At 71.9% G+C, this 228802-nt stretch carries 211 protein-coding genes, 1 tRNA gene, 1 pseudogene and 1 riboswitch (2 of these 214 only partly in view); of the genes and pseudogenes, 90 read left to right on the top strand and 123 right to left on the bottom strand.

Annotated features, from left to right (window positions below; all coding sequences use genetic code 11):
• Positions 1–624, top strand: partial view of an SDR family NAD(P)-dependent oxidoreductase gene (locus O7616_RS08285; RefSeq protein WP_282307561.1) — the 3' portion only. The gene continues 201 nt to the left of window position 1, outside the view; 624 of the gene's 825 nt are visible here — the last part of the coding sequence; the start codon falls outside the window, past its left edge; its stop codon occupies positions 622–624.
• Positions 625–698: 74 nt separating this feature from the next.
• Here O7616_RS08285 and O7616_RS08280 read toward each other — a convergent pair whose 3' ends face one another.
• The 3 genes from O7616_RS08280 to O7616_RS08270 form a co-directional block, all read right to left on the bottom strand.
• Complete coding sequence (locus O7616_RS08280; protein WP_282306287.1) at positions 699–2081, bottom strand: hypothetical protein; 1383 nt, start codon at positions 2079–2081, stop codon at positions 699–701.
• Complete coding sequence (locus tag O7616_RS08275; protein ID WP_282306286.1) at positions 2078–2605, bottom strand: SigE family RNA polymerase sigma factor; 528 nt, start codon at positions 2603–2605, stop codon at positions 2078–2080. The genes O7616_RS08280 and O7616_RS08275 overlap by 4 nt, the downstream gene beginning before the upstream one ends.
• A gap of 64 nt (positions 2606–2669) precedes the next feature.
• A complete protein-coding gene (locus tag O7616_RS08270) occupies positions 2670–3614 on the bottom strand; it encodes a DMT family transporter (RefSeq protein ID WP_282306285.1) in 945 nt (314 codons plus the stop codon).
• A gap of 106 nt (positions 3615–3720) precedes the next feature.
• On the opposite strand from O7616_RS08270, the gene O7616_RS08265 reads away from it, so the two are divergent.
• The gene (locus O7616_RS08265) at positions 3721–4440 is read left to right on the top strand and encodes an HAD family hydrolase (protein WP_282306284.1); all 720 of its coding nucleotides are present in this window, start codon (positions 3721–3723) and stop codon (positions 4438–4440) included.
• A 7-nt stretch (positions 4441–4447) separates the two neighbouring features.
• Here O7616_RS08265 and O7616_RS08260 read toward each other — a convergent pair whose 3' ends face one another.
• Together O7616_RS08260 and O7616_RS08255 are read right to left on the bottom strand one after the other, a co-directional pair.
• Positions 4448–4975, bottom strand: coding sequence for a hypothetical protein (locus tag O7616_RS08260; RefSeq protein ID WP_282306282.1), 528 nt, complete (start codon positions 4973–4975; stop codon positions 4448–4450).
• Between the two features lie 12 nt (positions 4976–4987).
• Positions 4988–5857, bottom strand: a complete 870-nt coding sequence (locus tag O7616_RS08255) for a PhzF family phenazine biosynthesis protein (protein WP_282306281.1) — start codon at positions 5855–5857, stop codon at positions 4988–4990.
• A 33-nt stretch (positions 5858–5890) separates the two neighbouring features.
• On the opposite strand from O7616_RS08255, the gene O7616_RS08250 reads away from it, so the two are divergent.
• From O7616_RS08250 to O7616_RS08240, 3 genes are all read left to right on the top strand, one after another.
• Positions 5891–7177: a CBS domain-containing protein gene (locus tag O7616_RS08250; RefSeq protein ID WP_282262774.1), complete on the top strand. Its 1287-nt coding sequence runs from the start codon at positions 5891–5893 to the stop codon at positions 7175–7177.
• Positions 7170–7820 carry a DUF1003 domain-containing protein gene (locus O7616_RS08245; protein WP_282306280.1) on the top strand — a complete coding sequence of 217 codons (651 nt, stop codon included), beginning with the start codon at positions 7170–7172 and terminating at the stop codon, positions 7818–7820. Before O7616_RS08250 ends, O7616_RS08245 begins: the two co-directional genes overlap by 8 nt.
• Before the next feature lie 76 nt (positions 7821–7896).
• Positions 7897–9045 carry an Mrp/NBP35 family ATP-binding protein gene (locus O7616_RS08240; protein ID WP_282262778.1) on the top strand — a complete coding sequence of 383 codons (1149 nt, stop codon included), beginning with the start codon at positions 7897–7899 and terminating at the stop codon, positions 9043–9045.
• Between the two features lie 176 nt (positions 9046–9221).
• Here O7616_RS08240 and O7616_RS08235 read toward each other — a convergent pair whose 3' ends face one another.
• Positions 9222–9644 (bottom strand): preprotein translocase subunit TatB, encoded by a 423-nt coding sequence (locus O7616_RS08235; protein WP_282262780.1) that lies wholly within the window; start codon positions 9642–9644, stop codon positions 9222–9224.
• A 76-nt stretch (positions 9645–9720) separates the two neighbouring features.
• Complete coding sequence (locus O7616_RS08230; RefSeq protein WP_282306279.1) at positions 9721–11028, bottom strand: trypsin-like peptidase domain-containing protein; 1308 nt, start codon at positions 11026–11028, stop codon at positions 9721–9723.
• A 388-nt stretch (positions 11029–11416) separates the two neighbouring features.
• Between O7616_RS08230 and O7616_RS08225 the strand changes: the two genes are divergently transcribed.
• On the top strand, positions 11417–12067 hold the full coding sequence (locus O7616_RS08225; protein ID WP_282264684.1) for an O-methyltransferase: 651 nt from the start codon (positions 11417–11419) through the stop codon (positions 12065–12067).
• A 28-nt stretch (positions 12068–12095) separates the two neighbouring features.
• Here O7616_RS08225 and O7616_RS08220 read toward each other — a convergent pair whose 3' ends face one another.
• Together O7616_RS08220 and O7616_RS08215 are read right to left on the bottom strand one after the other, a co-directional pair.
• The gene (locus tag O7616_RS08220; RefSeq protein WP_282306278.1) at positions 12096–13550 is read right to left on the bottom strand and encodes a leucyl aminopeptidase family protein; all 1455 of its coding nucleotides are present in this window, start codon (positions 13548–13550) and stop codon (positions 12096–12098) included.
• Positions 13551–13698: 148 nt separating this feature from the next.
• Positions 13699–13866 (bottom strand): DUF3117 domain-containing protein, encoded by a 168-nt coding sequence (locus O7616_RS08215; protein WP_007455245.1) that lies wholly within the window; start codon positions 13864–13866, stop codon positions 13699–13701.
• A gap of 190 nt (positions 13867–14056) precedes the next feature.
• On the opposite strand from O7616_RS08215, the gene O7616_RS08210 reads away from it, so the two are divergent.
• The 4 genes from O7616_RS08210 to O7616_RS08195 are packed head-to-tail and all read left to right on the top strand — an operon-like array spanning position 14057 to position 18285.
• Positions 14057–14875, top strand: coding sequence for a PaaX family transcriptional regulator C-terminal domain-containing protein (locus O7616_RS08210; protein WP_282262785.1), 819 nt, complete (start codon positions 14057–14059; stop codon positions 14873–14875).
• Positions 14876–14879: 4 nt separating this feature from the next.
• Positions 14880–15671, top strand: a complete 792-nt coding sequence (locus O7616_RS08205) for an enoyl-CoA hydratase-related protein (RefSeq protein ID WP_282306277.1) — start codon at positions 14880–14882, stop codon at positions 15669–15671.
• Between the two features lie 59 nt (positions 15672–15730).
• Entirely contained in the window at positions 15731–17029 is a 1299-nt protein-coding gene (locus O7616_RS08200; protein ID WP_282306276.1) for a DUF1800 domain-containing protein, read from the top strand.
• A 14-nt stretch (positions 17030–17043) separates the two neighbouring features.
• Positions 17044–18285 (top strand): DUF1501 domain-containing protein, encoded by a 1242-nt coding sequence (locus tag O7616_RS08195; RefSeq protein ID WP_282306275.1) that lies wholly within the window; start codon positions 17044–17046, stop codon positions 18283–18285.
• Here the strand turns inward: O7616_RS08195 and O7616_RS08190 are convergent.
• Entirely contained in the window at positions 18282–18905 is a 624-nt protein-coding gene (locus O7616_RS08190) for a hypothetical protein (protein WP_282306274.1), read from the bottom strand. The genes O7616_RS08195 and O7616_RS08190 overlap by 4 nt on opposite strands.
• A gap of 13 nt (positions 18906–18918) precedes the next feature.
• A complete protein-coding gene (locus O7616_RS08185; protein ID WP_282262794.1) occupies positions 18919–19500 on the bottom strand; it encodes a DNA-3-methyladenine glycosylase I in 582 nt (193 codons plus the stop codon).
• Between the two features lie 137 nt (positions 19501–19637).
• Between O7616_RS08185 and O7616_RS08180 the strand changes: the two genes are divergently transcribed.
• Positions 19638–20531: a sterol desaturase family protein gene (locus O7616_RS08180; RefSeq protein ID WP_282306273.1), complete on the top strand. Its 894-nt coding sequence runs from the start codon at positions 19638–19640 to the stop codon at positions 20529–20531.
• Here O7616_RS08180 and O7616_RS08175 read toward each other — a convergent pair.
• Complete coding sequence (locus O7616_RS08175; protein ID WP_282262797.1) at positions 20476–20973, bottom strand: SRPBCC family protein; 498 nt, start codon at positions 20971–20973, stop codon at positions 20476–20478. The genes O7616_RS08180 and O7616_RS08175 overlap by 56 nt on opposite strands.
• A complete protein-coding gene (locus O7616_RS08170; RefSeq protein WP_282306272.1) occupies positions 20970–21587 on the bottom strand; it encodes a DivIVA domain-containing protein in 618 nt (205 codons plus the stop codon). Before O7616_RS08170 ends, O7616_RS08175 begins: the two co-directional genes overlap by 4 nt.
• A gap of 153 nt (positions 21588–21740) precedes the next feature.
• Here O7616_RS08170 and folP point away from each other — a divergent pair, with 153 nt between their 5' ends.
• Positions 21741–22610, top strand: a complete 870-nt coding sequence (gene folP, locus O7616_RS08165; RefSeq protein WP_282306271.1) for a dihydropteroate synthase — start codon at positions 21741–21743, stop codon at positions 22608–22610.
• A gap of 67 nt (positions 22611–22677) precedes the next feature.
• On the opposite strand, the gene ndhC is transcribed toward folP, so the two are convergent.
• Positions 22678–23055 carry an NADH-quinone oxidoreductase subunit A gene (gene ndhC / locus O7616_RS08160; protein ID WP_282262800.1) on the bottom strand — a complete coding sequence of 126 codons (378 nt, stop codon included), beginning with the start codon at positions 23053–23055 and terminating at the stop codon, positions 22678–22680.
• Positions 23056–23185: 130 nt separating this feature from the next.
• On the opposite strand from ndhC, the gene O7616_RS08155 reads away from it, so the two are divergent.
• From O7616_RS08155 to O7616_RS08145, 3 genes are all read left to right on the top strand, one after another.
• Positions 23186–24622 carry a hypothetical protein gene (locus tag O7616_RS08155; protein WP_282306270.1) on the top strand — a complete coding sequence of 479 codons (1437 nt, stop codon included), beginning with the start codon at positions 23186–23188 and terminating at the stop codon, positions 24620–24622.
• A 286-nt stretch (positions 24623–24908) separates the two neighbouring features.
• Entirely contained in the window at positions 24909–26756 is a 1848-nt protein-coding gene (locus tag O7616_RS08150; protein WP_282262802.1) for a 2-oxoacid:acceptor oxidoreductase subunit alpha, read from the top strand.
• Positions 26749–27783: a 2-oxoacid:ferredoxin oxidoreductase subunit beta gene (locus O7616_RS08145; RefSeq protein WP_282306269.1), complete on the top strand. Its 1035-nt coding sequence runs from the start codon at positions 26749–26751 to the stop codon at positions 27781–27783. The genes O7616_RS08150 and O7616_RS08145 overlap by 8 nt, the downstream gene beginning before the upstream one ends.
• 69 nt (positions 27784–27852) lie before the next feature.
• On the opposite strand, the gene O7616_RS08140 is transcribed toward O7616_RS08145, so the two are convergent.
• Positions 27853–28497, bottom strand: coding sequence for an NAD(P)H-dependent oxidoreductase (locus tag O7616_RS08140; RefSeq protein ID WP_282306268.1), 645 nt, complete (start codon positions 28495–28497; stop codon positions 27853–27855).
• Positions 28498–28579: 82 nt separating this feature from the next.
• Between O7616_RS08140 and O7616_RS08135 the strand changes: the two genes are divergently transcribed.
• Positions 28580–29059, top strand: a complete 480-nt coding sequence (locus O7616_RS08135) for a MarR family winged helix-turn-helix transcriptional regulator (protein WP_282262807.1) — start codon at positions 28580–28582, stop codon at positions 29057–29059.
• Between the two features lie 17 nt (positions 29060–29076).
• On the opposite strand, the gene O7616_RS08130 is transcribed toward O7616_RS08135, so the two are convergent.
• A complete protein-coding gene (locus O7616_RS08130) occupies positions 29077–30090 on the bottom strand; it encodes a potassium channel family protein (RefSeq protein ID WP_282262808.1) in 1014 nt (337 codons plus the stop codon).
• 174 nt (positions 30091–30264) lie between these two features.
• On the opposite strand from O7616_RS08130, the gene O7616_RS31135 reads away from it, so the two are divergent.
• From O7616_RS31135 to O7616_RS08110, 4 genes are all read left to right on the top strand, one after another.
• Positions 30265–30750, top strand: coding sequence for a helix-turn-helix transcriptional regulator (locus O7616_RS31135; protein ID WP_348773857.1), 486 nt, complete (start codon positions 30265–30267; stop codon positions 30748–30750).
• A 136-nt stretch (positions 30751–30886) separates the two neighbouring features.
• On the top strand, positions 30887–31486 hold the full coding sequence (locus O7616_RS08120; RefSeq protein ID WP_282262810.1) for an ATP-dependent Clp protease proteolytic subunit: 600 nt from the start codon (positions 30887–30889) through the stop codon (positions 31484–31486).
• Between the two features lie 29 nt (positions 31487–31515).
• A complete protein-coding gene (locus O7616_RS08115) occupies positions 31516–32337 on the top strand; it encodes a hypothetical protein (RefSeq protein ID WP_282306267.1) in 822 nt (273 codons plus the stop codon).
• A gap of 144 nt (positions 32338–32481) precedes the next feature.
• Positions 32482–32832, top strand: coding sequence for a DoxX family protein (locus O7616_RS08110; RefSeq protein ID WP_282306266.1), 351 nt, complete (start codon positions 32482–32484; stop codon positions 32830–32832).
• A 17-nt stretch (positions 32833–32849) separates the two neighbouring features.
• On the opposite strand, the gene O7616_RS08105 is transcribed toward O7616_RS08110, so the two are convergent.
• From O7616_RS08105 to O7616_RS08065, 9 genes are all read right to left on the bottom strand, one after another.
• The gene (locus O7616_RS08105) at positions 32850–33413 is read right to left on the bottom strand and encodes a dihydrofolate reductase family protein (protein ID WP_282306265.1); all 564 of its coding nucleotides are present in this window, start codon (positions 33411–33413) and stop codon (positions 32850–32852) included.
• 229 nt (positions 33414–33642) lie between these two features.
• Positions 33643–33715, bottom strand: a tRNA-Arg gene (locus O7616_RS08100).
• A 201-nt stretch (positions 33716–33916) separates the two neighbouring features.
• Entirely contained in the window at positions 33917–34486 is a 570-nt protein-coding gene (locus tag O7616_RS08095; RefSeq protein ID WP_282306264.1) for a DUF5666 domain-containing protein, read from the bottom strand.
• 3 nt (positions 34487–34489) lie between these two features.
• Positions 34490–35683 carry an ABC transporter permease gene (locus tag O7616_RS08090; protein WP_282306263.1) on the bottom strand — a complete coding sequence of 398 codons (1194 nt, stop codon included), beginning with the start codon at positions 35681–35683 and terminating at the stop codon, positions 34490–34492.
• Positions 35680–36420 carry an ABC transporter ATP-binding protein gene (locus tag O7616_RS08085; RefSeq protein WP_282306262.1) on the bottom strand — a complete coding sequence of 247 codons (741 nt, stop codon included), beginning with the start codon at positions 36418–36420 and terminating at the stop codon, positions 35680–35682. The genes O7616_RS08090 and O7616_RS08085 overlap by 4 nt, the downstream gene beginning before the upstream one ends.
• Positions 36420–37661, bottom strand: a complete 1242-nt coding sequence (locus O7616_RS08080; protein ID WP_282306261.1) for an efflux RND transporter periplasmic adaptor subunit — start codon at positions 37659–37661, stop codon at positions 36420–36422. Before O7616_RS08080 ends, O7616_RS08085 begins: the two co-directional genes overlap by 1 nt.
• Before the next feature lie 46 nt (positions 37662–37707).
• Positions 37708–39606, bottom strand: a complete 1899-nt coding sequence (locus O7616_RS08075; protein ID WP_282306260.1) for an ATP-binding protein — start codon at positions 39604–39606, stop codon at positions 37708–37710.
• On the bottom strand, positions 39603–40358 hold the full coding sequence (locus tag O7616_RS08070) for a response regulator transcription factor (protein ID WP_282307560.1): 756 nt from the start codon (positions 40356–40358) through the stop codon (positions 39603–39605). Before O7616_RS08070 ends, O7616_RS08075 begins: the two co-directional genes overlap by 4 nt.
• Before the next feature lie 70 nt (positions 40359–40428).
• Positions 40429–41058 carry an efflux RND transporter periplasmic adaptor subunit gene (locus O7616_RS08065; RefSeq protein ID WP_282306259.1) on the bottom strand — a complete coding sequence of 210 codons (630 nt, stop codon included), beginning with the start codon at positions 41056–41058 and terminating at the stop codon, positions 40429–40431.
• A gap of 969 nt (positions 41059–42027) precedes the next feature.
• Here O7616_RS08065 and O7616_RS08060 point away from each other — a divergent pair.
• Positions 42028–42600 (top strand): hypothetical protein, encoded by a 573-nt coding sequence (locus O7616_RS08060; protein WP_282306258.1) that lies wholly within the window; start codon positions 42028–42030, stop codon positions 42598–42600.
• 176 nt (positions 42601–42776) lie between these two features.
• Here O7616_RS08060 and O7616_RS08055 read toward each other — a convergent pair whose 3' ends face one another.
• The gene (locus O7616_RS08055) at positions 42777–43193 is read right to left on the bottom strand and encodes an LPXTG cell wall anchor domain-containing protein (protein WP_282306257.1); all 417 of its coding nucleotides are present in this window, start codon (positions 43191–43193) and stop codon (positions 42777–42779) included.
• Positions 43194–43319: 126 nt separating this feature from the next.
• Between O7616_RS08055 and O7616_RS08050 the strand changes: the two genes are divergently transcribed.
• On the top strand, positions 43320–44150 hold the full coding sequence (locus tag O7616_RS08050; RefSeq protein ID WP_282306256.1) for a M23 family metallopeptidase: 831 nt from the start codon (positions 43320–43322) through the stop codon (positions 44148–44150).
• A 54-nt stretch (positions 44151–44204) separates the two neighbouring features.
• On the opposite strand, the gene O7616_RS08045 is transcribed toward O7616_RS08050, so the two are convergent.
• The 12 genes from O7616_RS08045 to O7616_RS07990 form a co-directional block, all read right to left on the bottom strand.
• Positions 44205–45674 (bottom strand): arabinofuranosidase catalytic domain-containing protein, encoded by a 1470-nt coding sequence (locus tag O7616_RS08045; RefSeq protein ID WP_282306255.1) that lies wholly within the window; start codon positions 45672–45674, stop codon positions 44205–44207.
• A gap of 151 nt (positions 45675–45825) precedes the next feature.
• Complete coding sequence (locus O7616_RS08040; RefSeq protein ID WP_282306254.1) at positions 45826–47184, bottom strand: glycoside hydrolase family 6 protein; 1359 nt, start codon at positions 47182–47184, stop codon at positions 45826–45828.
• A 541-nt stretch (positions 47185–47725) separates the two neighbouring features.
• The gene (locus tag O7616_RS08035; RefSeq protein ID WP_282306253.1) at positions 47726–48166 is read right to left on the bottom strand and encodes a hypothetical protein; all 441 of its coding nucleotides are present in this window, start codon (positions 48164–48166) and stop codon (positions 47726–47728) included.
• Complete coding sequence (locus O7616_RS08030) at positions 48156–52034, bottom strand: ALF repeat-containing protein (protein WP_282306252.1); 3879 nt, start codon at positions 52032–52034, stop codon at positions 48156–48158. Before O7616_RS08030 ends, O7616_RS08035 begins: the two co-directional genes overlap by 11 nt.
• Positions 52035–52180: 146 nt before the next feature.
• Positions 52181–52696 (bottom strand): hypothetical protein, encoded by a 516-nt coding sequence (locus O7616_RS08025; protein WP_282262825.1) that lies wholly within the window; start codon positions 52694–52696, stop codon positions 52181–52183.
• Between the two features lie 234 nt (positions 52697–52930).
• Positions 52931–54205, bottom strand: coding sequence for a cellulose binding domain-containing protein (locus O7616_RS08020; protein WP_282306250.1), 1275 nt, complete (start codon positions 54203–54205; stop codon positions 52931–52933).
• Between the two features lie 356 nt (positions 54206–54561).
• The gene (locus O7616_RS08015; protein ID WP_282306248.1) at positions 54562–55707 is read right to left on the bottom strand and encodes an alanine racemase; all 1146 of its coding nucleotides are present in this window, start codon (positions 55705–55707) and stop codon (positions 54562–54564) included.
• On the bottom strand, positions 55704–57302 hold the full coding sequence (locus O7616_RS08010) for an IucA/IucC family protein (protein WP_282306247.1): 1599 nt from the start codon (positions 57300–57302) through the stop codon (positions 55704–55706). The genes O7616_RS08015 and O7616_RS08010 overlap by 4 nt, the downstream gene beginning before the upstream one ends.
• Positions 57299–58927: an IucA/IucC family siderophore biosynthesis protein gene (locus tag O7616_RS08005; RefSeq protein WP_282306246.1), complete on the bottom strand. Its 1629-nt coding sequence runs from the start codon at positions 58925–58927 to the stop codon at positions 57299–57301. Before O7616_RS08005 ends, O7616_RS08010 begins: the two co-directional genes overlap by 4 nt.
• Positions 58924–60093 (bottom strand): siderophore biosynthesis protein, encoded by a 1170-nt coding sequence (locus O7616_RS08000; protein WP_282306245.1) that lies wholly within the window; start codon positions 60091–60093, stop codon positions 58924–58926. The genes O7616_RS08005 and O7616_RS08000 overlap by 4 nt, the downstream gene beginning before the upstream one ends.
• A gap of 28 nt (positions 60094–60121) precedes the next feature.
• Positions 60122–61378: an MFS transporter gene (locus O7616_RS07995; RefSeq protein WP_282306243.1), complete on the bottom strand. Its 1257-nt coding sequence runs from the start codon at positions 61376–61378 to the stop codon at positions 60122–60124.
• The gene (locus tag O7616_RS07990; protein WP_282306242.1) at positions 61375–62085 is read right to left on the bottom strand and encodes a siderophore-interacting protein; all 711 of its coding nucleotides are present in this window, start codon (positions 62083–62085) and stop codon (positions 61375–61377) included. Before O7616_RS07990 ends, O7616_RS07995 begins: the two co-directional genes overlap by 4 nt.
• Positions 62086–62166: 81 nt before the next feature.
• Between O7616_RS07990 and O7616_RS07985 the strand changes: the two genes are divergently transcribed.
• Positions 62167–62727: a GNAT family N-acetyltransferase gene (locus O7616_RS07985; protein ID WP_282306241.1), complete on the top strand. Its 561-nt coding sequence runs from the start codon at positions 62167–62169 to the stop codon at positions 62725–62727.
• An 18-nt stretch (positions 62728–62745) separates the two neighbouring features.
• Here O7616_RS07985 and O7616_RS07980 read toward each other — a convergent pair whose 3' ends face one another.
• Genes O7616_RS07980 through O7616_RS07970 form a run of 3 tightly spaced genes read right to left on the bottom strand, consistent with a single transcriptional unit; the run spans position 62746 to position 65999 of the window.
• Positions 62746–63435 (bottom strand): hypothetical protein, encoded by a 690-nt coding sequence (locus tag O7616_RS07980; RefSeq protein ID WP_282306240.1) that lies wholly within the window; start codon positions 63433–63435, stop codon positions 62746–62748.
• On the bottom strand, positions 63436–64113 hold the full coding sequence (locus O7616_RS07975; protein ID WP_282306239.1) for a DUF305 domain-containing protein: 678 nt from the start codon (positions 64111–64113) through the stop codon (positions 63436–63438). It abuts the gene before it with no gap.
• A gap of 14 nt (positions 64114–64127) precedes the next feature.
• Positions 64128–65999, bottom strand: a complete 1872-nt coding sequence (locus O7616_RS07970) for a sigma-70 family RNA polymerase sigma factor (RefSeq protein WP_282306238.1) — start codon at positions 65997–65999, stop codon at positions 64128–64130.
• Positions 66000–66452: 453 nt separating this feature from the next.
• Between O7616_RS07970 and O7616_RS07965 the strand changes: the two genes are divergently transcribed.
• On the top strand, positions 66453–67175 hold the full coding sequence (locus O7616_RS07965; protein WP_282307559.1) for an RNA polymerase sigma factor SigF: 723 nt from the start codon (positions 66453–66455) through the stop codon (positions 67173–67175).
• 6 nt (positions 67176–67181) lie between these two features.
• On the opposite strand, the gene O7616_RS07960 is transcribed toward O7616_RS07965, so the two are convergent.
• Entirely contained in the window at positions 67182–68249 is a 1068-nt protein-coding gene (locus tag O7616_RS07960; protein ID WP_282306237.1) for a DUF2855 family protein, read from the bottom strand.
• Between the two features lie 143 nt (positions 68250–68392).
• The gene (locus O7616_RS07955) at positions 68393–69274 is read right to left on the bottom strand and encodes a helix-turn-helix transcriptional regulator (protein WP_282262844.1); all 882 of its coding nucleotides are present in this window, start codon (positions 69272–69274) and stop codon (positions 68393–68395) included.
• 131 nt (positions 69275–69405) lie between these two features.
• Here O7616_RS07955 and O7616_RS07950 point away from each other — a divergent pair, with 131 nt between their 5' ends.
• Entirely contained in the window at positions 69406–70272 is an 867-nt protein-coding gene (locus tag O7616_RS07950) for an oxidoreductase (RefSeq protein WP_282306236.1), read from the top strand.
• An 80-nt stretch (positions 70273–70352) separates the two neighbouring features.
• Here the strand turns inward: O7616_RS07950 and O7616_RS07945 are convergent, their stop codons facing one another.
• Entirely contained in the window at positions 70353–71903 is a 1551-nt protein-coding gene (locus O7616_RS07945; protein ID WP_282306235.1) for an MFS transporter, read from the bottom strand.
• Between the two features lie 104 nt (positions 71904–72007).
• Here O7616_RS07945 and O7616_RS07940 point away from each other — a divergent pair, with 104 nt between their 5' ends.
• The 4 genes from O7616_RS07940 to O7616_RS07925 all read left to right on the top strand — a co-directional run bounded on the left by O7616_RS07940 (position 72008) and on the right by O7616_RS07925 (position 80360).
• On the top strand, positions 72008–72487 hold the full coding sequence (locus tag O7616_RS07940) for a helix-turn-helix domain-containing protein (protein ID WP_282306234.1): 480 nt from the start codon (positions 72008–72010) through the stop codon (positions 72485–72487).
• Between the two features lie 379 nt (positions 72488–72866).
• Positions 72867–74117 (top strand): HNH endonuclease signature motif containing protein, encoded by a 1251-nt coding sequence (locus tag O7616_RS07935; protein ID WP_282306233.1) that lies wholly within the window; start codon positions 72867–72869, stop codon positions 74115–74117.
• 620 nt (positions 74118–74737) lie between these two features.
• Complete coding sequence (locus tag O7616_RS07930; RefSeq protein ID WP_282306232.1) at positions 74738–77752, top strand: S8 family serine peptidase; 3015 nt, start codon at positions 74738–74740, stop codon at positions 77750–77752.
• Between the two features lie 97 nt (positions 77753–77849).
• Positions 77850–80360 carry an AAA family ATPase gene (locus O7616_RS07925; RefSeq protein ID WP_282306231.1) on the top strand — a complete coding sequence of 837 codons (2511 nt, stop codon included), beginning with the start codon at positions 77850–77852 and terminating at the stop codon, positions 80358–80360.
• 140 nt (positions 80361–80500) lie between these two features.
• On the opposite strand, the gene O7616_RS07920 is transcribed toward O7616_RS07925, so the two are convergent.
• From O7616_RS07920 to O7616_RS07900, 5 genes are read right to left on the bottom strand one after another with little or no spacing between them, the layout of a single operon-like run.
• Positions 80501–82774: a glycoside hydrolase family 27 protein gene (locus tag O7616_RS07920; protein ID WP_282306230.1), complete on the bottom strand. Its 2274-nt coding sequence runs from the start codon at positions 82772–82774 to the stop codon at positions 80501–80503.
• Between the two features lie 46 nt (positions 82775–82820).
• On the bottom strand, positions 82821–84908 hold the full coding sequence (locus O7616_RS07915) for an alpha-galactosidase (RefSeq protein ID WP_282306229.1): 2088 nt from the start codon (positions 84906–84908) through the stop codon (positions 82821–82823).
• Positions 84905–85726, bottom strand: coding sequence for a carbohydrate ABC transporter permease (locus tag O7616_RS07910; protein ID WP_282306228.1), 822 nt, complete (start codon positions 85724–85726; stop codon positions 84905–84907). Before O7616_RS07910 ends, O7616_RS07915 begins: the two co-directional genes overlap by 4 nt.
• On the bottom strand, positions 85726–86640 hold the full coding sequence (locus tag O7616_RS07905) for a sugar ABC transporter permease (RefSeq protein ID WP_282306227.1): 915 nt from the start codon (positions 86638–86640) through the stop codon (positions 85726–85728). Before O7616_RS07905 ends, O7616_RS07910 begins: the two co-directional genes overlap by 1 nt.
• Position 86641: 1 nt before the next feature.
• A complete protein-coding gene (locus O7616_RS07900) occupies positions 86642–87937 on the bottom strand; it encodes an extracellular solute-binding protein (RefSeq protein WP_282306226.1) in 1296 nt (431 codons plus the stop codon).
• A 159-nt stretch (positions 87938–88096) separates the two neighbouring features.
• On the opposite strand from O7616_RS07900, the gene O7616_RS07895 reads away from it, so the two are divergent.
• From O7616_RS07895 to O7616_RS07860, 8 genes are all read left to right on the top strand, one after another.
• The gene (locus tag O7616_RS07895; protein ID WP_282306225.1) at positions 88097–88843 is read left to right on the top strand and encodes an SDR family oxidoreductase; all 747 of its coding nucleotides are present in this window, start codon (positions 88097–88099) and stop codon (positions 88841–88843) included.
• Between the two features lie 35 nt (positions 88844–88878).
• A complete protein-coding gene (locus tag O7616_RS07890; RefSeq protein WP_282306224.1) occupies positions 88879–89589 on the top strand; it encodes a FadR/GntR family transcriptional regulator in 711 nt (236 codons plus the stop codon).
• A complete protein-coding gene (dgoD, locus tag O7616_RS07885; protein ID WP_282306223.1) occupies positions 89586–90731 on the top strand; it encodes a galactonate dehydratase in 1146 nt (381 codons plus the stop codon). The genes O7616_RS07890 and dgoD overlap by 4 nt, the downstream gene beginning before the upstream one ends.
• Entirely contained in the window at positions 90725–91564 is an 840-nt protein-coding gene (locus O7616_RS07880; protein WP_282306222.1) for a hypothetical protein, read from the top strand. Before dgoD ends, O7616_RS07880 begins: the two co-directional genes overlap by 7 nt.
• A gap of 11 nt (positions 91565–91575) precedes the next feature.
• A complete protein-coding gene (locus O7616_RS07875) occupies positions 91576–92193 on the top strand; it encodes a bifunctional 4-hydroxy-2-oxoglutarate aldolase/2-dehydro-3-deoxy-phosphogluconate aldolase (RefSeq protein ID WP_282306221.1) in 618 nt (205 codons plus the stop codon).
• Positions 92193–93134, top strand: a complete 942-nt coding sequence (locus tag O7616_RS07870) for a sugar kinase (protein WP_282306220.1) — start codon at positions 92193–92195, stop codon at positions 93132–93134. The genes O7616_RS07875 and O7616_RS07870 overlap by 1 nt, the downstream gene beginning before the upstream one ends.
• 61 nt (positions 93135–93195) lie before the next feature.
• The gene (locus O7616_RS07865) at positions 93196–94077 is read left to right on the top strand and encodes an SMP-30/gluconolactonase/LRE family protein (protein WP_282306219.1); all 882 of its coding nucleotides are present in this window, start codon (positions 93196–93198) and stop codon (positions 94075–94077) included.
• Positions 94078–94222: 145 nt separating this feature from the next.
• Positions 94223–95326: an L-dopachrome tautomerase-related protein gene (locus O7616_RS07860; RefSeq protein WP_282306218.1), complete on the top strand. Its 1104-nt coding sequence runs from the start codon at positions 94223–94225 to the stop codon at positions 95324–95326.
• A 159-nt stretch (positions 95327–95485) separates the two neighbouring features.
• On the opposite strand, the gene O7616_RS07855 is transcribed toward O7616_RS07860, so the two are convergent.
• Positions 95486–95848 carry a dienelactone hydrolase family protein gene (locus O7616_RS07855; protein ID WP_282306217.1) on the bottom strand — a complete coding sequence of 121 codons (363 nt, stop codon included), beginning with the start codon at positions 95846–95848 and terminating at the stop codon, positions 95486–95488.
• A gap of 92 nt (positions 95849–95940) precedes the next feature.
• A pseudogene (locus tag O7616_RS07850) lies at positions 95941–96138 on the bottom strand (dienelactone hydrolase family protein); the annotation flags it as partial.
• A 264-nt stretch (positions 96139–96402) separates the two neighbouring features.
• On the opposite strand from O7616_RS07850, the gene O7616_RS07845 reads away from it, so the two are divergent.
• Positions 96403–96816, top strand: a complete 414-nt coding sequence (locus tag O7616_RS07845) for a hypothetical protein (RefSeq protein ID WP_282306216.1) — start codon at positions 96403–96405, stop codon at positions 96814–96816.
• A gap of 101 nt (positions 96817–96917) precedes the next feature.
• Positions 96918–97304: an SAV_915 family protein gene (locus O7616_RS07840; RefSeq protein ID WP_282306215.1), complete on the top strand. Its 387-nt coding sequence runs from the start codon at positions 96918–96920 to the stop codon at positions 97302–97304.
• Here the strand turns inward: O7616_RS07840 and O7616_RS07835 are convergent.
• The 8 genes from O7616_RS07835 to O7616_RS07800 form a co-directional block, all read right to left on the bottom strand.
• Positions 97205–99214, bottom strand: coding sequence for an FAD-dependent oxidoreductase (locus O7616_RS07835; protein WP_282306214.1), 2010 nt, complete (start codon positions 99212–99214; stop codon positions 97205–97207). The two genes, O7616_RS07840 and O7616_RS07835, sit on opposite strands and share 100 nt — an antisense overlap.
• Positions 99215–99313: 99 nt before the next feature.
• Positions 99314–99994, bottom strand: coding sequence for a response regulator (locus O7616_RS07830; protein WP_282306213.1), 681 nt, complete (start codon positions 99992–99994; stop codon positions 99314–99316).
• Entirely contained in the window at positions 99991–102543 is a 2553-nt protein-coding gene (locus O7616_RS07825) for a DUF4118 domain-containing protein (protein WP_282306212.1), read from the bottom strand. The genes O7616_RS07830 and O7616_RS07825 overlap by 4 nt, the downstream gene beginning before the upstream one ends.
• 71 nt (positions 102544–102614) lie before the next feature.
• Positions 102615–103496 carry a potassium-transporting ATPase subunit C gene (locus O7616_RS07820; protein ID WP_282306211.1) on the bottom strand — a complete coding sequence of 294 codons (882 nt, stop codon included), beginning with the start codon at positions 103494–103496 and terminating at the stop codon, positions 102615–102617.
• Complete coding sequence (gene kdpB / locus O7616_RS07815) at positions 103496–105691, bottom strand: potassium-transporting ATPase subunit KdpB (protein WP_282306210.1); 2196 nt, start codon at positions 105689–105691, stop codon at positions 103496–103498. Before kdpB ends, O7616_RS07820 begins: the two co-directional genes overlap by 1 nt.
• A gap of 20 nt (positions 105692–105711) precedes the next feature.
• Positions 105712–107367, bottom strand: coding sequence for a potassium-transporting ATPase subunit KdpA (gene kdpA / locus O7616_RS07810; protein ID WP_282306209.1), 1656 nt, complete (start codon positions 107365–107367; stop codon positions 105712–105714).
• Positions 107367–107456, bottom strand: coding sequence for a K(+)-transporting ATPase subunit F (gene kdpF / locus O7616_RS07805; protein WP_036390805.1), 90 nt, complete (start codon positions 107454–107456; stop codon positions 107367–107369). Before kdpF ends, kdpA begins: the two co-directional genes overlap by 1 nt.
• 438 nt (positions 107457–107894) lie before the next feature.
• Complete coding sequence (locus O7616_RS07800) at positions 107895–108935, bottom strand: SAM-dependent methyltransferase (RefSeq protein WP_282306208.1); 1041 nt, start codon at positions 108933–108935, stop codon at positions 107895–107897.
• Positions 108936–109007: 72 nt separating this feature from the next.
• On the opposite strand from O7616_RS07800, the gene O7616_RS07795 reads away from it, so the two are divergent.
• On the top strand, positions 109008–109805 hold the full coding sequence (locus tag O7616_RS07795; RefSeq protein ID WP_282306207.1) for a zf-HC2 domain-containing protein: 798 nt from the start codon (positions 109008–109010) through the stop codon (positions 109803–109805).
• 22 nt (positions 109806–109827) lie between these two features.
• Here O7616_RS07795 and O7616_RS07790 read toward each other — a convergent pair whose 3' ends face one another.
• Both O7616_RS07790 and O7616_RS07785 read right to left on the bottom strand, forming a co-directional pair.
• On the bottom strand, positions 109828–110460 hold the full coding sequence (locus O7616_RS07790) for a TetR/AcrR family transcriptional regulator (RefSeq protein ID WP_282306206.1): 633 nt from the start codon (positions 110458–110460) through the stop codon (positions 109828–109830).
• A 118-nt stretch (positions 110461–110578) separates the two neighbouring features.
• Complete coding sequence (locus O7616_RS07785) at positions 110579–110836, bottom strand: hypothetical protein (RefSeq protein WP_282306205.1); 258 nt, start codon at positions 110834–110836, stop codon at positions 110579–110581.
• Positions 110837–110989: 153 nt separating this feature from the next.
• Here O7616_RS07785 and O7616_RS07780 point away from each other — a divergent pair, with 153 nt between their 5' ends.
• The 5 genes from O7616_RS07780 to O7616_RS07760 all read left to right on the top strand — a co-directional run bounded on the left by O7616_RS07780 (position 110990) and on the right by O7616_RS07760 (position 117154).
• Positions 110990–111205: a hypothetical protein gene (locus O7616_RS07780; protein ID WP_282306204.1), complete on the top strand. Its 216-nt coding sequence runs from the start codon at positions 110990–110992 to the stop codon at positions 111203–111205.
• Positions 111206–111437: 232 nt separating this feature from the next.
• Positions 111438–112604 (top strand): acyl-CoA dehydrogenase family protein, encoded by a 1167-nt coding sequence (locus tag O7616_RS07775; protein WP_282306203.1) that lies wholly within the window; start codon positions 111438–111440, stop codon positions 112602–112604.
• Positions 112594–113808: an acetyl-CoA C-acetyltransferase gene (locus O7616_RS07770; protein ID WP_282306202.1), complete on the top strand. Its 1215-nt coding sequence runs from the start codon at positions 112594–112596 to the stop codon at positions 113806–113808. Before O7616_RS07775 ends, O7616_RS07770 begins: the two co-directional genes overlap by 11 nt.
• A gap of 14 nt (positions 113809–113822) precedes the next feature.
• On the top strand, positions 113823–115976 hold the full coding sequence (locus O7616_RS07765) for a 3-hydroxyacyl-CoA dehydrogenase NAD-binding domain-containing protein (RefSeq protein WP_282306201.1): 2154 nt from the start codon (positions 113823–113825) through the stop codon (positions 115974–115976).
• A gap of 71 nt (positions 115977–116047) precedes the next feature.
• Positions 116048–117154, top strand: coding sequence for a CaiB/BaiF CoA-transferase family protein (locus tag O7616_RS07760; RefSeq protein ID WP_282307558.1), 1107 nt, complete (start codon positions 116048–116050; stop codon positions 117152–117154).
• A 171-nt stretch (positions 117155–117325) separates the two neighbouring features.
• On the opposite strand, the gene O7616_RS07755 is transcribed toward O7616_RS07760, so the two are convergent.
• A complete protein-coding gene (locus O7616_RS07755) occupies positions 117326–118216 on the bottom strand; it encodes a cytochrome c oxidase assembly protein (RefSeq protein WP_282306199.1) in 891 nt (296 codons plus the stop codon).
• Positions 118213–118695, bottom strand: a complete 483-nt coding sequence (locus O7616_RS07750) for a DUF2243 domain-containing protein (protein ID WP_282306198.1) — start codon at positions 118693–118695, stop codon at positions 118213–118215. The genes O7616_RS07755 and O7616_RS07750 overlap by 4 nt, the downstream gene beginning before the upstream one ends.
• 297 nt (positions 118696–118992) lie before the next feature.
• On the opposite strand from O7616_RS07750, the gene O7616_RS07745 reads away from it, so the two are divergent.
• The 4 genes from O7616_RS07745 to O7616_RS07730 all read left to right on the top strand — a co-directional run bounded on the left by O7616_RS07745 (position 118993) and on the right by O7616_RS07730 (position 122939).
• Positions 118993–120255: a DUF2786 domain-containing protein gene (locus O7616_RS07745; protein ID WP_282306197.1), complete on the top strand. Its 1263-nt coding sequence runs from the start codon at positions 118993–118995 to the stop codon at positions 120253–120255.
• A 312-nt stretch (positions 120256–120567) separates the two neighbouring features.
• Positions 120568–120924, top strand: a complete 357-nt coding sequence (locus tag O7616_RS07740; RefSeq protein WP_282307557.1) for a YciI family protein — start codon at positions 120568–120570, stop codon at positions 120922–120924.
• Positions 120921–122180: a DUF6596 domain-containing protein gene (locus tag O7616_RS07735; protein ID WP_282306196.1), complete on the top strand. Its 1260-nt coding sequence runs from the start codon at positions 120921–120923 to the stop codon at positions 122178–122180. The genes O7616_RS07740 and O7616_RS07735 overlap by 4 nt, the downstream gene beginning before the upstream one ends.
• A gap of 117 nt (positions 122181–122297) precedes the next feature.
• On the top strand, positions 122298–122939 hold the full coding sequence (locus O7616_RS07730) for a class I SAM-dependent methyltransferase (protein ID WP_282306195.1): 642 nt from the start codon (positions 122298–122300) through the stop codon (positions 122937–122939).
• 47 nt (positions 122940–122986) lie between these two features.
• Here O7616_RS07730 and O7616_RS07725 read toward each other — a convergent pair whose 3' ends face one another.
• From O7616_RS07725 to O7616_RS07695, 7 genes are all read right to left on the bottom strand, one after another.
• Entirely contained in the window at positions 122987–124444 is a 1458-nt protein-coding gene (locus O7616_RS07725) for an alpha/beta hydrolase (protein ID WP_282306194.1), read from the bottom strand.
• A 111-nt stretch (positions 124445–124555) separates the two neighbouring features.
• A complete protein-coding gene (locus tag O7616_RS07720) occupies positions 124556–124825 on the bottom strand; it encodes a hypothetical protein (RefSeq protein ID WP_282306193.1) in 270 nt (89 codons plus the stop codon).
• Positions 124826–124830: 5 nt separating this feature from the next.
• Positions 124831–125178, bottom strand: a complete 348-nt coding sequence (locus O7616_RS07715) for a helix-turn-helix domain-containing protein (RefSeq protein ID WP_282306192.1) — start codon at positions 125176–125178, stop codon at positions 124831–124833.
• A 162-nt stretch (positions 125179–125340) separates the two neighbouring features.
• Positions 125341–125514, bottom strand: a complete 174-nt coding sequence (locus O7616_RS07710; protein WP_282262888.1) for a CsbD family protein — start codon at positions 125512–125514, stop codon at positions 125341–125343.
• Positions 125515–125587: 73 nt separating this feature from the next.
• Positions 125588–127840: a heavy metal translocating P-type ATPase gene (locus O7616_RS07705; protein ID WP_282306191.1), complete on the bottom strand. Its 2253-nt coding sequence runs from the start codon at positions 127838–127840 to the stop codon at positions 125588–125590.
• Between the two features lie 12 nt (positions 127841–127852).
• The gene (locus O7616_RS07700; protein ID WP_282306190.1) at positions 127853–128800 is read right to left on the bottom strand and encodes a hypothetical protein; all 948 of its coding nucleotides are present in this window, start codon (positions 128798–128800) and stop codon (positions 127853–127855) included.
• Between the two features lie 13 nt (positions 128801–128813).
• Positions 128814–129023: a cation transporter gene (locus tag O7616_RS07695; RefSeq protein WP_282262891.1), complete on the bottom strand. Its 210-nt coding sequence runs from the start codon at positions 129021–129023 to the stop codon at positions 128814–128816.
• A gap of 89 nt (positions 129024–129112) precedes the next feature.
• Here O7616_RS07695 and O7616_RS07690 point away from each other — a divergent pair, with 89 nt between their 5' ends.
• The gene (locus O7616_RS07690; protein ID WP_088986622.1) at positions 129113–129409 is read left to right on the top strand and encodes a metal-sensitive transcriptional regulator; all 297 of its coding nucleotides are present in this window, start codon (positions 129113–129115) and stop codon (positions 129407–129409) included.
• A 6-nt stretch (positions 129410–129415) separates the two neighbouring features.
• Here O7616_RS07690 and O7616_RS07685 read toward each other — a convergent pair whose 3' ends face one another.
• On the bottom strand, positions 129416–131374 hold the full coding sequence (locus O7616_RS07685) for a heavy metal translocating P-type ATPase (RefSeq protein WP_348773875.1): 1959 nt from the start codon (positions 131372–131374) through the stop codon (positions 129416–129418).
• 455 nt (positions 131375–131829) lie between these two features.
• Between O7616_RS07685 and O7616_RS07680 the strand changes: the two genes are divergently transcribed.
• Together O7616_RS07680 and O7616_RS07675 are read left to right on the top strand one after the other, a co-directional pair.
• Positions 131830–133200 carry a YibE/F family protein gene (locus O7616_RS07680; protein WP_282306188.1) on the top strand — a complete coding sequence of 457 codons (1371 nt, stop codon included), beginning with the start codon at positions 131830–131832 and terminating at the stop codon, positions 133198–133200.
• Between the two features lie 166 nt (positions 133201–133366).
• A riboswitch (cyclic di-AMP (ydaO/yuaA leader) is annotated at positions 133367–133497 on the top strand.
• A 4-nt stretch (positions 133498–133501) separates the two neighbouring features.
• Positions 133502–134521, top strand: a complete 1020-nt coding sequence (locus O7616_RS07675; protein WP_282262897.1) for a hypothetical protein — start codon at positions 133502–133504, stop codon at positions 134519–134521.
• 214 nt (positions 134522–134735) lie between these two features.
• On the opposite strand, the gene O7616_RS07670 is transcribed toward O7616_RS07675, so the two are convergent.
• Positions 134736–135449 (bottom strand): carbonic anhydrase, encoded by a 714-nt coding sequence (locus O7616_RS07670; RefSeq protein WP_282306187.1) that lies wholly within the window; start codon positions 135447–135449, stop codon positions 134736–134738.
• 195 nt (positions 135450–135644) lie between these two features.
• On the opposite strand from O7616_RS07670, the gene O7616_RS07665 reads away from it, so the two are divergent.
• Positions 135645–135971 (top strand): helix-turn-helix domain-containing protein, encoded by a 327-nt coding sequence (locus O7616_RS07665; RefSeq protein ID WP_282306186.1) that lies wholly within the window; start codon positions 135645–135647, stop codon positions 135969–135971.
• 50 nt (positions 135972–136021) lie between these two features.
• A complete protein-coding gene (mycP, locus tag O7616_RS07660) occupies positions 136022–137254 on the top strand; it encodes a type VII secretion-associated serine protease mycosin (protein WP_282306185.1) in 1233 nt (410 codons plus the stop codon).
• A 74-nt stretch (positions 137255–137328) separates the two neighbouring features.
• On the opposite strand, the gene O7616_RS07655 is transcribed toward mycP, so the two are convergent.
• The 3 genes from O7616_RS07655 to eccCa all read right to left on the bottom strand — a co-directional run bounded on the left by O7616_RS07655 (position 137329) and on the right by eccCa (position 142108).
• Complete coding sequence (locus O7616_RS07655; protein ID WP_203174913.1) at positions 137329–137607, bottom strand: WXG100 family type VII secretion target; 279 nt, start codon at positions 137605–137607, stop codon at positions 137329–137331.
• Positions 137608–137632: 25 nt separating this feature from the next.
• A complete protein-coding gene (locus O7616_RS07650) occupies positions 137633–137941 on the bottom strand; it encodes a WXG100 family type VII secretion target (protein ID WP_282262907.1) in 309 nt (102 codons plus the stop codon).
• A 201-nt stretch (positions 137942–138142) separates the two neighbouring features.
• The gene (gene eccCa / locus O7616_RS07645) at positions 138143–142108 is read right to left on the bottom strand and encodes a type VII secretion protein EccCa (protein WP_282306184.1); all 3966 of its coding nucleotides are present in this window, start codon (positions 142106–142108) and stop codon (positions 138143–138145) included.
• Positions 142109–142274: 166 nt separating this feature from the next.
• Here eccCa and eccD point away from each other — a divergent pair, with 166 nt between their 5' ends.
• Complete coding sequence (gene eccD, locus O7616_RS07640) at positions 142275–143672, top strand: type VII secretion integral membrane protein EccD (RefSeq protein ID WP_282262910.1); 1398 nt, start codon at positions 142275–142277, stop codon at positions 143670–143672.
• Between the two features lie 15 nt (positions 143673–143687).
• Here the strand turns inward: eccD and O7616_RS07635 are convergent, their stop codons facing one another.
• Positions 143688–144866 carry a type VII secretion protein EccE gene (locus O7616_RS07635; RefSeq protein WP_282306183.1) on the bottom strand — a complete coding sequence of 393 codons (1179 nt, stop codon included), beginning with the start codon at positions 144864–144866 and terminating at the stop codon, positions 143688–143690.
• Positions 144867–145026: 160 nt separating this feature from the next.
• Here O7616_RS07635 and eccB point away from each other — a divergent pair, with 160 nt between their 5' ends.
• The 8 genes from eccB (at position 145027) to O7616_RS07595 (ending at position 151397) form a co-directional block, all read left to right on the top strand.
• A complete protein-coding gene (gene eccB, locus O7616_RS07630; protein WP_282262912.1) occupies positions 145027–146463 on the top strand; it encodes a type VII secretion protein EccB in 1437 nt (478 codons plus the stop codon).
• 46 nt (positions 146464–146509) lie between these two features.
• Positions 146510–146920: a hypothetical protein gene (locus O7616_RS07625; protein WP_282306182.1), complete on the top strand. Its 411-nt coding sequence runs from the start codon at positions 146510–146512 to the stop codon at positions 146918–146920.
• A complete protein-coding gene (locus O7616_RS07620) occupies positions 146913–148175 on the top strand; it encodes a WXG100 family type VII secretion target (protein ID WP_282306181.1) in 1263 nt (420 codons plus the stop codon). Before O7616_RS07625 ends, O7616_RS07620 begins: the two co-directional genes overlap by 8 nt.
• Positions 148176–148338: 163 nt before the next feature.
• Complete coding sequence (locus O7616_RS07615; protein ID WP_282306180.1) at positions 148339–148695, top strand: hypothetical protein; 357 nt, start codon at positions 148339–148341, stop codon at positions 148693–148695.
• 145 nt (positions 148696–148840) lie between these two features.
• Positions 148841–149653, top strand: a complete 813-nt coding sequence (locus tag O7616_RS07610; protein WP_282306179.1) for a hypothetical protein — start codon at positions 148841–148843, stop codon at positions 149651–149653.
• 33 nt (positions 149654–149686) lie between these two features.
• A complete protein-coding gene (locus tag O7616_RS07605; RefSeq protein ID WP_282262919.1) occupies positions 149687–150025 on the top strand; it encodes a YkvA family protein in 339 nt (112 codons plus the stop codon).
• A gap of 30 nt (positions 150026–150055) precedes the next feature.
• Complete coding sequence (locus tag O7616_RS07600) at positions 150056–150463, top strand: TIGR03618 family F420-dependent PPOX class oxidoreductase (RefSeq protein ID WP_282262920.1); 408 nt, start codon at positions 150056–150058, stop codon at positions 150461–150463.
• 289 nt (positions 150464–150752) lie between these two features.
• The gene (locus O7616_RS07595) at positions 150753–151397 is read left to right on the top strand and encodes a C39 family peptidase (RefSeq protein ID WP_282306178.1); all 645 of its coding nucleotides are present in this window, start codon (positions 150753–150755) and stop codon (positions 151395–151397) included.
• A 12-nt stretch (positions 151398–151409) separates the two neighbouring features.
• On the opposite strand, the gene O7616_RS07590 is transcribed toward O7616_RS07595, so the two are convergent.
• Positions 151410–152735: an FUSC family protein gene (locus tag O7616_RS07590; protein ID WP_282306177.1), complete on the bottom strand. Its 1326-nt coding sequence runs from the start codon at positions 152733–152735 to the stop codon at positions 151410–151412.
• A gap of 172 nt (positions 152736–152907) precedes the next feature.
• Here O7616_RS07590 and O7616_RS07585 point away from each other — a divergent pair, with 172 nt between their 5' ends.
• Positions 152908–153504, top strand: coding sequence for a hemerythrin domain-containing protein (locus O7616_RS07585; protein WP_282306176.1), 597 nt, complete (start codon positions 152908–152910; stop codon positions 153502–153504).
• A gap of 63 nt (positions 153505–153567) precedes the next feature.
• Here O7616_RS07585 and O7616_RS07580 read toward each other — a convergent pair whose 3' ends face one another.
• The gene (locus O7616_RS07580; RefSeq protein WP_282306175.1) at positions 153568–153750 is read right to left on the bottom strand and encodes an antitoxin; all 183 of its coding nucleotides are present in this window, start codon (positions 153748–153750) and stop codon (positions 153568–153570) included.
• A gap of 205 nt (positions 153751–153955) precedes the next feature.
• On the opposite strand from O7616_RS07580, the gene O7616_RS07575 reads away from it, so the two are divergent.
• Positions 153956–155059: an AI-2E family transporter gene (locus O7616_RS07575; RefSeq protein ID WP_282306174.1), complete on the top strand. Its 1104-nt coding sequence runs from the start codon at positions 153956–153958 to the stop codon at positions 155057–155059.
• On the opposite strand, the gene O7616_RS07570 is transcribed toward O7616_RS07575, so the two are convergent.
• Positions 155060–155710 carry a dienelactone hydrolase family protein gene (locus O7616_RS07570; RefSeq protein ID WP_282262930.1) on the bottom strand — a complete coding sequence of 217 codons (651 nt, stop codon included), beginning with the start codon at positions 155708–155710 and terminating at the stop codon, positions 155060–155062.
• A gap of 160 nt (positions 155711–155870) precedes the next feature.
• On the opposite strand from O7616_RS07570, the gene O7616_RS07565 reads away from it, so the two are divergent.
• On the top strand, positions 155871–156050 hold the full coding sequence (locus tag O7616_RS07565; protein WP_282262931.1) for a hypothetical protein: 180 nt from the start codon (positions 155871–155873) through the stop codon (positions 156048–156050).
• A gap of 73 nt (positions 156051–156123) precedes the next feature.
• Here O7616_RS07565 and O7616_RS07560 read toward each other — a convergent pair whose 3' ends face one another.
• From O7616_RS07560 to O7616_RS07515, 10 genes are all read right to left on the bottom strand, one after another.
• Positions 156124–158496, bottom strand: coding sequence for a glycoside hydrolase family 65 protein (locus O7616_RS07560; RefSeq protein WP_282306173.1), 2373 nt, complete (start codon positions 158494–158496; stop codon positions 156124–156126).
• Positions 158493–159284 (bottom strand): beta-phosphoglucomutase family hydrolase, encoded by a 792-nt coding sequence (locus tag O7616_RS07555; RefSeq protein WP_282306172.1) that lies wholly within the window; start codon positions 159282–159284, stop codon positions 158493–158495. Before O7616_RS07555 ends, O7616_RS07560 begins: the two co-directional genes overlap by 4 nt.
• Positions 159285–159343: 59 nt before the next feature.
• Entirely contained in the window at positions 159344–159808 is a 465-nt protein-coding gene (locus tag O7616_RS07550) for a DUF4442 domain-containing protein (RefSeq protein WP_282262934.1), read from the bottom strand.
• A 64-nt stretch (positions 159809–159872) separates the two neighbouring features.
• Complete coding sequence (locus tag O7616_RS07545) at positions 159873–160916, bottom strand: hypothetical protein (protein WP_282306171.1); 1044 nt, start codon at positions 160914–160916, stop codon at positions 159873–159875.
• A gap of 94 nt (positions 160917–161010) precedes the next feature.
• The gene (locus O7616_RS07540; RefSeq protein WP_282306170.1) at positions 161011–162309 is read right to left on the bottom strand and encodes an ABC transporter ATP-binding protein; all 1299 of its coding nucleotides are present in this window, start codon (positions 162307–162309) and stop codon (positions 161011–161013) included.
• A 121-nt stretch (positions 162310–162430) separates the two neighbouring features.
• Positions 162431–164641 carry a bifunctional glycosyltransferase family 2 protein/CDP-glycerol:glycerophosphate glycerophosphotransferase gene (locus tag O7616_RS07535; protein ID WP_282306169.1) on the bottom strand — a complete coding sequence of 737 codons (2211 nt, stop codon included), beginning with the start codon at positions 164639–164641 and terminating at the stop codon, positions 162431–162433.
• Between the two features lie 15 nt (positions 164642–164656).
• A complete protein-coding gene (locus O7616_RS07530) occupies positions 164657–166573 on the bottom strand; it encodes a DUF5941 domain-containing protein (protein ID WP_282307556.1) in 1917 nt (638 codons plus the stop codon).
• A 41-nt stretch (positions 166574–166614) separates the two neighbouring features.
• Positions 166615–167361 carry an ABC transporter ATP-binding protein gene (locus O7616_RS07525; protein ID WP_282306168.1) on the bottom strand — a complete coding sequence of 249 codons (747 nt, stop codon included), beginning with the start codon at positions 167359–167361 and terminating at the stop codon, positions 166615–166617.
• Position 167362: 1 nt separating this feature from the next.
• Positions 167363–168190 carry an ABC transporter permease gene (locus tag O7616_RS07520; RefSeq protein ID WP_282306167.1) on the bottom strand — a complete coding sequence of 276 codons (828 nt, stop codon included), beginning with the start codon at positions 168188–168190 and terminating at the stop codon, positions 167363–167365.
• A gap of 71 nt (positions 168191–168261) precedes the next feature.
• A complete protein-coding gene (locus tag O7616_RS07515; protein WP_282306166.1) occupies positions 168262–169632 on the bottom strand; it encodes an L-serine ammonia-lyase in 1371 nt (456 codons plus the stop codon).
• A 789-nt stretch (positions 169633–170421) separates the two neighbouring features.
• On the opposite strand from O7616_RS07515, the gene O7616_RS07510 reads away from it, so the two are divergent.
• Positions 170422–170631 carry a PspC domain-containing protein gene (locus O7616_RS07510; RefSeq protein WP_030329606.1) on the top strand — a complete coding sequence of 70 codons (210 nt, stop codon included), beginning with the start codon at positions 170422–170424 and terminating at the stop codon, positions 170629–170631.
• A 181-nt stretch (positions 170632–170812) separates the two neighbouring features.
• On the opposite strand, the gene O7616_RS07505 is transcribed toward O7616_RS07510, so the two are convergent.
• The 7 genes from O7616_RS07505 to pdxH all read right to left on the bottom strand — a co-directional run bounded on the left by O7616_RS07505 (position 170813) and on the right by pdxH (position 176894).
• Positions 170813–171619 carry a DUF4230 domain-containing protein gene (locus O7616_RS07505; RefSeq protein WP_282306165.1) on the bottom strand — a complete coding sequence of 269 codons (807 nt, stop codon included), beginning with the start codon at positions 171617–171619 and terminating at the stop codon, positions 170813–170815.
• Positions 171620–171718: 99 nt separating this feature from the next.
• Entirely contained in the window at positions 171719–172882 is a 1164-nt protein-coding gene (locus O7616_RS07500; RefSeq protein WP_282262945.1) for an acyl-CoA dehydrogenase family protein, read from the bottom strand.
• 44 nt (positions 172883–172926) lie between these two features.
• Positions 172927–173232, bottom strand: coding sequence for a type II toxin-antitoxin system VapB family antitoxin (locus O7616_RS07495; RefSeq protein WP_151487978.1), 306 nt, complete (start codon positions 173230–173232; stop codon positions 172927–172929).
• A 187-nt stretch (positions 173233–173419) separates the two neighbouring features.
• Positions 173420–174022 carry a nitroreductase family protein gene (locus tag O7616_RS07490; RefSeq protein WP_282262950.1) on the bottom strand — a complete coding sequence of 201 codons (603 nt, stop codon included), beginning with the start codon at positions 174020–174022 and terminating at the stop codon, positions 173420–173422.
• Entirely contained in the window at positions 174022–174951 is a 930-nt protein-coding gene (locus O7616_RS07485) for an aldose 1-epimerase family protein (protein WP_282306164.1), read from the bottom strand. Before O7616_RS07485 ends, O7616_RS07490 begins: the two co-directional genes overlap by 1 nt.
• Before the next feature lie 18 nt (positions 174952–174969).
• On the bottom strand, positions 174970–176268 hold the full coding sequence (locus O7616_RS07480; protein ID WP_282306163.1) for an MFS transporter: 1299 nt from the start codon (positions 176266–176268) through the stop codon (positions 174970–174972).
• A complete protein-coding gene (gene pdxH / locus O7616_RS07475) occupies positions 176265–176894 on the bottom strand; it encodes a pyridoxamine 5'-phosphate oxidase (RefSeq protein ID WP_282307555.1) in 630 nt (209 codons plus the stop codon). The genes O7616_RS07480 and pdxH overlap by 4 nt, the downstream gene beginning before the upstream one ends.
• 280 nt (positions 176895–177174) lie before the next feature.
• Here pdxH and O7616_RS07470 point away from each other — a divergent pair, with 280 nt between their 5' ends.
• The 3 genes from O7616_RS07470 to sepH all read left to right on the top strand — a co-directional run bounded on the left by O7616_RS07470 (position 177175) and on the right by sepH (position 180884).
• Positions 177175–178281, top strand: coding sequence for a citrate synthase 2 (locus O7616_RS07470; RefSeq protein ID WP_088986659.1), 1107 nt, complete (start codon positions 177175–177177; stop codon positions 178279–178281).
• 204 nt (positions 178282–178485) lie between these two features.
• On the top strand, positions 178486–179613 hold the full coding sequence (serC, locus tag O7616_RS07465) for a phosphoserine transaminase (protein ID WP_282306162.1): 1128 nt from the start codon (positions 178486–178488) through the stop codon (positions 179611–179613).
• Between the two features lie 185 nt (positions 179614–179798).
• Positions 179799–180884 carry a septation protein SepH gene (gene sepH, locus O7616_RS07460; RefSeq protein WP_282262956.1) on the top strand — a complete coding sequence of 362 codons (1086 nt, stop codon included), beginning with the start codon at positions 179799–179801 and terminating at the stop codon, positions 180882–180884.
• A gap of 54 nt (positions 180885–180938) precedes the next feature.
• Here sepH and O7616_RS07455 read toward each other — a convergent pair whose 3' ends face one another.
• Both O7616_RS07455 and O7616_RS07450 read right to left on the bottom strand, forming a co-directional pair.
• Positions 180939–181757 (bottom strand): alpha/beta fold hydrolase, encoded by an 819-nt coding sequence (locus O7616_RS07455; RefSeq protein ID WP_282306161.1) that lies wholly within the window; start codon positions 181755–181757, stop codon positions 180939–180941.
• A gap of 35 nt (positions 181758–181792) precedes the next feature.
• A complete protein-coding gene (locus O7616_RS07450) occupies positions 181793–182458 on the bottom strand; it encodes a DUF4097 family beta strand repeat-containing protein (protein WP_282306160.1) in 666 nt (221 codons plus the stop codon).
• 238 nt (positions 182459–182696) lie between these two features.
• On the opposite strand from O7616_RS07450, the gene O7616_RS07445 reads away from it, so the two are divergent.
• The gene (locus O7616_RS07445; RefSeq protein ID WP_282306159.1) at positions 182697–183449 is read left to right on the top strand and encodes a helix-turn-helix domain-containing protein; all 753 of its coding nucleotides are present in this window, start codon (positions 182697–182699) and stop codon (positions 183447–183449) included.
• A gap of 29 nt (positions 183450–183478) precedes the next feature.
• On the opposite strand, the gene thpR is transcribed toward O7616_RS07445, so the two are convergent.
• The 5 genes from thpR to O7616_RS07420 all read right to left on the bottom strand — a co-directional run bounded on the left by thpR (position 183479) and on the right by O7616_RS07420 (position 188073).
• The gene (gene thpR / locus O7616_RS07440; RefSeq protein WP_282306158.1) at positions 183479–184060 is read right to left on the bottom strand and encodes an RNA 2',3'-cyclic phosphodiesterase; all 582 of its coding nucleotides are present in this window, start codon (positions 184058–184060) and stop codon (positions 183479–183481) included.
• 2 nt (positions 184061–184062) lie between these two features.
• Positions 184063–184572: a hypothetical protein gene (locus O7616_RS07435; protein WP_282262963.1), complete on the bottom strand. Its 510-nt coding sequence runs from the start codon at positions 184570–184572 to the stop codon at positions 184063–184065.
• Positions 184573–184671: 99 nt separating this feature from the next.
• On the bottom strand, positions 184672–185955 hold the full coding sequence (locus O7616_RS07430) for an MFS transporter (protein WP_282306157.1): 1284 nt from the start codon (positions 185953–185955) through the stop codon (positions 184672–184674).
• 73 nt (positions 185956–186028) lie between these two features.
• On the bottom strand, positions 186029–186478 hold the full coding sequence (locus O7616_RS07425; RefSeq protein WP_282262967.1) for a MarR family transcriptional regulator: 450 nt from the start codon (positions 186476–186478) through the stop codon (positions 186029–186031).
• A 116-nt stretch (positions 186479–186594) separates the two neighbouring features.
• A complete protein-coding gene (locus O7616_RS07420) occupies positions 186595–188073 on the bottom strand; it encodes an NCS2 family permease (protein ID WP_282306156.1) in 1479 nt (492 codons plus the stop codon).
• A gap of 88 nt (positions 188074–188161) precedes the next feature.
• Between O7616_RS07420 and O7616_RS07415 the strand changes: the two genes are divergently transcribed.
• On the top strand, positions 188162–188407 hold the full coding sequence (locus tag O7616_RS07415) for a DUF2530 domain-containing protein (RefSeq protein WP_282262970.1): 246 nt from the start codon (positions 188162–188164) through the stop codon (positions 188405–188407).
• A 16-nt stretch (positions 188408–188423) separates the two neighbouring features.
• Here O7616_RS07415 and O7616_RS07410 read toward each other — a convergent pair whose 3' ends face one another.
• The gene (locus tag O7616_RS07410; RefSeq protein ID WP_282262972.1) at positions 188424–189263 is read right to left on the bottom strand and encodes a DUF3027 domain-containing protein; all 840 of its coding nucleotides are present in this window, start codon (positions 189261–189263) and stop codon (positions 188424–188426) included.
• A gap of 89 nt (positions 189264–189352) precedes the next feature.
• On the opposite strand from O7616_RS07410, the gene O7616_RS07405 reads away from it, so the two are divergent.
• Together O7616_RS07405 and O7616_RS07400 are read left to right on the top strand one after the other, a co-directional pair.
• A complete protein-coding gene (locus tag O7616_RS07405; RefSeq protein ID WP_282306155.1) occupies positions 189353–190948 on the top strand; it encodes an MFS transporter in 1596 nt (531 codons plus the stop codon).
• Positions 190945–191595: a futalosine hydrolase gene (locus O7616_RS07400; protein WP_282306154.1), complete on the top strand. Its 651-nt coding sequence runs from the start codon at positions 190945–190947 to the stop codon at positions 191593–191595. The genes O7616_RS07405 and O7616_RS07400 overlap by 4 nt, the downstream gene beginning before the upstream one ends.
• Positions 191596–191629: 34 nt before the next feature.
• Here the strand turns inward: O7616_RS07400 and O7616_RS07395 are convergent, their stop codons facing one another.
• Complete coding sequence (locus O7616_RS07395; RefSeq protein WP_282306153.1) at positions 191630–192490, bottom strand: GNAT family N-acetyltransferase; 861 nt, start codon at positions 192488–192490, stop codon at positions 191630–191632.
• Between the two features lie 586 nt (positions 192491–193076).
• Between O7616_RS07395 and O7616_RS07390 the strand changes: the two genes are divergently transcribed.
• Positions 193077–193907, top strand: a complete 831-nt coding sequence (locus tag O7616_RS07390) for a 1,4-dihydroxy-6-naphthoate synthase (RefSeq protein WP_282262976.1) — start codon at positions 193077–193079, stop codon at positions 193905–193907.
• Here the strand turns inward: O7616_RS07390 and O7616_RS07385 are convergent.
• Both O7616_RS07385 and O7616_RS07380 read right to left on the bottom strand, forming a co-directional pair.
• Positions 193868–194254, bottom strand: coding sequence for a cold shock domain-containing protein (locus O7616_RS07385; RefSeq protein WP_088986676.1), 387 nt, complete (start codon positions 194252–194254; stop codon positions 193868–193870). The genes O7616_RS07390 and O7616_RS07385 overlap by 40 nt on opposite strands.
• A 27-nt stretch (positions 194255–194281) precedes the next feature.
• On the bottom strand, positions 194282–194905 hold the full coding sequence (locus tag O7616_RS07380) for an HAD hydrolase-like protein (RefSeq protein WP_282306152.1): 624 nt from the start codon (positions 194903–194905) through the stop codon (positions 194282–194284).
• A gap of 83 nt (positions 194906–194988) precedes the next feature.
• Here O7616_RS07380 and O7616_RS07375 point away from each other — a divergent pair, with 83 nt between their 5' ends.
• Positions 194989–197475: a helicase-associated domain-containing protein gene (locus tag O7616_RS07375; protein WP_282306151.1), complete on the top strand. Its 2487-nt coding sequence runs from the start codon at positions 194989–194991 to the stop codon at positions 197473–197475.
• 47 nt (positions 197476–197522) lie between these two features.
• Here O7616_RS07375 and O7616_RS07370 read toward each other — a convergent pair whose 3' ends face one another.
• Complete coding sequence (locus O7616_RS07370) at positions 197523–197765, bottom strand: hypothetical protein (RefSeq protein ID WP_282306150.1); 243 nt, start codon at positions 197763–197765, stop codon at positions 197523–197525.
• Positions 197766–197861: 96 nt separating this feature from the next.
• On the bottom strand, positions 197862–198740 hold the full coding sequence (locus O7616_RS07365; protein WP_282306149.1) for a L,D-transpeptidase family protein: 879 nt from the start codon (positions 198738–198740) through the stop codon (positions 197862–197864).
• Between the two features lie 171 nt (positions 198741–198911).
• Here O7616_RS07365 and O7616_RS07360 point away from each other — a divergent pair, with 171 nt between their 5' ends.
• The gene (locus O7616_RS07360; RefSeq protein WP_282306148.1) at positions 198912–200591 is read left to right on the top strand and encodes a DNA repair helicase XPB; all 1680 of its coding nucleotides are present in this window, start codon (positions 198912–198914) and stop codon (positions 200589–200591) included.
• Between the two features lie 164 nt (positions 200592–200755).
• Here the strand turns inward: O7616_RS07360 and O7616_RS07355 are convergent, their stop codons facing one another.
• From O7616_RS07355 to O7616_RS07345, 3 genes are all read right to left on the bottom strand, one after another.
• Positions 200756–201451: a hypothetical protein gene (locus tag O7616_RS07355; RefSeq protein ID WP_282306147.1), complete on the bottom strand. Its 696-nt coding sequence runs from the start codon at positions 201449–201451 to the stop codon at positions 200756–200758.
• A 228-nt stretch (positions 201452–201679) separates the two neighbouring features.
• Positions 201680–202642: a zinc metalloprotease gene (locus tag O7616_RS07350; protein ID WP_282306146.1), complete on the bottom strand. Its 963-nt coding sequence runs from the start codon at positions 202640–202642 to the stop codon at positions 201680–201682.
• A 159-nt stretch (positions 202643–202801) separates the two neighbouring features.
• Complete coding sequence (locus tag O7616_RS07345; protein ID WP_282306145.1) at positions 202802–203554, bottom strand: TIGR03089 family protein; 753 nt, start codon at positions 203552–203554, stop codon at positions 202802–202804.
• A gap of 141 nt (positions 203555–203695) precedes the next feature.
• On the opposite strand from O7616_RS07345, the gene O7616_RS07340 reads away from it, so the two are divergent.
• Positions 203696–204802 carry a hypothetical protein gene (locus O7616_RS07340; protein ID WP_282306144.1) on the top strand — a complete coding sequence of 369 codons (1107 nt, stop codon included), beginning with the start codon at positions 203696–203698 and terminating at the stop codon, positions 204800–204802.
• The gene (locus O7616_RS07335; RefSeq protein WP_282306143.1) at positions 204795–205526 is read left to right on the top strand and encodes a hypothetical protein; all 732 of its coding nucleotides are present in this window, start codon (positions 204795–204797) and stop codon (positions 205524–205526) included. Before O7616_RS07340 ends, O7616_RS07335 begins: the two co-directional genes overlap by 8 nt.
• A 10-nt stretch (positions 205527–205536) precedes the next feature.
• On the opposite strand, the gene O7616_RS07330 is transcribed toward O7616_RS07335, so the two are convergent.
• On the bottom strand, positions 205537–206592 hold the full coding sequence (locus O7616_RS07330; protein ID WP_282306142.1) for a hypothetical protein: 1056 nt from the start codon (positions 206590–206592) through the stop codon (positions 205537–205539).
• Between the two features lie 123 nt (positions 206593–206715).
• Here O7616_RS07330 and O7616_RS07325 point away from each other — a divergent pair, with 123 nt between their 5' ends.
• Positions 206716–209022: an esterase-like activity of phytase family protein gene (locus O7616_RS07325; RefSeq protein WP_282306141.1), complete on the top strand. Its 2307-nt coding sequence runs from the start codon at positions 206716–206718 to the stop codon at positions 209020–209022.
• Positions 209023–209116: 94 nt separating this feature from the next.
• Here O7616_RS07325 and O7616_RS07320 read toward each other — a convergent pair whose 3' ends face one another.
• From O7616_RS07320 to ligD (O7616_RS07305), 4 genes are read right to left on the bottom strand one after another with little or no spacing between them, the layout of a single operon-like run.
• Entirely contained in the window at positions 209117–210001 is an 885-nt protein-coding gene (locus tag O7616_RS07320; protein ID WP_282306140.1) for a hypothetical protein, read from the bottom strand.
• A gap of 5 nt (positions 210002–210006) precedes the next feature.
• Entirely contained in the window at positions 210007–210525 is a 519-nt protein-coding gene (locus O7616_RS07315; RefSeq protein WP_282306139.1) for a SigE family RNA polymerase sigma factor, read from the bottom strand.
• Between the two features lie 33 nt (positions 210526–210558).
• Complete coding sequence (gene ligD / locus O7616_RS07310; RefSeq protein WP_282306138.1) at positions 210559–211473, bottom strand: non-homologous end-joining DNA ligase; 915 nt, start codon at positions 211471–211473, stop codon at positions 210559–210561.
• The gene (gene ligD, locus O7616_RS07305) at positions 211463–212404 is read right to left on the bottom strand and encodes a non-homologous end-joining DNA ligase (protein WP_282306137.1); all 942 of its coding nucleotides are present in this window, start codon (positions 212402–212404) and stop codon (positions 211463–211465) included. The genes ligD (O7616_RS07310) and ligD (O7616_RS07305) overlap by 11 nt, the downstream gene beginning before the upstream one ends.
• A gap of 85 nt (positions 212405–212489) precedes the next feature.
• Here ligD (O7616_RS07305) and O7616_RS07300 point away from each other — a divergent pair, with 85 nt between their 5' ends.
• The 6 genes from O7616_RS07300 (at position 212490) to O7616_RS07275 (ending at position 217782) form a co-directional block, all read left to right on the top strand.
• Positions 212490–213512 carry a Ku protein gene (locus O7616_RS07300; protein WP_282306136.1) on the top strand — a complete coding sequence of 341 codons (1023 nt, stop codon included), beginning with the start codon at positions 212490–212492 and terminating at the stop codon, positions 213510–213512.
• 73 nt (positions 213513–213585) lie between these two features.
• On the top strand, positions 213586–214224 hold the full coding sequence (locus O7616_RS07295) for a DUF4241 domain-containing protein (RefSeq protein ID WP_282306135.1): 639 nt from the start codon (positions 213586–213588) through the stop codon (positions 214222–214224).
• 144 nt (positions 214225–214368) lie between these two features.
• Positions 214369–215040: an FKBP-type peptidyl-prolyl cis-trans isomerase gene (locus O7616_RS07290; RefSeq protein WP_282306134.1), complete on the top strand. Its 672-nt coding sequence runs from the start codon at positions 214369–214371 to the stop codon at positions 215038–215040.
• Positions 215041–215229: 189 nt separating this feature from the next.
• Positions 215230–216057, top strand: coding sequence for a hypothetical protein (locus O7616_RS07285; protein ID WP_282264690.1), 828 nt, complete (start codon positions 215230–215232; stop codon positions 216055–216057).
• A 32-nt stretch (positions 216058–216089) separates the two neighbouring features.
• Positions 216090–216743: an HAD family phosphatase gene (locus tag O7616_RS07280; RefSeq protein WP_282306133.1), complete on the top strand. Its 654-nt coding sequence runs from the start codon at positions 216090–216092 to the stop codon at positions 216741–216743.
• 28 nt (positions 216744–216771) lie between these two features.
• Complete coding sequence (locus O7616_RS07275) at positions 216772–217782, top strand: NADPH:quinone reductase (protein ID WP_282306132.1); 1011 nt, start codon at positions 216772–216774, stop codon at positions 217780–217782.
• A 189-nt stretch (positions 217783–217971) separates the two neighbouring features.
• Here O7616_RS07275 and O7616_RS07270 read toward each other — a convergent pair whose 3' ends face one another.
• Positions 217972–219606, bottom strand: a complete 1635-nt coding sequence (locus tag O7616_RS07270; RefSeq protein ID WP_282307554.1) for a fatty acid--CoA ligase — start codon at positions 219604–219606, stop codon at positions 217972–217974.
• 71 nt (positions 219607–219677) lie between these two features.
• Between O7616_RS07270 and O7616_RS07265 the strand changes: the two genes are divergently transcribed.
• Entirely contained in the window at positions 219678–220169 is a 492-nt protein-coding gene (locus O7616_RS07265; protein ID WP_145785993.1) for an NUDIX domain-containing protein, read from the top strand.
• Between the two features lie 18 nt (positions 220170–220187).
• On the opposite strand, the gene O7616_RS07260 is transcribed toward O7616_RS07265, so the two are convergent.
• The gene (locus tag O7616_RS07260; RefSeq protein ID WP_282306131.1) at positions 220188–221222 is read right to left on the bottom strand and encodes an aldo/keto reductase; all 1035 of its coding nucleotides are present in this window, start codon (positions 221220–221222) and stop codon (positions 220188–220190) included.
• A gap of 125 nt (positions 221223–221347) precedes the next feature.
• On the opposite strand from O7616_RS07260, the gene O7616_RS07255 reads away from it, so the two are divergent.
• Positions 221348–221980 carry a TetR/AcrR family transcriptional regulator gene (locus O7616_RS07255; protein ID WP_282306130.1) on the top strand — a complete coding sequence of 211 codons (633 nt, stop codon included), beginning with the start codon at positions 221348–221350 and terminating at the stop codon, positions 221978–221980.
• A 3-nt stretch (positions 221981–221983) separates the two neighbouring features.
• Here the strand turns inward: O7616_RS07255 and O7616_RS07250 are convergent, their stop codons facing one another.
• Together O7616_RS07250 and O7616_RS07245 are read right to left on the bottom strand one after the other, a co-directional pair.
• Positions 221984–223660 carry an MDR family MFS transporter gene (locus O7616_RS07250; RefSeq protein WP_282263015.1) on the bottom strand — a complete coding sequence of 559 codons (1677 nt, stop codon included), beginning with the start codon at positions 223658–223660 and terminating at the stop codon, positions 221984–221986.
• 160 nt (positions 223661–223820) lie between these two features.
• Positions 223821–224360 (bottom strand): type 1 glutamine amidotransferase domain-containing protein, encoded by a 540-nt coding sequence (locus O7616_RS07245; RefSeq protein ID WP_282306129.1) that lies wholly within the window; start codon positions 224358–224360, stop codon positions 223821–223823.
• 160 nt (positions 224361–224520) lie between these two features.
• Between O7616_RS07245 and rfaE2 the strand changes: the two genes are divergently transcribed.
• Positions 224521–226338, top strand: coding sequence for a D-glycero-beta-D-manno-heptose 1-phosphate adenylyltransferase (gene rfaE2, locus O7616_RS07240; RefSeq protein ID WP_282263018.1), 1818 nt, complete (start codon positions 224521–224523; stop codon positions 226336–226338).
• A complete protein-coding gene (locus O7616_RS07235; RefSeq protein WP_282306128.1) occupies positions 226335–227210 on the top strand; it encodes a glycosyltransferase in 876 nt (291 codons plus the stop codon). The genes rfaE2 and O7616_RS07235 overlap by 4 nt, the downstream gene beginning before the upstream one ends.
• On the opposite strand, the gene O7616_RS07230 is transcribed toward O7616_RS07235, so the two are convergent.
• Entirely contained in the window at positions 227200–228306 is a 1107-nt protein-coding gene (locus O7616_RS07230) for a glycosyltransferase family 9 protein (protein WP_282306127.1), read from the bottom strand. The two genes, O7616_RS07235 and O7616_RS07230, sit on opposite strands and share 11 nt — an antisense overlap.
• A gap of 8 nt (positions 228307–228314) precedes the next feature.
• Positions 228315–228802, bottom strand: the 3' portion of a protein-coding gene (locus O7616_RS07225) for an Hsp20/alpha crystallin family protein (protein WP_282306126.1). The gene runs 64 nt beyond the window's last position; the window shows 488 of its 552 coding nt (coding positions 65–552); its start codon lies off the right edge, out of view — the gene reads right to left on this strand; the stop codon is at positions 228315–228317.

Genomic DNA, 228802 nt, shown 5'->3' with positions numbered 1-228802 from the left:
GTCCTCGACGACGTGCGCCGGCTCGCCGAGCAGTTGCGGGCGACGTTCGACCGCATCGACGTGCTGGCCAACAACGCCGGGGCGATCGCGTTGCAGCCGCTCACCACCGTCGACGGCTTCGAGATGTCCATCCAGGCCAACCACCTGGCCCCGTTCCTGCTGACCAATCTGCTCGCCGACCGGGTGGACCGGGTCGTGGTGACCGCCTCCGGCGCACACCGCTTCGGCGCGGTGGACCCGGACGACCTGAACGCGCCACTGCGCGGCTACCGGCCGATGGGCGCGTACGGCACCAGCAAACAGGCGAACATCCTGTTCACCGTCGAGGCGGCCCGCCGCTGGCCGGGGATGTCCGTGTACACCTTCCACCCGGGGGTGGTGCGTACCCGCTTCGGCAACGACAGCAGGCTGGTGGCGATCGGTATGCGGTTCATGCCGTTCCGCAGCCCGGAGAAGGGCGCCGAGACCCTGGTGTGGTTGGCCAACCAGGACCGTTCCCGGCTGGTCGACGGGGGCTACTACGTCGACCGTCGGCTGCGTCGGCCGTACCGGAAGGCCACGAACCCGCACCTCGCGGCCCGGCTCTGGGAGGCCAGCGCCAAGGCGGTGGGCATCGACGACTAGCGCCACCGGGTTGACACTCGTCGCGATCGTCGAGTTCGCCGCCGCTGCCGAGTCAGCCGCCCCGACCACCCGGGTCATCGAGGTACACGAGCCCGTCGGCGGTCACGCCGGCGTCGCAGCCCCGACAGCACCGGCACAGCGACCAGGACCGCCAGGATGAGTCCCACAGCGAACGCCCAGAACGGCGGCGGCCCGTAGTGAGGGCGGCCGGACTCGCGTACCGCTCCGCTGATCGCGAGGTCGGCGGCGACCGACAGGTCGGTGATGCCCTCCGGCGTCCGGAAGAGCACGTCCGGCGCTGTCGCGCCCCGACGGAGCACGACGAGTTCCACCGCCTCGGTGCCGGGCTCGTGGTACGGCCCCCACGCGACGTCGTGCTCCTCCGGGAGGTCCTCCGCCTCCGGCCCCGGCACGCCGACCAACGCGACCGCCTCGTCCGCCGAGCGCCACCCGAGCAGTTGCACGAACGAGCGGGAGCGCAGCGGCGGGAACGCCGCACCGACCGACGGGGTGCCGTCGGCACTGGACCGCGTCGCCACCGTCCAGGTACGCGGGTAGGACGGCACCGGGCAGTCGGCGCAGGTGGACCGGCCGAGGACGGCCACCGAACGACCGTCCGGCAGCCAGGAGCCGGCCCCGGCGAGCCTCCCACCGGCCAGCGGCAGCTTCCGGTACGGCTCGGCGAGCCGATCCGCACCCGCGTCGTCCACCCGGACCAGCCAAACCTCGTCGCGGACCTGGAGGGCGAGTTCGCCGCCGTCCGGCGACAGCGCGGCCGTGCGCCCCGGCGGGATCCAGGCGCTGTCGACAGGCACCCGCAGCACGTCCGCCGCCCGATCCCGGTCGTAGACCCCGACGTACGGGGTGGAGTAGGTGTTCGGGGACGTGAACGTGGTGTCCGGGTCGGCGTAGACCAGGCGTTTCCCGTTCGGCCCGAAGGCGAGCGGGTATCCGTCCGGGCGGTCCGGGCTGGTCTTCCCGGTCTTCAGGTCGATGAGGGAGTCACCCACCCAGGCGTACCGACCGTCCGGGGAGAGCACTGCCTCGAAACCCGCCACGGCCGGATCGCCGTCCAGCACGCGGTAGCGGTCGTCGTCCGCGGCCACCACACCCATCCGCGTCTCGAACCAGTTGGTGCGCACCGCGGGACCACCGAAGAGCATCGCCGCCACGCCAGGTGCCGAGTAGCCCACGGAGGCGGTCCGCAGCGGTGGATCGACGAGCCTGGTCGGCAGGCCGGGGTTGTCGTGACGCGGGCCGGCGGGCAGCGGCAGGGCCACCGGGTGCAGCGCGTACCCGGTGCCGAGGAGCAGGACCAGGACGGCGAGCGCGCCGGCGACGGCGGCCCGGCGACGACGGTGCCGGGTCCGCGCCGTGTCGAAGAGCCCGTCCGGTACGCGTGCCGGTGGCACGTCGGCGGCGAGGCGGCGCAGCGCCTCGGAGAGTCGGGCGGTCATCGGGAGGTCACCTCCTGCGCGCTCCGGCCGACGAGTTCGGCCAACTCGGGGGCGAGTGTCCGCAGCCGGCCCAGGGCGTGCCGGGTCTGACTCTTCACGGTGCCCACCCGGCAGCCGAGCAGTGCGGCCGTCTCGGTCTCGGTGCGGTCCTCGTAGTAGCGCAACACGAGAACCGCACGCTGTCGTACGGTCAGCCGGGCCAGTGCCGTCCAGAGCACCAGGCGCACGTCGGTGTCGTCGCCCGGGTCGGGTCGTTCCGGCACCACCCCGTCCAGGCGCTCGGGTGGGCGGGCCCGCCGTCGGCGCCACCAACTGGCCGCCTGGGTGCAGAGCACCCGACGCAGGTAGGCGTGCGGGTCCGCGACCCGCTCCCACCGCACCGCGACCCGAGCCAGCGCCACCTGGACCAGGTCCTCGGCGTGGTGCCGGTCACCGGTCAACAGGTACGCGAGCCGAGTCAGCCCGGCGGTCTCGGCCCGGACGAAGTCGGCGAAGCCGTCCCGGGTGCGGTCCTCAGTCGTCAACGGATCGCCCTCCTCACCGGGATAGACGCACGGCGGGTCCGCCACGGAGGGAACCAACGGGCGATCAGTCGTGCAGCGGGGTCGGATCGGTCGGCAGCGCGGTGGGGGCGGTCCGCCGGCCACCGAGCACCACCACCGCCACACCGGCCAGCAGCAACGCCATCCCCAGCAGCGCGTACGGGCGGGGGACCTGACCCAACCAGGCCCACCCGAGCACTGCCGCGCCGGGTGCCTCCAGCAGGATCAGCACGCTCACCGTGGTCGCCGAGATCTTCTGCAGGGCGTAGTTGAACATCGAGTGCCCGAGCAGTTGGGCGCCGACCACCAGAGCGAGGATGGCCAGCCAGGTGCGCCCGTCGAACCCGGTCAGGCGTACGCCGCCGACCAGGCACATGGCCAGCAGGATCAGCGCGCAGATCCCGTAGCAGATGGTGGTGTAGGTGGCGGTGCTGATGCTGGTCCGGGCCCGTTCGCCGAAGGCGGTGTAGACGGCGGCGAACATGGCGCCGGTCAGTGCCAGCACGTCGCCGAGGACGGCCCGGCCGGAGACGCCCACGTCCACACCGGTGGCGATCGCCGCGCCGCCGACCGCCACCGCGATGCCGATCCACACGATCCGGGGCAGCGGTCGCCCCTGGGCGCGGGCGATCAGCCCCTGCCAGACCGGCTGGGTGGCGACCAGCGCGGTGGAGGTGGCGACCGTGGTGAGCTGGGCGCTCGGCACCCAGGTCGCGAAGTGCCCGGCCAGCGCGACCCCGGACAGGACGCAGAACAGGCCCTCCCGACGGCCCGCGCCGACGGTCAGCCGACGGAACTCGGCGCGACGCCGGGCCAGCGAGAACGGGCCCAGCACGGCGACCGCGAGCAGGTTGCGCCAGAACGCGATGGCCAGCGCGGGCGCGGCGGCGTACGCGATCAGCGGCGCGGACGACGACACCGCGACCACGGCCAGGCCGACGGCGCCGGTGGTCAGCGGGTCCAGGGAGGGCCGGTGCGAAGGTGGGGGCACGGGACGTAATCCTCACACGTATGACGGACAGCACGGAGGGTCATCACTCCGTTACGATCACGCGCGTCCGCGCCGGCGACCCTCGACCGCCCGGAGGCGCTCCCCCATGCCCACCTACCAGGCGGTGCTGTTCGACTTCTTCGGCACCCTGACCCGCTCGGTGCAGCGCGGAGTCGCGCACGCCGGCACTGCCGAGCTGCTCGGCTGTCACACCGACACGTTGACCGAGGTGTTGGACCGCACGTACTACGAACGGGCCACCGGCCTGCTCGGCAACGCGGAGGCGACCCTTCGCTGGGTGTGCGCCCAGGCCGGCGTACACCCCAGTGACCATGCGGTGCGGGCGGCCGTGGCGTCCCGACACCGGGCGGTCCGCGCGGACACCTGGTTACGGGCCGACGCCGTGCCGGTGCTCGCGGCCCTCCGTGGGCGCGGCCTGCGCACCGGCGTGATCAGCGACTGTACGCACGAACTTCCGGCCTTTCTGCCCCAGCTCGCCATCGCCCCCCTGCTCGACGTGCGGGTCTTCTCGGTGCAGGTCGGACGGTGCAAACCGGATCCGGCGCTCTACCTGACCGCCTGCCGGCGACTCGGGCTGACGCCCGGCGACTGCCTGTACGTCGGCGACGGCGGCAGCCAGGAGTTGACCGGCGCCGAACGGGCCGGGATGACCGCCGTTCGGCTCGCCGCGCCGGATCTGGCCACGCACATGGTGTTCAACGCCGACCTGGACTGGCAGGGGCCCACGCTCGGCACCCTGGGCGAGGTGCTCGACCTCGTCGACAGCGACGCCGAGATGATGGGGGTCGGCGGCCGGCCGGGGTGACGACCGATCAGCGACGACGGACCCGGTGCAGGCGGAACGGCTTGCGGGTGGCCCGGACCGCCGGCGTGGCCCGGGGTGGCTCGGTCTGCGCGTCGGCCGGCAGGTCCGCGCCGGCCAGCGGTGTTCCCGCCGGGACGAGCCGGTTCACCGCGCACCCGTCGGCGGCCCAGCGGGCCACCAGGTCGGCCGTCGGGCCGGGCGCGTTGAGGCGCTTCGCCGCGACCAGCGGCGCGACGGTGTCCCACGCCTCGGTGCCCGGCTGCACCCGGCTCACCGTCGCCGGCCAGGTGACGATCCGACCGCCGTGGTCGCCACGCAGCGACACCTGTGCCTCGGTCGCGTCGGCCAGACCCGGCGCCGCCTGCTCACCCGGCCCGCTGACCACCAGGAGCGCGCCTTCGAGTGGCGCGCACCAGAGCGCGAGCGCCGGGCCACCCGAGACGCTCACCCAGGCCACCGCGGCCTTCTTCATCGCCTCGTCGACAAGCGGCGTCGACCCGTGCCCGTCGTCAGTCACAGTGACATCCTCCCGCATCGGCGTCCGGGCTCAGCCCACGAACGGCGGGACGGCGATCTCACCCCGGGCCACCGGCATCACCTGCCCGGCGACCGTCGCGCCGACCGCCACGCCGTTCGCCGCGGTGACCGTGCAGGCCAGCGCCGACGGACGGTTCATCTCCACACCCTGACGGACCGCGAAGCGGGACAGCCCCTCGCCCGGCAGCAGACCGGTCGCCACCAGCCAGACGCCCAGGCCGAGCGCCGCCGAGCCGGTCGCCGGGTCCTCCGGAATGCCGATCCCCGGCACGAAGACCCGGGCGTGTGCGGTTTGGGCGGCCGCGTCCCAGGAGAAGACGCTGACGTGCGAAACCCCGTACCGCTGCGCCGCGGCCGCGTTCACCTGGGCGCGGGCCAGCGACTCCGGACGCACCGGCAGGTACGGAAACTCCAACCCGCAACCGGCGACGCGTGGTGCCGGGCCGACGTGGTCGTCCGCGACCAGCCCGGCGATCTCCAGCAGGGGCTCCGGATCCAACTCCGGCCCGAGGGTGGGTGTGCCACCGGTCAACGTCGCACCGGAGGAGGTCACCTCGATCGGCAGCACCCCGGCGTGGCACTCCTGGGTGACCGGCCCCACACCGAACAACCCCCGCCGGCTCGCGGTGACCGCCGCGCCGACGCTCGGATGCCCGGCGAACGGCAACTCCTCCACCGGCGTGAAGATCCGGGCCCGGTAGGTGACGCCGACCTGGGTGGGTGGCAGCACGAACACCGTCTCGGAGAGGTTGAACTCCAGCGCGAGTGCCTGCATCTGCTCCGTGGCCAGCCCTTCCGCGCCGAACACCACGGCCAGCGGGTTACCGGCGAAGGGGCGGTCGGTGAAGACGTCCACGATCTCGTAGGCCAAGGTCGACATGTTGATAAACACTAGGCGCTTAGGCTGGTGCCCGTGAGCACGCCGACCCGGGTCTACATCGCCCGTCTCGCCGGAGTCGCCGTCTTCGACCCGAACGGTGACCAGGTGGGGCGGGTTCGTGACGCCGTGGCACGGCTGCGGGCGACCACACGCCCGCCGGAGGTGGTCGGCCTCGTCGCCGAGATGCCGATGCGTCGCCGGATCTTCCTGTCCATCAACCGGATCACCTCCATCGACGCGGACGCCGTCGTGCTCGGCTCCGGCACCCTCAACCTGCGCCGGTTCGAGAAGCGCCCGAACGAGCTGCTGGTGCTGCAGGAACTGCTCGACCGACGGGTGCAACTCGACCCGGGCGGCCAGCCCGGCGCGGTCGTGGACGTCGCGATGGAGTGCTCCCGGGGCGGCGAGTGGTCACTGACCCGGGTCGCCGTACGGGAGCAGACCGGTCGACTCACCCGTCGTGGCCACCTGCACCAGGTCGAGTGGGACCGGGTGCGCGGGCTCAGCGGCATCGCCGACAACCGGGGTACGGCGAACCTGCTCGCCGTACTGGAGGACATGCGTCCCGCCGACCTCGCCAACGCGTTGCAGGACCTGCCCGACCTGCGACGCAACGAGGTCGCCGCCGCACTGGACGACGAGCGGTTGGCCGACGTGCTCAGCGAGCTGCCGGAGCACGACCAGGTGGAGATCCTCGCCGCCCTCGACCGGGAACGGGCCGCCGACGTCCTGGAGGAGATGGACCCCGACGACGCCGCGGACCTCCTCAACGAACTGCCCCCACCGGAGCAGGACGTCCTGCTGGACCTGATGGAGCCGGACGAGGCCGACCCGGTACGTCAGCTGCTGAAGTACACCCCCGGCACCGCGGGCAGCGTGATGACCTCGGAGCCGGTCATCCTGCCGCCGGACGCCACGGTCGCCGAGGCACTGGCCCGGATCCGGGAACCGCAACTCTCCCCCGCCGTCGCCGCCCAGGTCTTCGTGACCCGGGCGCCGCAGAACACGCCGACCGGGCGCTACCTGGGCATGGTGCACTTCCAGGCGCTGCTGCGCGAACCACCCGCCGACCTGCTCGGCAAGGTCGTGGTCAACGACATCGACCCGCTGCGCCCCACCACGCCGCTGCCGGAGATCACCCGCCGGATGGCCACCTACGACCTGGTCGCCATGCCGGTCATCGACCGGAACAACCGGCTCGTCGGCGCCGTGACGGTGGACGACGTGCTGGACCACTCGCTGCCCCGCGACTGGCGCGACCGCGACGCCCTGCCCGCCCCGGGCGCCACCGACGTCGTGCTGGACGGCGCGGATGGCTGAGCAGCGGCGGGCCGAACGGCTGGACCAGCCCCGCGAGCCCCGGGGCATCAAGCTGCCCCGCTTCGACGCGGAGGCGTTCGGCAGGTGGTCGGAGGGCATCGCGCGGGGCATGGGGACCGCGAACTTCATCGTCGTCATGACGGTGGTGATCACCATCTGGTTCGTCTGGAACACGTTGGCCCCGGCGGACCTGCGCTTCGACCCGTACACCTTCACGTTCCTGACCCTGGTGCTGTCGTTGCAGGCGAGCTACGCCGCGCCGCTGATCCTGCTGGCCCAGAACCGGCAGGCCGACCGGGACCGGTTGGCGTTGGAGGAGGACCGGCGGCGGGCCACCGCGCAGAAGGCGGACACGGAGTACCTGGCCCGGGAGATCGCGGCGCTACGGATCGCGCTGGGTGAGGTGGCGACCCGCGACTTCCTCCGTTCCGAGCTGGCCCGGCTGGCCGAGGAGCTGGACGAGGCGGGGCAGCGCCGGCAACGGCTGGAACGCCGGCAGCAGGAGAAGGAGAGCCGGCAGGAGCGGCGTGGGCAGCGGTCGACCGACGGTGTCGGCCTGGACGAACCCCGCGACGACCTGGACGGCGACGTCACCCGCGACGCCCGACCGGACGGCACCGGGCCGCGCCGGTCCGACGGCTGACCAACGGGCCATCGATTGGCTCACACCGCCCCGGGCAGCGGCGGCAGGGGATGCCCCGCGACGTAGCATTGCGGGCATGTCAGCACCCGTGAGCACCGTCGAGGACGCGATCCAGGCCGCCCTGGCCACCGTCAACGACCCGGAGATCCGCCGGCCCATCACCGAGCTGGGCATGGTCCGCTCCGCCACGATCGCTGCCAGCGGCGTCGTACGCGTCGAGCTGCTGCTCACCGTCGCCGGATGCCCGCTCAAGGACAAGCTGCGGGGCGACATCACCGCCGCCGTCGCCGCGGTGCCCGGCGTCACCGGAGTGGAGATCGACTTCGGGGTGATGACGCCCGAGCAGCGGCAGTCGTTGCAGTCGCAGCTACGCGGCGGCGGCGCCACCGAGGAGCCGGTCATCCCGTTCGCCCAGCCCGGCTCACGTACCCGGGTCTACGCGGTGGCCAGCGGCAAGGGTGGCGTCGGCAAATCCAGCGTGACCGTCAACCTGGCGGCGGCCCTCGCCGCCCGCGGGCTCTCCGTCGGCGTGGTCGACGCCGACATCTACGGCCACTCGGTGCCCCGGATGCTCGGCGCGGACGGCCGACCCACCCGGGTCGAAGACATGATCATGCCGCCGCAGTCGCACGGCGTGAAGGTCATCTCGATCGGCATGTTCACCGCCGGCAACGCCGCGGTGGTGTGGCGCGGCCCGATGCTGCATCGGGCGTTGCAGCAGTTCCTGGCCGACGTCTACTGGGGTGACCTGGACGTGCTCCTGCTGGACCTCCCCCCGGGCACCGGTGACGTGGCCATCTCGCTGGCCCAGTTGCTGCCCAACTCGGAGATCCTGGTGGTCACCACCCCGCAGGCCGCCGCCGCCGAGGTGGCGGAACGGGCCGGTGCGATCGCCCTGCAGACCCACCAGCGTGTGGTCGGCGTCATCGAGAACATGTCCTGGCTGGAGCTGCCGGACGGCTCCCGGATGGAGATCTTCGGGGCGGGCGGTGGCACGGCCGTCGCCGAGTCGCTGAGCCGGACCATCGGCGCCCAGGTGCCGCTGCTCGGGCAGATCCCGCTGGACACCCGGGTCCGTGAGGCCGGCGACGCGGGCAACCCGATCGTGCTGGCCGAGCCGGAGTCCCCGGCCGCGACGGCGCTCGGCACGATCGCCGACCGGCTCGCGGTACGCCGTGAGTCGCTGCTCGGCAAGCCGCTCGGCCTCAAGCCCGCCGGCCGCTGACCGGCGCGAACATCGTCAGCCCGTCGGCCGCCCACCGGTCGGCGGGCTGAGCCGTCTCGTGATCGACTCGACTTCCCCGATGTCGGGGCATCCGGCGCTGGTGGACAGGCCGACTTCCGGAAATCCGAGTCGATCACCGCCGGGCAGAGGCTCAAGCGGTGTGCGCGGCGGGTCGGTCAGGTGGCGTCGTCGTAGCTGACGCGGGGGGCCGGCGCCGAGGGGGTGCTGGTGGCCGTGCTGGGCCGGGCCCCGCCCGAGCGCACGTCGGCGGCGTTGGCCACGTCCTTCAGGTCGTCGTGCACGCTGCTGACGTCCGCGCGGAGGTTGTCGTAGACACCCTGCAACGGCTTGCGGATCGCCGCCTCGTCCTCCTCGCTGAGGAGGTGCTTACGGATGAACGCCTTCGGGTGCAGATCCTCGAGCTGGATGTCGGTGCCCAGCTCGCGACTCAGGTCGCCGGTGGCGTTGCGGGCCATGTTGCGCAGGTTGCGCACCAACCGCAGGCCGTCGGTGATGACCGCGGGCAACCGGTCCCCGAAGATCAGCAGCGCCAGGAGCAGCAGCGCTCCGATCTCCCACCAGTTCAGGTTGTCGAGCATCCCGTTGGCCTCCTCTCGGCGTCAGCAGCAAGACTACGCACGCCGGGCGGCGTTCGGGCAAGGGGTGAGCCGCTGTTCACTTCGCGTCCGCGGCAAGTCTCACCGAGGTGTTCTGCCGGGCGGAGCCTCGCCGAAACTCGACCGTCACCACCGAACCCGGCGCGTACTTGCGGACCAGCGCGGTCAGGTCCGTCGGCTCGGTCATCGGCCGCCCATTGATCTTGAGGATCACGTCGCCGACCTTCAAGCCGGCGCTGTCCGCCGGGCCGGACGGCTCCACCGCCGCCAACCGGAGGCCACCCCCGACGACTCCGGTCGGGCCCTCCACCCGGGCGCCGATCACCGTACGCCGGGCCTTGCCGGTGCCGATGATGTCCTGGGTCACCCGCTTGGCCTGGTTGATCGGGATCGCGAAGGCGAGGCCGATGTTGCCCGCCTCCTGCCCCTCGGCGACCAGGGACTTGATCGTGGAGTTCACGCCGACCACCCGCCCGGCGCCGTCGACCAACGGGCCACCCGAGTTGCCGTGGTTGACCGCGGCGTCGGTCTGGATGGCCGCGTAGTAGCGCACCGGCCCGCCCGGCTCGCCTGCCTGCATCGTCCGGTCCAGCGCACTGACGATGCCGGCGGTCACCGTGTTGGCGAGCGACAGCGGCGAACCCATGGCGAGCACCGGGTCGCCGACGGCGAGGGCGTCCGAGTCGCCGAACTCCACCGCCTGCAACCCGGGACGACTCACCTTGATCACGGCGATGTCCGATTCCGGGTCCTGACCGACGATGGTCGCCGGCGCGCTGCTGCCGTCGTTGAAGACCACCGAGGCCTTGCCGGTGCCACCGGCCACCACATGGTCGTTGGTGATCACGTGGCCGTCGGCGGTGGCGATGAAGCCGGAGCCTTCGCTGGTCCCGCCGAGGCTGCTCACCCGGACGGTGACGACGCTGGGCAGGACCCGTTCGGCGACACCGGCCAGTGACTCGGGTTTGCGCTGGGCCAGCGCCGGTGCCTCTGCCGGCGCCCCGCCGAGCACCGTCCCACCCGCGTTACCGCGAACCGCGAACGCGTAGCCCAGCGCGCCGCCGAGGGTGCCGGCCAGCAGCGCGGTGATCACGGGGATGAGCAGCAGGTGACGCAGTGTCGGTCGGCCCGGCGCGTCCGGGTCGGTGACCGATTCCGGCTCGGTGCCGGCCACCGCCACCCCCGGAACCACCACCGCGGTCGGGGCCGCCGGGTCCCGCCAGGGATCGGCGAGCGCGTCCGACCACCAGGGCGACGCCCCGGACGCGGACGCGGCCGGCCAGCTCGACGCCGGCCCGGCGTTCGGCCCACCCGCCGCCGGAGGGTGCCCGGGTGCCGGCCGACTCGGCGACGGCGCACCGGCCACCGGAGGATGCCCGGGTGTCGGCCCCGGCCCGCCTGACGGCACGCTTGACGCGTAGCCGGCCTCCGGCGTGGTCGGCGACCCGGCCGGAGGATTCCCCGCCCCGGGCGGTCGCGCCGGAGTCTCACCGCCCCGGCGCCAGTCCCAGCCGTCGGTCACGTCGGTGCCTCCCAGTCCGTCCCGGATCCCGCGCCCGCGTCGCCCGGCCACGGGCCGGTTCGGTCGCGCCTGACGGGATACCGCCTCCAGGATTGCACGGATGTACGCGGTGGAGTCACCGGTTGCCCCGCCGATCGCGACAGTCGGAGGCGCGGCTGCGCCCCACGGCGGTCGCCTCTACGCTCACAGTGCCAACCCGCCCCCGCACCACGCACCGCCCCGGAGGTGCCCCATCGCCACGGTCGCCGGTTCCGGCAGTTCGACGGCCCAGGCTCAGCAGTTCGCCGAGTCGTACGTCACCGAGGATCTCGTCCTGCGTACCGCCCGTAGCCTGGCCCGGGAGGTGGGCCTCGACGCGGTCACCCCCGGCGCGGGGGCCGCGCTGCGGCTGCTGGCCGCCGCCGGCAACGCGCGCGCCGTGGTGGAGATCGGCACCGGCACCGGAGTGAGCGGAGTCTGGTTGCTGCGTGGCATGCGCGCGGACGGGGTGCTCACCACGATCGACGTGGAGGTGGAGCACCAACGGATCGCCCGACGCATCTTCAGCGAGGCGGGCTTCCCCGCCGGCCGTACGCGGATCATCACCGGTCGTGCGCTGGACGTGCTACCCCGGCTCGCCGACGGCGCGTACGACCTGGTGTTCGTGGACGCGGAGGCGACCGGCTTCCACGCCTGCGTGGAGGCCGCGCTGCGGCTGTTGCGCCCGGGGGGTGTGCTCGCGCTCAACGGTGTGCTGGCCGGAGGCCGGATCGGCGACCCGGCGGCTCGGGACGCGGAGACGGTGACGGTCCGCGAAACGATCAAGGCGGTCCGGGAGTCGGAGCACTGGATTCCGGCGCTGCTCCCGGTCGGGCACGGGCTGCTCGCCGCGGTGAAGTGCTGACCCTGGTCAGGTGAAGTGCTGACCAGGGTCAGTCGATGCCGGCCAACCAGCGGAGCAACGACCTGACGCCCCAGCCGGTCGCGCCTCGGCTGACCTCGGCGTGGTCACCGTCGGCCCAGGACGGGGCCGACATGTCCAGGTGCAGCCAACGGTCTCGTAGGTCGCCGGTGAACTCGCGAAGGTACAGGGCGGCCAGCACCGAACCGGCACCCTGCGTGGGGGCGCTGTAGAGGTCGGCGATCTCGCTACCCAGGTATTCCACGTAGTCGGTGTGCAGGGGCATCCGCCACGCCGACTCGCCGGCCGCCTCGGCTGCGGCCAGCACGTCCGCGGCCAGTCGGTCGTTCTCGCTGTACAGCGCGGCGGTGCGCTTGCCCAGGGCCACGGCGTTGGCGCCGGTGAGGGTGGCGAGGTCGACCAGCAGGTCCGGCTTGAGCTGCCGCACCGCGTACGCCAGCGCGTCGGCGAGGACCAGGCGGCCCTCCGCGTCGGAGTTGGTCGTCTCGCTCGTCGTGCCGCCGTAGTGCGTGATGACGTCGCCGGGCCGGAACGCCGCGCCGCTGACCATGTTCTCGGCGAGCGGAGCCAACGTGGTGACCCGGACCGGCAGCCGCAGCTCGGCGGCTCCGAGGGTGGCGGCGACGACCGCCGCCGCGCCGGCCATGTCCTTGCGCATCAGCTTCATCGCCGGCACCGGCTTGATCGAGATGCCGCCGGTGTCGAAGGTGATGCCCTTGCCGACCAACACCACGTGGGTGCGTGCGTCGGCCGGGTGCCAGTCCAGTTCGAGGAGCCGTGGGGCGCTGGCCGAACCACCCCCCACGGCGAGGATTCCGCCGAAGCCCTCGGCGGCGAGTTCGGCCGGCCCACGGACCCGCAGTCGCAGGTCAGGAAGATCGGCGGCGGCGGAGGTCACCTGGTCGGCGAACCACTGCGGGGTCTTCACCGAGGAGGGGGTGTTGGTCAGGTCCCGGGCGAGGTGGGTCATCGTCGCGGTGGTCCGGGCGGCGGCCACGGTGGCCTCGAACGAGGTGGGATCGGGGAGGAGGAGGTCGACGCTGTCGAGCGCCGGCGCGGTGTCGGCCTCGGTCAGTCGGAACCGGTACGGCGCGAGCAGCAGCCCTTCGGTGAACCCACGGACCTCGGCCGGAGTCACCCCGATCGGCAGCGCGATGGTGATATGCGTCTCATCCGTGGCGGAGCGGGCCAGTGCGGCGCCGGCCGTCCGCCAGGCCGCCTCGCCACCGTCTCCGACGCCGAGCAGGAGCATCCGACCGGGGGTACGCCCGGGACGCAGCTGAGTGTGGATCTCGCCGGCCCGGCCGGTCAGTCGGGCGGCGGGCACCAGCGCGGCGGCCTCCTCGACAGTGCCGTCCGGGGGCGCGACGGCGGTCGGGACGAGCTCGGCCGGGTCGGCGGCACGGACAGGCAGAACCAGGACGTCGAGCCGGTCGGGCTCGGCGATCAGACGGATGGCGAGCACGCGGGACCGTACCTCCAGGAAAGTGTCGCGGAGCGGAACCCAACCCGCCTGCCCGCAGCGATGAAGACCCTGAGCCACCGGCGGTACCGGTGGCTCAGGGTCCGAAAGAACGCTCCGGGCGGCCTGCGCCGCCCGGACCACTCCTTACTCAGCCGGCCGCTGCCTTCAACGCGTCACCGAGCGCGTTGGCCTCGTCGGGAGTCATCTCGACGACGAGCCGGCCACCGCCCTCCAGCGGGACCCGCATGACGATGCCCCGACCCTCCTTGGTGACTTCCAGCGGACCGTCGCCCGTCCGCGGCTTCATCGCCGCCATGTTGTCTCCCCTCAGACCTACACCAGGGTCGGTGGGTTGCCCCACAGCCACTTCGTCACGACCACCCGCAACGGTCGCGGGGGTGTCGACAGACGATTTTCCCTGATGAACACCGCCGGACCCAAACCGGAGCAGCATTGATGTAACAGCATCTAGCTTATCTTGAGAAGGCCTGTCACAATGTGCGGTCATGCAGGCACGGTCGGCACTCTTCGACCTGTACGGCGACCACCTCCGTCCGAGGGGTGGCCGGGCACCGGTCGCTGCCCTGGTCAAGCTACTGGCGCCGCTGGGAATCGCGCCGCCCGCCGTTCGCACCGCCGTGTCCCGGATGGTGCGCCAGGGTTGGCTCGAGCCCCTCCGGCTGGTCTCCGGACCGGGATATTCGATCACACCGAAAGCAGCGCGCCGACTCGACGAGGCAGCGGCGCGGATCTACCGGACCGGCCGGGTCACCTGGGACGGCCGATTCGATCTGCTGGTGCTGGAGGCACCCGGCTCCCGACGGGACCGGCAGCGGCTCGCCGCCAATCTGAGCTTCCTCGGCTACGGCACGCTCGACGAGCAGACCTGGGTCGCCACCCGCCCGGCCGACGACGTGGACCTGCTCCTCGCCGAGGCCGGCATCCGCTTCGAGCGGTTCACCGCCGCGCACCACGCCGGCACCCCCGGCGCCATGGGTGTGGTCCGGCGCGCGTGGAACCTGACCGAGATCGGCCACGCCTACGAGCGGTTCGTCGCGGACCAGCGTCCGCTGCTCGCGGCGGTCACCGTACGCAGCAGCGACGAGGAGGCGTACGCGACGCGGTTCCGACTCGTGCACGCGTGGCGTACGTTCCTCTTCCGGGACCCGCAACTGCCCCCGGCGCTGCTGCCCGAGCGTTGGCCGGGCACCGCCGCGGCCAGCTTCTTCGACCGGCACGCGGCACGTCTGCGTCCGGCCGCCGACCGGTACGTCGAGCAGTGCCTCGACTCCGGCAACCGCCTCGTACGACAGAAGGGTCGTTAGACACGTGACCGAGCCGCTGCTGGTCGACCGGACCGACGCCGTCGTCACCCTCACGCTGAACCGGCCCACCGCGATGAACGCCCTCGACGTGGCGCTCAAGGAGGCGTTGCGCGACACCCTGGCGCAGTTGGAGACCGACCGGTCCTGCCGCGCGGTCGTGCTGGCCGGTGCGGGTGGGTCGTTCAGCGCCGGTCAGGACCTGCGCGAACACGTCGCCACCCTGGAAAGCTCCGCGAGCGACCCGCTGGGCACCGTGCGGGCGCACTACAACCCGATCGCCGCCCGGCTGGCCAACCTGCCCAAGCCGGTGATCGCCGCGGTCCGTGGAATGGCCGCCGGGGCCGGCGCGTCGCTGGCGTTCCTCGCCGACATCCGCATCGGTGGTCCGACCACGAGTTTCCTGATGGCCTTCGCCAAGGTCGGCCTCGCCGCCGACACCGGCGCCTCGTGGACACTGCCTCGACTGGTCGGCCACGCCAAGGCGGTGGAGTTGCTGATGCTGGCCGAGCCGGTCCGCGCCGAGGAGGCCTGCCGGCTCGGGCTGCTCAACCGGCTGACCGACGACGACGAGCAGGTGCTGCCCACCGCCCAGGAGTTGGCCGCCCGCCTCGCCGCCGGGCCCACCGTCGCGTACGGGGCGATCAAGCGGCAACTCTCCATCGCCGACGCCGGCACCCTCGCCGACGCCCTCGCGGCCGAGGCGCAGGCCCAGTCGATCTGCGGCGCCACCGCCGACCACCGGGCGTCCACGCTCGCCTTCGTCGCCAAGCAGAAACCGGTGTTCGAGGGACGCTGAACGCGATTCGGACACCGCCCTTACCGTCCTCGAACACGGGCCGCCTAACGTCGGCCGCTATGAGCGATCGTGAAGCGGTGGCACACCTGCTGCGCCGGGCCACCTTCGGTCCGACCGCCGACGAGGTGGACGCGGCCGAGCGGGCCGGGCCGGCAGCGACGTTGGATCGGCTGCTCGACCCGGGTCGGGCCGACCGGGGGGCTGCGGCCACCCCGCCGCCCACCCTGGCCCCGGACCCGTACGCCGCGCTGACCAAGGAATCCACCCGGGAGCAGCGGCAGAAGGCGAACGCGGAACGCCGCGAGCAACTCCAGCAGGTCACCGGGTGGTGGCTGGACCGGATGGTGGCCGCCGAGGACGGGCTGACCGAGAAGCTCCTCTTCTTCTGGCACGGGCACTGGGCCACCAGCGCCCAGAAGGTCAAGTCCGCCCGGACGATGCTGGGCCAGTTGGACACACTGCGCCGGCACGGGCGGGGGCCGCTGGGCCCACTGGTCGCCGCGATGGTGCGCGACCCTGCCCTGATCATCTGGTTGGACGGGCAGAAGAACACCCGCAAGGCACCGAACGAGAACCTGGCCCGCGAGCTGATGGAGTTGTTCACTCTCGGCATCGGCAACTACACCGAGGCGGACGTGAAGGCCGGGGCTCGCGCCCTCACCGGCTGGGTGGTCGACCGGCAGACCGGCGTGGCCCGCTTCGAGGCGAAGCGACACGACCCCTCCGAGAAGACCATCCTCGGGCAGACCGGGCGGTTCGACGCCCCGGCGTACGCCGGGCTGCTCGCCGCCCAACCCACGGCCGCGACGTTCGTGGCCGGTCGGCTCTGGTTCCGCTACGCCGGCACCGAGATCCCGGCACCGGGCGGCCTGGCCGGCGCGGACACCGTGGCGACACTGCGCGCGATCTTCTCGTCCCCGGCGTTCGCGCAGACCCGGGGCACGTTGGTCAAGCAGCCGGTGGAGTGGCTGGTGGGCGCGCTACGGCAGCTCGGCGTACGGCCCTCCGCGCTGCCCGAGCAGCAACGCAAACAACTGCTGGCCGGTCTGAACGCGCTGGACCAGGTGCCGCTGCGACCGCCGAGCGTGGGCGGCTGGCCCGCCGGGGCGGCCTGGTTGACCACCTCGTCGTTGCAGGCCCGGCTACGGACGGCCGGGATGCTCGCCGCCGCCACGGCGCCGACGGTGCTGGCCCGACTGACCGCCGCCCCCACCGCCGGCCGTCCGGACGCGTTGGCCCGGCTGCTGGTGGTCGACGGCTGGGGCCCACGCACCCGGGCCGCCCTGACGCCGCTGGCCGGTGAACCCCGCAAACTGCTGGCCGCCGGCCTGGTCAGCCCCGAGTACACAGTCAGCTGAGCGGAGGAGTCGACATGGACACGGTGACCCGACGCAGGTTCCTGGTGACCAGCGGGGTGGTCGGCGCGGGTGCGCTGGCCGCCGGGGCCGGCGCGTACACGATGCGGGACCTGCTGGAGACCAGCGGCGACCGCGATCCAGAGGCCCGCACGCTGGTGCTGGTGACCCTCTACGGCGGCAACGACGGCCTCAACACGGTCATCCCGTACGGCGACCCGGCCTACCGGGCGGCCCGCCCCGAGCTGGCGTACCCGGACTCGGAGGTGCGGCGACTGGACGACGACTTCGGCCTCAACCCGGCGCTGGAGGGTCTGCACCAGCGCTGGTCGAAGGGTGGGCTGGCGATCGTGCGCGGGGTCGGCTACCCGAAGCCGGACCGCAGCCACTTCCGGTCGATGGACATCTGGCACACCGCGCAGCCGGACCGGCCGGGCAACACCGGGTGGCTGGGGCGGTGGTTGGACCGGGCAGGTGGCGACCCCCGACTGGCGGTCTCCTTCGAGCCGGCGCTGCCACCGCTGCTGGCCGGGGCGCAGAGCGCCGGTGCCGCGGTGCCGGTCACCGACCGGAAGGCCGCCAAGGGGCTGCCGGCGCAGACACTCACCGCGTTCGAAGCCGCCGAGCCGGGTGAGTCCGCCGCGCGGGCCCGGGCCGCCGCCTGCTTCGCCGACCTGCGCTCGGTGGACGAGATGATCCGCGAGGTCCGCGACTCCGACGACCCGGACCTGGCGGACCCGGACGGCGAGCAGGCCCCGGCGACCGCCACCGGCGGGGCGAAGACCCCGCTGGACGCCCAACTGGATCTGGTCGCACAGTGCGTCGAGGCGGGAGTGTCCACGCGGGTCTTCTCGGTGTCGCTCGGCGGTTTCGACACGCACGCCGACGAGAAGCAGTTGCAGGCCGTCCTGCTGGGTCAGCTCGACCGTGCGTTGACCGGGTTCGCCGAGCGGATGAGTCGCACCGAGGCGGGGCGGAAGGTGGTGGTCGCGGTCTACTCCGAGTTCGGCCGTCGCGTCCGGGCCAACGCCTCCGACGGCACCGACCACGGCACCGCGTCGGACGTGCTGCTGCTCGGCGCGGGCGTCCGCGGCGGCTGGCACGGGGCAGCGCCGAGCCTCACCGACCTCGACGACGGGGACCTGAAGTTCACCACCGACTTCCGGGACGTCTACGCCACGCTGCTCGAACGCGTGCTGGACACCGACCCGGGCCCGGTCCTCGCCGACTGGAAGGGCCGACTGGACAAGCTTTTCTAGTCGTCCTCTTCCGGGTCCTGGTTGGCCTCGGCGCCCAGCACGAACGCCTGCATGGCCAGCTCGTCGCCGGCCGGTGACACGAAGGCGGGCAGCTCACGCGGGCCCAGCTCCTGCACGTAGGACCAGAACAGGCGGACCGCCTCGGCCGGTGTGCCGGCCTCGATCGGCAGGTCGAGGCTGACCAGCCAGGTGCGCCGGGCCGGTGGCGGGCCGAGCTGGTCGGCCAACGCCCGGAAGGCCGCCGGGTCCAGCGGGCTCACCGGCCCGTCGAGGGTCAGCAGGTCGGCCGGCACCGGCTCGTCGAAGGCCCGACGGGTGTACGCCACGACCAGCGCCCCCGGCTCGACAGCGGACTGCGGGTCGTCCGGGTCTTCCCGGTGGCGTCGACCCGTGGCGGCGACCCGGCCGAGGGCCACCAGCCGGGGCGGCGCGTCGACCAGCACCGCCACCTGGTCCCCCGGGCCCGGCCGGGCGACGTCGGCCAGCCCGGTCAGCTCCAACGTGTCGTGGTGCACGAGCCGCTCGGCTTCGTACCGCTCGGCGGGCAGCAGCACCGCCCAGGTGCCCACCCCGTCGGCGCGGCCGGATCCGTCGGCCCGGTACGCGGTCTCGGTCGTCATGCCTGCCATCCCATCATGCCGCCGGTGGGAGGGTGACGTGACAGCCGACGATGTGATCGTCGACCATGCCGGTCGCCTGCATCAGCGCGTACGCGGTGGTGGGCCCGACGAACCGGAAGCCGCGCTTCTTGAGAGCCTTGGCCATCGCCGTCGACTCGGCGGTGATCGGTGCGAGCTCGGCGAACGAGGCGGGGCGGGCCGGTCGGCGCTCCGGCGCGAAGGACCAGAGCAGCGCGGACAACCCTTCCGGCACCTCCAGGGCGGCACGGGCGTTGGCGATCGCCGCTTCGATCTTGGCCCGGTTGCGGACGATGCCCGCGTCGGCGAGCAGCCGGGCCACGTCGGCGTCGTCGTACCCGGCGACGGTCGGGAGGTGGAACTCGTCGAAGGCCAGCCGGAACGCCGGACGTTTGCGCAGGATGGTCAACCAGGACAACCCCGACTGGAACGCCTCCAGCGTCATCCGCTCGTAGAGCGCGTCGTCGCCGTGCAGGGGCCGCCCCCACTCGGTGTCGTGGTAGACGGCGTAGTCGGGGGTGCTCGACCCCCACGCGCAGCGAGCCAACCCGTCGGCACCGATCACCAGGTCCGTCACCTCGTACACGCTAGGGCATCGCACCGACACCCCATTGCCACCCGCCGTTCGGCTGCCTATGGTGCTTGTTACCGGCCGGTAAGTCGGGGTCACGCAGCGGTGCGTCCCGCCCGGCGACGGCGAGCGGAGGCCGCGCGATGAAGGAGTTCCCCGACGTCATCGCCTGGTCGATCCCGGCCTTCGTGCTGCTCATCGTGCTGGAACGGGTCTCCTACCTGCTGCACCGCGACGACGACGAGGTCGGCTACGGCGCCGCCGACACCGCGACCAGCCTGGCGATGGGTCTGGGCAGCATCTTCACCGACCTGCTCTGGAAGGTGCCGATCGCCGCCGCGTACGCGCTGCTCTACGCGCTCACCCCGCTGCGGGTGGCCGAGATCTGGTGGACCTGGCCGGTGATCCTGCTCGCCCAGGACTTCTTCTACTACTGGTCCCACCGCGGCCACCACGTGATCCGGATCCTCTGGGCCTCGCACGTGGTGCACCACTCGTCGGAGCGGTTCAACCTCTCCACCGCGCTGCGCCAGCCGTGGACCGGGCTGACCAGTTGGGTCTTCTACATCCCGTTGATCCTGGCCGGCGTACACCCGGCGGTGGTCGCGTTCTGCGGCTCGGTCAACCTGATCTACCAGTTCTGGATCCACACCGAGCGCATCGAGAAGCTGCCGCGCTGGTACGAGGCGGTCTTCAACACCCCGTCGCACCACCGGGTCCACCACGCCTCGCAGGGCGGCTACCTGGACCGCAACTTCGGCGGCATCCTGATCGTCTGGGACCGGCTCTTCGGCTCGTTCGCGCCGGAGCGGGAGCGCTGCGTGTACGGCCTCACCAAGAACGTGGGCAGTTACAACCCGCTCCGGGTGGCCTTCCACGAGTACGCCTCGATCGCCCGGGACCTCCGCGCCGCGGTGACCTGGCGGCATCGGGCGGCGTACCTCTTCCGGGCGCCGGGCTGGCAGCCCGCACCGGGTGTGGTCAGGGCAGCCGGCCCTGCTCGACCAGACGGGCGAACCTCTTCAGCGCCTGGGTGAGACCGATCTTGGAGCCGGGCCAGAGCAGCGGCCAGGCCACCCGACCGGCCCGACCACCCGGCAGGTGGAACCACTCGTGCCAGACCACCTGGGTGCGGGCCCGGCCGAGCTGGGTGCAGCGCAGCACGCCCGGGCCGCGCAGCAACTGGCCGTGGTGCACCACGCCGATCTCGTAGGGTTCGTCGACCCGGACCACCCGCATCTCGTCGCGCAGCGTGGCCCGGCCGAGCGCGGTCACCGCCTCGATCCGGCTGCCCTCGCGGCCGTCGCCCTCGACCACCCGCACGCGGGTGAAGGGGATCCAGTCGGACTGACGCTCCCAGGCGAGCAGCGCGGCGAAGACCCGCTCCGCCGGAGCGTCGACGATCACCGTGGCGGTCACCTCACCGGCACCGGGTTGGGCCGCCTCCCGAAGGTCGTCGACGCCTCCGGGGTCGGTCACGCCGTCTCCGACCGGACCACCGCGTCGCGCTGCCCGGCACCGTCGGTGGGCACGCCGTCGGTCTGCTCACGGTCGGCCGGGTCAGCGCCGGTCGGCGCCACGGCCGGTGCGACGCCGTCGGAATCCGCCGGGGACGAGGTGGCGGCGGGCGGCTCCGCCGCGCCGGCCGAGCCGACCGGCGACGAGCCGGACCCGGCGTCGCCGTCCAGCGGCGCGTCCTCGCCCGGCTGTGCCGCGTCGGCGTCCGTCACCTTGACGGCGGACTGCTCGCGGGCCTGACGCAGCGCGTCCGCGTCGTCGGTGCGCCCCTCACGCAACGCGATGACCTCCGACTCCAGTACGCCGATCAGCTCGGACTTGTAGCCGATGTCGTAGGCGGCACGGCGCATCGCCTGATCGACCTGGGCCATCCGGTACCCGCGCAGGGCGGTGTCGAAACGGACCGCCCCCACGTCGGATTCGCGCAGCGGGCGGGTGCTCGGCAACGCCACGGCCTGGGAATCCGGCTCGGCCGGCACCAGGCCGGGATCACGGCCGCTGACCAGCACCGTCACGCCGAAGACAACCGCCGCGACGGTCAATGCCACGACCAGGAGGAGCAGAAGCTGACCCATGTACTGATCGTGGCATGGCAGCCGTCCGGGAGCGACCCCGCCACCCGTCCCGATCATGATCGGTGTCGACGCCCGCCCACAGTTCGCCACCGACGACCGACTAGCGTCGGGTTCGGCCGCCGCGGCGACGGCGCGGACTGTCAGGAGGCGGGCATGGCGGGGGCGCTTCGGCTGGGTGGGCGCACGTTCGCCCCCGGCGAACTGGTGGTGATGGCGATCATCAACCGCACACCTGACTCGTTCTTCGACCGGGGGGCCACCTTCGCCGCCGACAACGCGCTGCGCGCGGTGGAGCGGGCGGTGGACGAGGGCGCGGCCATCATCGACATCGGCGGCGTCAAGGCCGGCCCCGGCGTGGAAGTGGACGTGGCCGAGGAGATCCGCCGCACGGTGGACACCATCGCCGCCGTCCGGACCGCGTTCCCCGAGGTGGTGATCTCCATCGACACCTGGCGCGCCGAGGTGGCGACGGAGGCCGTGGCCGCCGGCGCCGACCTGCTCAACGACACCTGGTCGGGCGCCGACCCGGCGCTGGCCCGGGTGGCCGCGCGGACCGGCGCGGGGCTGGTCTGCTCGCACGCCGGCGGCCTGGTCCCGCGGACCCGGCCGCACCGGGCCGCCTTCGACGACGTGGTCGCCGACGTGGTCGCGACGGTGACCGGGCTCGCCGAGCGCGCGGTCGCGGAGGGGGTACGCCCCGACGGGATCCTCATCGACCCGGCACACGACTTCGGCAAGAACACCAGGCACTCCCTGGAGATCACCCGACGACTGGACGAGCTGACCACGACCGGTTGGCCGGTGCTGGTGGCGCTCTCCAACAAGGACTTCGTCGGGGAGACGTTGGACCTGCCGGTGGCCGAACGCCTGGAGGGGACGCTCGCCGCGACGGCGGTGTCGGCCTGGCTGGGCGCCCGGGTCTTCCGGGCCCACCAGGTCGGCCCCACCCGTCGGGTGCTGGACATGGTGGCCTCGATCCGGGGCGACCGCCCCCCGGCGGCGACTCGCCGGGGCCTGGCCTGACCGGTCGTCGCCGTCACCGACCGCGAACGGTCGGGGCGACCGGCACGATCGCCGGAGGTCTCGACGCTCAGGTCCAGCGCAGGATGTTCCTACGCCAGGCGTACAGGATGCCGAGCGCGAGCACCGCCACGAACACCGCCATCTCCACCACCGTCACCAGACCGAAGCCCGGCCGGTCGAAGACCACCGCCCAGGGGAAGAGGAAGACCGCCTCGACCGCGAACAGCACGTACAGGTACGCGTAGACGTAGTAGCGGATCTGCATCTGCGCCCAGTCCGCGCCCACCGGGTCGAGCCCGCACTCGTAGCCGGCCCGCTTGCCGGGTGGGTCGGCCGGACGCGCCGGACGTAACACCCGGTTGGCCGAGAACGCCGTAACGAAGAACAGGACGCTGGCGAGCAGCAAGAGCCCGAGCGTCGCGTACGAGCCCAGGTATCCGGTCACAGTTCGGGAGCCTACCGCCCGCCTGGAAGCGCCGTCCCAAACACGTTACGGATTTGTTTCCAGACGGGACTAGTGCTCCCAGGCAACTGTTACCGAATACTGGACCCCCACCCATGGCACCGGAGGACAGATGGCCCGCCTGAAGGCATCGCCCGGTCTCCGGGCCGAGGGGCGGCGTACCGCGCCCCGGCTGGCGACCGCGCTCGCGCTCGGCCTTCTCGCGGCGCTCGCCGTGGGACCGGCCTGGGCAGGCGCGGCGACGCTGGAGCCGGACCCGGTGGTGGTGGCGACCGATCCGGTCAGCGAACCGGAGGCCACCACCTCGGAGGAGCCACCCCCGACCGAGGGGCCGGCCGAACCGACGCCGAGCGATCCGGCACCGGAGACCACCGCTCCCGCACCGGAGACGACACCGCCGCCACCGGTGACCACCGCTCCGGGCGTGCCGCCCGCGCCGACCACCACCGCACCCGCACCGGGTGGGCCGACCACGGCCGCGCCCCCCGTTCCGCCGACGCCGCCGGCGCCGCCGGTGCCGCCCGTCCGCCCGCCCGCCTCCGGTCCGGTGCCACCGCCGAGCCCACTGGGCGTCCAGGTCACCACCCAGGACGTCACCCTCGGCGAGGCGTACTGGAACGCGGCCAGCACGGCCGCCACGTTGCAGGTCACCGTCCACAACACCGGCACGACCGCGGAGCGGATCCGCCTGTCGTACACGCTGCCGACCGGGCTGTCCGACGCCGGGACGAAGGGCTGCGCCGCCGCCGGTGCCGGCACGTACCGCTGTGGGGCCTGGGCGACCGAGGCCGGCGCGCGCTTCAGCGCCCTGCTCCGCCTGCGGGTCGACGGCGAGGCGTGGAGGAGGATGCCGCTGGCCGGCTCGGTCCGGGTCGTCGCCGACTCGCCGGGGGCACCCGGGGAGGCGTCCGACGACCAGGGCTTCGCGGTGCTCTTCCCGCCCGGCCCGCCGGTGCCCGGGATCGCTCTCGCCGCCGACGAGGTGGCGTTCGACATCAGCGGCGCCGCCAGTGTCCTCGCGCTCCGGCTGGGCAACACCGGATCGGTGGACGCCGCCGGACGGGTGGAGGTCGTGCTGCCGGCCGGGGTGACAGTTCCGACTCCACCGGAAGGCTGCGCGGCGGTCGACCCGACCCGGACCCGCTGCGACGCCGGCGTGGTGGCGGCGGGCAGGACCGCCGAGCTGCGGTTGCCGGTGGAGGCGACGCCGGAGGCCCAGCGGGAGGCGCCGCTGTCCGGCGCGGTGATCGGTCGACTCGACCCGCGCAGCGGCGCGACCCGCCAGGTGCAGATGAGCTTCCGGATCACCGCGGCGGCCGCACTGGCCACGCCGGTGGTCTCGCCGCCCGCGCCGACCGGCTCCCAGGGCGTACTCCCCGGGGGTGCCGCCGGTGACGGTGGCGGGACGACCTCGGTGCGGCGCACCGCGATCGCCCTGATCGTGGTCTCCGCGCTGCTGGTGGTGCTCGCCCTCGCGCTGGCCACGACCTCGCTACGGCGCCGACTCAACGGCCCGGTGCCCGGGCCGGCACCGGAGCCGGTCGACTGAGCGGACGAGGTGACCCCGACCCGCGCGGCGGGGCCACCGGAGGTTCCGGTGGTGATCTGAATTACGGCGGCCGGGGCGTAAGCCCGTGAACCGGGGCAAACCTCCATCGAGTCTGGTCCCAGTCGGCGGACCTCCGGGGATTGTTAGGGCTCCCTTAGAAGTAGGCTCTGAGGTGAGGTACGACAACGGCCGGACCAGCCTGGGGCGGTGCGGTGACACGTTGCGTCGAGGAGGTTCCGTGGCCGGGCAAGGCGAGAGCCCCGCAGTCGCGAACGAAGGTGGCACAGTGACCAAGCAGATCCGTCAACTCGACCGGGTCGTCATCCGGTTCGCCGGTGACTCCGGCGACGGCATGCAGTTGACCGGCGACCGGTTCACCTCGGAGACGGCGCAGCTCGGCAACGACATCTCCACGCTGCCAAACTTCCCCGCCGAGATCCGAGCCCCCGCCGGCACCCTGCCCGGCGTGTCGAGCTTCCAGGTGCACTTCGCCGACTACGACATCCTCACCCCGGGCGACGCGCCCAACGTGCTGGTGGCGATGAACCCGGCGGCCCTCAAGGCCAACCTGGCCGATCTGCCGCGCGGCGCGGACATCATCGTCAACACCGACGAGTTCACCAAGCGCAACCTCGCCAAGGTCGGCTACCAGACCAGCCCGCTGGACGACGAGTCGCTGGCCGGTTACGTCGTGCACCCGGTGGCGTTGACCTCGATGACCGTCGGTGCGCTCGCCGCGTTCGAGGTGTCCAAGAAGGACGCTGAGCGGTCGAAGAACATGTTCGCCCTCGGATTGCTCTCCTGGATGTACTCCCGGCCCTACGAGTCGACGCTGCGCTTCCTGGAGCGCAAGTTCGCCTCCCGTCCGGAGCTGGTCGCGGCGAACGTCGCCGCCTTCAAGGCCGGTTGGAACTTCGGCGAGACCACCGAGGACTTCGCGGTCCGCTACGAGGTCAAGCCGGCGAAGATGAAGCCGGGCACCTACCGCAACATCACCGGCAACGCCGCGCTGTCGTTGGGGCTGGTCGCCGCCGGGGTGCGCTCCGGGCTGCCGGTCTTCCTCGGCGCGTACCCGATCACTCCCGCGTCGGACATCCTGCACGAGCTGAGCAAGCACAAGCGTTTCGGCGTGCTCACCATGCAGGCCGAGGACGAGATCGCCGCCGTCGGTGCCGCGCTGGGCGCGTCGTACGGCGGTTCGCTCGGCGTGACCACCACCAGCGGCCCCGGCGTGGCGCTCAAGAGCGAGACGATCTCGCTGGCGGTCGCGTTGGAGCTGCCGCTGGTCATCGTGGACGTGCAGCGGGCCGGCCCGTCGACCGGCATGCCGACCAAGACCGAGCAGGCCGACCTCAACATGGCGCTGTTCGGTCGGCACGGCGAGGCACCGGTCGCGGTCATCGCGCCCCGCTCGCCGTCGGACTGCTTCTTCGCGGCGCTCGAGGCGGCCCGGATCGCGCTGACCTACCGCACGCCGGTGATCCTGCTGTCCGACAACTACGTCGCCAACGGCTCGGAGCCGTGGTTGCTGCCCGACGTGGAGTCGCTGCCCGACCTGCGGGTCGAGTTCGCCACCAGGCCCAACGGCGAGGACGGCAGCACGTTCCTGCCCTACCTGCGCGATCCGGAGACGCTGGCCCGTCCGTGGGCCATCCCCGGCACCCCGGGGCTGGAGCACCGGATCGGCGGTCTGGAGAAGGCCGACAAGACCGGCGACATCTCCTACGACCCGGCCAACCACGACTTCATGGTGCGCACCCGGGCCGCCCGGATCGAGACGATCCCGGTGCCGGACATCGAGGTGGAGGACCCGGACGGCGACGCCCGGGTGCTGGTCCTCGGCTGGGGCTCGACGTACGGGCCGATCGGCGCCGCCTGCCGCGGAGTGCGCCAGCGCGGGCTGTCCGTCGCCCAAGCGCACCTGCGGCACCTGGCCCCGATGCCGGCCAACCTCGGTGAGGTGCTGCGCTCGTACGACAAGGTGGTCATCCCCGAGATGAACCTGGGCCAGCTCGCCCACGTCATCCGGGCCCGCTACCTGGTCGACGCGATCAGCTACAACCAGGTCCGCGGCCTTCCGTTCACGGCCGCCGAGCTGGAGACGACGCTGGAAGAGGTCCTGAAGAATGTCTGAGCCCGTCGCCCTCAAGCTCACCGCCAAGGACTTCAAGTCCGACCAGGAGGTGCGCTGGTGCCCCGGCTGCGGTGACTACGCGATCCTGGCGGCCATCCAGCAGTTCATGCCGGAGCTGAACATCCCCCGGGAGCGCACCGTCTTCGTCTCCGGGATCGGTTGTTCGTCCCGCTTCCCGTACTACATGAACACGTACGGCATGCACTCGATCCACGGTCGCGCCCCGGCGATCGCGACCGGCCTGTCGGTGTCCCGGCCGGACCTGTCGGTCTGGGTGGTCACCGGCGACGGTGACGCGCTCTCCATCGGCGGCAACCACCTGATCCACGCCCTGCGGCGCAACGTCAACCTCAAGATCCTGCTGTTCAACAACCGGATCTACGGTCTGACCAAGGGTCAGTATTCGCCCACCTCCGAGGTCGGCAAGATCACCAAGTCGACCCCGGCCGGCTCGGCGGACGCGCCGTTCAACCCGCTCTCGCTCGCGCTCGGCGCGGAGGCCAGCTTCGTCGGCCGGACCATCGACTCCGACCGCAAGCACCTGCAGTCGGTGCTGCGGGCCGCCGCCGAACACGAGGGTTCGGCCTTCGTGGAGATCTACCAGAACTGCAACATCTTCAACGACGGGGCGTTCGACCAGCTCAAGGACCCGTCCAGCCGGGACGACTACCTGATCCGCCTGGAGCACGGAAAGCCGATCACGTTCGGGGCCGACGGGCGGTTCTGCGTGGTTCACCCGCCGGGCGGCTTCGGCCTGGAGGTCCGCGAGACCAGCTCGGTCAGCCCCGAGGAGATCGTCGTGCACGACGCGACGGTCACCGACCCGGCGTACGCGTTCGCGCTGTCCCGGCTGCCCGGCCTGGACCTGCGCAACACGCCGATCGGGGTGTTCCGCTCGGTGGACCGACCGTCCTACGACAGCGTGGTGCAGGGTCAGCTCGCGGCGGCCAAGGCGACGGTCACCGAGACACCCGAGCAGCAGCTCGCGGGCCTGCTGGGCAGCGGCGACACCTGGACGATTCTCTGATCAACCGTTCGTGACGAGAGCGGCCGTCCCCGGTCCGGGGGCGGCCGCTCTCGTCGTACCGGAGCTGAGTCAGCGCTGGGCGGAGGCCGGCAGCCAGAGGTTGTCGATCTCCTTCTCGGCCGCCGCGAGGCTCGCCTCGTGCAGCGGGATCAACTCGGCCATCGCCGGCACCGACGGCGCCAGGGTCAGCTCGGCGCTGATGAAACGCGGCTGCAGGCCGGTCATCGACAGGCCGTGCGGAAGCCACGGCTCGGCGTGGTCCCAGCCGTTTCGTGGGGTGCCCTCGCCGTAGCCGCCACCCCGGGTGGCCAGCACCACGAACTCGCGGTCGCCGAGCAGTCCCTGCTGGGTCGTCGGGTCGTAGGCCAACCCGGGCACGATCAGGTGGTCGACCCAGGACTTGACGCTGCTGGGCGCGCCGAAGTTGTAGAGCGGCAGGCCGAGCAGCACCACGTCGGCCTGCTTGACCTCGTCGACCAGCTGGGCGCTGAGCTCCCAGGACTCGCGCTGCGCCGGGCTGTGCTGCTCCGGCGGCGTCATCCGAGCCAGACCGCCATCCGCGTCCAGGTGCGGCAGCGGGTCCTTGCCCAGATCTCGGTAGGCCACCGTGCCGTCTGGGTGAGCCGCGCGCCAGTTGGCGACAGCTCGTGCGGTGAGCTTCCGGCTGACCGACCAGTCACCCCGAATGCTTGAGTCGATATGCAGCAGATGCATTATTCCTCCTCCAAGGATCGTCTGTGCAGCACCAACTATTTATAGCAGGCCGATGTTCCTCCGAGTCGGTAGACTGGGTCACATGTCCGCGCAGCCGCTCGACACCTCGGAGCACCGCTCGGGCGCACTCCTGGACCACCTGGCCCGGCGCATGCGGCTGCGGTCGGAGTCGGTGCTGGCACCGCTGGGGCTCCGCCCCCGGCACCTGGTCGCGCTCACCGTGCTCCGCGACAGCGGCGGGAGCAGCCAGCAGGCGCTCGCCAGCACACTGGAGATGGACAGCACCAACATCGTCGGGCTGCTCAACGACCTCGAAGCCGACCAGCTGGTCGAGCGACGCCGTTCGCCCGAGGACCGTCGGCGACACGTCGTCGAACTCACCGAAGACGGTGCGAAACGCCTCAGCGAGGCGGAATGCGCCCTCGCGAGCGCTGAGGACGAGGTGCTGGGAGCGTTGGGGCCCGCGGACCGGGAAACGCTCTACGAACTGCTTCGACGTGCCGTCAACACGTCACCGGCCATCTGCACCGAGGCGCTCCGCGCCGACGTCGACTCCTGCTGACGGGGCGCGGGTAGCCGTCAGGCGGTCGTTGCCGACTGGGGGCGGTCGTCGCGTACGTGCACCAGCATGTCGCCGGTCTCGATCACCGCACCGGCCCGGTCGGCCAGGGTGACCACCTTGCCCCGCCGCACCAGGGCGATCACCAGCGAGTCCAGCTCACGCGGCGAGCGGCCCACCTCGTCCCGCTCCGCCGAACGCATCGCCAACGCCATGCCCTGCCCCGGAGTCAGCAGGTCCTCCACCACGTCGATCAGCGGCGGTGCCGAGGTGGAGAGACCGAGCAGCCGGCCCGCGGTCGCCGAGGAGACGATCACGTGGTGCGCGCCGCTCTGCTTGAGCAACGGGGCGTTCTCCGCCTCCCGTGCCGCCGCGATGATCCGCACCTGGCCGGCGGTGAGCTGCCGAACGGTCAGCGCGACCAGGACCGAGGCGTCGTCGCTGTCCGTCGCGATGATCACGGCCTTGGCGCTCTTGACGTGCGCCTCGTTCAGCACCGACGAGCGGGTCGCCGAACCCTCGATGGCCACCAGCCCGGCGGAGGTGGCCTGCCGCAGCGCGGTGGCGCTGCGCTCCACCACCACGATCCGGGAGCGGTCCAGACCGTTCTCCATCAGGGCGGAGACCGCGCTGCGCCCCTTGGTGCCGTAGCCGCAGATGATGACGTGGTCCTTCACGGCTCTCCTCCAGCGCGACAGGCGACGGCCGGTCCGGTACTGCTCGGTCAAGACTTCCAGGGTGGTGCCGACCAGGATGATCAGGAAGATCACTCGGGCCGGGGTGATGAAGAGGACGTTGACCAGCCGAGCCGACGGCGTCGCCGGGGTGATGTCCCCGTAACCGGTGGTCGAGAGCGACACGACCGCGTAGTAGAAGCAGTCGAGCAGGGTGAGGCCGTCCTCGTTGACGTCGCGGTAGCCGTCCCGGCCCAGGTAGACCGCGGCGACCACGGCGAAGACCAGGCCCAGGGCGGCGGCGAGCCGTAGGCTCAGCGCGCTCAGCGGGCCCCGACGCTGCGCGGGGAAATGGATCACCGTCGAACCTGCTCCCCCGCCGTCGCCTGCACGCCCACAACATAGCGGGTATCCCGCGGTTCGCACGTCCGGGTCGCGTCGGACGACGGTGCGGGCCCGCATGGGTCGGCCCGGACGGCCGGGGACAGGCATGATGAGGGTGTTCCCGACGACGACCGCGAAAGTGAGGCCGGCATGTCGTTGCTGCGACGAGTCATCGGCGGAGTGTTGCGCCGACTACGCCAGAGCCAGGGCCGCACGCTGCGCGAGGTCGCCGCCGCCGCCGGGGTCTCCGTGCCCTACCTGTCCGAGGTGGAACGGGGCCGCAAGGAAGCCTCCTCGGAGGTGCTCGCGGCGATCTGCCGGGCGCTCGGCATCCGCCTCTCCGACCTGTTGGAGGAGGCCCGCGACGACCTGCGGCGGGTCGAGCCGCGCATCCCGGCCACCCCACGGGCGACACTCGGCCGGTTCGAGCAGGCCGGGGTGGCCCGACGCGACGCGAGCCAACACGCCCTCCGGACGAGCCGGCCCGTCCTGCACCGGGCCCCCGGTGCGACCGGGCCGACCCTCCGCGTCGGGGCGACGGCCTCCGCTGGTGGCGCACGCCCCGGTCCGCGTACCGCCGCGTTGTCGGCCTGTGTGCGGGCCCGGACGGGTGCGCGGCGGGTGACAGTCGCGTAGGCCGCGCGGGTTCTGCCGTCGGCGGATCTGCCGGCGGCAGAATCACTGGGCCGGCCGCCACCGCCCGCCGCACGCTGGAGAGGCCGGTCCCCCGGGTGGCTCCACCGCCCGCCGGCACGGTGGAGGGTGGCGGCACATGATCTGGTACGACACGACCATGCGGGACGGCGGGCAGCCGTCCTTCGGCGATCAGGTGTTCGAGCGGCTGCTGCGGGAGCGGATCGTCTTCCTCGGCACCGAAGTGACCGAGGAGTCGGCCAACCAGATCTGCGCGCAGATCCTGCTGCTCGCCGCCGAGGACGCCGACTCGGACATCTACCTCTACATCAACTCGCCGGGCGGTTCGGTGAGCGCCGGGATGGCGGTCTACGACACGATGCGCTACGTCCGCAACGACGTGGCCACGCTGGCGCTCGGATTCGCCGGCTCGATGGGGCAGTTCCTGCTCTGCGCGGGCGCGGCCGGCAAGCGGTACGCGCTGCCGCACTCGCGGATCATGATGCACCAGCCCTCCGGAGGGATGGGCGGTACCGCCTCGGACATCACCATCCAGGCGGAGAACATGCTGCACGTGAAGCGGACGATGCAGGAGCTGATCGCCCAGCACAGTGGACGGACGCTCGAGGAGATCCAACGCGACTGGGACCGGGACCGGTGGTTCACCGCCGAGGAGGCGCGGGAATACGGCCTCGTCGACCATGTGCTCAGCCGAGCCGACCAGCTGGCGACCGTCTGATCCCCGCCCTGCCGCCCCGACCGACCCGCGTGGCGACTGCCGCTCGCGAAATCGGGTGGCGGTCGCCCGTTAGCGTCACGTCTATGCGTCGACTGATCCCCGCCCTCACGATTGCCCTCGCCGCGACCCTGGTGGCCGGTTGCGGCACCGACTCCGGCACACCTGCGGCGTCAGGTTCCTCCGCCGCGTCCGCGGCGCCCAAACTGGAGCCGGTGGCCGCCGTCCAGCAGGGCATGGAGCGCAGCCTCGCCGGCACGCTCACCATGGACGCCTCGGTGAAGGCCGGCAACCAGTCGATCACCATGAGCGGAAAGATCGACACGGTCGCCCGCACCCTCCACGTCACCGGCAAGGCCCCGGAACCGGTCGAGGCGCGCATCATCGGCGACGCCGCCTACATCAAGTCGGACTCCGCCGACGGCGAAAAGCCGTGGATGAAGATCGACCTCACCAAGCTCAGGCCGAACAGCTCGCTGCGCCAGTCCTTCGACCTGAAGGCGCAGACCGGCCTCATCGGCGGCGTCGTCTCCGCACAGGAGGTGGGCAACGGCCGTTACACCGGCGTCGCCGACCTGGAGAAGGCCGCTGCCGCCGCCAACACGGACGGCGGAATGCGCGCCGGCCTCGAATCGACCGCCAAGCTGGCGAAGGACCCCAAGGCCATCCCGTTCGAAGCGGCTGTCGACGCCGACGGGCGCCTCACCGCGCTCTCCTACACCATCGCCACGAAGTCCCTGGGTGACCTCGTCACCGACATGCGGATGAGCGACTTCGGCAAGCCCGTCACGGTGGAGGCACCGCCCGCCGCAGAGACCGAAGCGGCCTCCGCGGACATGTACAAGTTCCTCTGACCCGGCGGTACGACCTCGGCCGCACCGGCCCAGCGTGGGCTGCGGGCCTCCCGTAGCCCACGCTGTGCCACAGGTCACAGCCTCGCTCGTAACATCTCGCAGCCCCACCCCGTCCTTGAGGCAGACAGCCACAAGGGAGGGCACATGTTCGCCACGTACGTCACCGTCACCATCCTCGCCTCGGTCTTCACCGGCATCGCCGCCGTCACCTACCTGATGGGCCACGACTACCCGAAGGCCCAGGCGGACATGAAGCGGGTGCCGCACTCGTGGTTACCGCGGTTGGGTGCGACGCTCGCCGCCGGCTCCCTGGGACTGCTCGCCGGGTTCGCCGTGCCACTGCTCGGAACACTCGCCGCCGCCGGCCTCGTCCTGTACTTCGTCGGCGCGCTCATCGCACACCTGCGGGTCGGCTCGCGCAAACTCGTGGGATGGGCGGTCTTCTTCGTGACCTCGATCGCCGCGCTGGTGGTGAACCTCGCCCACCACTGGTGACCCGGTTCAGCGGGTGCTCAGCGCCGGGTCTCGTACCTGGTCAAGACCACACCGCCGGGGAACGTGCGGGTTTCCACCAGGGTCAGGTTCACCCACTTGTCCAGGGCCGTGAAGAACGGCTTGCCCCCACCGATCAGGACCGGGTGGGTGACGACCGCGTACTCGTCGATCAGCCCCTCCCGCATGGCCGCCGCGGCGAGCGTGGCGCCGGCGATGTCCAGGGGGCCGCCGTCCTCGGCCTTGAGCCGGGTGATCTCGCTGATCGCGTCGCCGCTGACCAGGCGGGCGTTCCAGTCGACCGAGCTGATCGTCGACGAGAACACCACCTTCGGCATGTCCCGCCAGCGGCCGGCGAACTCGATCTCCGCCGGTGTGGCGCCCGGCCGCTGGTCGGCGGTCGGCCAGTGGGAACTCATCGCCTCCCACAGTCTGCGCCCGTACAGCGCCGTGCCCGTCGCCGCCACCCGGTCGGACCACCACTGGAACAGCTCGTCGCTCGGCACACCCCAGCCGAGATCGTCGCCGGGGGCGGCGACGTAGCCGTCCAGGCTCACGCTCATACCGAAGGTCAGTTCCCGCATGGTGTCAGCCTCGCGTGACTCGGCACTCGCGTAAAGAGCAACACGGCGCGGCAGGATCATCGGTCCGGCCAGGGCCACCGCCGCTGACGGAGCGTGTGAGGTCCATACGCTGGGTCTGGTGAGACGCGGATATGCGGTGACCGACAGCGGCCGGGCGCCGGCCTGCGGTGTCGCACACCTGTTTCCGTGGAACGCGATGCGTATCGCCGGCTCAGATGGCCCTTCTGGGTGCCCCCGGCAGGATTCGAACCTGCGACACACGGTTTAGGAAACCGATGCTCTATCCCCTGAGCTACGGGGGCGCGAGGGCCCAGTCTAGCGACCTTGGGGTTCACCTGGGGTGGCAGGGAGTGGCCCACGTTCACCCGCGTTCCCCGGACCGCTGTTGTCCCAGGTCCCGCAACCTGGGCGGGTCTGCTGATCTTCACCAAGCGATCGCAGCAGGACCGGGCAGCGACCGACACACAAGGCCAATCGGCGAAAAGCCGTAGGTCATCGGCCCGTCAACCGGTGGCGGTGACGGCGGTGGCGGTGACCGTCCCGTCCGCCGTCCGGGCACCCTGCACGCTGACGGTCTGGCCAGCCTTGAGTTCAGCCAATTCGGTGGCCTGACTGGTACGCACAGCGGTGTTGCCGTTCGTCCGTACCGTGACCACGCCGCCGTCGGCCGTCTCCAGGTAGAGCACGCCGCCGTCGACGAGTTTCACCTTGCCGGTGGTCGCGGACCCGGCGGCGGCCGGGCTCGCTTCAGTGCCGGAACCGGACCGACCGGAACCACCGCCGGGGAACGCGCTGGGCAGACCGCCCGGGAGGCCGCCCGACCGGCTCGTCCGCGCGGCCGTGGGCGTCTCCCCCCACCGCTTCTGCGCCTGCGCGCCACCCACGAATCCGCCCAGTACCAGCAGCATCGCGGCCAGCACCACCGTGCCCCGGTTCCACCAGCGCCGTGGCGCGGCGGCCGCGAGCGCCGCGGTGAGGTCCCGGTCGGCCGGTCGGGTCGGCGCCGCCGGCGGCTCGTCCTCGACCCTGTCGAAGATGACGGTTTCGGGGTCCATGTCCTCGTCTCTCCGCATGGGCTACTCGTAGCGCAGGGCGTCGATGGGGCGCAGCCGGGCCGCGCGGGCCGCCGGCAGGCCGCCGAAGAAGAGCCCGATCGCGACCGAGACACCGAGGGCCAGCACGACCGAGCTGGGTACGATCACCGGCTGCACGCCGGCGATGGTGAACCGGGAACCGATCAACGCGGCGGCCACGCCCAGCGCCCCACCGATCAGACTCAGCAGGGTCGCCTCGGTCAGGAACTGGGTCAGCACGGTCCGCCGCCGGGCACCCAGCGCCTTGCGGATGCCGATCTCCCTGGTCCGCTCGGTGACCGTGACCAGCATGATGTTGGTGATGCCGATGCCGCCCACCAGCAGGCTGATCGCGGCGACCGCGCCGAGCAGCACGGTGAAGGTGGCGGCGGTCTCGGTCTGCGTCTGAAGCAGTTGGGCGGCGTTCTGGATCCGGTACGGGGTGCTGCCTGTGCCGGTGGCGGGCAGGCGCTGGGCGAGCACCGTGGTGATCTCCGCCTGGGCCGCGTCCACCTGCTGCGGGTTCGCCGCCTCGACCAGAATCGAGCTGAGCGGGCCGTAACCGGTCAGCACCTCGCGTACCGCCCGCAGCGGTGCGACCGCGACGTCGTCGGCGTCCTGGAACCCGGTGCCGGACCTGGGCGCCAACACGCCGACCACGGTGAACAGCGCGCCGCCGACGGTGACCCGCTGACCGATCGGATCGGCGTCGGGAAACAGCTCGTCGGCGACGGTACGCCCGATCACCACCACCCGCCGGCCCTGCGCCTCGTCGTCGGCGATGAACGCGGCACCGCTGGCGACCGGGGAGTTCGAGGCGTCGAACCAGCTCGGCCGGGTGCCGACGAACTGGCCGACCTCGTGCTCGACACCCTGATAGGTAACCACGGCCGAGGTGCTGACAAGCGGTGAGACCGACCGCACGGCGGGGGCCAGCACCGGGTCGAGTAGCGCGTCGGCCACCTGGAGGGTGAGGCCGCTCGCGCCCGCCTGCCGGTTGACGCCGGTGACCGTGAGCGTGTTGGTGCCCAGCGCCTCGATCCGGCTGGTGATCGCCTGCGCGGACCCGTTCCCCACCGCGACCAGCAGGATCACCGCGGCGACACCGATCAGGATGCCGAGCATCGTCAGCGCCGAGCGCAGCTTGTTCGCGCTCACCCCGCGCAGCGCGAAGCGGAGGGTCTCGGTCAGCGTCACCGCGGCACCCCCGCGGCGTGCCGGCCCACCGGGTCCTGCCGCTGGTCGGAGCGGACCTGGCCGTCGAGGAGCCGGATCAGCCGGCGGGCCCGTGCGGCGACCTCCGGTTCGTGGGTGATCAGCACGATCGTCCGACCGGCGGCGTTGAGCTGGTCGAACATGGCCAGGATGTCCTCCGTGGAGCGGCTGTCCAGGTTGCCGGTGGGCTCGTCGGCAAGCACCAGGGCCGGTTCGGTGACCAGCGCACGGGCCACCGCAACCCGTTGCTGCTGGCCACCGGAGAGCTGGTTGGGGTGGTGCTGGGCACGGTCGGCGAGGCCGACCGCGTCCAGCGCGTCCAGCGCCCGGCGGCGTCGCTGCGCCGCCGGAATCCCCGCGTAGGCCAGCGGTAGCTCCACGTTGGACACGGCACTGGTCCGGGCGATGAGATTGAATGCCTGGAACACGAACCCGATCAGCCGGTTGCGAACCAGCGCGAGCTGCCGGTCGGCGAGGCTGCCCACGTCGACGCCGTCGAGCAGATAGCGCCCGTTCGAGGGCGTGTCGAGGCAGCCGAGGATGTTCATCAGGGTCGACTTTCCGGAACCGGACGAACCCATGATCGCCACGTAGTCGCCGGCGTCCACCGACAGGTCGACGCCGCGCAAGGCGTGCACCGTCGCGTCGCCCTCGCCGTACACCTTCGTCAGCCGACGGACGTCAAGGACCGGACGGCCCGGGGTGCCCGGTGGGCGCATCAGTTGCCTCCGTTGCCGGCGCGACGACCGCCCTGACCGCCGCCGGCGGGGAAGCCGCCGCCGCCCGGGAAACCGCCCCCGCCGGGAAAGCCGCCCCCGCCGCGGATGCCGGTGCCGCCGGTGCCGGTACCCGTGCCGGCCGCGCGGAGCAGGACCCGGTCGCCCTCGGCCAGCCCGGAGGTGATCTCGTACGCCTGGTCCCCGGCGAGGCCGACCTCCACCCGCCGGTTCTCCTGGCCGGTCTCGGTGATCACGGTGACGGTGTGCCGCTCACCGGCACCGCTGACCGCAGCTGAGTTGACCATGACCACGTCCTGGGCAGTACCGGTTACCACGGCGACGGCGACCGTCTGCCCCGGCTTCGCGCCGGTGGGCACCTCGTCCAGGCCGACCGTCACGCCATAGGTGACCACGTTGTTGCTGCTGGTGGCCGTTGGGTCGAGCGACAGCACCTTGCCGGCGACCTGGGCGCCGGAGAGGGCGTTCCAGGTGACGGTGGCCGGTTGGCCGTTCTTGAGCCGGGTCGCGTCCGCCTCCGCGACCGCCGCGTTGACCTGCAGGTGGGTGAGGTCGGCGAGCTCCACGAAACCCGAGGAGCCGCTCGACGCGCCACCGCTCTGCCCGGTCCCGCCGCCCTGCTGGCCTCCCGAACCGCCGGAGCTGCCCGAGCTGCCGCCGGACGAACCGGAGCCGCCGGAGGAGCTGCCCGCCGTGCCGTTGACGGCGACGACCGTACCGGCCATCGGGGCGGTCAGTCTCGTCCCGGCCACCCCCGCCTCGGCCTCGTCGACCGCGAGCTTCGCCTGGGTGACCGCACTCTCGGCGGAGGACGTGTCGCCGTCGGCGGCCTCCGCCCGATCGAGCGCGCTCTCGGCCGCGTCCAGGTTCGCCTCGGCCACGTCGCGCGCCCGCTCGGCGGCGGCCGGGTCCACGGTCGCCAGCAGCTGCCCCTTCTTGACCTGTTGGCCGACCCGGACGCGGATGTCGGTGACGGTGCCCGCGGTGCCGAAGCTGGCGCTCGCCGTGGTGGCGCTCTCCACCGAACCGCTGGCGGTGACCGTGGCGGTCACCGTGCCCCGGGTCACCTGGACGGTCCGGGTGCCCTGGGCCGGTTCCGCCTGCGCGGAGCCGGCGGACACCGACGACCAGGCCCAGTAGCCGCCGGCGGCCAGAAACAGAGCCAGGGCGGCGTTCACCAACACAGGCGGTTGGTGCAGGACGGCCGGCAGGCGCACTCGCATGGCCGAAAGCCTCACCCGATCGGCTGGGAGGAGGGTCCGGGCAACCTCAGAGCTGGCTTGGAATCACGGTCCACGCCCTGACCCCCTCCTCCGGCTCGCCGCCCTCGGGGACCCGGGACGCGCCGGAGGGCAGCGGCGCGCCGGTGGCCGAGGGCACACCGGCGGGCAGCGGCGCGTGGCCGACCGGGAACGCCCCGGCAACCAGCGGTGCACCGGTGGCCGGGGGGCGCTCGGGGGCGAGGGGCAACAGCACCCGGAAGGTCGTGCCCATCCCCGGCACGCTGTGCAGGTCGATACAGCCCCCGTGGGCGTGCACGATCGAGGCCGCGATGGACAACCCCAGCCCGGAGCCAGCACCGTTGGCCCGCGCCCGGCTGGCGTCCACCCGGTAGAGCCGCTCGAACACCCGGCCCGCGTGCCCCGCCGGGATTCCCGACCCGTCGTCGTACACCTCCAGCACGGCGAGACCACCGGCACCGGGGGCGGGCGGCGGGCCAGAGCGGACGGCCGGGTCGGCTGGTAGCGCGGGCAGCCGACCGACCCGGACGGTGACCCGGTCGTCCGGGTCGGTGTGCTGCAGCGCGTTTCCGACCAGGTTCGCCGCGACCTGACGGAGCTGATGCTCGTCGCCGAGCACGCTCGGCGGCTCGAATGTGTCGTCGCGGTCCGCGAGCGTGGTCAGCCGCACCGGCCGGCCCGGTGTACGAGCGTGCGCGTCGCGGATCGTGTCGGCGGCGATCTCCAGTAGGTCGACCGGACGCAGGGTGGGAATCCGCTGCTGGTCCAGCCGGGCGAGCAGGAGCAGGTCCTCGACGAGCACGCCCATCCGGGCCGCCTCACCCTCGATCCGGCTCATCGTCTCGTCGAGCAGCGGACCGGTCGGTGCGCCACCCCGCCGGTACAGCTCGGCGAAGCCCCGGATCGAGGTGAGCGGTGTGCGCAGCTCGTGCGAGGCGTCCGCGACGAACTGGCGCAGCCGCCGCTCGGAGGCGGCCCGCGCGGCCATCTCCGCGGCGATCCGGTCCAACATGAGGTTGACCGCCGCGCCCAGCCGCCCCGGCTCGGTGTGCGGGTCGGCCCCGTCGACCCGGCGGCTGAGGTGACCTCCGGTGATGCCGGCGACGACGCCCTCCATCCGGGTCAACGGGCGCAGACCCAGCCGTACCACCGAGGCGGCGAGCAGGCCCAACCCGAGCAGCACGGCACCGGTGACCGCCGCGTCGATGAGGAGCAGCCGATCGGCCGTACGGTCCGCCTCCCCGAGCGACACGCCGAGGACCACGACCGCGCCGTCCCGCCCCACCGGCACGGCCAGCAGCCGCCACTGCGCCGTCCCGTCCCCGCCGGGCACCGTGTACGGCCGGCCCGTCGCGGCTCGGGCCGTGACCACGGCGAACGTGCCGGGGTCCGGGGTGGTCGTGGTGGGGGTGCTGCTGCGCTCGGCGTCCCGGGCGCCGTCGGGCCGGTAGAACACGACCAGCTGGTCCTGGCCCAGGCGGGCGAACCGCCCGGCCACCCCCCGACCGGCGCCGGAGGACGGTTCCCCGGCCGGGGCCGGACGCGCCGACTCGGCGGCCGACGGCCCGGACGGCTCGGCTGCGGGCGGCCGGGACGACTCGGCGGCGGGCGGCCCGGACGGCTCGGCGGCCGACGGCCCGGACGACTCGGCGGCGGGCGGCCGGGACGGCTCGGCGGCGGGCGGCCGGGACGGCTCGGATGGCGGCGCGCCTCCGGGGCCCGGCGCGCGGGGCCCAGCGTGCAGAGGACGGGCCTGGGTGGCCAACTGGTCGTCGATCCGCTCCAGCAGATAGCCGCGAAGCAGGATGAAACCGGCCGTGTTCGCGCCGAGCAACGCGACGGTGGTGAGCGCGCCGACAACGAGGACCAGCCGGGAGCGCAGGGTCCACCGTGGCCACCGACGCAGGCCCCGCAGCCGGCGGTTCACTCGTCCCCGTGCGGCAGCCGCAGGGTGTAACCCACCCCGCGGACGGTGTGGATGAGTGGCGGACCCAGAACGTCGATCTTGCGGCGCAGGTAGTAGACGTACGACTCGACGATCCGCCCGTCGCCGCCGAAGTCGTAGTGCCACACCCGGTCGAGGATCTGCGCCTTGCTCACCACCCGCCCCGCGTTGACCAGGAAATAACGCAGCAGGCGAAACTCGGTCGGCGACAGCTCCACCGGCTGACCGTCCCGGCGTACCTGGTGTGCGTTGTCGTCGAGCTCCAGGTCGGCGTAGCGCAGGGTGGGGTTCCGCTCCGGCTCGGCCGGCACCTCCGGCCGGCTGCGGCGCAGGATGGCCCGGATCCGCAGCACCACCTCCTCGAGACTGAACGGCTTGGCGACGTAGTCGTCGGCGCCGACGACGAGCCCGGTCACCCGGTCCTCCACGCTGTCCCGAGCGGTGAGGAAGAGCACCGGCACCGGACGGCCGGCGTCGCGCAACCGCCGGGCCACCTCGAACCCGTCCAGGTCCGGCAGCATCACATCGAGGACGACCAGGTGGGGGTCGAACTCCTCGACGCAGGCGAGCGCCGCCCGGCCGGTGCCGGCCACCCGGGTGTCGTAGGCGACCAGGCGCAGCGTGGCGGCCAGCAGCGCGGAGATGTTGGGCTCGTCGTCCACCACCAGCACCCGGGCGGCGCGGGTCGAGCCGTCGAGGGCCGGGGACGGGCCGTCGCCCGGTGGCCGGAGGATGTCGGTTCGCACCGGCAATGCCTACCGGATCCACCTCGGGGCGCCCTGTGTGGAACCTTTGCGTCAGCTGTCACCACGACCGCAGTACCAGGTCACCGTCGGCCAGCCCGCCGGTGACCTCGGTGTACTGGTCGCCACGCAGGCCGATGGTGACCGTACGCGACTCCCCGGCGCCGAGCCGCACGGTGCCTCGGCCACCGGCCACGTCATGCACGGCGGTGGACGGCACGCGCAGCGCGTCGTCGACGGCTCCGGTCCGGAGGGTCACCGCCGCCGTCTGCCCCAGCAGCAGGTGCTCCGGGGCTTCGACGAACGAGAGCAGTACGCCGTAGCGGACCATGGTGCCGTCCGAGGTGCCGACAGGGTCCACCTGTACGACGGTCGCCGGGAAGGTGTGGCCCACGTGGTCAGCGAGGCCGACAGTGGCGTGCTGCCCGATGGCGACGGCTGCGGCGTCCGCCTCCGGGAAATCCGCCTCGACCTGCATGGCGAACGTGTCGGCCAGGGTGATGAAGGTGGCGCCTCGGTCGACCTTGCTGCCCACCGTCCCGGCGACGGTCAGGACGGTGCCGCGGATCGGCGCGGTGATCTTCGTGCCCGACTGCGCGTCCTCCGCCGCGGCGAGGGCGTCGTCCGCCTGGTTGACCTTGCGCTGTGCGTCGAGGATCGGGTCGCCGCCGGCCCGAGCGCCCCGGCGCAAGTGGCTCCGCCGGAGGTCTGTCCCCCGTGCGGCTGCTGCGCGCCGCCGGTGGCGGACGGCGCGGAGCGGGAGTCGGAAGGCGTGGAGCGGGAGGTGGAGGGCGCGGGATCGGAGGTGGGGGACGGGGAACGGGAGGCGGAGGGCGATGCGTCGGCGGTCGGGCTCGGGGTCGGGGTCACGCTGGGCGACGGCGATTGCCAGACCACCGGCCGGACGGCGGCGGTGGCGCAGCTCGTCGTGGCACCGGTGGGATCCTGCGCCTCGGCGAAGGCGTCCTCGGCGTCGGTCAGCTCCTGCCGGGCCTGCTCCACCGCGTCCTCCGCCGCGGCTACGTCGGCGTCGGCGAGGGTGGCGAGTTGCTGCCCGGCCTGCACCACCGTGCCGGGCCGGACGGCGACCCGCCCCACCGTGCCCGCGGCGGCGAAGCTCAACACCCGGGTCGTCGCCGGCTGGACGGATCCGGTGGTGGCGACGTCGACCTCCACGGTCCCCCGGTCGACCGCGACGGTGACCGGCCGGGCCGGCGCCCCGCCCGCATCCGGGCGCAATGCCGCGACACCGGCGGCACCCAGCGCGAGTACGCCGGCGGCGGCAGCGACGCCCCAGCGGACCCGCCGGACGCGCCACAGTCGGGTCAGGCCGTTTCCCATGACGAATCAGTCTGCGGGTCACTCCTTCCCGCAGGCTCGGTCCCAGCTCGGAGTTGCCTCAAAGCGGCCACCCAGCGGCCCGGATCGCCTCGGATCGAGGGCCCCACCGGCCCGCGTCATCTCGAATCGGCAGCCCCACCAGCCCTGGTCGCCTAGAAACGACCGGGCCCACCGGTTCGGTCACCTGGAAACGGGCGCCTACCGGTCGGGCGGCGGGGACCGCCGGGAAAGCTCCGAGGCAACTCCCAGTCCGGTCCGAGGCGGCCCGGAGTTAGGACCGGTTACCTGGGCACGTCCCCGAACCGGACGAGGAGTCGCCGTGTCGAACGCTGGAATGAGTCGTCTGCTGGCGGTGGCGCTGACCGGCGTCGTCTCGGTGCTCCTGGCCGCCTGCGGCCCGGACGACACCCCCACCAACGCAGCGGCCGAGGGCGGGCAGGATGGCACCGCCTTCGCGGCGTACCAGGACTGCCTGCGGGAGAACGGCGTCACCCTGCCATCCGCCGACCCGTCGCGCTCCCGCGGTGCTCGGCCCTCGGGCTTCCCGACCGCTCGGCCCTCGGGCTTCCCGACCGCTCGGCCGTCCGCGTCCGGTGGCCCGGGCCGTGGCTTCCCAGGGGCGGGGCAACTTCCGGAGGGTGTAGACGAGGCCACCTGGCAGAAGGCGCAGGAGGCCTGCGGGTCGCTGCGGCCGACCGGCCGGCCCGGCGGGCGGGGCGGGCCCGACGGTTCCGCCGCGCCGGGCGGCGGGCGGGGCGACGGGCGCCAGACCGCCTACCGCACCTGTCTCAGCGGTCGTGGAGTCGACATGGACAAGATCGACGCATCCGACGTGAAGACGAAGGAGGCGCTGACGGCCTGCGCGGCGCTGAGCCCCGCACCGACCAACTGAGAGGGTGGTTCGGGAGGCTCTGTTCGACGTGGGCGGCCAACCGCCCCGGATCTCGTAGAGCTTTCAACGCGATCACCACGAGAACAGAATCGGCCAGGCGGCCGGCATCGGCGCTGGAGACCAGACGAACGCCGAAGGGACGAACAGCAGGCCCGGGTCGCGTCCCACACGTCTGGTTACGCCGGCCGGCGGGCCCGTCGACGGCGGGTGACGAGGATCAGAGCCACCCCGAGCAGCAGCACCGCGACGGCGGCACCGGCCAGCAGCGGTATGTCGAGCGATCCTCCGGTCACCGGCAGCCTGACCCGGGTCGGGATGGTCAGCCGGGACTCTGTGGCGATCGGCGCCGGACCTGCGGGCGGGGTACCCGTCGCGGTGGCGGTGTTGGTGACCGACCCGTTGCGTAGGTCCGCCTTCGTCGCGGTGTAGACCGTCGTACAGGTCACCGTCGCGGCGGCCGGCAAGGTCACCGCACCGTTCGGGGTCCGGTCCGGTCCGCAGGTGATCGGCTCGAGCCCGGCCGGATCGGCGGGGGCGACCAGGGCGTCGGTGACGGTGACACCGGTGAGTGTGACCGTGCCGGCGTTGGTCACCATTCCGTCCGAACAGGGCGGTTGCCTGGACGACCCAAGGCATCCCCTGGTCGGCGCAAGCGAGCCCGATCGCGTGGACCAAGAGGAACCCTTGCCCTGCGCCGCAGGCAGCATTAAGTTTCATCGATGATCCTCAACGAGGAGCCTCGCCCGGGCCATCCCCGGCTCGTCGGCCGCGGCGGCCCGCGGCCCGAGGATCTCGGCGGCGTCGCCTACCTGCGTGGACTTTCGAGGCGAGGCTTCCTCACCAGCGCCGCACTGGCGGCGTCCGGGGTGTCGGCCGCCTTCGGTCTGCTGCCTGATTCCGCTCAAGCTGCCGGCAGCTACCAGAGGCCGTGCGGAAATGTCCGGATCTCCAGCTCTTGGCATGATCACCGAAACCGGACGCCTCCCTCGGGCGAGCCGGGCACCGACTACGCGGTCGGGACCGGCACTCCCGTCATGGCCGCGGCGAACGGCACGATCCGGTACGTGAAGACCGACACCTCCACCGCGACCGGACGTGTCGTGGGGATGGCCCACGACGACGGCAACTACACCCGGCACCTGCACCTGTCGTCGATCACCGTCTCCACCGGACAACGTGTGTCGCGGGGCCAGACCATCGCGTACTCCGGCGCCTCGGCCAACGGCAGTGACTCCGGCGTCGGACCGCATGTGCACACGAGTCTGTGGTTGAACACCGGCAGTCCGACGAACTTCGGCGCGACGGTGGATTTCGAGAACCACGTCGGGGACGTCACCAACCCGAACCCGCCCGACCAGGAGGTAGATGAAGTGTTCATCGCGAATGTGAAGGGCAACTGGTACCTGGTGGTCCCCCAGGGCACCAGCAAGCCGCGGGCGGTGGTCCTCGGTGGCGACAGCAACGCCGCCGCCTCCGGCATCCCGGTCCTGAACTTCAGTTGGGACCCGTCGATCAACGCACTCAGGGCTGCGGTCGACGGCATCGGTTGATCCAGCCGGGTGTCGCCCTCGTGGCGTTCAGGAGGGCGACGCACCCGACCGGGATCAACTACGCGGGGTCCATCGCTGGTTGGCACCGCCGTTGCAGGACCAGAGGATGAGCTTGGTGCCGTTCGCGGTCCCGGCACCGTTCGCGTCCAGGCAGAGCCCGGACTGGGCGCCCGTGATGGTGCCGTTGGCGTTGACGTTCCATTGCTGGTTGGTGCCGCCGTGGCAGTCCCAGATGATCACTTGGGTGCCGTTGCTGGTACCGGCGCCGTTCGCGTCGAGGCACTTGCTGCCGTAGACCTGGAGCTGCCTCGCCGCGGTGTGGGTCCAGCGCTGGGCCGTGCTGTTGCTGATGCAGTCCCACAGTTGCACCTGGGTGCCGTTGGTGGAGACGCCGTTCGGCACGTCGACGCAGCGACCGGACTGCCCGCCCAGAAGTTGGACGTTCTGTTGCGGATTGCTGCCGGTCGCCGGGGCGTACGCGGCGGCGGTGATGTTGGCCTGCACGGCGTTCTCGGTGGCCGCCGACGGGTAGCCGGAGGTCAGTACGCCCTCGAAAAAGGTGCCACGCCCGGTGATGCTGTTGTCGCCGCCGATCCCGAGGAGGATGGCCCCCTCCTTCTTCATCGGGTGGTAGCCGGCGGGGCGCGGCCCGTCGAAGTAGGTCGTCAGGCTGCCCGACTGGGCGGAGCCACCTCGGATCGCCCAGTGGTTCGGCTCACCCTTGACCATGGCCGTGACGAAGCGGTGGTTGATGGAGGCGATGTTGTTGTAGCCCGCGTTCACCCCGGAGAACAGCCCCCACTCCAGGTCGGCCATGATCCAGGGGCCGCTCCCCGCCCCGTAGCCCCACTGCTTGTTGGCGCCGAAGTAGACGGTCTCCATGATCGCGCGTTCGTCCGCCAGGTTGTTCGTCTGCGCGTTGCCGTAGTCGAAGCAGCACCACTGGTTGTAATGGGTGCCGTCGACGACCGCGTAGATCCCCTCCGGTTGGTCGCCGGTTGCGACGCCGTTGGTGTTGTTGTTGCGGTAGCCGGTGCCGGGCGCGATGTAGACCCCGTATGCCTTCTGGCCACCGACGGTGACCGGCGCGGCCTTCGCGTCGGCGAGGTTGTCCCAACCGCCCGGGGCGGGGCCCACGAAGTGACCGGGTGGCGCCTGGGTGAGGCGGTTGTTTCGGCCGGACTGGTCGTAGATCACCGTGATGACGCAGTTGGTGCTGGCGCAGAACGAGTCCTGGGTGGAGGCGTTGGCGGAACCACCGACGCTCAGTACGCCGACGTCCTGGGTGGCGTTGTCCGAGGAGCGCCGGACCTGGTAGAGGGGGCCGTTGTAGGTGCCGTACAGCGCCCGGGTGGTGCTGTGCGCTGCCACGCACGGCGTTCCGCCCGAGGCGTAGATGTCACAGGGCCCCTGCGTCGCGGCGACCGCCGCCGGCGCGGCGGAGATGATCCCGATCGCGGCACTGAGAAGCGCCAGCGAAACTCCAGCGGCCATGACGCGGCGAGGTGCGCTGTTCACTCTCATCGAATCCTCCGGCGGTGAGTCGCGCCCGGTGCAGACGTCATACGTTAGATGTATATATCGCAGAGCGTCAATGTGTTGACCGGGCCGGGACGGCAGTGGGCCCGGCGCGGAGACTGGTCGTCCGCGCCGGGCCCACTGTCAACGGGTGGGATCAGGCGGTCACGCAGGTGGCCGTCGTACCCGGACCGGTGCCGGTGCCCTGGAAGCCGAAGTTGGTCGACTGCCGGCCGAGGACGCGGCCGTTGTAGCCCACGTTGCGGAACTGGACGGTTCCGCTGGTGCCGCTGGCCTGGGCGTTCCAGGTGCCGGTGACCGCCGCACCGCCGGGCAGCACGATGGTCACGGTCCAGCCGTTGATGTCCGACTGCCCGGCGGTGACCGTCACGCTCGCGGTGAAACCGCCGGCCCACTGGTTGATCGCCACGTCCGCGTAGCAGCCGCCACCGGCCGGCGGCGTGGTGTTGGGGGGAGTGGTCGGCGGGGTCGTGGTGGTCGGAGGCGTGGTGGGCGGTGTGGTCGTCGGCGGGTTGGGTGCGCCATTGGCCAGACTGAAGGCCAGGTCGGGCTGGAACGAACCGGCCGTGTAGCGGCAGCCGTCCGCCTCACCCGGCGGCTTCACCCAGAGGTACGCGTCGATGTTGGCGTCGCCGGTGTTCGTCGTCGGGTACTGCCCGATGCGCCGGTCGGTGTTGTCGTCGCCGCACCAGTCCCCGCTCGCGCCGCCGTTACGACTGGTGTCGATGACCTGGCGCTTGCCCGAGATGCCCATGCCGTTGAGCGAGGAGATGACCGCCCGGCCGAAGTTCGCCTCGCTGGAGGTGGAGTTGTAGTTCGACACGTTGCTGAAGAAGCCGTCGGCGTACTGCACGCCGGCCGCCCGGAGCCGGTTGGCCGTCTCACCCGCGCTGTTCCAGGTGGAGTGCCCGGCGTCGAGGTACACCTTGGCGTTGGGGTTGGCCGACTTGATGGTCCGGGTGGCTGTCGAGATGGCCTGGTTACGCGCGTTGATCTCACTGCTGCTCAGGCACGTCAGCAGGGCGAGCGAGTCGGTCTCCAGGATGATCAGGACGGTCTGGTTGCCCAGCCCTCTGGCGAAGTTGGTCACCCACGTCTGGTACTGGTTGAGGTCTGGCGCCCCACCCGCGCTGGCTCCGCCGCAGTCCCGGTTGGTGATCTCGTACACCGCCAGCACCGGGATCTGCTGCGCCGCGTTGGCGGCGCCGATGTGCTCGGAGACCTCGGCCTGCACCGTCGACGGGTTGAAGTTGGCGAACCAGCGGGCCTGCGGCTGACTCGCGATCTTGTCGCGGATGACCGAGGCACGCGAGTCGCCGGGGTTTGCGGCGACCCAGCGGACGACCGCCGAACTCGGGTCGCGGTAGAGCGAGCCGGAGACGGTGCCGGCGGACGCACCGCTGACGGCGAAGCAGACGCCTGCGGCGACGGTGCCCGCGATGGCCGCGACACTGATGGCCGCCGATCTGCTGCGGAGCGGGGAGAGGATAGCCACGACGTGTTTCCTCCTGATCACATAGACGTATCTAAGTTTGTGGGAGCGTTCCCATGGACGGTAGCGGAGGCGCACGCCGCTGCCAAGGTGTCAAAGCCGTCGGGGAACAGCGGCCACGTTCAGTCGCTGGGACTCAAGCTGATCCCTGCGGCTCAACCGCCGCTCCTCGACCGAGGTAGGGCAGGCCGCGCTTCCGCACCGGAACCAGTCTCAGCAGCTGGGCTGCCCAGCCGCTCGCGGCGATTCGCCGACGGTGTCAGCAGCCAGGCGATTCGCGGCGAGGGCAATGATGGCAGCACGCCAGCCGGGCAGGCAGTCTCCCTGATGCGGCTGACCGGAAACGCGGCGGCTCCGATGCACAACGGGATCGGCGAACACAGCGACACCATGCGAGTACTGCCGAGCACGGAAGCCCGATCCCTTCGCAGGCCCAGCCCGCATCAGGGGCACCGGCAGCACCGGGTGATCTTACTGCCGGGCACCGCCTGCGGCATCACGATCGCCCTCTCACGTACGGCAATCGGGTGCGCGCTGGCGGTGACTATCGGTCGACTTCTGATTCCGCCTCGTCGGTGCCGGCGACAGTGTTCGCCACCCAGAAGAGGTCACCAGGCAGAAGCGGGTAGGTCGCAGTCTCCACTACCGAATCTATACGCGATTCCAATTCCTGAGTTGAACCTGACCAAGCCACGAATCGACCCTCCACTGTGGCACCGACACAGATGAGACCGTCGCGCAGCAGCTCCTTTGTCGCTTCCACACCAAGAGGCAATGCTGCGCGTTCTTGACGAGCGAGCCATTCGTCACGGGCCGTCGCCAGAGCTCCGGCTGGGGTCTCGTGACCGCCCTCTGGGTAGCCATCTTGGACACGATCGCCATAGATGGCCTCTCGCGCGAAAGCGACGATGTCAGCGATGCTGACCCAGTCATCGCTTCCACTGATCAAGATCTCGCGCTTGACATAGGAAGCTTTAGGATCCAACGATGTGAACCTTCTTGGGCCTGGTTACCCCAGGGATCCGAATATCGATCGTCGCACCACCGGATGTAGAACCGTTACGGAACCCGACAACTGTTCCATCAGGCAGTCGCGCCATCGTCCCATCGTATCCAGCTGGCGTGATATCCGTACCACCTTGCGACCACTTGTTGTAAAGCGCTCGCAATTCGCTCTCGTTCGCCACGGTGCGTACCGATGACTGTTTGCCTGGCGTAAGCCCTCTCAAGTCGTCACCGATGCTCGTCCCACAGGGCAGGGGGACGTCGCCTTGAGCCGTATGGTACGTGCGGAACGCGGCGTTGGTGGGAAGGTCAGCGGCCGCGACGTTCGAGGCCAGTGATGGCGACGCATCCTCAAAAACAGCGATGCGTTCCACTTCTCCGCCTGCGGAAAGCTGACGGGCGCCGGACACGGCGACCTTTGGTACCGGGCAGCTACCGTTCTTGCGGATCTTGTCGATGAGGTTTTTGATGTTGCGGAACTTGTCGGAGTTCTTCCATGCTTTGCCGGCTGTGCCGAGCATGCCGATGATGGGGGCTGCAGAGAATCCGCTCAGGAATCCGCCGACGTAGTCGCCGCGGCCGAAGGAGATGCCGGCGTCGATGATGTCGCAGGCTTCGCCGACACCGGGGACGAGTCCGCAGGCCATCAGGGTGAACTGCAGCATGTCCATGAGGACGTCGGCGTTCTCGCCGATGAGATGCTTGAGGTCGCCGAGCATGGCGCACCCGGCGGAGGGCACGTTCCCCGGATCCTTACACTTCTCCTGGTCTATGAGAGCCTTGGCGAAGTCGGTGAAGACGCTCACGCACTGCTTGGAGACCGAGGACGGGTCGAGCGCGAGGCAGCCCCAGGTCTTGTGGTTGTCCAGTGCGGTGCCGTTGCCGCCTGGGCCGCTGCCTGGTTCGGTGCTGCGTCGCTGCTGTTCGGCCTGCTTCACCCGCTCCAGGTAGATCAGTGTGGCTTCCTGGGCAGCCTGCGCGGCGGCGGTGGCGTCCTTTCCGGCGGCCTCGGCGGAGGCTCGGGCGTCGCGCTTGGCCTGGTATGCGGCGCGGGCGTCGGCTTGGGCGCGGTCGGCAGCGGCGGTGGCGGTCGCTGCGGACCGGGCGGCGGCAGCAGCGCTGGCCTGAGCGCGGTTGGCGGCGGTACGGGCGGTCACTGCGGACGCGGCCGCCTGGTCCGCCGAGCGCTTCGCCTCTGCCGCGGACGCCGCAGCCTGGTTGGCGAACGTCACCGCCTGCTGGGCGGCCTTGTCGGCCCGCGCCTTGGCCGCGTTGGCCTCTGCCACGTACCCCTGAGCCCGTTTGGCCGCCTCGACCGCGCGGTCAGCGTCCTCCAAGGCGGTCTGCGCGTACTGCTGCGCTTCGGCGATCAGTTTCTTCACCGTGGTCAGGTGCGCGGCCTGCTCCTGATCCCGCTGCAGGGCTTCGAACTGCCCGGTGGTCAGGAAGTAGGACAAATGCGACGCCGGACCGGCCAACGCGACCTTCGCAGCGGCCTGGACCTCCGGGCCGCCGCCGTCCATCACCCGGTAGACATCGAGCCGTTCGTCGGCCGACCGTGCAGTGTGCTGCCCGGTGCGCAGGAACTGGTGCAGCTCAGCGGCAGTCCCGGCCAGCGCGCGCTCGGTCGCGGCCTTGAGGTTCACGCCGGTGGTCGCGGCCTGCAGGATCTGGTAGGCCGTCTGCCGGTCCTTGGTGACCTTGCCCGGGTAGTTACGGGTCCGAAGGAATGCCTCGACGGCAGCGTCGTCGCCACCGATCGCCGTCTGCGCGGCGGTCTTCTCCAGGCCGTCGGGCAGCGTGTCCACCAGCCGCCACAACCGGGCCCGGTCATCCTGACCGGCCGCGTTTCGTCTGCCCTGGGTCAGCCACAGCCGCATCTCCGCCTCGTCACCGGCCAGGGCGTCGCGGGCGGCCTGCTTGGTCCACTCACCACCGGTGGTCAGGAGTGCCAGCGCGGCCCTGCGCCCCCGGTCGAGGACCACGGCGGTGTCCGCGCCGGCGGCGGTCGCCTCGGCGAGCAGCGTCTTCGTCGCGGCGTCGATCCGGTCCTGTTCGGCGGTGTCCCACAGCAGCGAGCGGTTCCACGCCGCCAGCTCACCGCCGGCGGCCTGCGCCGCCTGCTCGGCCTGCAACGCCGCCTGAGCCTGCTGGACACCCTGCTCGGTCCACTCGGCCAACCGCGCCTCGTCCTCGGCACGCGCCAACGCCTCGACGCTCACCGCCTGCTCGGCCGCGCTCACGGCGACATTCGCGGCGTCCACGGCCGCCTGCGCGTGCTTGGCCGACTCCTCGGCGGAGAACTGCGCGCGATCCGCCGCGTCAGCCGCGGCCAACGCCTGAGTGACCGCGTTGTCCGCGTGCTGCGCCGCCGACTGTGCCAACGCGAACGCCTTGTCCGACGCCTCCTGCGCCTGCCGCGCCAGCGCCGCCGCCCGATCAGCAGCCCGATCAGCCGACGCAGCAGCGCTGCGCGCCTGCGCCGCCGCGTTACGGGCCCGCTGGGCCTGCTGCGCCGACACCCCTGACTGACGGCCCGCTTCGTCCGCCGCCACGCCCGCAGCCGCGGCATTCCCGCTGGCCAACTTCGCCGCCGCACCGGCAGCGGAAGCCTTGGCCAGCGCGCGGTCCCGCTCGGCCTTCACCTGCGCCAGTTCCTTGGCGCGGTCGGCCGCGTCGCGCGCCGCCTCCGCCGCCTCCCGGGCGAGCCGCGCGTCGCCGGCGTTCAACCGCGCGGCGGCAGCCGCCTTCTGCGCCCGCGAGGCCGCCTGCGCGGTGAGCGCCGCCGCAGTCGTCGCCTTACGCGACGCATCAGCCGCGACCTGCGCCGCCCGCATCGCCGCGTTGGACGCCGCCACCGCATCCCGCGCGGCCTCAGCCGCACCAGCAGCGGCGTCCGCCGCCCGACCAGCCGCCGCCGACGCCTTGCGCGCGTCACCACCGGCCGCCTTCGCCTCGGCCTCCGCCGCCAGCGCCGCCTTCTTCGCCTCGGCCGCCGCGTTACCCGCCCGCGTCGACGTCTCCTCAGCCGCCAACGCCTCCCGCGCGGTCGTCTCACTGGCCTGCTTCGCCTGCTCGGTCAGGCTGCGGATCGTCGCCAACTCGGCATCGCGCGCCCGAGCCACGAACTGCCCCCACCGCAGGAACTCCTTCAACTCCTCCGCAGTGCCCTGCAACGCCGCCTTCGCCGCCAGGTCGAGCATCGCGCCACTGTTGTTCGGCGCGTTGGCCAACATCCGCGTCGCGGCCAACCGGTCGTCCGCATACTCGGCCGCCGCACGCCCCGACGCGAGGAACTCATCGATCTGCTCAGTACCACCGGCAAGAGCGCTCTGCGCAGCCGCCTTGACCGTCACCCCACCGGACTCAGAGACCCGGTAGACCCGCACCCGCTCGTCCGCATCCCACGCCGACTCGAACCCACCGTTGGCGAACGCCCACATCTCGTCACGCGGCTTCTCCAACGCCGCCAACGCCGCCGCCCGCACCGCAGGCCCGTCCATCCCAGCAATCGCCTGGACGGCGGCCCGCTCATCCGCCTGCTGGGCGACGTCGTACCCATTCTCGAAATACGCACGGACATCCGCGTCGGAGCCAATCAGGGCGGCCTCTGCCGCGCGCTTGACGGATGGCCCACCCTCCATGAGATCGGAAGCAGCTAGGTCGCGCATCTCCGCGACGGTGACGTCGCTGTCGGTGTCGGCGTAGGCAGGTACGCCTGATCCGGCCACCTGCACCGCCAACGTCAGCACCAGGCCAGCGAAGGCGGTCTTCCATCCACGCCGAATGGTCCGCCGACTTTGCGCGAGCATCACCACAGGCCGAATCGCGACCATCACAACCCCCATGAATAGGACAGGGTGAGGCACCGCGCCAGCCCTCCGGCAAGGTCGAAGACACAGACGACCAGACGCGGCAAGAAGAGTTCGCGCAGGGTCCAGCGAGGACCGGCGCGTGAAGAGACCGCAGAGGCGGAAGCGGGGCGTGCGCCTGCTTACTCGTTGCGGATTTCGACCAGGATGGCCTGCGGCGCCTCGCCGTCGTCACCCGGCTCGATCGCGACCGGTTGGTTCGGCTGCACCTCATAGGTGGGGAGAACCGTGTTGTCCGGCAGCTTGGCCTTCACCAGAATCGTCTCACTGCCACCGCGCACGCCGAACGTGCCGGGAATCTCCAGGGTGAGGTAACCCTTCGACCCGATGGTGCGGAAGCAATACCACACGCCGTAGGGGTCGACGTCCAGGTGCTTCTCGACCTGAATGAGACCAGCAGGGCACTGCGAGTCGTTGAACGATCGGGCCGAGTCGAACACGATGCGCCCGTCACCCTTGAAGAGCTTCAACCCGTGCTGCGCCAAGATCGCCTCAGCGCCCGGGTAGCTGTAGTCCTCCACGATGGATGGCGGAACATCCGCCTGCTCCGCCGCCGAACCGCTGGTAGCGCTCAGCACCACGACACCAGTCGCCGCAGCCAGGACCGTGACGCCAACAATCGCGCTGGCACCCTTCATGATTTCTCCCCCGTGGAGTTTCCGCCCCGACCCCTGATGGGACCGCAAGGCATCGACCGCGACGCTATCGGTGATCGGCCATATCTACAAGACCCGAGGACATTCTCGGGTGATCAACGGAACTTGCCTCGCTGGGTAGCGGCCGCTCCGCGTCAGCTTCCCCGATCCACGGTCCACCATCGCAGCGCGAGGGCCCGGAGCCGACCGGCTCCGGGCCCTGCTTCGTACCCTCGGTCAGGGACTGGTGCAGGTGACGTTGCTGGGTGCGGTGGCGCCGTTGCCGGTGGCGGTGAACCCGAAGTTGGTTGACGCGTTCGGACCCACTGCGCCGTTGTAGGGGGCGTTCCTGACGGTGACGCTGCCGGTGGTGCCCGTGTTGACACCGCTCCACAGGCTGCTGATGGCCTGACCACTGGCCAGGGTCAGGCCCACGGTCCACCCGTTCAGGGCCGCCGTGGAGTTGTTGGCCACTGTCACCTCAGCCTGGAAGCCGCCGGGCCAGGTGTTCAACGTCCGGTAGGTGGCCGTGCAGGTGCCCGGCTCACCGGTGGGCGGCGGAGTGGTCGGCGGCGGGTCGGTGGGCGGCGGCGTCGTCGGCGGGGTGGTCGACTCGAACTGACTGAAGAACCTCCAGATCTCACCCGAGGTCCACGTCCGGGAGTCGTTGGGGCTGCCGGAGCCGTCGACAGGGCTCGGCGTGTGGTCCCCGTCGAACGCCGCCCACTGCACCGGGTATCCCGCGCGGCAGCCGGAGTAGGCGGTGGTGATGTGGGTGAGGCTGCCCCGGCTCGGTTCGCGCGGGCTCTGCGCGGTGCAGCCGTTGTTCCGCACGAAGGTGTCGCGCAGTTGCCGGCCCTGCGAGATGTTCAGCACGCTGTCGAAGGTGCCGTGGATGCCGAAGTAGGCGACCGGCTGCGTTCCGCCGTTACACCCGCTGAGGTTGGCGCCGGAGATGACGGTGACCGCGCGGATGACTGTGGGCCGGGCGCAGGCCACCGCGTAGCTCATGGCCCCGCCGTAGCTCCAGCCCAGGGCGAAGCGCTGGGTGGTGTCGACGCAGAGGTCGTTCTCGACCTGCCGGGAGATGTCGTCGAAGAGGGTCAGGTCCCGACCGTTGGTGTTGGCCCAGCCGGCGTTGAGACCCTGCGGAGCGACGAAGATCGCGCTGTTGTTCGACAGCGGTTGCAGCCCGTAGTAGCCGGCCGAGGTGACGTTGTTGGCCGAACCGTTCAACCAGTGGAAGCCGAAGATCAGCCGGTAGGGGCGGTTCCGGTCGTACCCGTCCGGGATCCGCAGGTTGTAGGTACGACTCTGCCCGCTGCTCTGGATCGTGCGCGTGCCGCTGGTCAGCGTGGGGGCCTTGCCGCAGCCGGCGGTCGCTGCGAGGGTGTCGTACGTCGAGGCCACCGCGGCTCCGCCGAGGCCGCCGCTGAGCGCTCCGCCGGTGGTGGCCGCGAGGAGAAGCGCCGCGGCCGCGATGGATGGGAAGAGGTGCCTGCGTTTCAGCATTGCTTGGCTCCTTGCCAGTGGGCGTCTGGTGCTCGTGACTCGGCAGCGGCACAGGGTGCGTGCGTCCGCCATCCGTCGGCGCCGGGGTCGCCCGTGGTGGGGCTTCGGAGCTGGGCGTGCGACCGGGCGGAGTCGTCCGGCGATCAGCGCGGTCGCCTGGCGTCGACGGGGCCCGGACTGGTCACCGACCGGGAAGGCTGCGGGAGACGTGCCCCTCGGCTCGTCTTCGCCGGCTGTCGTGGTGACCGGGAGCGTGCCCTTCACTCCCGGGTGAAAGATAGCATGTTATCGATAACAGGAAAGACGGACAGGGCCCGTGAAAAGGGCTACGGCAAGGGCGGGACGCCGGCGCGACGTCATGAGCCGCGCGGTCGGGCCGCCCACTCCGCGGCCACCTCCTGCGGGTCACCGGTCCGGAACAGCGGAGGCTCGTGCAGCAGGAAATCGCGGTGGCTGATGTTCCAGGCGTACGCCCCGGCCATCGCGAAGACCAGCACGTCACCCACGCCGATCGGCCCGGCGGTGGCCGACCGGGAGAGCACGTCCTTCGGCGTGCAGAGCTGCCCGACGACGGTGACCGGCCCACCGTCGGTACGCGGCCCGTCGAGGCCGCCCCGCCGGTGCACGCTGAAGGGCTGGGCGTGGCCCTTCGCCGCCGGTGTACGCAGGTGGTGGGTCCCACCGGCCACCACCACGAACCATTCGCCGTAGGAGCGCTTCACGTCGACGACCTCGGTGAGGTACGCCCCGCAGTAGGCGGTCACCGACCGGCCCGGCTCGATGCGCAGCCGCACGCCCGGGTACGTGTCGAGGACGTCCGCCAGTGCCCCGCCGTACGCCGCCCAGTCGAATCGGGCCGCCGGGTCGGTGTAGTCGACCGCCATGCCCCCGCCGACGTCGACCTCGTCGGCGCCGACCTCGGTGACGGCCCACCCGACGACTGCGGCGGCGACCGTACCGGCCAGGGAGGCGTCCAGCCCGCTGGCCAGGTGGGCGTGGATTCCGCGTACGTCGATTCCGGCGGGTGGGCGGCGGGCGCACTCGATCGCGTCGGCCGGGTCCATGCCGAACGGGCTGGGCCCGCCGCCCATGACCAGGCTCGCGCCGGGGGCGTCGACCGGCAGGTTCACCCGCAGCAGCACCTGGGCCGACCGGCCGGAGGCGGTGGCCAGTGCGCCGAGCCGTCGAAGCTCGGCGGGTGACTCGACGTGGATGCGGCGCACGTCGGCGGCGAGTGCGGCGGCGAGGTCCGCGTCGGTCTTGCCCGGTCCGGCGTACGCGGCGGGGGCCCGGTCCGGTGACAGCTCGGCGAGCCTGCGCAGCTCGCCACGGCTCGCGGCCTCGAACCCGTCGACGACCGGTGCGAGGGTACGCAGCACACCGGGATCCGGGTTCGCCTTGACCGCGTAGAGCAGCTCCACCGGCCCGGGCAGTGCCGCCCGGATGGCTCGGGCCTGGGTGGCCAGCGCGTCGAGGTCGTGGACGTAGACGGGTCGGGTCATCGGGGCCCGCCCAGCGGGTTGGGCACCGGCACGAACGGCGCGGCCCGGTCGGCGTCACGCCGCCACCTGACGAGCAGGTTCGCCTTGGCGGGCAGCGGCTCCCCGGTCAGCAGGGCACGCAGCTCGGGTGGGTCGTCGAGGTCGGCCGCCAGGCGTTCGAGGACGGCCCGCAGTTCCTGCCACAGCCGCCGTTCGATCCCGGGTCGCGCGTCGGCCAGCGCACCGCAGATGCCACCGAGGTGGTTCACGAAGAGGCAGTAGACGATCCGGCGGCGGGCGTCCCGGGACCCGTAGCGGACCTGCTGGGGCACACCGTCGGGCCAACCGATCAGCCGATCGGCGTCCAGCTTCACCCCCTCCAGGTCGCGCAACAGCATGCGGACCGGGCGGCGGTCGCGGTCGAGCACGACGACCACGTTCTGCAGGTGCGCCTCGTGCACGACGCCGTGGCGCAGCCAGCACCGCAGCACCGCCGGCACCAGCAACCCGACGTACGCCCGCCACCAGGCCACCGGATCCGGTGTCACCAGCGGCGTGGCGGCCAGCGCCGCCGCGAGCATCGGGGTGTCCCCGGGACGCAGGTGCGGGCGTAGGCCGGTGCGCAGGATCGTCCCGTACGCCTCGTCCGGGCCGGGAACGTCGACGGTGCGGTAGGCGGGTTCGGCGAGGAGCCCGACCCCGTCCGGCAGCGGTACCCGCGCCAGCAGGTCGGTCAGGGCCACCGCCCCGGTGAGTTCGTAGCGGGCGTTCTTGCGCAGGCAGTTGGTGATCCGTACGTGCAGGCTGGTCTTGACGAACAGGTCGGCGGTCGGGGCGTACAGGGTGCGGACGCTCGCCGTCGGCCGCATCGGCACGCCGGCCTCGCCCAGGTCGCGCAGGAGCGCGTGCGTCGGCGGGATCAGGGACAACTGCCAGGGATGCACAGGCAGGACCCGATGCCCGGCCGGGGGTCGCGGCGGGTCGAGAGCGGCCACGAGCGCGTCGAACGGCCCGGCGCCGGCGACCAGATCATCAGGTACGGCGAGCCAGTGCAGCCGGAACGACGTCCGCAACTCCGGCGCGTACGCCCGCCAACGGTCCGGATCGCCGCTGCGCCACTTCGGGGTCGGGTGGTGCGGGTGGCCGAAGACGAGTGACTGTTCGGAGTCGACGTACGCGTCGATGGCGGGCTCGCCGGTGGGGTTCGGGTTCTCCGCCGGTCGGTCGGCCAGCAGCCGGGCGACGGTGTCCCGGCTGGCCTGGACCTGCTCGACGAACTCGTCGTTGACCAGGCCGGTACGGCTACTGAGTTCGGCCGCGACCAGGCGGGCCAACCCGTCGGCGTCGAGGTCCGCCCACCGCCCGCCGTCGGTCGTCCGCTGCACCGGGCCGACGTAGCGGTGTGCCCCGAGCGGCGAGTTCCGCGCGACCGCGCAGCGCACCGTGACGTCGAGGTGCCGTAGCCGGAGGTGCGCGGCACCGTCGACCATTCCCGGGGTGCCGTCCGGCGGGGCGAGTTCGCGGACCAGGCAACCGAAGACGGCGTGCGCGGCGGCCAGGTCGGCGAGCCGGCCGGTGTCGGTGGGCGGCCGGGAGCGCAACCGGGCGCTCGTCATCGTGTCTCCCGGAGGTAGTTCGGGCCGGTACGCAGGTAGTACTTGTTGATGTCGGCGCAACCCAGCCGCTGCTTGGGCAGCAGGGTGCCGGCGGTGAGCATCCCCTTGACGGGCAGGTGATCGGCCCGCAGGACCCGTTCGGTGAGGGTTCGCGCGGCGGGTCCGTCGCCCCAGCGGTCGCGGGCGGCGGCGAGCCGGGGTGCCAACGCGTCGGCGGGTGACGGCACGGGCAGCCCTCGGGCGGCCAGCGCGACCATGGGTGCGGCGGCGGCCAGGTGCAGGGTGATGGTGCTGAACACGTCGGCCAGTTCCTGCGGGTCGCGCGACCACATCCGGTCGTCGTCGAGGGTGATCCCACCCGGGCCACCGTGTCGCGCGTCGAGTCGGGCCCCGTCGTCGTCCTTGTAGAGCAGGCCGACCGTGCCGTCGGGGCGTACCAGCAGGTGGATGTTCTGCGGGTGCGCCTCCAGGGCTATCCCGTGCCGCAGCCAGAGGTGGACGTGCCAGTCGAGCAGCAGGTCCAGGTAGGACTCCAGCAGCGTCACCGGCCGGTCGGGGCTGATGCGTTCCAGGACGGTCCCGGCCTCCGGGTCGACGGCGGCGAGGGCCGCGACCGGCACCACGTGCACGCCCGCCAGATCGCGCGGGAACCGGCGCAGGAGGAAACTTCGCCGCTCGTCCCCGTCGACGTGCGCCCAGGTGCCCTCGTCGGCGTGCCGGATCCGCCCGGCGAAGGTCGACTCGGCGGCGGCGATCCGGTCGAGCAGCGCGGCGACGGCAGCGCCGTCCGCGAGTGAGCCCGGGCGCAGCGTGCGTCGATTGCGGGCGCCGAGGCTCGCGGTCGGCAACGGCAGCTTGAGATGCAGGTACGGGTCGTGGTCGAGCGCCACCGTCCGCATGGAGAGGGTGGGGCGTACGGTGATCGCGGGCAGGTCCGTCACCGGTAGCGCGTCGCGCGTCGCGGTGATCGGGTGCACCGGCAACAGGACCTGGTCCGGGCTCTGGGCGCGCGGCCACCAGGACGGGAGTTCGCCGGTGAGCCGGACGGCCTCGGCGGGAGCGGCGTGCCACCGCAACGTGAACCGAGGGTTGTGCTCCGGGGCGTACCGGAGCAGTTCGTCGTCGTCGAGACCGTGCCGGCACCGGTCGGTGGGGTACACCGGGTGGCCCTGGTGGGCGGCGAGCACATCGTCCAGGAGCGCCGCCGGCAGACCCGTCGGGGTGCTCGCCCGTTGGGCGACCATCTCGGCGAACACCCGTTGCCGGTTGCGGGCGGCGAGCCGCCGGGCCCGCAGGTCGGCGCGGCACTCGACGCCGAAGTCCCGCCAGCCGGCCTCGGCCTCGGCGCTGCCGCTCGGGGCGAGCAGCGTCAGCAGCCCTTCCAGGGTGTCCGTGCGGTGGGCGCCGCCGTCACCGTCGAGCAGCACCACCATCGGCGCGGCGCTGCGTAGCGCCTGCTGGAACCCGTCCGCCCGCACCGGGACGCGCAGCAGGCCGGCGGGGTGCGGCACCTGCCACCAGTCGGGGCCGTCCGGTCGGCCGGTGCTGAGCAGACCGAGGTGGTCCTCGCGCAGCAGCGCGTCGAGCACCCGGGCGAAGAGCTCCCGCTCGCAGTCGTCGGTCACGCGACGATGGTCCACTCGAGGTCTCTGCGGAAGGCGGCCAGCGACTGCCGGACGGCGTGCTCGTCCGGGCCGACGGCGTGCAGCACGGCGAGGTAGTCGCGGTTCGTTCCGGTGTGCTCGGCGACGCGGCCCACCTCGCGCAGCGGATGGCAGGCCAGCCGGACGTCGCCGTGCACGGCCTCCACCCGGCCCGGCGCGGTGACCAGGCGGCCGGGGCGGTCCGCGCAGACGTACTCGACCTGGGCGTACCGGTCGACGGTGGCGGGCAGGCGCAGAGCGGTCAACGGCTCGCCGAGGTGCAGGCGGATGACGTGCTCGAACAACGGCACATCGAGCAGTTCCGCGAGGATCAGGTCCATCCGGTCGCCGATCAGCCGGTAGTTCACCTCGATCAGCCGGACCCGACCGTCGGAGACGACGTACTCGGTGTGGCAGGCGCCGAAGCCGACCCCGAGCGCGTCGAGGCACGCCCGCAACTGGACGCTCTCCCGCTCCGCCGGGGGCGACCAGGCGAGGGTCTCCTCGGTGAAGGTCGGCGGTGGCCCGAGGCCGGTACGCCAACCGCCCAGGGAGGCCAGCGCGACGCCGTCGCCGAGGGTCTCGAAGGTCCGCAGCTCGCCGACGAGGTACTCCTCGACCACCAGGGCGACGTCCGGGCGGCGACCACGGATCTCGGCGACCCGGGCGGTCAACTCGGACCCGTCGACCACCAGGTACGCGTCCTCGCTGGCCACCCCCGAGCGGGGCTTGACCACGGCCGGGAACATCCCGTCCGGCACCTCCGGCACGGCACCGGGGTCGATGGTGACGGTGCGTACCAGATCGAGTCCGGCAGCCGCGATCGCCCGGCGGGCCGCGGCCTTGTCCTTGCACAGACGGGCGGCGTCGGGGTCCTTGCCGGGCAGGCCGAGCTGTCGGGCGGCGATCGCGGTGACCTCCTGAAGGTGGTCGCTATTGGACAGTAGCGCCACCGGTGGGATCGGTGCCGTCGCCGCGACCACCGCCGCCGGGTCGCGGACCGCGCAGAGCGCCACCGGGACGTCGGTCGGCCACTCGGCGGGCCGGTCGGTCAGCACGGTGACCGGGAGCCCGAGCGCCGACGCCGCGGGGAGGAACCCGTCCACGACGGCGTCGGTGGGGTTGAGCGCGGTCAGGTACAGCCGCAACGACGCCTCCGTCGACCGCCGACAGGTGTCACGCCCCGGCCTGCACGGCGTCCGCGGTCGGTTGTTCCGCCGGGTGGACGGCGGGGCCGGAGCCGGCGGGAAAGCGCCGCTGGTGGGCCAGGCCGAGGACGACCCCGGCGACCACCAGCACGATGGCGGCGACCGCCACCGCCGGGTAGCCGACCCGGTCGGCGGCCGCGAGGCCGATGGACGCGGCCACGAACGAGCACACCAGGCCGAACGACGACAGGACGGTGAAGTCGGTGCCGCCGGTGTCGGGGCGCGAGTAGTCCATGTTGACGGTGTAGAGCACCACGTTGGCGATCGTGTAAGCCACCATGAAGCAGCAGAGCGCGGCGACCGTCGAGCCCAGCGGCGCGCGACCGTTCATCAGTGGGAGCAGGAGCAGTGTCGACACCGTGAGGGCCGCGCCGCCGACGACGAGGACGCCGCTGCGCCCGAACCGCCCGATGCCCAGACCGGCGACCAGACCGGCCACGATGGCCGGCGCGCTGATCACCACTCCGGTGACCACGCCGATCCGGCCCAACGACCACCCGGCGTCGACCAGGGCGGGCGTGACCAGGGCGTACGCCATCCCCGCGCCGACGTAGACCAGCGGCACCACGCCGAACGTCCACCACCGGCAGCCCGGCTGGCCGAACACCGACAGCAACGCCCGGTAGGCGGTGCCGATCCCGGCCACCCGATCGGTACGGGGTGGCTCCCGGAACCGCCACACCACCAGCAGGCCGACCGCCGTCATCGCGGCCAGCAGGCCGATCGCCGGAACCCAACCGAACCGGTCGTAGACCAGGACGCAGGCTCCACCGCCGAGCAGGTTGCCGAGGTAGCTCGCGGCGACCTGGATTCCGTTACCGGTCCCCCGGCTCGACGCGGCGAGCATCCGGACCGCCACGGCGTCCACGGCGATGTCCTGCGTGGCGGAGAAGAAGACGTACGCGGCGCAGATCGCGACGATCGGGCCGAGCGCGTCGGCCGGGTCGGAGAACGGCAGCAGCGCCAGCAGGGCGAGCACCAGGGCGCTCTGGAGCACGAGCAACCAGGACCGGTAATGCCCGCGGTGCCGGGATCCGTACCGGTCCAGGATCGGTGCCCAGAGGAACTTGACCGGCCAGATCAGGCCGACGATCTGCAGCAGGGCCAGAGTGTCCAGCGAGGTGCCGCCGTCGCGCAGGATGGCGGTCAGCCCGACGGTGATGAAGCCGACGCCGAGGTACTGCGTGACGTACAGCGCGGTGAGCGTGCCGAGCTTGCCCTTCATGCGGCTTTCCAGTAGCCGAGGGAGGTGACCCGGTCCTTGTCGACACCCAGCGTCCGCCGGATGTGTCGGGTGATGCCACGGGTCGTGGCCGCCTCGCAGGCCACCCAGTAGTGCCCCGCGCCGCCGGTCGGCAGGGCCGCGCAGACCGTGTCGACGAGGTGTTGACCCCCGTCGCGCCGAGGAACCCAGGTGACGTCGTGGTGCGCTCGGGCGCGCGGCGCGAGGGCCTTCTCGCCGTCGTGGGCGTACTCCAGCCAGACCGTCGCCGGGATGTCGGCACCGGCGTCGAGCAGGCTGTTCACCGCGGGCAGGGAGGCCGCGTCCCCGACGAGGTAGAGGTGCTCGGGTGCCGGGTCGGGCAGCTCGAACGCGCTGCCCTGGACCGTCGCGCTGATGGTGTCGCCGATTTTGGCGGTGGTGGCCCAGCGGGCGGCGCAGCCGTCGTGGATGGCGAATTCGAGTGTGAAGCGGCCGGTGACCGGGTCGGGGTCGACGAGTGTGTACGCCCGCTGGTGCGCCCGGCCGTCGTTGTCGAACCACAGCCGGATCCACATCGTGGGGTGCACGCCGCACGCCTCCAGCAGGCCGCCACCGTCGAGCAGGAGCCGCTGGTAGTGGCCATCGATCGACTCGGTGCCCAGCACGGTCAACCGAAAGTCCCGGCCGCCCATGGCCTTGAGGACCAGGGCCTCCCAGTTCCGTTTCACGCACCCCTCCAGGTAAGGTCATCCTTGGTTAGGGGAGGTTAACCTAAGTTGGGCAGTGGAAGGAACAGAGGACAGCACCCGATGACGTACCTGGAGAAAGTCGCCGGTCTCGGTGAGCTGTCGTTGGTGACCGTCGACCCCGACCGCCACGCCGCACTCCTGCACGGCTGGGTGACCCTGCCCCGCAACTCGTTCTGGGGCATGGGGTCACACACCCTGGACGAGGTACGCGAGATCTACGCCTTCGTCGACAGCCTGCCGACGCACCACGCGTACCTGATCATGGTCGACGCGGAGCCGGTCGGCCTCTTCCAGACCTACCAACCGGAGGCGGACCCGGTCGGCGAGCGCTACCGCGTCCAACCCGGCGACGTGGGGATGCACCTGCTGCTCAGCCCCGAGCGACGTCTGGCCCGCGGCCTCACCAACGTCGTCGGCCCGGCCCTCGCCCGCTTCCTGTTCCGTGATCCGTCCGCGCGGCGGATCGTGGTCGAGCCGGATGTCCGCAACCACCTCGCGCTACGCCGACTGGAGATCGAGGGTTTCACCCTCGACTCGGAGATCGACATGCCCGACAAGCGGGCCCAGCTCGCGTTCCTGACCCGGGACCGGTTCGAGGCGAAGCACCCGACGCCGGCCTGACCACCGGCGCGGGGCGCGTCAGCTGTTGGCGCTCCAGAAACCGATCAGGGTCGCGGTCCACCAGCCCACCTGAGAGACGGTGGCTGCGACGACACCCGCGAGCAGAGCCGACCAGGGCGGACGGCCGTCCGCGACGGTGAGTCGATCGCGGACGCGGCCGAGGAACAACCCGTTGACGCCCACCGCCAACACCGCGAGCAGCTTGACCCAGACCAGCCCGGAGGACGTGTCCGGCCCCAGGGCGGCCCCGCTGGCGAGGAGACCCACCAGGCCCAGCCAGATGAGCAGGTGTGCGCCTCGTGCGGCGGTCAGCACGCTCCCGAGCGGTTCCCGGCGGAACAGCCAGCGGAGGCTGATCCAGTCCACTGTCAACACCGCCCCGAAGCCCACCACGAGGCAGGTCAGGTGGCAGAAGAGGGCGACCATCCGCCAACCCGGGGAGAGAGCGACGTGTGGCGCGACCAGGATCGCGGACAACCATCCGGCGCCCATCGCCACCACCGAGGCGACGATCGCCCGATGACCGGCGGCGCGGCGGTGACCACCGCGCCACCGCACGGTCGGTGCCGAGGCCACCCGGGGCGGCGAGGAGACCCGGGTACGGTGCGCCGCGCGTCGGGCTGGGCGAACGACCGACGACGCCTCGGCGCGGTGGGCCGCGGTGGACAACCGTGACGGGGTACGGACGGCGGCGTGGAGGTCAGACACTCAGTCGGCCCGCGGGGCGCCGGGCTGACCGTCCAGCGCGCTCAACTCGGCGGTCCGCGCCTGCTGGATCCGAGCGGCGAGCGCCTTGAGCTCGGGGCTGCCCCCGGCGGTCTGCTCGCCCCGGCACAGGACCACTGTCTGCGCGAGGTGCGCCCGCAACAGCGCAGCCGCCCGGGACGGCACCTCGGCGTCGGGCGCGGCGCGCAGCTCGGCGAGGCTGGTGGCGGTGACCATGCCGGGCATCTGGTGCCCCTCGTGGATGTTCGACTCCGGAACGTTTCCCGCGGCCAGGATCCCGCGCAGATCCCGCAACTCGGTCTGGTGCGCCTGCCGAACGTCGCCGAGCAGGGCCCGCAGTGACGGATCCGAGCCCGCCGTAGGCCGGGTGTCGAGGTGGTCGATCAGTGCGAGCGCACCCTCGTTCATCGGGATCAACAGTTGGATGAAGGCGTCGTCGGTGCCGTTGAGCACCACGGGCGCGGTCGGCGTCACGGCGGCGGGTGCCGGGGCTGCCGTCGACGGAACCGCGGCCGACCGGTCTGCCGTCTGGTCGGCGCGACCCCAACCCTGGCTGACACCGACGGCCAGCGTCGTCGCGATCAGTGTCGCGACGACACCGACGATCCGCCGGACGCGACCCTCGGCCCCGGAGCGCCCAGCCGGGACCGGTTGGTCCACCGGCGCAGACCCGGTCAACGGGCGGCCTGGAAGGCGCGGCCGACCACTGTCGCCTGGCTCCCGCTGCTGAACAACCCGGAGCGGTCCTTGTCCGTGGCCGGCAGACCGAACCACGCGTAGCGCTGCACGTAGGAGAGTTGGCCGAGCATGGCGGTGGCCGCTGTGAGGAAGGCCGCCTGCTGCTCCGGAGCGGGGAACCGCGCCCCGCCCCCGTCGAAGCGGATCAGGGCGAACTCGGTCAGCCAGATCGGCTTCCGATACCGCTGGTAGACGGCCTGGAGGTACTGCCGCAGCTGGTCGACCGCGGCGGGGGTCGCGAAGTCGCCACCGAACCAGTGCAGGGTGATGAAGTCGACCCGGTGGCCTCGGGCCTGCGCACCGGTCATGAACCGGTCGAGCCAACCCTGCGGATCGGACGCGCCGACGGCGACCGCCGGGCTGCCCAGCCTGCTGCCCGTCGCCATCAGCTGCGGCCACAGGTCGAGTGCCTGCTCCACGGTCATGTTCGCCTGCTCGGCCATGTCCGGCTCGTTGAAGGTGAGCAGGTCCGGCCCCGCCGCCTTCGCCCGCGCCAGTTCCGGGGCGGTGACGTTCTCCGCACTACGGATCATGGGCACGAACGTGACACCTCGCGGAGTGCTGATCCCCTGGTGGTGGGTGCTCCAGGTGTAGTACCAACCGGCCTTCGAGGCGGCCAACGCCTGACTGGCCCCGGCGAAGTTCCACACCCCGACGCCCTTGCGGGCGGAGCTGACCGCCGGGGCCACCGGCGCCTTCGACGAGGGCCGTGCGCTCGGCGACGGCGCGACGCTCGGCGGGGCGACGGGTGTCGGCGCGGCGGACGGCGGAGCGGCCCAGGAGGGTGCGGACGGATCGTCCGGGAGGATCACGACCGCCGTGGTGATGGCCAGGACGGCCGCGGCCACACCGGCGGCCAGGGACGGGACGAGGCCACGGGGCCGGTGCAACGCGAGGTCGGCGACGCTCGGCCCGCCGCCCGGGTCGGCGGACGGGGTCGGCCCGGTGCCGGGTGCGACAGCCGAGCTCGGGGGCCCGACGACCTGCGCGGCGGCGGTCGGCGCGGCCGTGCCGGGGAGGTGGGCGCTGAGGCCCGCCGGCAACGGCAGCATCGGCAGGCCGGCGAGCAGCCGGTCGATCGGCAGGAGTGTGGAGCCGAGTTGCCCGCAGACCGCGCAGTCGCGGATGTGTCGGGCCAGTCGCTTGCGCCACAGCGGGCTGGGAGTGCCGTCCCACCCGGCGGCCACCGCCTGCAGGTCGGGACACCCGGGTCGGGCCCGCAGCGCACGTACGACGCCTCGGGCGCTCTGGATCTGCTCCTTCATCCGGTGGATCCGCACCGCGACATGCCCCGGTGAGAGCCCGAGAGCGTCGGCGACCTCGTTGCGGGCGATCTCGCCGGTCTCCTCCAGCCACCACAGCGACAGCAGCTCCTGGTCGTCCGGGTCGAGCCAGCGGGTCGCCTCGGCGACCTCCCGTCGCTGGTCGGTGAGGCCGAGCCGGAGGATGGTCATCCCCGCGAAGTCGGAGGCGGGGTCGGGCACGTTGTGGATCGCGTCGAGCCCGGCGTCACGGTTGAGCGCGACGCGTCGGCGCTGCTCCCAGTCGCGCACCTGACGGATGGCGATCGCCACCAGCCAGGATCGGTACGCCGTCGGGTCGTTGAGCGCGGGCAGGTAACGGATGACCCGTACCAACGTCTCCTGGACCACGTCGTCGACGTCGGCGTGACCGCGCAGCGCACGCCCGACGATGTTGTAGACCAGCGGGAGCGAGGCCGCGACGACGTCGTCGAGGGCGCGCTGGTCGCCCTGTCGGGCCGCGACGACCAACCCGACATCGGGTAGTGCTCGACCGGCTGACGACATCTGGGTCACTCCTCGTGTGCTCGTCCGCGCGGCGCCCGCGCTGTGCGTTCACCGCCCTCAAGATCGGAGACTCACGGCGCCGGGTCGGATTACAGAATTGTCGGGCCGTCGACGGGCCGGAGGCCACCCAGGGGCGTGGACGCGACGTTGAGCGACAGATACCCGCGTCACATCATACTTTCGGCTAGTTAATTATCCGTCTTTCGGGTAGCGTCAGGTCGTCAGGTGAACGACATGACGCGGTGGTGAGGCCCGTGATCGTGCCTTACGACGCGCACCCCGGCCCGCACGTGCGCCCCGGCGACAGCCGGTTCGGAGATCCCTTCCGGTCGATCCGATCGACGGGCGACTGCGGGAAGGACCATCCCCATGGCCAGCATCGTCGGTACAGCGACCAGCACCCCCCTCCGCCTGCGGAGCAGTGACCAGAGCCCGGACGATTTGCTGGCCACCATGGCCGCGACCCCGGCCGACGACCCGCGCCGCGCGGCGCTGCGGGACCACGTCATCGAGGCGTGGTTGCCACTCGCCCGGCACCTGGCCCGCCGCTACACCGGGCGGGGCGCCGCCGACGAGGACCTGACCCAGACCGCTTCGGTCGGGCTCATCAAGGCCGTCGACAACTTCGACCCCAGCCGGGGCATCGACTTCGCCGGGTACGCCATCCCCACCATCATCGGCGAGGTCAAGCGGTACTTCCGGGACCGCACCTGGGCGGTGCGCGTGCCCCGCCGCCTCCAGGAACTACGCCTGTCGATCAGCGCGGCGAACAGCACCCTGACCCAGACCCTCGGTCGTTCGCCGACAGTGGCCGACATCGCGTCCCACCTCGACCTCTCCGAGGAGACCGTCCTGGAGGGGCTGGAGGGCGCCCGCGCCTACCGGACCACGTCGCTCTCCACCCCCATCGGGGCCGACGGCGACCGGGAACTCGCGGACACCCTCGGCGGCGACGACCACGAGTTCGACCTCGTCGAGATCCGGGTCGCCCTCGGCCCGGCCCTCGCCACGCTGCCCGAGCGGGAACGCGAGATCCTGAGCCTGCGCTTCCACGGCAACCTGACCCAGGCCCAGATCGCCGACCAGGTCGGCGTCTCGCAGATGCACGTCTCCCGACTGATCACTCGATCGCTGGCCACGCTGCGCCGCCACCTCTCCGACGACGACGTCTTCTGAGACCGCTCAGAGCTGCACGACGCGACCCACCCGCGGTGGCGTCCGGCCCGCGAGCACGTCGAGCCACGCCTCCCGGAGCACCTCCGGGCCCACCCCCGCCTGGACGTCGAGCCAACCCCCCACGACAGCGGTGAACCGTCGCCACGCCTCGGTGAACCGTTGGTCGAGCCCGTCGCGGCCCCAGTCCCGGCTGCGCTTACGCATCTGGACCGGCGCGAAGAACACCTCCTCGGCGGCGTCGGCGTTCGGGGTCTGGTTGGTGAGCCCGACGGCGATGTCCCGGACGAGCCGGTCGCCGAGGTGCCGGCGCAGGGCGGCACGGGTCGCAGGCGCGCCGGACAGATCGAGGTAGACGGTCGGGACGGCGTCGAGAGCGTCGATGTCGTCGTACGAGACGACCTCGTCGTAGCAGCCCAGCGACCGGGTGAAGGCCAGGTTGCCGGGCGACGTCAGCCCGACCAGGCGTGGCCCGCGACCGCGCGACTCGAACGCGGCGGCGTACGCCGTCTTGCTCGACGCCGATGACACGAGCAGCGATTCGGCACCGTAGAAGTCGTTGTCGGCAACCTGGTCGGCCAGCATGAACGAGGTGAAGAACAGCGGCCGGAACAGGATCAGCAGATCCTCCTGGTCGGGCTGGTACGCCGGGTCACCGCCGATCGACCGGTACGCGTTGTACGGCGACGGTAACTCGGCCCGGTGCGGGCTCGCGTCGCGGAAGCCGGAGGTGTCCACCCGGTCGGGACGCACCAGCAGGTGACCCGCGGGCGGCAGGTATCCGTAGACCCGCTGCCCCACCTCGACCCCGGCGACCGTCGAGGCGACCACCTCGGCGAAACCCCAGAGCGGCGGCAGGCCCCACTGCGGCCCGAGCCCTCGCGAGGTCGGCGGGAAGAACTCCCAGTAGCGCATCGCGTCGCCGAGCACCGCGTACGTCACGTTGTTGGCGGTGACACCGACGCGGTCCACCCGCAACACCGCCTCGCCGTCGGCCGCGACCGGTGGGGCGCCATCGACGAGCGTGGTCCGCCCGAGGTCGTCACGCGTCACGGCGAAGGTCCAGGAATCGGCCATGAGGTGACGCTAGACACGACCGCGAAGGGAGACAAGTGCACTGGGAGTGCAAAATCCCACTCGGTGCACCGCCCGCCTTGGCCGCCGCGTACCCCAGGGTGCCCGCGCCCGGACGACCCCGTGCCAACGCTGACCGGCCGCGCTCACTCCAGTGGGTGGAGGCGGGCCGGATCGCCCGGCCGGAGGCTGTCCGGGGCGTCGTCGGCGGTGCTGGCGGCGATCGAGCCGAGCAGAGCCAACGAGCGGGCGGACTCCGTACCGGGCTCGGCGTGGTAGATCACCAACAGCTGCCCGTCGGCGCCCGCGACCGCCAGCTTGTCGCAGTACAGGTCGAGGTCACCCACCTCCGGATGGTGGAGCCGGCTGACCACGCCCTCGCGACGACGCACCTCGTGACGTGCCCACAACCGGCGAAAGCAGTCGCTCTTGATCGACAACTCCCCCACCAGCGCCGCCAGCCGTGGATCGTCGGCGTCTCCGGCCGAGTCGGCACGCATCTGCCCCACCACGCTCTGCATCGCCTGCCGCCAGTCCCGGAACAGGTCCTGCTCGGCCTGGTCGAGGAACACCGCGCGGAGTCGGTTGGCCCCCGGGGCGAGATTCGGCGAGAGTGCCCTCGCCATCGGGTTCGAGGCCAGGATGTCGAGGTAGCGGTTCTGCACGAACGCCGGCATGGGGAGCTGCCGCAGCAGGTGCAGGATGCTGGCCGGCACCCGCTCGACGGCCGGCCGGGCCGCCCGACGCGAACGCACCCGGGTCAACCCGATCATGTACGCGGTCGCCTCCGGGTCCAACCGCAGCACCCCGGCGAGGGCATCGAGGACCTGCACCGAGGGATGCCGCTCGCGCCCCTGCTCCAATCGCAGGTAGTAGTCGGCGCTGATGCCCGCCAGCATCGCCACCTCCTCCCGCCGCAACCCCGGCACCCGGCGCAGACCCACGCCCGGACCGAGCCCCACGTCCTCGGGTCGAATCTGCTCCCGGCGGGCACGCAGGAAGTCGCCGAGCTGGTTGGTCGCGTCCATGCCCTCGACGGTAGGCCGCTTCGCCGACCGGTGACTGGTCGTGTCACTACCAGGAACAACTCGCCCTGCCGGCCGAACGGCCACCGGCGCACAGTCACAGCTGACCACTGCGATGACGGATAGAGGACGACATGAGCGAGAACCTTCCCGGCGGCCCGCTGACCCTGGCCGACGGCCTCACCCTGAGCCGGATGGGTTACGGGGCGATGCAGTTGGCCGGCCCCAGGGCCTTCGGCCCGCCCCGCGACCGCGAGCGCGCCCTCGCCGTGCTCCGCGAGGCCGTCGACCTGGGTGTCCGGCACATCGACACCAGCGACTTCTACGGCCCGGTGGTGGTCAACGAGCTGATCCGGGAGGCGCTGCACCCGTACCCCGAAGATCTGCACCTGGTCACCAAGGTCGGCGCGCGGCGCGGCGACGACGGCTCCTGGATCCCGTCGCTGGACCCGGCGGACCTGAAGGCCCAGGTCCAGGAGAATCTCCGGCACCTCGGCCTGGATGTCCTCGACGTGGTCAACCTGCGGGTGGGCATGTCGGAGAGCACCACTGACGCGCCCCTCGGTGAGCAGTTCGCCGCGCTGGCGGAGCTGCGGCAGCAGGGCCTGATCCGGCACCTCGGGCTCAGCGGCGTCACGCTGAACCAGCTCACCGAGGCCCAGGCCATCGCGCCCGTGGTCACCGTGCAGAACCTCTACAACCTCGCCAACCGACAGGACGACGCCCTCGTCGACAGGTGCGCGGCGGAGAACATCGCGTTCGCCGCGTTCTTCCCGCTCGGCGGGTTCACGCCGTTGCAGTCCGACACGCTCAGCGGCGTGGCCGCCCGGATGGGCGCCTCACCACAGCAGGTCGCCCTGGCCTGGCTGCTTCAGCGCTCCCCCACCACCGTGCTGATCCCCGGTACGTCGAGCGTGGCACACCTGCGGGAGAACGTCGCCGCCGCCCACCTCGAACTGCCCTCAGACGCGATCGAGGAGCTGGACGCGGCCGTCGCCTAGCCAGGAGTCGAGCCGAGGCGGAGTCCGGTGGCGATCCGGACCGGCGTTGCGGCCCGGGTTCGTCGCAGGCGGGTCCGCCCTCAGGAAACCGGTCCCCGGTGCTCGTGGGGCCGGTTGCGGATCAGGGTGAGTGCGAGCACGGCGGTGGCGAGGAACACGATGCCGTTGATCCGCAAACCGGCCTGGACGCCGGCGGTCAGCGCCTCGGCCAGCGCCGACCGGACCGGGTCGGGAAGCGGCTGATCGCCCGTTGCGCCGGCGGCCACCGCCGTCTGCACCGCCGTCCGGGTCGGCTCGCCCACCTGGTGAGCGGCGAGCCGGTCCGGCAGGTCGGCCAGCATCGTGGTGGTGAGCAGCGTCCCCAGCAGGGACGAGCCGATCACCGAGCCCACCTGGCGGGCGGCGTTGACCGCACCGGAGGCCATTCCCGCCTGCGTGGGTGCGACGCTGGCCAACGCCGCCGCCGTGGCCGGGGCCACCACCAGGGCGCTGGCCGCGCCGAACAGCGCGAGCAGCGGCCAACGCTGGCTGAACGGGGTTGTCGGACCCTGGGCGGCCAGCCCGAAGCTGGCCAGGGCACCGAGGACGAGACCGGCGGTGAGGGGTGCCTTGAATCCGGTACGGCGGATCAGCCGCCCGGCGCCGAATGCCGCGACCGCGTAGACACCGAAGAGCGCCAGCATCCGCCAGCCGGTGTCCAGTGGGCTGAGTGCCTGCGCGCGCTCGTGGAACAGGACCAGCAGGATCGCCACGCCGGTGAAGCCGAACAACGACACCGCCGCGACGACCATGACGGCGCTGAACGAACCGGACCGGAACAGGCGTACGTCGAGCATCGGCGCACTGGCCCGCAACTCGACCAGCACGAACCCGACGAGCGCGACAGCCGCGACCATCCAGGCGACCGCCATCACCGGGCTGGTGTAACCGTCCTTGCCGCCCTGGATCATCGCGAAGACGGCTGCGGCGATGGCGACGGTGCCGAGCAGCAGGCCGGGTACGTCGAGTCGGGCCGCGACCGGCCGGGACTCGGTCACCCCGATGGCGGCGATGACGAGGGTGATCACGCCGAGCGCGATCGCCGACAGGTAGACGCTGTGCCACTGGTAGTGCCGCAGCAGCGCACCGGCGATGAGCGGGCCGATCGCGAGCCCGATGCCGGAGGCCGCCGACCACGCGGTGATGACCTCGGTACGACGGTGCGGGTCGGTGAAGGTCGCGCCGAGGATCGCGAGGCTGTTGGGCAGGATCAGGGCTCCGCCGAGGCCGGCGACCAACTGCCCGACGATCACCCAGGCCACGGTGGGGGCACTGGCCACCACGGCACTACCGACGATCATGGCGATGACGCCGGCACCGAACATGCGCCGACGTCCGTAGCGGTTGCCGAGCGTGGCGGCGGACAGCACCATGCTCGCCACGACCAGCGTGTAGGCACTGGGGATCCAGATCACAGTGGTGGGGTCGATCCGTAGGTCGCGCTGGATTGTCGTCAGGGCGGAGACCGTCGCGGTGATCTGCAGGAACGTGATCATCGAGCCCAGGCACATGGCGATCAGGATCACCGCGCGGGAGCCGCGGACCGACGGCCGCACGGTGGCTGGCGCGGCTGTTGTGTTGGTGGTGGTCACTGGCATCCTCACTGCTGGTGGGTCTGACTTGCGTATGCGTAAGCCAGCAGCGTCCCAGTGAAGCACCTGGCTAGCCTCTACGCAAGTCAGGTAGGCTGGAGCACATGGAAGACCTACGAGACGATCGCGACTCCTGGTCGACTGCGAACTGCTCGGTGGCCCGGGCGATGGACATCGTGGGCAGCAGGTCGACGGTCCTGGTCATGCGCGAGGCGCTGCTCGGCACGCGCCGCTTCGACGACTTCGTCCGCCGCGTCGGCGTCGGCGAACCCGCCATGGCCGCCCGACTCAAGGAAATGGTCGCCGCCGACCTGCTCGAACGAATCCCCTACCGAGAGCCGGGGCAGCGCACCCGCCACGAGTACCAACTCACCCGCAAGGGCCGCGAACTGCTGCCCGTGATCACCGCGCTGCGCAACTGGGGCGACACCTGGGCCGCCGACGAGGCCGGCCCCTCCGTCACCTCCACCCACCGCGACTGCGGAGAACCGGTCCGCGCAGTGCTCCGCTGCGCAGCCGGCCACGACGTGGAGAGCGGCGAAATCGACGTCACCGCCGGGCCGGGAGCGATCCGACGCGTTTGACGCCTCGGGCCGACCAGTGGCGGCCATCAGGGTGAGCGACACCCTTGGGCCGCCGATCCGGCCGTTCCGCGCGCGTGACCGCCGATCGATCCATCTGCGCCCGTGACGGCCGATCCGGCTATTCGCGCCCTCGTCAGCCGACCGACTTGCCCCTTTCGACCGACCGAAAGGTCAACTCGAGGCCGCCCTGGGCGGCTCGGCGAGTCGGGCAGCCGCCATGCCGCTGCCACCGCAGAGGCGTTGAGCAGGTCCCCCATGGTCGTCGACCGCGCGGCCTCTGCCAGTAGGCAGCCAATCGGGCGGCCACCGTCTCTACCGCTGCCGCCGCGCATTGATCATGACGACTGAATTTGTCGTACACCTGTTCTAGTCTCTGGCCATGGTCGAGGAGTTGGCGCAGGCGGACGACGCGGTCGCCGCCTGCCTCGACGCCGCCGTCTGGCCTCTCACCGAGCAAGAACTGATCGCGGCGCTCGACGCCGCGCACCGCCTGCAGCAACGCCTCGCCGCCGTCACCCTGACCCTGGTCCGCGAGATCGACGGCCGCGGCACCGCCCGCGCGCACGGCGCCTCCACCACCGCCGTGTGGCTACGGGAACGACTGCGGATGACCGTTCCCGCCGCCCGCCGCCTGGTCGACCTCGCCACCGCCCTGGACACCGGCAACCCCGGCATCCGACACGCGCTGGCCGACGGCACCATCACCCAGGACCAGGCCCGCGTCATCGCCGACACGGCCACCACCGTGACGGCGTCCGTGGGCGCCGAGACCGCCGACAAGGCCGTCGGCGTGCTGGTCGAGTGGGCCGGGCAGTTCGACCCCACCCTGCTACGTCGCATCGGCACCCGGATCCTCGACCACGTCGCCCCCGACCACGCCGACGCCGCCGCCAAAGCTGCCCTCGCCGCCGAGGACGCCCGCGCCACCCGCGACCGACACCTCACGATCTCCGCGCAAACCGACGGGCGGCTGCGGCTCACCGGCACCCTCGACGCCGAAACCGCCGCCCTGCTACGCGCCGCCATCGACCCACTCAGCGCACCCACCGGGCCCGACGACGGGCGATCCCCAGGGCAACGCCGCCACGACGCCCTCACCGACGTCTGCCGCCTCGCCCTACGCACCGGCGACCTACCCGAACACGGCGGCGACCCCGCCCAGATCGTCATCACCACCGACTACGACACCCTGACCCGGCAACTAGGCGCCGGGACGCTCGACATCGGCCTCCAACTCACCCCCGCCACCGTGCGCCGGCTGGCCTGCGACGCCACCATCCTGCCCGCCGTCCTCAGCAGCACCGGCCAAGTCCTCGACCTCGGCCGACAACGCCGACTCATCACCGGCCCACTGCGGCGAGCACTGGTGCTGCGTGACGGCGGATGCGCGTTCCCCGGCTGCGACCGACCACCACGCTGGTGCGCCGCCCACCACATCCACCACTGGGCCGACGGCGGCCCCACCAACCTCGACAACGCGGTGTTGCTCTGCGGCCACCATCACCGACATATCCACCACAGCCAGTGGACGGTACGGCTCGGTGACGACGGGCACCCCGAGTTCATCCCGCCCGCCTGGCTCGACCCCGACCAACTACCACGCCGCAACCACTACCACCGACGGACGTAGGCCGATCGTCGATCGGCCGGATCTCACGAACCGGCGTCCGGCTCGGCCGACCTACGCAGCCGCGTGGCCGGCGGGATCAGGGTGCCGCCAGCGGCCAGCCACGCAGCAGCGCTGGCACGTCGGCGTGCCGAGCGGTCGGGCACCTCGCCAGAGCCCTCGAAACAGCGGCATCGGACGAACGATCACCGGGTGGCGGACTGCGGCGTGTAACGCGCGGGCTCGTTCGAGGGACGCCCGGCCCGCAGTGGTGGTGGCCGTCTTGACGAACCAGCGCCGGCCCGCCTCTTCGACGCCGTAGGAGCGACACCCGGAGCCTTGGGCGTCGAAGACCACGAAGGCCGCCTCGACCGGCGGCACCGACAACCCGTCCGAGGAAGACCGGCGTGCGGACACCGCGAATCAGCTCCCAAATGACGTGCAAAGTACCCGTTGTGTTACGAGCTTGTTTCCGAAGTTACCGCCAGGTTACGGGTGCTTCTCGATGATCAGTACCGCTCCTAGGTTTCGGCCACCGTCATCAGTCGTGACGGCCGGCACCGAACGTGGAGGCAAACGACGTGCCACAACCGAACGCACATCGGACCGGACGGGCCAGGCGCGGGGTCAGCATGCTGGCTGCCGTGGCGCTGACCGCGGCCGGTCTGACCAGCTTGCCCGGCAGCGCCGCCGCCGCACCGGCGAGCAGCGGACCCACCGCCCGTTACCTCGTCCAGCTCGACGAGGAGCCGCTGGCCACGTACACCGGTGGTGTTCCGGGCATCGCGGCGACCAAGCCCACCGACGGCGCGAAGCTGAACCGCACGTCGGGCAGCGCCAAGGCGTACCGCGATCACCTGAGCCAGCAGCGTACCTCCGTGCTGGACCGCGTCGGCGTGCCGGCCGAGCGCACCCGCGTCACCATGGAGACCGCGTTCAACGGCTTCGCCGCCGACCTGACCGGGCCGCAGGCCGCCCGGCTGCGCGCCACGCGCGGGGTGCGGGCGGTGTACGAGAGCCGCACGGTGCACGCCACGACCTCGCACACCCCTGACTACCTGGGCCTGACCGGCAAGGGCGGGGTGTGGAACAAGGAGTTCGGCGGGGACTCTCGCGCGGGCGAGGGCGTCATCATCGGGGTCATCGACAGTGGCTACTGGCCGGAGAGCGCGAGCTTCGCGCCGCTGCCCAGCCCTCGCCCCGACCAGGCGATCATCGACGCCAAGTGGAAGGGCACCTGCGACGTCGGTGTCGAGGCACCGGTCACCTGCAACAACAAGGTGATCGGCGCCCGCTGGTATAACGACAGCGGCATCGCCGACGCGTTCCCGGACGACTACTCGTCGCCCCGTGACCGCAACGGCCATGGCACCCACACCGCCAGCACCGCGGCCGGCAACCATGGCGTACGGGCGACGTCGGGCACCCAGGACCTGGGCCTGATCTCCGGCATGGCACCGGCTGCCCGGCTTGCGATCTACAAGGCGCTGCACGACAACGGTGCGGGTGGCGCGACCGGCACCGACATCGACATCGTGCACGCCATCGACGACGCGGTCGCCGACGGTGTCGACGTGATCAACTACTCGATCGGTGACGACACCGAGCAGTTCGGCGCTGTCGACGCGACGTTCTTCAACGCCGCCGCCGCCGGGGTGTTCGTCGCCGCCGCAGCAGGTAACTCCGGGCCGTTCGCCAACACTGTCGACAACTCGACGCCCTGGCTGACCACTGTCGCCGCGAGCACCACCGACCGGCAGAACACCCGGAAGCTCACTCTAGGCAACGGCACGACCATCGCCGGTGTGGGCATGGGCGAGACCGGTGTCGGCCCGGCCCGACTGGTCTTCGCCAAGGACAGCGCGCTCGACCCCGACGGCGCCTACGGTGCCGGTCTGTGCGCCGACGACACGTTGGACCCGGCCAAGGTCAAGGGCGCGATCGTGCTCTGCCTGCGCGGCGAGATCCCCCGTACCGACAAGAGCATCGAGGTGGCACGGGCCGGCGGCGTCGGCATGGTGCTGTACAACGAGGAACTCAACTCCCTCAACGCCGACGTGCAGACGGTGCCGACCGTGCACATCAACGAGGTCGACCTGGCCACCGTCACCGCGTACGTCGCCACTGGCAACGCCACGGCCACCATCTCACCGAGCAGCCTGGAGACCGTCGAGGCCCCCGCCGTCGCGGCGTTCTCCTCGGCGGGGCCGTCGAACCTGAACGCCGGTGAACTGCTCAAGCCGGACATCAGCGCGCCCGGTCAGGACATCGTCGCCGCGTTCTCCCCGTCCATCGGCGGAAACGACTTCGCCCTGGAGTCGGGCACCTCGATGGCGGCACCGCACATCGCCGGTATCGCCGCGCTGCTGCTGGCCAAGCACCCCGGCTGGTCGCCGGCCGCAGTCCGATCGGCGCTGATGACCAGCGCCGTCGACAAGACCGACAAGGGCAACCCGATCAAGATCGGCACGTACGACGCGACCCCGCTGAACTACGGTGCCGGCCAGGTGGAGCCGGGTAGCGCCTTCGACCCGGGCCTGGTCTACGACTCCGACCAGCAGGACTGGATCAAGTACCTGTGCGGGGTGTCCGCCGACCGGGGCAGCGACTACGGGCTCGCCGACCTGGAGGGCTGCGACACGATCGGCGCGATCGACACCGCCCAGCTCAACTACCCGTCGATCGCACTCGGCCGGATGGTGGGCAAGCAGAGCGTGACCCGTACGGTCACCAACGTCAGCGACAGGACCAGCACTTACACCTCGTCGGTGCAGGCCCCGCCGGGCTACAAGGTCAAGGTCACCCCGGCGAAGATGCAGATCCGTCCCGGCCAGACCGCCCGCTTCACGGTCGAGGTCACCAACACCGGCGGCGCGTTCGACACCTGGGCCGACGGCTCGCTGACCTGGCGCGACCAGTTCAAGCACGAGGTACGCAGCCCGCTGGTCGTGCACAACTCCGGACTGGTCGCACCCGACGCCATCACCGGCAAGGGCACCTTCGGCAGTGTCCGGATCCCCGCCGAGATCGGCTACAAGGGGCAGCTGATCTCCCAGGTCTCCGGCCTGACCTCGGGCACCAGCACCGCGGTGACCCTGACGGGCGACGGGCCGAGCTGGGACTGGAGCACCTCGAACAACCTGCCGGTGCCGCTGCCCGCGTCGATCAGCAGGACCACGCTGCACGTACCGGCGGGCACCCGTAGTCCGGAGATCCACGTGACGTCGGCACGGCCCACCTGCTCCCACATCGACTGGGAGGACGAGGAGGGCGTGATGGAGTGCACCGAGTTCAGCCTCAACGTCTACGACAAGACCGGGAAGTTCGTCACCGCCACGGCCAGCACCCGGATCGGCGCGAAGGTGGCCCTGCCGGACGGTGCCGGTGACTACATCGTGGTGGTCGAGCAGGAGTTCACCGAGAACATCACGGACGGCGCCAACGCGTACACCATCACCAGTTACCTGCCGGGGGCGCCGGGCACCTCCACCGGCCGGTTCACCGTCGACCCGAAGCAGCGTTCCGTGCAGCCGGGCGCGACGGCGAACCTGACGGTGCGCTGGTCCGGCCTCGCCCCGGGGCAGCGCTACGTCGGCGTGGTGGAGTTCCGCAACGGTGACGGCTCGCTGAAGACCGTGCCGGTCACCATCCAGTCCTGACCGCTCCCCCGACCCGGCGGACCGGCGTGTGACCCAGGTCACCGCCGGTCCGCCGGATGACCGGCCGAAACCGCAGAGGTGATCTGCTCGGCGCACGGTGATCGACGGCGACGATGACAAGACGCGGGGCGGCGGGAGCCCAACTCTCGTCCGCCCCGAACGCCTGCGTGGACCCGTCGAGTTCGTCGGTCGAGCGTCCGAACTGACCCGGCTACGCCGGCTCGTCGAAGCCCCACCGTGCCTGATCCTGCTGGAGGGTGAGCCCGGGATCGGCAAGAGCCGGCTGGTCGCCGAGCTGCTCGCCGGACTTCCCGGGCACCGCCTGATCGGCGAGTGCGACGACGTACCGGAGCCGTTCCCGCTCGGCGTGCTGCTGGACGCGATCCGGGGCAGCGCCGACCGACTCGGCGCGGTGAGCCCGGTCGCCGGCGCCCTCGCCCCGCTGCTGCCCGAACTGGCCGATGCGCTGCCGCCCGCGCCGCCCCCGCTGACCGATCCGGCGGCCGAACGACACCGGCTGCTCCGGGCCGTCGCCGCGGTGCTCGCCGCGTTGAGCCCCGCCACGCTGCTCCTCGAAGACCTGCACTGGGCCGACCCGGCTACCTGTGAATTCCTCGGCTACCTGGCCACCCACCCGGTCGACGGACTGGCCGTGGTGCTGACCGCCCGCACTGCCGCTCCCGGAGGTAGTACGCCCATCCACGACGCCTTGGCCCGGACTCCCCCGTGGAGCGTCACCCGGGTTCCCCTCGGCCCACTGGACGCCGAGGACGTACGCCGACTGGCCGCCCGCACCCTGCGGCTCGACGATCCACCACAGCAACTCACCGCCACCCTGCTCGACCGGACCGCCGGCATCCCGTTCGTGGTGGAGGAGGTGCTGCGTACGCTCGCCGAGCGCGGCGGTGACCCGCTGGCCGACGACAGCGTCCCGTTCGTCCTGCGGGACGTGCTGCTCTGGCGGCTGCGCCCACTCGACGAGGGCACCCGGGAGGTGCTCGGGGCCGCCGCCGTCCTGGGGATGGCACCGGACCAGCGCATTCTCGCCTCGGCGCTCAGCCTGGACCGGGTGACCGTCGGCGCGGCGTTGACCGCCGCCCACCGGGCGGGCCTGCTGCACGACGGCGGGGACGGCCTACGGTTCCGTCACGACCTGGCCAGACAGGTGGTGTACGACCTGGTTCCCCGGCAGAACCGCGAGTGGCTGCACCTGCGGGTCGCACGGGTGCTGGAGCAGGAGTTGCCGAGGCCCGTCGCCCAGCTCGCGCACCACTACCGGCTGGCCGGCAGCGGAGCCGACTTCGTCCGCAACGCCGAGGCCGCCGCCGACCTGGCCACCGAGCGCGGCGACGACGCGACCGCCGCCGCCTTCCTGCTCCAGACGATGGACGTCGCCGAGCTGCCCCGACCGGTACGGGTGCGGCTCGCCGCGAAGCTGGGTCGGTCGGCGATCGACGGGCTCAGCCAGGCGGAGGCGATCCCGGTGCTGGAACGACTGCTCGCCGACCGGCGGTTGCCACCCGGCGCCCGGGGGGAGCTGGGCCTCGTGCTTGGGCGGATGCTGCGTCAACAGGGCGAGGAGCTGCGTGGGTACACCGAGATCGAGCGGGCGGTGCCGTACCTGCGTGCACCGCGTCGCAGGGCCCCGGCGCTCGCGGTGCTGGCGGCCCCGGACACCGTCGTCGGCCGGCACGTCGACGACCACCTGGCCCGGTGCGCGGAGGCCGAGACCGCCGCGACCACCAGCGGCGACCCGGCGGCGCACCTCGCGGTCCGCATCGCCCGCGCGTCGCTGCTGCTGGAGTCGGGCGACCCGACGGCCTGGTCGATCATCAGCGAACTGCGCGCGTCCGCCGAGCTGGCCGAGCGGCCCCGGGAGCATGCCCGGGCCTGCCTGAACTGGGCACAGGGCGCGTTGCACGCCGGGCATCCGGAGCAGGCCGGGGCGCTGCTGGCGGCCGGGCGGGCGTTGGTCGACGAGACCGGGTACGAGCGGTTGACCGCCCTGGTGGAGGCGACCGAGTTGTCGCTGAACCGGGCCGCCGGGAAGCTCGACGGGCTCGCCGACCGGCTCGCCCGGCTGGTGGCCACCGCCGAGCGGATGCCGGTCATCCTGCTCTACGCGCGGACCGAACTGGCCACCGTGCTGGCGCTCACCGCCGACACCGAAAGCCACGGCACCGCCGAGGGACACGGCAGCGCCGCCGAGGGACACGGCAGCGCCGCCGAGGGACACGGCAGCGCCGGGAGCCGGGACGACGTGGAGGCCGCCGCGCGGGCGTTGCGGGAGGTGGTGGCCGACGCCCGTCGGGTCGGCGCGATCTGGCCGCTGGTGCAGGCACTCACGGCGCTGGCCCGGCTGCTGCTCGTCGACAGGCCGGACGAGGCCGTCGGGCACGCTGCGGACGCGTTGGCCCTGGTACGCGGGAAGGGCATCCTGGCGTGGGCCGCCGAGGCGGTGCTGGTGCTGGCCGAGGCGGCAGCCGCAGCGGGTGAACCGGCGCGGGCGGCTGGCGCGGTCGCCGAGTTGGAGGCCGGGATCGCGGGCCGCGACGCGCCGCTCGCGCTGGCCGCGCTACGCCGCTGCCGGGAACTCGTCCCAGCCTGAGCCGATCCACCGCGGAGCCGAGAACGACGGCGGGACCGGGCCCGACGCGAAGCCGAGAACGACGGGGGGAAGACGACGACGCCGAGCAGAGAACGACGAGTGCAGTGGCGGGCCGCCGGTCGACGGCCCGCCACTGTGGATCAGAGGACGACCTGGTGTACCCGGTTGTCCACCCCGCGTACCGCCAGCCAGGCACTGCCGTCGGCACCGGCGGCGGCTCCGGGCGCACCCCGGAACGCGTCGGTGGCGAACTCGCCGCGTCGGAACCAGCCGCCCCAGGCACCGTCGGTCAGGTTGCGTTGCCAGAGCCGGTTGTCGGCGGCCAGCGAGAACAGGTAGACCCGGCCGGAGGTGGCGAGCAGGGTCGGGCTGCCGTTGGTGGTGCCGCCCAGGTTGGTCCAGGCCGACCAGGTGGTGCCGGTGCGGCTGCTCCACCACACCTCGTCGGTGCGGCTGCGGACGGCCACGTGCAGGACACCGGCGTCGTCGACGACGGCACTCGGCCGACCGTAGAACGGTCGGTTCTCCGGGGCTCCGACGCCGGTCCAGCCGGTGCTCGGGGTACGCGTCCAGAGCTTGCCGTCGGCACCACGACCGACGAGCGTCCACTGGGTCGGGCTGGTCCAGGCGACAGTCGGCGCGTCGGTCAGCGTGCCACCGAGGCTGCGCCACGGTCCCCACCTGCCGGCGGTGTAGCTGCGCTGCCAGGCCGCGTTGTCGGTGCCACGGACGAAGACGTCGAGCCGACCACCGGCGGAGGCGTACGCGGTCGGTTGGCCGAGGATCCGCCCGTTGACCGGGCCGCCGAGCGAGGTCCAGTGGGTTCCCCACGTCGTACCGGTGCGGGTGTTGACGGCCAGCGCACCGGAAGCGTCGCGGACGAAGGCGGTGGCGTGCGTGTCGTCGACCCGGACCAGCGCCGGGCTGGCGCTCGCGGTGCCGCCGAGGTCGGCGCCGGCGACCTGGTCGGTGCCGGTCAGGCGGAGCATGGCCACCCCGTGCGCCGGCACCTCGACGGTGTACGAGCCGGTGAACGGCTGGACTCCGGCGCTGCCGGGCTGGGCGTCCACGTCGGCGCGGGACCAGAGGTCACGGACGCGGACCGCGCCGCCGAGCGCGACGTCGGCGAAGTTCACGGTGATCCGCTGTGCGGTGTCGTGCCGGTTGAGCAGCGCGACGGCCCGCTTGCCGGAGCCGTTCAGCACCTTGCTCCAGACCTGCGCATCGGTGCCGGTGTCGGCGACCTTGACGCCCTGTCGGACCAGTGGGTCCTGATCCACGGCGATGATCTCCGGGTTGGTCAGCGCCGAGATCATCTCCTTCGGCAGGCCGCGCGGGTCGGAGCCGATCACCAGCGGTGCGGCCATGATGGCCCACATGCCGAGTTGGGTCTTGGACTCCTCCAGGCTCAACTCGTACCCGCCGCCGGGCAGCGGGCGCATCGGCAGCAGGTAGTCCGGGTCGTTGTAGTGCCCCGGTCCGGTGGCCGCCGGGTGGTACGCGTTGACGTCCATGTTGCGCAGCACCCACGGGTACGCCCACTGCGGGGTCGGGTCCGTGAGCCCCACGTCGGTGTACGTCCGCCAGGAGTCGGCGATGGTGGGTGCGTACGTGTAGCTCCAGGTGGAGAGCTGCTCCGGCGGGTACGGGCCGCCACCCCAGTCGGAGCTGACCGGGTTGCAGATGTTGAGCAGCATCGGTCGCGGTGACTGGCGTACCGCCTCGGCCAGCTCACGGAAGGTGGCCTCCGGGTCGAGACCGGCGGCCCGCCCACACAGCCAGTCGGCCTTGAGCGCGTCGAAGCCCCAGCCGGCGAACTGGGCGATGTCCGCCTGGTAGTGGCCGTTGCTGCCGAGCCCGCACTGCCCCGGCAGGTAGGGGCCGGCGTCGGTGTAGATGCCGGCCTTCATCCCCTTGCTGTGGATGTACGCGGCCAGCGCGGCCATCCCACCGGGGAAGCGGGCCGGGTCGGCGACGAGCTGACCGGCCTCGTTGCGTGGGGTGGGCGCGGCCCAGTTGCCGTCGATCCAGACGTAGGTGTAGCCGGCGTCGCGCAGGCCACTGTGGACCATGAAGTCGGTGACGGACCGCACTTCTGCCTCGGTGGGGTCGCCACCGAGACCGAAGTAGGTGTTCCAGCCCTGGTAGGGCGTCGGAGCGAGCCCGCTGTTGAAGTAGGTGGGCGCGCCCTGGTCCTCCGCGCCGGTGTCGGCCGGGGCGTGGCCGGGACGACCGGGCCCATGACCGGCCTGCGTCGGGCCGCCGGGCGAGAGGGCTGCCTGCGGTGGACCGGCGGGAGAGGGGCCGGCCGGCGGTGGACCCGCCTGGGGTGGGCCGGCCATCGCCGGCATGGGGCTGACCAGGCCCAGGCCGAGCACGGCCAGGGTCGCGGTCAGCGGTCGGATCAGGCGCATGGAGGTACTCCTGTCCCTCGGGGGTGGGGGCGGTGGTGCTCCGGCCTCAGTCGCGGGTCAGCACGATGAGGTCGGCGTCGTGGGTCGCGCTCCAGTGCACGGGCAGGCCGACGTCGGCGAGGTGGCTGCCGGAGTAGTGCCGGTCGCCGTGCGAGTAATGCGCTGCCGGGTCGAGGCCGCGCAGCGGCAGCCGCACCGGGCGGGACGGAAGCAGTCCGGCGCCGTCGAGCCGGCCGGTGTGCCAGGCCAGCACGACCACCTGGTTCTCGTCCGGCGCGGTGTACTGCACCGCGCAGCGCGCCTGGTCGGGGCCACCGATCAGGTGCACCTCGCCGTGCGTGACGACGTCCCGGATCTCCTTGTACCGGGCGATCCAGTCGGCGGCCTCGGCGCGTTCGTCCGGGGTCCAGGCCCGGATGTCCGCGCCGATGCCGAGCACTCCGGCCATCGCGAGGACGAACCGGAACGCCAGCGAGCGCGGTCGGGTGTCGAACAGACCGGGCGCGTCGGTGACCCAGGAGCTGAGCAGGTGCGGGGCGTTGGCGTGCAGGAAGCCGTACTGGATGGCGAGCCGGTCCAGCGGGCCGGTGTTGTCGCTGGGCCAGAAGACGTCGGCTCGGGCCGCCATCGCCAGGTCGGTGCGTGCGCCACCGCCCGCGCAGGCCTCGATCAGCACGCCGGGGTGGTCCCGGCGCAACCGCTCGTAGATCCGGTGCAGGTTGGCGACGTGCGCGCCGTCCAGGTCGAGCGGGGCGACCCCGCCGGGACGGCCCGGCTCGGTACGCGGCCGGTTGAAGTCCCACTTCAGGTAGTCGATGTCGTACCGGCGGAGCAGGCCGTCAACCGTGGAGTGGACGAACTCGGCGACCTCGGGTCGGCCCAGGTCGAGCAGGTACTGGTTGCGGACCGGGGTGAGGGGTCGACCGTCGACGGAGTAGACCCACTCCGGGTGTTCGGCGTAGAGGGTCGACTTCGGGTTGACGCACTCCGGCTCGACCCAGAGGCCGAAGTTCAACCCGAGGGCGCGGACGTCGGCGATGAACGCGTCGAACCCGGCCGGGAACTTCGCCGGATCGGGCGTCCAGTCACCGAGCCCGGCGGTGTCGTCGTTGCGGCCGACGAACCAACCGTCGTCCACCACGAACGTCTCCACGCCCAGCTCGGCGGCGATCCGAGCCAGTGCGAGCTGACTCTGCGCCTCGACCGTGAAGTAGGTGGCCTCCCAGGAGTTGTAGAGCACCGGACGCGGGGTGAGCCGCTCGGCGGCGAGCAACCGCTGGTGGGTGTGCCAGACCCGGGCCAGCCCGTCCAGGCCGTCGGGGCTGTACGCGCCGGTGACCACCGGCAGGGTCAGCGCCTCGCCGGGGGCCAGCTCCAACGGGCCGTCGACCAGGTGGCGGCCGACCCGGACCCGGGTCAGGCCACCGGTGTCCCGCTCCGCGCTGATCTCCCACGAGCCGGTCCACGCCAACCCCATCCCCCACGCCGAGCCGGCCGGGTCCGCGGTGTCCCGCACGGCCAGCCAGGGCACGTGCAGATGCCCGGGTACGCCCTGAGAGCTGCCGATGCTGAAGGTGCCGTGGCCCAACTCGATGTGGGAGAGCTGGAACTCCTGCGCCCACTGCCCCCACTGGTGGCTGATCAGCGCAGCATGTGGCGTCGGCACGCTGAAGCCGCCCGAGAAGGCCCGCAGCACCCGCAGTGACCCGGACCCGTCGTTGGTCAGCTCGACCCACCGCTGCACGACGTCGGTGCCGGCGGGCACCCGGTAGTGCACGGTGGCCCGCAGCCCGGTCACCGGGTCGGCGAAGTCGACGGCCAACTCCCGCTGGTCGGCGTCGACCCGCTGGGCGGTGTGCACGAAGCCCACCCGGCGCTGCCCGTTCGAGGTCTCCACCACCAGGTCGGAGCCGCTGAACGGCCGGTCGGCGTCGGTCGCGTACTCGATGGGGGCCGCGTCGCCCGGGGTGAGGAACGGCACCGGGCCGTCGTAGGCGACCGGCGACGGGCCGTCCGAGACGCCGTGCGGGCCCCACGCGACAAGCTCCACCCAGCGGCCGTGCGCGGGCACTGCCACCGTGTACTCGGTGTGCGCGCCGCGCAGCGTCCAGCGCTGCCCGGTCGCGGCGGTCACTTGACCGCTCCCAGGGCCAGGCCGGAGACGAAGTGCCGCTGGAAGCGCAGGAAGACCGCGACGGTGGGTACGGCCGCGATGACCGTACCGGCGGCGATGACGTTCCAGGAGGAGACGAACTGCCCCTGAAGGGCCAGGAGCGCCGGGGTGACCGGCATGTTGTCGTCGGTACGCAGCACGGTGATCGCCCACAGGAGGTCGTTGAAGATCCAGGTGAAGGAGAGCGCCCCCAGGGCGGCCAGCGCGGGCCGGGTCAGCGGCAGCATCACCCTGGTGAAGATCTGCGCGGTGCCCGCCCCGTCGATCGTCGCCGCTTCCTGGATCTCGCCGGGCAGGTCCCGCATGAAGCCGTGCAGGACGAACGTGTAGAAGCCGAGCCCGAAGCCGACCTGCACCGTGATCAGCGCCCAGAGCGTGTCGTACAGGCCGGTCAGCTCGCTGAACTTGGCCACCGGGATGAGCAGGATCTGTGGTGGCAGCAGGTTGCCGGCGAGCATCAGCAGCAGGATGGTGCGCCGACCGGGGATCCGGAAGCGGCTCAGCGCGAACGCGGCCATCGCGGCCAGCCCCAGGCTCAACGCCACCGACGGGACGGTGACCAGCATGCTGTTGATCAGGGCGCGCAGCTCACCGCCGTCGGTCCACGCCTGCCGGTAGGTGTCCAGGGTGAACGACTGCGGCAGGCTGCCCACGCCGTGCGCGGCGATGTCGTCGAAGGATCGGGTGGACATCACCACCACCCAGAGCACCGGGCCCAGCCAGAGCAACGAGAGCAGGATCATGCCGGTGTGGAAGGCCCCGGTGCGGAGCTTGTTCATCACGCTTCCTCCCGGAACGCGCGGACCAGGTAGCCGAGGATGACGGCCAGCGCGAGCACGAAGATGACGACGGCGATGGCGGAGGCGTAACCCAGCCGCAGGCTCTGGAACGCCGTCGAGTACATGTAGGTGCTGAGCAGCTCCGACGAGTGGTACGGACCGCCCTTGGTCAGCGACCAGACGATGTCGAACGAGCGCAGCGAGTCGATCACGATGACCGACAGCACTACCGCGTTGACCCCCTTGAGCTGGGGAATCGTGACGTGCCGCAGGCGCTGCCAGGAGTTCGCGCCGTCCATCCGGGCGGCCTCGTGCAGCGCCGGGTCGATCGCCTTCAGCCCGGCCAGGAACAGCACCATCACGTACCCGATCTGCCGCCACAGGGCGGGCAGGATCACCGCGTACAGGGCGGTCTGCGGGTCGGCCAACCAGGGCCGGATCAGGTGTTCCAGGCCGACGGCCCGCAGCAGCGTGTCCGCGATGCCGTCGGGCTGGTAGAAGACCCGCCAGACCAGCGCCGTCACCACCAGCGAGAACACCACGGGCGTGAACAGCGCGGCCCGGTAGAAACCGACCCCGCGCCGCTCCTTCTGCAGGACCAGTGCCATGCCGAACCCGCCCAGCACGGAGAGGCCGCCGAACAGCACCAGCCAGATCACCGTGTTGACGAGCGCGCCCCGGAAGGTGGCGTCACCGGCCAGCTCGACGTAGTTGTCCGCGCCGACGAAGGTGGGCGGCGACATCCCGTCCCAGCGGGTCAGCGAGAACCAGAAGCCCTGTAGCGCAGGCCAGAACACCCAGATGCTCTCGACCGCGAACGGTACGAGGACGAACGCCACCAGCAGCGGCGACAGTCGAGCCGACCGTCGCCGCCGGGTGGGGGTGACCGAAGTCGTGGGGATCGTTGCTGTCACGTCAGCCCTTGAAGACCTTTTCGGCGCCGGCCTGCCACTCCCGCAGGATCGCGTCGATCTGGTCCGGCTTGTCGATGAACTTGGTCAGCGCGGTGTCCGCGGTCGGCTGGAGCGCGTCGCTGGAGTCCCGGTTGAAGAACTGGGTCAGCTCCTTGGCCTCGCCGAGCATCGCCTTGCCCTTGGCCACCAGCGGCGAGTCGGACGCCTTGGCCCTGGGGTTGGCCGGCAGCACGATGCCGGAGCTGGCCTTGACGTACGCCTCCTGGGCCTCGACCCCGGCGAGGTAGGTCAGCAGGGCCTTGGCGCCCGTCGGGTTGGCGGTCTTCGCGCTGGCGAAGAAGCCGTCGGTCGGGGCCTCCTCGGCCAGCGGCACCGCCGGGTCGATGATCGGGAACCGGAAGAAGTCCAGGTCACCGAGGGCGTCCTTCGGTGCCGCGTCGGCGAAGAACGTGCCGATCAGGAACATGCCGGTCTTGCCCGCCAGCAGGGCGGTGGTCGCCTCCTGGAACGGGTACGCCTTGCCCTTGGGGTCGAAGTAGGGCAGGGCCTCGCGCCAGCGGGTGAAGACCGCCTTGACCCTGGGGTCGTCGAAGCGCTGCTTGCCGGCGAGCAGCTCCCGGTGGAACGGCGCGCCGTTGATCCGGATGTCGAGGTAGTCGAACCAGGCCGAGGCCACCCATGGGGTGTCGCCGAGACCGATGCCGATCGGCGGGACGCCCTTGCTCTTCAGCGTCTCGCAGAGCGCCAGGAAGTCGGTCCAGGTCTTCGGCTCCTGCACGCCCCACTTGGCGAAGTTGGACTTGCGGTAGAAGAAGCCCCACCAGTAGTTGTTCATCGGCACGAAGACCTGCTTGCCGCTGGCGGCGGTGGAGAGGGTGCGCAGCGACTCGGGGTAGTCGCCCAGCGACTTCCAGACGTCGGAGACGTCCAGCAACAGGTCCTTGCCGGCGTAGTCGTTGGCGACGGAGCCCGCGTACCAGGTGTAGAGGTCCGGCGGGTTCGCCGAGGTCAGGTAGGTCGGGAGCTGGGTCCGGAAGGTCTCCGAGGCGATCGTGTTGAGGCTCGCCGTGCCCTTGCCCTGCGCGTTGAAGGTCTCGATCAGCTTCTCCATCGCGGCCTTGGCCTGCGGCGAGGAGAGGTTGGACTGGATGGTGACCGCGCCCGAGCCGCCGCTCGTCGTCGGCCCGCTGGCGGAGCTGGCGCACGCGCTGAGGAACGAGCTGGCGCCGAGTGCACCCAGGCCGGCGAGCCCTAGGTGACCAAGGAATCGCCGGCGACCGGGGTCGAAGTCGCTCACGGAGGTATCCCTTCCTCTACGACACGGAGCGTCACGGCGCGATGTGTCGTCCATGTGAATGCTGTGACGAGAAGGTTGCATCGGCCGTTGGCGGCTGTCAAGATATCTTCGTAATTAATGATTAGATGAGACCAAGGCGAGAGTCAGGTGGATCAGCCTATGCGCCGGCTTGAAGGCAAGAACGCGCTGGTCACCGGTGCCATGGGTGGGATCGGTGCCGCCATCGCCCGGCGACTGGCCGCCGAGGGAGCGGCTGTCGCGCTGCTCGACGTGCACGATCCGGCTCCGCTGGCCGACGAGCTGACCGCCGCCGGCCACCGAGCACTGTCCGTAGTGGGCAGTGTCAGCGAGGAGGACGACTGGGCAGCCGCGGTGTCGGCCGCCCGGACAAGCCTCGGCCCGGTCGACATCCTGGTCAGCACCGCGTACGCCGTGCAGGTCGCCCCGGCGCACGAAACCAGCCGACAGTCCTGGGACCACCAGCTCGGCGTCAGCCTCACCGGCTCCTTCCTCGGCGTCCGCGCCTGCCTGGACGACCTGCGGGCCCGCTCGGGCGCGGTGGTGCTGATCTCCTCGGTGCACGCCCTGGTCGGGTTGCCCGGTCGGCCCGCGTACGCCGCCGCCAAGGGTGGCCTTGTCGCACTCGGCCGCCAGCTCGCCGTGGAGTACGGGCCGCAGGTGCGTGTCAACACGGTGCTGCCCGGGCCGATCCTCACCGCCGCCTGGGACGATGTCTCCGAAGAGGACCGTCGGCAGAGCATCGCGGAGACCGTGGCGAAGCGCTTCGGCACGCCGGACGAGGTGGCCTCGACCGTCGCCTTCCTCGCCTCACCGGACGCCGCCTACGTCACCGGCGCGAGCCTCGTGGTGGACGGTGGTTGGACAGCGGTGAAAGCCTCGGCCTGAGAGATCGATACCGACCAGCGAAAAGGCCAGGAGCATTGGCACAGTACGCCCGCCGCGGCATCCACGGACAGACAGTCGAAGCGATCGCCCGGCGCATCCTCACCGGTGAGATCCCCGCCGGCGCGACCCTGAACATCGTCGCGTTGCAGGAGGAGTTCGACGTCAGCCTCACGGCGCTCCGCGAGGCGCTCAAGGTCCTCTCCGCCAAGGGCATCGTGGACGCCCGACAGAAGCGCGGCACCTTCGTCCGGCCCCGGTCCGACTGGAATCTGCTCGACGGTGACGTGATCCGCTGGCAGTTCGCCGAGGGCACCGACCAGCGGCTACTCGACCAGCTGCACGAGGTCCGCGCCATCATCGAGCCGGCCGCCGCCCGCCTGGCCGCCACCCGTGCGACCGAGGACGACCTGGCCGCCCTCGACCGGGCGCTGGCCGAGATGGCCGAGGCCAACGGCGATCCCACCGCCGCCATCGCTGCCGACCTCGCCTTCCACCGCGCGCTGCTCACCGCCACCCACAACGAGCTGCTGGAGCGGATGGAGGTGGTGATGGAGACCGGGCTCGCCGAACGGGACCGCCTGGTGCACGGCGGTGCTCCACACGACGACCCGGTGCCCAGCCACCGGGCCGTCGTCGACGCACTGCGCAGCCGGGACGAGACAGCGGCCGAGACCGCCATGCGTGAGTTGCTGGACAAGGCCGTCCGCGACGTCGAGAAGGCACGGGGACAGAGGGGCAGTCAGTGAGGATCGAGCGGATCGAGACCTTCCTCGTCGCGCCACGGTGGTTGTTCTGCCGGGTGGAGACCGACGTGGGCCTGGTCGGGTGGGGTGAACCGGTGGTGGAGGGCCGCGCCGAAGTGGTGCGCAGCGCCGTCGAGGTGCTCTCCGAGTACCTGATCGGCGCGGACCCGCTGCGCATCGAGCAGCACTGGCAGATCCTCACCAAGGGCGGCTTCTATCGGGGCGGCCCGATCCTCTCCAGCGCGGTCGCCGGCCTGGACCAGGCGCTCTGGGACATCGCCGGGCAGGCGTACGGGGCACCGGTGCACGCCCTGCTCGGCGGCGCCGTCCGCGACCGGGTACGGGTCTACTCCTGGATCGGCGGGGACGAGCCCGACGAGATCGCCGACGCCGCCGCCGCACAGCTCGCCGCCGGTCTCACCGGGATCAAGATGAACGCGTCCGGGCGGCTGTCGGCCATCCCCACCTCCGCCGAGGTGGACGCCGTCGTGGGCCGGGTCGCCGCCGCCCGGGAGGTGCTCGGCCCCGACCGGGACATCGCGCTGGACTTCCACGGTCGGGCCGGGCTGGCGGCGGTACGCCGGATCCTGCCCGAGCTGACCGACCTCCGTCCGTTCTTCGTGGAGGAGCCGGTCCTGCCCGACCAGGCCCACCACCTGCGCGACATCGTCGCCGGCACGCCCATCCCGGTGGCCACCGGCGAACGGCTCTACGGCCGCACCGAGTTCCTCGCCCCGTTGCAGGCCGGGGTCACCGTGGTCCAGCCGGACCTGTCGCACGCCGGCGGGATCTCCGAGGTACGTCGGATCGCCGCGCTGGCCGAGACGTACGGCGCGCTGCTCGCCCCGCACTGCCCGCTCGGCCCGATCTCCCTGGCCGCCAGCCTCCAGGTGGCCTTCGCGACGCCGAACTTCCTGATCCAGGAGCAGAGCATCGGCATCCACTACAACGTCGGCTCCGAGCTGCTGGACTACGTCGTCGACCCGGAGCCGTTCCGCTTCGTCGACGGGCACATCGCCCGCTTCGACCGACCCGGGCTGGGCATCACAGTGGACGAGACGGCGGTACGCAAGGCCGCGCAGAGCCCGCACACCTGGCGTAACCCGGTCTGGCAGCACGCCGACGGGTCGTTCGCGGAATGGTGACCGCCGCGACTCCGGTGCCGCTGCGTGCCACGTACGACGCCGCCCACGGAGGCCGGTGGACCAGCCTGCACGGCGGCGGCCGGGAGTGGCTGTGGCGCGGCCGGGAACCCGGCCGCCACGCGGTACGCCCCGACGACGCGTTCGTGGACGCCGGCGGGCTGGAGGAGTGCCTGCCCACAGTGCGGGGTCGACCCGACCACGGCGAGGTGTGGTCCCGCCCCTGGCGCAGCGCCGGGCCCGACGCGGTGGTCATCGAGCGCCCGGCGTTCGTGCTGACCCGCCGGATCACCGATGACAGCGGGGTGGTGGTGGCCGACTACCGGCTGGCCGCCGACCCGGGGTACCGGTTCGTCTGGGCCGCGCACGCCCTGCTCGACCTCTCCCCCGCCGCCCGCCTCGACGCGCCCACCGGCACCCCGACCCGGCTGCATCCGGAGGCCGCCGCGCTGCTGCCGCCGGGCACCTGGCCCACCGACGCGCCGTGGCTCACCAGGGCGTGGCCGACCCCTGCCGGACTGACGCTCGACACGTTCGGCGCGGACGACGGGACCGCACTCGGCGCGGTGCTGCTCGACTGCCCCCGGGTCCAGGTGGTCGACGGTGTCGACCGACTGACAGTGGAGCTGGAGTGCGCCGACCAGCCCCGGAGCACCGCGCTCTGGCGCAACCTCGGTGGCTGGCCGGACCACGGCCCGTACCGCAGCATCGGTGTGGAGCCGATGCTCGGCGCCGCCTTCGACCTGGTCGACGCGGGCCCGGCCGACGCCGCTGTCGTTCCCCCCGCCGGTGAGGTCACCTGGCGACTCACCATCTCCGCCCACCGCACCCACTGAGGACACCCGCGATGAACCTGCTCGACGAGCTGCGTACCCACCGGTTGCTGGCCATCGTCCGCAGCCCGGACCCGGCGGCGGCGCTCACCGCCGTGCTCACCCTGGCCGAGAGCGGCGTCGCACTGGTCGAGGTCTCGCTCACCAGCGCCGACGCGCTCGACGTCATCCGGCGCGCCCGGGCCGCCCTCGGGTCCGACTACGCCCTGGGCGCGGGCACCGTGCTCAGCGCCGAGGACGCCCGCGCGGCGGCCGACGCGGGCGCTGGTTTCCTGGTCACCCCGGCGCTCGCGCCGAGTCTCGCCGAAGGCGGCCGACTCGGGCTGCCGGTCCTCGCCGGTGCACTCACCCCCACCGAAGTGGTGCAGGCCGACAGCGGCGGGGCCACCGCGATCAAACTCTTCCCGGCGTCCCTCGGTGGGCCCGACTACCTCGGCGCGCTGCGCGACCCGTTCCCCGGCACCGCGTTCGTACCGGTCGGTGGGGTCGACGCGGACGGCGCACGACGCTACCTGGACCGGGGCGCGCTCGCGGTCGGGGTCGGCTCCCCCCTGCTCGGCGACGCCGTCCGCGGTGGCGACCCGGCGGCGTTGCGCGAGCGCGCCGCCGCCTTCCTCGCGGCGGTGCGGTGATGACCGACGTGCTCACGCTCGGCGAGACGATGGCGGCGTTCCGCACCACCGGCCCGCTTCGGCTCGGCGGCACCGCCGGGATCTCCGTCGCCGGCTCCGAGTCGAACGTGGCGATCGGCCTCGCCCGGCTCGGCCACCGGGCTGCCTGGGTCGGTGTCACCGGCGCCGACGAGCCCGGTGAGCTGGTCCGTCGTACGCTGCGCGCCGAGGGCGTCGACCTGAGCTGGTCCCGGATCGATCCGACCGCTCCGACCGGCCTGATCCTCTTCGAGAACCGGGTCGCCGACATCAACCGGGTCACCTACCACCGCGCCGGATCCGCCGGGTCCCGGCTGCGCCCGGCCGACGTGACAGGTGCCTTCGACGCGGCCGGGTCACCGCCCCGGCTGCTGCACGTCACCGGCATCACCTGCGCGCTCGGCGTCGACCCGTACCAGGCGGTCGTGGAGGCCGTGCGACGCGCCCGCGCGGCCGGCAGCACCGTCTGCCTGGACGTCAACCACCGGCAGCGACTCTGGTCGGTCGCCGAGGCCGCCACCGCGCTGCGGCCGCTGCTGCCCTCGATCGACCTGGTGGTCGCCTCCGACGACGAACTGGCCGTGCTGACCGACGCCACCGACCCGGCCACGGCCTTGCTCTCCGCCGGGGTGACCGAGGTCGTCGTCAAGCACGGGGCCGGAGGAGCGACCAGCCACAGCGCGACCGGCACCGTGCACCGTCCGGCTCGGACGGTGCCGGTGGTGGACACCGTCGGGGCGGGCGACGCCTTCGTGGCCGGGCTGCTCTCCGGGTGGCTCGACGGTGACGACGCCCCGACCCGACTGGACCGGGCCGTCACCACCGGGGCGTTCGCGGTCGCCAGCCGGGGCGACTGGGAGGGCCTGCCCGACCGGGCGGAACTGACGCTGCTGAACCACGAGCCGGGCGGTACGGTCCGCTGACCGGGTGGCGGGCGGTCCGGCCCGCCCGCCGCCGCCCCGCAGATCCCCTTGGAGGAGCGAGATGGAGCTGACCGAGCCGACCGTCTGGAGCACCGACCGGTTGGAGCTGGGCGAAGGGCTGCGCTGGGTCGACGACCGCCTGGTCCTCGTCGATCTGCTGGCCGGACGACTGCTGGAGACCGACGGCGACGCCCCCTCCCCGCTCCGGGCGGTGCGCCGACTCGACGTTCCGCTCGGCGCGGTCGCTCCGGTGGCCGGCCGTCCCGGTGACTGGCTGGCCGCCGCCGGAACCGGCCTCACCCTGCTGCCCGCCACCGGCGACCCCCGACCGGTCGCCGACCTGGTCGGTGACGCACCCGAACCCACCCGGATGAACGACGCGGTCGCCGACCCGCACGGCCACTTCTGGGCCGGCAGCATGACGTACGCGGCGCTGCCCGGCCAGGGCACGCTGTTCCGGCTCACCCCGGGCGCGGCGCCGGTGGCCGCGGTGACCGGACTGACCATCCCGAACGGGCCGGCGTTCGACGCCACCGGCACCACCATGTACCTGGCCGACACGCCGCGCGGCGAGATCGACCGGTTCACCGTCGACCCGGCGACCGGGGAGCTGAGCGGGCGGGAGCCGTTCCTGCGGCTGTCCCAGGCCGACGGCGGCCCGGACGGCATGACCGTCGACGCCGCCGGTCACCTCTGGATCGCGCTGTGGGGCGGCTCGGCGGTGCGCCGATACCGACCGGACGGCACCCTGGAGCAGGAGATCCGGCTACCGGCGAAGCAGCCGGCCGGGATCTGCCTGGGCGGCCCCGACCTGCGCAGACTCTTCATCGGGACCGCCCGCGTCGGGTTGACCACGCCCGGCGCGGAGGACGGAGCACTGCTCGCCGTGGACGTGCCGGTCCCCGGCCTACCCGCCGCCCAGGCCGCCGCACCCGTGGCCTGACGGCCCGCCTCCCGGCTCCCGCCGCCCCTTCCCGGCTTCCCCGCCCGCGACGCATACCGGACGTCCGGGCGGGAATAGCAGCGGTGAAGAGGAACAACCGGCGGACCGGTAGGGGGCGGACGATGAGCACCATGGGGTGGGCGTCATGAGCGGGCCGGTCGGCGACGAGCCGGTCGGCGAGTTGGAGCTGGTGCACACCTTCACCGGCCCGATGCCGACCGGGGTGAGCGTCTCGCACTCCGGTCGGATCTTCGTCAACTTCCCCAAGTGGGGCGACGAGGTGCCGGCCACCGTCGTCGAACTGCGCGACGGTCAGGAGGTGCCCTACCCCGACCAGGCGTGGAACGACCCGTCCGGCGACGACGACGCGGGCGCGTTCGTGTCGGTGCAGAGCATCGTGATCGACCCGGCCGACCGGCTCTGGGTGCTGGACACCGGCAGCCCGATGTTCCAGCCCACCAAGCCGGGTGGCCCGAAGCTGGTCCGGGTCGACCTGGACACCGACACGGTCGCGCAGGTGATCACCTTCCCGGCGGACGTGGCGCTGCCGACGACGTACCTCAACGACGTCCGCTTCGACCTGCGCCGCGGGGAGTCCGGCGTCGCGTACATCACCGACTCGGCCGACTCCGGGCCGAACGGGATCATCGTGGTGGACCTGGCCAGCGGGGCGTCCTGGCGGCGGCTGCACGACCACCCGTCCACCAAGGCGGAGCCGTTGACGACGTTCCGGCCGATGGTGGAGGGTCGACCGTTCCTCGAACGACCCGCGGACGGGCCGCCGAAGCCGGTCGGGATGGGTTCCGACGGCATCGCGATCTCCGCCGACGGCAGCCGGCTCCACTACTGCCCGCTGGCGTCCCGACGCTGGTACAGCGTCTCCACCGACGCGTTGGCCGACCCGGGCGTCACCCAGGAGGCGGCCGCCGCCACGGTCGTCGACGAGGGCGACAAGGGCACCGCGTCGGACGGGTTGGAGAGCGACGACGCGGGTCGGTTCTACCTCACCTCGTACGAGCACAACGCGGTGCTGCGCCGACTGCCGGACGGCGAGTACGAGACGCTGGTCCACGATCCGCGACTGCTCTGGCCGGACACCATGTCGGTGGCCACCGACGGGCACCTCTACGTCACCGCCAACCAACTGCACCGGCAGCCGCAGTACCAGCGTGGTCAGGACCTGCGGCGCAAGCCGTACGCGCTGTTCCGCACCCGCATCGACGCCGGCCCGGTGCTGCTACGCCGCTGAGCACCCACCGACGGCCCGCCCCACCACACGGCACCGCGCCCGCCATGATCATTATCAAGTGATGAAAAGTAGGTCTCCGGATCGTTCCCGACCTACCTTTCATCACTTGATCACTGCGCCGCAGGGCGCCGCCGGCCGTCAGGCGACGCGCCGCAGTCGTCAGGCGGCGGGCAGGGTGCGGTCCAAGAGGTCGAAGAGGGCGACCCAGTGCCGCTCGGTGGCCTTCTCGTCGTACATCGGGGTGTCGGCCATGGTGAACCCGTGGTGGGCGCCCTCGTAGACCTCGGAGCGGTAGCGCACCCCGGCGGCGTCGAGCGCCTTCTCCAGCGTGGCGATCTGCTCGGGTGTCATCGACTGGTCGGCGTCGGCGTGCCCGAAGTACACCTCACCGGTGATCGTGCCGACGCCCAGGTGCGGGCTGTCCGGCGCGTCGGTGACGATCCGCCCGCCGTGGAAGCTGGCGACGGCCGCGATGCGGTCCGGGTGTGCCTCGATGGCCCGCAACGCGTTCGTGCCGCCCATGCAGTATCCGGTGATCGCCACCGGCCCGGCCGGACGTCGTCGCGGGCCGCCAGGAAGTCCAGGTAGGCGGCGGTGTCCCGGCTGACCACCTCGGGGGTCAGCGCGCCGATCAGCGGCATGATCTGCGCGAACAGGGCACCACGCTGGTCGGCCTCACCCAGGCGGGACAGGTCGAACAGCGGCGCCCGGCCGCCCCGGTAGAAGAGGTGCGGCGTCAGCACCAGGTAACCCTGGGCGGCGATCCGCTCGGCCATCTCCACCAGGCGCGGGCGCGGCCCGAAGGCGTCCATGAAGAGCAGCACCGCCGGGAACGGCCCGTCGCCGTCCGGTCGGCTCACTGACGCGTCCGCGACCCCGTCGTCGGTCGGGATGTCCACCGTCGTCGTCTGCACCGCGCCTCCTCGTACACCGATCTTGGTCCGTCCCGACGCTACTCGCCGTGTCGGCGTGCCCGACCGGCAGCCGCGTGAACGCGGCGTCAAGAAATGGCGGTGGCCCGTCGAAACGGCGTATCGGCGGGTGCTCCGCCTTCGTTCGGTGGTGACGATGGGTCCATGAGTCCTTGGCGGATGACGCGCTGGGAACGCGGGGACACGCCACCCGACGCCGACAGCGACCTCGGTGACCCCGCTACCAGCGACGACGGGCCGCAGCGGCGACATGAGGCGCTGGTCAGCGTGCGGCTCGGCCCGTCCGCGCCCGGCAGTCACCTGGTGGAGTACCTGCGGCACGAACCGTGCGCTGTCGATGCGTGGTGGATAGCCGCCGACGTCGACGCCGTGATCCGCCTCTCCGCCGACAGCGTCACAGTGCTGCACCGCGCCGTGGCCGACCTGCGCCTGCGCGCCCGGGTGGAGGTGGCGGAGGCCAACTACATCCTCCGCGCGCTCGACCTGGGCGCGCCGGCGGTCCCGCGCCCCGCGACGATCCGCCGCTTCGCCAGCGACCTCGAACGATTCAGCCGATGACCGCCGCCGTGGCGGCCCAACCCGATGACGCCACCTCGGCGGCACGTGTGGAAAGGACAGAACCGACAATGGACGAGGGCCCGATAATCTACGCCGTTCCGGTGCGTGACCTGCCGGGACGGATGGTGCGGACGGTTCGGACCGGTCGTTCGCCGCAGGGGCAACGGGTGGGGATCGCCTTCACCCGGCCCGAGCTGCTGGTCACCGCGATGGGCACGGACCAGCCGTGGGAGGAGTTGTGCGAGTCGGCGCTGCGCGGCATGTTGTGCCCGCTGGGCATCGACGTGATCCAGGTCGACCCGTTGCTGGTGGCACCACCGCTGGACCCGAGGACGGCCGCCCGGCCGGACACCGCCGCCCGGCCCGAGACCGCCGTCCGACCGGCCGGTCAGGCGCGGACGAAGCGCACCGCGTCGGCGATCACGTGGCCGTCGGTGTCCTCGGTACGGATCAGCACGCTCCCCTCGGTGCCCGCCGTGAACGGGTAGGTGCCCAACGCCACCCACTGGCCGCCGGACTGCCGCTGGTCGACGGTCCGGGTGGTCAGCCCGCCGGAGTACGCGATGTCCACCGGCACGTTGCTCGCCCGGTTGGGGTCGGCGGTCCAGCGCAGCTGCACGGTCCACGACCCGGAGGCGGGCAGTGCCGGGCGGAACCGCAGCCGGTTGACGCCCTTGGCGGTGTTGCCGTCGTGCTCGTAGTCCGGGCCGTAGTAGCCGCCGATGCTGGTGCTGCGCAGCCACGTACCGGCCCGGGTGATGCCGCTGGCCGCAGCGTTGTCCAGGATCACCTCGCTCGTCGAGCCCCATTCCAGCACCGCGCCGTCCTGGCGCAGCCGGGCCTGGAGGGTGGGCACGGACACGGCCTGCACGGCGACGTTCCCGGCGAGCGCCAGCGACGCGGCAGTGGCGGCGGCCTGCCCGAGGATCATGAACACGGGTTCCATCCGGATCGACCCGTACGCGATGTGGCTCGCCGACAGGCAGACCGGCACCAGCAGGTTGGCGCACTGCGCCTGGTGCGGCACGATCGCCCGGTAGCTCACCGGGTACGGCGCTGGCACGCTGATCTGCACGTCCCCCTCGTTGCGGACCTTTCCGTCGACCACCACCCGCTGACAGTTGTGCGAGTCCATCGTGTAGCTGGCCAGGCCCACCGAGTCCGCCGCGCGTACCCGGCCCCGGCAGTCGGCCTCGGTCATCACGTACGCGGAGACCATCCGGCGGGCCTCGCGGATGTAGAGCAGCGGCGGCCAGCCACCGGTGCCGGTGAACTCGTCGACCGGCAACCCCCACCGGGCGGTCGACTCACGCACCGACGCGGGCAGCCGTGAATCGTTGGCCAGGAACCACATCAGCCCCTGCTGGTAGCTGCGGTGCTCGGCGATGATGCTCTCCCGTGCGGCCCAACTCGCCGTCGGGTACGCGTGGTTGAAGCCGATGTGGTCGGTGGAGACCGCGCCGTTGTTGTTGGAGTCGGTCTTCCCACCGCCGATCGAGTGGGTGGTGAAGTACGGCCCGGTGTAGCCCGCCTGGATGTGGCGCAGCAGCAGCTCGTACCGGATCGGGTCGTAGTCGGACGGCCTGCCGAACGGGATCCGGTTGGCCGCCTGGGTGAGGCACATCCGGAAGCAGTACGCCTGGATCCGGTCGTCGCCGCTGCCCTGCGGGGCGAGCGGGGTGGCCGAGATCCCCGGCAGCAGACCGCTCGCGGGCGAGCCGGCCGTCACGTACGGGTCGACGGGGTAGACGAACTGGTGGGTGTTACGGGACTGCACCCCGTTGATCGTCTCGCCGTAGGTGTCGTTGGACTCCCGCCCGACGGTGAACCCGACCCCGGCCATGGCCAGCAGGTCACCCTCGTAGGTGGCGTCGACGAACACGCCACCGCGGTAGACCGACCCGTCATCGGTGCGCAGCTCGGTGATCCGGTTGCCGGAGCGGCCGAGGCTGGCCAGCCGGGCGTCGACGACCACCGGAACACCGGCCTCGGCCAGCATCTCCGCGAAGACGGCGGTGGCGACGCGCGGTTCGAAGGTCATCCGCAGCGGGGACGTCGGTGTGAGAGTTCCGCCGTGGTACTTCACGTACACCCTGCGGTAGAACTCGGCGGCCAGGCCGCCGATGGACGCCTGGACCCCGGTGTCGGTGGCCCCGAGCCCGGCGGTGCTCAGCCCGCCGACGTGGCTGGTGGGCTCGACCACCACTGCGGTGTGGCCGAGCCGGCGCATGGTGATCGCGGCGGCGAGTCCGCCGGAGGTGGCGCCGTAGACGACCAGGTCGGCGGTGGTGACGGCGGCTCGGGCGGGACCGGCCCGGAACGGGTCGGAGAGACCGGCCAGGACGAGGCCGGCACCGCCGGCGGTCAGCAGTCGACGGCGGGACAGGGGCACTGACACGACGAACTCCCAGGGGGTAACCGGAGGGGACGGTTACAAGAGCACGCCGCTGCCGCTGCGAACGAAATTCTTCAATCTCTGCCGGCGGGTGTCAACGGGTCAGGGGCGGTAGCGGTAGCCCATTCCCGGTTCGGTGATGAGGTGCCGGGGGCGGGCCGGGTCGTCCTCCAGCTTGCGCCGGAGCTGGGCCAGGTACTGCCGCAGGTAGTTGGTCTCGTTCTGGTATTCCGGCCCCCACACGTCCTGGAGGAGTTGACGCTGGCTGACCAGCTTGCCGGGGTGACGCAGCAGCTTCTCCAGCACGCTCCACTGGGTGGGCGTCAGCTTCACCTCGGTGCCGTCGTCGCGCCGCACACTGTGGTCGGCCAGGTCGACGGTGTGCCGGCCGATCCGCAGCGCCGGCACCGACTCGCTGGGCGGGCCGAGCCGCCGGGTGACGGCGCGGATGCGGGCCAGCAGCTCCTCCACGCCGAACGGCTTCGTGACGTAGTCGTCGGCGCCTGCGTCGAGCGCCGCGACCTTGTCCTCGCTGCCGGCCCGACCGGAGAGCACGATGATCGGCACGGCGGTCCATCCGCGCAGGCCGCGGATCACCTCCACGCCGTCGATGTCGGGCAGCCCGAGGTCGAGCACCACCAGGTCGGGTGGGTGGCTGGCGGCGGCCTTCAATGCGGCGGACCCGGTCGCGGCGACGTCCACGTCATACCGGCGGGCGCGCAGGTTGATCCGCAGGGCGCGCAGGATCTGCGGTTCGTCGTCGACGACCAGGATGCGGGTCATTCCTGCGGCCCCTCCGAGCTGGTCTGCGCGGCGGCCGGCAGCCGCAGCACCATGGTGAGCCCACCGCCCGGTGTGGTCTCCGGGGTGATGCTGCCACCCATCGCCTCGGCCAACCCCCTCGACAGGGCGAGGCCGAGACCGACACCGGTCTGGTTGTCCCGGTCACCGAGGCGTTGGAACGGCAGGAAGACGTGCTCCCACTGGTCCTCCGGGATGCCCGGCCCCCGGTCGATCACCCGCAGCTCCACCTGGCCGGCGTGTGCGCTGGCGGTGATCGTCGGTGGCTGGTCCGGCGGACTGTAGCGCAGCGCGTTGGCGACGATGTTCACCAGCACCCGTTCCAGCAGGCCCGGATCGGCGGTGGCGGCCGGCAGGTCGGCCGGGATGTCGGTGCCGACCGTCGCGGCCGCCGGGCCGAGTTCGTCAAGCGCCAGGGGTACGGCGTCCTCCAGGCCGATCGCGGTCGGCGAGATGCCCAGGACACCGGCCTGGAGCCGGCTCATGTCGAGCAGGTTGCCGACCAGCCGGGCGAGCCGGTCCAGCGACTCCTCGGCGGTCTCCAGCAGCTCCTCGCGGTCGGACTCGTCGAACTCGATGTCGTGGCTGCGCAGACTGGTCACCGCCGCCTTCGCCGACGCCAGCGGCGTACGCAGGTCGTGGCTGACCGCCGCGAGCAGCGCCGTGCGCATCCGGTCCGCCTCGGCGAGGGGCCGCGCGGTGGCGGCCTCCTCGGCGAGCCGTTCCTGACGCAGCGCGACGGCGGCCTGGGCGGCGAACGCCTCGACGATCCGCCGGTCCGCAGCCTCCAGCCGTCGACCGCAGAGCACGACGGTGATCCGGTCGTCGACCGGTACCGTCGTCTCGCCGCCCTCGGGCGTGCAGGGCGGCTGATCGCCGACGCTGGCCACGACGCCCCAGGCGTGCTCCTCGCGGGCCCGGTCGGGGCGACCGCTGGCGTCCTCGGCCAACTCCAGCACGCTCACCGCGCGCAGCCCGAACGTCTCCCGGAGCTGGTCCAGCAGGGCGGTCAGGGTGCGTTCGCCGCGTAGTACGCCACCGGCGACGGCCGCGAGGGTCTGGGCGTCGGCGGCGGCCCGCGCGGCCTCCCGGGTACGCCGGGCCGCGACGTCGACGATCCAGCTGACCGCCAGCGCCACACCCACGAAGACGGCCAGGGCGAGCAGATTGTCGGCCTCGGCGATGGTCAGCGTGCGGTAGGGCGGGGTGAAGAACCAGTTGAGCAGCAGCGAGCCGCCGAGCGCGGCGACCAGGGCCGGCCACACCCCGCCGACCAGGGCGACCCCGACGACCCCGGCGAGGAACAGGAGGATGTCGTTGGTCAGGGTCAGGTCGGGAAGGGTCTTCAGCAGCACCGTGAGCAGCGGCATGCCCAGTACGGCCAGGCCGAAGCCGAGCAGCCGGCGCCGGCGCGACAGCGCTGCGGGCACGGCCCCCGCCCGGCGGCCCTTGCCGGCCTCCTTGTGCGTGACCAGGTGCACGTCGATCGCCCCGGACAGCGCGGTGGTGGTCACCCCGACTCCCCGGGCGAAGATCTGCGCGAGTCGGCCCCGGCGGCTGGCACCGAGCACCAACTGGGTGGCGTTGACGCCTCGGGCGAAGTCCAGCAGCGCGGCCGGCACGTCGGTGCCGAGCACCTGGTGGTACGTGCCGCCCAGGCTCTCCACCAACACCCGTTGCCGGGCCAGTTGGGCCGGATCGGCCCCGGCCAGGCCGTCGCTGCGGGCCACGTGCACGGCGAGCAGGTCGGCACCCTTGCTGCGGGCCGCGACCCGGGCCGCCCGGCGGATCAGCGTCTCGCCCTCGGGGCCGCCGGTCAGCGCGACGACGACCCGTTCCCGGGCCTCCCAGGTGGCGGCGATGCCCTGCTGGTTACGGTAGCGGTCGAGCTGCTCGTCGACCTTGTCGGCCAGCCAGAGCAGCGCCAGTTCGCGCAGCGCGGTGAGGTTGCCGACCCGGAAGTAGTTGCCCAACGCGGCGTCGATCTTGTCGGGTCGGTAGATGTTGCCGTGCGCCATCCGCCGACGCAGCGCCTCCGGGGTCATGTCGACCAGCTCGACCTGCTCGGCGGCGCGGACGATCTCGTCCGGCACGGTTTCCCGCTGGGTGGTGCCGGTGATCTGCGCGACGACGTCGTTGACCGACTCCAGGTGCTGCACGTTGACAGTGGACAGCACGTCGATCCCCGCGTCGAGCAGCTCCTGGACATCCTGCCAGCGCTTGTCGTGCCGGGAACCGGGCACGTTGGTGTGCGCCAGCTCGTCCACCACCGCGATCTCCGGCCGGCGGGCCAGCACCGCGTCCAGGTCCATCTCGGTGAACTCGACGCCCCGGTACTCCATCGCACGGCGCGGCACCTGCTCCAGCTCGCCGAGCATCGCTGCGGTGTGCTGGCGGCCGTGGGTCTCCACGAAGCCGATCACCACGTCGGTGCCGCGCGCGGCTCGCCGTTGGGCCTCCTCCAACATGGCGTACGTCTTGCCGACGCCGGGGGCGGCTCCGAGGTAGATGCGCAGTTCTCCGCGTGGCACGGGACCATCCTCCCTGCTCAGAGTGGCGGGTGGGGCCGTGCCGGTCGGCACGGCCCCACCTGCGGGTGTGCTCAGCGCGCGGCGAACTGCCTGTCGAGGGCGAGGTTGAGTTCCAGCACGTTGACGCCGGGCTGACCCATGAACCCGAGCCCACGGCCGTCGGTGTGCTCCTCGACCAGCTTGCGGACCGCCGCCGGGTCCGCGCCGCGCTCCCGCGCGACCCGGTTCACCTGCAACTCGGCGTACGCCGGGCTGATCTGCGGGTCGAGGCCGCTGGCGCTGGCGGTGACCGCGTCGGCGGGCACCGCCGGGTCGGCGGGCGCGTCGCCCCGGATCGGGGTGACCACCCCACCGGCCGCCACGTAGTCCTCGCCGGGCTGGGCCAACTCGACGGTGACCCCCTGGTACGAGGAGACGAACGGCGTCGCCGGGGCGGTCTGGTTGACGCTGACCACCCGGGTGACCGGGCCGGTCAGACCGTCGGCGCGGAACACGGCGAGCACGGCGCCCACCCCGTCGTCGGTGCAGAAGGGGCGTCGCCCGTCGACGCCGTTGAGTTCACCGACGGCCTTGCTGCGCCCGCACACCTGGGTCAGCAGACTCTCGCTGGACTCCTCCGGATCGGTGGCGATGGTGTCCACGACGCTCTCCGGGCCCAGGTTGCTGGCCGAGGTGGAGGTCGGGTCGTAGCCGTCACCGGCGGCGGAGGGGCGGGACTGGAAGTAGCGGGCGACCGGGTTGCCGTCCGCGTCGGTGAACGACTGGCCGATCAGCGAGCTGCCGACGGTGGTGCCGTTCACGGTGATCAGCGAACCGTCGGCCTTGTGGTTCAGGCCGGGCAGTTGACCGACCGCGACCAGGGCCAGCGGGTAGACCAGGCCGAGCAGCACCGTGAAGACGAGTACGGCGCGCAGGGCGGCGAGGTGTTGAGCGATCCAGGTGGGTAGGCGCATCACGAAATCCCCGGGACGAACTGGATGAGCAGGTCGATGAGCTTGATCCCGATGAACGGCACGATGATGCCGCCCAGGCCGTACACCAGCAGGTTGCGGCTGAGCAGCTTCGACGCGGCGGCCGGCCGGTACCGCACGCCGCGCAGGGCGAGCGGGATCAGCGCGATGATCACCAGGGCGTTGAAGATGACGGCGGACAGGATCGCCGACTCCGGGCTGGACAGCCGCATGATGTTCAGCGCGTCCAGGCTCGGGTAGAGGCCGGCGAACATGGCCGGGATGATCGCGAAGTACTTCGCGATGTCGTTGGAGATGCTGAACGTCGTCAGCGCTCCACGGGTGATCAGCAACTGCTTGCCGATCTCCACGATCTCGATCAGCTTGGTCGGGTCGGAGTCGAGGTCGACCATGTTGCCGGCCTCCTTGGCGGCCGACGTACCGGTGTTCATCGCCACCCCGACGTCGGCCTGCGCGAGCGCCGGCGCGTCGTTGGTGCCGTCACCGGTCATCGCGACCAGCCGGCCGCCCTCCTGCTCCCGCTTGATCAGCGCGAGCTTGTCCTCCGGCGTCGCCTCGGCCAGGAAGTCGTCCACCCCGGCCTCGTCGGCGATCGCCTTCGCGGTACGCGGGTTGTCACCGGTGATCATCACGGTGCGGATGCCCATCCGACGCATCTCGTCGAACCGCTCCCGCATGCCGGACTTGACCACGTCCTTGAGGTGGATGACGCCCAGGGCGCGGGCGGGTTGACCGTCGACGTGCTCGGCGACGACCAGCGGGGTGCCGCCGGTGCCGCTGATCGCGTCCACGATCTCGCCGACCTGCTCGGTCGGGTGACCGCCGTTCTCGCGTACCCACTTCATCACCGCGGCGGCGGCGCCCTTGCGGACCCGGCGGGCCGTGCCCACCGCGCCGCCGTCCACGCTGCCGTCCGGGGTGAGGTCGACGCCGCTCATCCGGGTCTGCGCGGTGAAGGGTACGAACGTGGCGTGCGGCATGACGCCGGGCTCGCGCTCACGCAGCCCGAACTCGTTCTTCGCCAGCACCACCACCGAGCGCCCCTCCGGGGTCTCGTCGGCCAGGCTGGACAGCTGGGCGGCGTCGGCCACCGTCGCGGCGTCGACCCCCTCGACCGGGACGAACTCGGCGGCCTGCCGGTTGCCCAGCGTGATGGTGCCGGTCTTGTCCAGCAGCAGGGTGTTGACGTCACCGGCCGCCTCGACGGCCCGGCCGCTCATGGCCAGCACGTTGCGCTGGACGAGGCGGTCCATACCGGCGATGCCGATGGCTGACAGCAGCGCGCCGATGGTGGTGGGGATCAGGCAGACCAGCAGCGAGACCAACACGACGCCGGTCACGCCGGAGCCGGTGATCGCCCCGCTGTCCGGAGCGGCAGCCTGGTACGCCTTGGAGAAGATGGCGAGCGGCTGGAGGGTGACCACGGCCAGCAGGAAGATGACCGTGAGCGCGGCGAGCAGGATGTTCAGCGCGATCTCGTTCGGCGTCTTCTGCCGGTTGGCGCCCTCGACCAGGGCGATCATCCGGTCGATGAAGCTCTCCCCCGGCTTCTGGGTGATCTTCACGATGATCTGGTCGGAGAGCACCTTGGTGCCGCCGGTGACCGCGCTGCGGTCGCCGCCGGACTCCCGGATGACCGGGGCCGACTCGCCGGTGATGGCCGACTCGTCGACGCTGGCGATGCCCTCGACGATGTCACCGTCGCCGGGGATGATGCCGCCCGCCTCGACCAGGACGATGTCGCCCTGCCGCAGCTCGGGCGCGGGCACCGCCTCGTCGCGGTAGGTGTTGGCGCGGGCGCCGGGCTTCCAGTCGATCAGGCGGGTGGCGATGGTGTCCTTCTTCGCCTGGCGCAGTGTCGCGGCCTGGGCCTTGCCCCGGCCCTCGGCGACCGCCTCGGCCAGGTTGGCGAAGATCACCGTCAACCAGAGCCAGATGGTGATGGCCCAGGCGAACACCGACGGGTCGGTCACCGCCAGGACGGTGGTGAACGCGGCGCCGACCTCCACGATCAGCATCACCGGGTTGCGCCAGAGCGTGGTCGGGTTGAGCTTGCGCACCGCGTCCGGCAGGGACCGGACGAGCTGCTTGGGGTCGAGCAGGCCCCCGCCGATCCGGTCGCCCTGGGTGGCCGGGGAGCCGGGGAGCTGCTCTGTCGGGGCGGACGTGACGGACATGTCCTCGTTCCTCATGATGGTCAGAGCCCCTCTGCCAGCGGGCCGAGCGCGAGCGCGGGCAGGAAGGTCAACGCGACGAGGACCACGGTGACGCCGACGACCATGCCGATGAACAGCGGTCGGTGGGTCGGCAGGGTGCCCTCGGACGCGGGGGTGGGTGCCTGGCGGGCCAGCGATCCGGCCAACGCGAGCACGAAGATGATCGGCAGGAACCGACCCAGCAGCATGCACAACCCGAGCGCGGTGTTCCACCACGCCGTGTTGACGGTGATGCCGGCGAAGGCCGAGCCGTTGTTGTTGCTGGCCGAGGTGAACGCGTACAGCACCTCGGAGAGGCCGTGCGGGCCGACGTTGAGCGCCGTCGAGTTGTTTCCGGTGGCGAACGCGGCAGCCGTACCGACGAGCACCAGGATCGGCGTGATCAGGAAGTACAGCGAGGCGAACTTGATCTCCCGCGAGCCGATCTTCTTACCCAGGTACTCGGGCGTGCGCCCCACCATCAGACCGGCCACGAAGACCGTGATCACCGCGAGGACGAGCAGGCCGTACAGCCCCGAACCGGTGCCGCCCGGCGCGACCTCGCCGAGCATCATGTTGACCATCGTCATCATGCCGCCGAGCGAGGTGAACGAGTCGTGGAAGGAGTTCACCGCACCGGTCGAGGTGAGGGTGGTGGCGGCGGCGAAGGTGGCCGAGTTCGACACGTCGAACCGCACCTCCTTGCCCTCCATCGCCGCACCGACCGCCTGCGGCACCGTGCCGTGGCCGGCCAACTCGAAGACGTTGGTGATGGCGACGCTGAGGAACGCGAGGATGCCCATCACCGCGGCGATGGCGTAGCCCTGCCGGTTCTGCCCGACCATCCGGCCGAAGACCCGGGGCAGGCTGAACGGGATCAGCAGGAGCAGGAAGATCTCCAGCCAGTTCGTCCAGGTGGTGGGGTTCTCGAACGGGTGCGCGCTGTTGACGTTGTAGAAGCCGCCACCGTTGGTGCCCAGCTCCTTGATCACTTCCTGGCTGGCGACCGGCCCACCGGTGATGGTCTGGGTGCCGCCGGTCAGCGTGGTCACGTCGGTGCCGCCGGAGAGGTTCTGCACCGCCCCGCCGATCATCAGCACGATGGCGCCGAGCACCGCGATCGGCAGCAGGATCCGCAGCACGATCCGGGTCAGGTCGACCCAGAAGTTGCCGAGCTGCCCGGTGCGGCTGCGGGCGAAGCCGCGCACCAGCGCGACCGCCACCGCGATGCCGACCGCCGCCGACACGAAGTTCTGCACGGCCAGACCGGCCATCTGCACCAGGTGGCCCATCGTCGACTCACCCGAGTACCACTGCCAGTTGGTGTTGGTCACGAACGAGACGGCGGTGTTCCATGCACCGTGGGTCATCACCGGGTCGAGGCCCAGCGACAGCCACAGGTGGTTCTGCACCCGCTGGAACAGGTACAGGAACAGGATCGAGACCGCGGAGAACGCCAGCACGCTGCGGGCGTACACACCCCAGGTCTGCTCGGCGGCCGGGTTGACCCCGACGAGTCGGTAGACGCCCCGCTCGACCCGCGACTGCCTGGTGCCGGAGACCGCCCGGAACATGTAGTCGCCGAACGGCTTGTAGACGGCGACGAGGGCCGCCACCAGCGTCAGCACGAAGATGACGCCCGCTGTTGTCATGGTCATCAGAAGCGCTCCGGGAACAGCAGGGCGAACACCAGGAACGCGCCCAGCACGATCGCGAGCACCAGACCGACGGCGTTGACCGCGTTCACAGCTTCTCCACCGCCCGGACCACCAGGGCGAGCACTGCGAACAGCGCCACCGTCAGGACCACGAACACCACGTCAGACACGCTGACTCCTCATAGCGGAAAGGTTCGTCGCGACCGCCTTCCGGTCGCGCCGGGCAAGCAAAGCCCACGTGCGCGCCAGGCGGCAGGGGCCATAACGCGACCATGACGGCGGCGAACCTTTTCTTGACGTGGTTTTCACACCCGCACCCTGAACAGGTGAAATGCGGCACAGAACCCCCGCGCGGTCCGCGCGGGCAGGACTGGTTGTCCGCCCTTTGCTCTGCACCCGCGGAGACGACGCTCACGGTCTGTAGCTGGTGCCTCCGCGGGTGCAGAGCAAAGGGCACGCGAGAGGCATGCGCGACCCGGGTGGGGTGCGCATGGGGTGGCGGGAGCAGAGGTGCGGGGCGGGGCCGGGTCAGGCCGGGCGGCGGGCCACCAGCACGTCGCGCATGATCGACTGGTCCACCCGGTGCCGCAGCGCGCGGTAGGGCTCGTCGTCGACCACGGTCAGGCCCGCGTCGGCCAGCGCCGCCGCCGCGTCGTCGCGGCTGGCGACGTGGGTGTTCCAGGAGATACCGAGCGCACCGCCGGGGCGCAGCAACCGCGCCCAGACCGGCGCGGCGTCCGCGAGCAGCGCCAGCGGATCGCGCGAGAGACCCTGATCGGCGGTACGACTGCCGTGCTGTACGCCGTACGGCGCGTCGGCGACGACCAGGTCGACGGTCTCCGGGCGGAAGAACTCCGCCGACCGGGCGGTGTCCGCGTTCACCACGTCGAGCAGTTGGGTCCGCCCGGCCTTGTGTTCCTCGCGGGTCGGTGCCAGTTCGATCCGCACCCGTCGGCCGACGACCTTGCGCTCCCGCCGCACCGGACCGGACTCCAGCACCCGGTGCTTGATCCGCTTCTGCTTCAGCCAGGTGGTGACGAACGCCCGGTACGCCTCGACGTCCTTCTGGTCACGCTCGATCCCGGCGGCGTCGAAGCCGTACATCAGCGCCTGGTTGAGCGTGGTGCCCCGACCGCAGAGCGGGTCGAGCACCCGGAACCGTCGGCTGGTCATCTCGGTGGCCCAGTCCGAGGCGAGCAGGGTGACGTTGAGCAGCAGCTTGGTGAACTGCTCGTTGGTCTTGCCCGGGTACTTCTGGATGGTGAGCAGGTCGTCGTCGTAGCGGTCCAGTCGGCTCCACTCGATCGGTCGCAGCAGGTCGCCGACGATCTCGAACAGCGCGTACCCGGCGGAGAGATTGCCCAGGACGGCAAGATCACGCTCGGTCAGCTCGTCGCCGGTGAACGTGACGTAGGACGCCCCACCGACGACCTCGGTGGCCGACTCGCCGATCCGACCGTCGAGCGCCGAGCGGCCGAAGATCTCCAGCTCGGCTCGGGTGAGGTCGACGGCGGAACGGGCGTACACCCGGTTGGTCGCGGGCAGGATCAGCAGGCCGTAGCGCGTCATGGTCCGGCGAGTATTCCACAACGGGTGACGGTCGCCGGGAACCGGAGCAGCCCCGGGAGCGACTACCGATACATGGGGTGTGAGCAGTGGCGGGAGGTCCTGTCCGCGCAGTTGGACGGGGAGGAGACCGCCGCCGAACGGGCAGCGGCGCAGGGGCACCTCGACGGGTGTGCCGATTGCCGGGCCTGGTTCACGGCCGCGGCTGCGGTGACCCGTCGGATTCGTACCCGATTGGTCACCGACGTGCCCGACCGGACCGCGGCGATCCTGGCCGCGACCGCAGCCGCCCCGCCGCCGCGGCGGTCCTGGTGGCGACGCCTGGCCGGGCGTGGCCCGCTGGTCGTCGGGCTGCGCGCGGCGCTCGGTCTGCTCGGCGCGGTGCAGCTCGTGCTCGGCCTGGCCCAGGTGGGCCGGGGCGCGGCGACCGACCACCTGCACCCCACCGGGCAGCACCTGTGGCACGAGTCGGCCGCCTGGAACGTGGCGGTCGGCGCCGGCTTCCTCTTCGTCGCGGTACGCCGCACCCCGCCGGCCGGGCTCCTGCCGATGCTCAGCGCATTCGTCGGCACGTTGCTGCTGCTCTCGGTCAACGACCTGGCCACCGGTTCGGTGGGTGGGGAGCGATTGGTCAGCCACGGCTTCCTGGTGGTCGGCTACCTGATCACCGTGCTGCTGTCCCGGCCCGGCCTACGCCCCGGTGGGCCCGCGCCGCAGCGGCAGCGGACGCCGTCGCGCTGGCGGTTCGGCAGCGACGAGGTGGAGCGTCCGCTCCGGGTGGTCCACCCCGAGTCGTACCCGGCGCAGGCCGCCGACCGCTTCGCCGCCCCGGCGGCACAGATCGGGCCGGCCGACGAGCGGCGCGCGGCCTGAGTGGTCTCGCTCAGTCCTGCGTTCAAGCCGGTCCGCCCTCGGCGATGACCTGCGGGATGACCTGCTCGACGATGGTCAGCAGGGTGGTGGTGAGCAGCAGGTGCACCTGGGCGCGGGTCAACGCGCCCCGCTGCAGCCACTCCCGCGCGGTCGAGGTGGCCAGCCCGCCGTACGCCCGGACCATCCCGCGCAACTCCTCGCGGTGCTGCGCCTCGCCGGCCAGCCCCACGGCGACGAGCATGCGGTCCGCGGCGACCTCCTCGGCCTCGGCCAGCACCCGCTCCACGTCGGCGTCCCCGCCCATGCCCCGCGCGGTGACCGCCGCCAGCCAGGACGTGCTGTGCCGGGACACCACGTCGAGGAACCAGGTGACGCTGGCGTCGACCCGGGTCCGAAGGTCCCCTTTGGGCAGCCGCTCCACTGCCACCTCCGGAATGGTCACCATGACCCGGACGACCTCCAGGTAGAGGTCCTTCTTCGTGCCGAAGTAGTGGTTGACCAGGCCCCGGGCGACACCCGCCTCGCGGGCGACGTCGGTCGTCGACACGTCCGCGTACGGGCGCTCACCGAACAACCGGACCGCACAGGCCAGGATCTGGCCGCGCCGGGCGTCCGGCTCCAATCGGCGGCGGCGGGGAGCCGTCTCGACACTCATCTGCCCGACCCTAGCGGCAGCTCACCCCGCCCGGCCTCGCGTCAACCACCGCTCCACCTTGATCAAGTGATGAAAAGTAGGTGTCAGAGCCATTCCTGACCTACTTTTCATCACTTGATCACCGCAGGCCCCGGCGACGCCGAACCACGTGCCGTCCCAGGTGGCGCAGATTGCACGCCTCGGAGTAGAGCGCCGTGTTGATCGCACCGACGGCGACCCCCGGCGCCCGCTGCACCCGGTCGACGTCCTGGACCACCCGACCGATCAACGTCAGTCGACAACGGAGATCGAACAACTCCCTCCGCGCACAGTGCAGCGCTGTCTCCAGTCCCCCGACCCGCTCCCGCAACCACGCCAACTCCGTCGCCTGATCCATCAGCACCCCTCCCATCGCTCACACGGGCTGCGCCCACGCTGCCCAGGTAGCTCGCCCCCTGGTTGCATCCTCGTGTTCACCCTCACCCATTCGAAAGGACTGCGCAAGTAGGTAGACGCAATTAGGCATTCCTGATCGCCCTACCGTCGAGTGATGGGTGTAGTCCCGGGTCCACTGGTCGGTCCGCACGAGGTGCAAGACCTGCTCGGCGTTAGCCGCACCCGCATGCGTCAGCTCATCCGTTACCCCACGTTTCCCGCGCCGTTCCAGCGACTGCACGGCACCACTGTGTGGCTGCGCGCCGATGTGGAGGCGTGGATCGCCGAGCACCGCCCGCCCCGCCCCACGGATGGCGACGAAGCAGAGTAGTAGGCGGCCAACCGTGCCCACCCCTTGATCAAGTGATGAAAAACAGCTCTGGCAACCGCTCCTGACCTATTTTTCATCACTTGATCTTGAGCGGTGATCTTGATTGGTGATCCTGAGGATTGGCGGGTAGGCGCTAGCCGGCCCGGCCCGCCTGTCGCATCGCTTCGATCACGGCGGGCGGCCACCTCGCCGCTTATTGACATGCTGCCAACAGGGCGCGAGGGTGGTGCACATGCCGACGCCCCCACTCGACGGTCCAGCCTCGCCCTGGCGGCAGCCGGAGCACGACGACCTCGCCGACCTGGCCCGCGCCTTCTTCACCAAGGAGGTGCTGCCGCACGCCGAGCGCCTGCTGGCCCAGGGCCATCCGGACCGCGAGCACTACCGGCGCGCCGGTGAGCTGGGGTTGCTCGGCCTGTCCGTTCCGGAGGAGTACGGCGGCGGAGGCGGCGGGTTCACCCACGAGGCCGTGATGCTGCACGAGCAGGCGTACACCGGGGAGAGCAGCCTCGGATTGGCCGTCCACAGTGGCATCGTGACCGGCTACCTGGCGGCGTACGGCAGCGAGGAGCAGAAGCGGCGCTGGCTGCCCGGTCTGTGCAGCGGTGAGCTGGTCGGCGCCATCGCGATGACCGAGCCGGACGGCGGCTCCGATCTTCAGGCGATGCGCACCCGGGCGGTCCGGGACGGTGACGACTACCTGGTCACCGGCGCGAAGACGTTCATCACCAACGGCGGCCTGGCCGATCTGATCATCGTGGCCGTGAAGACCGACCCGGAGCAGCGGGCGGCCGGTGTCTCGCTGCTCGTCTGCGAGGTGGACGGTGACCCGGAGGGGTTCCGCCGGGGCCGACTGCTGTCCAAGATCGGGCTGCACGCCAACGACACCGCGGAGTTGTTCTTCGACGGGTTCCGGGTGCCGGCCGCCAACCTGCTCGGGGGCGTCGAAGGGTTGGGCTTCATCCAGCTCATGCAGCAGCTCCCGCAGGAACGGCTGGTCATCGGTGTCGGCGCGGTCGCGGCGATGGAGCGGGCGGTCGCGCTCACCGTCGCGTACGCGAAGGAGCGCACCGCCTTCGGCAAGCCGCTGATGGGGCACCAGAACACCCGGATGGTGCTCGCGGAGTGCGCCACCCGTACCCGGGTCAGTCGGGTCTTCCTGGACGACTGCATCGTCCGGCACAGCCGGGGCGACCTGGACGTGGCCACCGCGGCGATGGCGAAGTCGTGGCTCACCGACGGGCAGTGCGAGGTCATCGACAGGTGCCTGCAGATCTTCGGTGGCTACGGCTACACGACCGAGTATCCGATCGCCCGGATGTACGCCGACGCCCGGGTGCAGAAGATCTACGGCGGCACCAACGAGATCATGAAGGAGCTGATCGCCCGTGCCCTCTGAGGCGTACGTCTATGACGCGGTCCGCACCCCGCGCGGACGCGGCCGGGACACCGGCGCGCTGCACGGGGTCAAACCGATCTCGCTGGTGGTCGGCCTGATCGACGCGTTGCGCGAGCGGAATCCCGGCCTGGACGTGGGCCGGTTGGAGGATCTTCTGCTCGGCATCGTCACCCCGGTCGGCGAGCAGGGCGGCGACCTGGCGCGGGCCGCCGCGCTGCTCGCGGGGTTGCCGGACGAGGTGGGCGGGGTGCAGCTCAACCGGTTCTGCGCCTCCGGGTTGGAGGCGGTCAACTCCGCCGCCGCGCGGATCCGCTCGGGCTGGGAGCACCTGCTGCTGGCCGGTGGGGTGGAGTCGATGTCCCGGGTGCCGATGGGCTCCGACGGCGCGGCCTGGGCGACCGACCCGCAGACCGCGCTGGCCACGTCGTTCGTTCCGCAGGGCGTCAGCGCCGACCTGATCGCGACCCTGGAGGGCTTCACCCGCGACGACGTGGACGGTTACGCGGTACGGTCCCAGGAACGAGCCGCCAAGGCGTTGGCCGGCGGGTACTTCAGCCCGTCGGTGGTGCCGGTCCGCGACGGCAACGGGCTGGACATCCTCACCGTGGACGAGCACCCCCGCCCGGAGACCACCCGGGAGGCCCTCGCTCGGCTCACCCCGTCGTTCGCCACCATCGGCGAGGCGGCCGGTTTCGACGCGGTGGCGTTGCAGAAGTTCCACTGGCTGGAGGCGATCGAGCACGTCCACCACGCCGGCAACTCGTCCGGCATCGTGGACGGTGCGGCGCTGGTGCTGATCGGCTCGGAGCAGGTCGGCCGCGACCTCGGCCTCACCCCACGCGCCCGGATCGTCGGCGCGGCGGTCACCGGGGCGGACCCGACGCTGATGTTGACCGGTCCGATCCCGGCCACCCACAAGGCGCTCACCGCCGCCGGGTTGACACTCGACGACATCGACCTGTTCGAGATCAACGAGGCGTTCGCCGCGGTGGTGCTCAAGTACGTCCGCGACCTGGGCCTCGACCCGGACCGGGTGAACGTCAACGGCGGCGCGATCGCCCTCGGCCACCCGCTCGGCGCGACCGGAGCGATGCTGCTCGGCACCGCGTTGGACGAGTTGGAGCGCCGCGACCTGCGCCGCGCCGTGGTGACCCTCTGCATCGGCGGCGGCATGGGCGTCGCCACCGTTCTCGAGCGCTGCTGACCCGGAGGACGACAATGACGAACACCATCCGGTACGACCGCGGCGCCGACGGCATCGTCACCCTCACCCTGGACGATCCGAGCCAGTCCGCGAACACCATGAACCGGGCGTACGTCGCGTCGATGAGCGCCGCCCTCGACCGGTTGGGGGCCGAACCCGATCTCGCCGGGGTCATCGTGACCAGTGCGAAGCCGACGTTCTTCGCCGGCGGCGACCTGCCGGAGATGATCAAGGCCACCCGCGCCGACGCGCCGGCGCTCGCCGACCTGCTCGGCACCATCAAGCGGGACCTGCGCCGGTTGGAGACGCTGGGTCGGCCGGTGGTGGCGGCGGTCAACGGCTCCGCGCTCGGCGGCGGTCTGGAGATCGCCCTCGCCTGCCACCACCGGATCGCGCTGGACGCGCCCGACAGTCGGCTCGGGCTGCCGGAGGTGACCCTGGGCCTGCTGCCCGGGGCCGGCGGGGTCACCCGGACGGTACGGATGCTCGGCCTGGCCGGTGCGCTGACCACGGTGCTGCTCACCGGCCGCCGGATGCGACCGGCCGACGCACTGGCCGTCGGGATCGTCGACGAGGTCGTCGCCACCGAGGCGGAGCTGCTGGACCGGGCCCGCGCCTGGATCGCGGACAACCCGCAGCCGAAGCAGCCGTGGGACCGACCCGACTACCGGATGCCCGGCGGCACCCCGGCCAGCCGCTCGCTCGCCGCCCAGCTGCCCGCCTTCCCGGCCACCCTGCGCAAGCAGCTCAAGGGCGCCCGGCTGCCCGCGCCGGAGGCGATCCTCGCCGCCGCCGTCGAAGGCGCACAGGTCGACCTGGAGACCGCCCTCACCGTGGAGACCCGACACCTGATCGGCTTGCTCACCGGGCAGGTCGCCAAGAACATGATCGGGGCGTTCTTCTTCGACCTGAAGGCCGTCAACGGCGGTGCCGCCCGACCGCCCGTGGACGTTCCGCCGGTGCGGCGGGTGGCGGTGCTCGGCGCGGGCATGATGGGCGCGGGCATCGCGTACGCCTGCGCCAGCGCCGGTCTGGACGTGGTGGTCAAGGACGTGTCGCCGGAGGCCGCCGACCGGGCCCGGGAGCACGTGCAACGGTTGCTGGCCCGCCGGGTCCGCAAGGGTCGGGCCACGGAGGCGGACGCCCGTGCGGTGCTGGCCCGGATCACGACGACCGACCAGGTGGACGCGCTGACCGGCTGCGACGCGGTCATCGAGGCGGTCTTCGAGGACCCGGCGCTGAAGAAGGCCGTGTTCGCCGAGGTGCTACCGGTGCTGACACCCGACGCGCTGCTCGCCTCCAACACGTCCACCCTGCCGATCACCGGGCTGGCCGAGGGGGTGGACCGCCCGGCCGACTTCATCGGCATGCACTTCTTCTCGCCGGTGGACCGGATGCCACTGCTGGAGATCGTGGTCGGCGAACGGACCGGCGACGCGGCGCTGGCCCGCGCGTTCGACCTGGGTCGGCGGATCGGCAAGACCCCGATCGTGGTCAACGACGGCCGGGGCTTCTTCACCAGCCGGGTGATCGGCCAGTTCATGGACGAGGCGATCGGCATGGTCGCCGACGGCGTACCGGCCGCGTCGGTGGAGCAGGCCGCGTTGCAGGCCGGCTATCCGACCGGGCCGCTCGCGCTTGCCGACGAGGTGAGCCTCACCCTGATCCAACGCATCCGTCGCCAGTTCGAGGCCGCCGGCGAGGAGTTTCTGCCGCTGCCCGCGCACCGGCTCGTCGACGAGCTGGTCGACGCGTACGACCGGCCGGGACGCGCCGCCGGGCGCGGCTTCTACGCGTACGACGACGGCACCCGGGGCCGGTTGTGGCCGGGTCTCGCCGACCTGACCACCGACGCCGGACGGGCGGTGCCGTTCACCGACCTGCAGGAGCGGATGCTCTTCGCCGAGACACTGGACGCGCTGCGCTGCCTCGACGAGGGCGTGCTGCGGACCGAGACCGACGCCGACATCGGCTCGATCTTCGGCATCGGCTTCCCCGCGTGGACCGGAGGTGTCATCCGCTACGTCCGGCAATACGCGGGCGGTCCGGCCGGCTTCGCGGCCCGCGCCACCGAGTTGGCCGACCGCTACGGCGACCGGTTCAGGCCGCCCGCCGACCTGGTCGACCGACTCGCCGCCGGTACGGCCGAACCGGCCGGTGTCGCGTGACGGCCGCCTGGCCGAGCCCCGGCGGGTCTGCGGCGGCCGGCGACCCGGGCACCGGAGGACGCGGCGGGCCGCTGGCCGGGGTACGGGTGGTCGAGCTGGCGAGTCTCGCCCCCGCGCCGTTCGGCTGCATGGTGCTCGCCGACCTGGGCGCGGACGTGGTGCGGGTGGACCGGCCGGGCGCGCCGGGAGCGGGTCGACTGGCCGCTCCGACCGACGGGCCGTTGCAGCGCGGTCGGCGGGTCACCGCGCTGGACCTGAAGACCCCGGACGGGGTGGCCGACCTGCTGCGTCTGGTGGACCGGGCGGACGTACTGGTCGAGGCGTACCGACCGGGCGTGGCCGAGCGGCTCGGTTTCGGCCCGCAGGTGTGCCGGGCCCGCAACCCCCGACTGGTGTACGCGCGGATGACCGGCTGGGGTCAGGACGGCCCGCTGGCGGCCCGAGCCGGGCACGACATCGACTACATCGCCGTCGCCGGGGCGTTGGAGCCGCTGGGCCGCGCGGGTGAGCGCCCGCACGCGCCGATGAACCTGCTCGGCGACTTCGGCGGGGGCGGGATGCTGCTCGCCGTCGGAGTGCTCGCCGCACTGCTGGAACGGGAACGCTCCGGCACCGGCCAGGTGGTCGACGCGGCGATGGTGGACGGCTCCGCGCTGCTCACCTCGTTCCTGCACGGGCTGCTCGGCAGCGGTCTGTGGGCCGCGCCGCGCGGGCACAACATCTTCGACGGCGGAGCGCCGTTCTACGACACGTACGCCACCTCGGACGGTGGATTCATGGCCGTCGGCGCGGTGGAACCGGCCTTCTACGCCGTACTCCTCGCCGGCCTCGACCTCGCCGACGACCCGGACCTGCCCGCGCAGTACGACCCGAGTGGCTGGGACGAGCTACGGCGGCGGTTCACCGAACGGTTCGCCGAGCGCACCCGCGACGAGTGGACGGCTGTCTTCGCCGACCTGGACGCGTGCGTCGCGCCGGTGCTCGCCCCCGGCGAGGCGCACCGGCACCCGCACAACGCCGCCCGGGGCACCTTCGTCGAGGTGGGTGATGAGGTCCAGCCGGCGCCGGCCCCCCGCTTCGACCGCACCCCGACGGCGCGTCCGGTCCCCGCCCCGGACCCGGAACGGGACGCCCTTCCGGTCGACGAGATCCTGACCCACTGGCCGCGACGCACCTGACCGGGTCACCGACCCGGCGGCAGTTGCGGCACCATCGGCGGAGGTGACCCGGGCCGGATCGTGAAGGAGCCGACGAGGATGACTGCGGACACCTGGAAGGGACAGGTCAACGGGATCCGCACATTCCTCAACCGCCTGGCGCTGGCCCTGACGGCCACCCCAGCGAGTTGATCAAGACGTTTGCGTCACGGATTCGCCTTTCGGTGACGCAAACGTCTTGATCAACCGAGTCGGGCGGGGGCGGGAGGGGCGGGAGGGGCGGAAGGCGCGGGGGCGGGTGTACCAGGTGGCGAAGAGGGCCACTGCCAGGAGTAGCTCCGCCAGGTCGCCGCCGTAGTACATGAGTTGGGCCGCCGACTGGAACGCCGCCGGGTCGCGGTCGGTCAGGCCCGGTGGGAGCGTTTCGGCGTACGCGTACAGGTGTTTGGCCAGCACGGAGTGACCGGCCGCCGCGCCGATCAGCGCACCGACCCGTACCGCGAGCCCGGGGCGTCGGGGCGCCGGGTCCGGTCCGGCCAGCGACCAGGCGAACAGGTACCCGGCGGCCAGGTAGTGCAGGTGCAGCGCGTGGTGCAGGACCGGCTGCCGCTCGGCAGTGGCGTACAGCGGGGTGAGCAGCACCAACGCCAACCCACCGGTGCTCAGCAGCGCGGCGGTCACCGGGTGGGCGAGCAGGTGCAGTGGCCGGGCACGCAGCAGCCGACCCACCGCTCGGCGCACCCGCGGCGGGGAGACCCGCAGCAGCAGCGTCACCGGGGCGCCGAGCACCAGTCCGAGCGGGGCAAGCATGCCGAGCAGCAGGTGCTGCGCCATGTGCCCGCGCGGGTCGCCGGGGAGCTGGCCCAGCGGGCCCACCGCGACCGCCAGCAGGGCGCAGCCGACCAGCCACGCGGCGGTACGCCGGTGGTCCCAGCCACGCGGGTCGCGGACGGCGGCCCACAGGTAGCCGCCCGCCAGCAACCCGACCGGAAGCAGCGGCAACCAACCCGACCCCTCCGCCGCATGCCCACCGTGCGCGAGCACCGCATGCCCACCGTGCGCGAGCACGGCATGTCCCGTCATCGGCGGCCGTCACCAGCGCGCCGGGACCGGGCCCGCCATACCACCGCCGCACCGGCCAGCAGCAGCACCGCGCCGGCGACGTTCCACACCACGTCGTACGGGAGCAGGTGTACGCCGTAACGGATCTGGTGCACCCGGAGCACCTTGTGGTCGATCAGCCCGTCGAAGACCTGGAAACCTCCGGCGCCGAGCAGGAAGCCGCCCCAGGTCAGTCGGGTCGACAGGGCACCCCGTCGGCGTAGGTCGGCGAACCAGAAGAAACCGCCGACCAGGGCGACCACCTCGGCTGCGTGCAGCAGCCCGTCGGAGAGCAACGCCACCGACGGCGTGGACCGGTCGTAGAAGTGGTGCCAGGCGAGCAACTGGTGAAAGACGATCTCATCCACCGCAGCCATGATCGCGACACCGATCACGACACCGGCCAGGATGGAGGAGCGCATAGCGACGGCACGCGCCCCGGGCAGGCGCACATCGGCCACCACACACCTCGCATCCACGTCGGTTAGGCGGAAATACCCCGAACTGCCCCAGTCATGCCGGCATGCGTCCACGCGCCCGGACCCGCACCCGCTGGCCGAGGCCAAGGTCAACACGAGATCGGCGATATAGGGCGGATCATCTGGTCGGGATACCGCCACTTCGGGGATCCGGTGTTGATCACGCAGATCGACGGGGTAGGCCGGGAAGATGCCCGTTTCACGGCCTCGGCACCGGACGCGGCATGATCATGGAGCCTGGAGGGGCGACCGAGGCCACAACCGGAGAAGGAGGTGCCCGTGCCGGACGCGGACGAACTCGTCGCCAACGCACTCGCGGCGATGCGCGGCACCGACGTACGGCAGGCCGAACGACAGCTGGACCAGCTCATGGTCGGCACCGGCGCGGCGGACGGCACCACGGCGGTGGACGCGGCGCTGCTGGGCCGACTGGTCCGCGGCCTGAGCCGACTCTGGCCACGCGGCTGGCAGCCGGCCGACGTGGACCGGATCACCACCCGGCGGCTCGGCACCCGCGCGACGCGGCTGGTCCGCGCCGCGATGGTCGCCCAGCGGCGCACCCAGGCCGAACCGGTCCCCGCCTGGTGGGACGACCAGTTAGGTGAGCTGACCGCCGACGTCCGGGACGACCACGACGTGCTGGCCTCCTGGACCACCACTGAGGGCCTGGACCGGGCCGACGCGCTCCGGACCGCCGTGGACACTCTCGCGCTGGTGGAGGGCCTGCCGCCGATCGCGGTGCTGCGCCCGCCGCCGGGTACGACCGGCCCGGTGAGCGCCGGACCGGTGGGGGCGGGCCGCAGCGGGTCGCCGATGCTCGACCGGGTACGGGCGTTGCTGGCCAAGGCCGAGTCGACCACCTTCCCGGCCGAGGCGGAGGCGTTGACCGCCAAGGCGCAGGAGTTGATCGCCCGGCACAGCATCGACGAGGCGTTGCTGGCCGCCGGGTCGGAGCGTGGCGACCTACCGGGCGGGGTACGCCTGAGCACCGACACCCCGTACGCGGGCGCGAAGGCGCTGCTGGTGCAGGAGGTGGCGGCGGCGAACCGGTGCGAGGCGGTGTGGTCCGACGATCTCGGTTTCACCACCGTGCTGGGTTGGCCCGCCGATCTCGTGGCGGTGGAGTTGCTCTACACCTCGCTGCTGGTCCAGGCCACCGCCGCGATGCTGCGCGGGCGCACCGAGCGGCGCTCGGGGTCGGGGCGGCGGACGAAGGCGTGGGACGAGTCCTTCCTCAACGCGTTCGCGCTGCGGATCGGCGAGCGGCTGCGTACGGCCACCGAGGCGGCGACCGACGCGGCGGACCGGGCGGCCGGGGCGGAACAGTTGTTGCCGGTGCTCGCGGCACGGGGTGAAGCGGTCCGGGAGCGGCTGGACACGCTCTTCCCCGGCGTGACCCGGCACCGGCTCAGCGTCCGGGACGCCGAGGGTTGGTCCTCCGGCACGACGGCGGCCGACCGGGCCTCGCTGGACGTCGGCGGCGGGCGGAAGCCCCGACAGGTGCCCGACCGGCCTGACCGGCGCCGACCCGACCCACGCTGACCCGACCCACGCTGACCCGATCCGCGCGCCGACCCACCCGCGCCGACCTGACGGCCGCCGACCCGACCCGGCCCGCGCCGACCCGACCCGCGCGTGGAAACACCCGCCGCCGACCCGACCCGACCCGCGCGTGGAGCCACCCGCCGCCGACCCGACCGGCACCGTCCGACCGGCGTGGGAACCACCACTGGCGGAGATTTCTGCGATTTTCTTCGGTGAGCCGTAGGGAACGGGGCGACGGCTCCGACCCTCCGGTGAGCCGCGCCCAGACCGGGGTGCGACCGACGCCTGAGGAGCACCACTGTGAAGTACATGCTGCTGATCTGGAACCGGCCCGGCTTCACCGAGGAGCTGACCGAGCAGGACCGCACCGCCCTGTTCGGCGAGGTCGACGAGATCATGAAGGAGCTGACCGAGACTGGTGAGTTGGTCGACGGCCAGGCGTTGGCGAACCCGGCGCAGACGATGACGGTTCGGCTCGTCGGCGACAGCCCGGAGGTCGTCGACGGGCCGTTCATGGAGAGCAAGGAGCAGTTCGCCGGGTACCTGACCGTCGACTGCGACAGCCCGCAACGGGCCGCCGAGATCGCCGCGCGCTGGCCGGACGTGCGCTTCGGCGGTGCGATGGAGGTCCGCCCGGTGATGGAGCAGGCCGGGACGGAGATGTGACCGACGACCGGACGGTCGAGGACCTGCTGCGCACGCTCGCGCCGCAGGTCCTCGGCCTGCTGGTTCGCCGACACGGCCAGTTCGACAGGTGCGAGGACGCCGTCCAGGAGGCGCTGCTCGCCGCCGCGATGCAGTGGCCTGGGGAGGGCGTACCGGACAATCCCCGCGCCTGGCTGCTCACCGTGGCCACCCGCCGGCTCACCGACGACTGGCGCAGCGAGAGCGCCCGCCGGGGCCGTGAGGTGGCGGTGGCGTTGCGGGAGCCGGCGTACGCCGGGGTGTCGCCACCGGCCGACGAGGAGCCGGCGGTGCCGGACACGGACGACACCCTGAACCTGCTCTTCCTCTGCTGCCATCCGGCGCTGAACGGATCGGCGCAGGTGGCACTCACGCTGCGCGCGGTCGGCGGTCTCAGCACCGCCCAGATCGCCCGGGCTCACCTTCTGCCGGAGGCGACGATGAGCCAGCGGATCCGCCGCGCCAAGCAGCGGATCGAGGCCGCCGGCGCCCGGTTCGACATGCCCGCGCCGGGTGAGCGGGAGGAACGGCTGCGGACGGTGCTGCGGGTGCTCTACCTGATCTTCAACGAGGGGTACACCGCGTCCAGCGGGCCGGATCTGCACCGGGCCGACCTGACCGGTGAGGCGATCCGATTGGCCCGCATCCTGCACGGGCTGCTGCCGGACGACGGTGAGGTGGCCGGCTTGCTGGCGCTCATGCTGCTCACCGACGCGCACCGGGCGGCCCGGCTCGGCCCGGACGGGGAGTTGGTGCCGCTGGCCGAGCAGGACCGCACGCGGTGGGACGCCGCCGCCATCGCCGAGGGGATCGCCCTGATCACCGAGGCGTTGACCTGGTCGCCGCCCGGGCCGTACCAGCTCCAGGCGGCGATCGCCGCTGTGCACGCGGAGGCGTCGACGGCGGCGGAGACGGACTGGCGGCAGATCGTCGCGCTCTACCGACTGTTGGCCCGGATCGCCCCGAACCCGATGGTGACCCTCAACCAGGCGGTGGCGGTGGCCATGGTGGACGGGCCACGGGCCGGGCTCGGCCTGCTCACCGCGTTGGACGCCGACGAGCGCACCGCCGGGCACCACCGGCTCGCCGCCGTACGGGCGCACCTGCTGGAGCTGGCCGGCGAGCCGGAGGCGGCGCGGGAGGCGTACCTGACGGCGGCTCGCGGCACCACGAGCCTGCCCGAGCAGCGCTACCTGGAGCTGCGGGCGGCCCGCCTGACGGGACGACGTGCGCCGTAGGTCCGTGGGGCGGCGCGGACGTTCCCGGCGAAGCCTCGTTTTGCCATTCGGCAACAATCTTTGCGGATCCTCTCGGAGCCGGTCACAGTCGTCGGCGACACGCGGAGGAGCGACCTGATGACCGAGCAGCACGAATTCGACAAGGACTACTGGGACCGGCACTGGCACCAGGCGCACCACGAGCGTCCCGACGCCATGACCGGCAACCTCCCGCACCCCTACCTGGCTCGGGAGACCGGCGACCTGACGCCGGGCACGGCCCTGGACGCCGGGTGCGGCACCGGCGCGGAGGCGGTCTGGCTCGCCTCACACGGCTGGCGGGTGACCGCCGTCGATCTCGCCTCCGCCGCCCTCGCCCGTGCCGCCGAGCGGGCCACGACCAGCGGGGTGTCCGATCGGGTGCGGTTCGTGGAAGCCGACCTGGCGGTCTGGGAGCCGAGCATCGGCTTCGATCTCGTCACCACCCACTACGCGCACCCGGCGATGCCGCAGCTGGCCTTCTACGACCGTCTCGCCGCCTGGGTGGCGCCGGGCGGCACCCTGCTCGTCGTCGGGCACCTGCACGCGTCGGGCACCACCGGGCACGATCACCATCCGCCCGCCGAGGCATCGGTCACGCTCGCGGACATCACCGCGCGCCTGGACCGCACCGCGTGGGAGGTCACCACCGCCGCGGAACACCACCGCACGGTGACCGGACCGGGTGGGCACGAGAACACGCTGCACGACGTCGTCGTACGCGCCACCCGACGCAGCTGACCACACCGCCGGCCGCCGGGAATCCCCGACGGCCGGCGGCAGTGCGCTCAGACTTCGGGCTCGACGGCCGGGCAGCTGGCATCCTGGGTCGGCACCACCAGATCGATCAGGTAGGCGTCGACGGTCTGCCGCACGCACGGGCTGCTGCTGTAGCTGCCGTGCCCCCACCCCTGGTAGGTGAGCAGCACGCCGTGCCGGCCCAACTGCCGGGCCACATTACGAGCCCAGCCGTAGCCGCTCGCCGGGTCGTGCACTGTGGCGGCGATCAGCAGCGGCACGTCGGTGCGGACCCGCAACCGGTGCTGCGGATCGGCGACCGGCGTCGGAGCGCCCAGGCAGGTGACCACCGCGAAGAGCGCGGGCGGGTAACGCAGGTCGGGCGCGAGTTGCGCGCTGCGCCGCACAAGTCCCGCGTACTCGCGGTAGTCGCGGACCGGCAGGCTCCAGTCCTGGCAGAAGACCGCGAAGGGGTACGGAGCCACCGCCTCGTCCGACAGCGTGTCGACGCGGGACGTGCCGGCGCCCTCCAGTCGGACGATCCACTCGGCCAGCCCCGGCCACCGCCACGTGTCGTAGAGCTGTTTGTGGGCGAGGCGGCTCAGCTCGAACGGGGCGAGCGTCGCGCCGCCCCGGTCCGGGTCGGTCAGGGTGCCCCGCTCCGCCCGGGAGTGCAGCCCGGCCCAGAGCGCCCGCGCGTCCCGACCGTGCAGCGCGCAGTCGGCGGAGCGGGAACACCAGTTCAGGAACTCGTCGAACGCGTCCTCCGCGGTGACGGCCTGGGTTTCCAGGAAGGCGCGGGTGCCGAGGCTGTGGTCCATGGTGGCCTCCAGCACCATGGCCCGGACCCGGCCGGGGAACAGCTCGGCGTACCGCTGACCGAGCAGGGTGCCGTACGAGCTGCCGTGGAAGGTGAGCTGGCGCTCGCCGAGCGCAACACGGATCGCGTCCAGGTCACGCGCGGCGCTGGTCGTGTCCACGTGGTCGTAGAGCGCCCCGGTACGGGCCCGACAGTCGGCGCGCAGCAGCGCGTTGTCGGCCAGTGTGGCGTCGAACTGAGCCTGGTCGGTGATCACCTGTGGTTGCCGGCCGAGCAGTTGCCGGGAACAGATCACCGGGTGGCTGCGTCCGGTGCCGCGCGGGTCGAAGCTGACGATGTCGAACCGGCGGCGTAGGTCGGGGCTGAACCGGGAACTGCCGTCCACCACCCGGTCGACGCCGCTGTCCCCCGGTCCGCCGGGGCCGAAGACCAGCGCACCTTCCCGGGTGGCCGGGTCGGCGACCCGACGGGCCAACTCCAGCTCGAAGCGCTCACCACGTGGTCGGTTCCAGTCGACCGGCAGCGACACTGTGCCGCATTCGGCGGTGGCGTCCTTGGCACAGGGCCGCCATTCGATCGTCGGGCCGGGTTGCGGTCGGGCGGCGGCGGGGCTCGCCGGGGTCAGGCCGGTGGCCGTGAGGGCCACTGCGACCGCCCAGCCGACGGCGGATTTGCGTACGCGCAGCATGAGGTGCTGTCCTCTCCTGGAAGGAGCGTTGCCGGTGAAACTCGCCCACCGGGCGAGGTGATGCTCTTCACCCGGGCCGTCGAGTAGCCGCTCGACGGCCCGGGGCCGGTGTCAGTCGACAGCCGTCAGGACCCGTTCGACACTCGTCATCCGGGTCTCCATCCCGCCCAGCCGCGCCTCCATCGCCGCGAGCAGCCGAGCGTTCTCCTCCTGGGCCCGGGCGGCCGTCTCGGCGAGTTGGCGGTAGTCGTCCGCGCGGGCCGCCTCGTACCGGGCCCGCCGGGTCTTGGCGAGTTGCACGACCGTCACCGTGAACACGCTGATGATCAGGGCGAAGATGCCGATAGCGCCGACCACCTCGGTCCAGTCGTGCTCGCTCATCCCGGTCACCGCGATCCTCCGGGCTGCTCGGCCGAGTCGGGCACGGTCAGCGTCTCGGCCGCCGCCGCGATGACCTGGGGAGTGAGTGTGAGCACGAACGGCTCCACCTCGTAGTAGTTCATGGCCTTCCCGTCCTCCGACAACTCCAGGCGAGCGGTGACCAGCCCGGCCGCCGCCAGCTTCCGTAGGTGGACCTGCAACAGCGCTCGGCTGATGCCCAGCTGCCGAGCCAGCCCGCTGACGTAGGCACGCTCGCGGGACAGCGCGGCGACGACCCGCAGCCGATGCGGGTTGGCCAGGGCGGCCAGCATCCGGACCAGGTCGTCGCCGGTCGGCGGTGCAGCGCTGCTCATAACAAGCCCTTGCACATGCAAAGAGACGCTAGCAGGTTCGGGCGCGCGGCGGCGGGGAGCGGCGGCGGAATCAGGGGGATCTCAGGGGCACGGGAGGCACCCGGACACACAGCACGCCGGGCCGGTGAAGATCACCGGCCCGGCGTGCGGGTACGTCGTACGTCAGCTCTTGAAGGCGTCCTTGATCTTCTCGCCGGCCTGCTTGAGCTTGGCCGTCGACTGGTCGGCGCGACCCTCGGCCTCGAGCTGCTCGTTGTCGGTGGCCCGACCGGCGCCTTCCTTCAGCTTGCCGGCCGCGTCCTCGGTGGCGTTGTTGATCTTGTCGTCGAAACTCATTGCCAACCTCCATCGCAGGCGTCGCTACGACATCAGCAGTACCCCGCCGTCGGCGGTCCAACCATCGCCGTCGTCACAGTCCGCTATCGACAGCAGCCGACCGGAACCGACGCAGCCGCAGGCTGTTGGCCACCACGAAGACCGAGGACAGCGCCATGGTCGCGCCGGCGATCATCGGGTTGAGCAACCCGGCGGCGGCCAACGGCAGGGCCGCCACGTTGTAACCGAACGCCCAGAACAGGTTGCCCCGGATGATGCCGAGCGTGCGTCGGGACAACCGGATGGCGTCCACCGCGGCGTCGAGGTCGCCCCGGACGAGCGTGAGGTCGGACGCCTCGATCGCCACGTCGGTGCCCGTGCCCATGGCCAGCCCGAGGTCGGCCTGGGCCAGCGCCGGGGCGTCGTTGACCCCGTCACCGACCATCGCCACCGACCGGCCCTCGGCCTGGAGCCGCTTGACCACGTCGACCTTGCCGGCCGGCAACACCTCCGCGATCACCTCGTCGACGCCCACCTCGGCCGCGACCGCCCGGGCCACTGTCGTGTTGTCGCCGGTCAGCAGGACCGGGGTGAGCCCCAGGGCGCGTAGCCGGGCCACCGCCGCCCGGCTGGTCGGCCGGACCACGTCGGCGACCGCGAGCACGCCCCGGGCCCGCCCGTCCCAGCCGGCCACGATCGCCGTACGGCCGGCGGCCTCCGCCTCGCTGACCGCCCACTCGATCTCCGGCGGTACGTCGAGCTGCCGCTCGCGCAGCAGCCGGGCCCGGCCGACCAGCACGACCCGCCCGTCCACGGTGCCGGTCACGCCCAGCCCTTCCAGGTTGCGGAAGCCGGCCACCGGAGGCAGCGCACCGGCCTCGGCGGCACCCGTGGCGACCGCTCGGGCGATCGGGTGCTCGGAGGCGGCCTCCACCGCACCGGCGAGGCGGAGCAGCTCGGCCCGGTCCTCCCCGCTCACCGGCACGACGTCCACCAGGGTCATCCGGCCGGTCGTGACGGTGCCGGTCTTGTCCAGCACCACGGTGTCCACCCGGCGGGTGGACTCCAGCACCTCCGGTCCCTTGATCAGCACACCGAGTTGGGCGCCCCGCCCGGTGCCGACCAGCAACGCCGTCGGGGTGGCCAGGCCGAGCGCACAGGGGCAGGCGATGATCAGCACGGCCACGGCGGCGGTGAACGCGGCGGTCGGGCCGGCTCCTGTCCCGAGCCACCAGCCGAGGGTGCCGACGGAGAGCGTGATGACGATCGGCACGAACACGCCGGAGATCCGGTCCGCCAGCCGCTGCACGGCCGCCTTGCCGCTCTGCGCCTGCTCGACCAGGTCGGCCATCCGGGCGAGCTGGGTGTCCGCACCGACCCGCGTCGCGGTGACGACCAGTCGCCCGCCCGCGTTGATGGTGGCACCGACCACGCCGTCACCGGGGCCGACCTCGACGGGCACCGACTCACCGGTGAGCATGCTGGCGTCGACGGCGGAGGTGCCCTCGTCGACCACGCCGTCGGTGGCGATCTTCTCCCCGGGGCGGACCACGAACCGGTCACCGACGGCGAGCCGGTCCACCGGGACCAGCGTCTCCACCCCGTCTCGCAGCACCGCCACCTCGCGAGCGCCGAGTTCGAGCAGGGCACGCAGGGCCGCCCCGGCGGTCCGCTTGGACCGGGCCTCGAAGTAGCGCCCGGCCAGGATGAACACGGTCACCCCGGCGGCGGCCTCCAGGTAGATGTTGCCGGCACCGTCGGTGCGGGTGATGTCGAAGCGGAACGGGTGCGTCATCCCCGGCATGCCGGCGTCACCGAGGAACAGCGCCCAGAGCGACCAGCCGAACGCAGCGAGGGTGCCGAGCGACACCAGAGTGTCCATCGTCGCCGCGCCGTGCCGCAGGTTGGTCCAGGCCGCCCGGTGGAACGGCAACCCACCCCAGACCACCACCGGGGCGGCCAGGGTCAGCGACAGCCACTGCCAGTAGTCGAACTGCCAGGCCGGGACCATGGCCAGCAGCACCACCGGCACGCTCAGCGCCACCGAGACCCAGAGCCGGGTACGCGGACCCTGCAGCGGGTCGACCGGCTGCTCCACGGTCGGCGGGCTGGGCAGCGCGGCCGTGTAACCGGTCTTCTGCACGGTCTCGATGAGGTCGTCAGGTGTGACGCCGTCGGCGTACCGGACGGTCGCCTTCTCGGTGGCGTAGTTGACGGTGGCGCTCACGCCGTCCATCCGGTTGAGCTTCTTCTCGATCCGGGCGGCGCAGGCGGCGCAGGTCATCCCGCCGATCGCCAACTCGATCCGGTTCGGCGCCTCAGGTAGCGGTCTGCTGGTGGTGGTCATCGTCTCGTCCCGTCAGTTGTGCCCGTGCCCGGGGGGGCCGTGGTCGGCGCCCCCGGTCGGCGCGGGTCCGCTCGTGCTGGGAACGGGCCCGGTCGAGATGCCGCTGGTGACGACCGTGAACTCGGCGGTGTGCACCGCCCCGCCGTGCCGGAAGTCGAGGTAGAGCCGGTAGCTGCCGGCCGACGGCACCTCGGCGAGGAAGGTGATCGCCGGGCCGGGGCGGGTCCGCCCGTCCCCCGGTGTCCCGTCCGGGTGCACGTGCAGGTACGCCAGATCACCTCGGCGCAGCGCCACCAGATGCCCGTACGCGCCCAGGTAGGGCTGCAGGTCGGTGACCGGCTGCCCGCCCCGGCTCACGCTCAGGCTCAGCGGTGACGTGCGGCCGGGCTGCGGCGCACCGGTCAGGGTCACCGTGTAACCGTCGACGGTGGTGCTGGTCGACGGGGGTGGCAGCGGTCGTTCGGTCAGCTCGCCGGGGACCGTCACGTCCACACCGAGAGTCAGCGGCTCACCCCCGGTCGGGGCGAAGTCGGCGAACGCCCGCCACTGCCCGGCGCCGTCGAACGGGGTGTCGACCCGCCAGGTGCCGTCCGGGGCCAGGTCGGGGTGCACGTGGCGGAAGCCGGAGAGGTCCCGCCGGGCGACGATCAGGTGCATCCGCTTGTCGTGCGCCACGTCGTAGCGGGTCACCGGGCGGCCGTCCGGCCCGACGATCCGGAAGGCGAACTCGTCGGCCGCAACGTCGACGGTTTCGAGGGTGTAGCCACGGTCGGAGACGAGCAGGCCGCCGGGGAGCCGGTCGGCCGCCTCGTCGGCGGCGCCCGTGGCGGGAGCCGGACCGTCGACGTGCCGGCTCTCGGCCGCCGGGGCGCGGTCGACCACCCGGCCGATCCCGTACGTCGTGCCGAAGACCGCCGCCAGGCCGACGGCGAACCCGGCCAGCTTCGTCACGGTGCGCATGCCGACCCTCCGATCACGCGTCGACGAGGTTGTAGCCGGCCTCGTCGACGGCGGCCCGGACGACAGCGGTGTCCAACGGCTGGTCGCTGTCGACGGTGACCCGGCCGGTCGCGAGGTCGACCTGGACGCCGTGCACGCCCGCGATGGCGCCGACCTCGGCGGTGACCGCGCTCACGCAGTGCCCGCAGGTCATGCCCTGCACCTGGTACGTCGTGTTGACCATCGAAACGTCTCCCTTACCGGTACGGGGTGGGGGTATCCCACCGGAAGCGACCGTACCATACCCCCGGGGGGTAGGCTATCCTTGCCGGCATGACCACACCCGCCCCGATCCGGGGATACACCGCCAGCAAGGACCAGCTGCTCGCGCGCCTCCGCAGGGTCGAGGGGCAGGTCCGGGGCATCGAGAAGATGGTCGACGACGACCGTTACTGCATCGACGTGCTCACCCAGATCTCCGCGATCCAGGCCGCCCTCGACAAGGTGGCGCTCGGGTTGCTCGACGGGCACGCCCGGCACTGCATGCACGAGGGGGCGGCCGAGGGCCGGGCCGACGAGATGGCCACCGAGATGATGGCGGCGGTCGGCCGTCTGATGAAGCGCGGCTGACAGCCCTCAGTCCGGCTGCCCGAGACGGACCCGGCGCAACAACTGCGCGTTGAGCGCCACCACGATCGTGGACGCCGACATCAGCACCGCCGCCAGCGCCGGGCTCAACGCCACACCGGCCCACGCCAACACCCCCGCCGCCAGCGGCAGCGCCACCACGTTGTAGCCCGCCGCCCAGGCCAGGTTCTGCCGCATCGTGCGGTACGACGCCCGGGACAGCCGCACCACGGCACCCACCCCGCGCGGGTCCGACGACGCCAACACCACCCCGGCGGACTCGATCGCCACGTCGGTGCCCGCGCCGATCGCGATACCGACGTCCGCTCGGGCCAACGCCGGCGCGTCGTTCACGCCGTCGCCGACCATCGCCACGATCAACCCCCGCCGTTGCAGGTCGGCCACCCGGCTGTCCTTCTCCGCGGGCAGCACCTCGGCGAAGACCTCGTCGACGCCGGGCCGGAACCCGAGTTCGGCAGCGACCGCCTCGGCCACCGGTCGGGCGTCACCCGTGATCATGGCGATGGTCCGGACCCCCTCGGCGCGCAGCTCGTCGACGGCCCGCCGCGCCTCCGGGCGTACCTCGTCGGTCAGCGCGAACGCGCCGAGCACGGTCTCCGGCAGCCGCACCAGGTGCAGCACCGCGGCCCCCCGCGCCGACCACCGCCCGGTCGCCGTCTCCAGCTCGGTCGGTAACGCCAGGCTGAGTTCCCGCAGCAGCGCCGTACCGCCCACCGCGTACTCCGTACCGTCGACAGTCGCCCGCACGCCGCGGCCCGGCAGCGACCGGAACCCGGTGGCCGGGAGCGGTCCGGCGGGCCCGGCCGCCGCCACGATGGCCCGGGCCAGCGGATGTTCGCTGTCCGACTCGACGCCCGCCGCGATCCGCAGCACCTCGTCCCGCTGGACACCCGGCACCGGCAGCACGTCGGTCACCGCGTGCTCGCCCCGGGTCAACGTGCCGGTCTTGTCGAAGAGCACCGCACCGACGGTCCGCATCCGCTCCAACGCCAACCGGTCCTTGACCAGGATCCCGGACCGCGCGGCCAACGCGGTGGAGAGCGCGACGACCAGAGGGATGGCGAGGCCCAGCGCGTGCGGGCAGGCGATCACCAGCACGGTGACCGCGCGGACCACCGCCTCGTCGGGTCGGCCGAGCGCACTCCAGACCAGCACGGTCAGCACGGCGGTGCCGGTCGCCACGTAGAACAGCGCGGCCGCGAACCGGTCGGCGAGCAGTTGCGCCCGCCCACCCGAGCCCTGGGCCTGCGCGACCATCCGCTGGATCCCGGCGAGCGCGGTCTGCTCACCCAGCGCCTCGACGCGTACCCGGATCGCCGAGTCGGTGGCCACGGTGCCGGCCACCACCCGGTCACCAGCCGACCGGGCGACCGGCCGTGACTCACCGGTGATCATCGACTCGTCCAGTTCGGCGTCGCCGTCGACGACGCGACCGTCCGCCGGCACCCGACCGCCCGGGCGGACCAGCACCACGTCACCGACCCGCAGGCCGGACACCGGCACCGCCTCGTCCTGTCCGTCCGCCGCGACCCGTTCGGTCTCGTCCGGCAGCAGCGCGGCCAGCGCCGCGAGCGCCCCCCGGGCCTGCCCGATGGCCTTCATCTCCTGCCAGTGCCCGAGCAGCATGATGGTGACCAGCGCGGCCAACTCCCACCAGAAGTCCAGGTCGAAGGCGCCCACGCTGGTCGCCAGTGACGCCGCGTAGGCCACGGTGATCGCCATCGCGACCAGCAGCATCATCCCGGGGGCGCGGTCCCGCACCTCCCGCACCGCGCCGACGAGGAACGGCCAGCCGCCCCACCAGAACACCACCGAGCCGAGCACGGGGCCCACCCAGGAACGGCCTGGTACGTCCCAGCTCAGGCCCAACTGGTCCGACACCAGATGGCTGGCGAGGACCACCGGGACGGTGAGAGCCAGACAGACCCAGAAACGACGACGGAACATCTCGGGATCGTGCCCGGCGTGTTTGTCGTGCCCGGCGTGCCCGGCGTGCTCGGCGTGCCCCGCGTGCTCGGCGTGCCCGGCGTGCTCGTCGTGCGGCGCCGCCGGGGTGTGCGGACCAGGGTCGGGCGGTGACGGTGCGGCCATGTCTCCAACATGCCGGTCCGGGAGCCGCCACGCGAGCGGTTCGACCGCCGACACTCCGTCACGACCTGCGTCCCCCGACCGGGCTGGTTAGCATTCCCCACGATGACCGCCGGTGGACCGAGGCACGAACGGGCAGCGTCGCCGTCGCACGGTGGTGCCGCGGCCGGCCGGTCGGGTCAGACCCTGACTGTCCGTGACCGAGCGATCGTCAGCCGGCGAACCGTCGGGTTCCTCCACCACGTTTCCGCAGTGACGGTGAACCGACCGGCCCACTGACACGTACCCCGCACCGGATCGTTGGGAGTCTCACCTTGGGTTCCGACCACGCCCGTCCCGCTCCGTCCGCCCCACCCCGGGTGCGACGGATCCTCGTCATGACCGTGGTGCCTCTCTTCGTCGCCACCGTGATCGCGGCCCTGGTCCTCTGGCCGCGCGGCGGGTCACCGCAGTCCGACGGCGAGGCGGACGTGCCGCGCTACCGCGGCACGGTGACCCGGGTGGTGACGGAACCGTGCCCGCCGTCGCCGTCGAGCCCCGAGGGCACACCGCGCGTCGGTGACGGCCGCTGTGGCACCGTCGACGTGCGCGTGGACGACGGGCCGTCGGCCGGGGAGCAGGTCGAGACGCCGGTGCCCGACGGGCCGGGCGCACCTCGGGTCGAGGTCGGCGACGAGGTCATCCTGGTCGAGCTGACCGACCCGACCGACCCCGCCATCAGCAACTGGAACGTCGCCGAGCACCAACGGGGCACCCCGATGCTGTGGTTGGCTGTCGTCTTCGCCGCCGCGATCGTCGCGTTCGGTCGGTGGCGGGGTCTCGCCGCGCTCGCCGGGCTGGCCGCCAGCTTCGCCATCCTGCTCACCTTCGTGTTGCCGGGTATCGGCGCAGGGAAGTCACCGCTGCTGGTGGCGGTGGTCGGCGCCGCGCTGATCATGTTCGTGGTGCTCTACCTGACGCACGGGGTCACCGCACAGACGTCGGTGGCGGTGCTCGGCACCCTGGGCAGCCTGGTGCTGACCGGCGTGCTCGCCACCATCGCCACGGCCGCGACCCACCTCACCGGCTTCGGCAGTGAGGAAGCCACCACCCTGTCGATGTTCCAGGGCGACGTGGACCTGCACGGCCTGCTGCTCGCCGGCATCATCATCGGCTCCCTCGGGGTGCTCGACGACGTGACGGTCACCCAGGCGGCCACCGTCACCGAGTTGGCGCACGCCAACCCCGGCCTGACCCGGTTGCAGTTGTACCGGGCGGCGACCCGCGTCGGCCGGGCGCACATCGCGTCCACTGTCAACACCATCGTGCTGGCGTACGCGGGCGCGTCGCTGCCGCTGCTGCTCCTGCTCACCGCCGATTCGCGGCCGATCGGGCAGATCCTCACCAGCGAGTTCCTCGCCCAGGAGATCGTCCGCAGCGCGGTCGCCACCCTCGGCCTGATCGCCGCCGTGCCGCTGACCACCGGGCTGGCCGCGGTGGTGACCGCCGCCGGTCGCACGGACAGCACGTCGCCCGCCGACGCCACCGCCCCGCGACCGCAGCCGGACCGGGCCGAGGCGCTCGCCGCACTGATCTCACCGCGAACGGGTCACTCCGACGAGCCCGACCCGACGCGGCCCGCACCCCCATCGACCGCCGCCGACCGGTGGCCGGAGCCGAACAGGAGCACGGATACGACATGGTGACACTCCTCAGCGTGACCAGATCGGGCCCACACCCTGAGAACCGCGTCACTGGTCACTCACCGCTATGGCGAAATGACGCTTTTGGTCGGCATCCAGGCGTAGCTCACCCGGTCGACTCTCGGGTAACCTCGCTGCCGGTCACCGATGAAGGCGCGAAGCGGCGTCTGCGGTGCCACCGCCCAATCGCCAACCGGCGAGCCGGGGACCCAGGTACGTGGGGTGAATCCGCGTCAGCGGTAGGGGCCACTTCCGCCCCGAACCCGTCAGCTAACCCGGTCGGCGGTCGACGGAAGGGAACATTGTGACGGCACCCCTACGCCGCTGGTTGACACCCGTGGTGGCCGTGATCGCCGCACTGACCGTGCTCGCCGGGCCCCTCCCGGCCCACGCCGCCCCGACGACTCCCACCCCGTCCGGGCACGAGGAGGACGGCGAGCCGCAGCTGCTCACCGACGTCATCGAGCAGGCCAACCGCGACTACTCCGCAGCCAAGTCCCAATTGGACAAGTCCAAGAAGCGGCAGGGCGAGCTGGCGCGGGAGGTCGATCGGGCCCGGGCCGACCTGGACGCGCTGACCCCACAGGTCGGGCAGATCGCCGCCCAGTCGTACCGGACCGGCCGCATCGGCGCGCTCGCGATGCTGTTGGAGAGCAAGGCCCCGGACGCGTTCGTCCAGCGCGCCTCGCTTCTCGACGAGATGAACATGGTCAACGAGAAGAAGCTCGCCGAGGTCAACGCGGTGAAGGCCCGCGCCGAGCAGGCCAAGCAACTTCTCGACGCGGAGGTCCGCGAGCAGCAGAAGCAGACCGCCCTGATGGCGAAGCGCAAGAGCGAGGCGGACAAGGCGCTCTCCCTCGTCGGCGGAAAGGGCTTCACCGGCGGCCTGGTGGACGCCACGTCACCGGTTGCCAAGATCGGCCCCGGCCGCACCGCCGACGGCGACTGGAAGCCACAGTCGTGCAGCGAGAAGGACCCCACCACGTCCGGCTGCGTCACGCCCCGCACACTGCACGCGTACAAGGAGGTCAAGCGGGCCGGCTTCAACCGGTTCGTCGGCTGCTACCGCTCCGGTGGGCCGTGGGAGCACCCGAAGGGTCGCGCCTGCGACTGGTCGCTGCAGAAGAGCGGCTTCGCCCCGTGGCACAACGAGGACACCCGGAAGTACGGCAACAACGTCGCCGCGTTCCTCATCCGCAACGCCGACCGGCTGGGCATCTACTACGTGATCTGGAACCGGCAGATCTGGTTCCCGGCGACCGGCTGGAAGTCGTACAGCGGGCCGTCGAACCACACCGACCACGTCCACATGTCGCTGCTCTGACCCACAGGGGTATCGACCGAGGGCCGTTCCGCGTCGCGCGGAACGGCCCTCGTCGTGTCAGGGAACGGCCCTGATCGCGTCAGGCGACCCAACGGCCCCCGTCGCGTCCGGCGACCGAGCAGCCCTCGTCGCGTCCGGCGACCGAGCAGCCCTCGTCGCGTCCGGCGACCGAGCAGCCCTCGTCGCGTCCGGCGACCGAGCGGCCCCGGTCGGGTCAGGCGGCGGCGGGCGCGGCCGGGTCGGTGTCGAGGGTCGTGAAGCCGGCCGGCACCACGGCCACCGGGCGCACCTCGCCGGCGGCGAGCCGGTACGACACACCGACCACCGCGCACCGCCCCTGGGCCACCGCATCGGCCAGCACGGGCGACTGCCCGAGCAGGGTCTCGACCGTCTGTGCGATGTGGATGTCGACGATGCCGTCGATGTCCCGCACACCCTCGGCCTCGGCGCGGCGCAGGCTGGGCAGCACGGCGTCGACCACGGCGGGCAGGTGCCCCGGCGGGCGGGTGCCGGTCGCGGCGGCCTCCCGGGCCGCCTGGACCGCGCCGCACGAGTCGTGACCGAGCACCACCACCAGCGGGGTGCCGAGCACCGTCACCGCGTACTCCACGCTGCCGAGCACCTCCGGACCGGCGGTGTGGCCGGCGGTGCGGACCACGAACAGGTCGCCCAGCCCGCGGTCGAAGATGATCTCGGCGGCCAGGCGGGAGTCGGAACAGCCGACGATCACCGCGAACGGGTGCTGCCCGTCGGCCACTGCGGCCCGGTGCCCGGCGTCCTGGTTGGGGTGGTGCGGGGTGCCGTCGACGAAGCGCCGGTTGCCGGCCACCAACTCGGTGTACGCCCGGACCGGCCCGCTCGACGCGGGTGCCCGGTCGGCGGCTCGCTGCGGCCCCGGCTGCCCGCCGGTCGTCCCGGAATGACTCATTCCGCACCTCGTCTCGACGCATCTGACCTGGTCAAACGGCTTCAGGCAGGCCGGCGGCGGGCGCTGGCTCGGGGTCCACCGTCACACGCACCGAAAGACGCGTCAAGGGATGCGTGATATAGATTTCATACGTTGACCCCGAATCGACGGCTGGGCGACGCACCGAGGGCGGACATCCGGAGAGGCGGTCACACGATGGCGAGCACGCCGACCGGCAGCGGGCGGAACTGGACATTCCTCACCAACCACGGGCACGTCCTGCTGGCCATCGCCCGCGACCCGACCGCGCGGCTGCGGGATGTCGCCGCCGAGGTCGGGGTGACCGAACGCGCCGCGCAGGCGATCGTCGCCGACCTGGAGGCGGGCGGATACCTGCGCCGCACCCGCGTCGGGCGGCGCAACGAGTACACCCTCAACCCGGCCGGCCGGTTCCGGCACCCCGCCGAGGCCGACCGCCAGGTCGGCGCGCTGCTCGCACTGTTCGCCGATACGCCCGCCGAGGAGGTCGGCTCCCAGACCTGACCCTCGTCGCCGGGCCGTTGCCCCACCGGCCACAGCGGTAATCTCTGCGGGTGCGCGAATGCCCGCCGTCGAGCGCGACCCCCTCGCCCCGCCACGCCACCCGCCCGGTCCTCAGTGGACTGCTGGCGGTTCTGCTCGGCACCGGCCTGGTGGCACCGTCACCGGCAACCGCCGCGCCCCCCTCCTGCGGCCCGGAGGGCGAGGAGGGCCTGGCCGCAGCGCCGTGGGCGTTGCGCCGGCTGGAACCGTCCTCGGCCTGGCCGCTGTCCCGCGGCGCCGGAGTGACGGTGGCGGTGATCGACTCCGGGGTGTCCGCAACCCACCCGCTGCTCACCGGCCGGGTGCTCGAAGGTCGCGACTTCAACGGCCTGCCGGCCAACAAGGGCCAGTGCGACCTCGTCGGGCACGGCACGATGATCGCCGGCATCATCGCGGGCCGGGAGGGCACCGGCGTCCCCTTCAGCGGCATCGCCCCGGCCGCCCGCATCCTTCCCATCCGGGTCCTGCCGGACCTCAGGGACACCGACGACCCACAGCTTCCCGGGCAGATCGCCGCCGCCATCGACTGGGCGGTCGAGCAGGGCGCCGACGTGATCAACCTGTCCCTGACGACGATTCCCGGCCCGGAACTCAGCGCCGCCGTCGAGCGGGCACTGGCCGAGCGGGTCGTGCTGGTCGCCGCCGCCGGCAACCAGGAGCAGGGGCAGCAGAGCAGGCCGGGTTACCCGGCCGCGTACCCCGGGGTGCTGGCGGTCGGTGGGGTCGACGAGGAGGGCGGTCACGTCGGCACCTCGATCAGCGGCGACTACGTCGACATCGCCGCGCCCGGGTTGAACATCATCGGTCCGGCACCACGGGGGCCCGGCTACCGCGCCGAGCCCAACGGTGGCACCAGCTACGCCGCCGCGTACGTCTCGGGTGCGGCGGCACTGGTCCGGGCGGCCTACCCCGACCTCACTCCAGAACAGGTCGCCGAACGACTCAAACGCACCGCCGACAACCCACCGGACGGTCACAACGCCGACATCGGCTACGGCATGGTCAACCCCTACCGGGCCGTGTCGAGCGTGCTGGGCACCCGGACCAACCCGCCCGTCAGCGCGCTCCCGGCACCCGTCAGGCAGGACGACCCGCTGGGCCGGCAACGTACCGTCGCGATCTGGGCGGCGCTGATCGGCGGGCTGATCACCGTGCTGCTGCTGGTCGGAAGACCGATCGTCGCCCGGGGCCGCCGGCGCGATTGGCGACCGGGCCGGCGCGTCGACGCACCGGGCGTCGACTAGCGGCACCTACCGGGGCCGGAAACGATGCGGCTCCGGCCCGGATCGACCGGACCGGAGCCACACCACCGAACTGCTCAGCCCCACACCTTCGAGTTGCTCATCTCGGTGGAGACGTAGTTCTCGCGGGCGATGCCGACAGCGCCGCCGATCTCGTTCAGGATCCGGTTGATGTCCCGGACCGCCGTGTCCCACTTGGCCTGGTGCTGCTCGTAGGCAACCCGGTCCTCGCCGTCCCAGTGCAGCTTGGACAGCATCGACCGCAGCGTGTCGAGCTTCTCGTCGATGGTCTTCGAGATGGCCTGCATCTGCTGGTTGCTGCTCTCGAGGACAGCGTAGTCAACCTTGATCGTCACGATTTCCTCCTCTGCTGCCTGCGGATCACGGGTTGAGAGCAGAGTGGAACTTGTCCAGCATCTGCTGCTGCTCTTCGTCGTTGACCTGGTGCGTCGTACCCGACTTGTCGAGCAGGTCGGCGATGTTGTCCATCGCCGTCAGCAGCTTGCTGGTGTCCTCGTTCCAGCGCGTCATCAGCGACTGGAAGCCCGTCGACGCCTGACCCTTCCACGCGATAGCAAGGTCGTCGACCACGTTCCACAGCTTCTTCAGCTCGCCGTCAACCTCGCTGCGCGTGGACCGCACGTCACTCGCGGCGGTATGCAGAGTCGCTGCTTCGACCTCGAACGCCATGCTTCACACCCTTCCGTCATGTTGTGGTGGCGGCTCGGCCGCACCCCTCCCCCGCGGCAAGGCAGCAACACCCCACCGACGGACACTCCAGTGAAGACCGTAGCGGAAGCCGACCAGCCCTCGCAGCCCTGACCACCGCCGCGCGATGGATGGCGGTGAATCGGACCGAGGCGACCGGATGCCGCCCCGCCGGACGACCGATCACGACGGCTCGGCCCACGCGGTCTGGATCAGCTGCTGACCGTCACGCCGCCGGACCAGGGTGCCCCGACCCGGTGGCTGCGGGCTCGGCCGCAGCGTCCCGAAGACCGCGCCCTCCTCCCGGTTACCGGACATCAGCAGGCCCGGTGAATCCAACTCGCGCAATCGTTGCAGCACCGGCTCGTAGAGCGCCCGGGAAACGCCGCCGACCCGACGCGTGATGATCAGGTGCAGACCGATGTCGCGTGCCTGCGGCAGCAGCTCCTGCAGGGCGCTGAGCGGGTTGCTGCCACCGGAGGCGACCAGGTCGTAGTCGTCGACCAGGATGTACAGGTCCGGGCCTTTCCACCAGCTACGGTCGCGCAGCTGGGCGGTGGTCACGTCCGGACCCGGCAGACGGTTGGACAACGCGCTGCGGATCGAGGCCAACCCCTGCGCGAACGCCTGGTTGGACGGCGCGTAGTCCAGGAGATGATCGCCCTCCACCGCACCCAGCAGACCACGCCGGTAGTCGGCGATCACCAGACGTGCCTGCGCGGGCGTGTACCGCTCGGTGATCCCTCGGGCGATCAGTCGCAACAGGTTGGTCTTGCCACACTCCGCGTCCCCGAAGACCGTCAGATGCGGCTCGTTCGCCAGATCCAGGTAGACCGGTGCCAGCGCCGACTCGTTGACGCCGATCGGCAGACCGGGCGCCGACCGGTCGATGATCCGGGCCAACTCGCCCACCGGCAGTCGCCGGGGCAGCAGTCGGACCTTCGGGGCCGGGCGCCCCGGCCAGTTCGCCGCCACGTGCCCGGCCAGGGACACCGACGCCTCGCTGAGGTCGTCGATGTCGCGGCGGCCGTCGATCCGCGAGATCGCGGTGAGGAAGTGCAGCTTGTCCCGGGTCAGACCACGACCGGGCGACTTCTCCGGCACGTTCGCCGCCGCCCGGCGATCGATCTCCGACTCGGAGGCGTCGCCGAGCCGCAACTCGAGTTTGGTGCCGAGCAGATCCCGCATGTTGATCCGGATCTCCGCCCACCGCACGGCGGTCAGCACCACGTGTACGCCGAAACCGAGGCCACGGTTGGCCAGGGTGGTGATGGTCTGCTCCAGCTCCTCGTACTCCTGGCGCAGCGTGTTCCAACCGTCCACCACGAGGAACACGTCACCGAACGGGTCGTCGGCGAACTCACCGGCGGCCCGGCGACGGCGGTAGCTGGCCACCGAGTCGATGCCGTGCTGGGCGAAGCGCGCCTCCCGGTCGTCCAGGACGGCCACCACCTCGGCGACCGTCCGGCGTACCGCCTCGACGTCGCGCCGACCGGCCACCCCCGCCATGTGCGGCAACCGCTCCAGGCTGCGCAGCGCGCCGCCGCCGAAGTCCAGGCAGAAGAACTGCGCCTCGCGCGGTGTGTGCGTCAGAGCCAGCGAGGCGAGCAGCGTACGCAGCATGGTGCTCTTGCCACTGAGCGAACGACCGACGATGACCACGTTGCCGCCGGCCCCGGCCAGCTCGACCATCATCGGGTCGCGGCGCTGCTCGTACGGGCGGTCCACCACACCGACCGGCACGGTCAGCCGACCCCGCCCGGGCCAGGACGCGGTGCACAGCCCGTAGGTCGGGTCGACCGCCAGCGCGCCGAGCAACTCGCCCAGACCCGGCGGATCGGCGAGCGGCGGCAGCCACACCTGATGGGCGGGGCGGCCCCGACCCTTGAGCTGGGCGATCAGCACGTCGAGCATCGCCACGGCCTTGCCGTCGGCCGGTTGTTCGGGCTCGGGGGCGGCGGCCACCGGCATCTGCGGAAGCTGGGCCGGAACGAAGTCGAGGCCGTACGGCACGATCCGCCGCTGCACCAACGCCTGCGAGGCGCTCGCCTGCTGCCCCGGCGCCCGGTAGGCCCCCGACACGTAGGCGGCCCGGAACCGCAGCATCGTGCTGGTGTCGGTCTTCAGGTAGCCGTGACCGGGGGCGTTCGGCAGCTCGTACGCGTCCGGCACACCGAGCACGATCCGGCTCTCCACGGCGGAGAAGGTGCGCAGACCGATCCGGTACGACAGGTGCGTGTCCAGACCACGCAGCTTGCCCTCTTCGAGCCGCTGGCTGGCCAGCAGCAGGTGCACGCCGAGCGACCGACCCAGTCGGCCGATCATCACGAACAGGTCGATGAAGTCGGGCTTGGCCGCGAGCAGCTCGCTGAACTCGTCACAGATGATCAGCAGGCTGGGCATCGGGGCCAGCGGTTCACCGGCGGCGCGGGCCTTCTCGTACTCGAAGCGCGAGACGTAGTTTCCGGCCGCCCGCAGCAACTCCTGGCGACGCACCATCTCACCGGCGAGCGCGTCCCGCATCCGGTCGACGAGCGGCAGCTCGTCGGCCAGGTTGGTGATCACCGCGCTGGTGTGCGGCAGCGCCTCCAGCGAGGCGAACGTCGCGCCGCCCTTGAAGTCCACCAGGACGAAGTTCAACTCCTCCGACGAGTGGGTCACCGCCAACGCGGCCACCACCGTACGGAGCAGCTCGCTCTTACCCGACCCGGTGGCACCGATGACCAGGCCGTGCGGGCCCATGCCCTCGTGCGCCGACTCCTTGAAGTCCAGCTCGACCACGTTGCCGTCCGGCCCGACGCCGAGCGGGATGCGCAGCCGGTCCCGGTGACCGCGCGGACGCCAGGTGTTCTGCACGTCCACGGTCGCGGCGTCGCCCACGCCGAGCAGGTCCGGTAGCTCCATGCTGCGGGCCAGCGGTTCCTCGCTGCTGGTCTGCTGCTGGGACAGCCGGTAGGGGGCGATCTGCCGGGCCAGCCCCTCGGCGGCCTCGGCGCTGAGCTGGTCGGGGCGGCCCAGCGGCGACGTCGAGCTGCCGCGCACCAGGTCGAGGGTGCTTCCGTCGGCGACGTCGAGGCACAGCAGCCAACGGCCGGCGTCGCGCGGGACCGTGCCGGAGAGGTCGATCACCGTCGTGCCGAGCAGACCCGGCCCCACCAGCTGACAGGTCGGCGAGACCTCGCCACCGTCGATGACCACGACCAGGTGCGCGGCGGTCGTCAACGGCTTGGCCTCGGGGGCGAAGCGGGGTCGCGACGCCAGCTCACCGGCGAGCGCGGCCTCGGCCTCGGTGAGGCTGGCGAAGACCAGCCGGCGGGCGCCGGCCGCGTCCGTACGGGCGCTGTGGTGGGCGTGTGGCAGCCACTTCACCCAGCCCCAGGAGGACTGCCGGTCCGGTGCGGCGACGACCGCCACCACCAGGTCGTCGGGCGCGTGGAAGGTGGCCAACTGGCCGAGCGCGGCACGGGTCAGGTTGAGCACCGGCTCGCGGTCACCGCGCAGCACCACCCGGCTGAACGCACGCACCGACAACGCGGTCGGCAACTCGGGCACTGTGGAGTGTGCGCGGACGAACCGGCGAAGCGCGATGGCGCTCATCGGCTCCAGGTCCTCGACCGGTTTCGTCTCCGGCGGGACGATCTCGACGGCCAGCCGCTGCGGGCCGAGCGCGATCCGGGTCTCGCCGAAGTCGTCCTCGGTGATCCGTCGCTCCCAGAGCCGACGGGACGCGGCGATCGACCAGAGCGCGTCGGGCTCGGGGTGCCGCCACGCCATCGCGGCCCGCTGCTGCTCGGCGGCGCGCCGGGTGCGCTTGCGCATCTGCGCCAGGTAGCGCATGTAGTCGCGGCGGTCGGCGTTCAACTCGGCCTTGTCCTTGCCACCGCTGTTGGCCAGCGAGCCGATCGCCATCCCGAGCATCGAGACGCCGAAGAGGCCGCCCGCGACGTACGTCATCATGCCGCCGCCCTTGCCGGCGTAGAGGAAGGCCATCGCACCGACCCCGCAGAACATCGGCAGGATCATGAGCAGTTGCCCCATGCCGCGGGGTGTCGGCTCGGGCAGCTCGGGGGGTGACTCCAGCAGCACCTCGCCGCGAGGTAGGGCCGGCCCCGGCTGACGCGGGAGCCGGCGGAACACCACCGTGCTCACGGCTGTCTCCTCCCCAGAAGCGGCCCTGATGACGTGCCAGCGCGGACCGGAGCCCGCGGGTGGGCATCGTACGTGCCCGCCATCGTAGGTAATCTGCCGTGGGCGCGGTGGACCCGGACCGCAGCATCGCGGCCAGCCGATCGCAGACGCACACCTGGAGGCCACTGTGGCGACGAAGACGGCGACCGGTGGTCTGAGCCGGATCACCATCGTGGCCCCGCGTACCCGAATGGATCTGGCGCTGCCGTCGGACGTGCCGTTGGCGGACCTGCTCCCCACCCTGTTGCGGTACGCCGGCGAGGATCTCGCCGACGAGGGCGCGCGGCACGGCGGCTGGGCGCTGTCCCGGTTGGGCGGCGCGCCGCTGGACGGCGGGCGCACCGCTGCGCAGCTCAGCGTCCGCGACGGTGAGGTGCTCTACTTCAACCCCCGGTCCGCGGCCGCGCCGGAGATCGTCTTCGACGACGTGGTGGACGCGGTCGCCACCGCGACGAACCAGCGTCCCGGGGCCTGGCAGGCCGCCGCGACCAGGTCCTTCGCTGTGGTCTTCGCGGCGGCGGCGTTCGGCGCCGGTGCGCTCGCCGCGCTCTTCGCCGGCCCACCGCACCTGCCCGGCGCGCTGGCGGCCCTGCTGGTCGCGGTGGCGTTGCTGGTCGGCGCGGCCGTGCTGTCCAGGGCCGCCGGTGACAGCCGGACCGGCGCGGTGCTGGCCCTCCTGGGCCTGACGCACGCCGCCACCGGCGGCCTACTGCTGCTCGCCGGCGACCGGCCGTTGACCGGGTTGGCCAGCCCGCACGTGTTGCTGGCGGCGACCGCCGCGGTGGTCGCCGGGGCCGTCGCCGTGTTGGCGGTCGGTGACCGGTACCCACTCTTCTTCGCCGCGATCGGGGTGGGGGCCGCGACCGGCCTGGGCGCGCTGCTCTGCCTGCTCTTCGGCCTCGACGCGCCGGCCTCCGCGGCGGTGGTGGCCGCGGTGGCGTTCGCCGTGGTGCCGGCGCTGCCGATGACCGCCTACCGGCTGGCGCGACTGCCGGTGCCGTCGATCCCGACCGGGCCGGAGGACCTGAAGACCGACACCGAGTCGGTGGACGGCCGGCAGGTGCTCCTGCGCAGTGAACGCGCCGACCAGTTCCTGACCGGTCTGCTGTGGACGTTCGCGTTGCTGGTGCTGGGCGCGGAACTCGTGCTGGCTCTCGACGGCCGACTGCCGGCGGTGCTGTTGTGCCTGGTGTTGGCGCTGCTGTCGCTGCTGCGGGCCCGACCGCTCCTGGGCCGCGCCCAGCGCACCCCGGTGCTGCTCGCCGGCACGGCGGGGCTGGGCCTGGCCGCCGCGGCCACCTTCACCGACGGCTCACTGCCGGTCAAGCTCGGCCTGGTGCTCGGCGGTCTGGTGCTGGCCGCCGTGATCAGCCTGATCTACGGCCTGACCGTCGCCGGCAAACGTATCTCACCGGTCTGGGGCCGACTCCTCGACATCGCCGAGATCCTGCTGATCATCGCACTGGTCCCGCTCGCCTTCTGGGTGTGCGGGCTCTACGGCTGGATCGTCAACCTCCGGCCCTGACCGCCCGGCCGGTCACTACGACCGCGGGCGGGTGGACGCTCCCAGCGCCGACGCCACCGGGGCACTGGCGTAGACGCCCGGGCCGTGCTGACCGTCCACGGGTCGGGTCGACATACCGGCCCGTTGCGCGACGTCCCGGACCACCTTCAGCAGCGCCTCCACGTGACCGTCCATCGCGGCGATCCGGAGCAGCGGCGCCGCCACCCGGCCGTCCATCGACACCGTCGCGGCCACCGTGTGCGACGGCGCCGAGGTCGCCGTGATCGCGTCGACGAGCGGGCCGAGCGGCGCGTCCGACCGACCCCGCAGCGCCATGCACCGGTGGGTCCACCCGCCGCCGCGCAACCCACGCCAGGTCTCCGTCGGCGCTTCCGGCCCCAGGTCCAGTCCGGCGGCGGAGACGATGGCGGCGCGCAGCTCCTCCCGGCCCAGTGGCCGGTGGGACAGACCCGCGCTGGTCAGCGCCTTACCGAGCCGGCCGATCCCGGCAGCCACCGTCCGGTGTACGCCGGGCAGCCCGCCGCCCCGGCTCACCGCCTCGACCCGGGCGTCGCGGACGGTGAGCCGCAACGCCACCCAGACGGTCCGGTGCGCGGCCGGTGGCGCGCCCGGTGCCGGGTACCAGACCAGGGTGTGCGCGACCACCTGGGCCCGGGACACCGGCGCGCTGAAGTCGGTGAGCACGCCCAGCACCTGGTCCACCGTGGACGCCGGCAGCGACCCCACGGTCGCACCGCTGACGGATTGCAGCGCCACCGCCGCGAACCACCCCTGGGCGTCCTGCCCGATGCCGAGCCGGGTGCCCCGGTCGGTCAGCTCGATGATGCTCAACTCGGGGGCGAGGGTGGCCAGCCGCGGGTCCGCCGCCGTGCCACCGGCCACCGCCGCCGACGCGCGCTCACCACGGCGTCGCAGCCGCCGCCGCAGCAGCAGGTCCTCGAACCACCAGCGGCCGCCCCGCCGGGCGAAGGTGACCAGGACGGCGAGCAGCGCCACGCCACCCGCCACGGCGAGCGCCCAACTGGGCCCGGCCGACGCGGCCCAGACGCCGAGCACGCACAACTCCAGCACGACGAGCTGCCCGACCAGCACCGGGCCGACCCGTCCTCGACCGGGCCGGTCGGCCGGCGGGGTCGAGCGCGTCGTGGACGGGTCCGTTGTCGCTCGGGCGGGTCGTGCCTGAACCTGCGTCATCGCTGACTGTCCCTCCTGCACGTACGGCTCTGCGCCGGGTCCCCTCCGGTGCCGGGGCGAGCGGTGGTCCCGAGCAACCCCGGTCGGCCCCTTATCGTAGGGAAGCCCGCGACGGCACCCCGACCTGATCGTCGCGGATCCACCCCGCCGGAGGTAAGTCATGCGGACCCGCCGCGATCAGGTGCAGGCGTACCGCTTCGTCACCCGCCGGATCGTCTCCGCGTTGCTGTCGGGCGATCCGGAGACCACGAACCTGCCGATGCGAAGGCTCGGCATGGCTGTCTTCGGCAGTGTCATCACCGCGGCCGTGGTGCTCGGCGGGGTCGGTGCCTACGGTCAGCTCACCGGGAACACCGCGCCGTTGGAGGACCAGACCCTGGTCATCGAACGGGAGACCGGTGCGACGTACGTGTTCCTGGAGGGGCAGCTCCATCCGACGCTCAACTACGCCTCGGCGCGGCTGATCCTCGACCAGCCCGACGCGACGGCACGGACGATGTCCCAGGCGTCCCTGCGGGACCGGCCACGCGGGCTCACCCTCGGCATCGTCGGGGCACCGGACGCCCTACCCGACCGCAAGTCGCTGACCGGTCTGCCCTGGTCGGTCTGCGACGTGCCGGACCCGGTCGATCCGCAGCGCTCCCGCACCCGGGTGGTGATCGACCGGGCGTTGCCCGGCGGCGTCCCGCTGGGCGACCGGGCGGCGCTCGTCGTGGTGGACAACCAGCGGTACCTGGTCACCGACGACGTCCGACTCCAGGTGCTCGGCGGGGACCGGACGATCACGGCGCTGAAGATGGCCGACGTGGCGCCGCTGCGGGTCGGGCAGCAACTGCTCAACGCCGTGCCGGCCGGGCCACCGCTGCGCAAGCCGTCGCTGCCCGGTGAGGGTGAGTCCAGCACGCGGAGGGTGGCCGGCCAACCGGCCAAGGTCGGTCAGGTGTTCAGCGCCGCCGGGCGGTACTACGTGCTCACCCGGGAGGGTCTCGCCTCGATCAGTGAGATCACCGCCCTGCTGATGGTCGGTGGCGGCGGCCGGATCACGGACATCACGCCGAACCAGGCCGGCGAGTTGTTCGTCGAACAGCGGGTCGAGGAGGAGGGGCTGCCGAAGACGATGCCCAGCTTCCACCCGACCAACCCGGGTCAGACCACGCTGTGCGCGACGTACCGGGCGAGCAGCACGGGCGGACCGCCGACCACCACCCTGGAGGTCTTCGATCGGGCGCCGGCCGAGCTGACCGCGACCAACCCGGGCCCGCTGCCGGTGCCGCAGACCCGACGGGACGCCGTACGGACCACCGAGGCGGTGCTGCTGCCGGGCGGCAAGGGCGTCATCGCACAGGCTTCACCCGGTGCCGGGACCAGCGGTTCCGGTGCCGCCGGGTCGACGATCTACCTGATCACCCCGCAGGGCATCCGGTATCCGCTCGGCTCCGCGGCGACGCTGGGGGTGCTCGGCTACGGCGGGGTCACTCCACTGGCGGTGCCCGGTTCGCTGCTCGCGCTGATTCCGACCGGGCCCACCCTGAGTCGCGAGGGCGCGATGTCGGTCTTCTCGCCGGACGATCGGACAGTGACCGGGGCGGATGGCTGAGCAGCGGTGACGGGTCGCCCGGCGTCGTAGCCGTGGACTAACCTGGATGTCGCTGACGGTTGTCAACCAGAACGACGGGGATGTTGCCATGACCGGGCGTACGGAAGTCGACCTGCTGTCCCTAGAGGACTTCCACCAGCATCTGTCTGCACGGTTGAGTCAGGTGGAGTCGGTGCTGCGCAAGCTCAACACCGAGATGCAGTGCCGCCCGCCGGCGCTCGGCTCGTTCTACGACGCCACCGACCAGGCGCGCCGCTACAGCGAGGTCCATCAGTCCTATGTCGACCAGGCCGAGCGGATCCGACAGGCGGTGCTGGCGGCACAGCAGGCGACCAGCACGATCCTGACCAACTACCGCACCGCCGAGGCACGTAACGCGGCCAACGCCACCGATGTCACCGCGGCGCTCAACGGCGTCGATCGGGCGTTCGAGCCGAAGGAGGATGGGCGTGTCTGAATACACCCAGCGCTACCAGGGCAACACCCATCAGGAGCTCTATGACGGTGTGATGGCCGGTCAGCCCGAGCAGATCGAGGGCGTGGCGGCCCAGTGGGCCGAGCTCAAGGGCATCCTGGACGGTCTCGGCCGCGAGCTGAACAGCGACCTGGAGAAGCTCGGCAACACCTGGACGGGTTCGGCGGGTCGGGAGTTCCAGCGGCGGCTCAGCCTGATCGTCGCCCACTCCGACGCCCTGAGCGACGGGATGGCCGGCATCAAGCAAGGGCTGACCATGATGGCCGACCATCTACGCACGGCCCGCAAGCAGGCCGAGAGCCCGGAGGAGACCGACGACAACGACAAGGCGATCTCCGGTGCGGTGAAGGGTGCCGCCACCTTCGGCCTACCGGGCGCGGTGGTCATGGGCCTCGCGGGTCACCAGCAGGACAAGGCGGAGCAGGAGAAGGCTCACCAGCGGATGGTGAGCCTGGTCGCCGAGTTGGCCGGCAGTTACGAGATCTCCGCCTACGACCGGGTCGTCGATCCGCCCCAGCCGCATCCCGACACACCGAACGGCGTCCGAAAGGACCCGACGTCCCCGCAGGCCGTCCCCACGGTCGCCACGGCGAACGCCGGGCCCGGCAGCACCGGCTTCAGCGCGCACACCGGTGACGCGACGATCTCCCGGCCCGACCGCGCCGGCCAGTCGCCCGGCATCGGCGACGGCTCGGTCCCGGGCCAGCAGGCCCCGGGCGCCGGTGCCCCGCCGGCCGTCGTCGGCGGTCCGACCGGCACCGGCAGCGACGTCGACCCGCCGGGCACCTCCCTCGCCGGGGCGGACCCCCTGGTCGGGGGAGCGCTGGTCGCCGGTGGTGCTGCCGGGCTGGCCGGGTTGGCCGGGCCGAGCACGGCACCCCTCGCTGCCGGTTCCGGCCCTGGCCTGCTCTTCGGCGCGCAGGGTGGTGCGCCGGCCGGGGGTGTCCTCCGCACCGCCACGCTCGCCGGTTCGAGCAGCACACCCACCGCGTCGGCTCGTCCGACCGGTGGGGTCGCCCCGGCGGACAGCCGCGCCGCCAGCGGGATCGGGCGCAGCATCGACGGCCAGCGTGGTGGCCGGGCAGCCACCGCAGGCGGCAACTCGGGCGTGCTCGGCGCGCGGGGTCGGCCGCAGGACGACGACTCCGACGAGCGGCTGACCTGGTTGACCGAGGACGAGATGGTGTGGCGCGACGGTCGTGACGCCGCGCCGCCGGTTCTCGGCAGCGGCAGCTGACCAGAGCACGACGGGTGCCCCCGACCGGACCTGATCCGGGCGGGGGCACCGCCGTTTCCGGGCACCTGGCGACACCGTCCACTGTGTGCGGGGTGGCGGTGGTCACGGCAGATCGGGCCGTCACCGAGCTGCGGCACGCCGGAGTGGGCGATAGGTTGGTCGGGTGTCGTCCGCAGCCTGTGCCCGCCCAGCCCGGTGGGCTGTGCTGCGGTCGCTGCGCGAGCTGACCCGACTGGCGGTCACCGCGCTGGTGCTCGCGGTCGGCCTCGGCGGTGCTCTCGTCGCGACGCCACCGCCCACGCCGACCCAGCTGCGGCCGAGCGCCGTGAGCAGCCGGGTGGCGACGGTCCGCCCCGACGCGGCCCCGGCAACCGAGCGTGCCGGCCAGCCCGTCGCGCCGCCGACCGACGAGGTCGACATCGCCGCCGCACCCGTTGCGGTCACGGCGGGCCCGCACCACACGCCGGCCATCGACCCCGGCCGTGGCACTGCGGCGCGGCGCGGCCCGCCCACCCACTGATCCGGTTCCGGCGATCCCCGGGGCCCGGTCCCGGGTCGTCCGTCAGGGCGTGTGAGCTTCCGCCGACGGCACGACCCCACCACCCGGCCTGTCGGGCTCCTCCTGCCACCCGTCGATACCCGCCTTCGACCGCGAGGTGCTGATCATGCAGACCATCCTCTCCGCCGCCCTGCCCGACCTGTCCCGAGCCGCCGTCATCTGGCTGAGCCTGCTCGGGGTGGTCGGCGTCGCCGTCTCCGCGCTGCTGCTGCGACCCGGCCGACTTCGCGTCGACCCGGTTGCCCGGATCCGCCGCGCGGCCATGCCGAGTCACCTCGAACAGGTGCAGGAGGCACGCGAGCAGAGCCGCTACGCGCAGGAGGTCGCGGTGGCCGCGGAGCGGGCGACCAGCTCCGCCCAGCGCCGCCGGGCGGAGTGGGTGGCCGCGCAGGAGGCCGTCGAGGCAGCGTGGCAGGCGTACGAGGCAGCCGAGGCAGCGGTACGACGGCTCGCCGCCGCAGCCGCGATGCCGTTGCCGCAGACCGTCCGGACTCCGGCCGAGTACGCGGACCGCGAGCGCTACCTGCACCGGGCCGCGCTGAACGCGTACTGGCGGCGGGAGTTGTCGGTGGAGCAGCTCAGCGAGGCGTTCGCGCACCGCGAGGGATGGGACCCGCGGCTGCACCCGGTCGAGCAGGAGTTGGTGCTGCAACGGGCGATCCGCGACAACCTCGCGGCCAGGCACGCCGCCGCCCGGGAGCAGGAGCAGGTCGCCTGGCGGGCGGCGGAGCTGGCCGTGGCGGCGGCCCGCAGTCTGCGCGAGGAGGCGCACGCCGCCACCGGGCGACGGGTCGCGGATCCGTCGGTGCTGCCGCTGAGCGAGTTCACCCGGTCGACCGAGCAGACCCGGGAGAACGTCGAGCAGACCCGGGAGAACCCGGTGACGGCACGCGGTCGCGCGACGGTGCCCGCGTTCTGAGCCGCCTGCCGTCCGGTGGGTTAGCGTGAAGGCATGTCCCGAGAGGCGTGGGTCCTCGTGGTGGTCGCCGGCATCCTGGCGATCGCCACACTGGTCGGTGCCGTGGTGTTGGCGGTGCGTGTGGTGCGTACGCGGCGGATGTTGACCGGGCTCGGCGCGGGCGGGAAGGTCGCCTTCTACGGGGCGCTGATCTACACGATCTTCCCGGTCGACGTGCTCCCCGACCCGATCTACCTGGACGACATGGGTGTCCTGGCCGCCGCGCTGATCTACCTGACCCGGCTGGTGCAGAAGCGTCGGGCAGCCGGTCGACACCTGCCCGGTCAGCCTGCCGCCCGGCCCGATCGGGACCCCGCCCGTCGCGTGCCATGATCGGGGTCGGCGCGGCGGCAGGGGGCGGGCATGGCGGGCGGTCATCGACTCGACGTACACGATGAGCGTGTCGTCGCTTTCTGCGCCGAACGTCACCTTGCCACGCTCACCACTCTGCGGGCCGACGGCACCCCGCACGTCGTACCCGTCGGGGTGACCCTCGACCCGGCGGCCGGGCTGGCCCGGGTCATCACCTCCGGTGCCTCCAGCAAGGCCCGTCAGGTGGCCGCGGCAGGTCCGGCGGGCGCGGCGGTGGCCGTCTGCCACGTGGACGGCCGCCGTTGGCTGACCATCGAGGGCCGCGCGGTGCTGCGCTCGGACCGAGCCTCGGTGGCGGAGGCGGAGCGCCGCTACGCCGAGCGGTATCGCACCCCACGTCCGAATCCGGAGCGGGTGGTCATCGAGATCACCGTGACCGGGTTGCTGGGGAGCCTCTGAACCACAGCGGGAAGCCGACGCCCCTGGACCGGGACCTCGCCCAGCCGGTGGAATCCCGCCCGGCCTCCTGCCGTTACACCTGGTCGCGACGGCCGCACCACGGCGACCTGTCGTGACCATCCGGACCGGCTGCCGCCGACGGAATGTCCGCCGGAGCAGGGCCGTTACGTCCCCGGTGCGCCAACGGCGAACCCGCCGCTGGTCGTCGCCCCCGGTTTGAGCCGAGCGCCATTCCCGGTGCTGCGCCTTCCGCTGCGCGGAGGCGTCAACCCCCGAACGGAGACTCGACATGAATCCGATCGTCCAGAAGAGCGGTTTGTCCGTTGCCGGCCTGCTGGTCGCCGGCGGTTGCGCCCTCGGCCCGGCGGTAGCCGCCCAGGCCGCCCCGGCCGCTCCGACACAGCCGTCGACGAGCCAGACCCAGCGATCCGCCGAGCGGATCCTCGGCATCGACTACCAGGCTCAGCCCAATTTCTACTACTGCGGCCCGGCCGCGACCCGGATCGCGCTGTCCGCCCAGGGCAAGGCGCTCTCCCAGGACGAGGTGGCCAAGCTGCTCGGCACCACCGAGGCGGGCACCCCCTCAGCCCTGGACACCACGCGGGTGCTGAACGAGCTGACCGGTGGCAAGTACCGGACCACCGAGATCCGTGACTCGGTGGCTCGTCCCGACCAGGTCGAGCAGTTGCGCCGGGACGTCCTGGCGGCGGTGGACGCCGGGCGGCCGGTGGTGGCCAACATCAAGGGCACGACCGTCGACACCGACGGCAACCCGCACTCGTACGAGGGCGGCCACTACCTGACCCTCGTCGGCTACCGGGACGGTGGCGACAGCATCCGGGTCGCCGACCCGGCCGACCCGGCGTTGGGCGAGTACTGGGTGAGCCTGCCGAAGGTCGCCAACTGGATCGCCGAGCGCGGCTACTCCTCCTGACCCGAACGAGTGTCACCGGGCCGGTCTCTCCCTCGCGGGGAGGCCGGCTCGGCTCTCGTTGCGGGCACGGGAGGCGAGGTGCGCGCGGCGGCGCGCTCGGGTGGACCGCGCCGGCCGCATCCGGCGCAGTGTTCGCCGGGCCGGTGGGTGCAGCTCCGCCTCACCGGCACCCGCCGACCGACGCACGATCCGATTGGCGTCGTCGGGTTCGTACCCGCAGGCCCGGAGCAGGTCGCTGGCCGCGGTACGCAGTCCGGTGACGAGTGACTCGCCGAACGACCCGACCCCGCTCACCGCCGCACGCCCGGCCAGCTCGGCGCACTCCTCGACCAGTCGGCGGGTGGCCTGCGGATCCTCACCGACCCGGCACTCTCTGCGCATCTCCACGACCGCCCGACCGAGCCGGCCGATCGCGTCCGGCAGCTCCGACGGGATCGGCTCGCCGTACTGCAACGCGGTCGAAGACCAGCGGGCCAGGGCTCGGCTGTCGAGCAGCAGACGCTCCAGGTGGTCAGCGCTGCGGGCGTACCTGTGGAACTGCTGGCGGCGGTGCCAGCGGGCCGGAGCGATCGTCACCACCTCCTCCGCACCGCTCAGCGCGTCGTGCAGCCGACCCACATCGCTCTCGGTGTCCCGGAGCCGCTGTAGAACGCCAAGCGTCCGGTCGCCGTCGCGCTCCCGCAGGGCCTGCGCCAGCTCGGCGAGTTGGTCGCAGAGGACTTCGAAGATCGGTGCCGCGGCTCGGTCCAGCACCCGCATCGGGTTGATCGGCAGCAGCAGCGCGACCACCACCAGACCGACCGCTCCGCCGACGAGCGCGTCGAAGATCCGGGGCAACTCCAGTCCACGGTCCATCGGGGCCAGCGTGGCGATCAGCACTGCGGTACCGCCGGCCTGGCCGACCAGCGCGCCCCCCTTGCCGGCCACCAGCAGCGCGGCGGCGATGGCCAGCGCGACGACCACGCCGGTCTGCCACGGACCCGAACCGAGCAGGTACCGCAGGGTGTCCCCGATGACGATGCCCAGCGACACGCCACCCAGCAGTTCGAAGGTGCGTCGGGCCCGCTGCCCGATGGCGGTGGCGATCGTTCCGACCGCGGCGGCCGGGGCGAAGACGTGCGCTCCGGGGCCGAGCAGATTCTTGGCGAGCAGGGCGGCGATCGCCGCGGCCAGCCCGGCCTGGATGGAGATCACCAGGGTGATCTCCCACTGCCGGGCCCGGATCCGGCCCGCCTGACCGCTGCGGTGCCGCACCCGTTCGACTGCCTGGCCGCTCCGCTCCGCAGCCTCGTCGAGGCGCGACCGATCACGGTCGGCGGGTGGGCGGTCGTCGGCCATGGCGGCGGTTACCCCGACGAGGGCCGGGGCAATCGTGCCGGTCCGGCACCACCGGCCTCCGGGCCACCACCGGCCTCCTGGAACCCATCGTCGTCGGTGGGTTCGTGCAGCCACGTGGGGGTACCAGGGCCTCACACCTCCCACCGATCCGCAACCGGTAAGGGGCCGTGAGATGACCAACCAGCAGACCACCGACGAGCATGACGCCGTCGACATCCTGGTCGCCGACCACCGCGAGGTCGAGGCGCTCCTCGTCGAGTTGGAGACCCGACGGGGCACCCCAGAGCACCGCCGCCACCTCGTGGACGTGGTGATCGCCGAACTCGTCCGCCACGCCGTCGCGGAGGAGGCGTACGTCTATCCGATCGCGCGCAAGGCACTGCCCGACGGCAATGAGATCGCCGACCGGGAGATCGCGGAACACGCCGAGGCCGAGCAGACCATGAAGGAGTTGGAGTCGGCCGACCCGTCCGACAGCCGTTTCGACGAGTTGCTCGCCCATCTGACGAGGACGATCCGTGAGCATGTGCGGGAGGAGGAGAACGAACTCTTTCCCCGGTTGCGGGCTGCGACGGCCCGGGAGGAACTCGTCGACGTCGCGGCCAAGGTGACGGCGGTCAAGGAGATCGGGCCGACCCGGCCGCACCCGGGCTCACCCGACCACCCGCCCGCGAACAAACTGCTGGCGCCCGGCATCGGCCTGGTCGACCGGCTGCGCGACGCGTTGAGTGGGCGGCCCACCTCGATCGACGATCTGCGCGAACGCTGAGCATCGTCGCTGCACGACGAACCGGGCCACCGCCGACGCGGTGGCCCGGTGCCGTGCGATGGGTCACCGCGACCGGTCGCCCTCACCGGTACGCGCCTGCGCCTGGTCGACGCCCCTGTCGATCTTGTCGGTGTACTTCCCACCGGTGCGCCTGTCGGCCATGTCACCGGCCTTCTCCATGCCCTGGTCGACCTGCTCGTCGTGCTTGTTCGCGAAGTCCTTGGCCTTGTCCATGAAGTCACCCACGGCGTTTTCCCTCCGCTCCGGTCTCCGAATGGCGTTCCCTCCCGCCGGCAGCGCAAACGCCGTCGTCCGAGGGTGGTCGGCGAACTCCCGCCCAGGGGTCGGGTACCGGCGTACGATCCGCCCGGGCAGCAGCGAACGGAGCCGAAACGGGTGTCGGCGCACGACCGGCTGGGTACCGACCTCGCCGAGATCGAGGAGGACCGACATGGCGGCAGAGGAACCCGGAACGAAGACCGGCGACCCCGGCCCGCGGCAGAGTTGGGCGGCCCTGCCCTGGCTGGTCCGGACCGCGGTGTCGTGGAGCGCCTGCCTGGTGGTGATCGTCGCCGGGCTCTATCTGCTGGGCCGGATCGCCGTCCTGCTGGCGCCGCTGGCCATCGCGCTGGCCGCCACCGTCTTCCTCACCGCCCTGCTCGACCCGGTGCTGCTCCTGCTGCGTCGACTGCGTCTGCCGGCGGCCCTGGCCGCGCTGTGCACCGTGTTGCTGCTGCTCGGCATCCTGGTCGGCGTCGGCGCGTTGGTGTGGAACCTGACCGCGAGCCAGTTCGACCAGCTCAGTCAGGAGTTGACGCAGGGCGTCGAGCGCACTCGTGACTTCGTGACGTCGACGCTGCCGGTCAGCGAATCGCAGCTGGACCGGCTGGTCGACCAGGCCCGGGAGGGGTTGAGCGGCAGTTCACCGGACCCGGTGTCCGGTGCCCGGACGGCCACCGAGGTGTTCGGTTCCGCGCTGCTCGCGCTGGTGCTGCTCTTCTTCCTGCTCAAGGACGGCCGGTCGATGTGGCACTGGGTGCTGTCGCGGGTGTCCGGCGCGAACCAGCCGGTCGCGGCCGAGGCCGGACGGGCCGGTTGGCAGACGCTGGGTGCGTACAGTCGGGGCACCATGATGATCGCCGCGATCGACGCGATCGGCATCGGCCTGGCGCTGGTGGTGCTGCGGGTGCCGCTCGCCCTGCCCCTGGCGCTGATCACCTTCCTCGGCGGATTCGTGCCGATCATCGGAGCGACGGTGGCCGGGGCGGTGGCGGTGTTGGTGGCGCTCGCCGCGAACGGGCCCACCACCGCACTGCTCACCCTCGCCGCGGTGATCGCGGTGCAGCAGATCGAGGGCAACCTGCTGGAACCCCTGATCATGAAGAGGCAGGTACGACTGCACCCGGCGGTGATCCTGGTGGCGGTCACCGCCGGCACGCTGATCGCGGGAATCGCGGGCGCCTTCGTCAGCGTCCCGATCACCGCCGTCCTGTGGCGCGTCGTCGACACCGTCCAGCAGCGCCGGTCGGCCTCGGCTCTCGTACCGGCGGAGTGATCAGCGGTTGAGATAGGTGGTGAACCAGGCCCCGGCCTGGTCGGCCACCTGCTCCAGCGTCCCGGGCTCTTCGAAGAGGTGGGTGGCACCGGGGACGATCCGCAGCTCGGCGACGTCCCCCAACTCGGCCGCCGCCCGCTCGTTGAGCGTGATCACCTCCTCGTCCAAGCCGCCGACCAGCAACAACGTCGGCGTACGCACCTGGGCCAACGCGCCTCCGGCCAGGTCCGGTCGACCGCCCCGACTGACCACGGCACCCACCCGGTCCGCGCGCGACGATGCCGCGACGAGTGCTGCGGCGGCCCCGGTGCTGGCCCCGAACAGACCGATTGACACGTCACCGGCGGGCCGTTCCACAGCCAACCAGTCGACGATCCCGGCGAGCCGACTGGCCAGCAGCCCGATGTCGAACCGGAGTTCGGCGGTGCGCGCGTCCACCTCGTCCTCGGCCGGGGTGAGCAGGTCCACCAGCACCGTGCCGAGCCCTCGACCGTTCAGCGCACGGGCCACCGCCACGTTGCGAGGGCTGTGCCGGGAACTGCCACTGCCGTGCGCGAAGAGGACCACACCGACCGGCTGGGCCGGCAGCATCAGGTCGGCGGACAGGTGCGCCTCCCCGACCGGAACGGTCACCGCTGCCTGCTCGTCCATGCCTCACCTCCGCGTGATCGCCTGGGGCCCGGGTACCCCGCCGGTCGCGCCGCACGCGCCCCGCCGGCCGCCGCGTTTGCCCCGTGCGGCGTCGGGTACGCGACGAGCGACCGCAGACCGTGTCGGCGCACCCGCGCCCCGACGGATCGCGAGGATCGTCATGGCCAAGCAGCAGATCTCCGAGCAGCAGCAGAAGACCGAGCGGGCCCGGCGGGAACAGGAGCCCGAGCGCAACCAGGACTTCGGGGACCAGGCCGCTTCGGCGCGGCTGCCCGACGATCCCAAGGCGGCGGCGCCCCGGGACGCGATCGGGCGCCCGTCCACCGGCGAGCCGGTCTGACACACGAGCTGACCGGCGAGCCGGTCTGGCACCGGTGCGAGGCGGTCGGGGCGGAGGTATTCCGCCCCGACCGTCACTGTTCGCGCTCGGGTAGACGCAGCAGCGGCGACCGGCCCGGTGGCTGCTCGGGTGCGGGGCCGGACGGATCGGCCGGCGGCACCGGCACCGTCACCGGCTCGTCACAGGTCACCCGCAACAGTTGGTCGTGGTGGCGCAGCTCCACCACGTCGTCCGGGCCGCCGTGGCGCAGCGAGTACGTCGTCTGGTGCGGCCGGACATCCACCCGCAGTGCCAGCCCTCGCCATTGCAGGGAGAACTCCAACCTGTTGAGTCGGCTGGAGAGCCGGGGGGCGAAGGACAGCTCGCCGTCGTGGTCGCGCAGGCCGCCGAACCCACTGACCAGGGCCAGCCACGCGCCGGCCAACGACGCCATGTGTACGCCGTCGCGGGTGTTCTCGTTGAGGTCGTGCAGGTCCATCAGCGCGGCCTCGCGCAGGTAGGTGTGTGCCAACTCCGGGTGGCCCACCTCGGCCGCGAGCACCGCCTGGGTGCAGGCGGACAACGACGAGTCGCGGACGGTACGGCGCTCGTAGTAGAGGAAGTTGCGCAGCTTCTGCTCCGGGGTGAACGCGTCCCCCCGCCAGTGCATCGCGAGGACCAGGTCGGCCTGCTTGACCACCTGTTTGCGGTACAGCTCGAAGTACGGGTAGTGCAGCAGCAGCGGGTACTTCTCCGCCGGCGTGTGCGAGAAGTCCCATTCCTGGAGCCGGGTGAAGCCCTCCACCTGCTGGTGGACATCGAGCTCCTCGTCGTACGGAACGTGGATGGAGGTGGCGGCGTCCCGCCAGCTCGCGGCCTCCTCGTCGGTGACACCGAGGTGGTACGCCTCGTCCCGGTAGCGCATCACCGCGTCGGCGGCGGTGAGCAGGTTCCGCTGTGCCATCAGGTTGGTGTAGACGTTGTCGTTCTTCACGGCGGTGTACTCGTCCGGGCCGGTGACACCGTCGATGTGGAACCGCCCGTGCCGGTCGTGGTGGCCGATCGAGCGCCACAGCCGGGCGGTCTCCACCAGCAGCTCCAGGCCGATCTCCCGTTCCAGCTGGGTGTCTCCGGTGACCATCACGTAGCGGCGCATCGCGTCGGCGATGTCGGCGGCGATGTGGAAGGCAGCGGTGCCGGCCGGCCAGTAGCCGGACGACTCCGGCCCCTCGATGGTCCGCCAGGGGAAGGCCGCGCCCCTGAGGTTGAGCGTCTCCGCGCGCTCCTTCGCCGAGTCCAACGTGCTGTACCGCCACTGCAACGCGCTGCGCACCGCGCTCGGCTGGGTGTACGTGAGCACCGGCAGGACGAACATCTCGGTGTCCCAGAACGCGTGCCCGTCGTAACCGGGACCGGTCAGCCCCTTCGCCGAGATCGGCCGCTGCTCGGCCCGCGCTCCGGCCTGGAGCACGTGGAAGAGGCCGAACCGGACCGCCTGCTGCACCTCCGGGTCGCCCTCGACGAGCACGTCGGACGCGTCCCAGAACTCGTCGAGGTAGTTGCGCTGCTCCCGGTGCAGGCCGTCCCACCCGTCCAGCCGGGCGCCGGCGAGCGCCGCGCCGACCTGGTCGCGTAGCGCCGGCAGCGACCGGCGGCTGGACCAGCCGTACGTCAGGTACTTGATCACGCGCAGCTTCTCGCCGGGCTTGAGCACGCAGGCGATCGTGGTCCGCACCCAGTCCTGGTATCCCTCGGACTCGATCGTGGTGTGGTCCGGACCGTGCACCTCGTGCTCCATCGCGGCGGCGACCCGCAGCCCGGAGACCTTCGTGCGGTGGATGAGCTGCCCGCCGTCCGGAGTGGTCAGCTCCTCCTCGGCCAGCAGCGGTGACTCCAGCACCGCCGCCACCCGGGGGTCCTTGCTCTGCGCGGGCAGCGACTCGTTGGCCACCAACTCGGACTGCACGATCAGCCGCAGTGGGCCGTCGACGGCCTCCACCTCGTAGCTGATGGCGGCGACGGACCGCTGGGTGAACGAGACCAGACGGGTGCTGCGGACCTTGACCTCCCGACCGGCCGGCGAACGCCAGTGCAGCTCCCGGTGCAGGGTCCCGGCCCGCAGGTCGAGGACCCGCTCGTGGGACAACAGCTCCCCGTAGCGCACGTCCAGTGGCTCGTCGTCGACGAGCAGCCGGAGCAGCTTGCCGTTGGTGACGTTGACGATCGTCTGCCCGGACTCGGGGAAGCCGTAGCCCGCCTCCGCGTACGGGAGGGGACGCAGCTCGTAGAACGAGTTGAGGTAGGTGCCGGGCAGGCCGTGCGGCTCACCCTCGTCGAGGTTGCCCCGCAGGCCGACGTGCCCGTTGGAGAGCGCGAAGACCGACTCGGACTGGGCCAGCACGTCCATGTCCAGTCGGGTCTCCCGGACGTGCCACGGCTCGACCGGATAGGCCCGCTCCCGGATCACGCGGGACCCCGTTCCCCGGCGGCGGTGCGGGTCGGCGGCGACGGGTCGGCGACGGTCAGCAGGTCGGCCAGGTCCTTCACCACGACGTCGGCGCCGTGCGCGAGCAACTCGTCGGCCTGCCCGACCCGGTCGACGCCGACCACGTAGCCGAAGCCACCGGCGCGGCCGGCGGCCACCCCGGAGAGCGCGTCCTCGAAGACGGCGGCGTGTGTCGGGTCGACGCCCAGCAGCCTGGCCCCGGCGAGGAAGGTGTCGGGGTGCGGTTTGCCGCGCAGCCCCTGAGCGCGGGCGACCAGCCCGTCGACCCGGGCTTCCAGCAGTGGTTCCAGCCCGGCGGCGGCGACCACCTCGCCACCGTTGGCGCTCGCTGTCACCACCGCCCGGCGCAGCCCGGCCTTCCTCGCCGCTTCGAGGTAGTGCACCGAGCCCGGGTAGACCTCGACACCCGAGGTGCGCAGGCGCTGCAGCAACAGGACGTTCTTGCGGTTGCCCACGCCGTTGACGGTGTCGGCGTCCGGCGGGTCGTCGGGGCTTCCCTCGGGCAGCACTATCCCCCGGGAGGCGAGGAACGACCGGACGCCGTCGGCTCGGGGGCGACCGTCGACGTAGCGGTTGTAGTCCGGGCCCGGGTCGAACGGTTGGAACGGTTCGCCGGAGCGGGTGGCCCGCTGCTGGAGGAACTCGTCGAACGTCTGCTTCCAGGCGGCGTTGTGCACGCGGGCGGTCTGCGTCAGCACACCGTCCAGATCGAAGAGACAGGCGGTCACGTGAGCAGGTAGGCCCAGCACGGTACGAATCTATCCACCCTGCTGGGCCCGCAAACCCTTTTCGCCCGGCGTGGCACGGTTCAGTTGGGCCGCAACGTCCAGATCACGGTCATCGCCGAGGTCGGCTTGCCGTCCTCGGTCGCGATCTCCACCGGCACCGGGAACTCCGGCCGCCGGCCGGACTCCAGCTCCTCGATCACCTCGGGTGCCGGCCGGCCGAGGCGCGCGGTGGCCAGCACCGGGCCCATGGCGAGCTTCCGGTACGCGATGTCGGCCCGGACGGCGAGCGGCACGGCCCGGTCGAGCAGTTGCCCGAAGGCGGCCATGACGACCGCGCCGGAGGCCGTCTCGCCGAGGGTGAACATGGCACCGGCGTGGGGGCCGCCGATGTGGTTGTGGGTGGCCGGCGAGTCGGGCAACCGGACGACTGCCCGCACCCCACCCTCCGCCTCGGGTGCCACCTCGACGAACTCGAGGCCGAGCGTACGGGCGAAGGGCACCGCTTGCAGCATGCCGGCCGCCACCTGACGGGAGTCGATGGTCATGGCCTGACGTTACTCGTCGGTAATCAGGGCGGCAACCAGCGGTTTCCCCGGTGACGGCCGGTGCTCACAGGTTGGCGATGGTGCGCAGGATCTCCGCGTAGAAGTTGCCGTCGATGCTGCGGAAGAACGAGAAATCCTGCCCCGGGTCGCCGAAGAACGGGCGCAGTGTCCACGCCAGTTGGGTGCCCACGAAACCGAAGAGCAGAATCCAGATGTAGAGCAGGGTCATGCTCGCCGGCCGCTGCGTCGGCTCGCCGCGCCGCACCGGCGGCTGGGCCCAGGGGCGCTGCACCGGCCCGTAGCCGGGGGGCACCGCGCCGGGCGGGAACCCGGCGACGGCCGGCTGGCCGGTCGACTGCGCCGGAACGTGCGTCGGAGCCGGCGAGGTGGCCACGGCACCGTTCGCCGACGACCCGGCAGCCGTGGCTCCGGCCGGCGCGGCCACTGCGGCACCGGCCGACACGACCGCCGGCTCGGCAGCCTGACCGGCGACCGGCGCGGCAGCCGGTGCCGGTTCGGCCGACCCGGCAGCGGGCGTCGCCGGTGCCGGGACGTTGACAGACGCCGGGGCGTACGCGTCGGCGTGCGTCTTGGCGACCTCCGGCGCGAGCAGGCCGTGGTCGTTGAGCACCTGCATGCCGCCGGTCAGGAACCGCAGCCCGACCAGTGCCGACAGGGTCAGGATCGCCACGTTGAGCAGCTTGAAGAACCCGTAGTCGGGCGCGGTGATCAGGAAGAAGAGACTGATCGGCGCGAACGCCACAGCGAGCATCGAGGTGACCGTGATCGCCACCATCACCAGCGCCAACGACTGCCGCACCGAGAGCCGGGCACCGAAGACCAGGTTGAACAGGTAGAGCGTGGGCAGGCAGATGGCCAGCGTGACCAGGAACAGCAGGGGCAGCTTCAGCGCCGAGGTCAGCGCCATCAGCGGGCTGTGGAAGGCACCCAGCACCGCGCCGTAACAGGCCAGCGCGATGGCGGAGCTGGCCAGCATGCGCCCGGTCAGCGCGTTGAGGTCGCCCTCGGCCACGATCTGCTGCCAGATGCCCGCGCGATCCCGCAGGATGCGCTCGATGACGAGCGGACTGGGACGGTCACCCGACACGGATGCACCCCTCTCGGTGGTCTTGCACAGTGGACTGGGTGCGCAGACGGTAGGACACCCGGTGGCCCGCCCGCCACCCCGCTCCGGCGAGTCGTCAGCGCCAACCCACGTCGATCCGGGCTCCGCGCTCGTCGAAGAAGTGCAACGCGTCCATCCGGACCGAGACGGCGAGCGGGTGACCCGCGCTGACCGCCGGATACGGTGCCAGCCGCACCGCCAGTTCCGCCGGTCGACGGTGGTGCCGCCCCGGGTCGGGGAGCACGCTGGTCTGGGTGTTGCCGACGGGCGGCGCCTGCGAATCCACCGGCTTGCCGGTGAGTCGCTGCATCACCGAGCCGAACCGTCGCAGGCCACGTTGACCGACAGGTGGTGGGTCCAGCGGGGCACCCATCTCGTCGACCATGATCGCGGTCGCGCCGATGTCGAGGAACGCCAACGACTCGTGCCCGTGGTGCTCCAGGTAGCGGATCCGCCCCCGCAGCACGTCGCCGGGGCTGTCCGGGGAGACCGGGGTGAGCGCCTCGGCGCGCATGCCGACCACGATCCGCTCGCCGTGGTAGTGCGCCACCGCCCGACTGCGGATGTCGTTCCAGGGCAGGTAGAGCGACTGCTCACCGAGGTTCAGCGTGACGTACCGGTCGAGGTGGACGTAGACCGACGCCTCCAGCAGGTTCATCCGCGGGCTGCCCAGGAAGGCGGCCACGTAGAGCGTCGCCGGGCGGCCGTACACCTGGGTGGGTGTGCCGACGTCCTGGAGCACGCCGCGGCGCATGATGGCCACCCGGTCGGCCATGGTGAGCGCCTCGGCCTGGTCGTGGGTGACGTAGACGGTGGTGACGCCCAGTTCCCGGGTGAGGCCCGAGATCTCCGCGCGCAGCTCCGCGCGGAGGCCGCTGTCCAGGTTCGAGAGTGGCTCGTCCATGAGGAACAGGCCGGGCCGCCGGACGATGGCCCGGCCCATCGCCACCCGCTGCCGCTGGCCGCCGGAGAGCTGACCGGGCTTGCGGGCCAGCACGTCGCCGATGCCCAGGGCACTCGCCACGTCACTGACGCGCTCACCCCTCGGCTCCGGCTCGACCCCGGCCAGTCGCAGCGGAAAGGCGATGTTGTCGCCGACGGTCATGTGCGGGTAGAGCGCGAAGTCCTGAAAGACCATGGCGATCTTGCGGTCCCGTGGGGGCAGGTCGTTAGCCAGCTCTCCGTCGAGCATGACCGCGCCCTGGGTCGGGTCCTCCAATCCGGCGATCATTCGCAGCACCGTCGACTTGCCGCAGCCGGACGGCCCGAGGAGCACCATGAACTCGCCGTCGTTCACATCGAGATTTATGCTGTCGACGGCCAACGTGCCGTCCCTGAAGACCTTGCTGACATCCTTGAGCGTGACGGTACTCACCGTCGTCCCCCCCAGCTCGTCTCGGCCGATCCAGAAGACTGTGACCAGGATCATTCGATTCGCACATCGGGTAAACGTCTCATGTTTGGCTGATGACGCTGCTATTACACGACACCGGCGATCAGCAGGGCGAAGAGCGCTCGCCCGGCTCACCCAGGAAAACCTGACGCACCACCCGTTCCGCCGCGTGCCCGTCGTCCAATGTGCAGAACCGGCGTCGAAAGTGCTGACGGGCCTTGTTCGCGGAATCGGAGCGCACCGCATCGGTACGGAACAGCTCGACCAGATCGGCGAAGGTGGTGGCCACCGCGCCCGGCGGCTCGGCCGTCACGTCGAAGTAGACCCCCCGGGCCAACCGGTACGCCTCCCAGTCCGGGGCATAGAGCACGATCGGCCGATCGAGTACCGCATAATCGAACATCGCCGACGAATAGTCGGTTATCAACACGTCCGCGATCAGGTAGAGGTCCTCCACCCGTTGGTGGCCGCTGACGTCGCGGACCCGTTCCCAGTCCGCCGGGCGACCGGGGCGGCGGTCCCGGTCGTGGAAGTAGTGACTGCGCATCAGCAGCCGGCCGGAGTCACCCAGCGCCCGCACGAACCGGTCCGGGTCGAACGGCGGCCGGTAGCCCGGAAGGTGCTCGCGGTGCGTCGGGGCGTACAGCACGACCTGCTCGTCGGGGCCGACGCCGAACTCGGCGCGCAGCCGGCGCACCTCGTCCGGGCCGGCCGTCACCAGGCGGTCGTTGCGCGGGTAACCCACCTCCAACGTCGTGTACGTGGCCGGGTACGCGCGGTCCCACATCTGGGTGGAGAAGCTGTTCGCGCTGACGCTGTAGTCCCAACGGTCCACCCGGCGCAACAGCCCGGCGAAGTCCATCCGGCCCGCGCCGATCGGATAGCGCTGCTGGTCCAGGCCCATCACCTTGACCGGGGTGCCGTGGTGGGTCTGCAGGTGCACCTGCTCCGGCCGTTTGCGGACGAAATCCGGGAAGTTGACGTTGTTGACCAACCACCGGGCGCGGGCGAGCACCCGGTAGTACGCCGGGGTGCCGGCGACGACGTACTCCACTCCGGCCGGGACCGTGTCGACGCGGTCCCGGCGCACGACCCACACCCCGCGCACCTCGGGTGCCAACCGGCGGGCGACCTCGTAGATGGCCGCCGGGTTGCACGAGTACCCGCGGTACCAGTAGGCGGCGTACACCGCGAGCGTCGGGTCGACCGGCCGACGCGACTCGGCCCGGTAGTACTCGCGCAGCAGCCCGTCACGGGTCAGCCGGGCACCGCGCCGCGCGACCGGGCCGACCCGTCGGCGGGCGGTACGGGCCTGCCGCCGGGCGACGTCACGGGCACGGCTCGCGGTCCGCAACGCGCTGAACGTGCGCCAACGGCCGGACGCGACGAGCCGGTGCTTGATCCCCTCCACCCCGCCCGGCGCCGGATAGCCGCCGGGCGGTAGCCAGCGTTCGTAGTCGGCGGTGATCTGCGCGAAGAACGCCGGCCGCAACTCCGGGGCGATCCGCTGGCCGTTGCCGAGCACGGTCAGGTAGTGCCAGATCATCCGCTCGAAGACCACCGGCCGCAGGGAGTCCGTCGCCGGCCCCCACTCGTCCATCAGGTGGAAGACCCGGTGCCACTGGGGGAAGACCTCGAAGTGGCGGTCGCCCCGGGTCCGGGTGATCGCACCGGCGCGGCGTTGCCGGTAGTTGACGCACACCCGGTCGAGGACGCCGATCCGCTGCGCGGCCATCAGCACCGGGTAGCTGAACGAGACGTCCTCGTACCAACCCGGGGCGAAACGCAGGCCCAGGTCGATCAGGAACTCCCGGCGGACCAGGCGGTTCCACGCCGTGTGCAGCAGGTGCATCGCCTCCGGCCGGTCCCGCAACCGGAAGGTCTCCGGACCCGGCGACTCGGGGAACACCTCGGCCATCGCACTGCGGGTGGCGGTGTCGTTCCAGTGGGTGCGTACGTGGTCGACGAGCAGCACGTCCGGGCGGGTGGCCCGCAACCGCTCGGCCACCTCGGTCAGGCACTCCGGGGTCAGCCAGTCGTCGCCGTCGAGGAACCACACGTACTCGCCGACGGCCCGGTCCAACCCGATGTTGCGGGCTGGACCGAGGCCGACGTTCTCCGGCAGCCGAACCGAGCGGACCCGCTGGTCGCGGGCCGCGTACTCGTCGATGATGTCGCCGCCGGCGTCCGGCGAGCAGTCGTCGACGGCGATCACCTCGATGTCGGTCTCCGGCTGACCGAGGACGGAGTCGAGGCATTCGCGCAGGTACCCCTGCACGCGGAAGGCCGGCACCACGAAACTGATCAGGGTCATCCGGCCGTCCCTCCGTCAGTGCGGCGCGGCACCTCCAGCGCCCACCGGCGCGACCGACGCCCGCGCGCTACGGGCCGGTCGCACGAACCAGGCCAGGACGACGCTCACCACGAAGACCACGAGAAGGTACGCACCGAGTGTAGCCAGCCCGCTACCCGCCAGGCCGACAATCGCCGCGAGGGCCAGCAGGGCCGAACGCCCCTCCCAACCCAGCGTGGCAGCGTGCAACGGCGGTGCCGCCTGCCGCTTCTCCAACCGGGCCGTCAGGTCGTAGTGGTGCACGGTGAGCACGAAGACGTACCCGAAGATCAGCCAACCCGGCACCCCGCCGACCACACCGACCGCGATGGCGAACAGGTACTCGGCGGCCCGCAACGCGGCGGGGACCAGCCAGTCCAGGGGGCCGTTGTGCGCCGCCCCGGCCCCCAGGCCACCGACCAGCAGCACCAGCAGCGCCACCGGCACCGCCCAGCGCAGCCCGTCCGGCGCGTCCGTCAGCAGCGCCGCGACCAGCAGGACCGCCGGACCGAGCGCGGCGATCACCGCCAGGGTGAGCGGCCCCATCGGGCGGACCACCGGCAGCAGCCGGGCCAACGGCCCGTCGTCGCGGTGCAGGGTGGCATCGACGGTGTCCAGCACCGGCACCCACATCCAGCGGGCCCGCAGCGTACGCAGCGCACCGGTGTACGCGAAGGCCAGAACCCCCCACACGAGCACCGCGACCAGGCTGACCAGCGGGTTGAACAGCGCCACGGTCAGCGCGATCAGCGCCCAGCGCTCGCCGATCGGGAAGACGACGGTCCGCTTCAGCCAGTACGACAGCGAGCCGGTGTCCGCCTGCACCCTCGTCGACGCCGCGTTGAGCCGGTCGCCGATCCCGCCGCTGGCACCCGTCGCCGTACGCGGTCGCCGGGCCGCCTCGTCGTGCAACACCCCGTACCAGGTGTCGGTCATGTGCCGGACGGTCTGCAGGGTCATCGCGGCGATGGCGAGGGCCCAGCCGTTGCCCAACCCGGCGTGGCTGACCCCGAAGCCGAGCCCGGCATAGACCAGGTACTCCTTCGCCCGGTCCGCCATCGTGTCCAGCCAGCCACCCCAGGCGCTGAAGTTGCGGGTGTAGCGGGCCAACTGGCCGTCCACGCAGTCCAGCACGAAACCGAGGTAGAGCAGCACCGCGCCACCGACCAGCGCGGGCCGCCCACCGACCCCGAACAGCACCGCCGCGGCCAGCGCGAACAGTACCGAGATCGCCGTCACCCCGGTCGGGGTGAGCCGCAGCCGGGCCGCCGACCGAACCAGGTACGGCGACCAGGTGCTGACGAAGTAGGTGGAGAAGAAGTCGTCCCTCTCCTTCACCGACAGCCGCAGCTCCGCCCGGTCCTCGTCGACAGCCGTCACCGCCGCCTCGGCAGCGGTCAGCTCGGCCGCGCCCTCGACCCGGCGGGCGACGAGCAGGCGTACCCGCTGGACGAAGATCAGGGTGCCGAGCGCCGCGAGGCCCGCGAACAGCCGGTCCACGGCGGACCCGGGACCACCCGCCGCGGCCCGGGCGGCGGCGGCGAGGTTCGGCAGGTCGTCCACACCGACGCGCAACGCGCCACCGAACACACCGGTGGCGTCGCCGTCGAGGGCGTTCAGCGGGCCGGCGTCGACCACCTGGCCGCGTTCCTCCCGCACGGCCGTCCGCCCGGGCACCGGCGGGTCGCCGAGCACCAGCGCCACCGTGGGCCCCACCGGGCTGGTGGCCAGGTGCCGCAGTACGGCGGTGTGCGCCACCAGGTCCGCGCCGGTGACCAGCACCGGAGCGGAGGCGGTGCCCACCAGCGTGGCCAGTTCGTCGAGGTCGGCCGCGAAGCGCACGTCGCCCGCCCCGGCCTGGCGCAACTGGGCGGCCAGGCGGTCGGCCAGCGGCTCACCGGTCGCGGTGCTCAGGCTCGCCGCCGACGACCCGGCGGCGAGCACGATCGCGAGCGTCACCGCTGGACCGCTGCGTGGTACGCGTCGAGCGCCTCGGCGATGGTGCCGTCGAGCGTCAACCGGCCCGCGTCGAGGTACAACCCCCGACGACAGAACCGGGTCAGGTCCTTTTCGTTGTGTGACACCAACACCAGCGTGCGCCCCTCCCCGAGCAGACGATCAATAGTCGCGTAACACTTCTTGCGGAACTCCGCGTCGCCGACGGCTGTCACCTCGTCCATCAGCAGGATCGGATGCGGCAGATGCGAGATGATCGCGAATCCGAGCCGCACCTTCATACCCGACGAGTAGTGCCGCACCGACGTGTCGATGGCCCGCTCCACCTGCTCACCGGCGAACTCGACGATCTCGTCGAAGTGCCGCTTCAGGTAGCCCGTCGACAGCCCGTGCAGCCCACCGACCAGGTGCAGGTTCTCCCGCCCGGTCAGGTCGTTGGAGAAACCGGCGGACAACTCCAGTAACGGCGCCACCGAGCCGTGCACCCGGATGTCGCCCTCGTCCGGGATGAGCACCCCGGCGATCAACCGCAGCAGGGTGCTCTTGCCGGTGCCGTTACGGCCGATCACCCCGACGGTCTCGCCGGGTTCGACGGTGAACGACACGTCCCGCAGCGGCCAGAACTGGCCGGGCAGCGCACCACGCTTCCCGCGATGGATGAACAACTCCCGCAGCCGCAACTGCCGGCGACGGTTACGGACGAACCGGATGCCCAGCCCGTCGGCCTCGATGATCGGCGCGCCCACGTCAGAGTTCCTTGAGCACGGCGGGTTCCAGCCGACGGAACGACCACCAGCCGGCGGCCAGCACCAACACGCTGCCGACGACTGTGGTGGCGAGCAACCGGGCGTTCGGGAACTCGTCCGGGTACCAGATCGCGTGGTGCAGTTGGAAGATCCCGACCAGCGGGTTCAGCTCGTACCCCACCTTCAACCACTCGGGCAGGCTGGACTCCCGGACCAGGCTGAGCGGATAGATGATCGGCGTGGCGTAGAAGAGCACCCTGATGATCAACCGCATCAACCGCTCGACGTCGCGCATCAGCACGTTCCACGCGGACAGCAGCAGGGCGAGCCCGGTCAGCAGGACGGCCTGGACGGCCACCGCCAGCGGAAGGGAGAGCAACGACCAGCCGGGGTGGATCCGACCGTGCACCGCGTAGATCACCGCGATGGCGATCAGGATCGGCAGGCCGGCCGCGTACTCGGCGAACCGGCCGGTGACCCGGCCGATCGGGAAGACCTGACGCGGCACGTTCATCGTGGTGATCAGCCGCGACTGGCCGGTCAACGCGTTCGTCGCCTCGCTCAGCGCCGAACTGGTCCACATCCACGCGAAGATCCCGGTGATCAGGAACAACGGGTACGACTCGGCGGCCTCGCCGAGGTGCCGCCCGGTGTCGCGAGAGTAGAGCACCCCGAACACGAACCAGTAGATCGCGCCCATGCCGAGCGGCTCGATCAACGACCAGAAGTAGCCCAGCACCGACTGCTGGTACTTGACCGCCAGGTCCCGTCTCACCAGGATGCGCAGCGAGTTGCGGTGCGACCACAGGGCCGCGACGCCAGAGGTCACCGCAGCCTCCCGCCTCCGGAAACGGACGCCAGGTTAGCAGTCGGTGAACGAATGCCCCGAATCGACCGGGCTCAGCACTCGATCACGTTGACGGCCAGACCGCCCCGCGCCGTCTCCTTGTACTTGACCTTCATGTCGGCGCCCGTCTCCCGCATGGTCTTGATGACCTTGTCCAGCGACACCTTGTGCACACCGTCGCCGCGCAGCGCCAGCCGGGCGGCCGTGATCGCCTTGATGCTAGCCACCGCGTTCCGCTCGATGCAGGGGATCTGCACCAGGCCACCCACCGGGTCACAGGTCAACCCGAGGTTGTGCTCCATCCCGATCTCGGCCGCGTTCTCCACCTGCTCCGGGGTGCCCCCCAGCGCCTCGGCCAACCCCGCCGCCGCCATCGAGCACGCCGAACCGACCTCACCCTGACAGCCGACCTCCGCGCCGGAGATCGAGGCGTTCTCCTTGAACAACACGCCGATCGCGCCGGCCGTCAACAGGAACCGCACCACACCGTCGTCGTCGGCGTTCTCGACGAAACGGGTGTAGTAGTGCAGCACCGCCGGGATGATCCCGGCCGCACCGTTGGTCGGGGCGGTGACCACCCGGCCACCAGCGGCGTTCTCCTCGTTGACCGCGAGCGCGAACAACGTCACCCAGTCCATCGCGTGCAACGGATCGGCCGTCCCGGCGTCCGCCTCCAGGCCGCGCCGCAGCTCCGCCGCGCGCCGCCGAACCTTCAAACCCCCAGGGAGTACGCCGTCACGCTCGCAACCGCGCTGCACGCACTCCCGCATCACCCGCCAGATCTCCAACAGACCCGCCCGGATGTCCGCCTCGCTGCGCCACGACCGCTCGTTGGCCAGCATCACCTCGCTGATCGACAGGCCGGTGCGGGACGTGACGTCGAGGAGTTGCGCCCCGGTCAGGAACGGGTACCGCACCGCCGTGCTGTCCGGCTTGATCCGGTCGGCGCCCGCCGCCGCCTCGTCCACCACGAAACCGCCACCGACGGAGTAGTAGGTACGAGTCCTGACCTCCTCGCCGGCCGCGTTGAAGGCCGCGAAGGTCATCCCGTTCGGGTGGTACGGCAGCGACCGGCGGCGGTGCAGCGTCAGATCCCGGTCCGGGTCGAAGTCGATCTCGTGCGCGCCGAGGATGCTGATCCGCCGCTCGGCCCGGATCCGCTCGACCCGAGGACCGACGGTGTCCGTGTCGACGGTCTCCGGCGACTCGCCGGCCAACCCGAGCAGCACCGCCGGACCGCTGCCGTGACCGTGCCCGGTGGCCCCCAGCGAGCCGAACAACTCGGCCTGCACCCGCGCGACGTCACTGAGCAACCCGTCGGCCTTGAGCCCGCCGACGAACGTCCGCGCCGCCCGCATCGGCCCCACCGTGTGCGAACTTGACGGCCCGATACCGACGCTGAAGAGGTCGAAAACACTGATCATGGCTGCGCTTCCTCGCCGTCGTCCCGGCGTACGGAACCGGCCGGGTCGTGGCCACCGGTAGGCGGCCCCGTTCGTGACCGCCCGGGGTGTGGGTTGCGGCCATCCGGGGTGTGGATGGCCGATCTGCCAGCCTACCCGCCCAGCTCACGGCCCACCCGGTCCGGGACGTGAACACCCGATCGCCATCTCCCACCCCGCGCTCACCCGCCGGGTCGCCCGGCCGCCCGCGCCGCTTGCCCCAGTCGCACGCCCGCTCGCCCGCCCGTCCGCCCGTCCGCGCCGCGCCGCTTGCCCCATTCGCCCGTCTGCCCACTCGCCCGCCAGCTCCGCTCGCCAGCCCGCCAGCCCGCCAGCCCGCCAGCCCGCCAGCCCGCCAGCCCGCCAGCCCGCCAGCAAGATCGTGCTCGATCCTGGATCCAGTGCTGTCAACGCGCGTTCGATGCCACTACAACCAGGATGGAGCACGATCTCCCTGCGACACGCTGAATCGTTTGCGACATCAGCTCCAAAGCACACCGCGCGAACCTCGGCGCCGGCACGTGGCGCGGCGACAGGGCGAGCAGCTCGGGGAGACCGTGCAGTCGAGCGGCGTGCGCACCAGACGGGCACGACGGGTGACGGGCGGCCGGCGACGGATGGGCTCGGGAAGGCGTCAGCGGGGGTCTGCCCGGGTATTGCACCTACGGGTCCACGGGTTGCCGCTCCACCTCGGGACCGAGGGCGAGCTGGTCATCCCCTTCTACCGTGGATTGCAGACGCGGCGCACCGCCGCAGAGTGGGAGTACGACGATGAGTCGCAAACTGGTCCGGCCCCGCGAGGGGCGCATGCTCGCCGGTGTCTGTGCTGGCCTCGGTCGACGGTTCGGCATGTCCGCAGGGATGGTCCGGCTGCTGTTCCTGCTGTCCCTGCTGCTGCCCGGCACGCAGGTGATCGTCTACCTGATCCTCTGGGTTCTCATGCCGAACGAGGACCGCTACCTCGCCTCCACCGGACACTGACCCGCCCCACACACCCCTCCGAGGCCCGGCGAGGCACCAACAACCCTGATGTTGCGCGAATCTTGACGCGCGGAGCGGGGCGGCGTGGGAGCGCGGGGCGGGGCGGCGTGGGAGCAACGTGCGGAAGCGCCCGTCCCGACGTGAGTCGGGGCGGGCGCTTCCTCGTTGAGGGTGGAGCAGGTCAGGGAGCGATGTAGGTGACCGTGATCTGTTGATAGCCGAGGGAGCGGAGCAGCCCTTCCAGCATCTTGCGGGTGTTCTCCTCGGCTCGGGCGGAGAGACCGCTGTCGCGGGCGGCGGCGGTGATCCGCTCCTCGGCGAGCTTGTAGACCTGCTGCTGCCGGTTGGGGTCGTTGCCGACCAGGTCACCGAGCCGGTTGAGCAGACCGCGCTGCTCCGCGAAGACGTAGCTCTTGTCCATGTCGAGGTTGGTCTCGCCGAGCTGCGGCGCCGGCAGCTTGATCTCGACGGACTTGCCGTCGGCCGACTGGACGATGGCCCCGTCACCGATCTTGGTGAAGTCGACGTACGCCTCGACGCTGCCGGCCCCGACGAACAGGGTGCGCTCGTTGAGGAGGAAGTCGGGGACGTTGCGCCGGTCGTTCTGGGTGTCGACGACGACCTGGAAGTTGCCCTCGGCGGCCACGTAGCGGCTGAGGTCCTGGATCGACTTCAGCAGCGGTGGCTGGCTGCGGTCGGTCTGCTCCTTGGCGAACGGGTTACGGAACTCCGGCAGGAAGCCGGTCGCCTGGATGCCGAGCAGCACCACCACGGCCAGCGCGGCGGCGCCGAGCAGCAGGAGCAGGCCGCGGGCCGCCCCACCGCCGCCGGGCGCTGGGCTGCCGGGGCCGTCAAAGCCTCCGGAGCCGTCGCCCGGTGTGTCGATGGTCGGCTCGGGTGTCGCGGCCGACCGCTCCTTGAGGTTGTCACCGGTCGGGTAACCGGGGAACTCCCTCGTGGGCTCGTTGGTGCCAGCGTCGCGGGCCATCACGCTCACCGTCCTTGTCAGACACGTCGTCTGTCAATGACGGTACGGCCCCCGTACGACAGTCGCGCGCCGAGCGCCCGGAATGCGCAAACGGGCAGGTCAGGCGAACGCGGAAAGCCCGGTGAGCCGCTGCCCCACGACCAGTTGGTGGATCTCCGACGTGCCCTCGTACGTCAGCACGCTCTCCAGGTTGTTGGCGTGCCGCATGATCGGGTACTCACCGGAGACACCGTTGGCGCCGAGGATGGTGCGGCACTGCCGGGCGATGGCGAGGGCCTCCCGCACGTTGTTCAGCTTGCCCACGCTCACCTGGTCGGGCCGCAGCCGGTGGGCGTCGGCGAGCCGACCCAGGTGCAGCGCGAGCAGTTGACCCTTCACCAGCTCGACGGCCATGTCGGCGAGCTTCGCCTGGGTGAGCTGGAACCCGGCGAGCGGGCGACCGAACTGGGTGCGGGTGCCCGCGTACGCCAGGGTTGTTTCCAGACAGTCACGGGCGGCGCCCACCGCGCCCCAGACGATGCCGTAGCGGGCCTCGGTGAGGCAGCTCAGCGGCGCCTTGAGCCCGACCGCCTCGGGCAGCCGGGCGTCCGCCGGGAGGCGGACGTCGTCGAGCGTGATCTCGCCGGTCACCGACGCGCGCAGCGACATCTTGCGGCGGATCTCCCGGGCCGTCACACCGGGCGTGTCCATGGGTACGGCGAAGCCGCGCACGCCCTCGTCGGTGCGCGCCCAGATCACCGCGACGTCGGCGATCGGCGCGTTGGTGATCCACATCTTGCCGCCGGTGAGCACCCAGTCGTCGCCGTCGCGGCGGGCCCGGGTGGTCATCGAGGCGGGGTCGGAGCCGTGGTCGGGCTCGGTCAGGCCGAAGCAGCCGATCGCCTCGCCGGTGGCCATCGACGGCAGCCAGCGTTGCTTCTGCTCCTCGCTGCCGTAGCGCCAGATGGCGTACATGGCGAGCGAACCCTGCACCGAGACCAGCGAACGGAGGCCGGAGTCGCCGGCCTCCAGTTCCTGGCAGGCGAGCCCGTACGCGACGGCGGAGGCGCCCGCACAGCCGTAGCCGGTGAGGTGCATGCCGAGCAGGCCGAGCTTGCCGAACTCCCGGGCCAGTTCGCGGGCGGGCACCTGGCCCTGCTCGTACCAGTCGGCGACGTACGGGCGCACCCGGTCGTCGACGAGCTGGCGGACGACGTCGCGGATCTGCCGCTCCTCCTCGCTGAGCGACGGGTCCAGGTCGAGCAGGTCCAGCGGAGCGGTCATGGACGCCACCTTAACGAAGGCTCAGCGCGCGGAAGAAGGGCTCGTCACTCGACCGGCTCGGAGAGCACCAGCACCCGGGCGTGGATCTGGTTGCGCTGCTGCAGGGCCGCGCGCAACGCACGGTGCAGCCCGTCCTCCAGGTAGAGGCCGCCGTTCCACTGCACGACGTGCGGGAAGAGGTCACCGTAGAAGGTGGAGTCCTCGGCGAGCAGCTTGTCGAGCGCCAACTCACGCTTGGTGGTGATCATCTGGTCCAGGCGCAGTGGCCGGGGCGGAATCTCCGCCCACTGCTTGAGCGTCAGATTGTGCTCCGGATAGGGACGCCCGTCCCGAACCGCTCTGAAGATCACGACGGCACGCTCCCCTCCCCGTGGCCGGGCCGACCGACGGCGCCGAGCCGGGCCGCGGCGGGCACCGCGCAGCGCGGCGCCGATGACCGTGCCAGCCTAGCCGCCCAGCGCACGCTGCGTTTCGCTCCCTGATGTCAGTTTCACTACCGGTCGTCCGATCCTCAAGCGGACAAACGGGACGGCACGCTCAGCTCCATCGGCCGCGCCGCACCACCTCGTCCATCGGACGACGCCCTCGGCGCAGCGACGGTGACCTATGGTCGGCCGCTCGGTAACCGATTGTGACGGCACCGACGGGTTGGTACTCCTCCGGCACGCCGAAAGCCTCCCGGTAGGGGGCCAACCGCTGGGGCGGGATACCGAAGAAACAGGCCCCCAACCCCTCGTCCACGGCGGTGAGCAGCATCAGCAGTGCCGCGAAGCCGGTGTCGACGTGCCAGTACGGCACCGGCCAGCGGTCCACGGACTGGTCCGTCCACCCCTTGTCCGGCTCCGCGTACCGCCGCAGGTAGGCCGACTCGTTGGCGTGCGGCACGACGATCAGCGGTGCCCGACGCATCCCGGCCAGCCAGCGTTCCCGCCCACCGCCGTCCGGTGTGGTGGCGGCCCAGAACCGCTCCCGGTCGGCCGACTCCTCCAGCACCAGGAAGCCCCAGCCCTGGGCGAAGCCGGCCGACGGTGCGCGGACCGCGTGGTCGAGCAGGCGGTTCACCACGTCGGGCGGGACCGGACGGTCCGGGTCGTAGTTGCGCACCATCCGCCGACGCCGGACGACCTCGGCGAACTCCATCAGGCCCCGGGCCGGATGCCCCAGGCACCCCGCCAGGTCGTGCCGGGCTTGAGCGTGAGCACGTCCCGTCCGGAGCGGAACGCGTCCGGCGGGCAGGTCATCGGCTCGATCGCCACCGAGCGGCGGTGCCGGTCACCGACGAGGGAGTCCCCGGTGAACACCTGCCACCAGCCGAACTCGGCATCCGCCCAGATGCTGACGCCCGCCGAACCGTCCGGCGCGGCCAGGCTCACCGACGAGCCGCCGTCGGCGTCGCGGATCACCTCGCCGAAGCAGAGGTCCAGTTCGACGGCGCCGATCCGGCGCGGGCTGGTCCAGTCGTACTCGGTCCCGGCCACCGGGGTCGCGCCGACCGGCAGCAACCGGCCGTCCACCAGCAGTCGGGTACGGGTCGGCAGCCGCATGACCAGGTCGTCGACAGTGACGCCCGGCAGCTGCAGGTACGGGTGCACGGAGAAGCCGAACGGCGCGGCCTCCTCGCCGGTGTTGGTCACCTCGTGCTCGACGCGCAGCCCGTCCGCGCCGACGCTCCACCGGCTGAGCAGCCGCAACGGCCACGGGTAGCCGGGCTGCGGCGGCAGGTCGTAGCCGACCGTCACGGCGTCCTCGGACTGCTCCAGCAGCCGCCACGGCACCCAGTTGACCAGCCCGTGGATGGCCACGTGCCGCTCCGGCTCGGTCAGCGGGAGCTGGTGCGTCCGCTCCCCGAACGAGTAGCGGCCGTCGCGGATCCGGTTCGGCCAGGGCGCCAGCACCTGCCCGGCGCAGCCCGGGCTGACCTCGTCGGTCCGGTACCCGTCGACCAGGTCGACGCCGTCGTGCCGGTACGTCCGGAGCCCACCGCCCACCTCCACGATGACGGCCTCGTGACCGGCGGCGGAGATGGTCCACTGGGCGCCGGAGAACGGGCGCTGATCGGGGCTGTCCATGTCGGCGACCCTAACCGGTCACGTCCGGTCGCCGCTCGACGCCGTCGCGGCCCGGTAGCGCAGCAGCGCCGGGAACGCGACAGCGAGCACCACCACGAGGACCGCCGAGGCGAGCCCGCCGGCCACCCAGGCCACCCCGCCGCCGAAACCGGCGGCCATCGTGCCGGCCCGCAGGTCGCCCAGGCGTGGGCCACCGGCCACCACCACCGTGTTGACACCCTGGAGTCGGCCGCGCATCCGGTCCGGGGCATAGACCAGCAGCATCGACTGGCGCAGCACCGCGCTGATCAGGTCGGCGGCACCGGCGACGGCGAGCAGGACCACCATCAGCCAGAGTTGGTGGGCGAGGCCGGCCGCGGCGATCGCCAGACCCCAGCCGACCACCGCGAGCACCAGGCCGACGCCCTGCCGGCGGAGTCGGCCGATCCAGCCGGAGGTCAGGCCGCCGAGCATCGAGCCGATCGCGATGGCGCTGTAGAGCAGACCGACCGACCCGCCGCCGCCGAACCGCTCGTGGGCGATCTCCGGGAACAGCGCCCTCGGCATCGCGAGGATCATCGCGATCAGGTCCACGCCGAAGGACAGCAGCAGCACGGGTGTGCCGGCCAGGTAACGGAACCCGTCGACGACGCTGGCCAGGCCGGCACGCCGGGCCTGACCGTCCTCGGTCGGCTCGGGCGGCAACTTGGGCAGCCGCAGCGCGGCCCAGAGCATCGCGGTGAACAGCACCGCATCCAGCCCGTACGCGATCGGCAGGACCACCGCGGTGTCCGGCGACGCGGAGAGGATCAGCCCGGCGGCGAGCGGCCCGGCCACCGAGGCGGCGGTGAACGTCGTGTAGTTCAGAGTGGTGGCGGACGCCACCAGGTCCTCCGGCACCAGTCGGGGCAGCATTGCGCTGCGGGCCGGCGAACTGATCGCGAACGCCACCGACTGCACCGCCATCAGCGCCAACAGCAGCACCGGGCTGCCCACGTCCAGCAACGCCTGGACGAGCAGACCGAGAGTGGATGCCCAAAGCAACAATGAGCCGGCGAGCAGCACGGCGCGGCGGTCGCGGGCGTCGGCGACCGCGCCGCCCCAGAGCCCGAAGATCAGCAGGGGTACGAAGGCCGCCACGCCCAGCAGACCCACCCAGAACGAGTCCCGGGTCAGCGCGTACATCTCCACCGGCACCGCGACGGCGGTGAACTGGAAACCGAACATCGCCACGGTGTTGCCGAGCCACAGCCGCCGGTACGCGGGCACCCGCAGCGGACGTACGTCGATCGCCCAGCGGCGCGCTCCGCGCGGCCGAGCCTCCTGCACACCCGTCACGGCGCCAACCGCTCGACGATCCAGCCACCCTCGTCGAGGCGGCGGAAGCGGAGCCGGTCGTGCAACCGGCCGGCCCGGCCCTGCCAGAACTCCACCGACTCGGGCTGGACCCGCAGCCCGCCCCAGTGCGGCGGGGTCGGAATCTCGGCCTGGTCGGCGAACCGCTCGACCGACTCCTGATACCGCTGCTCGAGCACCGCCCGGCCCGACACCACCTGGGACTGCGGGCTGGCCCAGGCACCCAGTTGGGAGCCGCGCGGGCGGCTGGCGAAGTACGCCTCGCTCGTCGCCCGGTCGACCTGCGTGACCCGACCGGCGACGACCACCTGACGCTGCATGGGGAACCACGGAAAGACCAGGCTGGCGTACGGGTTGGCGGACGCCTCGACGCCCTTGCGCGACAGGTGGTTGGTGAAGAAGACGAAGCCCTCCGGGTCGTACCCCTTCAGCAGCACCGTGCGACCGCTCGGCCGGCCGGCCGCGTCAGCGGTGCCCACCACCATGGCGTTCGGTTCGGGCAGCCCGAAGGCCACCGCGTCGGCGAACCACCTGTCGAACTGGCTGTGCCAGTCCACGGCCAGGTCAGCCTCGGTCAGGCCCAGGTCCGCGGCGTACTCGTTACGCATCGCGGCCGGGGCGGGTGTGTCACCCGTCACGTCCCCACTCCTTCTCGGCGCTCTCGCCGACGCCCTCCCGCGCTGGCCAGCTCCGCCCTGCCCAGTCTCACCGAGTGGAGCGGAGAATGCGCGCCCGAGGATGTCGCGTGCAGCACAGTCGCAGCGGGTCGCGTATCCCTTACTCAGCAGGCAAGATGTTCCGAACACATCCCTGAGGGTCGCCTAAGGCGCTCGGCCGACCGGGCCGGATGAGCTGTTCGGGCGCACCGACCAGATCCAGGAGAGCGACATGGCCGACTTCAAACCCGGGCTGGAGGGCGTCGTCGCCTTCGAGACCGAGATCGCCGAACCTGACCGCGAGGGCGGCGCGCTGCGCTATCGCGGGGTCGACATCGAGGATCTGATCGGCCAGGTGTCGTTCGGCAACGTGTGGGCGCTGCTGGTCGACGGCCGGTTCGGGCCGGGTCTGCCGCCGGCGGAGCCGTTCCCGGTGCCGGTGCACTCCGGTGACATCCGCGTCGACGTGCAGTCCGCGGTCGCCATGCTGGCCCCGTACTGGGGGCTCAACCAGCTGTTGGACATCTCCGACGAGCAGGCCCGCGAGGACCTGGCCCGGGTCTCGGTCACCGCGCTCTCCTTCGTCGCCCAGTCCGCTCGCGGCCTCGGCCTGCCCGCGGTGCCGCAGAAGGAGATCGACAAGGCGCAGACCATCGTCGAGCGGTTCATGAAGCGGTGGCGCGGCGAACCCGACCCGCGCCACGTCAAGGCCGTCGACGCGTACTTCATCTCGGCCGCCGAGCACGGCCTGAACGCCTCCACCTTCACCGCTCGCATCGTCGCCTCCACCGGCGCGGACGCGGCCGCCTGCATCTCGTCCGGCATCGGCGCCCTCTCCGGCCCGCTGCACGGCGGCGCACCGTCGCGGGTGCTCAGCATGCTGGAGGCGGTGGAGCGCAGCGGCGACGCCGAGGGCTACGTCAAGGGCGTGCTCGACCGCGGTGAGCGGTTGATGGGCTTCGGCCACCGCGTCTACCGGGCCGAGGACCCGCGCGCCCGCGTGCTCCGGCGCACCGCCAAGGAGCTGGGCGCGCCGCGTTTCGAGATCGCCGAGGCGCTGGAGAAGGCGGCCCTCGCCGAGTTGCAGGCCCGCCGTCCGGACCGGGTGCTGGCCACCAACGTCGAGTTCTGGTCGGCCGTGGTGCTGGACTTCGCCGAGGTGCCGGCGCACATGTTCACCTCGATGTTCACCTGCGCGCGGATGGGCGGCTGGAGCGCGCACATCCTGGAGCAGAAGCGCCTGCAGCGGCTGGTCCGCCCGTCCGCCCGCTACGTCGGCCCGGAGACCCGCAAGCCGTCCGACGTCGAGGGTTGGGGCGCGGTCCCGCACGGCGTCTGAGCTGCGTTCCGGGGCCCCGGCCCGACGTCGGACGTCGGGCCGGGGCCGCTGCGCGTCGTGGGCCCCGTCGGGCCGGGTGGTGTGGCGAAGGACTCAGGCCGACCGCCGGGGGCTCGGCGCCCACCGATGGCTCCGGGTGCGAGGATGGGGGCCGGCAGTGTCGCCGGGCCCGCCCTCGCTCCTTGCGGAAGGATCTCCAAGACCGTGGCTGACGCACCGACCATCCGGATTCCCGATGACATCAAGCCCGCCGACGGACGTTTCGGCTGCGGCCCGTCCAAGGTCCGCCCGGCGGCGGTGTCCGCACTCTCCGAGGTCGCGACCACCTACCTGGGCACCTCGCACCGGCAGAAGACGGTCCGCGACCAGGTGGCCCGGCTGCGCTCCGGCATCGCCGAGTTCTTCTCGCTGCCCGAGGGCTACGAGGTCGTGATCGGCAACGGTGGCACCACCGCGTTCTGGGAGGTCGCCACCTTCGGCCTGATCCGCGACCGGGCCCAGTTCGCCAGCTTCGGCGAGTTCGGCGCCAAGTTCGCCAAGTCGGTCGGCGACGCGCCGTTCCTGGGCGAGCCGACGGTCCGCAAGGCCGCCGCGGGCAGCGCACCGACCCTGGTCGCCGAGTCCGGTGTGGACGCGTACGCGACGCCGCAGAACGAGACCTCCACCGGTGTGGCGGTCCCGATCAGCCGAGTGGCCGGTGCGGACGAGGGCGCGTTGCTGCTCGTCGACGCGACCTCCGGCGCGGGCGGCCTGGAGGTCAACGTCGGCGAGACCGACGTCTACTACTTCGCCCCGCAGAAGTGCTTCGGCTCCGACGGTGGTCTCTGGCTGGCCCTGATGTCGCCGGCCGCACTGGACCGGGCCGCCGAGATCAAGGCGTCCGGGCGCTACATCCCCGCCTTCCTCGACCTGGTCACCGCGATCGACAACTCGCGGCTGGAGCAGACCTACAACACCCCGGCGCTCGCCACCATCTTCCTGGCGGCCGAGCAGACCGACTGGATGAACGCGCAGGGCGGCCTGTCCTGGGCGGCCAAGCGCACCGCCGAGAGCGCCGCCGCGGTGTACGGCTGGGCGGAACGCTCCACGGTGGCCACTCCGTTCGTCACCGACCCGGCGCTGCGCTCGAACGTGGTCGCCACGATCGACTTCGCCGACGGGGTGGACGCCACGGCCATCGCGAAGGCGCTGCGCGCCAACGGCATCGTGGACACCGAGCCGTACCGCAAGCTCGGCCGCAACCAGCTCCGGGTGGCGCTGTTCCCGGCGGTCGAGCCGGCCGACGTCGAGGCGCTGACCGCGTCCATCGACTACGTGGTCGAGCGACTCTGAGCTTCGTCACGGTCGGTGTCCGTCGGGGCCTCCACGGACACCGACCGTGATCATCGCCGCAGCTCAGTCACGACATGCGGGGTGTCGCTTCCCCCACCCCGAGGCAGATGCGCGTACGGTGGTCGGAGACGCCTGGGTGGCCGACTCGTGGCGTGCGGCCAGCGAAGCGGGACGGAGGCAACGCAATGCGCCCAGTACGCTTCGTCGCCCTCTCCGAGGACGGCCATGCCCTGGTTCTCGCCGACGAGGTCGGGCGGTTGCTCGCGCTGCCGATCGACGAACGGATCTCCGGCGCGCTGCACGCCGAGCCGGGCACGCCGCCGCTCGTGGTGGCGCCGACCGCGGCCGACCCGACTCCCTCACTGTCTCCTCGGGACATTCAGGCCCGCATCCGCTCCGGCGAGTCCGCCGAGGATGTCGCCCGGATCGCCGGGGTTCCGGTCGACCGGGTGCTGCGGTATGCCGGCCCGGTGTTGCAGGAGCGGGCGATGCTCGCGCAGCACGCTCGCCGCACCCGTCTCAAGGGAGCGGAGAAGCCCACCCCGCTCGCCGAGGTGGTCAACGGCCGGTTGAGCCAGCACGGCATCGACACCGAGAAGATCTCCTGGGACGCGTACCGGCGTGACGACGGCACCTGGCGGATCATCGCCACCTGGCCGTCCGGCAAGGCCACCGCCCAGGCCGTCTGGGATCTCGACAAGACCCGGCAGTCGGTGGCCCCGCACGACGACATGGCGCAATACCTGTGCGCCGAGCGGCCCACGCCGATCCTCGGCCAGGAGCCTGCGCCGGAGCGGGGCGGGCACGCCCTGCCGGGTCCGTCGCGTGGTGAGCCGAGCCGTGGTGGGCACGGGTTGCCGGCCGCGTCCGACCACCCACGTCCCGGTCGGGATCCGATCCGTGCCGGCCGCGACGCGCTGCTCGCCTCACTGGACCGTCCCCTCGGTGCCTCGTCCGGCCGTGGGCTGGAGCCGCGTACTCCGGCTGCTCTCGCCGGGTCGGACGCGCCCCGGCAGCGGCCGGTCGGCGGGGGCGCCGCCGCGCTGCTCGGCGGCGGGCAGGGGTCGGCCTTCGACGACGACTCGGACGCGCCCAAGGAGGTCCCGGCCGTGCCGTCGCTGGCGGTGCTGCGGCCTCGTCGGACGGGCGCCGCGGCGGCCGCGGGCGGCGGCGGTGAGTCCACCGACGCGAACGGCAAGCCACGCAAGCGGTTGCCGAGCTGGGACGACGTGCTCTTCGGCAGCGGCCCGGCGGCGCGCGAATCCTCCTGAGGCTTCGCGTCGACGGGGTGGTGATTCACCACCCCGTCGACGCGGGAGAGCCGGTTACACCGACTGCTGGTCGTGCCCGTGCCGCAGCGCGGCGACCTCGCGTACGGCCTCGGCAACCGCTCGGAAGTCCTTCTTGAGGATTGCGCCGTGGTTGCTGGTGACCTTCGCCGCGATGCGGATGTGCGGGTTGCGGGCGGTCGCCGCGTCGAGACCGGCACGGATCCTCTCCTGCTCGTCGCCCCGGCTGCCCAGCGACGCCCCGGAGGCGACCACGTACCGCACCGGAACGGCGATGGCGTCGAGCACCGGGCCCAGCTCGCTCTCACGGGAGAGCCTGCCCAGCTCGATGTTGCTGTTCGCCATCTGTTCGGCGTTCATCCGTGGGGTCAGACCGGTCGGGCGTAGCAGCGGCATGAACAGGTTCAGCCGCCGGAACAGTTTCCTGATCCGCTGCTCCACGGCCTCGTCGAGCCAGTCGTATGGAAAAGCGCCGTCGACCAGGACCGCCCCGAGCGCCCGCTCCGGGTTCCGGTTGGCCCAGTGCGCGCCGACGACCGCCCCGTACGACCAGGCCACCACCATCGCCTGGTCGACGCCCCGGGCTGCGAGGACGGCGTCGACGTCCCGCACGGCGGCCTCGAACGAGTAGTCCGCCGAGCGTTTCGACTTCCTGCCGCGGGCCCGCTCGTCGTAGCTGATGTGCCGGAAGTCCGCGCCCAGTTCGGCGATGACCCGCCGCCAGTAGCCCTGGGTGGCGAACTGGCCGTTGAGGTAGACCACGGGGATTCCGGGACCGCCGGTGTCGGTGACGGCCAGGGCCGTGTCGTCGACCGGCACCATGCCGGTCCAGGTCGAGCTGGTGGAGATGGTCACGTCGTACTCCTGTCGCGTTGGGGGTTCGATCCAGCTCAGCGGCTGCGGGCGGTGATGTCGCCGTACGAGGTGGTGGCTCGGATGTCGAGTGCGGTGGTGCCGTCGTTCTTGAGGGAGTTGCTGATCCGGCCGGACCCGGTGTCCGCGTCCAACGCGGCCGAGACGCCGGCGGCGGCGGTGACCGAGATGTCGCCGGACTGGGTGCGCAGCACTACGGTGCCGTGCACGGCTTCGGTGATCCGGATGTCGCCCCGCGCGGTGCTGATCTCGGCGGGTCCGTTGAGCCGGCCGATCTCGACGTCGCCGTCGATCGCGGTGAGGCGGACGCTCGCCGCCTCATCGATCTTGATCTGGCGGTACGCGCCGTCGAAGGTGATGTCGGCGAGGCGTCCGACGCTACGAAGCTCGGCGCTGGCGGACGTGGCCTGGATGCGGGAGTCGGCGGGCAGCCGGACGGTGACCTGCAGGGAGCCGGACGGGCCGAGGAGGGCGTTGCTGGGCGTCGCGGCCGTGACCCTCAGGACGCCGTCGGCGTACGTGACGGTGGTCTGCTCGGCGGCCCTGCTGTCGCGGTTCTTGGCGGGGTCGGTGGGCAGCACCTCAACGGTGGTGTCGGAGCGGTCGGCGGCGATGACCTGAACGCGCCCGGCGGGGATGTCCAGGACGGCGGAGATCGGGGTGGGGGTGTCGAAGGTCTTCATCGGGCTCTCCCGTGCTCGCGTGTCGTTTCTGACATGGGAAACGCTACGTTGCTTTCCATCTTGCGGCAACAAGCTTGTTGCATCCCTATGCTGAAACTCCAGCTCAAGATACATAAACTGTTGCATCGGCCTGTCGCCTAATGCAATGGAAGCGCCTCGACTTGTTGCAATGGGTCAGAAGTGAACGCTATGCTGGAGGCGTCTTGGACCGCCTGAAGGAGCACCGAGGGAGATCGCGATGCCGGGAGGCAGGCTCAGCCAGCAGGAACGCCAGCAGATCGCGCTGGGGCTGGGCGACAGCCTCCCCTACGCGGAGATAGCGCGGCGGATCAACCGTCCCACCTCGACGGTCACGCGGGAGGTCATGCGCAACGGCGGCCCCACCGCGTACCGCGCCGATCTGGCCCACCGCGCCACCGAACGCCGCGCCCACCGGCGCAGGCAGGTCACCGCCGGTACGGAGTCGGTTCTCCAACCGCGTGGACGGGACGCCGAGGCGGTTGCCGAATACGAGGAAACCTTCACCACAGTCCTCATGGCGTCGGGCCTGACCAAGATGGCGGCCCGCGTGCTGACCTGCCTGTACACCACCGACGCGGGCAGCCTCACCGCATCCCAGCTCGCCCAGCGCCTCCAGGTCAGCCCGGCGTCGATCTCCAAAGCGATCACGTTCCTGGAAGGCCAGAGCCTGGTCCGCCGGGAACGCGACGAACGTCGCCGCGATCGCTACCTCGTCGACGATGAGCTCTTCTACCAGGCCACCATCACCAGCGCGCGCGCCAACGACCAGCTCGTGGAGACCGCGCGGCGAGGCGTCGCCCTGCTCGGCCCGCACACCCCCGCCGCCGCCCGCCTGGAGAACATCGCCCGCTTCCTCGATTTCATCAGCGAGAGCATGGTCCGCGCCGCCGAACAGGCCCGCGAGATCCTCCACACCAGAGCGGAGAGGACGACCGGCGACGCTGCCCGGCCACGTCCCGGCCAGGGATGAGAATGGCCGTCCGGCCGGTCGCGTCGCGGTCAGAGCGGCCAGGCGGCGAGTCGTTCGTAGCGTGCCGGCCGCGCGTCGAGGTGGCTGCGCATCAGCAGCAGCTCGGGCACCGGCCACTCCGGGCCGCGGTAGTCGTCGAGGTTCGCCCGGTCGGCCTCGACATCCGCCGGGGTCATCCGGTCGCCGGGCCGGGCGACGGTGAGGTGCGGCCGGAACGGCTTCTCGTCGTACGGCAGCCCGGCGTGTCCCAGTCGGGTCCGGATCTCCCCGGCCAGCAGGTGCAGGGCCTCGACGTCACCCTGTAGGTCCACCCAGAGCACCGTGGACCGTCCCTGGCCGAACCGACCGCCGCCGCCGAGACTGAGCCGGGGCGCCGCGTCGCGGCGGTCACGGAACCACTCGGTGGCCAGCCCGAGCGCGCTCTCCACCTCGACCAGCCGGGCGGCCTCGACCGCACCGAGGAAGGCCACTGTGACATGCAGGTGGGCCGGGTCGGCGAGCCGGACGTCGACACCGGCGGCGGCCGCCGCCGTGACGCGCATCCGGGTCAGCCGAGTGCCGAGATGGTTGACCGCCGCCACAGACGGGTCGACCGCGACGAACAGCCGCACGCTCAGCGGTGCCGCTGCCAGTGCCCGGCCCTCGCGGCGGGGAGGCTCAGCCCGGCGGCGTGCAGCACACCCTCTACCCGGACCCGCTCGATCTCCTGGTCGACGCCGTCCAACTCGCCGAGGTGCTCGGTGATGCCGAGGGCTCGGCAGGCGAGGCGGAGCCGGTCGTCGTACGCCTGGACCAGCGCGCCGTGCCAGACCATCGGCCGGCCGGCGCCACCGAGCCGTTGACCGCCGAGACGCCGCAGATCGGCGGCGAGCTGCTCCAGGGGCCGACGGTCGGTGCGGTCGAAGGCGCTGAGGTCGATGTCCCGGGTCAACGCGTCGGCCTCGATGGCCCGGTCGAGGCGCGCGATGGTGCGTTTCGCCTGTCGACGCTCACGCCACTCGGACCAGCCACAGACCGTCCGATCGAGGATCTCGTCATAGCAGAAGAGCAGGGCGAATGCCGCCGGAAGACTGGCCACGGCGAGGAGCGCCAGGGCCAGCATCAGCGCGCGTTCGACTCCCACACATCGACGCTAGGCCCCATCGTGCCCCCTCGCCAGCGGTTTGCGCGCATCCGCGCCATCCGCTGAAGAACGCGGATGGCGCGGACGGAGTTCCGCACGTCAGCAGTCGGTGGACGTGACGTAGAAGCGGGGCATCGGCAGCACCCGGAAGCGCACCCGGGCGCCGGAGCGGCGCAGCTGCCAGGTGAGAGCGATCAGCGCGGCGGACAACGAGATCAGCCCGCCCATCCAGATGCTGGCACCCGCGCCGTAGGTCTCCGCGACCCAGCCGATCAGCGGCGCGCCCACCGGGTTGGTCCCCAGGAACACCAGCACCCACAGGGCCATCACCCGACCCCGGAAGGCCGCGTCCACGCCCATCTGGATGCGCTGGTTGGCGGCCTGGGCGAAGAAGACCATGCAGAAGCCGGTCGGCACCAGCAGGACCACGACCAGCCAGTACACCGAGGCGAGGCCGACCAGGGTGCCGAAGCCGGCGCAGGCGATCGCCGCACCGAGCACCAGCCACACCGACGGGCGAGTGCGCCGACCGGTGCCACTGAGCGCGCCGCCGAGCGCACCGACGGCCAGCGCCGTGCTGAACAGGCCGAACGAGGCCGCGCCGGTGTTGAAGACGGTCTTCGCCAAAGCGGCCAGGGTGAGCTGGAAGTTGAACAACGACATGCCGATCACCGACATGACCGCCATCGGCAGCAGCAGGTCGGGTCGACGCCACACGTACCGCAGACCGTCGACGACCCGTGCGGACGCCCGCTCGTCACGCGGCAGCAGGGCGTCGCGGTGCAGCTCGGACGTCCGCATCCGGACGACGTTGACCAGGGGCGCGACGGAGCTGAGAGCGGTGAACAGGAACACCGGGCCGACGTCGAACGCGGCGATGGCCAGGCCGGCGACGGCCGGGCCGACGATCCGGGCGGAGTTGAACACGGCGGCGTTCAGCGACAGCGCGTTGGGCAGCAGCGGCGTGCCGACGAGTTCGGAGACGAACGACTGGCGGACCGGGGTCTCGACGGCGTTGGCCGTGCCGAGCAGCGCGGCGAAGGCGAAGACGTGCCAGAGCTGCACCAGGTCGGTGAGGACCAGCACGGACATGCCGAGCGCCAGCAGGCTCCAGAACGAGTTGGCGGCGAAGAGCAGCACCCGCTTGTCGTACCGGTCGGCGAGCCGTCCGGAGAGCAGGGTGAGCAGCAGAACCGGGGTGAACTGACACGCGGTGACCACCCCGAGCGCGGTCGCCGAGTTGTCGGAGAGCTCGAGGACGAGCCAGTCCTGGGCGATGAACATCATCCAGACGCCGATCAGTTTGATCAGCTGCCCGGATGCGAAGAGGCGGTAGTTGCGGACCTGTAGGGACTGGAACATCGTGCTCAGCTTGGCCTGCACTCTTGGTGCGCCTCCTTCAGGACGTACACGTCATCGACAGGTGACGGCACGGACCCGCTGGCGCGGGCGCGGCTCAGGCGCGAGCGAGCTGCTGAAGAAGCTGGGCGGCCCTGAGCAGGGTCTCCCGTTCGTCCTCGTCGAGCGCGGCCAGCCGGTGGGCCAGCCATTCGTCGCGGGCCCGCTCGAACTGGTCGAGCACGGCCTGCCCCCCTTCGGTCGCCGCGAGGATGACCTGCCGGCCGTCGGTCGGGTGGGGTGTCCGCCGGACGAGGCCGCGGTCCTCCAACTTTCCGACGATCTTGGTCATCGTCGGTGGCTGCACCCGCTCCACGTCGGCCAGCTCCCGGGGCGTCAGCGCGCCCGCCAGCCGCAGGCTGGTGAGCGCGGAAACCTGGGTGACCGTGAGGTCGCCGACCGGTCGGGCCTGGCGGACCCGCCGGTTGAGTCGGGTGATCGCATCACGCAACTGGGGAGCCAGTTGCGCCGGTGGCACGCGTTCCGCCGTCACCGTCCGCTCCATCACGTTAGTTAGCTTAACTAATGAGCCTGGCTAACGACATCTCTTATGACCGGGCTCACGAGGACATCAGTGCTGTTCCGGGCGGGGAAATCCCGTTCGACCCCCCGCCCGGCCCCACGTCAGAGCACCAGGGACTCGATCGGCCCGCGCAGGAAGTACAGCACGAACAACGCGGCCACCCCGTACAGCAGCGGGTGGATCTCGCGGGCCTTGCCCTTGGCCAGCTTGACGACCACGAAGGTGATCAGGCCGGCGCCGATCCCGTTGGAGATCGAGTAGGTGAACGGCATCAACACGATGGTGAGGAACGCCGGGATCGCGATCTCGTAGTCGGACCAGTCGATGGTCCGCACCGCGGTCATCATCAGGAAACCGACGACCACCAGGGCCGTCGAGGCCGCCTCGAACGGCACGATCACCACCAACGGCGCCAGGAACATCGCCAACAGGAAGAGCACGCCGGTGACCAGGTTGGCCACACCGGTCCGGGCGCCCTCCGCGACACCGGCGGCACTCTCGATGTACGACGTGTTACTGGACGTGCTGGCCGCGCCACCGGCCGCCGCGGCGATCGAGTCGACGAGCAGGATCTCCTTGGTCCGCGGCGGGGTGCCCTTCTCGTCGAGCAGGCCACCCTCCTGGCCGACGGCCACCATCGTGCCCATGGTGTCGAAGAAGTCCGTGATCAGCAGCGTGAAGACGAACATCAGCACGACCAACCAGCCGGCCCGACCCCACGAGTCGAGCACGTTGAACTTGCCGAGCAACGACAGGTCGGGCAGGTCCACAACCGTCTTCGGCAGCTCCGGCACGTTCAGCGACCAACCCTTCGGGTTGGGTTGACCGTTGACGAACGACGGGCCGATGTCGCCGATCGCCTCCACGATCACCGCCAGCACCGTCGAGGCGAGGATGCCGATCAGGATCGCCCCCCGCACCCGGCGGACCACCAGCACCAGGGTGATCAGCAGACCCACCACGAAGACCAGCATCGGCCAGCTCACCAGCTTGCCGCCGATGCCCAGACCGACCGGGACCGTGGTGTTGGCCTCGTCCGGGATCCGCCTGACGAAACCGGCGTCCACCAGGCCGATGATGGTCAGGAACAGACCGATACCGACGCCGATCGCGGTCTTCATCTGGGTCGGTACCGCACGGAACACAGCGGTCCGCAGACCGGTCAACACCAGCACCGCGATGATCACACCCTCGATCACCACCAGGCCCATCGCGTCGGCCCAGGTCATCTCGGGGGCGATCTCGTACGCCACCAGCGCGTTGACGCCCAGACCGGCGGCGAGCGCCAACGGGAACCGGCCGACGACACCCATCAGGATGGTCATCAGGCCGGCGACCAGCGCGGTCGCGGCAGCCAGCGCGGGAATCGGGAGGGTCTTGCCGTCACCGTCGACGGCACCACCCAGGATCAACGGGTTGAGCACCACGATGTACGCCATCGTGAAGAAGGTCGCCAGGCCACCGCGTACCTCACGGCTCATCGTCGAGCCACGGGCGGAGATTTCGAAGAACCGGTCGAAGCCGTTACGCGGTTGAGCGGGGTTGGGAGGTGTGCCGTTCTCGGGCGGCGCTACTGCCATCAGGTCCTCGCAGGTGATCTTCCGGTTGTCGCGCGCATCGTCCCAGATCAGCGACGGGCAGGGGAAGTCAGTCGCGTACGCTTGCCGAATGCCGAACGAGCAACCACCGCGGCCCGCACCGCTGGACCCACCGATGGTGCCGTTCGCAGTCGCCGGGTTGGTCGCGTGGGCGGTGGCCGGGCTGGTCCTGCTGATCTTCTTCCGGGGTTGGCTGACCGACCACGGTCACCAGAACTGGCTCTGGACCTGCCTCGCCGGTTTCCTGTGGGGCTTCCCGGGGCTCGCCGTGATGATGCGGCACGACGCCAACCGACGCCGCCGCCGCGCGAGCTGACCCCGCGAGCGAACGATCAGGAGTGCCCGTACGGCTCCGCCGGCTCGGCGGCCTCCACCGAGCCCGGGGCGCGACTGACCGACATGGCCTCCACCGCGCTGTCGTCGTACACCGTGGGTAGCTCTTCGACAGCGGTCTCGGCCGCCTCGATGAGCGTCTCGGAGTGCGCACCGCAACCGTGGTCGGCGCTCACCACCCGACCGTCGTCCGGGGCGAAGAAGTTGCCGCACGCCCCGAACGCCTGCCGCATCGCACCGGCCAGCGGCAGGTAGAAACCGCAGCTGCCGCAGCGGGCGGCGGCCGGCGCGGCGGTGGAGATCGGCGCGTCGGGGCCGTGGTCGCCGTCGTACCAGCGCTGTGCCGCCTCCATGCGGCCCTCGCGGGAGAACACCCGCGCCCGCCCGAGGCCCAACTCCCACGCGGTCTCCTCGACCGCCGGGTCGTCGGAGAGCAGGTAGCCGGGGACCAACCGGTCGTCGTCCGGCGGAGTCGGGAGCAGGTCACCCGGACCCAGATCGCCCGGCTTGAGCCGCTCCTGCCAGGGCAGCCAGCCGGGCGCGAGGAGCGCGTCGGGCCCGGGCAGCAACACCGTCTCGCAGATGGTCACCGTCTTGCTGCGCGACACCCGGGTGACGGTGACCGCCCAGCGCCAACCCCGGTAACCGGCGAGACGGCATTCGAAGTAGTGGGTGACCAGTCGGTCACCTTCGGCCACGACCTGCAGGTGGTCGCCGACATCGTCGGCGCCGACCTCGGTGATGCCGGCACGGGCCACCTCGACGGCGGCGGCGCAGACCTGGTCGAGACGGGCGGCACGGGTGGAGGCGGGCCTGGTCACCCGACCATTGTTCCCCATGCGCCCCGCACGGGTGACAGGGACTCCCGGGGAACCTTTCCGCGCAGTGCTGTGGGCGTACCCGGATCAGATGGGCGAGGATGGTGCACATGCCGTCGTACTCCCGCTCCGAGCGATCCCTCCTCGGGCGGACGGTCGGCACCGGCATTCGCGCCGTCCGCCTGCTGTTCCGCGGTTCGGTGGGCAGCGGCCGGTGGGTGACCCGCCGGGCCGGTCGGGCCCGGGCCCGGGGCGCCGGTGGCGAGGTGGGCATGGTGCGCCTGTTCGACCTGCACGCGCTCTCCTGCGCCGGTGACACCCTGATCGCCATCGGCCTGGCCGGGACGATCTTCTTCAACGTGCCGCTGGGCGAGGCTCGCAGCAAGGTCGCGCTCTACCTGCTGGTGACCATGGTGCCGTTCGCCATGCTCGCTCCCGTGGTGGGCCCGCTGCTGGACCACTTCCGGCACGGCCGGCGGTACGCGCTGGCCGCCACGATGCTGGGCCGCGCGTTCCTGGCCTGGTTGATCTCCGACTACATCCACGGGTTCGGGCTCTATCCGGCCGCGTTCGGGGTGCTCGCGCTGTCCCGCGCGTACGGCGTGGCCCGCTCCGCGGCCGTGCCCCGGTTGTTGCCGGAGGGCCTCGGTCTGTCCCAGGTGGGTGCCCGGGCCAGCGTCTACGGCACGGTCGCGGGCGCGCTCGTCGCGCCGATCGGGTTGGCCGCGTTCTGGTTCGGGCCGCAGTGGCCGCTGCGCGTCGCGTCGGTGATCTTCCTGGTCGGCATGGTGATCTCCCTGCGCCTGCCGCCGAAGGCCGACTCGGAGCCGCCGGAGCGGGTGCCCCGGCCGCTGCGCGCGCTGGGCCGCAACCGGGGCGACCGGCCCCTCGGCCGGGGCCGTCCGGCCGGCCGGTTGGTGATCGCCACGCTGGTCGGGGCCGCGATGCTCCGCGCGGTGTACGGCTTCCTGCTGCTCTTCCTCGCCTTCGCGATCAAGAAGGGCGACCTGACCACCGTGGCGTTCGGCCGGGAGCTGGGCGCCGAGTGGGCGTTGGGTGTGGTCGGCGGCGCGCTCGCGGTCGGCACGTTCCTGGCCACCGCCATCGGCACCCGTCTGCGCATCCACCGGCCGACCGCCATCCAGTCCAGCAGCATGATCATCGTGGCGGGCGTGGCGGTCCTCGCCGTCATCCAGTTCTCGCTGGTGATGGTCGCCCTGCTCTGCCTGGTCGCGGCCCTGGTCAGCGGGATAGCGAAGCTGGCCGTGGACGCCTCGATCCAGGAGCGCATCCCGGAGCGGCTGCGGGCGAGTTCCTTCGCCCATTCGGAGACGGTGCTGATGCTCGCCTTCGTCGCCGGCGGAGGCTTGGGGCTGGTGCCGTTCAACGGTCGGATGGGCATCGCGGTGGCCGCCGGGGTCGGCGTCCTGGCGGCGATCAGGGGTGTGCTGGTGGCCGCCCGGTTGCGCGGCGAGAAGCTGGCCGGCCGACCGCTCGGTGACGACGAGCTGACCGAGGACGAACCGGCCGACGAGCCCGCCGATGTCGCGCCCACCTCGCCGGCCCCGGCGACCTCATCGCAGTACGACGACCCGAGCCTGGCCCCTCCGGGCTACCACATCTACCGTCCGTCCTCGGCTGTCGGAGGTCCGGGTGGCGGGGCGGAGGACGAGACCCGCCGCGAATCCCCCGGCTCGGTCTCGTGACCGGCCTGCTGGTGGTGACGGCGGTCCCCGCCGAAGCGGACGCGGTCCGCGCCGGCCTGGCCGACCACCCCGTGACCGTCGCGCCGGTCGGCGTGGGCCCCGCCGTCGCCGGTGCCGCCACCGCCCGACTGCTGGCGCTGGCCGAGGCCGCCGGCCGCCCGTACCGTGCGGTGGTCAGCGCCGGCGTGGCCGGCGGCTTCACCGGGCGGGCCGAGGTCGGCGACACCGTGCTCGGCACCGTCAGCATCGCCGCCGACCTGGGCGCGGAGTCACCGGACGGCTTCATCCCCGTCGACGAGTTGGGCATGCCGCCGGCGATGCTGGGCGTCGGCGGCGTGGTGCCGGCCGACCAGGCCCTGCTGGCGGCACTGCGGGCCGCACTCCCGGCGGCCACGACCGGGCCGGTACTCACCGTCAGCACGGTCACCGGCAGCGAAGCCGGCACGCGGGAGCTGCGCCGCAGGCACCCGGAGGCGGTCGCCGAGGCCATGGAGGGGTACGGGGTGGCCGTCGCCGCCGCCCAGGCCGGGGTGCCCTTCGCCGAGCTACGCACCATCTCCAACCCGATCGGCCCGCGCGACCGTGACGCCTGGCGACTGCGCGAAGCCCTCGCCGCCCTGACCGTCGCGGCGCCCGCGCTGCGCTGAGCAGGGGCCGCTCAGCCGTAGCTCTGCCAGCGGCTCAGCCGTAGCTCTGCCGTCGGGTGCCGCCCAGCCGTAGCGCGGCGGGCCGGCGGGCCTCGATCTCGAAGCCGCAGGCCAGCAGTAGGTCGATGCCGGCGTCCTCGGCAAGCGCGGCGGCGTCCTCGACACCCGCCGCGCGCATGTCGGTGAGCAGAGCCGTGACCAGCCGACGTCCGAGCCCCAGCCGTCGGTACCGGGGATCGACCAGCACACCGTCGAGCACCATCTCCCGCTCCGCCATACCGGGGTGCCACTCCCCTCGCTCAAGGTGGGGACTCCGCTCATGCGCCCGCAGTTCCCCGACCGACTGCCCGTCGGGCAACTCGGCGACGTACCGCCAGCAGGCGGCCGGCAGATCGCCCACGAGACGGCGAACCCGGACCGCCCGACGGACCTCGGCGCCCCACCGCCGGTTGTCCCGGTAACGCCGGTTCAGTTCGTACGCGGCCGGTGGCAGCGGAAGTGGGTATCGCTCGGGCGGCAACCGGTACCACTCCGCCCACCAGGCACCCGGCCAGTCCCGAGGCTCGTAGACCGGCCAGACGTCCAGGTGAGCCGGGTAGCGCCGCCCGGCATCGTCCCGCATGTCGTCGTGCGGAACAGGGGTCGGGTCGGTGATGACGGGGGTCGCCGGCACACCGACGGCCAGCTCCCCACCCGCCGCCCGGACGAGACGCTCCACCGTCCGGAACCGGGGATCGACCGCGCGCCCCGACTCGATCCGAGCCAGCGTCGGCTGCGGCACTCCGGATTTCTCGGCCAACTCCCGCTGACTGAGGTCGGCGCGACGGCGCAGAGCTCGCAGAGCCCGGCCGAGATCGGTTTCGCCGGCGTCTCCCGTGCGGTCGGCCTCGGTCACAGGTCGATGTTCCCTGGCGGTCACCTGGCTATCAACAGCCACGCCAGAGCTGTGGATAACCCTGTGGAAAAGCTCCCGGGCCGGTGGACGGTCACTCCGCAGGCCCTTTGGAGCTGAATCGTTTGCGACATCAGTGCGCCGACCCATCCCCATGACCGCGCTGCCCAAGACCGCACAACCTGACCGCGGCCAGCGGCACCGCCCTGCAGGACGCACCGCGGACGGCACCGCACAAGCGAGACGCGCACGAGCAAGACGCGACACGAACGAGACGCGCTCCGATCCGGCCCGGCGCGGCCGCAGTGCGGCACCGGCGAGGCGCATCCGGCGCGGCATTCTCCGGAGCAGCCCCGCCCGGTGCGATTCGTCTACGACATCAGCTCCAAAGGAAGCCCGAGGCATGTTCCCAGCTGGCCTGGTCGACCGTCCTCGCCGCCGACCAGACCAGACCAGACCGGGCCGGGCCGGGCCGGGCCGGGCCGGGCCGGGCCGGGCCGGGCCAGGCCGAGCCCTTCAGGCCGTCACGGATCACAGTGGCCGGGGTGGGCGCGGGCCGCGAGGCGGGGGCAGGGCTAACGTGAGGGGCGTGGCGCTCTCCCTGGCGATCTCGCCCTGCCCCAACGACACGTTCGTCTTCCACGCGCTGGTGCACGGGCGGGTCCCCGGTGCACCGCCGGTCGAGGTGACGTACGCGGACGTGGACGTGACCAACACGGCGGCCGAGCGGGGCGCCTTCGACCTGGTCAAGGTGAGCTTCGCGGCGCTGCCCTGGCTGCTCGACGACTACCACCTGCTGCCCTGCGGCGGCGCGCTCGGCCGGGGCTGTGGCCCGCTGGTGCTCACCAGGGGCGACCGCACCGACCTGACCGGCGCCACGGTCGCGGTGCCGGGCGATCGGACCACCGCGTACCTGCTTTTCCGGCTCTGGTCGGCCGGGCAGCCGCCGGCCCGGATCGAGGTGGTCCCGTTCCACGAGATCATGCCGGGCGTCGCGGCCGGCCGCTACGACGCCGGGTTGGTCATCCACGAGGCCCGGTTCACCTACCACCGGCACGGTCTGAGCGCGCTTGTCGACCTCGGCGAGTGGTGGGAGGCCGACACCGGCCTGCCCATTCCACTCGGTGCGATCCTGGCCCGACGCGGCGCCGTCGATCCGGAGGCCGCGGCAGGCTGGATCCGCGAGTCCGTCCGGCAGGCGTGGGCGGACCCGGCCGCCAGCCGGGAGTACGTGTTGGCGCACGCCCAGGAGATGGAACTCGACGTGGTGGACCGGCACATCGGCCTCTACGTCAACGAGTTCACCGCGGACCTGGGAGAGGCCGGTTTCGCCGCGGTGGCGGCACTGCTCGACCGGGCCGCCACCGCCGGCCTGGTGCCTCAGACCTCCAGCTCGCGCGCCACCGCGTGGACCAGCTGAGCGATCTTCTGCGCGGTCTTCTTGTCCGGGTACCGGCCCCGGCGCAGGTCGGGCTGGACCTTGGCCTCCAGCACCTTGATCATGTCTTCGACCAGGCCGTGCAACTCCTCGGCCGGTCGACGGCGCAACTCCGCCATCGACGGCGGTGCGTCCAGCAGCTTGACTCCCATGGCCTGCGCGCCCCGACGGCTGTCCACCACGCTGAAGTCGACCCGTTGGCCACCCTTGAGGTCGGTGACACCCGCCGGCAACGCCCCCTTGGGCAGGAACACGTCCCCGCCCTCGTCACTCGTGACGAAGCCGTATCCCTTGGCCGTGTCGTACCACTTCACTCGACCCGTAGGCACCTGAAAACCCCTGCTTCACTTGAGCCGCTACTGCTCCAAGGCTAGCTGGATCATGCCGTCGAGTGCCGCTGGGAATTCGGTGAGCCGATCCAGCACCAGTTCCGCCCCGGCCGAGCGCAGCTCATCCCGCGAGCACGGACCGCTCGCGACCCCGATCCCGGGCACCCCGGCCGCTGCCGCCGCCACCATGTCCGCGACATGGTCACCGACGTAGTGGGTGGCGCCGTGCTCGCGGAGGGCGGTCGCCTTCTGCTCGGCGAACAGGTCGCCGGCCAACTCGTCGACCTCGAGACCGAGGTGGTCCAGGTGCAACCGGGCCAGCCGGCCGATCTTGGACGTGACGACCAGCACCCGCCCACCCCGCGCACGGATCGCGTCGATGGACTCCCGCGCGCCGGGCAGCAGGAGCGTCGGGGTGATCGCGTACGCCGGGTACAGCTCGCGGTACACGAGCACGGCCGACTCGACCTGCTCCGGTGGGAACCAGTGCGCGATCTCGGTACGCAGCGGCGGCCCGAGGCGGGACACCGCCAGCTCGGCGTCGATCGGCACGCCGGTCTTCGCGGTCAGCGCGCGGTACGCCGCAGCGATGCCGGGGCGGGAGTCGACCAGGGTCATGTCGAGATCGAATCCGACGGTCAGTGCGGGCATGCCGAAAACGTACCCGGCGACTCCCGTCCGGCCGAACGTCCGAGGGGCGCGGAAGCCCGCTGCCGGGCTAGCGTGGAAAGACGATGACCACCTCACTCGCCGACCACCTGCGGTCGCTGCCCGACGATTCCCTGGCCGCTCTGCTCCAGCTGCGGCCCGATCTCGTCGTGCCCGTGCCGGCCGACGTCTCCGCCCTGGCCATCCGGGCCCAGTCCCGCGTCTCGGTGGCACGTGCGCTGGACGGGCTGGACCAGTTCACCCTTCAGATCCTCGACGCCGCCCGCCTCACCCGGAACCCGGACGACGGCACCACGGCCACCGACGCCGTCCTGGCCATGGCGACCTCCGGGCCGCACCCGCCGGCTCCGACGGCCGTCCGGGCCGCCGTGGGGCGGTTGCGTGCGCTTTTTCTGCTGTACGGCCCGGAGCACGCGCTGGAGGTGGTGCCCGCCGTCGACGAAGTCGCCCCGTACCCTGCTGGGCTCGGCCGACCGGCCGCGGAGCTGGACCCGCGCACGGCCGCGCTCTGCGCGGACCCGGCGAAACTGCGCCGGACGCTGCTCGCCGCCCCGCCCTCGGCCCGGGCGGTCCTGGACCGCCTGGCTGCCGGCCCTCCGGTGGGCAGTGTGCCCCCGGGGGCGTTGCAGGCGCCCCCGATCGGTGCGCAGGACCCGGTGCTCTCCGACCCGACGAACGGTGGCGCCCCGGCAGGCTCCCCGGTGCGGTGGCTCGTGGACAATCGGCTGCTGGTCCCCGTGACGACCGGCTCGTCGACGGCCGGCGGCACGGTGGAGTTGCCCCGCGAGGTCGGCCTGCTGCTGCGCCGCGACAGTGGCCCCCTCGGGCCCCTGCGGACCAGCCCACCGGCGGTCGCCGGGGCGCCGCGTGAACCGAAGGCCGTCGACTCGGCCGGCGCCGGGCAGACGATGGAGGTGGTCCGGAACACCGAAGGGCTGCTGGAGCAGCTCGCCGACGAGCCCGCGCCGGTGCTGCGCTCGGGCGGCATCGGCGTACGGGACCTGCGGCGGTTGGCGCGTACCGCCGCGCTGGACGAACCGACGACGGCGCTGCTGCTGGAGGTGGCGTACGCGGCGGGGCTCCTCGGCGAGTTGGAGATGCCGGGCGCGGCGACCGGCCGGTACGGGGCCGATCAGCAGGTGCTGCCGACCGGCGGGTACGAGGTGTGGCGGGCCGCCTCACTGGCCCAACGCTGGGAGCAGTTGGCCCGAGCCTGGTTGACGATGACGCGGCAGGTGGGGCTGGTCGGCCGCCGGGACGACCGGGACCGGCCGATCACCGCGCTCTCCTCCGAGGCCGAACGGGCCAGTGTCCCCGGCGTCCGGCGAGCCGTGCTCGGCGTGCTCGCCGATCTGGAGCCGGCGACCGCCCCCACCTCCGACGAGGTGCAGGCGCTGCTCGACTGGCGGGCACCCCGACGCAGTCGGGGTCGGGACGCCGCCCACCGGGAGGTGCTGGCCGAGGCCGCGCAGCTGGGCGTCACGGGGCTGGGTGCGCTCACCTCCTACGGTCGGCTGCTGCTGGGTGACCTGACGTCGACCGACGAGCGGGGCGGCGAGGACCCGCTGGGTGTGCACGCGGACGTCGAGAGCGGTGACCCGTCCAGTGCCGCCCGGGCGTTGGACGCGCTGCTGCCCGCACCGGTCGACCACTTCCTGGTGCAGGCCGACCTGACCGTGGTGGTGCCCGGCCCACCCGAACCGGCGCTCGCCGCCGAGTTGGATGCGATGACCGAACTCGAATCCGCCGGCGGGGCCAGCGTGCACCGGGTGACCACGGCGAGCGTGCGACGCGCGCTGGATTCCGGCTACACGGCCGACGACCTGCACGACGTGTTCCGACGGCGGTCCCGCACCCCGGTGCCGCAGGGTCTCACCTACCTGGTGGACGACGTGGCCCGTAAGCACGGCGGGCTGCGGGTGGGCCTGGCCGGGGCGTACCTGCGCAGCGACGACGAGGCGCTGCTCAGTGAGGTGCTGGCGGACCGTCGGCTGGAGTCGTTGGCGTTGCGTCGGCTCGCGCCGACGGTGCTGTGCACGCAGTACCAGGTGGGTCGGCTGTTGAGTGCGCTGCGCGACGCCGGGTACGCCCCGGTGCAGGAGGACGGCAGCGGCAGCACCGTGCTGGCCCGGCCGCGGATCCGACGGGCTCCGGCTCGGGTGTCGGTGACGACTCGGACACTCGACCCGTTGGCCACCCCGAAGCTGCCCATGCCCCGGCTGCTCGGTGTGGTGGAGCACATCCGGCGGGGTGAGGCGGCGGCGCGGGCGGCCCGACGGGCACCGGCGGTGGTGCGTGGTGGTGCGGCGGGGCTGGGCGGCGGCCCGGTGCCGGCGCACACGCACAGCGAGGCCCTGGCGGTGCTCCAGCAGGCGGTACGGGACAAGGCGCTGGTCTGGGTCGGTTACGTCGACGCACACGGGGCGACCGCGTCCCGCCTGGTCAAACCGGTTTCGATCGGCGCCGGCTACCTGCGCGCCGAGGACGAACGAACCGAGATGCTGCACACGTTCGCGCTGCACCGGATCACCGCGGCGGTGCTGGCGGACTGACCGGCTCGGACCCGGTCGACCGGCAGCGCCACCGCGGGCGCTGTCGGTCAGCGGCGGTTACGGCTGCGGCGTACGGTGCCGACCACCGAGATGATCAGAAGTAGTGCGAAGCCGGCGCCGGCGGACTCCCCGACCGAGTCGACGAAGCCCTGCTGGAGCACCAGCCACCCGAAGAGGAACCACCCGACGAGGAGTGCCGCCGCGACGGCGTACGCGATCACCGTCGCCCTGGACACCTCGTCGGGTGGTGCCTGTTCGTGTTCCGCGATCACGTCACGGTCGACCGTCATACCCAGCCTCCCCGCCCGGTCCGGCCCTGGACTCCCAGGGTGACACTCGTTGGACCGGTCGGACAGGGGTTGAACCCCCGATTCGCCGCCGTGTCGTCAGGTGCCGGGGCGTCGACCGATCAGCACCACCCGCGTGCCGACCTTGCCCAGCTCCCACATCCGGACCGCGTCGGCGTGCAGGAGGTTGACGCAGCCGTGCGAGCCGATCGACTTGTCGTGCAGGTAGGTGGTGGTCTCGTGGAAGCCCATCCCCTGGGTGAAGTGCTGCCAGTACGGCAGCCACACCTCGTACGGGTCGGACCACTCCTTGGGATTGCGGAAGTTGACCGTGAACGTGCCGGACGGGGTGCGGTAGCCGGACATTCCGGTGCGGGTCACCGTCGGCTCCATGATCACCTTGCCGCCCCGGACCGCCCAGACGGTCTGCCGGGTCAGGTCGACACAGAACGTGGTGCCCGTGCCCGCCTTGCATCGACTGGGATCGGTGGTGGCGAGGCGCTGGGCCACGTCGAGGGTGGTCGGTCCGGCGCGACCCTCGACGGGGCGAATGCCGTACCTCTTCTGGAACTTCTTGATGGCGGCGCAGTCGGCGGCGGACTGCCGGCCGTCCACGGTGACCGCCCCGAACCCGCCCAACTGGGCCAGGTGTGTCTCCACCGCGCGCTGGTGCTGGCCCTGTGGGCAGCCGGCGACGGTCGGCGTACCCCGGCTGGGGGTTGGTCCGGGTGTGGCACTGCGGGTGGGTTTCGGCTTGGGCTTGGGTGTGGCGGAGGTGGGTGCGGCCGGCGGCGGCCGGTCGCGCTGGTCCGGCCCGGGAGTGCCGCTCGCCCCCGTTGCCTGTTCCGCCGCACCGGCTGGGGCGGCTCCCCCGCCACCACTCCCACCGGGCTGCGGATCGAACGTGCACGCACCGGAACCGACCAGCACGACCACCAGCAGGGCGACCAGCCGGGAAGTGTTCACGACACGCTTCATGGCACCTCCCCGGAGAATCGTCCCTTTGCTAGACGTTCGTGAGTGCCGTCACGGTTGCACCCGGTGAGCATCTTTCTTCGGGCATCCCGCCGCGTGCAACACTGGATGGTCGGCCAGCTGCGGGTATGCGACCCGCCCGAGCCGAAGATCGACCGAGGAGAGGACGCTGGCGTGAGCGGTGGACCACTGATCGTGCAGTCGGACAAGACCCTGCTGCTGGAGATCGACCACCCCGACGCGCAGGCCTGCCGGATGGCCATCGCGCCCTTCGCCGAGTTGGAGCGCTCGCCGGAGCACGTGCACACGTACCGGCTGACCCCGCTGGGTCTGTGGAACGCCCGCGCGGCGGGGCACGACGCCGAGGGTGTGGTCGACTCGCTGCTGAAGTACTCCCGCTATCCGGTGCCGCACGCCCTGCTGGTGGACGTGGCGGAGACGATGGACCGCTACGGTCGGCTCCAACTCGCCAACGACCCGGCACACGGGCTGGTGCTGCGGGCACTGGACCGGCTGGTGCTGATCGAGGTGGCCAAGAGCAAGAAGCTCGCCGGCATGCTCGGCGACAAGATCGACGACGACACCATCCGGGTGCACCCGTCCGAGCGTGGCCGACTCAAGCAGGCGCTGCTCAAGCTGGGCTGGCCGGCGGAGGACCTGGCCGGTTACGTCGACGGTGAGGCGCACCCGATCGAGCTGGCCGAGGCCGGCAAGGACGGGCGCAAGCCGTGGACGCTGCGGTCGTACCAGCGGGAGGCCGTCGAGGCGTTCTGGGCCGGCGGGTCGGGCGTGGTGGTGCTGCCCTGTGGGGCCGGTAAGACCCTGGTCGGCGCGGCGGCGATGGCCGAGGCGAAGGCGACCACGCTGATCCTGGTCACCAACACGGTCGCCGGCCGGCAGTGGAAGCGGGAGCTGATCGCCCGCACGTCGCTGACCGAGGACGAGATCGGCGAGTACTCCGGCGAGCGCAAGGAGATCCGCCCGGTCACCATCGCCACGTACCAGGTGCTCACCTCCCGGCGCGGCGGTGCGTTCACCCACCTGGACCTGTTCGGGGCCCGCGACTGGGGCCTGGTCGTCTACGACGAGGTGCACCTGCTGCCCGCGCCGATCTTCCGCTTCACGGCGGACCTCCAGGCCCGCCGTCGGCTGGGCCTCACCGCGACTCTGGTCCGCGAGGACGGCCGCGAGGGTGACGTGTTCAGCCTGATCGGGCCGAAGCGGTACGACGCGCCGTGGAAGGACATCGAGTCGCAGGGCTGGATCGCCCCGGCCGAGTGCACCGAGGTCCGGGTGACCCTGACCGACGCGGAGCGCATGTCGTACGCGACGGCGGAGGCCGAGGAGCGCTACCGGATGGCGGCGACCGCCCGCACCAAGCTGCCGGTGGTGAAGGCGTTGGTCGATCAGCACCCGGAGGACCAGGTGCTGGTGATCGGGGCGTACATCGATCAGTTGCACCAGCTCGGCGAGTACCTCGACGCGCCGATCATCCAGGGTTCGACAACGAACAAGGAACGGGAGCGACTGTTCGACGCGTTCCGCTCCGGCGAGCTGCGGACGTTGGTGATCTCCAAGGTCGGCAACTTCTCCATCGACCTTCCCGAGGCGGCGGTGGCGATCCAGGTGTCCGGGACGTTCGGGTCACGCCAGGAGGAGGCGCAGCGGTTGGGTCGGGTGCTCCGGCCGAAGGCCGACGGCCGACAGGCGCACTTCTACACCGTGGTGTCCCGGGACACGATCGACACCGAGTACGCGGCACACCGGCAGCGCTTCCTCGCCGAGCAGGGGTACGCGTACACGATCGTCGACGCCGACGACGTCCTCGGCCCGAAGCTCCCGACCATCGACTGACGCTTCCGCTCCGGCCGCGCCCGCTCTGCCGCGCCGCGGGCGCCTTGATCGACTCCAGATCGCCGAAAGTGCGGTATCCCAGACGCTTCGATACCGCACTTTCGGCGAAACGGAGTGGATCAGCGCGGCGGGTGCGGATTGATCAACCCAGCTCGGCCGGGGGGTCACGACGTGGGGGGTGGGCAGCGGTCGGGGAGGGTCACCTGGCCGGGGCGGTGGTCGAAACTGTCCATGGTGAACCACTCGTCCAGCTCGGGGTCGAAGAGGTTCTGCAGGCCGAACTGGAGCACCTGCCACCACCGGGTCGGGTCGCGCTGGTCGACGTAGATGTCGCCGAGCGCGAGCGGGAACCGGAAGAAGTCCCCCGGCACGGTGGAGCCGCCGACGACACCGACCCGCCAGTGGTCGACGTGCCGGTCCCTCTCCCCCTGCAGGATCTCCGGCCCGACGAAACGAGACGTCTTCAGCTTGTCGTTGAAGATCTGCCGGTTGAAGAACCCCGGGACCTTGCTGCACTCGCGCGGCGGGAACAGCGGGATGTTCGGCCACTTGTAGGTGAGCGTGTAAAGCGTGTTCTCGTAGATCAGGTTGGTGAACCAGATCGGATGCTCCGGGCCGCCGGCGACCATCTGACTGTTGCCGTCACGGCCCTGCCAGGTGAACGGCACGTCGATGCCGAGGTCGCGCACGATGTACCGGCCGGTGCCCTGGAAGTCCGCTGGCAACTGCGGCGGGCGCGGCTCGGTCGGCACGGGCGTCAGGTCGCCGTCGGCCCCGGCCGCGCGGGGCGGCGGGGCCGCCGCCGGGCCGGGCGCGACCACCCCGAGGGCGAACAGCGCACCGGCCACCGCCGAAACCACAGCCCGACGTGTACGCCTCGACACCACCATCGCCCCCGCCACTGTGGAAAGACCACGCACCTGCCTTCGGCGAAGCGTAGGAGCAGGTAAAACGTGAAAGTGGACGGATCAGCTGGCCTCCACCGGAAGGGTGACGCACCCGTGCGGCGGAACAGCGCCTCGCGCCGCAGGCACGAGAAGGGCCGACGAATCGCCTGTGGCGACCCGCCGGCCCTGCCGCGCGTCGAGTTACCCGGCGCCGCCGGCGCGGAACGCCACCCAGGCGTCGCTCATCCGGTCCGCCTGGCCCGCCGTGAACATGTTCATGCAGGAGTCCTGCGTGTAGTCCATGAAGTTGTGGATCGGGTCCAGCCCGGGCGCGGTGCAGGAGTCCGCGCCCACGGGGCAGTCGAACTGTGGGCCCGCCTCGCGCGGGGTGTCGGCGACGAAGTCGCCGGACGCGGAGCAGCCGTGCGCGAAGGTGTGCTCCAACATCAGCCAGTGCCCCACCTCGTGCGTCAGCGTGTCACCCAGGGCGTACTTGCCGGCCGTACCGCCCGGCATCGACTCGTCGAGCATCACGACGCCGTCGATGTAGTCGCGGCCGTTGTTGTAACCCTTCGGGAAGTACGCCCAGCCGAGGAGCCCGCCACCGATGTTGGCCGCGTACACGTTGAGGGTGCGGGAGTCACCGGTGTAGAGCGCCTTCTTCATGTCCCGCTCGTTCTTGCCCGGCACGACCGTGTACCAGGCGCTGTTCACCGTCCACGTCGTGTCGACGAGCGAGAACCGGAACGGCGTGTCGGCGGCGTCGCCCGCCGTACGACCCGCGAACGAGTCGTTGAGCACCGTCATCTGTGCGGCGATCAGGTTGTTCCACCTGGTCGTCTCGGCCGCGGTGAGCGGGTGGTCGGAGACCATGTGGAAGACGGTCGGGATGGTGACGCTGCCGTCGGGCAGGCGCGGCGCGTCCTTGATCACCCCGTAGGCGTTGGCCTCGTTCTTGGAGTACAGCTCCGGTTCCTGCGCGGTGGCGCCCTCGGCGACCCGGGCGACGCCGTGCGCGTCGGTACCCGGCTCACACGCCGTGACGCCCGGGGAGGCGCTCGCTGGGGCGGCTGTGGCCAGCGCACCGGAGGCACCGCCGGACGCCAGGAGCGTGGCGGCGGTGGCGGTGAGGACCGCCAGTCGGAAGGTCGGTCTGGTGTGCATCGGTGCACCTTTCGGTGAGGGAGGCGGTGCAGGGTCGATGGCGTCGTCGTTCCGGTATGAGAACACGCCGACAGCATCGACAAAAGACCCTCTGAGCTGGTCATACGCCGATGTAACGGAACCGGATCACGGAGCGCTGTGTGGCCGGACCGGCGGGTGTCAAAGCACCCGGGTCACCTGCTCGGCGGCGACCACGGCGTCCCGCCGCGCCGGGTCGAGATTGGCGCTGATCACCACGGACGCGCCGACCGAGAGCGGCGCGAGCAACCATTTCAGCGGCTGCTCGGTCTCGGCGGCGTCGACCAGCAGTCGATCACCGGCGCGTAGGTCCAGCATCGTGGCGAACTCCTGGGCGAGCGCACCCCACTGGCCGTAGGTGGTGCCGTCCGCGGTGGCCGGGTCCGACGGGTGGATGGCGGTGTGGTCGGGCGTGATGTCCGGGTGACGGAGCACCTCGGCGGACCAGTCCAGCCAGCCCAGCGGCACGTCGGCCAGCGGACCTGGGCCGGTGCCGACGAGGTAGCGATGCGTCGCTTCCGGCACGTCCTCCAGCCAGTCGTCCTGCCGCTCCGGCGTCACGAGGACCGCGTCGAACGGCCGGTCACCGCCCGCCTCCAACACCGCCAGGCCCGCCGTGGCGCGCGGTCGGAACGACACCGCCAGGCCCGAGGCCCAGGCGCCCAACAACACCACGGCGGTACGCCAGTGCGGCGGCAGCAACACCGCTACGCGGCTGCCGGGGCCGAGCCCGCAGCCGTCCCGCAGCAGGCTCGCGCTGCGCGCCGCCCACTGACCGACCTGCTGGGCGGTCAGGTCGACGCGCTCGCCGGTCGCCTCGTCGCGGTAGCTCAGCATCGGTTGCTGGGCGTCGGCGGGCAGGACCGACAGGTCGGCCGTGACGGTTGGCTGCATCTCCACGCTCCCCGGTCGAGGTCGGCACCACAGTACTCAACGACTTTGGTCGCGGTCGTCGTCGGCCGATGGCCGTAGCGGCTGGCCGGGTGGCCACCGCACGGTGATAGACGACCCCCAACGCGCCGCCGAGGAGCGCCCATGCCGACCGAGCCCGACCCCGCCGACAGCACCGCCCCGCAGCACTCCGCCACGGACCGTGCCACAAACGGCCGTCTCCCGCTGCGCCGTCGGCTCCTGCCGGTGATCGCGTTGCTGCTGCTCGCGCCCTGGGCGGCCGAGTGCTCGTGGGGTGGCTTCGCCATCGACGACTTCCTCCCGGTGCTGATCTTCCTGGGTCCGATGTACGGCGGCGCGGCGATCCTGATCCGGGAGACCGCCCGGCACCTCGGCGCGGGCTGGCCGACGATCGTGCTGCTCGCCGCCGCGTTCGGGGTGCTCCAGGCCGGGCTGGTCGACCAGTCGCTGTTCAACCCCGACTTCCTCGACGACACCCAGTACGCCGACACCCGGGCCGCCGCCGAGGCGACGCTGGTGCCGGGGCTCGGATTCAGCCTCCGGCAGGCGTTCGACTACGTGGGCAACCACATCGTGCTGACGATCTGCGCGCCGATCGTGCTGATCGAGTCGTTCCAAGGGGCGGACCGCCGGCTTCGGCCGTGGCTGGGCCGATCAGGTCTCGTCGTCGTCGGTCTGATCTACCTGCTCGGCAGTCTGTTCATCTTCTCGGACATCAACGGGGACAAGGGCTTCCTGGCCAGCCCACTACAACTGACCTTCGCGACGTTGCTGGTCCTTGCCCTCGTCGCGACGGCACTGCTTCCCCGCTGGCGTCGCCCCTCTCCGCGCCGCGCACGCCGGGTCCCGCATCCGCTGTGGGTCGGCCTGCTGGTCGTCCTCGTCCGCTTCGGCACCGACCTCACGCCGGGCTGGACGGGGGTGGCCATCGCGCTGGGGCTCGCCGCCATCGTGGGGGCCACCATCGCCTACTGGTCGGCGGGCGTGCGCTGGGGGCAGCGGCACGTGCTCGTCGCCGCCTCGGCGAGCGTGGTCAGCGCCGCCGCATTCGCGTACCTCGTGCCGCCGTACTCCCCGGCGAGCCCGGCGGCGGCAGTGGCCGGCGACATCGCGGTCAGCGTCATCACCGTGGCCCTGGTCGGCGGCGCCTGGTGGCGATCCGGCCAGGGCGGGCAGCCGGCGACTACACTCGCGGCCACACCGCTTTCGAGGGAGCCGCGCAGTGGGTGAACTGCTGTCCACGGTGGTTCAGATCATCAGCTCGTACGTCACCAGAGTGCTGGACCGGCGTGCGGTGTCCCAGGACGCGAAGGTCGGCGCCGATCTGCTGGGCGTGGTCCTGACTCTCCAGGAGCTGTGCCTGAACGGCGAGCGCCTCCTGACCCTGGCCGACACGCTGATCTCCGGCGGCGAGCCCCGCGCCGACGACCAATCGGAGTTCGCCACCCTCCTGTACCGGCAGTCCACGCTGATCAATCAGCTCCGAAAAAGCCTCGAGGACTCCCGGGCGCTGCTCGCCACCGTGGACGTGGACTTCGCGTTCGCGATGGCACCCTTCCTCGACGGCAAGTCGGGGTTGCTGACCCGCTGGCAGCAACAGGCCGCCCTCAGCCAGTTCTCCACGACGACGTTGTTCTTCCTGCCCGCCGAGGCCGTCACCCGGGTGGTGGCCGACAGTCCGGCCGCGTCCACGGCAACCACGCTCGACCGCGACCGGACGGACTTCGTGTTGGTGGTGGCGAACGAGGTGCGCAACGCGCGCCGCAGCGAGGTCCCGGACATCCGGACGGTCGCCGATGACCAGCGCGAAGCCCTGCTCCGGGAGGTGGGGCACGCCCGCTCCGAGATCGAGACCGCGCGGGTGTTGTGTGGGCAACTGCTCACGGCAACCCAGCAGGCCATCGGCGTGGACGCCACCGCCCAACTGAGGCGCACTCTGAGCGACCGGCGCTGACGGCGCTGACTCAGGATCGGTCCCAGTCGTAGCCGGCGCGGGCGAACGCCACACTGCCGTCGCCGGTGGCGTAGACCTTCAGAGACAGCAACCCCAGTGATCGGGTGAAGTTCTCGATGTTGGAGCGGAGTCGCGGGAAGAGTCCGCTGCCCTTCAACTCGTCGGCGATGCGGATCTCGTCGAGTGACGCGGACCGCGTGGTGAAGGACAGCCGCAACTCGATCAGGGCCTGGAAGACGCCGGACGGCGCGATGCGCATCGAGACCGCGCCTCCGCCCTCGATGTAGAGCGACACCTCGATCCTGGCCTCGGGCAGGTCGGCCGTCAGCACCTCGCACACCTGGCTCGGGGTCAGCTTCATCCACTGCCGCCAGGCGGCGAGGAAGTGGGCGTCCGCCCGGTCGACAGTCAACACCGGTTCCATCGCCCGCAGGTCGGCCACGGTCAGCGTCTCGACGGCCGGTCGATCCCCGAGTCGGGCCTGCTCGTACGGGGCCAGCGGCACTCCCGCCTCCAGCAGGAGCCGGTCCCAGTACGGATCGGGCCAGAACGGGCCGTGAAGCAACTCGCCCACCTGGCACCACAGCTCATGCCAGAGCTGAACAACACGTAGCGGCCGCAGGCCGAGCCGCAGGGCACCGACGATGGCGCACCGGTGCACCAGCAGCGTCGCGGCGAGGGCGAACAGGTTCACGTCCGGGCGGTCGGCCGCAGCCAGCGCCCGGACGGCTTCCCGTTCCAGGTCGGAGTACGCGACCATCTCCGGCGCGTCGGTGATGGTCACCGGGATCTCGGTGTCCAGCAGGGAGTTGACGTCAGGAGGCACCCACCCCACGTCGTCGTTCAGCAGCACCAGACGTACCTCATGGTCGTGCATCCGTCCCTGGAGTTGCAGGAACGGCTCTCCGGTCGGCAGCACACCGGGCTTCAGCCAGGTCACCGCCTCGGCGTGCAGCCGCAGGCTCTGACCGATCGCGGGCACCGTGACGACCAGGGCGGGACCGTCGGACACCACAGTCAACGCCGGAATCTCACGCAGCGCATCGACAAGCTCACTCTGACGCATGGCCGAACTCTAGCGACAGGCGTCTCCTGGTCGTGTGCTTCGCCCGCTGTTCACGTCGGCGCAAGCTGATGCTCCCCAACGGGTGTCAGCCTCCGTGCGGGTACGACCTAACGGAGGAAGTCCTTGACACTCAGACGAGCATTCACCGCGCTCACCGCCGCCGGTGTCGCCGCCGCCAGCCTGACCGGGGCCATCCCCGCGTCGGCCGGCGGACACCACCACCCGGGCGGGTCGCTCGCCTTCGACCGGGTCGCCACGTACCCGGTGTTCCAGAACCGCCCGGCCGGCGAGGACCCGGCGACCGCGACGGTCGCCGAAATCTCGGCGGTGAGCGAGGACGGCCGCACGCTGATCCACACCGACGCGCTGGCCAAGCGGATCGGTTTCCTGGACATCTCCCGGGCCGACCGGCCGCGCGGCCTCGGCACGCTCTCCCTGGCGCAGCTCGGCGACGCCGAGGACGAGCCGACCTCGGTCGCCGTGGTCGGGAAGTACGTGCTGGTGGTGGTCAACACCAGCCGCAGCTTCACCGAGCCGTCCGGTCGCCTCGACGTGATCGAGTTGGCCGGCCGCAAGCGGGTGGCCAGCTTCGACCTCGGCGGCCAGCCCGACTCGATCGCGATCAGCACCGACAAGCGGTACGCCGCGATCGCCATCGAGAACGAGCGCGACGAGGAGGCCACCCCGCCCGGCGGCGAGGAGGGTGACCTGCCCCAGGCTCCCGCCGGTTTCGTGCAGATCGTCGACCTGAACGGGAAGTCCCCGGCCGGTTGGCGGCTCCGCCCGGTCCCGTTGACCGCCGCCGACGGCAGCGCGCTGCCCGCGCTGGTCCAGGCGGGCCTCGCCGCGCCCACCGACCCGGAGCCGGAGTACGTCTCGATCAACAGCCGCAACCAGCTGGCCGTGACGCTCCAGGAGAACAACGGCGTCGTCCTCGTCGACCTGCCCACCGGCCGGATCACCAGGGTTTTCAGCGCGGGCACCGCCACGATCAGCGGGATCGACACCACGAAGGACGGTGTCATCGACCTGACCGGCAGCATCACCGACGTCCCGCGCGAGCCGGACGCGGTGGCCTGGGTCGACGACCGCTACCTCGCCACGGCCAACGAGGGCGACTGGCGCGGCGGCACCCGCGGCTGGTCCGTCTTCGACAGCCGTAGCGGCCGGGTCGCCTGGGACGCCGGGAACACCTTCGAGCGGCTCGCCGTCACGTACGGGCTGCACAACGAGGACCGGGCCGGCAAGAAGGGCACCGAGCCGGAGGGCGTGGCGGTCGCCGAGTACGACGGGGTGCGGTACGCGTTCGTCGGCTCGGAGCGCAGCAACTTCGTCGCCGTCTACGACCTGGGCGATCCCACCAGGCCGGTGTTCAAGCAGGTCCTGCCCACCACCAACGGGCCGGAGGGGCTGCTGCCGATCCCGGCGCGTGGTCTGCTCGCGGTCTCCAGCGAGGAGGACGACCCCTCGGTGAACGTCCGGGCGTCGGTGTCGCTCTTCCAGCTCGGCAAGGGCACGCCGACGTTCCCGAGCATCGTTTCCGGCACCGACCCGACCGGCGCACCGATCGGTTGGGGCGCGCTCGGCGCGTTGAGCGCGGTACCGGGCAAGCGGGATCAGCTCTACAGCGTCACCGACGCGGCGTACAGCCAGACCCGCATCCTCACCATCGACGCGAAGCGGACGCCCGCCGTGATCACCGGCGCGTTGCCGGTGAAGGACGCGGCCGGAGCACCCGTCGGGTACGACGCGGAGGGCGTCTTCGCCCGCCCGCAGGGCGGCTTCTGGCTCGCCGTCGAGGGTGCCAAGGGTGCGGAGAACAAGCTGGTCCGGCTCGACGCGGCCGGATTCACCCGGCAGACCGTCGCACTGCCCGCCGAGGTCGCCGCCGGTCTCGGTAAGCAGGGCTTGGAGGGTGTCACCGCAACCACCGACCGGCAGGGCCGGGAGATCGTCTGGGTGGCCGTGCAGCGGGAGTTGAGCACCGATCCGGCCGGCATCGTGCGGCTCGGCCGCTACGACGTCACGGCGGGCACCTGGAGTTGGTTCGGCTACCAGCTGGGCAGCACCTCGGTGCCGGGCGACTGGATGGGCCTCTCCGAGATCACCGTGGTCGGCGACCGGCTCGCCGTCATCGAACGGGACAAGCTGAACGGCCCGGCCGCCGCGGTCAAGCGGATCTACACGGTGCCGCTGCCGGGTGCGGCGGCGACCGGCCCGCTGACGGTGCTGCCGAAGACGCTCGCCGTCGACGTGCTGCCCGCGCTGCGCGCCACCAACGGGTGGACCCAGGAGAAGCTTGAGGGTTTGACCGTGGCCGGCGACGGTGAGGTGTACGCGATCACCGACAACGACGCGGTGCAGGACGCCACCGGCGAGACGGTGCTCCTGCGGCTCGGCTCCAGCCGGAAGGTCTTCGGACACCGCTGATCTGGAACGGCCGGTGGGGGCTCGCCGCCCGCACCCGGCCGGACGAGCCGCATCGGCCCGGTGTCCATCCGGGTGGACACCGGGCCTCGCGGGTCTACTTCTTGATCATCACAACGTCGGTCGGGCGCTGGACCGTCACGTCGACGCCGTAGTCGAACAGTTCGAGCGTCGAGTTGGCAGTTCCGGTGTCGAGCCGACCCTTCGCCGTCGACTGCCAGGTGACGGTGAGCGCCACCTTCGCGATCCGACCGTCGCGGTTCAGCGTGACGTCGCCGGTCGTGCTGCTCGACCCGTCCCTGTCCGTGGTGGCGTACGTGAAGTGCAGGGTGCCGTCCGGGTTCTCGGTGACCGTCGCGTTCACGCGCTTCAACGCCGCGAACAGGGCAGCCGGGTCGGGTTCGGCGGCACCCAGCACCGCGTTCCCGTCACCGTAGAGGAAGAGCCGGTTGTACGTCCCCGGGTACTGCCCGTAACGGCCGTACGTCTCGCCCGGCCCCTTGTCGGCCGGCAGCGGGCTCAGCGGGCGCTCGCCACCCTCGTACCGGGTGCCGTTGATCAGCAGCTCGGTCATCACCGAGTCGTCCTGCGGCGCACGGACGTAGCCGGTCGAGGTCCTCGGGTCGAAGGCGCCCTCGTAGGTCAGCCCGCCCGGACCCGAGCTGGTCAGCCGCATCCGGTAGCTGATGTTCTCGCTGGCGGCTGCGGCCGAGACGAGCCGCATCGCCGGTGAGACCGGCCCCGGTCGCGCGGCCTCGGTGCTGACTCCGGGCCGACCCGACGGTGCGATCGTCGGCAGGGTCACGGCGGTGCCGACGCCCAGCGCCAGCAGCACGCAGGTGCCGCCGACAAGCGCTGTGGTCCGGCGTCGGCGGGCCCGTCGACCGCGCTCGATCAACGTGCCCACCGGGGGTTCGGAGCCCGTTTCGCCGTCGATCAAGTCGTGCAGCCGATGGGCGAGACGGTCGTCGATGCTGTTCATGACGTTCACCTGCTTACCGAGTCGAAGGATTCCTCAAGGAGGTGGCGCAGTTTGCCCAGCGCCCGGGCGTTCTGGCTCTTGACGGTGCCCAGCGAGCAACCCAGCACCTGGGCGACCTCGCGCTCGCTCAGGTCCTCGTAGTGCCGGAGCACCACCACCGCCCGCTGCTTCGCCGGCAGCGACATCAGGGCCCGGCGTAGGACGACCGCGTCCGGGCCGACGCCGTCGGCCGGGGTGGCCCGGTCGGGGACGTCCGCGAAGAGGCTCTCGCGGCGACGCCGACGCCAACCGGACGTGTGGTTGTTGACCAGGGCCCGGCGCAGGTAGGCGTGCGGGTCGCCGAGCCGGGACAGCCGCCGCCACCGTTCGTAGACCTTGACCAGGCTGTCCTGGAGCAACTCCTCGGCCCGCCACCGGTCGCCGCTGAGCAACATGGCCAGCCGGATGTGTCGCTCCCACGCCACCTCGACGAACGCGACGTAGGACCGGTCCGCCGCGGACAGTGGTTTCTGTTGGTCGGTCACGCGCCTTACACGCCGCGGGGTCACCGAAGGTTGTCAGGCCGAGGGTAGTTCCGGGCCGCCGTCGAGCAGCGGAGCGAGCAGGTCGTCGTACTCCTCGACCCGATCCAGGACCTCGGCGGCGGTGAACTGCCGGACGGCCGGTTTCCGACCGCGGGCGCCGGTCTCGACCTCGTCCCAGGTCAGCGGCGTCGACACCGACGGCACCGACTGGGCCCGCAGGGAGTACGGCGCCACGGTGGTCTTCGCCGCGTTGTTCTGGCTCCAGTCGATGAAGACCTTCCCCGGGCGGAGGTTCTTCGCCATCTTCGAAACGATCAGCTTCGGGTGGGCCTTCTCCAACTCCTGGGCGATCCGCCGGGCGTAGGCGGAGACGTCGTCGGACGACTGGGTGCCGGCGATCGGGCAACAGAGCTGCATGCCCTTCTTGCCGGAGGTCTTCGGGTAAGACTCGATGCCGTCGTCGGCGAGCCGGTCCCGCATCAGCACCGCCACCGGACAGCACTCGGCCAGCCCCGCCGGCGGCCCCGGGTCCAGGTCGACGACCATCATGTCCGGGTGCTCGCCCACCTTCCACTGCGGCGTGTGCAGCTCCAACGCCGCCAGGTTGGCCAGCCACACCAGCGTGGGCAGGTCGTCGGCGACCACGTAGTCGATCGTCTCCCGGCCCTTCGTCGAGCCGGGCGCGGGCAGGTTCTCCACCCGCACCCAGTCCGGGGTCGCGGCCGGGGTGTTCTTCTCGAAGAACGACTTGTCGTCCACGCCGTTGGGGTAGCGGATCCGGGTCACCGGCCGATCCCGCAGGTGCGGCAGCAGCACCGGCGAGATCCGGGTGTAGTAGTCGATCACCTCACCCTTGGTGAAACCCGCCGCCGGGTAGAGCACCTTGTCCAGGTTGGACAGCTCCAGCGGGCGGCCCTCGACATCCACCCGTAGCCGCTCAGCCGGCATCGTCGACCTCCTCCGGAGGTTTGTCCGGGCGCAACCGCAGCACCCGGGGGAAGCGCAGTCGGCCGTCGGGGGTGCGTTGGCCGTACTTCACCTCCACCACCACCCGGGGTTCTACCCAGATGGCTCCCCGGGCATCCTCGCGCGGCACGCCGGGGGCGAACGGCGACGCGCCGGACCGCAGCGGCTCCAACTCGGCGAGGAGTTGCCGCTCGATGGCCGCGCCGATTCCGCCGCCGACCCGACCCCGGTAGATCAACCTGCCGTCCGGGCCGGGCACACCGACCAGCAGCCCGCCTATCCGGCGCGCGCCCGGTCGCCAGCCGCCGACGACGAAGTCACCGGTCACCTCCAGCTTGACCTTCACCCAGTCCGGTGAGCGCACCCCCGGGCGGTAGACGGCACCGACCCGCTTGGCCATCACGCCCTCCAGGCCGTGCTCGCCCGCCGCCTCATAGGTGGCCGGCCCGTCGGCGAACATCGGCGGCACCGCCCAGCGGGCGCTCCCCAGGCCCAGCCCGTCCAGCGCCTCCCGGCGGCGCTCGTACGGCCAGCCGGTCAGGTCGTCGCCGTCGAGCCGCAGCAGGTCGAAGATCATGTACGTCACCGGCATGACCGCCGCCAACCGGGCCGCCTTGTTGCGGTCCCGCACGTGCATCCGCTCGGCCAGCGCGGTGAACGACGGCTGCCCACCCTCGCCGAGCAGCACCACCTCGCCGTCGAGCAGCGCGTCGCCGACCTGCTCGGGCAGGGAGGCCAACTCCGGGTACGCGGCGGTGATCTCCACGCCGGAACGGGCATACAGGTGCTGACCACCGTCGGAGATGTCGGCGAGCGCGCGGACCCCGTCCCACTTGAACTCGTACGCCCAGCCGTCACCCGCCGGGAGCGGCCCGGTCATCGCGAGCATCGGCTTGAGCGGCGCGCCGGGCACGACCCGACTGTAGTAGCAGGCCGAACACCTCGCGTCCGGTTCTTTCGGATGCGAGCATGGTCGATACCGGGGAAGGGAGCGCAGGATGCGTGCCATCTGGAAGGGAGCCGTGTCGTTCGGGCTCGTCTCGATCGGGGTGAAGCTCTACTCCGCGACCGAGGAGAAGGACATCCGGTTCCACCAGGTGCACCGCGAGGACGGCGGGCGGATCCGCTACAAGCGCACCTGCTCGGTCTGCGGCGAGGAGGTCACCTACGACGACATCGCCAAGGGCTACGACATCGGTGGCGGGGAGATGGTGATCCTCACCGACGAGGACTTCGCCGACCTGCCGCTGACCAGTTCCCGGGCGATCGACGTGCTGGAGTTCGTACCGGCCGAGCAGGTCGACCCGATCCTCTACAACAAGGCGTACTTCCTCGAACCGGAGGGCGCGGCGACCAAGCCGTACGTGCTGCTGCGCGACGCGCTCATCGACTCGGAGCGGGTGGCCATCGTCAAGGTGGCGCTCCGTCAGCGGGAGCAGCTCGCCACGCTGCGGGTCCGCGAGGGCGTGCTGCTGCTCAACACGATGCTCTGGCCGGACGAGATCCGTACCCCGGACTTCGGTTTCCTGGACGAGGACCTCAAGGTGCGTCCGCCGGAGCTGGCGATGGCCAGTTCCCTGATCGACTCGATGACCGGCGAGTTCGAGCCGGACGTCTTCACCGACGACTACCGGGCCGCGTTGCAGGAGGTCATCGACGCCAAGGTGGAGGGTCGGGAGGTCGTGCAGCCGGAGGAGGTCGAGGAGGCCCCGGCCGCCGCGGTGGACCTGATGGCCGCGTTGAAGGCGTCGGTGGAGCGGGCCAAGGCGGCTCGCGGCGAGCAACCCGCCCGCGGTGGTGGCGGCGAGCCGACACCCATCTCGTCGGCCCGGTCCGCGCAGAAGGCGGCGGAGAAGAAGGCCGCGAAGGCCCCCGCGAAGAAGACCGCGGCGAAGAAGACCGCCGAGAAGAAGGCGGCCGAACCGGCGAAGAAGACCGCCGCCAAGAAGACCACCGCGAAGAAGGCGGAGCCGGCGAAGAAGACGGCCGCGCGCAAGACCGCACCCCGCAAGAGCGCCTGACCGTACGGCAGCGACGGCGGTGTCCGCCGCACCGGGTACGCTCCGCCGGCCGCTGGCGACCGGAGGAGCCCTCATGCCGTACACCCCTGATCTGGACCGGTTGCTGACGCCCGGCGCCCGCTTCACCGACCAGCACGGCGCGTACCTGATCGAGGCCCACCCGGTGGGCGACATCGTGTTGCCGACCGGTCGGGTGGTGGGGTGTGACCCGCTGGTCTGCCCGGAGGCCGAGCCGTTCACGGTCACCGTGCCGCCGGGCCGGCACCCCGCCCGCGCCTGGGTGGCGGTGGTGCTCCGGGAGGACGCCGAGGTGGACCGGCGGGTGGCCGCGTTCGAGCTGGTCGTCTCGACCGAGCCGACGGTCCGCTGGGAGCCGGCCGTCGCGGGTGACCAGGACGTCGCCACGCTCGGCGCGGACGACTACTTCGGGTACGGGGTGGACGCCGGCGTCGGCACCCTCGCCGACCCGACCGCACTCGCCGTCCTGGAGGGCTGGGACTACGACCGGGTCGAGGAGGTCTTCATCCCGGCCGAGCTGCCCTCGTCCCCGGTGCCAGGGCTGATCACCGCCGTGTTGGACGAGGCCAGTGGGGCCAACGTCGTCACCGTGACCAGCGGTTGGGGCGACGGCTGCTACGGCACCTGGATCGGTCGTACCGCCGACGGCCGGGTCACCTCGTTCGTGACCGACTTCATGGTCGTCCCGGAATAACGCCCGCCGACGTCCCGGAACCGCCGGGGTGGGCGATCCGAGGCGTGCGCGGCGGGCACAGTGGGCCGCGGTGCGGGTACCGTGTGCGTCGGCTTTCCCCCCGGCACCGGGTGCCGGCCAACTTCGCAGCAGGGAGTCGACGACGTGAGCGAGCGGACGCAGCAGACGGGCCCGGACCAGAGCCCGGCGACCAAGTCGGGGCGCCGATTGGCCGCCCAGTTGGCGGCGAAGAAGGCAGCCGACGCGAGGCGAAAGCGCAACGCGTGGATCAGCGGCCTCGCCGCGGTCGCCGTGGTCGGGGTGCTGATCACCGTCTTCGTGACGATCGGCGGGGGCGACGACAAGCCCGAGAACCAGGCCGATGCGACTCCGTCCGCCTCCGCTCCGGCCCCCGACGCGCCCGGCGCTCCCCCCGCCCCGCAGCTTCCCGAGGGCGCCGACCCGGCGCTGGGCACCAAGCCGACTGTCACTGCAGGCACCGGTGACCTCAAGAAGCTCGCGGTCACCCCGCTGATCAAGGGCACCGGTCCGGCCGTGCAGAAGGGCCAGAACATCACCACCAACTACGTGGGTGTGTTCTACAAGGACGGCAAGGAGTTCGACTCGTCCTGGAACAATGGGCAACCGGCCACCTTCCCGATCGGCGTCGGTCAGGTCATCCCCGGCTGGGACCAGGGCCTGGTCGGCGTGACGGTGGGCAGCCGGGTGCAGCTCGACATCCCGGGCGAGTTGGCGTACGGCAACGACGAGGCGAACGCCGGTGGACGTCCGACCGGTCCGCTGCGCTTCGTGGTGGACGTCCTCGCCGCCCAGTGATCTGACCGAATCGCCCCGGTTGTCTACTGGTAGCGATGGAGTTGTTCACATGGGGCTTCCGACCCGTCACCCACCGGCAGTAGGTTCGGCGTCACCCCGGGCGGTGCACCGCCCGGGGTGAGCATCCGTAACCGGGACCCGGAGGTGCGTGTGACGGCGCTGGACGAGGCTGGACGGACGGCCCGCGTGATGTGGGCGTACTTCGAGCCGGTGCACGCGGTCACCTACCTCCATCCACGGGCCCGCGCCGCGTACGAGGCGGTCGGTCTGCGGGGTTACTGGCGGGGCTACTTCGCCGGCCGGGCCGCGCCGCTGGGCGCGACCGAGGCGGCCCCGGTGATCGCCGCCTTCTTCAACTTCGCGCCGCCGATGGTCACCCGGGCGCTGCCTGCGGTGTGGCGGCTGGCCACCCCGCAGGAGGCGCTCCGCGCCCGCCTGACCGGCGCGGTGCAGGCGCTCGCGGAGCTGACCTACGAGCTGCCGGAGTCGCACCTGGCGGAGGCCGCCGACCTGCTGGAGCGGGCCGCCTCGGCGGTGCAGACCGCCGGCCGGGTGCTCGGCGCGGCCAACGCCGCGCTGCCGGTGGGGGAATACCCGCTGGCCCGGCTCTGGCAGGCCGCCACGACGCTGCGTGAGCACCGTGGCGACGGGCACGTGGCGGCGCTGGTGGCCGCCGGGCTGGACCCGGTCGAGACGCTGACCTGGCGGGTGGCGGCGGACGGCTCGCAGCCGCAGTACCTGTTGGGCCGGGGATGGTCCGAGGAGCAGTGGAAGGCCGCCCGCGAACGCCTGACGCAGCGGGGCTGGCTGGCCGGGGACGGCACGGTCACCGAGCACAGCCGGGCCGAGTTCGAGGCCGTCGAGGAGGCCACCGACCGGGCCGCCGCCCACCCGTGGCAGGCGCTCACCCCGGGCGAGACGGACCGGCTTCGGGAGCTGTTGGACCCCATCGCCCGTTCCTGCCACACCCTGGTCCCGGCGGAGAGTCCAGTCGGGCTGCCCGCGCTGCCCGGCTGACCCCGCAGGCAGCGGTCGGGCAGGATGGTGCCGTGACGGATGCGGTGGTCTTCGACCTGGACGGCGTGATCGTGGATTCCGAGCCGGTGTGGGAGGAGGTCCGCCGGGCGTACGTGGCGACGCACGGCGGGACGTGGCAGCCGGACACCCAACGTCGCCTGATGGGGATGAGCACCGGCGAGTGGGCCCACTACCTCAGCGGCGAGTTGGGCGTGAACCGCACGGCCGAGCAGGTCGCCGTCGAGGTCGTCGAGGAGATGACCCGGCGCTACCGGGACCACGTACCCCTCATCGACGGCGCCGACCAGGTCGTCCGCCGGATGGCCGCGCGCTGGCCGCTGGGGTTGGCCAGCTCGTCACCGACCCGGCTGATCGAGGCGGCGCTGGCCGCCACCGGCCTGACCGACGCGTTCGGCGCGACGCTCTCCACCGAGCAGACCGAGCGGGGCAAGCCCGCGCCGGACGTGTACCTGAGCGTCGCGGGACGCCTCGGCGTCGACCCGGGCCGCTGCGTGGCGGTGGAGGACTCGTCGAACGGGGTGCGGTCCGCCGCCGCGGCGGGCATGCGGGTGGTGGCGGTGCCACACGGCTCGTACCCTCTCGACCCGGACGCCGCCCGGCTGGCCACTGTGACACTGGGCGCGATCGGTGAGCTGACCCCGGACCTGCTGGACGATCTGGGTTGACCCGGGCCGGGCGGGGTAGAGACCACGAATGAAGGCCATCGTGTACGAGCGCGCCGGTGACCCTTCGGTGCTGGAACTGGTCGACCGGCCGGTGCCGGAGCCGGGCGCGGGCGAGGTTCTGGTGCGGGTCGCGGTCTCGGGGGTCAATCCGACGGACTGGAAGTCCCGCCGCAGCTCAGCACCGGACGGATGGCAGATTCCCGGGCAGGACGGCGCGGGGGTGGTGGAGGCCGTCGGCGAGGGGGTCGACCCGGACCTGATCGGTGAGCGCGTCTGGATCTGGGAGGCGGCCTGGCAGCGGCCGTGGGGGACGTCGGCGGAGTACACGCTGGTGCCGGTCCGGCAGGTGGTACGCCTCGGTGACGCCCCGTTCGAGCTGGGGGCCGCCCTGGGCATCCCGTTCCTCACCGCGCACCGCTGTCTGACCGCCGGCGAGTTCATGCCGGACACGCTGCGCGCCGGTGCGTTGGCGGACCACACCGTGCTGGTGCAGGGCGGGGCGGGCGCGGTCGGCAACGCCGCGATCCAGCTCGCCCGGTGGGCCGATGCCACGGTATTCGCGACGGTGAGCAGTGCGGAGAAGGCGCAGCTCGCGGCGGCGGCCGGCGCCTCTCACGTGATCGACTACCGGAAGCAGGACGTGGTCGAGGAGGTCCACCGGATCGCCCCCGACGGGGTGCACACGATCGTGGAGGTCGCCCCGGCCCAGAACGCGGCGGTGGACGTGCAGGTGCTGCGACACGGCGGGGCGGTCTGCGTGTACGCCGACAACGGGGGCGCCGACCTGACGATCCCGGTCCGCCCACTGATGGTGCCGAACGCGCGCTGGCAGTTCGTGCTGGTCTACACGGAGCCGAAGGCGGCCAAGGCGCAGGGTGTCAAGGACGTGGCGGCGGCGGCCGGCCAGGGCGCGCTGCGGGTCGGCGCGGAGGCCGGACTCCCCCTGCACTACTACCCGCTGGCCGATACGTCAGCGGCGCACCAGGCGGTGGAGGACTCGACGGTGGGCAAGGTCCTGGTGCGAACCAGCGACGCCTGATCGGCTCGCGGACCACCCGATTTCCCCGTCATCAGGACAGAGGCGAAGAAGTTTCGCAACAATGACGGTGCGGGTCGTCCCGCGTGGAACGGGCGGCCCCGGCGCGGTGCGAACGCCGGGGCCGCCCTCCCGGGGAGGGATCTTCAGGAGTTACCCCTGCCCCAACAGGCGACAGTGCCGGGGAAAACGTTACGGGGCTGTCAGTTCTCGGACAGTCAGCTCACCCTCGGCGTACCGCGATCGGACTACCTTCTTGTCGAACTTGCCCACGCTGGTCTTGGGCACCGCGTCGATGAACGCCCAGCGCTCGGGCAGCTGCCAACGCGCCACCGAGTCGGCCAGGAAGTCCCGCAGCTCCTCCGCGGTCACCGAGACACCCTCGCGAACCACGACGGTGGCCAGCGGTCGCTCGTCCCACCGCTCGTCCGGCACTCCCACCACGCACGCCTCCAGCACCGCCGGGTGGGCCATCAGGGCGTTCTCCAGCTCCACCGACGAGATCCACTCACCCCCGGACTTGATCACGTCCTTGGCGCGGTCGGTCAGCGAGATGTAGCCGTCCGGCGAGAGGGTGCCCACGTCCCCGGTCCGCAGCCAGCCGTCGCGGAACTTCTCCTCGTCCGGGGCGTCGTCGCCGACGTACCTGTCGGTCACCCACGGCCCCCGGACCTCCAGCTCGCCCACGGCCGCGCCGTCGGCGGGCAACGACTCGCCCGACGGGCCGACGATCCGCGCCTGCACGCCCGCCGGCACCCGCCCCTGCGTGTAGCGGTAGCGCCACGCCTGCTCCCCCGTCACCCCGGCGGGTGGACGCGAGACCGACCCCAGCGGGGACATCTCGGTCATCCCCCAGGCGTGGATCACGTCGATGCCGTGCCGCTCGTCGAACGCGTGCATCAGCGCCGGCGGGCAGGCCGAGCCACCGACGATCACCTCGGTGAGCGAGGAGGTGTCCACGTCGTGGCTGTCCAGGTAGGCCAGCAGATCCGTCCAGATCGTCGGCACCGCGCCGGCCAGCGTGGGCCGCTCGGCGGCGATCATCTCGGCGATCGGCGCGGCCTGGAGGAACCGGTCCGGCATGATCAGCGACGCGCCGGAGAGGAAGGCGGCGTACGGCAGCCCCCAGGACATGGCGTGGAACATCGGCACGATGGCCAACTCCCGGTCGGTCGGCCCGAGACCGAAGCCCTCCGGCATGCACACCTGCAACGAGTGCAGGTAGATCGACCGGTGCGAGTAGGCGACGCCCTTCGGGTTTCCGGTGGTGCCCGAGGTGTAGCAGAGTGCCGCGGCGTCACGCTCGTCCACCTCCGGCCAGTCGTACACCTCGGGCCGGTCCGCGAGCAGCGCATCCCAGTGGTGCACCGTGATGCGCTCGCCGGCTGCCGCCACCAGCGGCGCCGGGTCACCACCGCCCACCACCACGACGTGCCGCACCGTGGTCAACTCGCCGATCACCCGGGCCAGCAGCGGGATGAGCGTGGTGTCGACGAGCACCACCCGGTCCTCGGCGTGGTTGGCGATGTAGGCGACCTGGTCGGGAAAGAGCCTGATGTTGAGCGTGTGCAGCACCGCACCCATGCTCGGCACCGCGAAGTAGGCGACCAGGTGTTCGTTGTTGTTCCACATGAAGGTGGCGACGCGTTCGTCACCGGTCACCCCGCACTCGTCGCGTAGCGCGTGCGCCAGCCGGGCGGCGGAGCGACCCACCTCGGCGTACGTCATCCGGCGGGGTTCGGCGCCGGTCCAGGTCACCACCTCGGCCGCGCCGTGCACTCCCGCGCCGTGCTCGAGGATCCGGGAGACCTGGAGTGGGACGTCCATCATCGTGCTACGCATGGGTAACAAGCTAGTGTCGCGGGTCACACGTTGGGAACCCCCGTAAGTTGGCGCAGGTGAGCATCTCCTGGGCCGACTCGTACGTAGGGCAGTTACGCGCAATCGCCGGGGACCGGACGCTGATGTTCGTCGGCGCCCGTGCCGTGGTCAGCGACAACGCCGGACGCATCCTGCTGATCCAGCGCTCGGACAACGGTCAGTGGGCCATGCCGGCCGGCGCGATGGAACTCGGCGAGTCGATCGCCGACTGCGCGGTCCGCGAGGTCCGCGAGGAGACCGGGCTGCGCGCGTTGCGGGTGTGCGCGTTCGCCCTCTACACCGGCCCGGACCGGACGAGCACCAACATGTACGGGCACACGTACCAGGTGTTCACCACGGCGTTCAAGGTGGAGGAGTGGGACGGGCAGCTGGCCCGGGTCACCGACGAGACCACCGACGCGGGCTTCTTCGCCCGCGACCGCTTCCCGACCCCACTCTCCACGTCGGTCCTGGAGACCCTGGCCGACCTGGACGTCTTCGAGCAGACGAACCGGCTGATCCTGAAGTAGGTCGGCCCCAGGGTCGCCCTACTGCGGGTGGCGCATCCCGGCGAAGAACCCTTCCTGGATCCAGTTCGGGTACGCGACCGGAAGCTTCGTGGCCTCGTCCAGTTCGGTGAGATCCTGCTCGGTCAGGGTGAGGTCCGAGGCGGCGATGTTGTCCACCAACTGGTCCAGCTTGCGCGCGCCGACCACCACGCTGGTCACGGCCGGCCGGGACAGCAGCCAGGCGATAGCGACCCGGGCGGGGCTGACGTCGTGCCGCTCGGCGACGCCCTTGAGTACGTCGACCACCCCGAAAGCGTGCTCCGGGTCGAACGGCGTGAAGCTGGTGTAACCGGGCTGGGCGCTGCGCGCGCCGCTGTCGGCGACGGTGCCGTCCCGGCCGACCTTGCCGGAGAGGAAACCACCGGCGAGCGGGCTCCACACGGTCAGCCCGACATTCGCGTCGAGCGCCATCGGCACCACGTCGCGCTCCACGTCCCGCCCGAGCAGGGAGTAGTACTCCTGCACGGAGACGAAGCCGGCCAGCTTCTCCCGAGCGGAGATGCCCAGCGCCTTGGAGATCTGCCAGGCGGCGAAGTTGGCGCAGCCGATGTAGCGGACCTTGCCCTGCCGGACCGCGTCGTCGAGCGCGCGCAGCATCTCCTCCATCGGGGTGACGTGGTCGAAGTTGTGGATCTGGTACAGGTCGATGTGGTCGGTGCCCAGCCGGCGCAGGCTGTCCTCCAGGTTCTGCATGATGTGCAGCCGGGAGGTGCCGACGTCGTTCGGGCCGGGCCCGGTCCGCGAGTGCACCTTGGTCGCCAGCACGACGTCGCGACGCCGCTTGCCGAGCGCCCGGCCGAGCAGTTCCTCGCTCTCGCCGTCGCTGTAGCCGTCCGCGGTGTCGACGAAGTTCACGCCCGCGTCCAGCGCCTCGTCGACCATCCGCTGCGCCTCGGGCAGGTCCAGAGCACCGAGGGTTCCCCAGAGCGGATGTCCGCTGCCGCCGAAGGTCATCGCGCCGAGCGAGATCTCCGAGACGTACACCCCGGTGTTGCCCAACAGCCGGTACTTCACGTGTGTTGCTCCTCGTGGTGGGTCGGAGGCCGAGGTCAGGCGCCCCGTGGTCACTATGTCGGACACTGTGTCCGGGAAAGAGCGTACGTCGCCGCCCCCACCCCCGGCCACCTAGGATTCCGGCTATGCCCTCGATCACCCGCCGCCGCCGGCGCAACCCCGACGGTCGGGCCGCCGTCGAGGCGCGGGTACTGGCGGCCACCGAGCGCCTGCTGCGGGAAGGAACCCGGTTCACCGACCTCGGGGTGCAGCGGATCGCCGCCGAGGCCGGCGTGGCGCGGTCGACCTTCTACACCCACTTCCGGGACAAGAGCGAACTGCTCATGCGCCTCGCCGGCACCATGCGGGAAACCTCCTTCGGCCGCACCGGCGAGTGGAGTCCGGCCGGGCCGGGCGACCCGCTCGCGGCGCTGACCGAGGTCTTCGCCGACGTGATCCGGATCTACCGGACATACGCCCCGGTGCTGGCAGCGGTCAGCGAGGTCGCCGCGTACGACGAGGTGGTCCGGGAGTACTGGGCGGCGGGGCTGGAACGGTTCGTGACGCGCACCGCGCAGGCACTCCGCATCGAGCAGCAGGCCGGACGTACCCCCGCCGACCTGGACGTGACGGCGGCCAGCCGGCTGATCGTGGTCGGCGGTGACCGCTTCCTCGCGGACCACGTCAGCACCACCTCGGCCGACCCCGAGACCGACGCGGCGGCGGCCCGGGAGTTGGCCGCGACCTGGTGGTACGGCGCCTACCGACGCCCCGCCTGACACTCAGATCATCGTCTGGGACTTGGCCTCCATGTCGGCGGCGGCCTCGTCCTTGGATTCGCGGGTCAGCGGCTTACCGCCCGGGGAGGGCGCCTTACCGCCGAGCGGGTCCGCGCCACCGGTTGCGCCCTGCGGGCCGGCACCGCGCAGCTGGGTGTTGGGCAGCGTCAGCGTGACCACCACCGCCAGGATCGCGATCACGCCGGCGGTCAGGAAGACCATGTCCAACGCGTCGACGAAGGCTCCCTGGATGGCCGCGCGCACCGGCGCCGGCAGGGCCAGGATGGTCGCCGGATCGTTGATCGAGATGTTGGAGCCGCCACTCGCCGCCACCGCGGCCTGCTCCTCCGGCGGGAGTTGCGCGATCGCACCGGGCAGCCGGTCCGCGAGTCCGCCGGTCAGCCGGGACGAGAGCACCGTGCCGAGGATCGCCACCCCGAACGAGCCGCCCAGCGACCGGAAGAAGGTCGCCGAGGAGGTGCCGGCGCCCAGGTCGCGTACGGACACCGCGTTCTGCACCGCGAGGATCAACGACTGCATGCACAGGCCCAGCCCGACGCCGATCACCACCATGAACCCGAAGGCCACCCAGAGCGAGGTGGTCACCTCCAGGCTGGTGAACAGGAACATGCCGACGAGGAGGGTCACCGAACCGGCCACCGGGAACCACTTGTACCGGCCGATCCGGGTCATCGCGCGGCCGGTCAGGATCGAGGTGATGATGATGCCGGCCATCATCGGCAGCATCAGCAGACCGCTGCGGGTCGGCGAGGCGCCCTTGACGATCTGCAGGTAGAGCGGGATGAAGATGATCGAGCCGAACATCACCAGACCGATGATGAGCAGCGCCGAGTTGGCCAGCGCGAAGGTGGCGCTGCGGAACAGCCGCAGCGGCAGGATCGGTTCGGCGACCCGGGCCTCCTGGAGGACGAAGAGCACCCCCAGCACCGCGCCGACGACGAACAGACTGATGATCACGCCGGAGCCCCAGGCGTACTCGTTGCCGCCCCAGCTCAACGCGAGCAGCAACGCACTCACCCCGGCGACCAGCAGGCCGGCGCCGAGCCAGTCGATCGAGTGGTCCCGGCGTTCGAACGGGATCAACCGCATCACGTGGTAGCAGACCACGATGGCCAGGACCGCCAGCGGCACGTTGATGTAGAAGATCCACCGCCAGTCGGTCTCCGCGAAGTACCCACCGACCAGCGGCCCGGCCACCGACGAGATCCCGAAGACCGCACCGAACAGACCCTGGTAACGACCCCGCTCCCGGGGGGACACCACGTCCGAGATGATGGTGAACGCGAGCGTCAGCAGACCACCCGCACCGAGGCCCTGGATGCCCCGGGTGATGATCAGCTGGGTCATGTTCTGGGACAGCCCGGCCAGCAACGACCCGACCAGGAACGTGCCGATCGAGAAGAGGAAGACCGGTCTGCGCCCGTACAGGTCGGCCATCTTGCCGTACAACGGCGTCGACGCGGTCGAGGCGAGCAGGTACGCGGTGACCACCCACGAGTAGTGGTTGATCCCGCCCAACTCGCCGACGATTGTCGGCAGGGCCGTGCCGACGATGGTCTGGTCGAGCGCGGCCAACAGCATCCCGGTCATCAGACCGACCATGAGCAGTCGGATCTGCTGACGGTTCAGCACCGGCGCGTCGGAGGCTTCGGTGGTCATGTGCCCTTCTATCCGGCGAGCCGAGGAACATGCGCCCAACCCCCCGAAAACCCCCGCCATCTCTGTTGATCAAGAGGTTTGCGTCAGGGAACACCGCGAAAATGACGCAAACCTCTTGATCAACGGGAACGAGGGGTGGGGTGGGTGGGGTGGGGGGCGGTCAGGCGGCGAAGGTTTGGGTGATCTTCTGGCAGAAGGCGGGGAGGTCATCGGGTTTGCGGCTGCTGGTCAGGTTGCCGTCGGTCACGCACTCCTCGTCCACCCAGGTCGCGCCCGCGTTCGTCAGGTCGGTACGCAGCGTCGGCCAGGAGGTGATCCGTCGACCACGCACCACGTCCGCCTCGATGAGCGTCCACGGGCCGTGACAGATCACCCCGACGGGCTTACCCGCGTCGAAGAACGCCTTCACGAACCGCACCGCGTCCGGGTCGCCCCGCAGGAAGTCCGGGTTGGCCACCCCACCGGGCAACACCAGCGCGTCGTAGCCGGCGGCGTCCGCCTTGTCCGCGGTCACGTCCACGTCGTACGTCTTGGACTGGTCCAGATGGTTGAAGGACTGGATCGTGCCGGGCTTCAACGAGACCAGCTCGACCGTCGCGCCGGCGTTCGCGACCGCCTCGCGCGGCTGGACGTACTCGACCTCCTCGACGCCGTCGGTGGCCAGGAAAGCGATCCGCTTGCCGTGCAATGTCGCTGCCATGTCGGTACATCTCCTTTCCGGGGGTACCCCAATCCCCTTCCCCGCCCGGAACGCCCGAAACAGCTCCGACCGGTGACGAACCACCGAAGGGCGTACGACCAGCGGCCGGACCGCCCGGGGCCCAGGTTTGGCCAGGAGGGCGGTGGGGACCCGGGGAGGCATGGCAGGAGCAGCAGCGGAACAGCGCCGGCTCGCCACCGTCGTGGAGAGCTGGCTCGGACGCCCAGTCCTGATCGTCGGTGACGCCATGTTGGACGAATGGCGGTTCGCCGACTCCGATCGGCTCTGCCGGGAGGCACCCGCTCCCGTCCTGACCCTGCGCAGACGCATCTCCGCAGCCGGTGGCGCCGCGAACACCGCGGTGAACGTCGCCGCGCTCGGCGGGCGCGCGGTGCTGGTGGCACCGGTCGGCGCCGACGTGGCCGGCGACGAACTGCACGACTGTCTGGACCGCGCCGGCGTCTGGGACCGCACCGTCAACCAACCGGGACGGCCCACCCCGGTCAAGCGGCGAATGCTGGCCGGCAACCAGATCCTGCTCCGGGAGGACTCCGGCGACCCGGACGACGCCCTCGACCCGGAGGGCGTGAGTCGGCTGCTCACCGCGCTGAGCTGCGCGACCGAGGAGCTGCGCGCCGCCGCGGGTGGGGAGGCGCCGACCCTGGTCGTCTGCGACTACGGCCTGGGCGCGCTGCCCGCGCCGGTCCGCGCATGGCTGGTCGAGCAACGCGAGCGGTACGCCACCGTCGCGCTGGACGCCCACGACCTGGCCGACTGGCGGGGGCTCGCGCCGACGGTCGTCACTCCCAGCTTCGCCGAGGCGACCCGACTGCTGGCCCGAGCCGCCGGTACGACCCGACCAGCCGGCGGGACCGAACTGCACCTGGAGCACCCGGACGTCGACCCGGCCGACGGGCCCTCCGAGATGACCGCCGGCGCGGCACCGGGCGCGGTACGCGCCGACGACGTCGCCGACCGCCCCGGTCCGGTCGGTGAGCCCGTCCGGGGCGAGGGTCGGGTGGCCCTCACCGGCGACGGCCTCAGCGTCACCGGCACCGGCGTCACGGTGAACACCCAGGCCGGGGAGGGCGTGGACCGGGCCGTCCTGGCCGAGTCGCGGCTGGCCGAGTTGCGCGCCCACACCGGCGCGGACGTGGTCGCGGTGACCCTGGACACCGAGGGGGCGGTGGTCGGCGGTGCCGAGGGGGCACCACGCCGCAGCCACAGCACCCCGGTTCCGGCCAGTCACGCCGTGGGCGCCGGGGACGCGTACCTGGCGGCGATGACGTTGGCCCTGGCCGCCGACGCGCCGCTGCCCACCGCCGCCCAGCTCGCCCAGTTGGCGGCCACCATCACCGTCTCCGACACCGGCACCTGCGTGTGCCGCCGGGAGGACCTGCTCACCGCGCTCGACCGACCGACCGGCGCGACGGACCGCTCCGCGTTGGTCGGCACCGACGAGTTGGACGCGATCGTCGCCGAGTACCGCGAGGCGGGGCGGTCGGTCGTGTTCACCAACGGTTGCTTCGATGTGCTGCACCGCGGGCACGTGCGCTACCTGGAGCAGGCCCGAGCGTTGGGCGACCTGCTCATCGTGGCGGTCAACTCGGACGGCAGCGTACGACGGTTGAAGGGCCCGGACCGTCCGGTCAACCCGGTCGAGGACCGTGGCGCCCTGCTCGCCGCGCTGGCCTGCGTGGACCACGTCGTGGTCTTCGAGGAGGACTCGCCCGCCGCGCTGATCGAGGCGGTCCGCCCGGACGTCTACGTCAAGGGCGGCGACTACCCACCGGAGCTGGTCCCGGAAGCCCCGCTGGTGCGCCGGCTGGGCGGCCAGGTCCGCACCCTCGGGTACGTGCCGGACCGGTCCACCTCCGCGATCATCGAGCGGATCCGGTCGCACAGTCAGGACGCGGCCCCGCGCGCCACGGACCGGGTGCCCGACGAGTCGCTGAGCACCCGCACCCAGGCGTCGTGAACCGCCCCCTCGACCTCGGCGCCCCGGCGGAGTTCCGCGCCGACCGGCTGCTCGACGTGCTGATTCCGACCCGGAACCGGCCCGCCGAGTTGGCGGTCACCCTGGCCGGGCTCGCCGCCCAGGACGGGGTGCCCGGCTTCGGTGTGGTGGTCAGCGACCAGTCCGACGGGGAGCCCGCGTACGCCCACCCCGCCGCGGCCACCATGGTTCGGGCGCTGCGCCAGGGAGGGCACCCGGTGCTGCTGACCCGTCGGCTGCCCCGCCGGGGGTTGGCCGAGCATCGGGCATACCTGCTCGCCGCCTCGGCGGCCCGGTACGTCCTCAACCTCGACGACGACATCTGGCTGGAGCCGGGGGCGGTGCACCGGCTGGTCACCGCGATCGGTGAGCTGGGTTGCGGGTTCGTCGGCAACGGCGTGCACGGGCTCTCGTACCTCGACGACGTGCGGCCGGAGTCGCACGGGCACTACGAGGAGTGGATCGGCCCGCCGACTGCGGAGCGGATCCGCCCGGACACCCCGGAGTGGGGTCGCGCCCGGATCCACTCGGCGGCCAACCTCCTGCACGTCACCGAGCAGTTGGCGCTGCCGCCGGGCGCGTGGCGGGCGTACAAGGTCTCCTGGATCGGCGGGTGCGTGCTCTACGACCGGGCCAAGCTCGTCGACGTCGGCGGGTTCGACTTCTGGCGTCGGGTGCAGGAGAAACACCAGGGTGAGGACGTGGCCGCACAGCTCGCGGTGCTGGCCCGGTACGGCGGGGCGGGCATCCTGCCCAGCGGCGCGTACCACCTGGAGTCGCCGACCACTGTCACCGACCGGGACGTCGAGGCGTGGGAGGTGGTCCTCGCCGAGGAGAGCGCGCCTACGGGTTGAGCAGCTCCCGGGCCGCTTCGAGCACCTCGACCACCGGCACGTCCGCCACGAACGAGTCCCGGTGTGGGCACTCGCCGTCGCCGGGGCGGTGCGGGTAGATGCCCGGTGTGCAGTCCACCCCGCAGACCGGGCAGTGCACCGTCCAGGAACAGATCGGCCGGTGCCGCCCCCGCAGCGGGTTCGCCGTGTTGATCAGGTTGCCGACCCAGAAGATGCCCACCGTGGACGTGCCCACCGCGGCGGCCACGTGCAGCGGGCCGGTGTCGTTGGAGACGACCAACGCGCAGTCGGCGTAGCAGCCCAGCAACCCGCCGAGGCTGAGCGTCCCCACCTGCGGCCGGACCGGAACCCCGGCCGCCGCGACGACCCGGTCCACCACGTCCTGCTCGGCGGGCGTACCGGTGACCAGCACCTCGTAGCCGTCACCATGCAGCTCGCGGGCCGCCTCGGCGAAGCGCTCGGCTGGCCACCGACGGCGGGTGTCGCTGGCCCCCGGGTGCAGCGCCACCCGGGGTCGGTCCGCCGGCCCGAGCACCTGGGCCGCTTCGGCCCGGTCGGCGTCGGTCACCGTCAGCGTCGGGGTGATGGTGGTGGCCGGTGCCCCGACCAGCGCCACCACCTCCAGGTAGCGGATCACCTCGTGCTGGTAGTAGACGTAGCGGAGCCACCGGTCCAGCGGCGGCGCGTCGTCGGCCCGCAGGCCGACCGTCACCCGGGCACCCAGCCGACTCATCAGCGGGTTCGAATTGGCGCCACCGCCGTGGATCTGCACCGCCAGGTCGAAACCCTCCGCGGAGACCGCGGCCACGAAGTCGTCGATCGACGACTCCGGCTCACCCGGGTCGGGCGTCCGGATGCCGGGGGCCGGCGGCACCACCAGCACCCGGTCCACCGGGCCCGGCCGGTCGCGCCAGAGCTTCGCGTGCCACGGCGCGCCGAGCAACACGATCTCCGCCGAGGGGTACGCAGCTCGCAGCGCGTCCAGCGCCGGCAGGACGAACACGAAGTCACCGAGCGCGTTGGCGCGCAACACGGCGATCCGCCGCACGTCGGGAAGGCGCTCGGCGGTCGGGCCGAGCACGGACGGGGTGACCACGCAGACCGCTACTGCCGGTCGATCTCGCCGACGGTGTCCGGGCGGTGCAACTCCCGGTCCGCAGCGGGATCGGCCGGCATCGGCGTACCCGTGGAGGGTCCACCGGAGCGCGGCCCGGTGCGACCGACGGCGATGGTGCGCGGCGCGGGCCGGGACGCCCGGGGCAACCGGACCCGGAGCAGGCCGTGGTCCATGACCGCGTCGATGGCGTCCGGGTCGACCCGGGCCGGCAGGTCGACGCGGTACTCGAAGCCGCGGGTCTCGAAACCGCCGGGAATGCCCTGGTCGGCGTTGACCTCCGCCTCGGAGCGGGCGCGCACGCACAACTCGCGGTCGTCCAACTCGACCGCCACCTCCTCCGGGGCGACGCCGGGCAGCCGGACGACGACCTCCCAACCGTCCGAGGTCTCGGTCAGTTCGACGTCGGACGCGCCGGCCCGGCCGCCGACCAGGCGGCTCAGCTCGGCGCGCAGCGACTGCAACTCACCCATCGGGT

It is taken from the genome of Micromonospora sp. WMMD964, assembly GCF_029581455.1.
Classification (GTDB): Bacteria; Actinomycetota; Actinomycetes; order Mycobacteriales; family Micromonosporaceae; genus Micromonospora.
The sequence above is the reverse complement of the archived record's forward strand: the minus strand, read 5'-3'. Positions and strand labels throughout refer to the sequence as shown.

What these genes read in the sequence shown, in the direction of transcription:
- O7616_RS07705 (WP_282306191.1), bottom strand. Translation starts at nt 127,840, where the DNA reads ATGACCACCACCAGCAGACCGCTACCTGAGGCGCCGAACCGGATCGAG.
- O7616_RS07720 (WP_282306193.1), bottom strand. Translation starts at nt 124,825, where the DNA reads ATGAGCGAGCACGACTGGACCGAGGTGGTCGGCGCTATCGGCATCTTC.
- O7616_RS07740 (WP_282307557.1), top strand. Translation starts at nt 120,568, where the DNA reads ATGCTGCTGATCTGGAACCGGCCCGGCTTCACCGAGGAGCTGACCGAG.
- O7616_RS07375 (WP_282306151.1), top strand. Translation starts at nt 194,989, where the DNA reads ATGACCACCTCACTCGCCGACCACCTGCGGTCGCTGCCCGACGATTCC.
- O7616_RS08240 (WP_282262778.1), top strand. Translation starts at nt 7,897, where the DNA reads ATGTCAGCACCCGTGAGCACCGTCGAGGACGCGATCCAGGCCGCCCTG.
- O7616_RS07585 (WP_282306176.1), top strand. Translation starts at nt 152,908, where the DNA reads ATGACCAACCAGCAGACCACCGACGAGCATGACGCCGTCGACATCCTG.
- O7616_RS07345 (WP_282306145.1), bottom strand. Translation starts at nt 203,554, where the DNA reads ATGCAGCCAACCGTCACGGCCGACCTGTCGGTCCTGCCCGCCGACGCC.
- ligD (WP_282306138.1), bottom strand. Translation starts at nt 211,473, where the DNA reads ATGCCGGCTGAGCGGCTACGGGTGGATGTCGAGGGCCGCCCGCTGGAG.
- O7616_RS07650 (WP_282262907.1), bottom strand. Translation starts at nt 137,941, where the DNA reads ATGGCGTTCGAGGTCGAAGCAGCGACTCTGCATACCGCCGCGAGTGAC.
- O7616_RS07700 (WP_282306190.1), bottom strand. Translation starts at nt 128,800, where the DNA reads ATGCGCACCGTGACGAAGCTGGCCGGGTTCGCCGTCGGCCTGGCGGCG.
- O7616_RS07860 (WP_282306218.1), top strand. Translation starts at nt 94,223, where the DNA reads ATGAGCGGGCCGGTCGGCGACGAGCCGGTCGGCGAGTTGGAGCTGGTG.
- O7616_RS07610 (WP_282306179.1), top strand. Translation starts at nt 148,841, where the DNA reads ATGCAGACCATCCTCTCCGCCGCCCTGCCCGACCTGTCCCGAGCCGCC.
- O7616_RS07935 (WP_282306233.1), top strand. Translation starts at nt 72,867, where the DNA reads ATGGTCGAGGAGTTGGCGCAGGCGGACGACGCGGTCGCCGCCTGCCTC.
- O7616_RS07500 (WP_282262945.1), bottom strand. Translation starts at nt 172,882, where the DNA reads ATGACCGCTCCGCTGGACCTGCTCGACCTGGACCCGTCGCTCAGCGAG.
- O7616_RS07365 (WP_282306149.1), bottom strand. Translation starts at nt 198,740, where the DNA reads ATGAAGCGTGTCGTGAACACTTCCCGGCTGGTCGCCCTGCTGGTGGTC.
- O7616_RS08170 (WP_282306272.1), bottom strand. Translation starts at nt 21,587, where the DNA reads ATGGGTCAGCTTCTGCTCCTCCTGGTCGTGGCATTGACCGTCGCGGCG.
- O7616_RS08280 (WP_282306287.1), bottom strand. Translation starts at nt 2,081, where the DNA reads ATGACCGCCCGACTCTCCGAGGCGCTGCGCCGCCTCGCCGCCGACGTG.
- O7616_RS07600 (WP_282262920.1), top strand. Translation starts at nt 150,056, where the DNA reads ATGGCGGGCGGTCATCGACTCGACGTACACGATGAGCGTGTCGTCGCT.
- O7616_RS08210 (WP_282262785.1), top strand. Translation starts at nt 14,057, where the DNA reads ATGCAGGCACGGTCGGCACTCTTCGACCTGTACGGCGACCACCTCCGT.
- O7616_RS07715 (WP_282306192.1), bottom strand. Translation starts at nt 125,178, where the DNA reads ATGAGCAGCGCTGCACCGCCGACCGGCGACGACCTGGTCCGGATGCTG.
- O7616_RS07405 (WP_282306155.1), top strand. Translation starts at nt 189,353, where the DNA reads ATGCCGTCGTACTCCCGCTCCGAGCGATCCCTCCTCGGGCGGACGGTC.
- O7616_RS07535 (WP_282306169.1), bottom strand. Translation starts at nt 164,641, where the DNA reads ATGACCCTGATCAGTTTCGTGGTGCCGGCCTTCCGCGTGCAGGGGTAC.
- O7616_RS07955 (WP_282262844.1), bottom strand. Translation starts at nt 69,274, where the DNA reads ATGGACGCGACCAACCAGCTCGGCGACTTCCTGCGTGCCCGCCGGGAG.
- O7616_RS07565 (WP_282262931.1), top strand. Translation starts at nt 155,871, where the DNA reads ATGGCCAAGCAGCAGATCTCCGAGCAGCAGCAGAAGACCGAGCGGGCC.
- O7616_RS07965 (WP_282307559.1), top strand. Translation starts at nt 66,453, where the DNA reads ATGGCCGCGACCCCGGCCGACGACCCGCGCCGCGCGGCGCTGCGGGAC.
- O7616_RS07870 (WP_282306220.1), top strand. Translation starts at nt 92,193, where the DNA reads ATGACCGACGTGCTCACGCTCGGCGAGACGATGGCGGCGTTCCGCACC.
- O7616_RS07380 (WP_282306152.1), bottom strand. Translation starts at nt 194,905, where the DNA reads ATGCCCGCACTGACCGTCGGATTCGATCTCGACATGACCCTGGTCGAC.
- O7616_RS08255 (WP_282306281.1), bottom strand. Translation starts at nt 5,857, where the DNA reads ATGTCGACCTTGGCCTACGAGATCGTGGACGTCTTCACCGACCGCCCC.
- O7616_RS08190 (WP_282306274.1), bottom strand. Translation starts at nt 18,905, where the DNA reads ATGACGACCGAGACCGCGTACCGGGCCGACGGATCCGGCCGCGCCGAC.
- O7616_RS07960 (WP_282306237.1), bottom strand. Translation starts at nt 68,249, where the DNA reads ATGGCCGATTCCTGGACCTTCGCCGTGACGCGTGACGACCTCGGGCGG.
- O7616_RS07820 (WP_282306211.1), bottom strand. Translation starts at nt 103,496, where the DNA reads ATGCGCCTACCCACCTGGATCGCTCAACACCTCGCCGCCCTGCGCGCC.
- O7616_RS08145 (WP_282306269.1), top strand. Translation starts at nt 26,749, where the DNA reads ATGTCTGAGCCCGTCGCCCTCAAGCTCACCGCCAAGGACTTCAAGTCC.
- O7616_RS07725 (WP_282306194.1), bottom strand. Translation starts at nt 124,444, where the DNA reads ATGCTGCGCGTACGCAAATCCGCCGTCGGCTGGGCGGTCGCAGTGGCC.
- O7616_RS08155 (WP_282306270.1), top strand. Translation starts at nt 23,186, where the DNA reads ATGGCCCGCCTGAAGGCATCGCCCGGTCTCCGGGCCGAGGGGCGGCGT.
- kdpB (WP_282306210.1), bottom strand. Translation starts at nt 105,691, where the DNA reads ATGTCCGTCACGTCCGCCCCGACAGAGCAGCTCCCCGGCTCCCCGGCC.
- O7616_RS08020 (WP_282306250.1), bottom strand. Translation starts at nt 54,205, where the DNA reads ATGCTGAAACGCAGGCACCTCTTCCCATCCATCGCGGCCGCGGCGCTT.
- O7616_RS07575 (WP_282306174.1), top strand. Translation starts at nt 153,956, where the DNA reads ATGGCGGCAGAGGAACCCGGAACGAAGACCGGCGACCCCGGCCCGCGG.
- O7616_RS07765 (WP_282306201.1), top strand. Translation starts at nt 113,823, where the DNA reads ATGACGAACACCATCCGGTACGACCGCGGCGCCGACGGCATCGTCACC.
- O7616_RS07570 (WP_282262930.1), bottom strand. Translation starts at nt 155,710, where the DNA reads ATGGACGAGCAGGCAGCGGTGACCGTTCCGGTCGGGGAGGCGCACCTG.
- O7616_RS08195 (WP_282306275.1), top strand. Translation starts at nt 17,044, where the DNA reads ATGGACACGGTGACCCGACGCAGGTTCCTGGTGACCAGCGGGGTGGTC.
- O7616_RS07470 (WP_088986659.1), top strand. Translation starts at nt 177,175, where the DNA reads ATGGCCGACTTCAAACCCGGGCTGGAGGGCGTCGTCGCCTTCGAGACC.
- O7616_RS08095 (WP_282306264.1), bottom strand. Translation starts at nt 34,486, where the DNA reads ATGCGGAGAGACGAGGACATGGACCCCGAAACCGTCATCTTCGACAGG.
- O7616_RS31135 (WP_348773857.1), top strand. Translation starts at nt 30,265, where the DNA reads ATGTCGTTGCTGCGACGAGTCATCGGCGGAGTGTTGCGCCGACTACGC.
- O7616_RS08180 (WP_282306273.1), top strand. Translation starts at nt 19,638, where the DNA reads ATGAAGGAGTTCCCCGACGTCATCGCCTGGTCGATCCCGGCCTTCGTG.
- O7616_RS08010 (WP_282306247.1), bottom strand. Translation starts at nt 57,302, where the DNA reads ATGACGAGCGCCCGGTTGCGCTCCCGGCCGCCCACCGACACCGGCCGG.
- O7616_RS07940 (WP_282306234.1), top strand. Translation starts at nt 72,008, where the DNA reads ATGGAAGACCTACGAGACGATCGCGACTCCTGGTCGACTGCGAACTGC.
- O7616_RS08080 (WP_282306261.1), bottom strand. Translation starts at nt 37,661, where the DNA reads ATGCGAGTGCGCCTGCCGGCCGTCCTGCACCAACCGCCTGTGTTGGTG.
- O7616_RS07970 (WP_282306238.1), bottom strand. Translation starts at nt 65,999, where the DNA reads ATGTCGTCAGCCGGTCGAGCACTACCCGATGTCGGGTTGGTCGTCGCG.
- O7616_RS07450 (WP_282306160.1), bottom strand. Translation starts at nt 182,458, where the DNA reads ATGAAGACCTTCGACACCCCCACCCCGATCTCCGCCGTCCTGGACATC.
- O7616_RS07410 (WP_282262972.1), bottom strand. Translation starts at nt 189,263, where the DNA reads ATGGGGAACAATGGTCGGGTGACCAGGCCCGCCTCCACCCGTGCCGCC.
- O7616_RS07250 (WP_282263015.1), bottom strand. Translation starts at nt 223,660, where the DNA reads ATGACCACCGAAGCCTCCGACGCGCCGGTGCTGAACCGTCAGCAGATC.
- O7616_RS08015 (WP_282306248.1), bottom strand. Translation starts at nt 55,707, where the DNA reads ATGACCCGACCCGTCTACGTCCACGACCTCGACGCGCTGGCCACCCAG.
- O7616_RS07795 (WP_282306207.1), top strand. Translation starts at nt 109,008, where the DNA reads ATGGGGTGTGAGCAGTGGCGGGAGGTCCTGTCCGCGCAGTTGGACGGG.
- O7616_RS07420 (WP_282306156.1), bottom strand. Translation starts at nt 188,073, where the DNA reads ATGGCAGTAGCGCCGCCCGAGAACGGCACACCTCCCAACCCCGCTCAA.
- O7616_RS07880 (WP_282306222.1), top strand. Translation starts at nt 90,725, where the DNA reads ATGGTGACCGCCGCGACTCCGGTGCCGCTGCGTGCCACGTACGACGCC.
- O7616_RS07685 (WP_348773875.1), bottom strand. Translation starts at nt 131,374, where the DNA reads ATGTTCCGTCGTCGTTTCTGGGTCTGTCTGGCTCTCACCGTCCCGGTG.
- O7616_RS07485 (WP_282306164.1), bottom strand. Translation starts at nt 174,951, where the DNA reads ATGGACAGCCCCGATCAGCGCCCGTTCTCCGGCGCCCAGTGGACCATC.
- O7616_RS07985 (WP_282306241.1), top strand. Translation starts at nt 62,167, where the DNA reads ATGACGTACCTGGAGAAAGTCGCCGGTCTCGGTGAGCTGTCGTTGGTG.
- O7616_RS07300 (WP_282306136.1), top strand. Translation starts at nt 212,490, where the DNA reads ATGCGTGCCATCTGGAAGGGAGCCGTGTCGTTCGGGCTCGTCTCGATC.
- pdxH (WP_282307555.1), bottom strand. Translation starts at nt 176,894, where the DNA reads ATGCGTAACGAGTACGCCGCGGACCTGGGCCTGACCGAGGCTGACCTG.
- O7616_RS08085 (WP_282306262.1), bottom strand. Translation starts at nt 36,420, where the DNA reads ATGCGCCCACCGGGCACCCCGGGCCGTCCGGTCCTTGACGTCCGTCGG.
- O7616_RS07670 (WP_282306187.1), bottom strand. Translation starts at nt 135,449, where the DNA reads ATGAGTCATTCCGGGACGACCGGCGGGCAGCCGGGGCCGCAGCGAGCC.
- sepH (WP_282262956.1), top strand. Translation starts at nt 179,799, where the DNA reads ATGCGCCCAGTACGCTTCGTCGCCCTCTCCGAGGACGGCCATGCCCTG.
- kdpA (WP_282306209.1), bottom strand. Translation starts at nt 107,367, where the DNA reads ATGACCATGACAACAGCGGGCGTCATCTTCGTGCTGACGCTGGTGGCG.
- O7616_RS07635 (WP_282306183.1), bottom strand. Translation starts at nt 144,866, where the DNA reads ATGACGCAGGTTCAGGCACGACCCGCCCGAGCGACAACGGACCCGTCC.
- O7616_RS07830 (WP_282306213.1), bottom strand. Translation starts at nt 99,994, where the DNA reads ATGACCCGCATCCTGGTCGTCGACGACGAACCGCAGATCCTGCGCGCC.
- O7616_RS08215 (WP_007455245.1), bottom strand. Translation starts at nt 13,866, where the DNA reads ATGGCGGCGATGAAGCCGCGGACGGGCGACGGTCCGCTGGAAGTCACC.
- O7616_RS07330 (WP_282306142.1), bottom strand. Translation starts at nt 206,592, where the DNA reads ATGCGTCAGAGTGAGCTTGTCGATGCGCTGCGTGAGATTCCGGCGTTG.
- O7616_RS08200 (WP_282306276.1), top strand. Translation starts at nt 15,731, where the DNA reads ATGAGCGATCGTGAAGCGGTGGCACACCTGCTGCGCCGGGCCACCTTC.
- O7616_RS07270 (WP_282307554.1), bottom strand. Translation starts at nt 219,606, where the DNA reads ATGGACGTCCCACTCCAGGTCTCCCGGATCCTCGAGCACGGCGCGGGA.
- O7616_RS08260 (WP_282306282.1), bottom strand. Translation starts at nt 4,975, where the DNA reads ATGCGGGAGGATGTCACTGTGACTGACGACGGGCACGGGTCGACGCCG.
- O7616_RS07285 (WP_282264690.1), top strand. Translation starts at nt 215,230, where the DNA reads ATGTGGGCGTACTTCGAGCCGGTGCACGCGGTCACCTACCTCCATCCA.
- O7616_RS07275 (WP_282306132.1), top strand. Translation starts at nt 216,772, where the DNA reads ATGAAGGCCATCGTGTACGAGCGCGCCGGTGACCCTTCGGTGCTGGAA.
- O7616_RS08030 (WP_282306252.1), bottom strand. Translation starts at nt 52,034, where the DNA reads ATGGGGGTTGTGATGGTCGCGATTCGGCCTGTGGTGATGCTCGCGCAA.
- O7616_RS07690 (WP_088986622.1), top strand. Translation starts at nt 129,113, where the DNA reads ATGACCACACCCGCCCCGATCCGGGGATACACCGCCAGCAAGGACCAG.
- O7616_RS08265 (WP_282306284.1), top strand. Translation starts at nt 3,721, where the DNA reads ATGCCCACCTACCAGGCGGTGCTGTTCGACTTCTTCGGCACCCTGACC.
- O7616_RS07755 (WP_282306199.1), bottom strand. Translation starts at nt 118,216, where the DNA reads ATGACGGGACATGCCGTGCTCGCGCACGGTGGGCATGCGGTGCTCGCG.
- O7616_RS08045 (WP_282306255.1), bottom strand. Translation starts at nt 45,674, where the DNA reads ATGAGAGTGAACAGCGCACCTCGCCGCGTCATGGCCGCTGGAGTTTCG.
- O7616_RS07415 (WP_282262970.1), top strand. Translation starts at nt 188,162, where the DNA reads ATGCCGAACGAGCAACCACCGCGGCCCGCACCGCTGGACCCACCGATG.
- O7616_RS07865 (WP_282306219.1), top strand. Translation starts at nt 93,196, where the DNA reads ATGGAGCTGACCGAGCCGACCGTCTGGAGCACCGACCGGTTGGAGCTG.
- O7616_RS07445 (WP_282306159.1), top strand. Translation starts at nt 182,697, where the DNA reads ATGCCGGGAGGCAGGCTCAGCCAGCAGGAACGCCAGCAGATCGCGCTG.
- O7616_RS07370 (WP_282306150.1), bottom strand. Translation starts at nt 197,765, where the DNA reads ATGACGGTCGACCGTGACGTGATCGCGGAACACGAACAGGCACCACCC.
- O7616_RS07895 (WP_282306225.1), top strand. Translation starts at nt 88,097, where the DNA reads ATGCGCCGGCTTGAAGGCAAGAACGCGCTGGTCACCGGTGCCATGGGT.
- O7616_RS08110 (WP_282306266.1), top strand. Translation starts at nt 32,482, where the DNA reads ATGTTCGCCACGTACGTCACCGTCACCATCCTCGCCTCGGTCTTCACC.
- O7616_RS08135 (WP_282262807.1), top strand. Translation starts at nt 28,580, where the DNA reads ATGTCCGCGCAGCCGCTCGACACCTCGGAGCACCGCTCGGGCGCACTC.
- O7616_RS07875 (WP_282306221.1), top strand. Translation starts at nt 91,576, where the DNA reads ATGAACCTGCTCGACGAGCTGCGTACCCACCGGTTGCTGGCCATCGTC.
- O7616_RS07665 (WP_282306186.1), top strand. Translation starts at nt 135,645, where the DNA reads ATGGCGAGCACGCCGACCGGCAGCGGGCGGAACTGGACATTCCTCACC.
- O7616_RS07775 (WP_282306203.1), top strand. Translation starts at nt 111,438, where the DNA reads ATGCCGACGCCCCCACTCGACGGTCCAGCCTCGCCCTGGCGGCAGCCG.
- O7616_RS07605 (WP_282262919.1), top strand. Translation starts at nt 149,687, where the DNA reads ATGTCCCGAGAGGCGTGGGTCCTCGTGGTGGTCGCCGGCATCCTGGCG.
- O7616_RS07340 (WP_282306144.1), top strand. Translation starts at nt 203,696, where the DNA reads ATGCCGACCGAGCCCGACCCCGCCGACAGCACCGCCCCGCAGCACTCC.
- rfaE2 (WP_282263018.1), top strand. Translation starts at nt 224,521, where the DNA reads ATGGCAGGAGCAGCAGCGGAACAGCGCCGGCTCGCCACCGTCGTGGAG.
- O7616_RS07510 (WP_030329606.1), top strand. Translation starts at nt 170,422, where the DNA reads ATGAGTCGCAAACTGGTCCGGCCCCGCGAGGGGCGCATGCTCGCCGGT.
- O7616_RS07595 (WP_282306178.1), top strand. Translation starts at nt 150,753, where the DNA reads ATGAATCCGATCGTCCAGAAGAGCGGTTTGTCCGTTGCCGGCCTGCTG.
- O7616_RS07845 (WP_282306216.1), top strand. Translation starts at nt 96,403, where the DNA reads ATGAGTCCTTGGCGGATGACGCGCTGGGAACGCGGGGACACGCCACCC.
- O7616_RS07320 (WP_282306140.1), bottom strand. Translation starts at nt 210,001, where the DNA reads ATGAACAGCATCGACGACCGTCTCGCCCATCGGCTGCACGACTTGATC.
- O7616_RS08245 (WP_282306280.1), top strand. Translation starts at nt 7,170, where the DNA reads ATGGCTGAGCAGCGGCGGGCCGAACGGCTGGACCAGCCCCGCGAGCCC.
- O7616_RS07920 (WP_282306230.1), bottom strand. Translation starts at nt 82,774, where the DNA reads ATGCGCCTGATCCGACCGCTGACCGCGACCCTGGCCGTGCTCGGCCTG.
- O7616_RS07800 (WP_282306208.1), bottom strand. Translation starts at nt 108,935, where the DNA reads ATGACGCGCTACGGCCTGCTGATCCTGCCCGCGACCAACCGGGTGTAC.
- folP (WP_282306271.1), top strand. Translation starts at nt 21,741, where the DNA reads ATGGCGGGGGCGCTTCGGCTGGGTGGGCGCACGTTCGCCCCCGGCGAA.
- O7616_RS07995 (WP_282306243.1), bottom strand. Translation starts at nt 61,378, where the DNA reads ATGAAGGGCAAGCTCGGCACGCTCACCGCGCTGTACGTCACGCAGTAC.
- O7616_RS08050 (WP_282306256.1), top strand. Translation starts at nt 43,320, where the DNA reads ATGATCCTCAACGAGGAGCCTCGCCCGGGCCATCCCCGGCTCGTCGGC.
- O7616_RS07490 (WP_282262950.1), bottom strand. Translation starts at nt 174,022, where the DNA reads ATGGAGTTCGCCGAGGTCGTCCGGCGTCGGCGGATGGTGCGCAACTAC.
- O7616_RS07790 (WP_282306206.1), bottom strand. Translation starts at nt 110,460, where the DNA reads ATGAGTGTCGAGACGGCTCCCCGCCGCCGCCGATTGGAGCCGGACGCC.
- O7616_RS07950 (WP_282306236.1), top strand. Translation starts at nt 69,406, where the DNA reads ATGAGCGAGAACCTTCCCGGCGGCCCGCTGACCCTGGCCGACGGCCTC.
- O7616_RS08105 (WP_282306265.1), bottom strand. Translation starts at nt 33,413, where the DNA reads ATGCGGGAACTGACCTTCGGTATGAGCGTGAGCCTGGACGGCTACGTC.
- O7616_RS08235 (WP_282262780.1), bottom strand. Translation starts at nt 9,644, where the DNA reads ATGCTCGACAACCTGAACTGGTGGGAGATCGGAGCGCTGCTGCTCCTG.
- O7616_RS07855 (WP_282306217.1), bottom strand. Translation starts at nt 95,848, where the DNA reads ATGGGCGGCACGAACGCGTTGCGGGCCATCGAGGCACACCCGGACCGC.
- O7616_RS07625 (WP_282306182.1), top strand. Translation starts at nt 146,510, where the DNA reads ATGTCGCTGACGGTTGTCAACCAGAACGACGGGGATGTTGCCATGACC.
- O7616_RS07780 (WP_282306204.1), top strand. Translation starts at nt 110,990, where the DNA reads ATGGGTGTAGTCCCGGGTCCACTGGTCGGTCCGCACGAGGTGCAAGAC.
- O7616_RS07245 (WP_282306129.1), bottom strand. Translation starts at nt 224,360, where the DNA reads ATGGCAGCGACATTGCACGGCAAGCGGATCGCTTTCCTGGCCACCGAC.
- O7616_RS07590 (WP_282306177.1), bottom strand. Translation starts at nt 152,735, where the DNA reads ATGGCCGACGACCGCCCACCCGCCGACCGTGATCGGTCGCGCCTCGAC.
- O7616_RS08140 (WP_282306268.1), bottom strand. Translation starts at nt 28,497, where the DNA reads ATGCATCTGCTGCATATCGACTCAAGCATTCGGGGTGACTGGTCGGTC.
- O7616_RS07695 (WP_282262891.1), bottom strand. Translation starts at nt 129,023, where the DNA reads ATGGTCAACACGACGTACCAGGTGCAGGGCATGACCTGCGGGCACTGC.
- O7616_RS07910 (WP_282306228.1), bottom strand. Translation starts at nt 85,726, where the DNA reads ATGAACAAGCTCCGCACCGGGGCCTTCCACACCGGCATGATCCTGCTC.
- O7616_RS07710 (WP_282262888.1), bottom strand. Translation starts at nt 125,514, where the DNA reads ATGAGTTTCGACGACAAGATCAACAACGCCACCGAGGACGCGGCCGGC.
- O7616_RS07255 (WP_282306130.1), top strand. Translation starts at nt 221,348, where the DNA reads ATGCCCTCGATCACCCGCCGCCGCCGGCGCAACCCCGACGGTCGGGCC.
- O7616_RS08120 (WP_282262810.1), top strand. Translation starts at nt 30,887, where the DNA reads ATGATCTGGTACGACACGACCATGCGGGACGGCGGGCAGCCGTCCTTC.
- O7616_RS07785 (WP_282306205.1), bottom strand. Translation starts at nt 110,836, where the DNA reads ATGGATCAGGCGACGGAGTTGGCGTGGTTGCGGGAGCGGGTCGGGGGA.
- O7616_RS07295 (WP_282306135.1), top strand. Translation starts at nt 213,586, where the DNA reads ATGCCGTACACCCCTGATCTGGACCGGTTGCTGACGCCCGGCGCCCGC.
- O7616_RS07505 (WP_282306165.1), bottom strand. Translation starts at nt 171,619, where the DNA reads ATGGCCCGCGACGCTGGCACCAACGAGCCCACGAGGGAGTTCCCCGGT.
- O7616_RS07515 (WP_282306166.1), bottom strand. Translation starts at nt 169,632, where the DNA reads ATGATCAGTGTTTTCGACCTCTTCAGCGTCGGTATCGGGCCGTCAAGT.
- O7616_RS07550 (WP_282262934.1), bottom strand. Translation starts at nt 159,808, where the DNA reads ATGACCATCGACTCCCGTCAGGTGGCGGCCGGCATGCTGCAAGCGGTG.
- O7616_RS08025 (WP_282262825.1), bottom strand. Translation starts at nt 52,696, where the DNA reads ATGAAGGGTGCCAGCGCGATTGTTGGCGTCACGGTCCTGGCTGCGGCG.
- O7616_RS07350 (WP_282306146.1), bottom strand. Translation starts at nt 202,642, where the DNA reads ATGCACACCAGACCGACCTTCCGACTGGCGGTCCTCACCGCCACCGCC.
- O7616_RS07730 (WP_282306195.1), top strand. Translation starts at nt 122,298, where the DNA reads ATGACCGAGCAGCACGAATTCGACAAGGACTACTGGGACCGGCACTGG.
- eccB (WP_282262912.1), top strand. Translation starts at nt 145,027, where the DNA reads ATGCGGACCCGCCGCGATCAGGTGCAGGCGTACCGCTTCGTCACCCGC.